This is a genomic window from Superficieibacter sp. 1612_C1 (assembly GCF_015234305.1).
Classification (GTDB): domain Bacteria; phylum Pseudomonadota; class Gammaproteobacteria; order Enterobacterales; family Enterobacteriaceae; genus Superficieibacter.
This window is the reverse complement of the sequence record NZ_JADGMI010000002.1, coordinates 403,450-634,135: the sequence shown is the minus strand read 5'-3', so window position 1 is coordinate 634,135 and position 230,686 is coordinate 403,450. Positions and strand designations below refer to the sequence as shown.

212 protein-coding genes, 8 tRNA genes, 4 pseudogenes, 1 riboswitch and 1 other annotated feature (2 of these 226 running past the window's edge) are annotated in these 230,686 nt (G+C 53.3%); of the genes and pseudogenes, 81 read left to right on the top strand and 143 right to left on the bottom strand.

Features of this window, described 5'->3' with window-relative positions; genetic code table 11:
* From INT84_RS09250 to uvrY, 9 genes are all read right to left on the bottom strand, one after another.
* Positions 1–1,593: the beginning of an alpha-2-macroglobulin gene (locus tag INT84_RS09250; RefSeq protein WP_370529648.1), read on the bottom strand. It extends 3,042 nt beyond the left edge of the window; 1,593 of the gene's 4,635 nt are visible here — the first part of the coding sequence; it begins with the start codon at positions 1,591–1,593; the stop codon falls past the left edge of the window.
* Positions 1,527–2,156 (bottom strand): DUF1175 domain-containing protein, encoded by a 630-nt coding sequence (locus tag INT84_RS09245; RefSeq protein ID WP_370529660.1) that lies wholly within the window; start codon positions 2,154–2,156, stop codon positions 1,527–1,529. Before INT84_RS09245 ends, INT84_RS09250 begins: the two co-directional genes overlap by 67 nt.
* Entirely contained in the window at positions 2,153–3,862 is a 1,710-nt protein-coding gene (locus INT84_RS09240; RefSeq protein WP_194206563.1) for a DUF2138 domain-containing protein, read from the bottom strand. The genes INT84_RS09245 and INT84_RS09240 overlap by 4 nt, the downstream gene beginning before the upstream one ends.
* A gap of 228 nt (positions 3,863–4,090) precedes the next feature.
* A tRNA-Leu gene (locus INT84_RS09235) sits at positions 4,091–4,177 on the bottom strand.
* Between the two features lie 12 nt (positions 4,178–4,189).
* Positions 4,190–4,263 (bottom strand) — tRNA-Cys (locus tag INT84_RS09230).
* A 39-nt stretch (positions 4,264–4,302) separates the two neighbouring features.
* Positions 4,303–4,378 (bottom strand) — tRNA-Gly (locus INT84_RS09225).
* Positions 4,379–4,525: 147 nt separating this feature from the next.
* On the bottom strand, positions 4,526–5,074 hold the full coding sequence (gene pgsA, locus INT84_RS09220) for a CDP-diacylglycerol--glycerol-3-phosphate 3-phosphatidyltransferase (RefSeq protein WP_194206562.1): 549 nt from the start codon (positions 5,072–5,074) through the stop codon (positions 4,526–4,528).
* Positions 5,075–5,131: 57 nt separating this feature from the next.
* A complete protein-coding gene (gene uvrC / locus INT84_RS09215; protein ID WP_194206561.1) occupies positions 5,132–6,964 on the bottom strand; it encodes an excinuclease ABC subunit UvrC in 1,833 nt (610 codons plus the stop codon).
* Positions 6,961–7,617 (bottom strand): UvrY/SirA/GacA family response regulator transcription factor, encoded by a 657-nt coding sequence (uvrY, locus tag INT84_RS09210; protein WP_103676199.1) that lies wholly within the window; start codon positions 7,615–7,617, stop codon positions 6,961–6,963. The genes uvrC and uvrY overlap by 4 nt, the downstream gene beginning before the upstream one ends.
* 429 nt (positions 7,618–8,046) lie before the next feature.
* Between uvrY and INT84_RS09205 the strand changes: the two genes are divergently transcribed.
* Positions 8,047–8,271 carry a DUF2594 family protein gene (locus tag INT84_RS09205; RefSeq protein WP_176918943.1) on the top strand — a complete coding sequence of 75 codons (225 nt, stop codon included), beginning with the start codon at positions 8,047–8,049 and terminating at the stop codon, positions 8,269–8,271.
* 67 nt (positions 8,272–8,338) lie between these two features.
* Here INT84_RS09205 and sdiA read toward each other — a convergent pair whose 3' ends face one another.
* The 8 genes from sdiA to INT84_RS09165 all read right to left on the bottom strand — a co-directional run bounded on the left by sdiA (position 8,339) and on the right by INT84_RS09165 (position 15,341).
* Positions 8,339–9,061, bottom strand: a complete 723-nt coding sequence (gene sdiA / locus INT84_RS09200; protein WP_194206560.1) for a transcriptional regulator SdiA — start codon at positions 9,059–9,061, stop codon at positions 8,339–8,341.
* 282 nt (positions 9,062–9,343) lie between these two features.
* Complete coding sequence (gene tcyN, locus INT84_RS09195; RefSeq protein ID WP_194206559.1) at positions 9,344–10,096, bottom strand: L-cystine ABC transporter ATP-binding protein TcyN; 753 nt, start codon at positions 10,094–10,096, stop codon at positions 9,344–9,346.
* Positions 10,093–10,761: a cystine ABC transporter permease gene (gene tcyL, locus INT84_RS09190; protein ID WP_176918946.1), complete on the bottom strand. Its 669-nt coding sequence runs from the start codon at positions 10,759–10,761 to the stop codon at positions 10,093–10,095. The genes tcyN and tcyL overlap by 4 nt, the downstream gene beginning before the upstream one ends.
* Positions 10,762–10,776: 15 nt before the next feature.
* Positions 10,777–11,763 carry a D-cysteine desulfhydrase gene (gene dcyD / locus INT84_RS09185; protein ID WP_194206558.1) on the bottom strand — a complete coding sequence of 329 codons (987 nt, stop codon included), beginning with the start codon at positions 11,761–11,763 and terminating at the stop codon, positions 10,777–10,779.
* Between the two features lie 95 nt (positions 11,764–11,858).
* Positions 11,859–12,659, bottom strand: coding sequence for a cystine ABC transporter substrate-binding protein (tcyJ, locus tag INT84_RS09180; RefSeq protein ID WP_176918948.1), 801 nt, complete (start codon positions 12,657–12,659; stop codon positions 11,859–11,861).
* A gap of 86 nt (positions 12,660–12,745) precedes the next feature.
* Positions 12,746–13,297, bottom strand: a complete 552-nt coding sequence (fliZ, locus tag INT84_RS09175; protein WP_194206557.1) for a flagella biosynthesis regulatory protein FliZ — start codon at positions 13,295–13,297, stop codon at positions 12,746–12,748.
* Positions 13,298–13,359: 62 nt separating this feature from the next.
* Complete coding sequence (locus tag INT84_RS09170; protein WP_194206556.1) at positions 13,360–14,079, bottom strand: RNA polymerase sigma factor FliA; 720 nt, start codon at positions 14,077–14,079, stop codon at positions 13,360–13,362.
* 164 nt (positions 14,080–14,243) lie between these two features.
* Positions 14,244–15,341, bottom strand: coding sequence for a FliC/FljB family flagellin (locus tag INT84_RS09165; RefSeq protein WP_194206555.1), 1,098 nt, complete (start codon positions 15,339–15,341; stop codon positions 14,244–14,246).
* A 267-nt stretch (positions 15,342–15,608) separates the two neighbouring features.
* On the opposite strand from INT84_RS09165, the gene fliD reads away from it, so the two are divergent.
* The 4 genes from fliD to amyA all read left to right on the top strand — a co-directional run bounded on the left by fliD (position 15,609) and on the right by amyA (position 19,418).
* Positions 15,609–17,018 carry a flagellar filament capping protein FliD gene (gene fliD / locus INT84_RS09160; protein WP_194206554.1) on the top strand — a complete coding sequence of 470 codons (1,410 nt, stop codon included), beginning with the start codon at positions 15,609–15,611 and terminating at the stop codon, positions 17,016–17,018.
* Between the two features lie 17 nt (positions 17,019–17,035).
* Positions 17,036–17,446: a flagellar export chaperone FliS gene (gene fliS, locus INT84_RS09155; protein WP_194206553.1), complete on the top strand. Its 411-nt coding sequence runs from the start codon at positions 17,036–17,038 to the stop codon at positions 17,444–17,446.
* The gene (fliT, locus tag INT84_RS09150; protein WP_176918954.1) at positions 17,446–17,820 is read left to right on the top strand and encodes a flagella biosynthesis regulatory protein FliT; all 375 of its coding nucleotides are present in this window, start codon (positions 17,446–17,448) and stop codon (positions 17,818–17,820) included. Before fliS ends, fliT begins: the two co-directional genes overlap by 1 nt.
* A 110-nt stretch (positions 17,821–17,930) precedes the next feature.
* Complete coding sequence (gene amyA / locus INT84_RS09145; RefSeq protein WP_194206552.1) at positions 17,931–19,418, top strand: alpha-amylase; 1,488 nt, start codon at positions 17,931–17,933, stop codon at positions 19,416–19,418.
* Positions 19,419–19,727: 309 nt separating this feature from the next.
* Here the strand turns inward: amyA and yedD are convergent.
* Positions 19,728–20,123: pseudogene (gene yedD, locus INT84_RS09140) on the bottom strand (lipoprotein YedD); the annotation flags it as partial.
* A 205-nt stretch (positions 20,124–20,328) separates the two neighbouring features.
* Between yedD and yedE the strand changes: the two are divergent.
* The 4 genes from yedE to INT84_RS09120 all read left to right on the top strand — a co-directional run bounded on the left by yedE (position 20,329) and on the right by INT84_RS09120 (position 23,564).
* The gene (gene yedE, locus INT84_RS09135) at positions 20,329–21,540 is read left to right on the top strand and encodes a selenium metabolism membrane protein YedE/FdhT (protein WP_194206551.1); all 1,212 of its coding nucleotides are present in this window, start codon (positions 20,329–20,331) and stop codon (positions 21,538–21,540) included.
* Positions 21,537–21,770, top strand: a complete 234-nt coding sequence (yedF, locus tag INT84_RS09130) for a sulfurtransferase-like selenium metabolism protein YedF (protein WP_103674052.1) — start codon at positions 21,537–21,539, stop codon at positions 21,768–21,770. The genes yedE and yedF overlap by 4 nt, the downstream gene beginning before the upstream one ends.
* A gap of 112 nt (positions 21,771–21,882) precedes the next feature.
* On the top strand, positions 21,883–22,413 hold the full coding sequence (locus INT84_RS09125; protein WP_194206550.1) for a TetR/AcrR family transcriptional regulator: 531 nt from the start codon (positions 21,883–21,885) through the stop codon (positions 22,411–22,413).
* On the top strand, positions 22,410–23,564 hold the full coding sequence (locus INT84_RS09120) for an MFS transporter (protein WP_194206549.1): 1,155 nt from the start codon (positions 22,410–22,412) through the stop codon (positions 23,562–23,564). The genes INT84_RS09125 and INT84_RS09120 overlap by 4 nt, the downstream gene beginning before the upstream one ends.
* Here INT84_RS09120 and fliE read toward each other — a convergent pair.
* Positions 23,545–23,859, bottom strand: coding sequence for a flagellar hook-basal body complex protein FliE (fliE, locus tag INT84_RS09115; RefSeq protein ID WP_194206831.1), 315 nt, complete (start codon positions 23,857–23,859; stop codon positions 23,545–23,547). The genes INT84_RS09120 and fliE overlap by 20 nt on opposite strands.
* 211 nt (positions 23,860–24,070) lie before the next feature.
* Here fliE and fliF point away from each other — a divergent pair, with 211 nt between their 5' ends.
* The 14 genes from fliF (at position 24,071) to rcsA (ending at position 35,520) form a co-directional block, all read left to right on the top strand.
* Positions 24,071–25,774: a flagellar basal-body MS-ring/collar protein FliF gene (fliF, locus tag INT84_RS09110; RefSeq protein WP_194206548.1), complete on the top strand. Its 1,704-nt coding sequence runs from the start codon at positions 24,071–24,073 to the stop codon at positions 25,772–25,774.
* The gene (gene fliG / locus INT84_RS09105; protein WP_176918962.1) at positions 25,767–26,762 is read left to right on the top strand and encodes a flagellar motor switch protein FliG; all 996 of its coding nucleotides are present in this window, start codon (positions 25,767–25,769) and stop codon (positions 26,760–26,762) included. The genes fliF and fliG overlap by 8 nt, the downstream gene beginning before the upstream one ends.
* Entirely contained in the window at positions 26,755–27,456 is a 702-nt protein-coding gene (gene fliH / locus INT84_RS09100; protein ID WP_194206547.1) for a flagellar assembly protein FliH, read from the top strand. Before fliG ends, fliH begins: the two co-directional genes overlap by 8 nt.
* Complete coding sequence (gene fliI / locus INT84_RS09095) at positions 27,456–28,826, top strand: flagellar protein export ATPase FliI (protein WP_194206546.1); 1,371 nt, start codon at positions 27,456–27,458, stop codon at positions 28,824–28,826. The genes fliH and fliI overlap by 1 nt, the downstream gene beginning before the upstream one ends.
* 18 nt (positions 28,827–28,844) lie before the next feature.
* Positions 28,845–29,288 (top strand): flagellar export protein FliJ, encoded by a 444-nt coding sequence (gene fliJ / locus INT84_RS09090; RefSeq protein ID WP_194206545.1) that lies wholly within the window; start codon positions 28,845–28,847, stop codon positions 29,286–29,288.
* Entirely contained in the window at positions 29,285–30,427 is a 1,143-nt protein-coding gene (locus INT84_RS09085; RefSeq protein ID WP_194206544.1) for a flagellar hook-length control protein FliK, read from the top strand. Before fliJ ends, INT84_RS09085 begins: the two co-directional genes overlap by 4 nt.
* A 105-nt stretch (positions 30,428–30,532) precedes the next feature.
* Positions 30,533–31,003 (top strand): flagellar basal body-associated protein FliL, encoded by a 471-nt coding sequence (gene fliL / locus INT84_RS09080; RefSeq protein ID WP_194206543.1) that lies wholly within the window; start codon positions 30,533–30,535, stop codon positions 31,001–31,003.
* 4 nt (positions 31,004–31,007) lie between these two features.
* Positions 31,008–32,009, top strand: a complete 1,002-nt coding sequence (fliM, locus tag INT84_RS09075) for a flagellar motor switch protein FliM (protein WP_176918968.1) — start codon at positions 31,008–31,010, stop codon at positions 32,007–32,009.
* Positions 32,009–32,422, top strand: a complete 414-nt coding sequence (gene fliN, locus INT84_RS09070) for a flagellar motor switch protein FliN (protein ID WP_176918969.1) — start codon at positions 32,009–32,011, stop codon at positions 32,420–32,422. Before fliM ends, fliN begins: the two co-directional genes overlap by 1 nt.
* Before the next feature lies 1 nt (position 32,423).
* Positions 32,424–32,798, top strand: a complete 375-nt coding sequence (gene fliO, locus INT84_RS09065; protein ID WP_194206542.1) for a flagellar biosynthetic protein FliO — start codon at positions 32,424–32,426, stop codon at positions 32,796–32,798.
* Positions 32,798–33,535 (top strand): flagellar type III secretion system pore protein FliP, encoded by a 738-nt coding sequence (fliP, locus tag INT84_RS09060; protein WP_194206541.1) that lies wholly within the window; start codon positions 32,798–32,800, stop codon positions 33,533–33,535. The genes fliO and fliP overlap by 1 nt, the downstream gene beginning before the upstream one ends.
* A 10-nt stretch (positions 33,536–33,545) precedes the next feature.
* Positions 33,546–33,815 carry a flagellar biosynthesis protein FliQ gene (gene fliQ / locus INT84_RS09055; RefSeq protein WP_176918972.1) on the top strand — a complete coding sequence of 90 codons (270 nt, stop codon included), beginning with the start codon at positions 33,546–33,548 and terminating at the stop codon, positions 33,813–33,815.
* 7 nt (positions 33,816–33,822) lie between these two features.
* The gene (gene fliR / locus INT84_RS09050) at positions 33,823–34,617 is read left to right on the top strand and encodes a flagellar biosynthetic protein FliR (RefSeq protein WP_194206540.1); all 795 of its coding nucleotides are present in this window, start codon (positions 33,823–33,825) and stop codon (positions 34,615–34,617) included.
* 279 nt (positions 34,618–34,896) lie between these two features.
* Positions 34,897–35,520, top strand: a complete 624-nt coding sequence (gene rcsA, locus INT84_RS09045) for a transcriptional regulator RcsA (RefSeq protein ID WP_194206539.1) — start codon at positions 34,897–34,899, stop codon at positions 35,518–35,520.
* A gap of 39 nt (positions 35,521–35,559) precedes the next feature.
* Here the strand turns inward: rcsA and dsrB are convergent, their stop codons facing one another.
* Entirely contained in the window at positions 35,560–35,751 is a 192-nt protein-coding gene (gene dsrB / locus INT84_RS09040; RefSeq protein ID WP_176918975.1) for a protein DsrB, read from the bottom strand.
* Between the two features lie 129 nt (positions 35,752–35,880).
* Between dsrB and yodD the strand changes: the two genes are divergently transcribed.
* Positions 35,881–36,111, top strand: a complete 231-nt coding sequence (yodD, locus tag INT84_RS09035; protein ID WP_194206538.1) for a YodD family peroxide/acid resistance protein — start codon at positions 35,881–35,883, stop codon at positions 36,109–36,111.
* 303 nt (positions 36,112–36,414) lie between these two features.
* Entirely contained in the window at positions 36,415–37,230 is an 816-nt protein-coding gene (locus tag INT84_RS09030) for a mannosyl-3-phosphoglycerate phosphatase-related protein (protein ID WP_194206537.1), read from the top strand.
* Here the strand turns inward: INT84_RS09030 and dgcQ are convergent.
* The 3 genes from dgcQ to INT84_RS09015 form a co-directional block, all read right to left on the bottom strand.
* Positions 37,227–38,888: a cellulose biosynthesis regulator diguanylate cyclase DgcQ gene (dgcQ, locus tag INT84_RS09025; protein WP_194206536.1), complete on the bottom strand. Its 1,662-nt coding sequence runs from the start codon at positions 38,886–38,888 to the stop codon at positions 37,227–37,229. The two genes, INT84_RS09030 and dgcQ, sit on opposite strands and share 4 nt — an antisense overlap.
* Before the next feature lie 118 nt (positions 38,889–39,006).
* Entirely contained in the window at positions 39,007–39,177 is a 171-nt protein-coding gene (locus INT84_RS09020; protein WP_194206535.1) for a YodC family protein, read from the bottom strand.
* Between the two features lie 78 nt (positions 39,178–39,255).
* Complete coding sequence (locus tag INT84_RS09015; RefSeq protein ID WP_194206534.1) at positions 39,256–40,167, bottom strand: DUF808 domain-containing protein; 912 nt, start codon at positions 40,165–40,167, stop codon at positions 39,256–39,258.
* A gap of 177 nt (positions 40,168–40,344) precedes the next feature.
* Between INT84_RS09015 and yedA the strand changes: the two genes are divergently transcribed.
* The gene (gene yedA / locus INT84_RS09010; protein ID WP_194206533.1) at positions 40,345–41,256 is read left to right on the top strand and encodes a drug/metabolite exporter YedA; all 912 of its coding nucleotides are present in this window, start codon (positions 40,345–40,347) and stop codon (positions 41,254–41,256) included.
* On the opposite strand, the gene INT84_RS09005 is transcribed toward yedA, so the two are convergent.
* From INT84_RS09005 to drpB, 4 genes are read right to left on the bottom strand one after another with little or no spacing between them, the layout of a single operon-like run.
* On the bottom strand, positions 41,246–41,686 hold the full coding sequence (locus INT84_RS09005; RefSeq protein WP_194206830.1) for a very short patch repair endonuclease: 441 nt from the start codon (positions 41,684–41,686) through the stop codon (positions 41,246–41,248). The genes yedA and INT84_RS09005 overlap by 11 nt on opposite strands.
* A 22-nt stretch (positions 41,687–41,708) precedes the next feature.
* Positions 41,709–43,139 (bottom strand): DNA cytosine methyltransferase, encoded by a 1,431-nt coding sequence (locus tag INT84_RS09000; protein ID WP_194206532.1) that lies wholly within the window; start codon positions 43,137–43,139, stop codon positions 41,709–41,711.
* Positions 43,140–43,197: 58 nt separating this feature from the next.
* The gene (locus INT84_RS08995; RefSeq protein ID WP_194206531.1) at positions 43,198–43,893 is read right to left on the bottom strand and encodes a phosphohydrolase; all 696 of its coding nucleotides are present in this window, start codon (positions 43,891–43,893) and stop codon (positions 43,198–43,200) included.
* Positions 43,894–43,914: 21 nt separating this feature from the next.
* Complete coding sequence (gene drpB / locus INT84_RS08990; RefSeq protein WP_194206530.1) at positions 43,915–44,184, bottom strand: cell division protein DrpB; 270 nt, start codon at positions 44,182–44,184, stop codon at positions 43,915–43,917.
* Between the two features lie 619 nt (positions 44,185–44,803).
* Between drpB and ompC the strand changes: the two genes are divergently transcribed.
* Positions 44,804–45,982, top strand: coding sequence for a porin OmpC (ompC, locus tag INT84_RS08985; RefSeq protein WP_194206529.1), 1,179 nt, complete (start codon positions 44,804–44,806; stop codon positions 45,980–45,982).
* Positions 45,983–46,146: 164 nt separating this feature from the next.
* Here ompC and INT84_RS08980 read toward each other — a convergent pair.
* Positions 46,147–46,236 (bottom strand) — tRNA-Ser (locus tag INT84_RS08980).
* A 93-nt stretch (positions 46,237–46,329) separates the two neighbouring features.
* Between INT84_RS08980 and mtfA the strand changes: the two genes are divergently transcribed.
* Complete coding sequence (gene mtfA, locus INT84_RS08975; RefSeq protein WP_176918985.1) at positions 46,330–47,124, top strand: DgsA anti-repressor MtfA; 795 nt, start codon at positions 46,330–46,332, stop codon at positions 47,122–47,124.
* Between the two features lie 100 nt (positions 47,125–47,224).
* Positions 47,225–47,300, top strand: a tRNA-Asn gene (locus INT84_RS08970).
* Between the two features lie 73 nt (positions 47,301–47,373).
* Here INT84_RS08970 and INT84_RS08965 read toward each other — a convergent pair.
* From INT84_RS08965 to nac, 7 genes are all read right to left on the bottom strand, one after another.
* Positions 47,374–48,435: an ABC transporter ATP-binding protein gene (locus tag INT84_RS08965; RefSeq protein WP_194206528.1), complete on the bottom strand. Its 1,062-nt coding sequence runs from the start codon at positions 48,433–48,435 to the stop codon at positions 47,374–47,376.
* Between the two features lie 2 nt (positions 48,436–48,437).
* Positions 48,438–49,301 (bottom strand): carbohydrate ABC transporter permease, encoded by an 864-nt coding sequence (locus INT84_RS08960; protein WP_194206527.1) that lies wholly within the window; start codon positions 49,299–49,301, stop codon positions 48,438–48,440.
* Positions 49,282–50,184, bottom strand: a complete 903-nt coding sequence (locus INT84_RS08955; RefSeq protein WP_194206526.1) for a carbohydrate ABC transporter permease — start codon at positions 50,182–50,184, stop codon at positions 49,282–49,284. Before INT84_RS08955 ends, INT84_RS08960 begins: the two co-directional genes overlap by 20 nt.
* A 10-nt stretch (positions 50,185–50,194) precedes the next feature.
* Positions 50,195–51,523 carry an ABC transporter substrate-binding protein gene (locus tag INT84_RS08950; RefSeq protein WP_194206525.1) on the bottom strand — a complete coding sequence of 443 codons (1,329 nt, stop codon included), beginning with the start codon at positions 51,521–51,523 and terminating at the stop codon, positions 50,195–50,197.
* Positions 51,510–52,478 (bottom strand): TauD/TfdA family dioxygenase, encoded by a 969-nt coding sequence (locus tag INT84_RS08945; RefSeq protein ID WP_194206524.1) that lies wholly within the window; start codon positions 52,476–52,478, stop codon positions 51,510–51,512. Before INT84_RS08945 ends, INT84_RS08950 begins: the two co-directional genes overlap by 14 nt.
* A gap of 353 nt (positions 52,479–52,831) precedes the next feature.
* Positions 52,832–53,782, bottom strand: coding sequence for an HTH-type transcriptional regulator Cbl (cbl, locus tag INT84_RS08940; RefSeq protein ID WP_194206523.1), 951 nt, complete (start codon positions 53,780–53,782; stop codon positions 52,832–52,834).
* 100 nt (positions 53,783–53,882) lie between these two features.
* On the bottom strand, positions 53,883–54,800 hold the full coding sequence (nac, locus tag INT84_RS08935; RefSeq protein WP_194206522.1) for a nitrogen assimilation transcriptional regulator NAC: 918 nt from the start codon (positions 54,798–54,800) through the stop codon (positions 53,883–53,885).
* Between the two features lie 334 nt (positions 54,801–55,134).
* On the opposite strand from nac, the gene INT84_RS08930 reads away from it, so the two are divergent.
* The 4 genes from INT84_RS08930 (at position 55,135) to INT84_RS08915 (ending at position 59,410) form a co-directional block, all read left to right on the top strand.
* A tRNA-Asn gene (locus INT84_RS08930) sits at positions 55,135–55,210 on the top strand.
* A 122-nt stretch (positions 55,211–55,332) separates the two neighbouring features.
* On the top strand, positions 55,333–56,064 hold the full coding sequence (locus INT84_RS08925) for a phosphodiester glycosidase family protein (RefSeq protein WP_194206521.1): 732 nt from the start codon (positions 55,333–55,335) through the stop codon (positions 56,062–56,064).
* Positions 56,065–56,163: 99 nt separating this feature from the next.
* Positions 56,164–57,618 (top strand): AMP nucleosidase, encoded by a 1,455-nt coding sequence (locus INT84_RS08920; RefSeq protein ID WP_194206829.1) that lies wholly within the window; start codon positions 56,164–56,166, stop codon positions 57,616–57,618.
* 19 nt (positions 57,619–57,637) lie between these two features.
* A complete protein-coding gene (locus INT84_RS08915) occupies positions 57,638–59,410 on the top strand; it encodes an aminopeptidase P family protein (protein WP_194206520.1) in 1,773 nt (590 codons plus the stop codon).
* 226 nt (positions 59,411–59,636) lie between these two features.
* On the opposite strand, the gene INT84_RS08910 is transcribed toward INT84_RS08915, so the two are convergent.
* From INT84_RS08910 to INT84_RS08900, 3 genes are read right to left on the bottom strand one after another with little or no spacing between them, the layout of a single operon-like run.
* Positions 59,637–61,052, bottom strand: a complete 1,416-nt coding sequence (locus INT84_RS08910; protein ID WP_194206519.1) for a sugar porter family MFS transporter — start codon at positions 61,050–61,052, stop codon at positions 59,637–59,639.
* Between the two features lie 29 nt (positions 61,053–61,081).
* Positions 61,082–62,002, bottom strand: coding sequence for an ROK family protein (locus INT84_RS08905; protein ID WP_194206518.1), 921 nt, complete (start codon positions 62,000–62,002; stop codon positions 61,082–61,084).
* Positions 61,999–63,015 (bottom strand): SIS domain-containing protein, encoded by a 1,017-nt coding sequence (locus INT84_RS08900; protein WP_228065996.1) that lies wholly within the window; start codon positions 63,013–63,015, stop codon positions 61,999–62,001. The genes INT84_RS08905 and INT84_RS08900 overlap by 4 nt, the downstream gene beginning before the upstream one ends.
* A gap of 201 nt (positions 63,016–63,216) precedes the next feature.
* On the opposite strand from INT84_RS08900, the gene INT84_RS08895 reads away from it, so the two are divergent.
* Complete coding sequence (locus tag INT84_RS08895) at positions 63,217–63,978, top strand: DeoR/GlpR family DNA-binding transcription regulator (RefSeq protein WP_194206517.1); 762 nt, start codon at positions 63,217–63,219, stop codon at positions 63,976–63,978.
* Between the two features lie 66 nt (positions 63,979–64,044).
* Here INT84_RS08895 and INT84_RS08890 read toward each other — a convergent pair whose 3' ends face one another.
* On the bottom strand, positions 64,045–64,467 hold the full coding sequence (locus INT84_RS08890) for a DUF2000 domain-containing protein (protein WP_194206516.1): 423 nt from the start codon (positions 64,465–64,467) through the stop codon (positions 64,045–64,047).
* A gap of 162 nt (positions 64,468–64,629) precedes the next feature.
* Between INT84_RS08890 and INT84_RS08885 the strand changes: the two genes are divergently transcribed.
* Positions 64,630–65,100 carry an Lrp/AsnC family transcriptional regulator gene (locus INT84_RS08885; protein ID WP_194206515.1) on the top strand — a complete coding sequence of 157 codons (471 nt, stop codon included), beginning with the start codon at positions 64,630–64,632 and terminating at the stop codon, positions 65,098–65,100.
* 47 nt (positions 65,101–65,147) lie between these two features.
* On the opposite strand, the gene INT84_RS08880 is transcribed toward INT84_RS08885, so the two are convergent.
* From INT84_RS08880 to INT84_RS24410, 4 genes and pseudogenes are all read right to left on the bottom strand, one after another.
* A tRNA-Asn gene (locus INT84_RS08880) sits at positions 65,148–65,223 on the bottom strand.
* Positions 65,224–65,344: 121 nt separating this feature from the next.
* The gene (locus tag INT84_RS08875) at positions 65,345–66,790 is read right to left on the bottom strand and encodes an EmmdR/YeeO family multidrug/toxin efflux MATE transporter (RefSeq protein ID WP_194206514.1); all 1,446 of its coding nucleotides are present in this window, start codon (positions 66,788–66,790) and stop codon (positions 65,345–65,347) included.
* Positions 66,784–66,855: a DUF5951 family protein gene (locus INT84_RS24415; RefSeq protein WP_370529659.1), complete on the bottom strand. Its 72-nt coding sequence runs from the start codon at positions 66,853–66,855 to the stop codon at positions 66,784–66,786. The genes INT84_RS08875 and INT84_RS24415 overlap by 7 nt, the downstream gene beginning before the upstream one ends.
* A 22-nt stretch (positions 66,856–66,877) precedes the next feature.
* Positions 66,878–66,964: pseudogene (locus INT84_RS24410) on the bottom strand (DUF5951 family protein); the annotation flags it as partial.
* A 5-nt stretch (positions 66,965–66,969) separates the two neighbouring features.
* On the opposite strand from INT84_RS24410, the gene INT84_RS08870 reads away from it, so the two are divergent.
* Positions 66,970–67,045 (top strand) — tRNA-Asn (locus INT84_RS08870).
* Between the two features lie 71 nt (positions 67,046–67,116).
* Here the strand turns inward: INT84_RS08870 and INT84_RS08865 are convergent.
* The 9 genes from INT84_RS08865 to INT84_RS08825 form a co-directional block, all read right to left on the bottom strand.
* Entirely contained in the window at positions 67,117–67,920 is an 804-nt protein-coding gene (locus INT84_RS08865) for a hypothetical protein (RefSeq protein ID WP_194206513.1), read from the bottom strand.
* A gap of 140 nt (positions 67,921–68,060) precedes the next feature.
* Positions 68,061–68,510: a hypothetical protein gene (locus INT84_RS08860; protein WP_194206512.1), complete on the bottom strand. Its 450-nt coding sequence runs from the start codon at positions 68,508–68,510 to the stop codon at positions 68,061–68,063.
* A 332-nt stretch (positions 68,511–68,842) separates the two neighbouring features.
* On the bottom strand, positions 68,843–69,868 hold the full coding sequence (locus INT84_RS08855) for an LLM class flavin-dependent oxidoreductase (RefSeq protein ID WP_194206511.1): 1,026 nt from the start codon (positions 69,866–69,868) through the stop codon (positions 68,843–68,845).
* Positions 69,869–70,056: 188 nt separating this feature from the next.
* Positions 70,057–71,154, bottom strand: a complete 1,098-nt coding sequence (locus INT84_RS08850) for an ABC transporter ATP-binding protein (RefSeq protein WP_194206510.1) — start codon at positions 71,152–71,154, stop codon at positions 70,057–70,059.
* Positions 71,155–71,190: 36 nt separating this feature from the next.
* Positions 71,191–73,296: an ADP-ribosylglycohydrolase family protein gene (locus INT84_RS08845; RefSeq protein WP_194206509.1), complete on the bottom strand. Its 2,106-nt coding sequence runs from the start codon at positions 73,294–73,296 to the stop codon at positions 71,191–71,193.
* 28 nt (positions 73,297–73,324) lie between these two features.
* The gene (locus INT84_RS08840) at positions 73,325–74,158 is read right to left on the bottom strand and encodes a carbohydrate ABC transporter permease (RefSeq protein WP_176919185.1); all 834 of its coding nucleotides are present in this window, start codon (positions 74,156–74,158) and stop codon (positions 73,325–73,327) included.
* Positions 74,155–75,000, bottom strand: a complete 846-nt coding sequence (locus tag INT84_RS08835) for a carbohydrate ABC transporter permease (protein ID WP_176919184.1) — start codon at positions 74,998–75,000, stop codon at positions 74,155–74,157. Before INT84_RS08835 ends, INT84_RS08840 begins: the two co-directional genes overlap by 4 nt.
* Positions 75,001–75,056: 56 nt before the next feature.
* Positions 75,057–76,382 carry an ABC transporter substrate-binding protein gene (locus INT84_RS08830; protein WP_228065994.1) on the bottom strand — a complete coding sequence of 442 codons (1,326 nt, stop codon included), beginning with the start codon at positions 76,380–76,382 and terminating at the stop codon, positions 75,057–75,059.
* A gap of 28 nt (positions 76,383–76,410) precedes the next feature.
* Positions 76,411–77,412: a LacI family DNA-binding transcriptional regulator gene (locus INT84_RS08825; protein WP_194206508.1), complete on the bottom strand. Its 1,002-nt coding sequence runs from the start codon at positions 77,410–77,412 to the stop codon at positions 76,411–76,413.
* A gap of 389 nt (positions 77,413–77,801) precedes the next feature.
* Between INT84_RS08825 and INT84_RS08820 the strand changes: the two genes are divergently transcribed.
* From INT84_RS08820 to INT84_RS08785, 8 genes are all read left to right on the top strand, one after another.
* Positions 77,802–78,140 (top strand): PTS lactose/cellobiose transporter subunit IIA, encoded by a 339-nt coding sequence (locus INT84_RS08820; protein WP_194206507.1) that lies wholly within the window; start codon positions 77,802–77,804, stop codon positions 78,138–78,140.
* 55 nt (positions 78,141–78,195) lie between these two features.
* Positions 78,196–78,453: an HPr family phosphocarrier protein gene (locus tag INT84_RS08815; RefSeq protein WP_194206506.1), complete on the top strand. Its 258-nt coding sequence runs from the start codon at positions 78,196–78,198 to the stop codon at positions 78,451–78,453.
* Positions 78,454–78,472: 19 nt separating this feature from the next.
* Complete coding sequence (locus INT84_RS08810) at positions 78,473–79,210, top strand: phosphoenolpyruvate-utilizing N-terminal domain-containing protein (protein WP_194206505.1); 738 nt, start codon at positions 78,473–78,475, stop codon at positions 79,208–79,210.
* Between the two features lie 172 nt (positions 79,211–79,382).
* On the top strand, positions 79,383–79,700 hold the full coding sequence (locus INT84_RS08805) for a PTS sugar transporter subunit IIB (protein ID WP_194206504.1): 318 nt from the start codon (positions 79,383–79,385) through the stop codon (positions 79,698–79,700).
* A gap of 15 nt (positions 79,701–79,715) precedes the next feature.
* Positions 79,716–80,936 (top strand): PTS sugar transporter subunit IIC, encoded by a 1,221-nt coding sequence (locus INT84_RS08800; RefSeq protein WP_194206503.1) that lies wholly within the window; start codon positions 79,716–79,718, stop codon positions 80,934–80,936.
* Positions 80,937–80,992: 56 nt separating this feature from the next.
* Positions 80,993–82,435: a glycoside hydrolase family 1 protein gene (locus tag INT84_RS08795; protein WP_228065993.1), complete on the top strand. Its 1,443-nt coding sequence runs from the start codon at positions 80,993–80,995 to the stop codon at positions 82,433–82,435.
* A 2-nt stretch (positions 82,436–82,437) separates the two neighbouring features.
* Positions 82,438–83,349, top strand: coding sequence for a DMT family transporter (locus INT84_RS08790; RefSeq protein ID WP_194206502.1), 912 nt, complete (start codon positions 82,438–82,440; stop codon positions 83,347–83,349).
* Positions 83,349–85,280 (top strand): transcription antiterminator, encoded by a 1,932-nt coding sequence (locus tag INT84_RS08785; RefSeq protein ID WP_194206501.1) that lies wholly within the window; start codon positions 83,349–83,351, stop codon positions 85,278–85,280. The genes INT84_RS08790 and INT84_RS08785 overlap by 1 nt, the downstream gene beginning before the upstream one ends.
* A 57-nt stretch (positions 85,281–85,337) precedes the next feature.
* On the opposite strand, the gene INT84_RS08780 is transcribed toward INT84_RS08785, so the two are convergent.
* The 4 genes from INT84_RS08780 to dacD all read right to left on the bottom strand — a co-directional run bounded on the left by INT84_RS08780 (position 85,338) and on the right by dacD (position 88,747).
* On the bottom strand, positions 85,338–85,679 hold the full coding sequence (locus INT84_RS08780) for a DUF496 family protein (protein ID WP_103674142.1): 342 nt from the start codon (positions 85,677–85,679) through the stop codon (positions 85,338–85,340).
* 165 nt (positions 85,680–85,844) lie between these two features.
* Complete coding sequence (locus INT84_RS08775; RefSeq protein WP_194206500.1) at positions 85,845–86,903, bottom strand: FUSC family protein; 1,059 nt, start codon at positions 86,901–86,903, stop codon at positions 85,845–85,847.
* A 104-nt stretch (positions 86,904–87,007) separates the two neighbouring features.
* Positions 87,008–87,475, bottom strand: a complete 468-nt coding sequence (gene sbmC / locus INT84_RS08770) for a DNA gyrase inhibitor SbmC (protein ID WP_194206499.1) — start codon at positions 87,473–87,475, stop codon at positions 87,008–87,010.
* A gap of 99 nt (positions 87,476–87,574) precedes the next feature.
* Positions 87,575–88,747, bottom strand: coding sequence for a serine-type D-Ala-D-Ala carboxypeptidase DacD (gene dacD / locus INT84_RS08765; protein ID WP_194206498.1), 1,173 nt, complete (start codon positions 88,745–88,747; stop codon positions 87,575–87,577).
* A 183-nt stretch (positions 88,748–88,930) separates the two neighbouring features.
* On the opposite strand from dacD, the gene sbcB reads away from it, so the two are divergent.
* Positions 88,931–90,355, top strand: coding sequence for an exodeoxyribonuclease I (sbcB, locus tag INT84_RS08760; RefSeq protein WP_194206497.1), 1,425 nt, complete (start codon positions 88,931–88,933; stop codon positions 90,353–90,355).
* A gap of 23 nt (positions 90,356–90,378) precedes the next feature.
* Here the strand turns inward: sbcB and tsuB are convergent, their stop codons facing one another.
* The 5 genes from tsuB to INT84_RS08735 all read right to left on the bottom strand — a co-directional run bounded on the left by tsuB (position 90,379) and on the right by INT84_RS08735 (position 94,449).
* Positions 90,379–90,606 carry a thiosulfate utilization sulfurtransferase TsuB/YeeD gene (gene tsuB, locus INT84_RS08755; protein WP_194206496.1) on the bottom strand — a complete coding sequence of 76 codons (228 nt, stop codon included), beginning with the start codon at positions 90,604–90,606 and terminating at the stop codon, positions 90,379–90,381.
* A gap of 19 nt (positions 90,607–90,625) precedes the next feature.
* Complete coding sequence (gene tsuA, locus INT84_RS08750) at positions 90,626–91,681, bottom strand: thiosulfate utilization transporter TsuA/YeeE (RefSeq protein WP_194206495.1); 1,056 nt, start codon at positions 91,679–91,681, stop codon at positions 90,626–90,628.
* A 248-nt stretch (positions 91,682–91,929) separates the two neighbouring features.
* The gene (locus tag INT84_RS08745) at positions 91,930–93,288 is read right to left on the bottom strand and encodes an APC family permease (protein WP_176919177.1); all 1,359 of its coding nucleotides are present in this window, start codon (positions 93,286–93,288) and stop codon (positions 91,930–91,932) included.
* Entirely contained in the window at positions 93,278–93,340 is a 63-nt protein-coding gene (gene yoeI, locus INT84_RS24405) for a membrane protein YoeI (protein ID WP_103674467.1), read from the bottom strand. The genes INT84_RS08745 and yoeI overlap by 11 nt, the downstream gene beginning before the upstream one ends.
* Before the next feature lie 284 nt (positions 93,341–93,624).
* Positions 93,625–94,449 (bottom strand): SDR family oxidoreductase, encoded by an 825-nt coding sequence (locus INT84_RS08735; RefSeq protein ID WP_194206494.1) that lies wholly within the window; start codon positions 94,447–94,449, stop codon positions 93,625–93,627.
* A 173-nt stretch (positions 94,450–94,622) separates the two neighbouring features.
* Between INT84_RS08735 and hisL the strand changes: the two genes are divergently transcribed.
* Complete coding sequence (gene hisL / locus INT84_RS08730) at positions 94,623–94,673, top strand: his operon leader peptide (RefSeq protein WP_101706263.1); 51 nt, start codon at positions 94,623–94,625, stop codon at positions 94,671–94,673.
* Positions 94,649–94,772 (top strand) — a sequence feature (His leader region). (Overlaps the previous gene by 25 nt.)
* 35 nt (positions 94,773–94,807) lie before the next feature.
* Complete coding sequence (gene hisG, locus INT84_RS08725) at positions 94,808–95,707, top strand: ATP phosphoribosyltransferase (RefSeq protein WP_176919175.1); 900 nt, start codon at positions 94,808–94,810, stop codon at positions 95,705–95,707.
* Positions 95,708–95,771: 64 nt separating this feature from the next.
* Here the strand turns inward: hisG and INT84_RS08720 are convergent, their stop codons facing one another.
* Complete coding sequence (locus INT84_RS08720; protein WP_194206493.1) at positions 95,772–96,527, bottom strand: hypothetical protein; 756 nt, start codon at positions 96,525–96,527, stop codon at positions 95,772–95,774.
* Between INT84_RS08720 and hisD the strand changes: the two genes are divergently transcribed.
* The 7 genes from hisD to hisIE are packed head-to-tail and all read left to right on the top strand — an operon-like array spanning position 96,528 to position 102,644.
* The gene (gene hisD, locus INT84_RS08715) at positions 96,528–97,832 is read left to right on the top strand and encodes a histidinol dehydrogenase (protein WP_194206492.1); all 1,305 of its coding nucleotides are present in this window, start codon (positions 96,528–96,530) and stop codon (positions 97,830–97,832) included.
* The gene (gene hisC, locus INT84_RS08710) at positions 97,829–98,890 is read left to right on the top strand and encodes a histidinol-phosphate transaminase (RefSeq protein WP_194206491.1); all 1,062 of its coding nucleotides are present in this window, start codon (positions 97,829–97,831) and stop codon (positions 98,888–98,890) included. Before hisD ends, hisC begins: the two co-directional genes overlap by 4 nt.
* Positions 98,887–99,954 (top strand): bifunctional histidinol-phosphatase/imidazoleglycerol-phosphate dehydratase HisB, encoded by a 1,068-nt coding sequence (gene hisB / locus INT84_RS08705; RefSeq protein WP_194206490.1) that lies wholly within the window; start codon positions 98,887–98,889, stop codon positions 99,952–99,954. The genes hisC and hisB overlap by 4 nt, the downstream gene beginning before the upstream one ends.
* Positions 99,954–100,544, top strand: coding sequence for an imidazole glycerol phosphate synthase subunit HisH (gene hisH, locus INT84_RS08700; RefSeq protein WP_194206489.1), 591 nt, complete (start codon positions 99,954–99,956; stop codon positions 100,542–100,544). Before hisB ends, hisH begins: the two co-directional genes overlap by 1 nt.
* Positions 100,544–101,281, top strand: coding sequence for a 1-(5-phosphoribosyl)-5-[(5-phosphoribosylamino)methylideneamino]imidazole-4-carboxamide isomerase (gene hisA / locus INT84_RS08695; protein WP_194206488.1), 738 nt, complete (start codon positions 100,544–100,546; stop codon positions 101,279–101,281). Before hisH ends, hisA begins: the two co-directional genes overlap by 1 nt.
* Complete coding sequence (gene hisF, locus INT84_RS08690; protein ID WP_194206487.1) at positions 101,263–102,039, top strand: imidazole glycerol phosphate synthase subunit HisF; 777 nt, start codon at positions 101,263–101,265, stop codon at positions 102,037–102,039. Before hisA ends, hisF begins: the two co-directional genes overlap by 19 nt.
* Positions 102,033–102,644 (top strand): bifunctional phosphoribosyl-AMP cyclohydrolase/phosphoribosyl-ATP diphosphatase HisIE, encoded by a 612-nt coding sequence (gene hisIE / locus INT84_RS08685; protein WP_194206486.1) that lies wholly within the window; start codon positions 102,033–102,035, stop codon positions 102,642–102,644. The genes hisF and hisIE overlap by 7 nt, the downstream gene beginning before the upstream one ends.
* Positions 102,645–102,680: 36 nt before the next feature.
* Here the strand turns inward: hisIE and INT84_RS08680 are convergent, their stop codons facing one another.
* From INT84_RS08680 to INT84_RS08620, 13 genes and pseudogenes are all read right to left on the bottom strand, one after another.
* Complete coding sequence (locus tag INT84_RS08680; RefSeq protein ID WP_194206485.1) at positions 102,681–103,793, bottom strand: hypothetical protein; 1,113 nt, start codon at positions 103,791–103,793, stop codon at positions 102,681–102,683.
* Positions 103,794–103,865: 72 nt separating this feature from the next.
* On the bottom strand, positions 103,866–104,846 hold the full coding sequence (gene wzzB / locus INT84_RS08675) for an LPS O-antigen chain length determinant protein WzzB (protein WP_194206484.1): 981 nt from the start codon (positions 104,844–104,846) through the stop codon (positions 103,866–103,868).
* A gap of 97 nt (positions 104,847–104,943) precedes the next feature.
* Complete coding sequence (gene rfbA, locus INT84_RS08670; RefSeq protein ID WP_194206483.1) at positions 104,944–105,822, bottom strand: glucose-1-phosphate thymidylyltransferase RfbA; 879 nt, start codon at positions 105,820–105,822, stop codon at positions 104,944–104,946.
* 37 nt (positions 105,823–105,859) lie between these two features.
* Positions 105,860–106,759, bottom strand: a complete 900-nt coding sequence (gene rfbD / locus INT84_RS08665) for a dTDP-4-dehydrorhamnose reductase (RefSeq protein WP_194206482.1) — start codon at positions 106,757–106,759, stop codon at positions 105,860–105,862.
* Positions 106,759–107,844, bottom strand: coding sequence for a dTDP-glucose 4,6-dehydratase (gene rfbB, locus INT84_RS08660; protein ID WP_194206481.1), 1,086 nt, complete (start codon positions 107,842–107,844; stop codon positions 106,759–106,761). Before rfbB ends, rfbD begins: the two co-directional genes overlap by 1 nt.
* A 26-nt stretch (positions 107,845–107,870) precedes the next feature.
* Positions 107,871–108,413, bottom strand: a complete 543-nt coding sequence (rfbC, locus tag INT84_RS08655; RefSeq protein WP_194206480.1) for a dTDP-4-dehydrorhamnose 3,5-epimerase — start codon at positions 108,411–108,413, stop codon at positions 107,871–107,873.
* 19 nt (positions 108,414–108,432) lie between these two features.
* Positions 108,433–109,860 (bottom strand): undecaprenyl-phosphate galactose phosphotransferase WbaP, encoded by a 1,428-nt coding sequence (gene wbaP / locus INT84_RS08650; RefSeq protein WP_194206479.1) that lies wholly within the window; start codon positions 109,858–109,860, stop codon positions 108,433–108,435.
* Positions 109,861–109,865: 5 nt separating this feature from the next.
* Complete coding sequence (locus INT84_RS08645) at positions 109,866–110,804, bottom strand: glycosyltransferase family 2 protein (RefSeq protein WP_194206478.1); 939 nt, start codon at positions 110,802–110,804, stop codon at positions 109,866–109,868.
* Positions 110,804–111,943: a glycosyltransferase gene (locus tag INT84_RS08640; protein ID WP_194206477.1), complete on the bottom strand. Its 1,140-nt coding sequence runs from the start codon at positions 111,941–111,943 to the stop codon at positions 110,804–110,806. The genes INT84_RS08645 and INT84_RS08640 overlap by 1 nt, the downstream gene beginning before the upstream one ends.
* On the bottom strand, positions 111,936–112,865 hold the full coding sequence (locus tag INT84_RS08635) for a glycosyltransferase family 2 protein (RefSeq protein WP_370529645.1): 930 nt from the start codon (positions 112,863–112,865) through the stop codon (positions 111,936–111,938). The genes INT84_RS08640 and INT84_RS08635 overlap by 8 nt, the downstream gene beginning before the upstream one ends.
* Entirely contained in the window at positions 112,862–113,680 is an 819-nt protein-coding gene (locus INT84_RS08630) for a glycosyltransferase family 2 protein (protein WP_194206476.1), read from the bottom strand. Before INT84_RS08630 ends, INT84_RS08635 begins: the two co-directional genes overlap by 4 nt.
* A gap of 4 nt (positions 113,681–113,684) precedes the next feature.
* Positions 113,685–114,938, bottom strand: a complete 1,254-nt coding sequence (locus INT84_RS08625) for a flippase (protein ID WP_194206475.1) — start codon at positions 114,936–114,938, stop codon at positions 113,685–113,687.
* Between the two features lie 798 nt (positions 114,939–115,736).
* Positions 115,737–115,967: pseudogene (locus INT84_RS08620) on the bottom strand (UDP-glucose 6-dehydrogenase); the annotation flags it as partial.
* 208 nt (positions 115,968–116,175) lie between these two features.
* Here INT84_RS08620 and INT84_RS08615 point away from each other — a divergent pair.
* Positions 116,176–117,180: an NAD-dependent epimerase gene (locus INT84_RS08615; RefSeq protein WP_194206474.1), complete on the top strand. Its 1,005-nt coding sequence runs from the start codon at positions 116,176–116,178 to the stop codon at positions 117,178–117,180.
* A 66-nt stretch (positions 117,181–117,246) separates the two neighbouring features.
* On the opposite strand, the gene ugd is transcribed toward INT84_RS08615, so the two are convergent.
* The 32 genes and pseudogenes from ugd to INT84_RS08460 all read right to left on the bottom strand — a co-directional run bounded on the left by ugd (position 117,247) and on the right by INT84_RS08460 (position 153,371).
* Positions 117,247–118,413, bottom strand: coding sequence for a UDP-glucose 6-dehydrogenase (gene ugd / locus INT84_RS08610; RefSeq protein ID WP_194206473.1), 1,167 nt, complete (start codon positions 118,411–118,413; stop codon positions 117,247–117,249).
* A gap of 261 nt (positions 118,414–118,674) precedes the next feature.
* Positions 118,675–120,081: an NADP-dependent phosphogluconate dehydrogenase gene (gene gndA / locus INT84_RS08605; protein WP_194206472.1), complete on the bottom strand. Its 1,407-nt coding sequence runs from the start codon at positions 120,079–120,081 to the stop codon at positions 118,675–118,677.
* Positions 120,082–120,290: 209 nt separating this feature from the next.
* Positions 120,291–121,289 carry a hypothetical protein gene (locus INT84_RS08600; RefSeq protein WP_194206471.1) on the bottom strand — a complete coding sequence of 333 codons (999 nt, stop codon included), beginning with the start codon at positions 121,287–121,289 and terminating at the stop codon, positions 120,291–120,293.
* Positions 121,290–121,315: 26 nt separating this feature from the next.
* On the bottom strand, positions 121,316–122,494 hold the full coding sequence (locus INT84_RS08595) for a glycosyltransferase family 4 protein (RefSeq protein ID WP_194206470.1): 1,179 nt from the start codon (positions 122,492–122,494) through the stop codon (positions 121,316–121,318).
* 1 nt (position 122,495) lies between these two features.
* A complete protein-coding gene (locus INT84_RS08590; protein ID WP_194206469.1) occupies positions 122,496–123,071 on the bottom strand; it encodes an acyltransferase in 576 nt (191 codons plus the stop codon).
* Positions 123,061–124,158 (bottom strand): glycosyltransferase, encoded by a 1,098-nt coding sequence (locus tag INT84_RS08585; protein ID WP_194206468.1) that lies wholly within the window; start codon positions 124,156–124,158, stop codon positions 123,061–123,063. The genes INT84_RS08590 and INT84_RS08585 overlap by 11 nt, the downstream gene beginning before the upstream one ends.
* Positions 124,155–125,363 (bottom strand): hypothetical protein, encoded by a 1,209-nt coding sequence (locus INT84_RS08580; RefSeq protein WP_194206467.1) that lies wholly within the window; start codon positions 125,361–125,363, stop codon positions 124,155–124,157. The genes INT84_RS08585 and INT84_RS08580 overlap by 4 nt, the downstream gene beginning before the upstream one ends.
* Positions 125,364–125,372: 9 nt before the next feature.
* The gene (locus tag INT84_RS08575; protein ID WP_194206466.1) at positions 125,373–126,599 is read right to left on the bottom strand and encodes a lipopolysaccharide biosynthesis protein; all 1,227 of its coding nucleotides are present in this window, start codon (positions 126,597–126,599) and stop codon (positions 125,373–125,375) included.
* Complete coding sequence (locus INT84_RS08570; RefSeq protein ID WP_194206465.1) at positions 126,580–127,731, bottom strand: polysaccharide pyruvyl transferase family protein; 1,152 nt, start codon at positions 127,729–127,731, stop codon at positions 126,580–126,582. Before INT84_RS08570 ends, INT84_RS08575 begins: the two co-directional genes overlap by 20 nt.
* Positions 127,728–128,855: a glycosyltransferase family 4 protein gene (locus INT84_RS08565; RefSeq protein WP_194206464.1), complete on the bottom strand. Its 1,128-nt coding sequence runs from the start codon at positions 128,853–128,855 to the stop codon at positions 127,728–127,730. The genes INT84_RS08570 and INT84_RS08565 overlap by 4 nt, the downstream gene beginning before the upstream one ends.
* 495 nt (positions 128,856–129,350) lie before the next feature.
* Entirely contained in the window at positions 129,351–130,247 is an 897-nt protein-coding gene (gene galF / locus INT84_RS08560; RefSeq protein WP_194206463.1) for a GalU regulator GalF, read from the bottom strand.
* A 147-nt stretch (positions 130,248–130,394) separates the two neighbouring features.
* Entirely contained in the window at positions 130,395–131,801 is a 1,407-nt protein-coding gene (gene wcaM / locus INT84_RS08555; RefSeq protein ID WP_194206462.1) for a colanic acid biosynthesis protein WcaM, read from the bottom strand.
* A gap of 11 nt (positions 131,802–131,812) precedes the next feature.
* Positions 131,813–133,033: a colanic acid biosynthesis glycosyltransferase WcaL gene (gene wcaL / locus INT84_RS08550; protein WP_194206461.1), complete on the bottom strand. Its 1,221-nt coding sequence runs from the start codon at positions 133,031–133,033 to the stop codon at positions 131,813–131,815.
* Positions 133,030–134,310, bottom strand: a complete 1,281-nt coding sequence (gene wcaK / locus INT84_RS08545; RefSeq protein WP_194206460.1) for a colanic acid biosynthesis pyruvyl transferase WcaK — start codon at positions 134,308–134,310, stop codon at positions 133,030–133,032. Before wcaK ends, wcaL begins: the two co-directional genes overlap by 4 nt.
* Before the next feature lie 22 nt (positions 134,311–134,332).
* Complete coding sequence (locus tag INT84_RS08540; protein ID WP_194206459.1) at positions 134,333–135,811, bottom strand: MOP flippase family protein; 1,479 nt, start codon at positions 135,809–135,811, stop codon at positions 134,333–134,335.
* A 10-nt stretch (positions 135,812–135,821) separates the two neighbouring features.
* On the bottom strand, positions 135,822–137,204 hold the full coding sequence (gene wcaJ / locus INT84_RS08535; RefSeq protein ID WP_194206458.1) for an undecaprenyl-phosphate glucose phosphotransferase: 1,383 nt from the start codon (positions 137,202–137,204) through the stop codon (positions 135,822–135,824).
* A 156-nt stretch (positions 137,205–137,360) separates the two neighbouring features.
* On the bottom strand, positions 137,361–138,731 hold the full coding sequence (gene cpsG / locus INT84_RS08530; RefSeq protein ID WP_194206457.1) for a colanic acid biosynthesis phosphomannomutase CpsG: 1,371 nt from the start codon (positions 138,729–138,731) through the stop codon (positions 137,361–137,363).
* Positions 138,732–138,831: 100 nt separating this feature from the next.
* The gene (locus INT84_RS24330) at positions 138,832–138,954 is read right to left on the bottom strand and encodes a hypothetical protein (protein WP_255515969.1); all 123 of its coding nucleotides are present in this window, start codon (positions 138,952–138,954) and stop codon (positions 138,832–138,834) included.
* 127 nt (positions 138,955–139,081) lie between these two features.
* A complete protein-coding gene (gene cpsB / locus INT84_RS08525) occupies positions 139,082–140,518 on the bottom strand; it encodes a mannose-1-phosphate guanyltransferase (RefSeq protein WP_194206456.1) in 1,437 nt (478 codons plus the stop codon).
* Between the two features lies 1 nt (position 140,519).
* Positions 140,520–141,746 carry a colanic acid biosynthesis fucosyltransferase WcaI gene (gene wcaI, locus INT84_RS08520; protein WP_194206455.1) on the bottom strand — a complete coding sequence of 409 codons (1,227 nt, stop codon included), beginning with the start codon at positions 141,744–141,746 and terminating at the stop codon, positions 140,520–140,522.
* 127 nt (positions 141,747–141,873) lie between these two features.
* A pseudogene (locus INT84_RS08515) lies at positions 141,874–142,347 on the bottom strand (GDP-mannose mannosyl hydrolase); the annotation flags it as partial.
* 2 nt (positions 142,348–142,349) lie between these two features.
* Positions 142,350–143,315, bottom strand: coding sequence for a GDP-L-fucose synthase (locus INT84_RS08510; protein ID WP_103674186.1), 966 nt, complete (start codon positions 143,313–143,315; stop codon positions 142,350–142,352).
* A 2-nt stretch (positions 143,316–143,317) separates the two neighbouring features.
* Positions 143,318–144,439, bottom strand: coding sequence for a GDP-mannose 4,6-dehydratase (gene gmd, locus INT84_RS08505; RefSeq protein WP_103674187.1), 1,122 nt, complete (start codon positions 144,437–144,439; stop codon positions 143,318–143,320).
* A gap of 65 nt (positions 144,440–144,504) precedes the next feature.
* On the bottom strand, positions 144,505–145,041 hold the full coding sequence (gene wcaF / locus INT84_RS08500) for a colanic acid biosynthesis acetyltransferase WcaF (RefSeq protein ID WP_194206453.1): 537 nt from the start codon (positions 145,039–145,041) through the stop codon (positions 144,505–144,507).
* 16 nt (positions 145,042–145,057) lie between these two features.
* Positions 145,058–145,804: a colanic acid biosynthesis glycosyltransferase WcaE gene (gene wcaE / locus INT84_RS08495; RefSeq protein WP_194206452.1), complete on the bottom strand. Its 747-nt coding sequence runs from the start codon at positions 145,802–145,804 to the stop codon at positions 145,058–145,060.
* A 10-nt stretch (positions 145,805–145,814) separates the two neighbouring features.
* Positions 145,815–147,038 (bottom strand): colanic acid polymerase WcaD, encoded by a 1,224-nt coding sequence (gene wcaD, locus INT84_RS08490; protein ID WP_194206451.1) that lies wholly within the window; start codon positions 147,036–147,038, stop codon positions 145,815–145,817.
* Complete coding sequence (gene wcaC, locus INT84_RS08485; RefSeq protein WP_194206450.1) at positions 147,013–148,227, bottom strand: colanic acid biosynthesis glycosyltransferase WcaC; 1,215 nt, start codon at positions 148,225–148,227, stop codon at positions 147,013–147,015. The genes wcaD and wcaC overlap by 26 nt, the downstream gene beginning before the upstream one ends.
* The gene (gene wcaB / locus INT84_RS08480) at positions 148,224–148,712 is read right to left on the bottom strand and encodes a colanic acid biosynthesis acetyltransferase WcaB (protein WP_194206824.1); all 489 of its coding nucleotides are present in this window, start codon (positions 148,710–148,712) and stop codon (positions 148,224–148,226) included. Before wcaB ends, wcaC begins: the two co-directional genes overlap by 4 nt.
* Positions 148,713–148,714: 2 nt before the next feature.
* Complete coding sequence (gene wcaA / locus INT84_RS08475; protein ID WP_194206449.1) at positions 148,715–149,560, bottom strand: colanic acid biosynthesis glycosyltransferase WcaA; 846 nt, start codon at positions 149,558–149,560, stop codon at positions 148,715–148,717.
* Between the two features lie 56 nt (positions 149,561–149,616).
* Positions 149,617–151,779: a tyrosine-protein kinase Wzc gene (wzc, locus tag INT84_RS08470; RefSeq protein WP_194206448.1), complete on the bottom strand. Its 2,163-nt coding sequence runs from the start codon at positions 151,777–151,779 to the stop codon at positions 149,617–149,619.
* A 2-nt stretch (positions 151,780–151,781) separates the two neighbouring features.
* Positions 151,782–152,225 carry a low molecular weight protein-tyrosine-phosphatase Wzb gene (gene wzb / locus INT84_RS08465; RefSeq protein ID WP_194206447.1) on the bottom strand — a complete coding sequence of 148 codons (444 nt, stop codon included), beginning with the start codon at positions 152,223–152,225 and terminating at the stop codon, positions 151,782–151,784.
* Between the two features lie 6 nt (positions 152,226–152,231).
* Positions 152,232–153,371, bottom strand: a complete 1,140-nt coding sequence (locus INT84_RS08460) for a polysaccharide export protein (RefSeq protein ID WP_103674195.1) — start codon at positions 153,369–153,371, stop codon at positions 152,232–152,234.
* A gap of 674 nt (positions 153,372–154,045) precedes the next feature.
* On the opposite strand from INT84_RS08460, the gene INT84_RS08455 reads away from it, so the two are divergent.
* Positions 154,046–155,629, top strand: coding sequence for a TerC family protein (locus INT84_RS08455; RefSeq protein ID WP_194206446.1), 1,584 nt, complete (start codon positions 154,046–154,048; stop codon positions 155,627–155,629).
* Between the two features lie 195 nt (positions 155,630–155,824).
* On the opposite strand, the gene asmA is transcribed toward INT84_RS08455, so the two are convergent.
* The 3 genes from asmA to udk form a co-directional block, all read right to left on the bottom strand.
* Complete coding sequence (gene asmA / locus INT84_RS08450) at positions 155,825–157,672, bottom strand: outer membrane assembly protein AsmA (protein WP_194206445.1); 1,848 nt, start codon at positions 157,670–157,672, stop codon at positions 155,825–155,827.
* Positions 157,673–157,698: 26 nt separating this feature from the next.
* Positions 157,699–158,280: a dCTP deaminase gene (gene dcd, locus INT84_RS08445; protein ID WP_176919127.1), complete on the bottom strand. Its 582-nt coding sequence runs from the start codon at positions 158,278–158,280 to the stop codon at positions 157,699–157,701.
* A gap of 89 nt (positions 158,281–158,369) precedes the next feature.
* Entirely contained in the window at positions 158,370–159,011 is a 642-nt protein-coding gene (gene udk, locus INT84_RS08440) for a uridine kinase (RefSeq protein WP_194206444.1), read from the bottom strand.
* Between the two features lie 339 nt (positions 159,012–159,350).
* Here udk and INT84_RS08435 point away from each other — a divergent pair, with 339 nt between their 5' ends.
* The gene (locus INT84_RS08435; protein ID WP_194206443.1) at positions 159,351–162,680 is read left to right on the top strand and encodes a diguanylate cyclase; all 3,330 of its coding nucleotides are present in this window, start codon (positions 159,351–159,353) and stop codon (positions 162,678–162,680) included.
* Here INT84_RS08435 and alkA read toward each other — a convergent pair.
* Complete coding sequence (gene alkA / locus INT84_RS08430; protein ID WP_194206442.1) at positions 162,673–163,518, bottom strand: DNA-3-methyladenine glycosylase 2; 846 nt, start codon at positions 163,516–163,518, stop codon at positions 162,673–162,675. The genes INT84_RS08435 and alkA overlap by 8 nt on opposite strands.
* A gap of 168 nt (positions 163,519–163,686) precedes the next feature.
* On the opposite strand from alkA, the gene INT84_RS08425 reads away from it, so the two are divergent.
* The 14 genes from INT84_RS08425 (at position 163,687) to yegS (ending at position 184,573) form a co-directional block, all read left to right on the top strand.
* Positions 163,687–165,093 (top strand): MBOAT family protein, encoded by a 1,407-nt coding sequence (locus INT84_RS08425; protein ID WP_194206441.1) that lies wholly within the window; start codon positions 163,687–163,689, stop codon positions 165,091–165,093.
* A complete protein-coding gene (locus INT84_RS08420) occupies positions 165,080–166,108 on the top strand; it encodes an SGNH family hydrolase (RefSeq protein WP_194206440.1) in 1,029 nt (342 codons plus the stop codon). Before INT84_RS08425 ends, INT84_RS08420 begins: the two co-directional genes overlap by 14 nt.
* Positions 166,095–167,312: an SGNH/GDSL hydrolase family protein gene (locus INT84_RS08415; RefSeq protein WP_194206439.1), complete on the top strand. Its 1,218-nt coding sequence runs from the start codon at positions 166,095–166,097 to the stop codon at positions 167,310–167,312. The genes INT84_RS08420 and INT84_RS08415 overlap by 14 nt, the downstream gene beginning before the upstream one ends.
* 87 nt (positions 167,313–167,399) lie before the next feature.
* Positions 167,400–168,752, top strand: a complete 1,353-nt coding sequence (gene yegD, locus INT84_RS08410; RefSeq protein WP_194206438.1) for a molecular chaperone — start codon at positions 167,400–167,402, stop codon at positions 168,750–168,752.
* A 273-nt stretch (positions 168,753–169,025) separates the two neighbouring features.
* A complete protein-coding gene (locus INT84_RS08405; protein WP_194206437.1) occupies positions 169,026–169,487 on the top strand; it encodes a YegJ family protein in 462 nt (153 codons plus the stop codon).
* Between the two features lie 458 nt (positions 169,488–169,945).
* Positions 169,946–171,184 carry an MdtA/MuxA family multidrug efflux RND transporter periplasmic adaptor subunit gene (locus INT84_RS08400; RefSeq protein ID WP_194206436.1) on the top strand — a complete coding sequence of 413 codons (1,239 nt, stop codon included), beginning with the start codon at positions 169,946–169,948 and terminating at the stop codon, positions 171,182–171,184.
* A complete protein-coding gene (locus INT84_RS08395) occupies positions 171,184–174,306 on the top strand; it encodes an MdtB/MuxB family multidrug efflux RND transporter permease subunit (RefSeq protein WP_194206435.1) in 3,123 nt (1,040 codons plus the stop codon). The genes INT84_RS08400 and INT84_RS08395 overlap by 1 nt, the downstream gene beginning before the upstream one ends.
* Positions 174,307–177,384, top strand: a complete 3,078-nt coding sequence (gene mdtC / locus INT84_RS08390; RefSeq protein ID WP_194206434.1) for a multidrug efflux RND transporter permease subunit MdtC — start codon at positions 174,307–174,309, stop codon at positions 177,382–177,384.
* 1 nt (position 177,385) lies between these two features.
* Positions 177,386–178,801 carry an MFS transporter gene (locus INT84_RS08385; protein ID WP_194206433.1) on the top strand — a complete coding sequence of 472 codons (1,416 nt, stop codon included), beginning with the start codon at positions 177,386–177,388 and terminating at the stop codon, positions 178,799–178,801.
* The gene (baeS, locus tag INT84_RS08380; protein WP_194206432.1) at positions 178,798–180,243 is read left to right on the top strand and encodes a two-component system sensor histidine kinase BaeS; all 1,446 of its coding nucleotides are present in this window, start codon (positions 178,798–178,800) and stop codon (positions 180,241–180,243) included. The genes INT84_RS08385 and baeS overlap by 4 nt, the downstream gene beginning before the upstream one ends.
* Positions 180,240–180,962: a two-component system response regulator BaeR gene (gene baeR, locus INT84_RS08375; protein WP_194206431.1), complete on the top strand. Its 723-nt coding sequence runs from the start codon at positions 180,240–180,242 to the stop codon at positions 180,960–180,962. The genes baeS and baeR overlap by 4 nt, the downstream gene beginning before the upstream one ends.
* 65 nt (positions 180,963–181,027) lie before the next feature.
* The gene (locus INT84_RS08370) at positions 181,028–181,741 is read left to right on the top strand and encodes a tetratricopeptide repeat protein (protein ID WP_194206430.1); all 714 of its coding nucleotides are present in this window, start codon (positions 181,028–181,030) and stop codon (positions 181,739–181,741) included.
* A 256-nt stretch (positions 181,742–181,997) separates the two neighbouring features.
* Positions 181,998–183,359: a tRNA 5-hydroxyuridine modification protein YegQ gene (yegQ, locus tag INT84_RS08365; RefSeq protein WP_194206429.1), complete on the top strand. Its 1,362-nt coding sequence runs from the start codon at positions 181,998–182,000 to the stop codon at positions 183,357–183,359.
* 314 nt (positions 183,360–183,673) lie between these two features.
* Positions 183,674–184,573 (top strand): lipid kinase YegS, encoded by a 900-nt coding sequence (yegS, locus tag INT84_RS08360; RefSeq protein ID WP_194206428.1) that lies wholly within the window; start codon positions 183,674–183,676, stop codon positions 184,571–184,573.
* Positions 184,574–184,576: 3 nt separating this feature from the next.
* Here the strand turns inward: yegS and INT84_RS08355 are convergent, their stop codons facing one another.
* The 5 genes from INT84_RS08355 to dalD form a co-directional block, all read right to left on the bottom strand.
* Positions 184,577–184,720 carry a hypothetical protein gene (locus INT84_RS08355; RefSeq protein ID WP_194206427.1) on the bottom strand — a complete coding sequence of 48 codons (144 nt, stop codon included), beginning with the start codon at positions 184,718–184,720 and terminating at the stop codon, positions 184,577–184,579.
* Positions 184,721–184,812: 92 nt separating this feature from the next.
* Positions 184,813–185,487 (bottom strand): HAD family phosphatase, encoded by a 675-nt coding sequence (locus INT84_RS08350; RefSeq protein ID WP_194206426.1) that lies wholly within the window; start codon positions 185,485–185,487, stop codon positions 184,813–184,815.
* A 53-nt stretch (positions 185,488–185,540) separates the two neighbouring features.
* Positions 185,541–186,821: an MFS transporter gene (locus INT84_RS08345; RefSeq protein WP_176919106.1), complete on the bottom strand. Its 1,281-nt coding sequence runs from the start codon at positions 186,819–186,821 to the stop codon at positions 185,541–185,543.
* Positions 186,822–186,886: 65 nt separating this feature from the next.
* Positions 186,887–188,350, bottom strand: coding sequence for a xylulokinase (gene xylB / locus INT84_RS08340; RefSeq protein ID WP_176919105.1), 1,464 nt, complete (start codon positions 188,348–188,350; stop codon positions 186,887–186,889).
* A gap of 9 nt (positions 188,351–188,359) precedes the next feature.
* Positions 188,360–189,727, bottom strand: coding sequence for a D-arabinitol 4-dehydrogenase (gene dalD, locus INT84_RS08335; RefSeq protein WP_194206425.1), 1,368 nt, complete (start codon positions 189,725–189,727; stop codon positions 188,360–188,362).
* 212 nt (positions 189,728–189,939) lie between these two features.
* Here dalD and INT84_RS08330 point away from each other — a divergent pair, with 212 nt between their 5' ends.
* Positions 189,940–190,881 carry a sugar-binding transcriptional regulator gene (locus INT84_RS08330; protein WP_176919198.1) on the top strand — a complete coding sequence of 314 codons (942 nt, stop codon included), beginning with the start codon at positions 189,940–189,942 and terminating at the stop codon, positions 190,879–190,881.
* 9 nt (positions 190,882–190,890) lie between these two features.
* Here the strand turns inward: INT84_RS08330 and INT84_RS08325 are convergent, their stop codons facing one another.
* Entirely contained in the window at positions 190,891–191,904 is a 1,014-nt protein-coding gene (locus tag INT84_RS08325; protein ID WP_194206424.1) for a LacI family DNA-binding transcriptional regulator, read from the bottom strand.
* 237 nt (positions 191,905–192,141) lie between these two features.
* Between INT84_RS08325 and INT84_RS08320 the strand changes: the two genes are divergently transcribed.
* Entirely contained in the window at positions 192,142–192,891 is a 750-nt protein-coding gene (locus INT84_RS08320; protein WP_194206423.1) for an SDR family oxidoreductase, read from the top strand.
* A gap of 19 nt (positions 192,892–192,910) precedes the next feature.
* Positions 192,911–194,521, top strand: coding sequence for an FGGY-family carbohydrate kinase (locus tag INT84_RS08315; protein WP_194206422.1), 1,611 nt, complete (start codon positions 192,911–192,913; stop codon positions 194,519–194,521).
* Positions 194,522–194,724: 203 nt separating this feature from the next.
* Here the strand turns inward: INT84_RS08315 and fbaB are convergent, their stop codons facing one another.
* On the bottom strand, positions 194,725–195,777 hold the full coding sequence (gene fbaB, locus INT84_RS08310; protein ID WP_194206421.1) for a class I fructose-bisphosphate aldolase: 1,053 nt from the start codon (positions 195,775–195,777) through the stop codon (positions 194,725–194,727).
* A gap of 253 nt (positions 195,778–196,030) precedes the next feature.
* Between fbaB and INT84_RS08305 the strand changes: the two genes are divergently transcribed.
* The 3 genes from INT84_RS08305 to INT84_RS08295 are packed head-to-tail and all read left to right on the top strand — an operon-like array spanning position 196,031 to position 199,277.
* Positions 196,031–197,314: a nucleoside permease gene (locus INT84_RS08305; protein ID WP_194206420.1), complete on the top strand. Its 1,284-nt coding sequence runs from the start codon at positions 196,031–196,033 to the stop codon at positions 197,312–197,314.
* On the top strand, positions 197,311–198,315 hold the full coding sequence (locus INT84_RS08300; RefSeq protein WP_194206419.1) for an ADP-ribosylglycohydrolase family protein: 1,005 nt from the start codon (positions 197,311–197,313) through the stop codon (positions 198,313–198,315). The genes INT84_RS08305 and INT84_RS08300 overlap by 4 nt, the downstream gene beginning before the upstream one ends.
* Entirely contained in the window at positions 198,312–199,277 is a 966-nt protein-coding gene (locus INT84_RS08295; RefSeq protein ID WP_194206418.1) for a PfkB family carbohydrate kinase, read from the top strand. The genes INT84_RS08300 and INT84_RS08295 overlap by 4 nt, the downstream gene beginning before the upstream one ends.
* Here the strand turns inward: INT84_RS08295 and INT84_RS08290 are convergent.
* From INT84_RS08290 to INT84_RS08270, 5 genes are all read right to left on the bottom strand, one after another.
* Positions 199,251–199,997: a GntR family transcriptional regulator gene (locus INT84_RS08290; protein ID WP_194206417.1), complete on the bottom strand. Its 747-nt coding sequence runs from the start codon at positions 199,995–199,997 to the stop codon at positions 199,251–199,253. The two genes, INT84_RS08295 and INT84_RS08290, sit on opposite strands and share 27 nt — an antisense overlap.
* A 104-nt stretch (positions 199,998–200,101) precedes the next feature.
* On the bottom strand, positions 200,102–200,707 hold the full coding sequence (locus INT84_RS08285; protein ID WP_194206416.1) for a sugar O-acetyltransferase: 606 nt from the start codon (positions 200,705–200,707) through the stop codon (positions 200,102–200,104).
* Positions 200,708–200,886: 179 nt separating this feature from the next.
* The gene (gene thiD, locus INT84_RS08280) at positions 200,887–201,687 is read right to left on the bottom strand and encodes a bifunctional hydroxymethylpyrimidine kinase/phosphomethylpyrimidine kinase (RefSeq protein WP_194206415.1); all 801 of its coding nucleotides are present in this window, start codon (positions 201,685–201,687) and stop codon (positions 200,887–200,889) included.
* Positions 201,684–202,472: a hydroxyethylthiazole kinase gene (thiM, locus tag INT84_RS08275; protein WP_194206414.1), complete on the bottom strand. Its 789-nt coding sequence runs from the start codon at positions 202,470–202,472 to the stop codon at positions 201,684–201,686. The genes thiD and thiM overlap by 4 nt, the downstream gene beginning before the upstream one ends.
* 36 nt (positions 202,473–202,508) lie before the next feature.
* A riboswitch (TPP riboswitch) is annotated at positions 202,509–202,605 on the bottom strand.
* Positions 202,606–202,754: 149 nt separating this feature from the next.
* On the bottom strand, positions 202,755–203,087 hold the full coding sequence (locus INT84_RS08270; protein ID WP_194206413.1) for a hypothetical protein: 333 nt from the start codon (positions 203,085–203,087) through the stop codon (positions 202,755–202,757).
* A gap of 400 nt (positions 203,088–203,487) precedes the next feature.
* Here INT84_RS08270 and INT84_RS08265 point away from each other — a divergent pair, with 400 nt between their 5' ends.
* Entirely contained in the window at positions 203,488–205,911 is a 2,424-nt protein-coding gene (locus tag INT84_RS08265; RefSeq protein WP_194206412.1) for a DUF3772 domain-containing protein, read from the top strand.
* 95 nt (positions 205,912–206,006) lie between these two features.
* Here the strand turns inward: INT84_RS08265 and INT84_RS08260 are convergent, their stop codons facing one another.
* From INT84_RS08260 to INT84_RS08215, 10 genes are all read right to left on the bottom strand, one after another.
* Entirely contained in the window at positions 206,007–207,026 is a 1,020-nt protein-coding gene (locus INT84_RS08260; RefSeq protein ID WP_194206411.1) for a fimbrial protein, read from the bottom strand.
* Between the two features lie 17 nt (positions 207,027–207,043).
* The gene (locus INT84_RS08255; RefSeq protein ID WP_194206410.1) at positions 207,044–209,533 is read right to left on the bottom strand and encodes a fimbrial biogenesis outer membrane usher protein; all 2,490 of its coding nucleotides are present in this window, start codon (positions 209,531–209,533) and stop codon (positions 207,044–207,046) included.
* 12 nt (positions 209,534–209,545) lie between these two features.
* Positions 209,546–210,229 carry a fimbria/pilus periplasmic chaperone gene (locus INT84_RS08250; protein WP_194206409.1) on the bottom strand — a complete coding sequence of 228 codons (684 nt, stop codon included), beginning with the start codon at positions 210,227–210,229 and terminating at the stop codon, positions 209,546–209,548.
* A 57-nt stretch (positions 210,230–210,286) separates the two neighbouring features.
* Entirely contained in the window at positions 210,287–210,814 is a 528-nt protein-coding gene (gene yehD, locus INT84_RS08245) for a fimbrial protein YehD (RefSeq protein WP_194206408.1), read from the bottom strand.
* A 281-nt stretch (positions 210,815–211,095) separates the two neighbouring features.
* Positions 211,096–211,380, bottom strand: coding sequence for a DUF2574 family protein (locus tag INT84_RS08240; protein ID WP_194206407.1), 285 nt, complete (start codon positions 211,378–211,380; stop codon positions 211,096–211,098).
* Positions 211,381–211,519: 139 nt separating this feature from the next.
* On the bottom strand, positions 211,520–212,362 hold the full coding sequence (locus INT84_RS08235) for a hypothetical protein (RefSeq protein ID WP_194206406.1): 843 nt from the start codon (positions 212,360–212,362) through the stop codon (positions 211,520–211,522).
* A 10-nt stretch (positions 212,363–212,372) separates the two neighbouring features.
* On the bottom strand, positions 212,373–213,407 hold the full coding sequence (locus INT84_RS08230) for an oxidoreductase (protein WP_194206405.1): 1,035 nt from the start codon (positions 213,405–213,407) through the stop codon (positions 212,373–212,375).
* Between the two features lie 11 nt (positions 213,408–213,418).
* The gene (locus tag INT84_RS08225) at positions 213,419–215,104 is read right to left on the bottom strand and encodes a PTS transporter subunit EIIC (protein ID WP_194206404.1); all 1,686 of its coding nucleotides are present in this window, start codon (positions 215,102–215,104) and stop codon (positions 213,419–213,421) included.
* Positions 215,105–215,113: 9 nt separating this feature from the next.
* Positions 215,114–215,422, bottom strand: a complete 309-nt coding sequence (locus tag INT84_RS08220) for a PTS sugar transporter subunit IIB (RefSeq protein WP_176919080.1) — start codon at positions 215,420–215,422, stop codon at positions 215,114–215,116.
* A gap of 18 nt (positions 215,423–215,440) precedes the next feature.
* A complete protein-coding gene (locus INT84_RS08215; protein ID WP_194206403.1) occupies positions 215,441–216,760 on the bottom strand; it encodes a PTS sugar transporter subunit IIC in 1,320 nt (439 codons plus the stop codon).
* Between the two features lie 237 nt (positions 216,761–216,997).
* Here INT84_RS08215 and INT84_RS08210 point away from each other — a divergent pair, with 237 nt between their 5' ends.
* Entirely contained in the window at positions 216,998–217,708 is a 711-nt protein-coding gene (locus tag INT84_RS08210; RefSeq protein ID WP_194206402.1) for a GntR family transcriptional regulator, read from the top strand.
* Here INT84_RS08210 and INT84_RS08205 read toward each other — a convergent pair.
* Positions 217,677–218,603, bottom strand: coding sequence for a LysR family transcriptional regulator (locus INT84_RS08205; RefSeq protein WP_194206401.1), 927 nt, complete (start codon positions 218,601–218,603; stop codon positions 217,677–217,679). The two genes, INT84_RS08210 and INT84_RS08205, sit on opposite strands and share 32 nt — an antisense overlap.
* Before the next feature lie 111 nt (positions 218,604–218,714).
* Here INT84_RS08205 and INT84_RS08200 point away from each other — a divergent pair, with 111 nt between their 5' ends.
* Positions 218,715–219,722, top strand: coding sequence for a zinc-binding alcohol dehydrogenase family protein (locus tag INT84_RS08200; RefSeq protein WP_194206400.1), 1,008 nt, complete (start codon positions 218,715–218,717; stop codon positions 219,720–219,722).
* Positions 219,723–219,763: 41 nt separating this feature from the next.
* Here INT84_RS08200 and wecA read toward each other — a convergent pair whose 3' ends face one another.
* The 8 genes from wecA to INT84_RS08160 form a co-directional block, all read right to left on the bottom strand.
* A complete protein-coding gene (gene wecA, locus INT84_RS08195; protein WP_194206399.1) occupies positions 219,764–220,774 on the bottom strand; it encodes a UDP-N-acetylglucosamine--undecaprenyl-phosphate N-acetylglucosaminephosphotransferase in 1,011 nt (336 codons plus the stop codon).
* A gap of 122 nt (positions 220,775–220,896) precedes the next feature.
* On the bottom strand, positions 220,897–223,071 hold the full coding sequence (etk, locus tag INT84_RS08190; RefSeq protein ID WP_194206398.1) for a tyrosine-protein kinase: 2,175 nt from the start codon (positions 223,069–223,071) through the stop codon (positions 220,897–220,899).
* A gap of 19 nt (positions 223,072–223,090) precedes the next feature.
* On the bottom strand, positions 223,091–223,537 hold the full coding sequence (locus INT84_RS08185; protein ID WP_194206397.1) for a protein tyrosine phosphatase: 447 nt from the start codon (positions 223,535–223,537) through the stop codon (positions 223,091–223,093).
* On the bottom strand, positions 223,525–224,664 hold the full coding sequence (locus tag INT84_RS08180) for a polysaccharide export protein (RefSeq protein ID WP_194206396.1): 1,140 nt from the start codon (positions 224,662–224,664) through the stop codon (positions 223,525–223,527). Before INT84_RS08180 ends, INT84_RS08185 begins: the two co-directional genes overlap by 13 nt.
* Before the next feature lie 197 nt (positions 224,665–224,861).
* On the bottom strand, positions 224,862–226,955 hold the full coding sequence (locus tag INT84_RS08175; RefSeq protein ID WP_194206395.1) for a YjbH domain-containing protein: 2,094 nt from the start codon (positions 226,953–226,955) through the stop codon (positions 224,862–224,864).
* On the bottom strand, positions 226,955–227,698 hold the full coding sequence (locus INT84_RS08170; protein WP_194206394.1) for a capsule biosynthesis GfcC D2 domain-containing protein: 744 nt from the start codon (positions 227,696–227,698) through the stop codon (positions 226,955–226,957). The genes INT84_RS08175 and INT84_RS08170 overlap by 1 nt, the downstream gene beginning before the upstream one ends.
* A complete protein-coding gene (locus INT84_RS08165) occupies positions 227,695–228,342 on the bottom strand; it encodes a YjbF family lipoprotein (RefSeq protein ID WP_370529642.1) in 648 nt (215 codons plus the stop codon). The genes INT84_RS08170 and INT84_RS08165 overlap by 4 nt, the downstream gene beginning before the upstream one ends.
* Positions 228,343–228,589: 247 nt before the next feature.
* Entirely contained in the window at positions 228,590–228,838 is a 249-nt protein-coding gene (locus INT84_RS08160) for a hypothetical protein (RefSeq protein ID WP_049841205.1), read from the bottom strand.
* An 841-nt stretch (positions 228,839–229,679) separates the two neighbouring features.
* Between INT84_RS08160 and INT84_RS08155 the strand changes: the two genes are divergently transcribed.
* Positions 229,680–230,012, top strand: coding sequence for an RcnB family protein (locus INT84_RS08155; protein ID WP_194206393.1), 333 nt, complete (start codon positions 229,680–229,682; stop codon positions 230,010–230,012).
* Positions 230,013–230,047: 35 nt separating this feature from the next.
* Here INT84_RS08155 and apbC read toward each other — a convergent pair whose 3' ends face one another.
* A protein-coding gene (gene apbC / locus INT84_RS08150) for an iron-sulfur cluster carrier protein ApbC (protein WP_194206392.1) crosses the window boundary here: on the bottom strand, positions 230,048–230,686 show its 3' portion. The gene runs 471 nt beyond the window's last position; only the last 639 of its 1,110 coding nucleotides appear in the window; its start codon lies off the right edge, out of view; it ends in the stop codon at positions 230,048–230,050.

Genomic DNA, 230,686 nt, shown 5'->3' with positions numbered 1-230,686 from the left:
TCGCCCGGCATCATCAGAGGTCATCTCACTGCTGGCAAGTTCAATCGGGAAATGACCGGCATAGCGGAGATCGTTGCCAACCATCGACAGTTGCTGAGATCGCAGGCTTAACTGAATACGGGCATTTTTTACCGGTTTACCATCCGGATAAAGCAGTTGCAGATGGCCTTTCACCGCCTCCCCGGTTTTAAACTCTTTTTTATCCAGCGTCAGCGCGACGTCGAAATGCGGTTTGATGTAGCTCGCCACCCGGAACGCGCTGCTGTAAAGATGATTACGATAGGCCAGACGCAGTTCATAACCGCCAGAGACCGCATTATCAGGCAGGCGAAGGCTTACCTGTCCCCCCTTGCCGCCATCAAGCATTATCTTCTGCGATTGCAGCACGCTGCCATTAGCATCAATGACGGAAAGGGTCGCGGGTGCGCTGACGATAGCCGATGAGTGCAACGGGTCGTGGAATTCGCGCCCGAGCACCTTTACATCAACCCGATCGCCCGCACGGTAGAGTGGCCGGTCGGTAAAAACATACAGTCGGGTATTATAAATTTCACTGTCGTAGTAGAAGTTCTCTGAGACGAAGACGCCGCCTTCAGCATCTTTACCCAGAATATACGAGCGTTCCGGCGAAGGGTGTTTCAGCCGCAGGGTGCCGTCAGCGTCCGTCTTACCGCTGGCTAATACGCCCAGACCATCAGTCCACAAAATATCAGTCCCAGGCTTCGCCTCGCCGTTAGTTTTTCCCGCCGTCCATGCTAATAGTTCGTTACCGGAAACTTTGCTTAGCGCCACGGTATTGGACACAAAAACCACCGTGGTTGCCCGATACTTGCCGATCATCGCTTCGACCAGATAAAGCCCCGGCTCGAGCTTACCGAGCGGAATATAAACGTTACCTGGCTGAGCTGAAATAAAGTTACTGGACGATCCTTCCAGCCTGACGCCATCCTGCGGCTGAATGGGGATCGCGTCCCAGAGCGGATAACGAAACTGCTCAACCAGCGGATATTTTTTCAATGGTGAGAACTGGTTCACCTGAACGTACTGCGATGGCGTCGTTAACGCATTGCCAATCTGTAATTCCGGCAGCGCCTGCGTCACCTGCTGGCGAGACTGCGCAGAAAACGAACGCTGCATGACGCGACGTGATTTCCCGTACCAGTTATCCCACAAAAAAGTGAGCGTGTTCGCCAGCCCGTCCCCCAGGTATTGCGGCTGAACAACAATGCGGTGCAGGTTTTTCTGCTGGCGCAGAAAGTCCATCGGATCAGGGATACGATAGAGGCGAATATCTGCCCCACCATAGTTTTCCATGCGGTAGCGCTGGTAATCGCGGCCGGGCGCTTCAAGTCTGACTTTGGCTTCTTCATCGTTGCTAAAACTGCTGTCAGCCAGTAAGAAAAAGCTGTCTCCCGTCGGCGATGAATAGCCGCTCGAGGGAAGCTCATCGCCGGCATAGGCGCGAGGCAATCCCAGCGCCGCCGCGATCAACAGTGGAAGGCAAAGGCGAGAAAAAGGTTGTCTGCTTATCGCGCCAGAAAATTTAAGCGATAAACGCCAATGAAATTGGGATTGGAGTCGTTGGGTATCCATCGGGTATCGTTCCATGTCATGAGTTGTTGCAGACTGACGGCGCGCATTCCATTATCCGCGTGGGTAGCACTTCCGGTATGGTAGATGACGTAACGCCCCATCCAGACCATCAAATGCTGATCGTCGCCCTGATCAAAAAAAATCATATCGCCAGGCAGCGCCTGGTTTATATCCCGGCCAACAAAACGGCTGTTGTACTGGATCAATTTGATAGCATTTACATACGGGCCGGATTTACCGTTGCCCTGATCCCAGTTCTGCGCCAGTTGGCGTTGCTGCGGCGTCAGCGTCATCTCCGGCGGCAAAAAGCGGTTCGAAAAGCCGTTGCTGCGTAGCCATTGACTGTCATGCGGCTTCAATGCTTCGTTGGCGGCAAAACGCACCAGCCCGGCACAATCCTGCTGATACCAGCGCGGACTGGGACCCTGTCGCAGTTGTTCTTCCGCAATGCGCGTAAACCAGGAGCGAAACAGCGCTGACTGCCCGACATCAAGCGTGACGGTTTGCGCCGCCATCGCCATCGTAGAAATCAGCCAGCAACATGCTGCCAGCAGACGGATCATAGAGCCTTCCAGGTCACCGGTAGCCACTGCCAGGCGTCACCTGGTTCAGGATCAGCCAGCGACATGGCGTAACGAGGCTGTTCGGCTAACGCGTTGAGTTTTGGCATCAGCAGCGTTTGCGCGGCGTTAAAGAAAACCGGTTCGACGTTCTTCGGCAGGCTCTCCAGTGTTTCGCGACGTAACAGTTTTGCCATGCCCTGAGGATTGATATAGAGCGGCACCGTGCTCCCGGTGGGAATAACATCGGCCATTGGCGAACGCGTTTTATTCAGCGTTTGCAGCGCCTGGTTGACTAACGTGTCGTCGAGGGAAAATAAAACGGTTTGCGCCTGCATCGCCAGCGATACGCGGAAGAAGGAGGCCGACATCAGTTGCTCAGGCGATGTCGATTGCGCCGCCGGATACTGGCCGTAACGTGAGCTGACCTCACGCTGCCAGAGCGTAGCAGAACCCGATTGCGTTTTCTTCACTGCTATCACGCCCTGCGGCGCATTGATTTCACGCGCGCCAATGGCTTTTTCAAACAGCGCGGCGGGAAGCTGCGCCCGTTCAACGCCACCGTTAATTTGGCCCACAAATAAAGGGCTCTGGACTCGGGAATCCTCATACCAGCACAGTCCGCCAGCGCCATCGAGCAGCCCGCTCAGGTTTTTTTGCTCCTCGCCTAACCGGGCAAGCATCTGTTCGGCAATACCGTGGGAATACGGTACGGCGACGCAAAAACTGGCCCCTGAAGGCATCGCGGCCCAGACAGGAGCGAAGTCATAGCTGGAGTCTGTGCTGGCAGATTTATCATTGAGCGCCAGCCAGCTGTGCCAGCCATCGGCTGACATGTCGAAGCGCACGCCAGCAAACGACGGGATCAAACGTTGATAGCCAAAGCCCAGCAAATTGGCGCTGACCACAATCCGCTGGCGCACTGGCTGTGTTCCGGCTGCGGATTGCTGGCGGGGTTCCAGCCCAAACTGGGTATTCCAGTGTTTATCGCCGCTTAACAGGCCACGGGCGATTTCCGTTGCCGTCGCATCCTGTTCTTCACCTTTAAACAACATATCGTTGCTGGAAAAAATCAGCATATTGTCTTGATAAGTTGCAAAGAGCAGAGAACGATTGCCGTTATAGCGCAGCTCATACACGGGAACGGTGTCGTTATTAATTTTGATGCCGCTGATTTCAGTTTTACTCAACTGCTTGTCGCTGGTCGCCGCAAATAACACCGGCTCAAGCAGCCTGCTCAGCCCGCTACGCTTAATCAGCACCATATAGTGCGACAGGCGGCCTTTTTTATCATGCCACAATGCCGTCTCGGCAGGCTGATCGAGCAGCGAGGTCAACAGTTTGTCCTGAAGCGTTAAGTTATGCTCATAGACAATGCGCCGGAGGCTGCCTTCAATTCCAAGGCGGTCGGCATTGTTCTGGTAATAGAAAACGAAGTCTTCGCTGAGAACATCATGCAGGAAAGGGATCGTCAGTAGATCCCGGGGAAGCTGGCTTAATGAATCGCTGTCAATCAGCACATCCGGCGTGTTCAGGTCGATCTGCAAATTCGTTTGCACGACCCGCGGCGTCAGCGTTTTTTCGGCAACATGTGCGTAGTGCTGCCATCCCCAGACGGCGGCAGAAAGCGCCACGAGACCGCCTAAAGCAATAAAAGCATACAGCTTGCGCCCTTTCGCTTTTTTAGCGGGCGAGGTTAATTCGGTCATGACTACCATCCCTGACATATTTCAATCCGCTACTTCCGGGAGCGGAGGCGACACCATCTCAATGTGTATACGGTGACATTCAGATGTGCTTCTGTTCTGACGAGCAAGACTACACTTTCGTCTGGCAAAATCAATGTCTGATAAAGGACAAATTGCGGCCACAAAAAAACCACCCGAAGGTGGTTTCACGACACTGCTTATTGCTTTGATTATTCTTCTAATTTCCCATGGTGCCCGGGGCGGGACTTGAACCCGCACAGCGCGAACGCCGAGGGATTTTAAATCCCTTGTGTCTACCGATTTCACCACCCGGGCGCGGGAAAAAATTGGAGGCGCGTTCCGGAGTCGAACCGGACTAGACGGATTTGCAATCCGCTACATAACCGCTTTGCTAACGCGCCTTTGTTACTGTAACACCCGCAATTGCCGATGCTTTAAACTGGAGCGGGAAACGAGACTCGAACTCGCGACCCCGACCTTGGCAAGGTCGTGCTCTACCAACTGAGCTATTCCCGCAGTATCAAGTAAGATAATCACTTGATTTTATTATCGTCTGGCATTCAGTGCTGCCGTTCGATGCGTTGCATTCTACTTACCTGAGGCGATGAGTCAACGATATTTTTTGCAACGGTGGATCGTTTGCTGAAATTTACGGCGAAACGATCATGGTTCGAGCAAATCGCCGCGGGCCGCGTTCAGGTATTGCAGCATCGACCACAGCGTCAGCACCGCCGCCACGAAGAACAGTGCAATGCCGGCCCATGTCACCCACTCGTTAGGACGCCACAGCAGCCAGGTCAGCGCCACCATTTGCGCGGTGGTTTTCACCTTGCCTATCCAGGATACCGCCACGTTGCTGCGCTTGCCCAGCTCCGCCATCCATTCGCGCAGCGCAGAGATGATAATTTCACGGGCGATCATCGTCGCGGCCGGTAAGGTGACCCACCAGCTGTGATAGTGCTCGGCGACCAGCACCATCGCAATCGCCACCAGCACCTTATCGGCAACCGGATCGAGAAAGGCACCGAAGCGCGTGCTTTGATTCCAGCGACGGGCCAGAAAGCCGTCAAACCAGTCCGTCACCGCCGCAATCAGGAAAATCAGCGCACAAACAAAGGGAGCCCAGACGAACGGCAGATAAAATGCCAGCACGAAAAAAGGGATCAAAATAACGCGAAACAGAGTAAGCAACGTAGGGATATTAAATTGCATAGTGACGGGTAACTATCTGTTGTCAGTAAAAATTAGCCCTATGTTGCTACAGAGCACCTAATGTTTCAACGAGTAGTAGATCTTTTCTGCCAGTCCTTGCGAAATACCCGGCACTTTTGCGATCTCTTCAACGCTTGCGTTCTGCAAACCTTGCAAACCGCCCATGTATTTTAGCAGCATCTGCCGCCGCTTGGGTCCTACACCTTCGATCGTTTCCAGCGAGCTGGTATTTTTCACTTTCGCGCGTTTTTTTCGATGGCCGCTAATCGCGTGATCGTGAGATTCATCGCGGATATGCTGGATCACATGCAGGGCTGGCGAGTCCGGCGGCAGGCTGAATCCCTCCCCTTCCGGCTCGAAGAACAGCGTTTCCAGCCCGGCTTTACGGTCGGTCCCTTTGGCAACGCCGAGCAGAATGGGATGATGTTTATCCCACTCCACGTCCAGCTCTGAAAACACGGTCTTCGCCTGACCGAGCTGGCCTTTGCCCCCGTCGATCAGGATCACGTCGGGAATTTTGCTCTCTTCAATCGCTTTGCCGTAACGACGACGCAGCACCTGATTCATGGCGGCATAGTCATCACCCGGCGTAATACCGGTAATATTGTAACGGCGGTATTCCGCCCGCAGCGGGCCATTGCTGTCAAAAACTACGCAGGAGGCGACCGTCTGCTCGCCCATCGTATGACTGATGTCGAAGCACTCCATTCGTCTGACCTCGGGCAGTTTCAGCAGCGTTGCCAGCGCCACCAGCCGCTGATGCACCGTCGACTGCTGCGCCAGCTTCGTCGTCAGCGCCGTCGCCGCGTTGGTGCGCGCGAGCTTCAGGTAGCGGGCGCGGTCGCCGCGTGGTTTGGTCTGCACGTTCACCCGCCGTCCGGCAAGCGTAGTCAGCGACTCTTCCAGCAGGGTTTTATCGTTGAGATTAAAATCGAGCAGGATTTCGCCCGGCAACGTGCGCATCTGGCTCCCTTGCAGGTAAAACTGCCCAACGAATGTTTCCACCACTTCGTTCAGCTCTGTACCTCCCGGCACTTTGGGGAAGTAGCTCCGGCTACCCAGCACTTTGCCCTGACGAATAAACAGCACGTGGATACAGGCCATCCCTGCGTCAAAGGAGACGCCGATGACATCGAGATCGTCGCCGTTGTTGGAGACAAACTGTTTTTCCGTAACCCGGCGCACGGCCTGGATCTGGTCGCGTATGCGCCCGGCTTCTTCAAAGTCCAGATTCTGACTGGCTTTTTCCATCCGCGCGATCAGCTGCGTCAACACCTGATCGTCTTTGCCTGCCAGGAACAGACGGACGTAATCAACCTGCTGCGCATAATTCTCTTCGCTTACCAGCCCTTCGACGCACGGGCCGAGGCAGCGCCCAATTTGATATTGCAGGCAGGGACGCGAGCGGTTGCGGTAGACGTTGTTTTCACATTGCCGGATGGGGAAAATCTTTTGCAGCAACGCCAGGGTTTCCCGCACCGCGTAGCCATTCGGAAACGGGCCGAAGTATTCACCTTTGGCGTGCTTCGCGCCGCGATGGGTCGCCAGACGCGGATGCGTATCGCCACTCAGAAAGATAAACGGGTATGACTTATCGTCACGTAGCAGAACGTTATAACGAGGCTGGTAAAGCTTGATGTAGTTATGCTCAAGCAGCAGCGCTTCGGTTTCCGTATGGGTTACCGTAACGTCTATCTGCGCAATCAACGCGACCAGCGCTTCCGTTTTCCGTGAGGCAAGGTTGCCACGAAAGTAGCTGGACAGACGTTTCTTCAGGTCTTTGGCTTTACCAACATAAATAACGGTACCACCGGCATCGTACATGCGATAGACACCGGGTTGACTGGTTACCGTTTTCAGAAAGGCTTTTGAATCAAACACATCACTCACAGATTTGCTAACGACTCCGCATTACACAGGCCATGGCGGATTGCCAGGTGCGTCAACTCGACATCGCCATGAATGTTCAATTTGCTAAACATTCGATAACGATAGCTGTTCACCGTTTTAGGACTGAGATTCAGTTGTTCTGAGATCTCATTGACCTTCTGACCTTTGGTAATCATCAGCATAATCTGCAATTCACGTTCAGACAAACTGGCGAACGGAGATTCCGTCTTTTCTGGCTTGATTTGGCTGAGCGCCATTTGCTGCGCAATATCTGAGGCGATGTAACGCTGCCCGGAGTAAACGGAGCGGATAGCACTGACCACTTCCTGCGGAGCCGCGCCCTTACTCAGATAACCCGCTGCGCCGGCCTGCATGACTCTGGCAGGTAGCGGGTTTTCAGTATGAACAGTGAGCATGATGACTTTCGTGTCCGGTGCTGCACGGGCGATTTTGCGGGTCGCCTCCAGGCCACCGATGCCAGGCATATTCATATCCATCAATACCACATCAACGGAATTAGCCCGACACCATTTGACGGCATCCTCACCACAGCAGGCTTCGCCGACAACTTTTATGCCCTTAATATCTTCAAGAATGCGTCGTATCCCTGCGCGCACCAGCTCGTGATCATCAACAAGAAAAACGTTGATCAAAGGAATAATCTCCTGAAAAGGGATAACGCTAGTGACAACTTATCGGGAGTATATTAACGGGTTTTAGCTGAACAATGAAATGCAAAAAAACACCGGCGATAAGATTTCGCTCGCGTTTTTCAACATTGAACATTGTACAAGGCGTGGCGTAAGGCGGAAATGGGGTTTTGAATCTGACTTTTTTTCATCTTCGGCGTTATAACATGAAAAATACTTAACCAGATACTTAACAATAATTAACCTAATGAGAACAAAAAACAATTATTGGATACTCGCATTTAATCTTGATACCCGTTTTAGTTATTCAGGATACCTACCGGTAACAGAACAAAAAACAACCACTGCATTTTTTGACCCAGCTTGTGATATACTCCGCCGCCTTTACTTTTAACATCGCGCCAGCGCGCAGGAATCACACGAGGAAAATAAATGAGCGCACCCGATTTTTCCACTTCTGACAGTACTCAACAACTGGCTCAGGAGGTCTCTTGCCTGAAGGCGATGCTTACGCTGATGCTACAGGCGATGGGACAGGCCGATGCAGGCCGCGTAATCCTTAAAATGGAAAAACAAACCGCGCAGATCGATGATGAGAATCTGGCTGCGGTCTACTCGAATACGGTTAAGCAAATTAAACAGGCTTACCGTCAGTAGCAGGAAGACCGGCTAAGAGTAAAACTCATAGCCGGTTTTGCGTCTGGCACGCAGAACGTGAGGTCTTTCAGATCAAACCAATGGCCACGGCATAGCAGGCGATTTGCGTTTTATTAGGCGCATTGAATTTGCGCTGCATATTCTTCTGATGGAAATTCACCGTGTTCTCCGAGATGGAGAGAATAATGGCGATCTCTGCGGAGGTCTTGCCTTCGGCGGTCCACTTCAGTATTTCCAGTTCACGCTTACTAAACTTCATCTCCGGTGAGGCGACGAGTTCATCATTCAAGCGAAGCAATGCCTCGGTACTTAACTCAATTAAGGTCCTCAGGCGCAGCTCCGTTTCATCGTCGCTAACCTTCTTATTATGCGCGTGCTGATTAGCGACTGACAGGAAGCCAGTGGCCCGGTTCGGTAACACGGCACACTGCGTAATCCCGCCGCGCAACCCGTGGTCGCGAGCCGCATCCCAGAGATTCAGCGCCTCGCAGAACAACTCATCACTCCAGTTCACGCAGCCATGTTGATAATTGTCCGTTTTTAATACGGGATCAATCGCAAAATAGTTCTCGGACTGATAATGCTTCAGCCAGGTCGCCGGGTAGGTTGCATGGAGCGATATTTTAGGCCGGGTAAAGGGCACCGGATGCCGGATACACAGCGAAAAAAAGTCATATTCAAGCCACTGAATTTGCTGTTGCAGCAGATTATAAACTTCCTCTGCCACTGTCGCCGATTGAAAACGGTACAGCACGTCCCGCCGCCACGCGAAAAAGTCATTCTCCCTCATAACTGCCAGTAATTCCCCTGCACTTCAATAATTATTATGTATACATCAAGCTAACACATAAAACTTATTTATTAATATAAAATATGCATTATACGCAAATAAAGCGTGTCCTCAGGGGAATAGAGGGCGATAAGACAAAGCCAACTCACGGTATTTTATGATTTTTTGGGTTAGCGGAAGGGTTTTAAACGAAGCGGTAATAACCCAACATCACTTAAGTTAAATTTATATTCAAATAACGCGCGGCGCATCCACAGGGGTGATGAATGCGCCAGAGCGGTATTACCGGGTAAGAAACTTCTCCAGAAATTGCTTTGTGCGCGGATGTTGCGGCGCGGTGAACAGGGTTTTTGCCGGCCCCTGCTCAACGATGCGCCCCTGATCCATAAAAATCGCCCGATCCGCCACGTCGCGGGCAAAGCTCATTTCATGGGTCACGATGACCATCGTGCGCTTCTCAAGCGCCAGCTGGCGGATCGTGTTCAGCACCTCGCCGACCAGTTCGGGATCCAGTGCAGAGGTTGGTTCGTCAAAGAGGATCACATCCGGGCGCATCGCCAGTGCCCTGGCAATTGCCACGCGCTGTTGCTGTCCGCCGGAGAGACGCTTTGGAAAGCTGTTCTCTTTCCCGTTCAATCCCACTTTTTCCAGCAGCTGACGGGCGCGTGCCGTGGCCTCCTGCCTGTCTTCGCCTTTAACGATGACCGGACCTTCAATAATATTTTCCAGCACCGTGCGATGCGGAAACAGGTTGAAGCTCTGAAAAACAAAACCGACATGCTGGCGCAGCGAGCGGATCTTCTCTTTTTGCTGGCCCAGCGGGCGCGCAGTATCGATAGTGATCGTGCCGACCCGAATCGTTCCGCCTTCGGGCTGCTCAAGCAAGTTGATACTGCGTAGTAGCGTGGTTTTCCCTGAGCCGCTGGGGCCGATAATAGCCACGACTTCGCCCTCTTCCACGTCGAGATCGATACCGTGCAGCACCGTTTGCCCGTGGAATTTCTTCAGCAAATTTTTAACTTCAATGGCACTCATTTCGGATCGCGCTCCTGACGGTTTAACCGATACTCGAAGTGGTTTTGCAGGGCGGAAAGCGCCGTCGCCATCACCCAATAAATCAACGAGGCTGCGAGGTACATGGTAAACACTTCCAGCGTACGCGAGGTGATAAGCTGCGCCTGGCGGAACAGTTCCGGCACCTGAATGGTTGCGGCCAGCGAGGTATCTTTCACCAGGCTGATAAAGCTGTTACTCAGCGGCGGCAGCGCCACGCGTGCAGCCTGCGGTAAAATAGCCCGGCGCAGCGTCTGCCCTGGCGTCATACCAATACTGGCGGCGGCTTCCCACTGGCCTTTATCAATAGACGAGATCGCGGCGCGCAGGGTTTCCGAAGTATAGGCGGCGGTATTTAACGACAGGCCGATCATGGCTGCCGGGATCGGATCCAGCTCAATGCCAAACTGCGGCAGGCCATAGTAGATCATAAATAGCTGGGCGATCAGCGGCGTACCGCGGAAAATGGAGATATAAAAACGCGCCAGCCAGCGTACTGGCAGCACGGGCGACATCCGCATCAGCGCCAGGATAAAGCCCAGCAGCAGGCCGAAAAACATCCCGCCAATACTCAGTTGTAAGGTAAATACCGCGCCACGCAGCAGGAACGGCGCGGAATCGAGGACCAACTGGAGACTCTCTTGCATTATCGTTGCTCTGCCTTAGACGTGCGGATGGTAGGCAAAGAGCGCAGGCGCACCGCCAGTATGAATAAACAGAATCGGGCCGTCGTCCTTAAAGCGTTGACGGGTAATGCCGTCAATCAGCCCCGCCATGGCTTTGCCGGTATAAACCGGGTCCAGCAGAATGCCTTCCAGCTTCGCCAGCAGTTTAACCGCTTCCAGCCCCTCTTCGGTCGGCAAACCATAGCCGGGCGCGAAATAGTCATCCCACAGCTGGATCTCAGCCGTGGCGGTCAGCTCCAGGCTCTGCGCCACCGCCTGTTGCAGGGCGATCACTTTAGGCAATTGATCGGCCGCTTTACGTGACACTGTCACACCGATTAAATCCGCTTCTGGCATAAGCTGTTCCAGCCCAACGGCCAGCCCGGCATGCGTTCCCGCACTCCCGGATGCCACCACCACCGAAGAGATAGCCACCGCGCCTTCGCACTGCTGTGCAATCTCCAGCGCGCTCTCCACATAGCCTAACGCGCCCAGCGCGTTCGAACCGCCCACGGGAATAACATAGGGCCGAAAACCTTGCGCTTCGAGGCGGGTCGCCAGTTCGCCGAGCTGCTGGTCGGGATTGTCCAGCGCGTCGCACATTTCAATCTGCACGTCGAACAGATCCAGCAACAGACGGTTGCCGTTGGTGAGATAGTTTTCGGCCGTCGTGCCAATCGGGTTTTCCAGCAGCGCCACGCAGTGCAGACCCAGTTTCGCCGCCACCGCCGCCGTCTGGCGAACGTGGTTTGACTGGATCGCGCCAGCGGTAATTAAGGTATCCGCCCCTTCGCGCAGCGCGTCGGCAGCAAGGAACTCCAGCTTGCGCAGTTTATTGCCGCCGAGTGCCATTGGCGTCACGTCGTCCCGCTTGATAAAAATCTCCCGGCCGAGATAGTCCGAGAAACGCGGCAGGTATTCCAGCGGCGTCGGTGCGCCGATCAGTTCAAGACGGGGAAAACGCGTTAAGTTGTGCAGCGACATACAACCTCCTGACTCATTTCTTTTTATTATGCACGCTATGCGCGAGAAATAAAAAAGGCGCTGTAAACAGCGCCTTTTTTCTGCCCGGAGCGGTCTTATTTGGTCACGTCCGCGCCAAACCATTTCTCAGACAGCGCCTTCAGGCTGCCGTCTTTCTGCATATCGGCAATGGCGCTATCCACCGCCTTCAGCAGGTCTTCGTTGCCTTTACGTACCGCAACGCCGGCTTCCTGACGGGAGAACGCATCGCCAGCAACGGCCAGCGTATCTTTGGTTTTCTTCACCAGATCCAGCGCAGCCAGGCGGTCAACCAGAATGGCATCGATACGGCCGACGCGCAGATCCTGGTATTTCGTCGGATCGTCATCATAAGTACGGATGTCCACGCCCTGCACGTTCTGGCGCAGCCACTCTTCATAATTGGTCCCCAGACCCACGCCGACTTTTTTGCCTTTCAGATCGGCGGCAGATTTGATGTTGCCTTCGTTGCCTTTTTTCACCAGCGCCTGAATACCCGAAACGGTGTACGGCGTGGAGAAGTCATATTTCTTTTTACGCTCGTCGGAGATGGTCACCTGGTTTATTACCACGTCGATGCGTTTGGAATCCAGCGAGGCCAGCATACCGTCCCATTTGGTCGGTTTCAGCGACGCTTTGACGCCCAGGTGCTGCGCCAGCTGTTCGGCAAATTCGACTTCAAAGCCGGTCAGCTTGCCGTCATCGCCCTGAAAGCTGAACGGCGGATAGGTGCCTTCTAGGCCCACCAGCAGCGTGCCACGCTCTTTCACTTTATTCAGCAGGCCTTCGTCGGCGAAGGTTTTCGCGCTCACGCCTGCCATCAATGCTACTGCCATCACGCCCATCAGCGCCTGACGACCCAGAAGTGCTAGTTTCATAATTGCCCCGACCAGAGAAAAATTGACTGTATTGTAAGGCGTTAGCGCAGGATCGCCAGCACCTTTGCGCTACAACTTATTCACTTTTAATATATATCACAAACTTCAGCGTGCGCGAGATCCTCTCTGTCCGCCGACGCGCGGTGCGACTGAAACTGGACATACTTACGTAAGGCAATCCGGTAGTTGTTGGTGCTGGTGGTCGGCAACCAGGGTTCGAGGTTTTCATCGGGGAAGCCTTCATCCAGCAGCGTGCGGGATATATTTTGCTCGGTCAGATGCGTACCAAGGCGGCGCAGGCGCACCACGTATTCGCGCACGGTGCCGTGGCTCATCTCGGTGTGATCAAAAAGGTATTGTTTAAAGCCGATGATATCAAAATAGTCACTCTGCGTTTTGCAGTGCAGGTCGCCGCAGAAGCGGCACAGTGCGACCCATTTTTGTTGTTCAACCTGCCAGGTCTCGTCATCAATCAGCATATCGAGGCGGGAGATGGCTATTTTATTGACGATTTCGCCCTGCCGGACCAGCGTGATGCGGTCGAGCAGTTTGTGACAATGGGCGCAATGCGTCTGGCTGTGTTTAAAGTCTTTCAAATAGCGGCTTAAAGGCCGTCTTTTTGCTTGCTGCACCGTCATGATAACTCCTGGTTGTCATTGCTTGTGCGGCACTTTTCAGGAGCGATGAATTCACCACTAACCTATAACTTACCCAGGCGGCTCTTCAGACGTTTAATGGCCTGACTGTGCAACTGGCTGACGCGCGACTCGCCGACCTCCAGAACCGCGCCGATCTCTTTAAGATTCAGCTCTTCCTGGTAGTACAGCGTCAGCACCAGCTGTTCGCGCTCCGGCAAGGCTTCAATGGCCTCCATCACGCGCTGGCGCAGGTTGCTGTCCAGCAGTTGTTGCAGCGGATTTTCCCGTTGATGTTCGTCTGACACCAGCTCAATACCGTCGCCATGCTCCTCGTGATACTCGTCCCACGAGAAGATCTGGCTATTATTGGTATCCAGCAGCATCTGACGATAATCTTCAACCGGTATGCTGAGATGCTGCGCAACTTCGGTTTCGGTTGCGTTACGTCCCAGCCGCTGTTCCAGCTGTCCCATTGCCTGCGCCACTTCGCGCGCGTTGCGACGGACGCTGCGCGGGACCCAGTCTCGACTGCGCAATTCGTCCAGCATCGCCCCGCGAATGCGTTGCACTGCGTAAGTTGTAAATGCCGTTCCTTGCAGAGCATCGTATCGTTCAACGGCATTTAATAACCCAATGCCACCCGCCTGAATCAGATCGTCCAGTTCCACGCTCGCTGGCAAGCGCACCTGAAGGCGTAATGCTTCATGACGCACCAGAGGTACATAACGCTGCCATAGCGAGTGTTTATCCATTACACCTTCAGCGGTATAGAGTGTGTTCACGATAAACAGCCCTGCGTTAATGAGTTATCGGCATGATTATCCGTTTCTGGAGGGCTTTTAATCGGATGAATAGTGGGTGAAATGGGGGGTTATTTAGCAGTTACAGCAGATCGGAGCAGTGAAAAAACCCCGCCGAGGCGGGGTTGGACAGGTCAGAGAGGCGATTAGCCCTGCAGCAGAGACAGGATCTGCTGTGGTACCTGGTTAGCTTTGGACAGCACGGAGTTACCAGCCTGCTGGATGATCTGCGCTTTAGACATGTTCGACACTTCGGTCGCATAGTCAGCGTCCTGAATACGGGACTGCGCTTCAGACAGGTTGGTAGTGGTGTTGTTCAGGTTGGTAACGGCGGAATCCAGACGGTTCTGCACGGCACCCAGAGAAGAACGGAATTTGTCGACCTGAGAAATCGCGTCGTCCAGCGCTGCCAGTGGAGATGTAGTCGGAGCATTTTTGTTATCATCTACCGCGTCAGTCCCAACTGTTACGACCGCTTTTGCAGCAACAGGAGCATCTGGATCAGTATTATCTGCTTTCGTGAAAGCAACGGTTGCTTTTACAAAATTACCATCAGCATCTTTGGTAGCATACTGTGTTTCATTCGAGGTATCAGTATAGGAGTAAAGCTCAACTGCTTTACCGGCAGTATCAGCAATATTTGCTTTAGCAACAGTAACATCATCAGCACCATCTTTACCTGATATTGATGCACCAACTTTCTCGAAGCCCTTGCTTACGTTGAAGCCTTCAAGACCCAGGGCTTTACTATCAATTTTCTGGAGGTCAATAGTAATTGTCTGACCGTCGTTAGCGCCAACCTGAACATCAATTTTAGCTTTTGCTCCTGACAGCACGCTTACGCCGTTGAACTGGGTCTGTTCAGATACACGGTTAATTTCGTCCAGACGGGATTTGATTTCGTCCTGGATTGAAGAAAGGTCGGAATCAGAGTTAGTACCGGTAGTGGCCTGAACGGTCAGCTCACGTACACGCTGTAAGTTGTTGTTGATCTCAGACAGTGCACCTTCAGTGGTCTGCGCCAGAGAGATACCGTCGTTGGCGTTACGCGCAGCCTGGGTCAGGCCTTTGATGTTAGAGGTGAAGCGGTTAGCAATCGCCTGACCCGCTGCATCGTCTTTCGCGCTGTTGATACGCAGACCAGAAGACAGACGCTCGATTGAGCTGGACAGTGCAGACTGGTTTTTGTTGATGTTGTTCTGAGTGATCAGCGAGAGGCTGTTGGTATTAATGACTTGTGCCATGATTCATTTTCCTGTTTATCAAGTCTACGATTAACGTGTTGGGTTTCCACCCGTCGGCTTCGTCGCCGTCAAACCTGTTATCGTCTGGTCGCTGATAACCTTTAGACTTTTTTTTCACAGCACCGATATTTTTCCTGAGCCGCGAAATACCCTTTTCTATCCCCCTTATTCCCGCCATTAAATAAACACAATTAATCGTAAACTTTGCGTCATTCAGGCCGATAACTCCGGTATTCGTTCTACGTGTCGGTACATTAAGGAATTACTATGGCAAGTATTTCAACGCTGGGAATCGGGTCGGGCCTGGATCTGAGCAGCATTCTGGATAGTCTGGAAACAGCAGAAAAAGCAGGCTTAAAGCCTATTTCGGCTCAGCAGACCTCATATACCGCCAAATTAAGTGCCTATGGTTCGTTAAGCAGCGCGCTGGAAAAATTCCAGACCGCGAATACCGCCCTGGGTAAAGCAGATTTGTTTACCGCAACCTCGACGACCAGTAGCAGTACGGCGTTTACGGCCACCACTTCCGGTAGCGCCATTGCCGGGAAATACACGATCAAAGTCACGCAGCTTGCGCAGGCGCAGACGCTGACCAGCCAGCAAACGCAGCTCGACAGTAAATCCGCGATTGCCACCAGCGACAGCACACTCACTATCCAGCAGGGTGGCGATAAAAAGCCGGTTACGATTGATATCAGCGCCGCTAACTCATCATTAACCGGCATTCGCGACGCCATCAATAATGCAAAAGCGGGCGTCAGCGCCAGTATCATTAACGTGGGTGGCGGGGAGTATCGTCTGTCTATTACCTCCGACGACACTGGTGCAGATAACGCCATGAAATTGAGCGTCAGCGGCGACAGCGCGTTGCAGGATTTCTTAGGCTATGACGGTACTGACAGTACCAAAGGCATGGAAGAGAGCGTTACCGCCCAGGATGCTGAACTGTATGTCAACAACGTCAAAATTACTAACAGCAGCAACACCATCAGTAACGCGCTGGAAGATATCACGCTGAATCTGAGCGATGTTACAACGGGTAACCAGACCTTAACCATCACCAAAGATACCTCAAAAGCAGAAACGGCGATTAAAGACTGGGTGACGGCCTATAACACCCTCCAGGATACGTTCAGCAGCCTGACTAAATACACGGCGGTGGACGCTGGCGCTGAAAGTCAGGACACCAGCAACGGCGCGTTGCTTGGCGACTCCACCCTGCGAACCATTCAGACGCAGTTAAAAGGTCTGCTGACCAATACTTCCGGTTCAACCTCTATTAAAACGCTGGCGCAAATTGGCATCACGTCCGACCCGAGCACCGGGCAGTTAGAACTGGATGAAGACAAAATGAAAACCGCGCTGCAAACCGATCCGTCTGGTGTGAAAGATATGATTGTTGGTGATGGTAAAAAAACGGGTGTTACTACTGTCATGGGCAGCAGTCTGACCAGTTGGCTGTCCAAAACCGGCATTATCCAGGCCGCTAAAGACGGCGTGAGTAAAACCCTGAACCATCTGACCGAGCAGTACAACGCCGCCAGCACGCGTATTGATTCACTGGTTACCCGTTATAAAGCGCAGTTCACCCAGCTCGATATTCTGATGAACTCATTAAATTCAACCAGCAGCTATCTGACTCAACAATTTGAGTCTACTGATAGCAGCAAAAGCTAATTAATGCAGGAGACGTCATGTACGGCGCAAAAGGCACGCAAACCTACGCAAAAATTGGAGTGGAAAGCGCAGTGATGAGCGCAAGCCAGCAGCAGCTGGTGACCATGCTGTTTGACGGCGCGCTGAGCGCATTAGTGCGCGCGCGCCTGTTTATGCAGGACAACAATCTGGAAGGAAAAGGACTGTCTCTTTCGAAAGCGATTAACATCATCGAAAACGGCCTGAAAGTGGGTCTTGATGAGGAGAGTCGTGACGAGTTAACGCAAAACCTGCTGGCGCTCTACGCCTATATGGTAAGACGCCTGCTGCAAGCGAATCTTCGCAATGACGTTAACGCTGTCGAGGAGGTTGAAGGTCTGCTGCGCAACATCGCAGAGGCCTGGAAGGAATCGTTACTTATGCCTAATTTGATTCAGGATCCTGTCTAATGAACCACGCACCGCAACTGTATACCTCGTACCAGCAGCTGCTTGAACAAAGTAACGTCATGCTGCGCCTTGCCACCGAAGGATTGTGGGAGGAATTAATCGCTACAGAAATGGATTACGTCAGTGCGGTGCAAAAACTCGCGCAGCTTACGCAACAGGTTGCCCCTTCTGCCGTGACGCAGGAACAGCTTCGCCCCCTGTTGCGGGTGATTTTGAGTAACGAAAGTGAAGTAAAACGGCTGCTGCAAATCAGAATGGATGAACTGGCAAAACTGGTGGGCCAGTCCTCCATTCAGAAATCCGTTCTCACCGCCTATTCTAAACAGGGCGGGCACGTGCTGGTCCCGCAGGATAATCTCGACACCAGCCATTAAGTTTGCTTATCACCCTGCCGCACGGCGCGAGAAAAATAATCTGACTCGTGCCAGGCGCTTTTCAACCGTATATCCCATACTTGTGACACCTGGTTACATGGAGATTACGTATGCGCAACCCCACGTTGTTGCAATGCTTTCACTGGTATTACCCTGACGGCGGCAAACTTTGGCCTGAAATAGAAGAGCGCGCTGCCACGCTCAACGATATTGGTATCAATATGATTTGGTTGCCCCCGGCCTATAAAGCCGCGTCGGGCGGGTATTCGGTCGGTTACGATACCTACGATTTATTCGATTTGGGCGAGTTCGATCAGAAAGGGTCGGTTGCGACAAAATATGGCGACAAGCAGCAGTTACTGTCCGCCATTGAGGCATTGCGACAGAATGACATCGCCGTCTTACTGGATGTCGTGGTGAATCACAAAATGGGGGCCGATGAAAAGGAGCACGTTCAGGTGCAGCGGGTAAACGAACAGGATCGTACGCAGATAGATGATGAAATCATCGAATGCGAAGCCTGGACGCGTTACACCTTTCCGGCACGTGAGGGCAAATATTCGCAGTTCGTCTGGGATTACAAATGCTTCAGCGGAATCGATCATATTGAGAATCCGGATGAAGACGGCATTTTTAAAATCGTTAATGACTACACTGGCGACGGCTGGAACGACCAGGTGGATGACGAGCTGGGCAACTTCGATTATCTGATGGGTGAAAATATCGATTTTCGCAATCATGCGGTGACCGAGGAGATTAAGTACTGGGCGCGCTGGGTAATGGATGAGACGCAGTGCGACGGTTTCCGTCTCGACGCGGTGAAGCATATTCCGGCGTGGTTCTATAAAGAGTGGATCGATCACGTGCAGGAAGTGGCACCGAAGCCGCTGTTTATCGTGGCAGAATACTGGTCGCATGAAGTGGAAAAACTTCAGCAGTATATCGATCAGGTCGAAGGCAAAACCATGCTTTTCGACGCCCCACTGCATATGAAGTTTCACGAGGCGTCACTTCAGGGTCGCGATTACGACATGACGCAGATCTTCACCGGGACATTAGTGGAAGCCGATCCGTTCCATGCGGTAACGCTGGTGGCAAACCACGATACCCAGCCGCTTCAGGCGCTGGAAGCCCCGGTCGAAGCCTGGTTTAAGCCGCTGGCCTACGCGCTGATCCTGCTACGGGAAAACGGTGTACCGTCAGTATTCTATCCGGATCTGTTTGGTGCCAGCTATGAAGACACCGGTGGTGACGGTAACACGTATCAGATTGAGATGCCGATTATCGAACAGCTGAGCGAACTGATTATGGCCCGCCAGCGCTTCGCCCACGGTATTCAGACGCTGTATTTTGACCATCCGAACTGTATCGCGTTTAGCCGCAGCGGCACCGACGAAGCGGCTGGCTGCGTGGTGGTGATGTCCAACGGCGACGATGGCGAAAAAACCATCGAGCTTGGTGAAAATTACGGTAACAAACGCTGGTGTGATTTCCTCGGCAACCGCGAGGAAGTGGTCGAGACCGACGACCAGGGTACGGCAACGTTCCTGTGCAACGGCGGCAGCGTCAGCGTATGGGTGCTGGAGGACGTGCTGTAGAGTCAGAAAGCGGGTGGTTGGTCTTCGGACATTACCACCCTCTGCACAGATAGCTCAAAGCGTCCATAACGTGGTTGTGATGCCGGATGGCGGCTTCGCCTTATCCGGCCTACAGGTTATCCAGCCTGGACGTCGCCCCGTAGGCCCGGTAAGCGCCAGCGCCAACGGGCATTTCAGCCGGCCGGGCTGAATCCACGTATAGCCACGTTGGGTGACTCATCCTCAACGGTAAACCCGGTTTTTCTTCTCTTTCGCTTTTACGCCTTCGACTTTCTCCGCCGCAGGCTTCGCCACTGCCGGTTGAGCCGACAGCGGATTTTTTGCCAGATAATCCGCGCATTCCTGCGTCGGGCGGTCGACACGATGCAGCGTCATACCGGCATATTCCAGCTCTGCCCCGCTACGCTCCAGGTTGTAAACCTCAAGTTTATTCGTGACGTTGTAATAATCATCTGACCGCTTCATCAATTTGCCCGGCAGCGCAATCACCCGTTGCCACTGGCGGCAGTCGAGGGTATCGCCCTCACGCGTCACAATCAGACTGGCTATCGCTTCCGGACTGACCAGCTTGCTCTGCGGGCCGCTTGACTGCCAGTACCCCACCAGATCGCCAGGCGCAGGCGTTTTCACCACGTCCTCATAGTTATCGACCTGGGCACAGCCTGTCAGGGCCAGCAGCAGGCCGGCAAACGCTACTTTTTTCATCATCTATCCTGCAACGAACAAAAAAATCATTGTGGCATTAAAGCCCTGAGCCTGCCAGCCATTCACCACGCGCGTTATAAATTGATCTCATCGACATTTTGTCTTTTTTCCATTAGTCATATTTATCATTTCGCGTAATATCCCCTCTTCTCCAGCACCCTCTCATCGTGCGTATTACATCCTTCTGAGTTCAGAGGCAATATTAATGACCTGGCAACACTTCAAACAGGCTTACCTGATTAAATTCTGGGCACCTGCTCCCGCCGTTATCGCAGCGGGTATTCTCTCCACCTATTATTTTGGTATTACCGGCACCTTCTGGGCCGTGACCGGCGAATTTACCCGCTGGGGCGGACAGTTACTCCAGTTGGCCGGTGTCCACGCCGAAGAATGGGGATATTACAAACTTATTCATCTTGACGGTTCGCCCTTAACCCGCATCGACGGGATGATGATTATCGGCATGTTTGGCGGCTGTTTTGCGGCGGCGCTGTGGGCCAATAACGTTAAATTGCGTCTCCCGCGTAGCCGGATCCGTATTTTCCAGGCTGTTGCGGGCGGCATTATTGCGGGTTTCGGCGCGCGTCTGGCGATGGGCTGTAATCTTGCCGCGTTTTTCACCGGTATTCCTCAGTTCTCCCTGCACGCCTGGTTTTTCGCGCTGGCTACGGCGTTAGGATCGTGGTTTGGCGCACGCTTCACTCTACTGCCGATCTTCCGTATTCCGGTCAAAATGCAGAAAGTCTCCGCCGCGTCGCCGCTGACGCAAAAACCGGAACAGGCGCGTCGCCGTTTCCGCCTCGGGATGCTGGTCTTCATCGGCATGCTGGGCTGGGCACTCCTGACGGCGATGAATCAGCCGAAGCTGGGCCTGGCGATGCTGTTTGGCGTAGGCTTTGGTCTACTGATCGAACGCGCGCAGATCTGTTTTACTTCAGCGTTCCGCGATATGTGGATCACCGGACGCACCCATATGGCGAAGGCCATCATCTTCGGTATGGCGGTGAGCGCCATCGGCATCTTCAGCTACGTGCAGCTGGGCGTTGAGCCGAAAATCATGTGGGCCGGGCCAAACGCGGTGCTTGGCGGCCTGCTGTTTGGCTTCGGCATTGTGCTGGCGGGCGGCTGCGAAACTGGCTGGATGTACCGCGCGGTAGAAGGCCAGGTTCACTACTGGTGGGTCGGGCTGGGTAACGTTATCGGCTCGACGATCCTCGCGTATTACTGGGACGATCTCGCTCCGACGCTTGCTACCCGCTGGGATAAGGTGAATTTACTGAATACCTTTGGCCCGCTCGGCGGTCTGCTGATGACCTACGCCATGCTGTTTATCGCGCTGATGTTGATTATCGGCTGGGAGAAACATTTCTTCCGCCGTAAAACGCTTCCGGTTACCGATGTTAAGGAGATGGCATGAAAACGATAGTTCCGGATTACCGTCTTGATATGGTCGGCGAGCCCTGTCCTTATCCGGCGGTGGCTACCCTGGAAGCACTGCCGCAATTAAAAAAAGGTGAGATCCTGGAAGTGGTCAGTGATTGTCCGCAGTCGATCAATAACATTCCGCTTGATGCGCGTAATCACGGCTATACGGTGCTGGATATTCAGCAGGATGGCCCAACGATTCGTTATTTGATTCAGAAGTAAACCAACCGGCCGGGGAAATCACCCCGGCCATGGCAATATTTGAAGCTCTTTTTCTCCGGCGATCCGGCGCTGATGATTTGCAAAAGTAAAACGATCGGTTTACTTTTAAAGTATGCGAAAGAGAGACGATATCCTTCAGGCCGCCGAGCGGCTGTTCTATGAAAACGGGTTTCATACCACCAGCACTGACCAACTCTGTCAGGAAGCGAAGGTGTCCACCCGCACCTTTTACCGTTACTTTCCTTCCCGGGAAATCTTAACTGAAGCGGTGATGGCGGCACGCCAGCAGCGTTTTTTTGAGGGTCTACACTCTCCAGATCATCCGCAGGCGATTAGCCAGCTGTTCTTATTACTGGAGCAGTGGATGCGCGAGTATGGTGCGTCCGGATGTTTCTTTATCAAAGCCTGGGGAGAATATGCCCGGGAGGATGTGCGGCTGTCCGCGCTGGCGCTGGATTTTCGCTACGCGCTGCGTCGCTATATCGCCAGTTGCCTCGGCAGCAGCGACGCGGCGCTAGCGGATACCATCTGGATACTGTTTGAAGGTGCCATTACCTCGGCATTGATTACCGGTCCTGAAGCCGCTAGCCGCGCGGGTAAGGCCGCTCTGTTCCTTCTCGCGCACGGCAAGGAGCAATCATGAAATCGTCCCTGCCGCTGGCCATCACTGGCTTTGCCCTGATCGCCATCACCTACGGACTGGCGCGTTTCTCATGGGGATTGATGCTACCTGCGGTTAATCACGATATCCCGTTGAGCGCATCACAGGCGGGGATGATTGCCGCTTCCAGCTTTGCTGCCTACTGTATTGCCGTACTGGGCGCGTCATCGCTGAGCGCACGGTATGGCTCCCGGTTGTCCGCTATCATCACGGCGCTTTGCGCGGCGGCGGGATTACTGCTGATGGCGATGGCCACCTCTCCTGCCCTGTTGGGCTTCGGCCTGTTTATTGCAGGCTTAAGCCCCGGCCTGGCATCGCCGTCACTGGCGGATGCAGTGAGCCTGCGAGTGGCTGAGCATCGCCAGCCGCAGGTCAATACGTTAATTAATGCGGGTACCGGCGCGGGTATTATTCTGTCGGTACCGATCTTATTCTTTATGCCTGGTGGCTGGCGTGCCGCCTGCGTGGTATTTGCGCTCATTTCGCTGGCCTGCCTGCTACTGGTCGTGCGCTATCTCCCCGCAGAAAAACGACCGAAAGACCGAAACGGTGCTCGTTTACTGTCCCCTGCCATCAGGCGTCTGGCGATTATTGCGTTTATCAGCGGTTTTGCCAGCGCGGCGTGGTGGAGTTTTGGTCCGCAGATCCTGCAACAGCAACTGCATGTCGAAAGCACGATGACCAGTATGCTATGGCTACTGAGCGGCGGTGCAGGGATCCTGGGCATTTTTACCGGACCGTTAATCCGTCGTCATGGCATTAACGCCGTCTACCGTGTGGCACTGCTTTTTATGGTAATACCGTTACTGATCCTGACGTTCAGTCATGGATTTAATAACGGATTGTATGCTGCCGTGGCACTGGCTGGCGTGGGCTATATCACACTCTCAGCCGTGCTGTTGGTAAGCGGCGCAGCGGCCATCCCGAACGCTCCCGCCACTGGCGTCGGTATTGCCTTTTTTACGCTGGCGGCGGGACAGGCTGTCGGCGCACTTATTTTCGGCAGGCTGTATGTCGATACAGGGGCCTCTGTCTCGCTCAGCCTTTTTGCTGTTATCGGCGCATTGATGCTGTTTTTTACGCCGCCTGCGCAATCCGATCCGTGTTTCTGCCTTAAACCCCCATCGCCATAATATCCTGATACGCCGCAATCAGTTTATTACGCACCTGAATACCCATTTGCAGCGACACCGACGATTTTTGCAGATCGGTCATCACGTCATTCAGCGCCACGCCCGGCTCACCCAGCGAAAATTTTTCTGCCTGCACGCGGGCGGCATTTTGCGTATCGCTGATCCGGTCGATGGCGGCGTGAAGCTGCCCGGCAAAGCCGACGGTTGGCTCATTTTGCACGCTCTGATTACGCGCGATGCTGGCGGTTGCCTGTAAGGTGCTAAGCACCCCTTCAATACCCTGAACGGCCATTATTTACCCCTGGTGAAATTCAACGCGGTGAGATTACCAGTTTGTCAATGGGATAAAGGCGTTAAATAACGTAGAAAAAACAGGTTATTTCGCCCATCGAAAATCCAAAACCGACAAATAATGGCGGGGCTAACAGTATGCGTTTGCCGACCCGGGAGTCAGTTTTGTTTCACTACACGTTTACCGCCATCCACCAGGATTTACGAGGTGCGCAATGAGCGCGGCTGCATCGACAACGCCACAAACGAAAACCGCTGAGTGGATCAATCGCCTGCGCGCTAACCCCAAAATTCCGCTGATGGTAATAAGCGCCGCTGCCGTGGCCGTTATTGTCGCCATGGTGCTGTGGGCAAAAAGCCCCGACTACCGCACCCTATTCAGCAATTTGTCCGATCAGGACGGCGGGGCCATCGTCCAGCAATTAACGCAGATGAACATCCCCTACCGCTTTGCCGATAACGGCGGCGCGCTCGAAGTCCCGGCGGATAAAGTTCATGAGCTGCGTCTGCGTCTGGCGCAGCAAGGGCTGCCGAAAGGTGGCGCGGTCGGTTTTGAGCTGCTGGATCAGGAAAAGTTCGGCATCAGCCAGTTCAGTGAGCAGGTTAACTACCAGCGTGCGCTGGAGGGTGAACTGGCACGCACCATCGAAACTCTCGGGCCGGTAAAAACCGCGCGTGTGCATCTGGCGATGCCAAAGCCCTCGCTGTTCGTGCGCGAGCAAAAATCCCCTTCGGCCTCGGTGACGGTGAACCTGGAACCGGGCCGGGCGCTGGATGAAGGGCAAATCAGCGCCGTGGTCCATCTGGTCTCCAGCGCGGTGGCGGGTCTGCCCGCGGGTAACGTGACGCTGGTCGATCAGGGGGGTCATCTGCTGACCCAATCCAATACCAGCGACCGGGCGCTGAACGATGCACAATTAAAATATGCCTCCGATGTAGAAGGCCGCGTCCAGCGCCGCATCGAATCTATCCTTGGCCCTATCGTCGGTAACGGCAACGTCCATGCGCAGGTAACCGCGCAGATCGATTTCGCCGATAAAGAACAGACCGAAGAGCAATACCACCCGAACAGCGACAGCAGCCAGGCGGCGATGCGCTCTCGTCAGTTAAACCTCAGTGAGCAAAATGGTAGCGGCAGCGTGGGCGGCGTGCCGGGCGCGCTGTCCAATCAGCCTGCGCCAGCTAATACCGCGCCGATTGCCAATCCGCCGACAACCACTGCGCAGAACGGCCAACAAAATGCGCAGCAAAACACGCAGTCCACGTCGACCGCGAACAATACCGCCGGTCCGCATAGTTCTCAGCGTAACGAAACCACCAACTATGAAGTTGACCGGACTATCCGCCACACCAAATTAAACGTTGGGGATGTACAGCGACTTTCTGTCGCCGTGGTGGTGAATTATCGCACGCTGACCGATGGCAAGCCGCTGCCGCTGACCGCCGATCAGATGAAACAAATTGAAGATCTCACCCGTGAAGCAATGGGTTTCTCCACTACCCGCGGCGACACGCTGAACGTCGTGAACTCGCCGTTCAGCGCCGTGGATGAAACCGGCGGTGAACTGCCGTTCTGGCAACAACAGTCGTTTATCGATCAGTTGATGATCGCCGGACGCTGGCTGCTGGTGCTGCTGGTTGCGTGGCTGCTGTGGCGTAAAGCGGTGCGTCCACAGCTGGTGCGCCGTCAGGAAGAGATCAAAGCCGTGCAGGAAGAAGCACAGGTGCGTCAGGAAAGCACCAGCACAGTAGATGGTGTTGAAGTTCGCCTGACGAAAGATGAACTGACCCAACAGCGTCGCGCCAATCAGCGTATGGGCGCGGAAGTGATGAGCCAGCGTATTCGTGAGATGTCAGATAACGATCCGCGCGTCGTCGCGCTGGTCATTCGCCAGTGGATGAATAACGAACATGAGTAGTCTAACCGGAACGGAAAAAAGCGTCATTTTGCTGATGACCATTGGTGAAGATCGTGCGGCGGAGGTGTTTAAACATCTCTCCAACCGCGAGGTCCAGCACCTGAGTTCGGCGATGGCCAACGTGCGGCAAATCTCCAACAAACAGCTGACGGAAGTGCTGGGCGAGTTTGAGCAGGAGGCGGAACAGTTCGCCGCGCTCAACGTCAACGCCAGCGAATACCTGCGGTCGGTACTGGTCAAGGCGCTGGGCGAAGAACGCGCCGCCAGCCTGCTGGAAGATATTCTCGAAACCCGCGAAACGTCGAGCGGTATTGAAACGCTCAACTTTATGGAGCCGCAGAGTGCCGCGGATCTGATTCGCGACGAGCATCCGCAGATTATCGCCACCATTCTGGTGCATCTCAAACGCGGTCAGGCAGCGGATATTCTGGCGCTGTTCGACGAACGCCTGCGCCACGATGTGATGCTACGTATTGCCACCTTCGGCGGCGTCCAGCCTGCCGCGCTGGCGGAGCTGACGGAAGTGCTCAACAATCTGCTCGACGGTCAGAATCTCAAGCGCAGCAAAATGGGCGGCGTAAGAACCGCAGCCGAAATTATCAACCTGATGAAAACGCAGCAGGAAGAGGCCGTTATCTCTGCCGTGCGTGAATTCGACGGCGAACTGGCTCAAAAAATCATCGACGAGATGTTCCTGTTCGAAAACCTGGTCGAAGTGGACGACCGCAGTATTCAGCGTCTGTTGCAGGAAGTGGATTCCGAATCGCTGCTGGTGGCGCTCAAAGGGGCCGAGCAGCCGCTGCGCGAGAAGTTCCTGCGCAATATGTCGCAACGTGCCGCCGATATCCTGCGCGACGATCTCGCCAACCGCGGTCCGGTCCGCCTGTCGCAGGTGGAAAACGAGCAGAAAGCGATTCTGCTGATTGTCCGTCGTCTGGCGGAAACTGGCGAAATGGTGATCGGCAGCGGCGAGGATACCTATGTCTGATCAACTGCCGTGGAAAATCTGGCAGCCTGACAGCCTGTTCGCGCCGTTGACCGAGGCTGCGCCGTTCGAGGATGACGAGCCAACGTCGTTGCCGCCTCAGGAGGAGATTTCTCCCGAACAGCAGCTTCAGCAGCAGCTGGCGCAGCTCCAAATTCAGGCCCATGAACAGGGCTACGCTGCCGGGATGGCTGAAGGACGCCAGACGGGTCATGTGCAGGGGTATCAGGAAGGGCTGGCGCAGGGTCTGGAACAGGGGCAGCTTCAGGCGCGTCAGTTGCAGGAACCGCTGCACGCGCGAATGCAGCAACTGGTGAGTGAATTCCAGAATACGCTGGATGCCCTCGACAGCGTGATTGCCTCACGTCTGACGCAGATGGCGCTAACGGCGGCACGGCAGATTATTGGTGAAATGCCAGTAGTGGATAACCACGGCTTAATTAAACAGATCCAGCAGTTACTTCAGCAGGAGCCGTTGTTCAGCGGCAAGCCGCAGCTGCGCGTCCATCCGGACGATTTGCAGCGCGTGGAAGACATGCTCGGCGCGACGCTCAGCCTGCACGGCTGGCGGCTGCGCGGCGATACCACGCTGCATCCCGGTGGCTGTAAAGTCTCCGCCGACGAGGGCGATCTGGATGCCAGCGTCGCGACGCGCTGGCAGGAACTGTGCCGCCTGGCGGCACCGGGAGCCTGTTAATGACCTCCCGCCTCAGCCGCTGGCTGCAAACGCTGGATAACGTTGAAGCCAAAATGGCCCAGCTACCGTCCGTGCGCCGTTACGGTCGGCTGACCCGCGCTACCGGGCTGGTGCTGGAAGCCACGGGGCTCCAGCTACCGCTGGGCGCAACCTGCATTATTGAGCGTCAGGACCGGGGTGAAACGCAGGAAGTCGAAAGCGAAGTGGTTGGCTTTAACGGTCAGCGGCTGTTTTTAATGCCACTGGAAGAAGTCGAAGGCATTCTGCCCGGCGCGCGCGTTTATGCCCGTAACAACAGCGGCGATGGCCTGCACAGCAGCAAGCAGTTGCCGCTCGGCCCGGCACTCCTCGGGCGTGTCCTGGACGGCGGCGGCAAACCGCTCGACGGCCTCCCCTCCCCGGATACCACCGAAAGCGGGGCGCTGATCACTCAGCCGTTTAACCCGCTGCAACGTACCCCGATTGAACACGTGCTGGATACCGGCGTGCGTCCCATTAACGCCCTGCTCACCGTTGGCCGTGGGCAGCGTATGGGACTGTTTGCCGGTTCCGGCGTCGGTAAAAGCGTCCTGCTGGGCATGATGGCGCGTTACACCGAAGCGGATGTGATAGTGGTGGGGCTTATCGGCGAGCGTGGGCGTGAAGTCAAAGACTTTATCGAAAACATTCTCGGCCCGGAAGGTCGCGCCCGCTCGGTGGTGATTGCCGCTCCGGCAGACGTCTCGCCCCTGCTGCGAATGCAGGGCGCAGCTTACGCCACGCGTATCGCCGAAGATTTTCGCGATCGCGGCCAGCATGTGCTGCTGATTATGGATTCCCTCACCCGCTACGCGATGGCGCAGCGTGAAATTGCGCTGGCCATCGGTGAACCGCCTGCCACCAAAGGTTATCCGCCCTCCGTTTTCGCCAAACTGCCAGCGCTGGTGGAACGCGCCGGGAACGGGATCACCGGCGGCGGGTCAATTACCGCCTTCTATACCGTGCTCACCGAGGGCGACGATCAGCAGGACCCGATTGCAGATTCCGCACGCGCCATTCTCGACGGCCACATCGTTCTCTCCCGCCGTCTGGCGGAAGCAGGCCACTATCCGGCGATTGATATTGAAGCTTCCATCAGCCGTGCGATGACTGCGCTGATTGATGAACGGCACTATGCACGGGTGCGTAATTTTAAACAGCTGCTCTCCAGTTTTCAGCGCAACCGCGATCTGGTCAGCGTGGGAGCCTATGCCAGAGGCAGCGATCCGCTGCTCGACCGGGCCATTGTGCTCTGGCCGCAGCTGGAGGCGTTTTTACAGCAGGGTATCTTTGAAAAAGCAGGCTGGGAAGAGTCGCTCCAGGCGCTGGAACTGATTTTCCCCACGGCGTAATGAGGCGGGAGAACGAACGTGACGCAGAATAGCGCATTAGCCACCTTAAAAGATCTGGCAGAAAAAGAGGTCGATAACGCCGCGCTGCGGCTGGGGGAAATGCGTCGAGGCTGTCAGCAGGCGCAGGAACAGTTACAAATGCTGATGAATTATCAGGATGAGTATCAGTCGAGCCTTAACACCGATATGAGCCACGGGATCGGCAGCCAGCGCTGGCAAAACTTTCAGCAATTTATTCAGACGCTGGAAAAAGCCATTGACCAGCATCGCCAGCAGTTAGCGCAGTGGAACCATAAAGTCGATCAGGCGCTCGGCGTCTGGCGTGAGAAAAAACAGCGCCTCCAGGCATGGCAGACGCTTTCGGACCGACAGGACTCTGCCGCGCTGCTGGCGGAGAACCGTCTCGATCAAAAAAGAATGGACGAGTTTGCGCAACGTGCAACCCAAAGGAAATACGAGTGATCACATTGCCTGATATCAGCGTCAGCGACGCGAACATTACCCCCGGCGGACTGTCTGGCAAGAGCACAGACGGCGCGCAGGATTTTCTCGCTCTGTTGGCCGGGGCACTGGGCGGCGAGAGCGCTCCGGCAACGCTGGCAGACGTACAGGACTTACGTCCGGGTGCGCAGAATGCCCGCAAGAGCGGCCTCACGCTCAACGATCTCCAGGCCCGCATCGAGGGTGAAACGCTGACCGATCTGAGCGATATCCGCACCCTGCTGAGCGGGCTGACGCTGGGCCAAAAACCAGTGGTCAGCAGCGAGGCAACGGAAAAAGACCTCCCGCCAGCGGAGGTCCATGAAGATGATCTTACCGATCTCAGTGCGTTAATGGCGATGCTGCCGCCACCGTCCACCCCAGCGCCGACGACGACGCAGCCGGCAGCGCCCGAAGCGACGCCTGCGCTAACGGGCAACGTTCCGCTGAAAGGGAATGTGGGTGGCGATAAAGCATCATCACTGAAAGAGGTTACCGCTGAAGCTCCGTCACGGACACAGACAACGATCGACGCGCAGCCATTCACGGCGGCACAAAGTAACGCAGCGGTCCGCGTTGAAACGGAGAGTACCCCCTCTCCCGTTGCCACCACACCTAACGTGGCACCCATCATCAGCCCGACAATGACCCCGGCACCAGCACACGCGGCGGCCATTGCCACCGTCAGCGCCCCGCTGGGCAGCCCGGACTGGCAGCAGACGGTGAGCCAGCACATTACGCTGTTTACCCGCCAGGGCCAGCAGACCGCCGAGCTGCGTCTGCATCCGGAAGACTTAGGGCAGGTACAAATTACCCTGAAAATGGACGATAACCAGGCACAGCTACAGATGGTCTCCCCGCACAGCCACGTCCGCGCTGCGCTGGAAGCCGCGCTGCCGATGCTGCGCACGCAACTGGCTGAAAGCGGCATACAGCTTGGTCAGAGCAGCATCAGTAGCGAAAGTTTTGCCGGGCAGCAGCAGTCGTCCTCTCAGCAACAGTCGGCTCGCCATAATCCGACTGGCGGCCAACTGGATGCGCAGGAGGATGAATTGCTTAACGTGCCTGCCAGTCTGCAATCGCGCTCAAGCGGCAGCAGCGCGGTCGACATCTTTGCTTAAACGCCAGAGGTAGCGTGATTATTCTCGTCTGTTCCACGCTTTGACCAACAGCGGACACGGGATAATCACCCCATAAGCAGTACCGAAACAGGAAGCACGTATCAGATGACCGACTCCGCCATCACCACCAAAAAAAGCAAACGCGCCATTTGGATCCCGCTGCTGGTGTTAATCACCCTCGCCGCGTGCGCCACCGCAGGCTACAGCTACTGGCGTATGCAGCAGCAGCCCGCCGCACATGTTACCGCGGAAGCGCCACCGCCTGCCGCGCCGGTCTTTTTTGCGCTGGATACCTTTACCGTCAATTTAGGCGATGCGGATCGCGTTCTGTATGTCGGCATTACCCTGCGCCTGAAAGATGAAGCCACCCGCGCGCGTCTTAACGAATATCTGCCGGAAGTCCGCAGCCGCCTGCTGCTGCTGTTTTCCCGCCAGGATGCCAGCCAGCTTGCCAGCAGTGAGGGCAAACAAAAACTCGTTGCTGATATCAAGAGCACCCTGGCACAGCCGCTGATCGCCGGGCAACCGGGGCAGGAAGTGACTGACGTTCTCTACACAGCCTTTATTTTACGGTAACGGCATGGGCGACAGCATTCTTTCTCAGGCCGAAATTGACGCGCTGCTGAACGGCGACAGCGATAAAACCGACGAACCGCAGCCGGGGAAATCGGCCGACAGCGACATTCGTCCCTACGATCCCAACACCCAGCGTCGCGTGGTGCGCGAGCGTTTACAGGCGCTGGAGATCATTAACGAACGCTTTGCCCGCCAGTTCAGGATGGGGCTGTTCAACCTGCTGCGTCGTAGCCCGGACATTACCGTTGGCGCGATCCGCATTCAGCCGTATCACGAATTTGCGCGCAACCTGCCGGTGCCAACCAACCTGAACCTGATCCACCTGAAGCCGCTGCGCGGCACCGGGCTGTTTGTGTTCTCGCCGGGGCTGGTGTTTATCGCGGTGGATAACCTGTTCGGCGGCGACGGACGTTTCCCGACCAAAGTCGAAGGTCGTGAGTTTACCCATACCGAGCAGCGCGTGATTAACCGGATGCTGAAGCTGGCGCTGGAATCCTACAGCGACGCGTGGAAAGCGATTCACCCGCTGGACGTGGAATACGTGCGTTCGGAGATGCAGGTGAAGTTTACCAATATCACCACCTCGCCGAACGATATCGTGGTCAATACGCCGTTCCATGTGGAAATCGGCAACCTGACCGGCGAGTTTAATATTTGTCTGCCGTTCAGCATGATCGAGCCGCTGCGCGAAGTGCTGGTTAATCCGCCGCTGGAGAACTCGCGTAGCGAAGATCAGAACTGGCGTGAAAACCTGGTGCGCCAGGTGCAGCACTCTGAGCTGGAACTGATTGCGAACTTTGCCGATATCTCGCTGCGCCTGTCGCAGATCCTGAAACTGAAACCCGGCGACGTGCTGCCCATTGAAAAGCCTGACCGCATTATTGCGCATGTGGACGGCGTCCCCGTGTTGACCAGCCAGTACGGTACGGTCAACGGCCAATATGCGCTACGCGTTGAACATTTGATCAACCCGATTTTGAATTCGCTGAATGAGGAACAGCCCTAATGAGTGACATGAATAATCCTTCTGATGACAACGGCGGATCGATGGACGACCTGTGGGCTGAAGCGTTGAATGAACAGAAAAACCCCGCCGGGAAAAGCGCGACGGACGCGGTTTTTCAGCAGCTGGGCGGCGGCGATGTGAGCGGCACGCTCCAGGATATCGATCTGATTATGGATATCCCGGTCAAACTCACCGTGGAACTGGGCCGCACCCGGATGACGATCAAAGAGTTGCTGCGACTGACGCAGGGTTCGGTGGTGTCGCTGGACGGTCTGGCCGGTGAGCCGCTGGATATCCTGATTAACGGCTATCTGATCGCGCAGGGTGAAGTGGTGGTGGTTGCCGATAAATACGGCGTGCGCATTACCGATATCATCACGCCGTCAGAGCGTATGCGTCGTCTGAGTAAATAAGATGAAAACCCAGGCCACGGTCGTTCAGCCGGCCGTATCCCCTGCCTCGTCGCTGATGCAGGTCAGCGGCGCGTTACTCGGCATTATTTTCCTGATCCTGATGGCCGCATGGCTGTTAAAGCGGGTCGGATTCAGCGGCAAAGGCAACGCGGCACGCGGCCTGAAGGTTAGCGCAGGGGCGACGCTTGGCCCGCGCGAACGGATTGTAATTGTTGAAGTTGAAGACGCCCGCCTGGTGCTCGGCGTGACCGCCGCACAAATTTCGTTATTGCATACGCTGCCCCCCGCTGCACCAGACAGTGCCACGGCAACACCAGCAACCCCCGATTTTTCGTCGATGATGAAAAATCTGCTTAAGCGTTCCGGGAGATCCTGATGCGCCGCATACTTCCCTTTTTGCTGGCCGGACTCTGGCTGGCAGCCCCTGCGGCTATGGCGCAGCTTCCCGGTCTGGTCAGTCAGCCGCTCGCCAACGGTGGTCAGAGCTGGTCGCTGCCGGTGCAGACGCTGGTATTTATCACGTCGCTGACGTTCCTGCCCGCGCTGTTGCTGATGACCACCAGCTTCACCCGCATCATTATCGTTTTTGGCCTGCTGCGTAATGCGCTGGGCACGCCCTCCGCACCGCCGAATCAGGTAATGCTCGGACTGACCTTATTTCTGACCTTTTTCATTATGTCGCCGGTGATCGATAAGATTTATACCGATGCGTATCAGCCCTTCAGCGAAAATAAAATCTCGCTGGATGTGGCGATGGAGAAAGGTGCTCAGCCGCTGCGCGAGTTTATGCTGCGCCAGACGCGTGAAGCCGATCTCGCGCTGTTTGCCCGGCTGGCGAACAGCGGTCCGATTGCCGGTCCCGAAGCCGTGCCGCTGCGCATTCTGCTTCCGGCCTACGTGACCAGCGAACTGAAAACCGCTTTCCAGATTGGCTTCACCATTTTTATCCCGTTCCTGATCATCGACCTGGTGATCGCCAGCGTATTAATGGCGCTGGGGATGATGATGGTGCCTCCCGCCACCATCGCCCTGCCGTTTAAGCTAATGCTGTTTGTACTGGTGGATGGCTGGCAACTGCTGGTCGGCTCGCTGGCGCAGAGTTTCTACAGTTAGGGAGCGCGAAATGACACCTGAATCGGTCATGATGATGGGCACCGAGGCGATGAAAGTGGCCCTCGCGCTGGCCGCGCCTCTGCTGCTGGTGGCGCTGATCACCGGTCTTATTATCAGCATCCTGCAAGCAGCCACCCAGATTAACGAGATGACGCTGTCCTTCATTCCGAAAATCATCGCGGTGTTTATTGCCATTATCGTCGCCGGGCCGTGGATGCTGAATCTGCTGCTGGACTATATGCGCACCCTGTTCAGCAATATTCCCTACATCATCGGATAACCGCCCAATGGTGCAGGTGACGAGCGATCAATGGCTTCACTGGCTGGGCCTCTACTTCTGGCCGCTGCTGCGCGTGCTGGCGCTGATTTCCACCGCCCCCATCTTAAGCGAGAAAAGCGTACCGAAGCGGGTTAAGCTTGGGCTGGGCATCATGATCACCGTCATTATCGCGCCGACACTGCCTGCCACTAACGTTCCGCTGTTCTCTCTTGAAGCACTGGGACTGGGACTGGAGCAAATCCTGATCGGCATTGCGCTCGGGTTTACCATGCAGTTTGCCTTCGCGGCCATTCGTACTGCCGGAGAGATTATCGGCCTGCAAATGGGGCTGTCATTCGCCACATTCATCGATCCGGGCAGTAATTTAAATATGCCGGTCCTGGCGCGATTGATGGATATGCTCGCCCTGCTGCTGTTTCTGACGTTCAATGGTCATCTGTGGCTGATCTCCATGCTGGCAGATACCTTTCACACCCTGCCCATCGGTGGCGAACCGATTAACAGCAACGCCTTTTTAGCTCTCGCCCGCGCGGGTGGGTTGATTTTCCTTAACGGCCTGATGCTGGCGCTACCGGTGATCACTCTGCTGCTGACGCTCAACCTGGCGCTGGGAATGCTCAACAGAATGGCTCCCCAGCTTTCCGTTTTTGTCATTGGCTTTCCGCTGACGCTCAGCGTCGGCATTCTGCTGATGTCGGTGTTAATGCCGTTAATCGCGCCGTTCTGTGAACATTTATTTAGCGAGATCTTTAATTTACTTGCTGACATAATCAGTGAGTTACCGAAAATAACACCCCGATAATTACCAGGTGTTATCTGAGGTTAATCCTAAAATAAAAATTACCGTATACCCTCCACGATATACCAAATGGCTAATCGTTGTTTTAATTCCCATCACATAAACTTATCTGCAATTTAGTTTAAGATGATTCCTGGCAACTTATACGCAACTTTACGGGATAGTGCTCAGGCCTGAAAAACTCTGCCTGTCTTATTAATCTAAAAAATTATTACCACAGGACGTTGTGAAATCGGTAAGGCAATGGGTTAATTATCGTTATGCATTGAGTGAGGGTATGCCATGTCAACGATTATTATGGACTTGTGCAGTTATACCCGATTAGGATTAATCGGATACCTGGCGAGCCGGGGAGTTAAAAGACGCGAGATTGGGGATGCAAAGGACACAGCAGCCCTGGCGGTGGCCTGCGAGGAAAGCCGGCCTGACGTGGTGTTTATTAATGAAGACTGTTTTATCCATGACCCTGAAAGTAGTCAACAAATCAGGCAGATCATTAATCAACACCCCGACACGTTATTCATCGTATTTATGGCGATTGCCAATCTCCATTTCGATGAGTATTTACTGGTGAGAAAGAATTTGTTAATTAGTTCAAAGTCAATCAAACCTGAATCACTGGACGATATTTTGGGTAATTGTCTTAAAAAAGGCAGCGATCATTTTAGCGCAATTAATATGCAGACGCTGTCGTTAAGCCGGACTGAATCTTTTATGCTGCGGATGTGGATGTCAGGGCAAGGGACGATTCAGATTTCAGACCAGATGAATATCAAAGCGAAGACCGTATCGTCACATAAAGGCAATATTAAAAGAAAGATTAAAACGCATAATAAACAGGTTATTTATCATGTTGTCCGATTGACAGACAACGTCACTAACGGGATTTATGTCAACATGCGCTAAGTAATACCACTGGCGGGGCCACCCGCCAGTGGTCCCGAATCAGGCATCCACCTTCTCGACGAAAATGCCGTCATGATGTCCCAGTTCATTAAAAAACCAAATCCCTAACGGATAATCTTCCAGCGACACCAGATACATCGTGCCTTCACTGAACTCTTCGATGGCCAAAACCACACCTGGTCGGCGCGGTCCGCCATCCGTTTTAACCGTCACACGATCGTTTACCTGCATAGTGTCACCTCCACATGGTTTTGTGCCAGTGTAGAACAAAACCGGCCTGCTGGCTGCGTCTGTCGTGACGAATGCTGCTTTTCTGGACGGTCTATACTTAGTCTGTGCGGCAGCCTGTGAGGAAATGTTATGAAAACCGCAAAAGAGTATGACGATACGGCAAAACGTGAGGTCGGCGTTGACGTTGATGCCCTGCTGGCGGCGATCAATGAGATTTGCGAAGGTGAAGTTAAACGCGCTGACGACGGCGATCCGCATCACGCGAGCGTCAACGGGCATGATTATCATACCTGGCGCGAACTGGCCGAAGCGTTTGAGCTGGATATCCACGACTTCAGCGTGAGCGAAGTTAACCGTTAACCGGCACGAAAAAAAACCCGACCCCATCAGGGTCGGGTTGAAGCTTGCGAATGCAAGAAGCACTTTAAAATTCGTTACACCAGGAAATCTGATGTGACATTAAACATATCCGCAATTTTTTTGCATGACAAGAACTATTCGCTATGTGAATAATTCCAAAAGACACGGTTTCTGCCCGGGGGACAATGACAGGTGGCATCACGCCTCGTTTGTTGGGCTCGTTCCCATAAAAAGTGTTCAGCATGCCAAATTGCATTTAGGAATTATCTCAGGCTAATCATGACGGACTGAAAGGAGAAATGTATGCCCGACCTGCGTGAACCGCTGCTGGTATTTACCGATCTGGAAGGCACCCTGCTCGAAAGCCATACCGGGGACTGGCAGCCCGCCGTACCGTGGCTCAACCGGCTAAAAGAGGCTGGTGCGCCAGTGATTTTGTGCAGCAGTAAAACCGCGGCCGAAATGGCGCAAATTCAGCAGGAGACCGGCCTACAGGGGCTGCCTTTTATCGCGGAAAACGGCGCGGTGATCCAGCTTGATGCTGGCTGGCAGGATGATGAGCACTTCCCTCGCCTGATCGCCGGCTCGCCTCAGGTAGAGATTGCCGCTGTTCTGGCAAAACTGCGCGAAAACGAAGGATTTAAGTTCACCACTTTTTCTGACGTGGATGAGCAGATTATTAGCGACTGGACTGGCCTCAACAATGCTCATTCCGCCCTCGCCCGTCAGCAGGAAGCCTCCGAAACGTTAATCTGGCGCGACAGCGATGCGCGGATGAGTGAATTTGCCGCGACCCTGGCCTCATTCGGCCTGCACATTGTTCAGGGCGCGCGTTTCTGGCATGTTCTCGATCAGCGAGGCGATAAAGCCCAGGCGACGATTTTTTTACTCAATAAATACCAGCAGCGCGAAGGCAAACGTCGCACTACCCTGGGGCTGGGCGACGGCCCCAATGATGCGCCTCTGCTGGATGTCGTAGACTATGCGGTGGTGGTGAAAGGCTTAAATCGCGATGGCGTCAGGCTGAAACGTAACGATCCGCAACGCGTTTATCATACCGCGCAGGAAGGTCCGGCGGGCTGGAGTGAAGGAATGGCGCACTTCTTTCCTTCCTTTTAGCCTGCGGAATAAATACGGTTACGCCCGTTTTGTTTGGCCAGGTAAAGGCGACGATCGGCAATGGATTGCAGATATTCAAAATCATAGCGCCCGCGCTCCTCCGTGCTGCTGACGCCCAGCGAGGCGCTGATCCGCAGCGTGGTGTTTTTGCGTATCAGGAACTCTTTCGCGCTAATGTGATTGCGGATCCGTTCAGCGACGCGGATTGCCATCGCCATCGTGGTATTGGGCAGGACAATACAGAATTCCTCGCCGCCCACGCGACCCGCCACATCGTGCTCACGCAGGGCATTGGTGATGAGACTCCCCACATGCGACAGCACGCGATCTCCGGCCTGATGTCCATACTGGTCATTAATACGTTTGAAATGGTCGAGATCGAGTTGAATAACACACAGCGGTTGCTGCGCCAGCTGGCAGGCCAGAACGGCCTCTTCGGCCCGGTCAAATAATGCCCCACGATTGGGTAGCCGCGTTAAGGTGTCATACCATGCCCGCCACTCCAGCGACTCCTGCATCGCGATCATATTGCGCACCATCCGGCGGATCACCACCCACGACAAAATCAAAATGGAGGTAAACACCAGCCATAACAGGCTCAGCGCAATAATAATATTGCCAAACGCGCCGCCAAGACCTTCGCGCAGCGTATGGACATGCAAGACGATGCCATCGAAATTTTTGAGTTTTTGCCAGCTGATATAACCGCTGGTGGTCAGAATGCCCCCGCGCGTATCGTGCCCGATGTCCGCAAGAATACGCTGACGATCCGTTGCGGTAAGGGTGGGTCCGCCTGAGGCGTCCGTCCTGCTCGACGCCAGCCAGACAAGCTGACTGTCGTAGAGTTGCCAGGTGCCCTCGGGTTGATCGCCAATGGCCTCCACCAGCAGCCGCTGCAACGCGCTAACGTCAACATCCATCGCCAGTACGCCATACCAGCGATCGGCCAGGTCCAGGGGAATGCTGGCGGTGATCACCTGCACGCCGCGCGCTTTAGTCTGTTCCGTATACCAGCGGATCCCACGCCCGCGATTATCACGCGCCGACTGGGTAAAAAACCACGGGCTGGTAATCACGCTGGCGTAATACGACGTAATGTCGGCGATGGGCTGTGGATCGCTGGTGACGAAGAAGCCAGCGCGGGAGACATACTGCGTGCGGGACTCAATGCTGTTGCTGCTGGAAGAGAGGTGCAGGAGATAGCCCAGCTCAAGCGCCGCCGTCAGCTCATTATGTAAAAGCGCATCATCCCGGTTCAGATCCGGGCTATGGGTGACAAAGGCATCCGATACGCCGTTCACGGTCAGCAAATGCCGGCTCCCGGACTGTACCGACCACGTATCCTGCTGGCGCTTGCGATCAAACTCATGGCGGGCAATCGACATACTCTTTAGTTGCAGAGGCGTTTTCAGCGCGGCCTGCATACCGTTGCGCAGAAAAAACAGCCTGTCCATATTGAACTGAAGCTGCATATCCATGCCATGTGAGACGCTCTCAAGGCGATTGCGCTGGCTGCTAATATAGTTATCTTCCAGCACCGCGACTTCCCGCCAGGTCAGAAAAGACGAGCAGATCAGAACCACGATAAAACAAAGGCTGACCACCCTACCGGGCGTAAAGCGCAGGCCGAATTGTTTCAGCCACTGAGTTTTTTCCACTACTATCTCGCGCTAAATGCAAACTCCAGGCATCGCCTTATTTGACCAGGATCTTGCTGGGGTGAATAACATGCCCGGCTCGCGGCAGGCCGGGCTTGAGGGGAACGCAGCGACGCGCTTACGGGTCCGGGTGACGGTAAGATAACAACTCTTCTTCCCGAAACGCCTCCTGCTTAACGCCGAAACCGTCATACCAGCGGCACTCCACCATGCCACTGGCATAGCCCGTGACCACCATGCGCCGCTCGCCGTTTTTAGTCATCACTTCATCGCTGACCATAAAGACCATTTTTTGCCTCCGGTATCAGAGTGAAACGTTTTCACCTTAGACGAAATTTTGACGTTTTGCGTACCCGGCGCTGGATATTTAATGAGCAGGCTGGCGCAGGCGAGAGACCATTTTCACTACGGCAACCACGATCAGCCCGAGAATAAATCCGAGCACCAGGTTAACCAGCGACGGAATTAACCACTGGATCGCCGCGCTCTGCTGCTCGTTAAAATGCTCAATAGCATGATGCAGTGGTGCGATACCGTGTACGACAATGCCCCCACCAACGAGGAACATTGCCAGCGTGCCGACAACCGAAAGGATTTTCATCAGCCACGGCGCGATAAACAACAGCGTTTTGCCGGTAGCCTGCGCCAGGGCATTGGCTTTTTCCACCAGCCAGAAGCCCATGTCGTCCAGCTTAACAATAACGGCGACAATGCCATATACGCCAATTGTCACCAGGATGGCAATGCCGGACAAAATCAGTACCTGGGTTAACAACGGCGCTTCGGCGACGATGCCAAGGGTAATGGCTACGATCTCGGCTGACAAAATGAAATCGGTGCGGATTGCACCTTTGACTTTATCGCGCTCGAACGTCTTCGGATCCTGTTTAGCGATGGAGGCTAAACGCTCCTGACGGGCTTCGGGGCTTTCCTTATGTTTGCGCGCATGCAGGGTGTGGAGGATTTTCTCTGCGCCTTCAAAACACAGAAACGCCCCACCGACCATCAGCAGTGGCGTAATCGCCCACGGCAGAAACGCGCTGATCAGCAGCGCCAATGGCACCAGAATCACTTTATTAAGGAGCGAGCCTTTAGCCACTCCCCAGACCACCGGGAGTTCCCGATTGGCACGCACGCCGGAGACCTGCTGCGCATTAAGCGATAAATCATCCCCCAGTACGCCAGCGGTCTTCTTTGCCGCCAGTTTTCCCATCAGCGAGATATCATCCAGCAGGGTGGCAATATCATCTAAAAGCGTTAACAAACTCGATCCGGCCAAAATGTCTTTCCTTCGTTTAAAACTTCTCAAGTCAATAGTATGGAATAAAAGTCGCCGCTCGGGTATAGCAGAATAATGTCAACATTTAATTAACATCCAAATTAAGATTAACCGCTCGCCAGGCGGATAGTTTTGACGTTTACTATATGCGTCCTTTCTTTATGGCTGTGAGGCAGTATGCGTTTCAGGCAACTTTTACCGCTCATGAGTGCGCTTTTCGCACTGTATATTATTTGGGGTTCCACCTATTTCGCCATCAGCATCGGCGTCAAGAGCTGGCCGCCGCTGCTGATGGCTGGCGTGCGTTTTTCGGCGGCAGGCGTGCTGTTGATGGCATACCTGTTAATCACCGGCCACAAACTTCCTGCCCTGCGGCCGATACTGAATGCGGCGCTGATTGGCGTGCTTCTGCTCGCCGTGGGCAACGGTTTTGTCACCATCGCTGAGCACCAGCACGTACCTTCCGGGATTGCGGCGGTAATGGTCGCTACCGTGCCGCTATTTACTCTGTGCTTTAGCCGCTTTTTCGGCATCGCCACCCGCAAGCTGGAGTGGCTGGGCATCGCCATTGGCCTCGCAGGGATTATCCTGCTTAACAGCGGCGGCAACCTGAACGGAAATCCGTGGGGCGCAATTTTAATCCTCATCGGCTCGGTGAGCTGGGCATTTGGATCGGTTTACGGTTCACGCATTGAACTGCCTGTCGGCATGATGGCGGGGGCGATTGAGATGCTGGCGGCAGGCATCGTGCTACTGGCGGCATCGTTTTTAACGGGTGAGAAACTGATCGCGATGCCAGGACTGTCCGGCTTCCTCGCCGTTGGCTATCTGGCGATTTTCGGCTCGGTGATCGCCATCAACGCCTATATGTACCTTATTCGCAACGTCACCCCCGCGATTGCCACCAGCTACGCCTATGTTAACCCGGTGGTCGCCGTTTTACTGGGTACTGGCTTTGGCGGCGAACGTCTCTCGTCGGTGGAATGGCTGGCGCTGGGGGTGATTATTTTTGCGGTGGTGCTGGTCACGCTGGGAAAATATCTCTTTCCGGCGCGTCCCGTTGTAACGCCTTGTGAGATCAAGAAATAATCGGCAGTGGATGAATGCCCTGAGTGTCGATCTGTGCGCTGTCACCGCCGCCGCAGATCCACTCTTCAAGCCGTTCACTCAGGGCGCTATCGCTGAGCTTTTCTCGCCCTCGTAGCGCGCATTCCCAGACGATCAACACTCTCCAGCCCTGCTCTGTCAATCGCTGCACATCCCGCCGGTCACGTTCAACGTTTTTGCCAATTTTTTCCAGCCAGAAGTCCGTGCGGGTCGCGGGAACCTTAAACAGATAGCAGTCATGATGATGCCAGAAACAGCCGTGAGTGAAGATCACACAGCGGTAGTCAGCAATCACAAAATCAGGACGTCCCGGCAGCGAGGCATCCTGTACGGTAAAGGTAAAGCCGGACGCCTCCAGCAACAGCGCCAGCCGCTTTTCAATGGCCGTATCGCGGGTGCCTATTGCCCGCATATTCTTGCTGCGCGTGGCCTTATTATGAACGTCCACCCGACCCGATCCCTTTTTTACGTAGCGCCACCGCCTGCATGATGCGGGGCTTGAGTAATTTTGCCACCGCCGCAAATGCCGGAACCACCACCGAGTTACCAAACTGGCGATACGCCTGGGTATCGGATACCGGGATCCGGAACTGATAGCCCTGCGGCGCTTCAAATCCCATTAACCGGGCGCACTCGCGCGGCGTTAAGCGACGCGGGCGATGCTGTTGATTTACCGCATCATCGAAATTCACCTCGCCCAATGCCCGGTCCCAGCCGCGATCCACAAGAATTTCGGCACCATCTTTGTAATAGCGGGCGGAAAGCGTGCGGGCGACGCTATGCGGATTGGTCGGATCGACCAGACCAAAACCAAAACCGTTGCCACGCGCCTGATGCTTTTTAGCGTAGCGATAAAGGTATTTCCACAGCACTGGCGTCAGGATAAATTTGGCATCCACCACGGGCTCCAGCAGTTCAGCAAAACTCAGCCGTTGCGCAGGGTAAAGGGCCGGAAGGTCGCGCAGCGTAAAACCGTTGTGCAGGTTGAGATCGCGGCGAAAGCCCACCAGCACGATACGTTCGCGATGCTGTGGCAGGAAATGTTGACCATCGACGATTTTCGGATCGTCCGCGCCCATTTCTGCGGCGTCAGACACCTCATAGCCTAAATCATCCAGGGTCTGCATGATAATGCGGAAGGTTTTACCGCCGTCATGGCTCTTCAGGTTTTTGACGTTTTCCAGCACGAAGATCGGCGGACGGCGCGCGTCAATAATGCGCGCCACATCAAAGAACAGTGTTCCCTGGGTATCACAGGCAAAACCGTGTGCGCGGCCAAGCGCATTTTTCTTTGAGACCCCGGCCAGCGAAAAGGGCTGACAGGGAAAGCCTGCCAGCAGCACGTCATGCTGCGGGATCACCTCGCGAATATGCTCTGCCGCCTGTCGATCGCTGACCTGTGGCTGGTGGCTCAGGGTGACGTCACGAATATCTTCATTAAAGTGGTGCTGTTCCGGGTCACAATACCAGTTCGCTTTATACGTACGCACCGCATGTTTGTTCCATTCGCTGGTAAACACGCACTGCCCGCCGATGGCTTCAAAGCCGTGACGGATCCCGCCGATACCGGCAAAGAGATCAACAAAACGGAAAGCATAATGAGGATGATGGGCAGGCGGTGATGGCAACAGCGCCGCAAGGTGGGCCTGTTCATTCTCGCTCAGCCGCTGCCAGGCACGTTCACTGGTCGCCACGCGTTTGAGAATGGCGGGGCTCCAGTGATGTTCACCCAGCGAACTCAGTTCAGCGACCAGCGTTTTGACGTCATAAATCGCCATAACCTGACGCAGCAAGGCGTGTACGCTGGCAGACGGCGCATCCGCAGTCCGGCCAGATGCCGCTGAAATGGAAAGGTTTTCCTGCATAAAATTAACCGGGCAAGATAAATATTTCTCAGAGTATCATAAATTTGCTGCGAGCGTTTCAGCCCTTCGGCGCAAAACGCGCAAGGATATCGTCATCCAGCGACTGATAGCAGCCCTGCAACTCGGCGCTCAGCTTTGCCATGAACTGTACGAGGAAACGCACGTTCTCCTGCGCCAGCGCCCTGCCCTTTGGCGTTAGCATCGTTGACGGCAGACGCAGAAGCTTGCTCTGGAAATGATCCAGCGCGTAGGCCCGGTCATCCAGCGGGCGACGATCGGCAAAGGGATCGTCTGGGTCAAAAAGTGGGATGTTGAGCGAGCCGGCAACCGCAAAGACTCTCGCCAGCCCAATCGCCCCTAACGCTTCCAGTCGGTCGGCATCCTGCACGATGCGCGCTTCGTCCGTTTGCGGTTCGATTCCGGCGCTGTAACTGTGTGCTTCTATGGCATGCATCACGGCCTGGTAGCGCTCCGCAGGGAAATCGGCAAAATCCGCCATCAGAATACGCCGCGTTTCTTCTGCCGCCAGCCCTGAGGCGCGATGCCGCTGTGGATCGTTTTTTGGCAGGTTGACGATGTCATGAAAATAGCAGGCGGTAAGGACCGTCAGTTCATCTACTATGACCCCTGAAGCAAGCTGACGGGCGGTATTCCATACCCGGCGAAAATGCGCCAGGTCGTGCGCGGTATCCTTACTACGGTAATGTTGATGCAGCCAGCGTTCATAACGTTGTTGCCAGTGGAGAATGTCCATGATGAGCGCACCCGTGAATCCTTAAAAATCGGCCTGACGGGGGCGCGTATACCATGCCAGCGCGCCCAGCAGCAGCGTAACGGTACTTAATATCAGGAAGCCCAGCAGTGCGCCAAGCCATTTACCGGTCATCGTCCCCCAGTCCCCGTCCACTGTCGCGCCAGGGATGCTTTGCACGTGGCTCACCACCCAGAAGTAGCGCACCATGGCCCAGGCAAAGTAACCGCAAAAGGTATAAAAAAGCCACAGCGCCAGTTTGCCGCCGGGACTACGGTACATTTTTTCATCCATAAAATGTTCTCTGTTGATCGTGTTTATACGGTTGGGCAGGTAACCCCATTTCACCACACCTGTGATTGACGTCACATTATAGTGCATATTCAGACGCAGTCAGGGCGAATTAATTAAAAAAATATATATTCATTAAAATTCCATTCACTTATTAAATATTCAAAGACAAAAAAGCGCTTTATTTTAAAAAATAATTATGTAACTATCTCTCCGTTATTAGCCTTTTGTTGTTACCACTGCACTTGTTATTATTGCCCTTCTTCTGTTTTCTATAAGCCTGACATTGCGCCAGGCTTTTTTTTTCGCTCAATATCAATAAATACAAACCATCAATATATCTCGCAAAGCAATTATCCTGATGCATATTATTTACAAAATAGATCGATTATGGCGTACCATTCCTTACGTAAATGCAATTACATCAATAAGTTATATGGTTACTCATTAACTCATAATCAACATGAATTTGAAATGATAAAGAAACATTTTGCAATACTACATATAACTTTATTACACCTTTCCCTTAAAATTTAATGAACTTAATAGAATAGTATCCATGTTGTAGTCTGAATAAAGATTACATATATTCATAAAAATTATCCCTTGAAGGAAATATATAATGAACAGAAAAGTTCTGGCACTTCTTATGCCTGCCCTGTTAATGGCTGGCGCAGCAAATGCGGCTGAAGTTTATAATAAAGACGGCAACAAACTTGACCTGTACGGTAAAGTGGATGGCCTCCACTATTTTTCTGATGACGCGGGTAGTGATGGCGATCAGTCTTACGTTCGTTTAGGCTTCAAAGGCGAAACCCAGATTACCGACCAGCTGACTGGCTTCGGTCAGTGGGAATACAACGTTCAGGCAAATAGCACTGAAGGTGAAGGCTCTAATGCATGGACTCGTCTGGGCTTCGCCGGACTGGGTTTTGGCGATTATGGTACCTTTGACTATGGTCGTAACTACGGTGTGATTTATGACGTTGAAGCCTGGACCGATATGCTGCCGGAGTTTGGTGGTGATTCTTATACCCAGACTGACGTTTACATGTTAGGCCGCACGAATGGCGTGGCGACCTACCGCAATAATGATTTCTTCGGCCTGGTCGATGGCTGGAAATTTGCACTGCAATATCAGGGTAATAACGAGAATCCTGGCTCAGGTGAAGGCACTGGCAACGGTGGGGGTCGTAAACTGGCGCGTGAAAACGGCGACGGCTTCGGTATGTCCACCTCCTACGATTTCGACTTCGGTTTAAGTCTGGGTGCGGCGTATGCTAACTCTGACCGTACTGACAACCAGGTTGCGCGTGGTTATCAGGATGGCCTTAACCATCGTAACAACTATGCCGGTGGTGATACCGCCGAAGCCTGGACCGTGGGCGCGAAATACGATGCGTACAACGTGTACCTGGCCGCGATGTATGCTGAAACCCGCAATATGACCTACTACGGCGGTGGCAACGGCGAAGCCAATGGTGGTATCGCCAACAAAACGCAGAACTTTGAAGTTGTCGCCCAGTATCAGTTTGATTTCGGTCTGCGTCCTTCTATTGCTTACCTGCAATCGAAAGGTAAAGATCTGGGTGGTCAGGAAGTTAGCCACGGCAACTGGCGTTCTACTGATAAAGACCTGGTTAAATATGTTGATGTCGGTGCCACCTACTACTTCAACAAAAACATGTCCACTTATGTTGATTATAAAATCAACCTGCTGGATGAAGACGACAGCTTCTATGCAAACAATGGCATCGCTACCGATGACATCGTCGCTGTCGGTCTGGTTTATCAGTTCTAATCATCCGTTTATCACAAAGCCCGCCGCGTGCGGGCTTTTTTGTGGCTAAGAAAGAGCATTCTTATCGCGTGCTGAAGCCAGCGGCTATAAAATAATCATTAGTGGGCAAAAAAGGCAACTGTGACGAGGGTCGTTGAAAGCGAAGCGAGTAACTGATTGAATAATGGCGGAGAGAGGGGGATTTGAACCCCCGGTAGAGTTGCCCCTACTCCGGTTTTCGAGACCGGTCCGTTCAGCCGCTCCGGCATCTCTCCGTTTTGATAGTTGCAATAATGCCAGGAAATTTGGCATTTTAACAGTCCCAGTCCCTTCAATTATGTTCAAGTGATGAGTTTGCGAGCAAAACGATGATTAAGTGGCCCTGGAAAGCACATGAATCAACCCGTAGCCCTGATTTCCCGTGGGAGCAGGCACTTGCGATCCCTGTCTTAGCCAGTCTGACGATAGATGAGCAGGCGAAACTAATACAGCTTGCCGAGCGTTTTCTCCAGCAAAAACGTATTGTTGCGCTGCAAGGTCTGGAGCTTGATACGCTGCAAAGCTGCCGTATCGCCCTGCTCTTCTGTCTCCCCGTGCTGGAGTTAGGCATTGAGTGGCTCGATGGCTTTCATGAGATCCTGATTTACCCCGCGCCGTTTGTGGTGGATGACGAGTGGGAAGACGATATCGGCCTGGTGCATAATCAGCGGCTGGTACAGTCAGGGCAAAGCTGGCAGCAAGGGCCAATCATTTTAAACTGGCTGGATATTCAGGATTCCTTTGATGCATCCGGGTTTAACCTGATCGTGCATGAGGTGGCGCACAAGCTGGATACGCGTAACGGCGATCGCGCCAGCGGCGTGCCTTTTATCCCGCTGCGAGAAGTCGCGGGCTGGGAGCACGACCTGCATGCTGCAATGAACAATATTCAGGATGAGATCGACATGGTTGGCGAAAGTGCCGCCAGCATAGACGCCTATGCGGCGACCGATCCGGCTGAGTGCTTTGCCGTGCTTTCCGAATATTTTTTCAGTGCGCCCGAGCTTTTCGCGCCACGCTTCCCGGCGCTATGGCAACGTTTCTGCCTCTTTTACCAGCAGGACCCGCTTCAACGACTGCGGGAAAACAGGGAGCCGGTAAGCCCCACGTCGCTGGTACATTAAAAATACAGTTTGCGTCATTATTAATCATTTGAATCAACGGTTTAAATTTATCGTTGACACGAAATTCCGGGGCCAGTAATATGCGCCCCGTTCACACGATTCCTCTGTAGTTCAGTCGGTAGAACGGCGGACTGTTAATCCGTATGTCACTGGTTCGAGTCCAGTCAGAGGAGCCAAAATTCAAAAAAGCCCGCTTATTGCGGGCTTTTTGCTTTGCGCCTTCCGTCAATTGCTCCCCCTGACCACTCCTCAGTTCAACCGCAGCCCGCTGGTCGCATCAAAAAGATGAGCATGACGGGCGTCCGGCACGATGCTCAGCGTTTCACCGGGCGTCGCCGTAACGCGCTGGTGAAATAAGGTGGTCACTTTTTGCTGGCCAATGTTGAGCATAATTTGCGTTTCTGACCCGGTTGGTTCAACCACATTGACCTGCGCATCAATCGCTGCGTCTGGTGCCAACACAAAATGCTGGGGGCGCACGCCGTAAACTACACGCTGGCCAATATCCAGGCCCGGCGTTGATGCCACTGGCAGCGCGATACCATCATCCGTCATCACAACGCCCTGCCGCTCCACGCGTCCGCTGAACAGATTCATCGACGGCGAGCCGATAAAACTCGCGACGAACGCATTCGCCGGGCGGTCGTACAATTCCAGCGGCGTCCCGACCTGCTCAATATGCCCGTCACGCAATACCACGATCCGGTCCGCCATGGTCATGGCTTCAATCTGATCGTGCGTAACATAAATCATGGTGGTGTTCAGCCGCTGATGGAGCGCTTTGATTTCGGTACGTAACTCAACGCGCAGTTTGGCGTCGAGATTGGATAACGGCTCGTCGAAAAGAAACAGTCGCGGATGGCGTAATATCGCGCGGCCCATCGCCACTCGCTGACGCTGTCCGCCAGAAAGCTGAGCGGGTTTGCGGGTCAGCAATGCTGTTAACCCCAGCGTGTCGGCAGCCTGACGCACCTGATGTTCGATGTTGGCCCTGGTCACGCCCTGCATTTTGAGCGAAAAACCGAGGTTTTCCGCCACCGACATATGCGGATACAGCGCATAGTTTTGAAAGACCATCGCCATATTACGATCCTGTGGAGACAGATCGTTAATAACGTCGCCATCCAGTACCAGCTCACCACCGTCAATACTTTCCAGTCCGGCAATCATCCGCAGTAACGTCGATTTTCCACAGCCGGATGGCCCGACCAGCGCGATAAACTCGCCGTGATGGATGGTCAGGTTCAGATCGGGGATGATGGTCTGCCCGTTAAAGGTTTTCGCGATATGTTGTAGTGTCAGCGTTGCCATAGTTAATCCTTAATGCCCCCGGCGGTTAAGCCATGTACCAGATAGCGACGAACCAGCAGCGTAAACGCCACGACCGGCAGCATCACCAGCGTGCCGCTGGCGGCGATTTTGCTCCATTCCCAGCCTTCATATTGCAGGAAGTTCACGATGGCGACCGGTGCTGTGATGGCGTTGGTACGCGTCAGGATCAGCGCGAAGAAAAAATCATTCCAGGAAAAGATAAAGCACAGGATGGCTGTCGCCGCGAGACCGGGTTTCACTAACGGCAGTGAGATGTGCCAGAAACTGCGCCACAGCGAGCAACCATCCATCCACGCGGCTTCTTCCAGCGCCACCGGGACTGCGGAAAAGAAGGTCTGCATCAGCCAGATCACAATCGCCAGATTAAACGTCAGATAGACGATTGCCAGCCCGATAATGGTGTCCTGTAACCCCAGCCAGCGCCAGGCGAGGAAGAAGGGAATGGTAAAGGCGATGGGCGGAGCCATGCGGGTGACGAGGATCCACAAGGCGACGTAACGGCGGGCGCGAAAACGCCAGCGCGTCAGCACCCATGCCGCCGGGACGCCCAGCAGCAGAGAAAACACGGTTGATAGCACGCTGACCATCAGGCTGTTACCAAAGGGCTGAAGGAAGTTGCCGGCAATCAGCGCGCGGTAGGCATCAAGCGTCGGCGTGAACCATAGCGTCAGCTCAAAGGCATCCAGCGAGGGACGCACAGACATAATCACCATCCACAAAAATGGCGCGAGAAACACCACCAGCAGCACCAGCGCCAGTAACGTGCGCTTTCCCCTGAGACGCCATTTTTTGCGCCGGGCCGCAACAAACGGCTGCGGCCGCGCTTCAGTGTGTTGTACTGTCATCGTTCCACCCTGCCCGGCCAATCAGCCAGCTTAAAATAAACACGCCCACCAGAATTACGACCGCTATCGCGCTGCCGTAACCCCACCAGGAAAAGTTAAACGCCTGAATAAAACCATAGTAGTTAGTCACTTCCGTCACCGATCCCGGACCGCCGTCCGTCAGAATATAAATAAGCGGGAACGCCTTAAAACTGTCGATCAGGCGGAACAAGATACACACGACCAGGACCGGCTTCAGGTGTGGCAGGACGATATAAAGAAAGATATTGAATGAGGAGGCCCCATCCAGGCTCGCCGCTTCCCGGGGGTCATTCGGCACCATCTGGAGTGCCGCCAGCACCATTAACATGGTAAATGGAAACCACTGCCAGACATCCGCCACCGCGATGGCCCATAACGCGGTATCCGGGTTGGCAATCAGCGAGTCCAGCGGCAGATTAAAGCGGTCCAGCACCTGATGCAGCGGACTGATATCCGGCGTGTAAATGATTTTCCAGATCAGCGCCACGATGATCGGCGGCAGGACCATGGGAATAAGCAGCAGCGTTCGCACACCGTTCAGCCAGCGCGACGTGCCGTTCAACAGCAGCGCCAGCAGCAGTCCGATCAGCACCTGGAAAAACACGCTGACAATCGAAAGCTTGAGCTGAGTGACCAGCGAGCCGAGGAAGCGATCATCGTGCAGCAACTGCTGATAGTTAACCAGCGGGTTGGCAAAGGTGAATGAGGTGTCCGGGTTGGTCAAACTGAACGGCGTCAGACTGGTGACCAGCAGGGCTACCGCAGGCACCAGCGTCAGCAGTGTCAGTACGATCAGCGACGGTGCGAGGCCAAGAAGCCAGGCATTACGCTGACGCACGCGCCAGCTTAGTGATAACGACATTTTCTCTCCCTCAAAGTTTCACGCCCGCACGCTGCAAATCAGCCACCGTGCCAGCCTGCGCTTTACCCATCGCCTCTTTGGCAGATAACTGCCCGGAAACAATAAGCGCAATCGCCTTATTCAGCTGTTGATCAACCTGCGGGTAGAACTCCACGGTGCGATATTTCATATAGCCGCCCTGACCAGCGCGGTCGATCGCATCAATGGACAACTGCGCCAGATCCACGCCGTTAATCACCTGCTTACTGCGAAATATCTGCGAGTCAATATCGCTGCGACGGGTCGGCGAGCCGTAACCTGCCGCCAGCGCGCGGGAGGTCATCTGTTTTGACAATGACCACTGAATAAAGGCCCATGCGGCCTCTTTGTTTTTCGAACCGGCCGGGATGCCCAGCGCATGCGTTGCCATACCGGGGAACCACCCTTTGGGTCCGTTGACCATCGGGCCGAAATGCGAGGTCTTAACCGTGCGCGAACTCTGCGCATTACCCAGCTGCGCCAGATAAGTCTGACTGGCATCGGAAAAATTGACGCGCCCCTGCCTCAGCGCCTGTAGCGACTGGTCGGCCGTGTAGGTGATACCGCCATTAGGTCCGAAGTCACGAATCAGCCGGGAAAAATACTCTGCCGCCTCGATAGCTTCCGGCGTATCCAGCGTGGGGAAAAGATCGTCCGGCGGTGCACGGAATACGTTGCCGCCAAACGCCTGGAGATAAGGGATAAACGTCCAGCCGTAGTGGTTATCCGTCACGTATCCGGCCACGCGCTCTTTTTTATTCACCGCCTGTAAAACCGTTACCAGTTCATCGGTGGTTTTCGGAAATTCCAGCCCTGCCTGCTGGATCAGATCGTAGCGTGAGGCACCCGCCAGCATCGCTTCTACAACATAAGGAATGCCGTAAAGTTTACCGTCACGCCCGGTTTCTGCGGCAAGCGTGGCGGGCAGAAAATCCTGTAACCCCCAGTCCTGCGGAGTCAGGTTTGGATTAGAAATAAATTCATTCAGCGGCGTCAACCAGCCGGCGTTGATCCAGCGGCTGGTATAAATAAAGGTGACGTTCACAACGTCATACGCTGAGCCGCGAGTAGAAAGCTCCAGATCGGCACGCTGGTTGTACACCGGAAATGCTGGCGTATCCAGTTGCACCTTTGCCCCGGTCAGCGCTTCAAACTCCGGTAGCCACTGGCGAATAAGCTGCGGCCAGGCAGTGCTGAAGGTGGAGACATTCAGCGTGACACCCTCATATTTGCGCGCCGTATTTGCCCCGCGCGCGATGGCAGGCACCATGCTGTACACGCCGAAAGCCGCCATCGCTTTTAACAGATCACGACGCTGCATATTTCACATCCGTAGTCGGGTTAACCGGAGATCCTTCATTGACGGCATCCTGGGGACGGGCCACCGTGCGGCTGCGGCTGCCGTCAATGCCCGTTGCGGGCTCGCCCTCCACCGTCACCCGGCGTACCACGCGAGGCTGCGTTCCATAATCATTTACAGCGTAATGCTGCGTGCTACGGTTATCCCAGATCACCACGTCATCCTGCTGCCACTGCCAGCGCACGGTATTTTCCAGTCGAATAATGCGGTTCTGCAATAAATCAAAAAGCTGTGCGGATTCGCGGCTGCTGAATCCCACCAGATTTTTGACAAAATGGCCGAGTAATAAAATACGTTCGCCGCTCACCGGGTGAATATGCACAACCGGGTGTTCTGCTTCCCAGACGGAAGAGACAAAAACCTTTTTGTGGTGATGCAGGCGTTGTTTATCCGTTTCAAGACGCTCAGCCGCATAATCATAATTATTAGTGTGAACAGCGCGTAACGTGCCGACAAATTGTTTTAAGGATTCGGGTAAGGATTCATACGCACGTGCGGTATTGGCCCAGACGGTATCGCCACCATATTCCGGGATCGTCACGCCGCGCAGAATCGATATTTTGGGAAAGGCCTCCACGAAGGTGACATCAGTATGCCAGGAATCAGCTCGTCCGCCGCCTTTGGAGGCGTCCAGTTCAAATAATTTGGTCCCATCAGGCGAGGGAACCGTAGGATGGGCAACGATTTTTCCAAAGCGTGCACCGAACGCCTGGTGCGTTTCATCCGTTAAATGATGCTGGCGGCGGAAAAATAAAACCTTATATTTTACCAGTGCATTTTCTATCTGCTGAATAACCTCGTCACTCAGATCCGCAGACAGAGATATATTACGAACCTCCGCACCAATGTTTCCGGCTACGGGATGAACATCTAATTGATCAAAGTCGCTACGGGCAACAGTAATTGCTGAGGTCATGGTTGATTTCCTTAAATATTAACAGGAACTCAACTCTATTAATAAAGCGCGTGGGCCGAAAAGACTTTTTGGTAATAAATATAGTAAGCGCTTTTGCATAAGCTAAGTCAGAAAATACAAATATACGCCACGACAGTGCATTCATCTGGTATTTATGGCGAAAGCATTGTCAATGACACAGAGGGATCGCCGATAACCGCATGCCATTCTTAGCCCGTATAATATGAGAAAAATTTCTGGATTCTGTGATTAGGCGCAAGTGCTGATTCATCAAAACAAAAAAGCCTGAGCCAGGCAGCACGCCGGACTCGGGCTTTATCGACGCCAGCTACGGCGTGAACGATCGCGGAGATTTAAATCTGGTAGTCAATCACCACTTCATCTGGCTCCATCGCCTGGCGTTTAATTTCCGCCAGCGACAGCCCGGCATTACATAACTCGATAAACTGCCAGACATAATTACGCTGAAGCTGGCCGCGTTTAAGGCCCAGCCAGACCGTGCTGGCATCAAAAAGATGGCGGGTGTCGAGGCGCACCAGCTTGCCGTTCTCCTGCTCTCCGGCAGACTGCTCAGCCACCAGACCAATGCCCAGCCCCAGATCGACGTAGGTTTTAATGACGTCTGAATCCTGAGCGCTTAGTACGATATCCGGCGTCAGCCCTTTGCGGCTGAAGGCTTCATCAATACGTGAACGACCGGTGATCCCCTGACGGTAAGTTATCAGCGGCCAGCGCGCGATCTCTTCCAGCGTCAGCGGTGAGATGAGCGTCAGGGGGTGATCGTGCGGCAGCAGCAGGCTGTGGTGCCAGCGAAACCACGGGAACGCCACCAGCGTTGGGTCATTACTTAACCGTTCACTGGCGATGCCGATATCCGCGCCGCCATTGTGCAATAGCGCTTCAATTTCCTGCGGTGTACCCTGCACCAGCTCCAGGCGGACCTCTTTAAAGAGTTCGCGAAACGCCTTAATCACTGGCGGCAGGCTGTAACGCGCCTGTGTATGGGTGGTGGCGATGGTCAGTACGCCAGACGCATCGTTGGTAAACAGGTCGGCCAGCCGACGCACGTTACTGGCTTCATTAAGAATTCGTTCCGCAATCACCAACAGCGCTTTTCCCGGCTCCGTCATCCCCAGTAAGCGCTTGCCCCGCCGGATGAAAATCTCAATACCCAGCTCTTCTTCCAGTTCGCGAATGTGACGACTAACGCCAGATTGCGAGGTGTAAAGCATGTTGGCGACCTCTGTCAGATTAAAATCCTGACGTGCGGCCTCACGAATAATTTTAAGTTGCTGGAAATTCACCCTACCCTCCGGGGCCATATGACATAACGCTATTGTTAAAGTCCCGGGCCTGGCAGAACAAATAATAAAAACCAGCAACTTATTCCTTTTGGTTATATGACTAACTGACCAGCAGTAACTCGCGGTTTTCCATCGCCGGACGGGTTACCAGCGACATGAGGATCTCACGCACCGCCTGCGCCTGTGGCGAGAGCGAACCGCGCGCTGAGACGTTCAGCGAAAGCGGCAGACTCATTGACGGCGTCGAGATCCGCGCCATCCAGCCATTCGCTGCGCCGGAGAGTGAGCGGGCAGCCGACTCCGGAAGTACCGTAACGCCCATCCCGCTGGCAATCGCCGCCGTTAGCGTCGCGATGGAGTCGATTTCGCCGACAATTTTTGCCGTCAGGCGGCGTAGGGAAAACGCTTCATCCACCCGCAGGCGCACCGCACTATAGTCACGCGGCAGAAACAGGTTCATTTCAGCCACCGCCGCAAGGTCGACGCTTTGCCCCGGACAATCGCGCGTCCCGACAAGATACAAATCTTCTTTCAGCAGCGGCTGGCTGGAAATACCGGCCACGGGAGAGCGCTCATACAGCACCGCCATATCGAGCTGGCCGCTGAGCAATTTATCATTCAGCACCGAGCCGCTGTTTTCATGCAGATAAACCTGCACATCAGGTAATTCAGCACGCACCGCCTGTAACAGCGGCATGGTCACGGAAGACGCCGCGGTTCCCGGCGCAAGGCCGATCGACACCTGCCCGCGTAGCGTTTGTCCGACATTATTCACTGCCAACTGCGCCTGTTCACACTGGCGAAGAATAGTGCGCGCATGGGTATAGAGAATTTTGCCCGCTTCGGTCGGCGTCACGCCGCGTTTAGTGCGGATCAGCAATTGTTGATCCAGTTCCCCTTCCAGGGTGGCAACCTGCTGACTCAACGCGGGCTGTGCAATATGTAGCACTTCCGCCGCCTGCGTCAGACTGCCAATATCGACGATTTTTACGAAATACTTCAGCCGTCTTAAGTTCATTTTGCCTCCGGTCAGGAAAGCCAGTATTAATGCTGGCAATAATCTTACCGGGAGTATTGCAAGATATTTGCCAGTTTTAACAAATGTCCTTTTTTGGACTCTAACCGGCTGGATAATAAGACATTGTGATGTGAAACAGCGTTTTTATCATTCAGCCAGTGGAAATGGCTATGCCCCATTAGGGGGTAGATTGCACCATCAGCGTGCGTAAATATCAGCAAAAGCGCAGATGTCGCCTTGTATTGTTGATTTTGTCAGCAATCAAACGCCTTCGCCGCATCCACCCTTTGACAAGCTAATCACCCCCCGCTACTATTCGCCCCGTTCACACGATTCCTCTGTAGTTCAGTCGGTAGAACGGCGGACTGTTAATCCGTATGTCACTGGTTCGAGTCCAGTCAGAGGAGCCAAAATTCAAAGAAGCCCGCTTTTCAGCGGGCTTTTTGCTTTTCTCCCCCGATAAAAAATCTCATACTTACCCCCATCGGACCGGGTGACGCTCACGCCCTTGTTAATCGAAGGAACTCCCACGTTGAAATTACGTCTACTGCCTCTGCTTCCCGTCCTGCTCTTCCCGCTTTCCGCCCTTGCCAGCAACTGTACGCTCAGCGATCCAACGCTGACGGTGCAGAGCTATATCGTCAACACGCGGCAAGAACGTATCGTCATGTACTGGAAAAAAGCGGATGGCACCGCCTGGGCGTCATTGCTCAATCTGCTGGCGGGCAATAATGCTGACGGACGGATACAGATGGCGATGAACGGCGGGATTTATGCTAAATCGTATGCTCCGCTCGGGCTGTATATTGAAAAGGGAAAACAGCTGGTCCCGCTGAATCACGCCTCCGGCGGAGGTAACTTTTTTATTCGCCCCGGCGGGGTGTTTTATGTGAAGGGTGAGCGGGCCGGGATTGTCAATCTTGATACCTTCAAAACCTCACAAGGTATCGATTACGCCGTGCAGTCTGGTCCGCTGATGATCGAGAACGGCACCATCAACCGCCGTTTACTCCCGTCCGCCAGTTCACGAAAAATCCGCAATGCGGTGGGTATCACAACGCGGGGCGAGGCGGTATTTATGCTGAGCGGGCGCGGAACCAGTTTCTATGACTTCGCCTGCTATGCCCGGTCAAAACTGGATGTCCGCCAGATGCTTTATCTCGACGGCACGATTTCCGCGATGTATCAGAAAGGCGCTGATATGCCGTGGCAGTCTCATCCGTTTGTGACCATGATCGCCGTAGAAACCCGGCATCCTGATTAACCGCCTGCGTTACCTTCAGTTTTATCTGCTGGCTTTTGTTTCATATTCCTGTGACATACTATCGGATACAGGCAGTCTATCTGACACATGGAGCGAATGATGAACAATAAGGGTACCGGGCTGGCCCCGGAACAGGCGCTGGATCAGCTGGAAGCACTTTACGAACAGTCGGTAAGCGCGCTACGGGACGCTATCAGCACGTACGTTGCCGACGCCACATTGCCCGACAGAGAGGCGCGCGCGAAAGGGCTGTTTGTCTATCCGCAAATTTCCGTGACCTGGGACGGTAACGCCCACAAGGCGCAGAAAACCCGCGCCTACGGCCGCTTTACCCACGCGGGCTGCTACACCACCACGGTGACGCGCCCCGCCCTGTTCCGCCATTATCTGGCTGAGCAACTGACGCTACTTTATGAAGATTACGGCGCGGAAATCATCGTGGAACGGTCACAGCATGAGATCCCTTTTCCTTATGTCATCGATGGTTCCGAAATCACGCTCGATCGTTCGATGAGCGCGGGATTAACCCGCCACTTCCCGACCACCGAACTGGCGCAAATTGGCGATGAGACGGCGGACGGGCTGTTTCACCCTACCGAGTTTTACCCGCTGTCGCACTTTGACGCCCGTCGCGTCGATTTCTCGCTGGCCCGCCTGCGTCACTATACGGGCACGCCGGTCGAACATTTTCAGCCGTTCGTATTGTTCACTAACTACACCCGCTACGTTGACGAGTTTGTGCGCTGGGGATGCAGCCAAATCCTCGATCCCGACAGCCCTTACGTGGCGCTGTCCTGCGCGGGCGGGATCTGGATCACTGCCGAAACCGAAGCGCCGGAAGCCGCCATTTCCGACCTGGCGTGGAAAAAACACCAGATGCCGGCCTGGCACCTGATCACCGCCGACGGTCAGGGCATTACGCTGGTGAATATTGGCGTCGGTCCGTCAAACGCGAAAACCATCTGCGATCACCTCGCCGTCCTGCGTCCGGACGTCTGGCTGATGATTGGTCACTGCGGTGGACTGCGTGAAAGTCAGTCTATCGGCGACTATGTGCTGGCCCACGCTTACCTGCGTGACGATCATGTACTGGACGCGGTGCTGCCGCCGGATATTCCGATCCCGAGCATCGCGGAAGTGCAGCGCGCGCTGTATGACGCCACCAAACAGGTGAGCGGCATGCCCGGCGAAGAGGTTAAACAGCGCCTGCGCACCGGGACCGTGGTCACTACCGACGACCGCAACTGGGAGCTGCGCTACTCCGCCTCCGCCCTGCGCTTTAACCTGAGCCGCGCGGTGGCGATTGATATGGAGAGCGCCACCATTGCGGCGCAGGGCTACCGCTTCCGCGTGCCTTACGGCACCCTGCTGTGCGTGTCCGATAAACCGCTACACGGCGAAATTAAGCTGCCCGGCCAGGCCAACCGTTTTTATGAGGGGGCGATTTCAGAGCACTTACAGATCGGCATTCGCGCCATCGACCTGCTGCGGGCCGAAGGCGAACGCCTGCATTCGCGCAAGCTGCGCACCTTTAATGAACCTCCGTTCCGTTAACCGCGATAAGGACTTTTTTATGGATAGTTCTCTTTCTGCGCTCCGCGACCTTCTCATCACGCAGTCGCTGGACGGTATAATCGTTCCCCGGTCGGATGCGCACCAAAGCGAAGACTGCGCCCCACACGATGACAAACTGGCGTGGCTCACTGGCTTTACCGGTTCTGCCGGGCTGGCGCTGGTCCTGCGCGATCGCGCCCTGCTGTTTGTCGACGGACGCTATCAGGTCCAGGCGCGCAACGAGGTTGATCTCAACGCATGGGAGATCCACCACTTGCATAACGAACCACTTGCTGAGTGGCTGGCGAGTGAACTCCCGGCAGGCAGCCGTATCGCCTTCGAACCGCTGCTGATGGTAAACAGTCAGTATGAGGCGCTCAGCGCCACCCCTTGTGAACTGGTGCCTCTGCCGCACGATCCCTTTGATGCGATCTGGACCTCGCGTCCCGCTGCGCCCGAGGGGGCCATCCGGGAAATGCCCCCGGAGATGGCCGGAGAGAGCAGCGAAGATAAGCGCCAGCGCATTGCTGCTCTGCTGCGCGAGCAGAACGTTGATTTTCTGGCGATCACCCAGCCGGATAATATCGCCTGGCTGCTGAACGTGCGCGGGGCGGACGTGGCGATGAGCCCGGTTGCCCTTTCTTTTGCGCTGTTAAGCCAGACCGGCGAGGTGGAGTGGTTTGTCGCCGCGAGCAAAACGACCGGATTGCCCGAATCGCTTCTTGCCTCGCTCACGCTGGCACCGCAGGAAGCCTTTATTCCCCGCGTTCAGCAGGTTGCCACGGATAAACGAATTTCGCTGGATGCGGATAATGCCCCGGTCGCACTGCGTTTCGCCGTTGAGCAATCCGGCGGTGACGTGATCTGGCAAGCCGATCCCATCACGTTTATTAAAGCGAAGAAGAATCAAACCGAGCTGGAAGGCTACCGCCATTGCCACCGCTACGATGGCGCGGCATGGGTTAATTTTCTGGCGTGGCTGGCGCATGAGGTCTCCGCTCGTGAAGCCGCGAACAATCCGCTCACCGAACGTGAAGCACAGGAAAAGCAACTGGCGTTCCGTCAGCAGCAGCCAGGCTTTATTGAGCAGAGTTTCAGCACCATTTCGGCGGCGGGCAGTAACGCGGCGATGTGTCATTACCATTCCAGTGAGAAAACCAACGCCGCGATCACCGGCGCGAACTTTTATCTCAACGATTCCGGCGGTCAGTACCAGAACGGCACCACGGACGCTACCCGCACGCTGGCATTCGGCACGCTCGATCCGCAGCGTCGCCTGCACTATACCGCCGTGCTGAAAGGCTTTCTGGCGCTGATCACCCTGCAATTCCCGACAGGAACGCAGGGCCATCAGATCGACGCCTTCGCGCGCCGTCCGCTATGGGAGCTGGGCCTGGATTACGATCACGGCACCGGGCACGGCGTCGGCCATCAGTTGCTGATCCACGAACAGCCGCACCGGATGGCGAAGAAAGTGAATCCCTGGCCGCTTGCCGCTGGCAATATCATCACCATCGAACCGGGCCTGTATCTGGAAGATCGCTACGGCATCCGCATCGAAAACCAGGTTGAAGTGGTTGAAGGCCATCCGGGATTTTGTCGTTTCGCTTCACTGACGCTGATCCCCATCGATTTAAGTCAGGTAGAGCTGTCGTTGTTGAGCGAGCAGGAGAAACAGTGGCTGGACGACTACCACCAGCAGGTGCGTGAAGCGCTTTCTCCGCTGGTGGAGAGCGACGCGCGTCCGTGGCTGTTCGCCGCCACCGCGCCGCTGCGCGTACAGGCGGGATAATAAATAAGCCCGCATCACGCGGGCTTCAGACTGCTGACAAACGTTATACCGTGGAATGATGCCTGGCGGCGCTGCGCTTGCACAGGCCTACAAATTAGGCATAATCAATTGATATCGCTGGTTTTTGTAGGCCGGGTAAGGCGAAGCCGCCACCCGGCATAACGGTGCGTACCCTGGCAAAACAGGTTTGTCATCAACCTCTGGCCCGCGCGGCGCGGGCTTCTTGTTATTCGCTAACGACGTTCATCTTTTCTGAGACTTCGCGGTGCTTTTGTTTGAAATACAATTCGACCTCTTCCAGACTTTTGCCTTTGGTTTCCGGGACAAAAAAACTGAAGCACGTAAACGCCACGCAAATACCCGAAAACAGCCAGAACGTCGCGGATGCGCCCATCCCATTCAGCATCGGTAGTGATAACAACGCGATGACCAGATTGGTGGCAAAAATAATGAATATCGACAGGCTGGTGACTTTCGCCCTTGCCCTGAGCGGCGAAATCTCCGAGATCATCAGAAAGCCGAGCATTCCCGGGCTGACCGCATACATGACGATATAAAAGACCAGTGAAGCAAATGCCAGCCAGTTACTGCCAGGAAATACCGGCACAGAAAACAGAATGGCAAGGATCACAAGGCTAATCGTTAATCCCACCGCGCCGAGGATCAACAATGGCCGACGCCCGACGCGGTCAACAATGAGCATCCCCACCACGGTAAAGGCCACGTTGGTGATCCCCAGTCCCACGGTACCAATCCATGAAGCAGAAGAGGTAAATCCACTCGACTGTAAAATCTGTGGCGCAAAATAGATCACCAGATTAATACCGCAGGCGTTGGAAAAGAAGGCGACCAGCACGCCAATAATGATCATTGGCCGCACATGACCGCGGAACAAATCCCGCCAGCGCATATTGTCCTGCTCAATCGCGTTGAGGCGCTCCGTCTCCTTAATTTCAGCGTCAACCTGACTATTGCCGCGAAGCTTTATTAACGTGCGTCGGGCGAGATCGTGTCGGTTCATGGCGATAAGCCAGCGGGGAGATTCCGTTACGAAAATCACGCCTGCCGCCAGAAGCACGCCGAAAATCCCGGCAATTCCTACGGGGAAACGCCATTCTCCGCGACTTTCCGCGATCGTATTCACGCCGTACGCCATAACAATACCAACGGTGATCATTAACTGAAATGAGGTCACCAGCACGCCGCGAATTTTTGCTGGCGATAATTCAGCAATATAAACCGGCACCAGTACCGAAGAAGCGCCTACGCCAATACCCTGGAGAATTCGGGCGAGCGTGAGGATTTCAATATGGTGAGTGAATCCCGAAATCGCTGCACCGAAAGCAAAGCATAATCCCGAAATAAACAGATTAACTTTACGTCCATATTTATCGGCAAGCGGCCCGGCGGCAAGGGCACCGATCATGGCACCTAATAATGACATACTAACGATCACACCCTGCATAAGATCGTTAATCTGAAACGCTTTGCCAATAAAGACAATCGCACCGCCGATAATACCGGTATCATAACCAAATATAATCCCACCGACGGAAGAAATAAGTACTGAAAGAATAATAAAAACAGTGATTTTTATCGCTTCAGGTTTACCCTGCCCTTCTCTGCACTCTGAATTTACCATGATATTAACCTGTCGTTGAAATATTATCGTTAATTCAATTCTGGAATGACCGTCGCCCCCAGAGCGCCAGCAATATCGCCTAATTCTGACGGCACAATGCGTTTATTAATGGCATAGGCATCCGCCCGTATCAGAGACTCTTCCAGGCCGGATTTAAATAACGGGTAATAATGTGCGGCGCTGCCGCTAAGAATGGTCAAATCCGGACCATAAAGCGTCAGTAATGTCACCAGCCCGCGGCCGAGATAGTTTCCATAGCGATGAAATATCGCCGCGACCTCTTTCCGCTCCGCCGACATAGCCTGATAGACGCTAACGTCCTGCTTTTCAAAAGGCATCAGTGGAAGCAGTGCTTCCAGGTTCTGCTGCAGCCAGGTCCGGGAAGCCAGCATTTCCCAGCAGCCCCGCAGACCGCAATAGCAGGTCGCCGGGTTGCCAGAAACCGGGATATGTCCCGCTTCCGGGTGCTGATGGTCGCTGGTACGAAAAGGAATTCCCTTATCAAGCAGTGCGACACCGATCCCCGTTCCCAGGGTGACCATCAGAAGGCGCTGGCTATTTTTACCTGCGCCAAAGTGATATTCCCCCAGCACCGCAGCGACGGCGTCATTATCGATCGCGACATGGATGCCAAGTATTTGCTTTAATTCATCCACCAGCGGAAAAAACGAGAAGCACTCAAGCGTATCTTTATTATTAATAATCCCGGAGGCGGTATCTACCGGACCGCTGGCACCCACTCCCAGACTAATAAGCTCCATCCCTTGCGGGATGAGAGCCAGTACGTAGGAAGCCAGCGCTTGCGCGCGATCTTGCTGCTCAAGCTGGCAAAATTCTGCGGTAGGGAGCGTCATGGTATTGAGTATTCCGCTTTCCCCTCTGATGATGATGCGAGTACCCGTTCCTCCCAGATCGATACCTGCTTTTACCCCTGTGGATGCGTTTGTCATATCGCCACCGTGATTTTTTGCCCGTAGAGGAAGTGGCCCGGAATGAAGCCGTTTTTCCTGGCGAATGCGACCGTCAGATGCTCAATGTAAATAAAGCCGCACAGCAGCTGGCAAAGCTCATCGACAGGCGGTACGGCAAGCAGCACGGAATCCGCGTAGGCAGCTTCTCCGATAGTGACGACACGAGAGCCATTCGCCAGCAGTTCCGTGGCCAGTCTTTCCAGCGTTTCATCGCCTGGCTTGCCGCACAAAACCGCCAGCATCCCTTTGCCGGAAGTCTCCATCGGGCCATGACGGAACTCACCGCCGATAAACCCTTCCGCGCTGACTTTAGACGCTTCCTTGGTGATTAATGCGCCGGTTAATGCACTGGAAGCAAACGCGCCGGTGCCGACATACGCGACGCGGGGTCGTGCATGGGAAAAGAGATCGTCCGCCAGTTCCACAACGCAATGTACGTCACTCACCAGACGGTCGATCTCAGGAAGGATTGTTCTGACCGCATCGCAAATGGCTTTCTCATCTTCCCCCAACAAAACGGCCAGCGTCCGGTAGCAGGCAATCAGCGTGTTCAAATAGCTTTTCGAACTCACTGTTGCTTCGTCTCCGCTTTCAAGCGCGATGAGAATATCGGCTTCTTGCGCCAGAACGCTGTCCCGATCGTTGGTTAAACCGATAAGCGTACGCGGGCGTGTGCCCTTTTTAAGCAGCGCCACAATTTCGCCACTCATGCCCGATTGTGAAGTCGCCCAGAGCAGCGAGTTTTCCGTTACCAGCGAGGGCATATCCAGCATGCGCCCCGCATCCACCCGCCATACCGGATAACCTCTGGCGATAAGCGCCCTTTCTACCGGGATCAGAGCATAGTCCGATGATCCCATTCCGGTCAGGATAATCCGGTCATAGCGACCCAATTGCAACGTATGCAGATCCTCCGGCAGCGGATTGTTCAGCTGTGCCTCTACGGCTTGTGGCTGCATAGCAATATCGTTCTCATACGGCGTTGACATCATTTCCTCATTAGTCAGTGGTGAATACACTTACACGGTATATGCACGAATTCGTGCATTCAATTGCACGATATCGCTTATGTGACGAGTTCGACATTTTTTTTCAGGCCATCAATTTAAGCGTTTGAAAGCTATGCCTTTATGATTTTTTATGCGCTAAAGCGTGGTACTATCAGCCGTACTGAAGTGTGACGGGGGCAAAAAATGCTGGCACAAGAAAGGCGGAAAAGGATCCTTTCCATGCTCGTTTCAACGGGTTATCTCAATGCCCATCAACTTGCTGAAGAGTTTGAGGTGGACAGCTCAACGATCAGGCGGGATCTTATTCATCTGGAGAAAACGCAGCAAATTGTCAGAACGCACGGTGGCGTGCTGCCAGTGCTATCGACGGAAAGACAGGATACGCCTTACACCATCCGTAAAAGCCGCAACCATGAGCAAAAAGTGGCTATCGGCAAATATGCTGCCTCTTTAATTGCCGATGGCGACTCGGTGATCCTCGATAACGGCTCAACCGTTTATGAACTGGCGGTACAGCTTGCCAGCAAAAAAGATCTGACGGTTATCACCAACGATCTTAATATCGCCCTGCTGCTTAGCCAGTACCCGGCGATAAACCTCAACATTACCGGTGGTGTGGTGATCGGTAACTCGCTTACCCTGGTGGGCCCGGATGCGACACGAAAATTCAGTGAAGTGTACGCCGACTGGGCGTTTCTGGGTGCGGAAGGGGTACACCCTGAGGCAGGCATTACTAACATTAACGCCATTGAATTGCCGACTAAAAAAGAAATTCTGAAGTCCGCGAAAACGCGCGTTGTGCTTGCGGACGCTTCAAAACTGGGATACCGGGCACTGTCTCATGTCTGTCCTATCGCCGATGTCGATATTATTATCACCGATAAAAAGAAAAACGATAAAACCGCGGCGGCCTATGCCGATAAACTGCGCTTTGCCAGCAGTTAATATCTCCATGCTGAATGCAAAAAGCCCGTTAATAACGGGCTTGTTTACCGTGCACGATGTGGAAAGTTATTTATAAAGCGGAAGATTCCCCGTCAGTGTGGTTATTTTCTTCTTCGGCCCCACCAGCCCGATAGCCACCAGTTCAATCGCGTTGCTGCTTACCGAAGCGATCCTCTCGCCATACTCATCATAGGTTTTGCACGACTGCGCCAGCGCGCTAAACGGCATAATCTCAATGTCAGCGTCAGCTTCGCCCGCCACTAATAACTCATGAATACAGGCCCCCGAAGCCCGCAGAACGGGAAGCGGACTGTAGATCACGCCGGGATAATTGACCCCATCAAGGCTTTGCCTGTCAGGCCCCACAAGATCCTCAACGGTGCGACCAAAACTGATCCCTATAACGCTTGCCGCATTCATGGCAAGACCGGCGGGAAGATCTTTATCAATAATAATCGTACAGCGATGCTGGCTGGCATCAAATTTCATCTTTCGTCCTCACTATAGCGGTGTGTCTTAAGCAGGTGTCTGCATGGCCGATACAGTATGCCGAAGCTAAACAGAAAAGTGCTGCCTGTTTCATGTACTTACAGAACGATATCCGGTAAAAATAACCTTCTCATACTTCTTAAAAGAAAGGAATTACCCGTCATGGTGCCCGATACGACAGAAATGAAAATTCTCAGGCTGTTGCAGGACGACGCTCGTATCACTAATCAGGAACTGGCTGACAAAGCGGGAATGTCCGCCTCCCCCTGCTGGCGCAAAGTGCGCAAACTGGAAGAGGACGATGTCATCCAGGGCTATCGTGCAGTTCTGAACCGGAAAAAAATCGGTCTGGGCGTGATGGTGTTTATTCGGGTGACTATCGATAGCCATAGCGAAGCGGAGGCGAGAAAATTTGAGGAGGAGGTGACCGCGCTGGAAGATGTCGTTGCCTGCTACAGCATCGGCGGGGATGCCGATTTTCTGCTACAGGTGGTGGCATCCGATCTGGATTCGTATGCGGATTTCGCCATGTCGGTGGTGCGCAGGCTGCCGGGCATTAAAGAGATGCAAAGTATGTTTGTGCTCAAAGAGATCAAACCGCTGACCGCTTACCCGGTCAAGAAGCAGCGCTAAACGCAGAAAAGCAAAAAGCCCGCTAAAAAGCGGGCTTCTTTGAATTTTGGCTCCTCTGACTGGACTCGAACCAGTGACATACGGATTAACAGTCCGCCGTTCTACCGACTGAACTACAGAGGAATCGTGTGAACGGGGCGAATATTAGCGAGCCACCCGCCCCTTGTCAAAGCCTGTTTGTACAAATTCAACCGTTTGCCGATTTATTCTCCGAAATACGCAGAAACAGCGCGATATCGTTCAGTTAATCGACAGTTTTCTTCTGCCGCGGGTATTTCCACAGCCAGCGTCCGCTTACCATTCGCCAGTAGAAGCAGACGCCGCGCACCGCCCAGTCGAAGAACATTCCCAGCCAGACGCCGACCACGCCCATACCGAGCATGATCCCCAGCACGTAGCCCGCCACCACGCGGCAGCCCCACATGCTGAGCATGGAGACCCACATTGAGAAACGCGCGTCGCGTGCGCCCTTCTGCCCGGCAGGCAGTACCCACGAGGCCGCCCAGATCGGCATAAAGGCGGCGTTCAGCCAGATAAGGATTTTAACCACTTCCTTCACGTCCTCCTCACGGGTATAGAACGCGGCCATCAACCCGGCAAAAGGTGCAGTGAACCAGGCAATAATCGTCAGGCCGATGGTCGACAGCCAGAACACGTGGCGTAACTGACGCTCGGCCTGCGCAATCTGCCCTTTGCCCAGCCGCTTACCGGTAATGATGGTGGATGCCGATCCCAGGGCATTACCGGGGAGGTTAATCAGCGAGGCGATAGAGAACGCAATAAAGTTACCCGCAATGACGTCGGTCCCCATGCCGGCGACAAACATCTGAGTCAGCAGTTTCCCGCCGTTAAACAGCACCGACTCGATACTTGCCGGGATGCCGATCCCCAGCACTTCCCACAAAATGCTGAAATTCAGCGGCGCGAAGTAGCTTTTCAGGGAAATACGCAGCGCCGGGTTAAAACCGATCATCAGCACCACAATAATTGCTACCGCGCCGATATAGCGCGCAATGGTCAGCCCCAGCCCCGCGCCGACGAAACCCAGCCCGTTCCAGGAAAAAACGCCGTAGATCAGCGCGCTGCTGATAATAATATTAAGGATGTTCATCCCACCGTTAATCAGCAATGGGATTTTAGTATTGCCCGCACCACGCAGCGCGCCGCTACCAATCAGGGTGATCGCTGCCGCCGGATAGCTCAGCGCGGTTAATTCCAGATAGGTCAACGCCAGTTCTTTCACCTGCGGCGTGGCGTCTCCGGCGACAAAATCGATAATCTGGCTACCAAAGGCGTGGATCAGTACCGTCAGCGCGATGGCAAACAGCGTCATGATCACCAGCGACTGCCGCGCCGCCGCCCTCGCCCGGCTGGGATCGAGCTTGCCGAGGCTGAAAGCCACCACCACCGTCGTACCCAGATCGACCGCGGTAAAAAAAGCCATGATGACCATATTGAAACTGTCGGCCAGCCCTACGCCCGCCATCGCCTCTTTACCCAACCAGCTCACCAGGAACGTGCTGAGTACGCCCATCAGCAGGACGCAGGTATTCTCCAGAAAGATGGGAATGGCAAGCGGGGTGATCTCACGCCAGAAGAGAACCCGGTAACTTTTTCGTTTCGCATACCAGGGCGTGCGTGCGACGGCCCGGCGCAGAGAAGCAGTAACGTCCAAAATTGACCTTAACAAAGAATGTTGAAACTACATTTCAAATGATGGGAGAGAAAGGCAAAACCTGCAAAGTATTTTCCCACAAAAATTTGTCGGCAAATACAACAGATTGTTGCAAAAAGAGCCACTTGAACAGCAAGGTCTGGATTGGGATTTGACAAAAGTTTTTACGCCGCTAAGATAAGCCTCCAACCGATTCCTCTGTAGTTCAGTCGGTAGAACGGCGGACTGTTAATCCGTATGTCACTGGTTCGAGTCCAGTCAGAGGAGCCAAAATTCAAAAAAGCCTGCTTTGTAGCGGGCTTTTTGCTTTTCTGGCCTGGACGCAGTTATGCGGCTACATGTTACGCCGTAATAACGTTCACCATCGTGGTGAACTTTTCCCACTGCTGCTGGAGCTTTGCCACGTGTGAAGAGGCAATATCCTTAAAAAAGTCCGTCTCATTGCCTGCGCCGATCCTCTGGCGTAACCCTGTAAACCAGACCGAACTGTCAGTGGTATTGTTGGTCAGCGACAGCATATCGCGTCGTTCATTTTGCGTTTCATGCTGACCCGCATTGAGCTGCATCAACTGCTCGCTGAGGCTCTCTTCTCCCGCCGTATCACCGTATTGTTTTGCAATCGCCAACGAACGGCTGGTCATATCTTTGACAATGTCATCCTGATCGTCTGTTTTTTTAGCAAGGTAATTATTGATTTCAGCAACACTCGCGGCCTGATGCTCAGTCGGCACAAATTTCTGCACCAGAAAGTTTAGCTTTGCCTGAGTGAGCGAAAGATCCATGGAAAGGGTCGTGGAGTTGCCTGAACCACCTGGCGTCTGTAATGCTTCGGAAATCAGTCCGCCCATATCAAGCAAAGACAGAGAAGAGTGTGAAAGCATACCGGAAAAATAAGTATCAATGTCGTTTACGATAGCGTTGGTTTTACTTTGATTCAGTTCGATAATGCTATTTCTGGTCTGCAATATCTCCTTTTCGCTTTTGTCTATTGCTTCCTGACTCAACTGCGGATTGGCAGGCGTTTCTCCCGCGCGCATCCGTTCGATCTTTTCCTGCGAGAGAGTAATGGTAGTGGGCAGGTTGACTGGTTTTTTAAACACATCGTTCTGAGTCTGACTAAGATCCGTTACGCTCACGCTGCTCATACAAATTCCTTACGTTATTTAAAAAATGATGTTGGGATTATCGGAAAAGCGGGAAGGAAACTTTAGGGAGAGGCAGACATGATGTTGACAACATTCACTGCAAAGCCCGCGCCTTCAGCGGGCTTTAGTATCACATTTCCCTACCCAATCTCCACCACCCCCTCTGCCGTTCTTAACCACCGCGGCGCGCGCATTTCCGCTGAGAAGTAGCTGAGCAAGTCAAACAGCAGCCAGCTAAGGTATTTCTCCGTCTCTGACGAAAAACCCGTCCCGGCCAGCGTTTGCGTCAGCGCCAGGCAGTAGTTGCACAGTTCAGTACATTCGGGGGTAAAACGGGGGAAATCCTCCGGCGGCGCATTCACCGTCAGGCTTTCAACAAGATGTTCCGGGACAGGTTCGAGCAAGGTGGGCTGTAATAACATCAGGCTGGCGTTGATTCTGCCGCACAGTGCCATTTTCAGGGTGAGATCGTTGCTTTCGATCAGCGTCCCGGCAAAGTTTTCGCAGTGTTCGGCCAGTACGGTGAAATCGGTGGCAGCGTTAAAGGGAACAGCAAGTAACGGGTGTGTTTGAGTGGGGATCGTAGCCATAAAGGCAGCCTCCTGTAACGAGTTTAAAACCCACCACCAGAGGTTCCAATCTCATGGTGGTAGACTGGACGGGGTTGGAACTACCGGCGTTACAGGCAACCGGCGCACCTTACGGTGCCCCCGCCCAGCCCACCATTGAGGTATAGCCAGGCGCACGACATAAAAAAAGACGCGGGCGCGTCATATGTCGCCTGTAACATTATTCAGGGTTCCAATCCCGGCACCTGATTTTGCAGGTGCGGGAAAAGGATACTGCGATTGATAAAGGGCGGCAAGCGCGTTTCTGGAAGACGGCTCGCAAAATCATCACGCCGTCTTTATTTGATTAATCTCTACCCTTTCCACCCCATCGCAGGTGCTACGTGTTTCAGTATCGACTCAATCACATGCACGTTGTACTCCACCCCAAGCTGGTTCGGCACGGTCAGCAGCAGGGTATCCGCTTCGGCAATCGCTTCATCCTGTTTTAACTGCGCAATCAGCTTGTCCGGCTCGGCGGCGTAGCTGCGGCCAAAGATGGCGCGGGTCTGATCGTCAATAAAGCCAACTTTATCGCTGTCATCGCCGCTGGCACCAAAATACGCCCGATCGCGGTCGTTCATCAGCGCAAAGATGCTGCGGCTGACCGAGACGCGCGGCGTGCGCGTATGCCCCGCTTCCGCCCAGGCGGCGCGGTAGGCGCGGATCTGTTTAGCCTGCTGAATATGGAATGGCTCGCCGGTTTCATCATTCTTTAACGTGGAGCTTTGCAGATGCATGCCCAGCTTCGCCGCCCAGACCGCCGTCGCATCGGACGAGGCTCCCCACCAGATACGCTCGCGTAAGCCTTCGGCATAGGGTTCCGGGCGCAGCATTCCCGGCGGGTTGGGGAACATCGGCTGCGGGTTGGGTTTGGCGAAGCCTTCGCCGCGCAGTACGTCAAGCAGTACTTCGGTATGCTGACGCGCCATATCGGCGTCATTTTGCCCCTCAGCAGGCTGATAGCCAAAGTAACGCCAGCCATCAATCACCTGTTCCGGCGAACCACGGCTGATGCCGAGTTGCAGGCGGCCGCCGGCGATAAGATCCGCCGCGCTGGCGCTTTCGGCCATATACAGCGGGTTCTCATAACGCATGTCGATCACTCCGGTACCAATCTCAATGCGCCGGGTTTTTGCGCCAATGGCGGCCAGTAAGGGAAACGGAGAGGCAAGCTGGCGGGCAAAGTGGTGTACGCGAAAATACGCGCCGTCAGCGCCCAGCTCTTCAGCGGCAACCGCTAAATCGATGGACTGGAGCAGCGCATCGGCGGCGGAACGCGTTGCCGAGTGCGGCGACGGGGTCCAGTGACCAAACGATAAAAAGCCGATCTTTTTCATGACGTAGATATCCTGTTCAGGGAAACCGTGGGCAGGCCAGCCGCCAGTAACATTCTGCGGGCGGCCTGCCTCGCATAATCCCTACTCTACGCGTTATGTAATAACAATAAATACCGTTTGTTTAACATAAAGCTTCAAATTAATTGACCAATTGGTCGTAAACGTGTGAGGCGTATCGCTGCTATTTATTACCTTTCCGCCCCCTCCCGCCGCGGGATCAGTCGCCCGCTTTCATGTTCAAACAGGCTGACTTTTTCCACCTGTGGCGTAAACCACAACCGATCGCCCGTCCGCTGCTGAATACGCTCCCGGAAGACGGCGATGGCTTTTTCACCGCCCAGCGAGAGCTGCACCTGGGTTTCCGATCCCATCGGTTCGACCAGTTCGACGGTCGCCTCGAAATCGGTCGGTCTTGCGGAATACTGGAAATGCTCAGGCCGGATGCCAAAGGTCACCGGGGTGCCGACGGCAAGGTGTTGATAGTGATCGGGCAGCGGCAGACGCTGTCTGGAGCGGCTAATGAAGATCCTCTCGCTTCCTCTTTCGCCAATCTCGCCGGGCAGCAGGTTCATCGACGGCGAACCAATAAAGGTCGCGACAAAGGTATTGGCCGGGAAGTCATACAGCTCCAGCGGTGTGCCGGTTTGTTCGATGCGGCCATTCTGTAAAACAACGATTTTATCCGCCATCGTCATCGCCTCAACCTGATCGTGAGTGACATAAAGGATGGTGGTTTTCAGCCGCTGATGCAGCGATTTTAGCTCGGCGCGCATCGCGACGCGCAGCCTGGCGTCAAGGTTAGACAGCGGCTCGTCAAACAGAAAAATCTGCGGGTTGCGCACCAGCGAGCGGCCCATCGCCACGCGCTGACGCTGGCCGCCGGAGAGCTGGCGCGGGTAGCGTTTAAGCAATGGCGTTAGCCCGAGGATCTCCGCCGCTTCGTTGACCTTTTGCTCTTTTTCCGCCTTTTTCGCCCCGCTCAGCGTCATGGAAAATGCCATGTTCTCCGCTACCGTCATATGCGGATAGAGGGCGTAGTTCTGGAAGACCATCGAAATATCGCGCTGTTTCGGCGGCAAGTCGTTAACCACCCGGCCACCGATGGCAATGTCGCCTGCGGTGATGCTTTCCAGCCCGGCCACCATACGCAGCAGCGTTGATTTACCGCAGCCGGAGGGGCCGACCAGCACGGTAAACTCTCCGTCGGCGATATCCACCGAAATGTTATGCAGGACGTGATGCACGCCATAACTCTTTTTTACGTTATCGATCGTTACGCTGGCCATAGTCTGTTCCCATGGTGATCTGGTTTCGACGACGCCTTACAGCGCCGTCACCTCAACGGCATCGGCTGACAGCGCGCCCTGATGGATCAGCAGGCCAATGCCGCCGTCATGCAGCGCCAGTTCGCTGTCATCCGTAGCGTCCAGCGTGACGTCATCAATACGCGCGCTAATCTGGTTGCCGCTGACGCGCAACGTAACCCGGTACGGTTTCTCATACGTGAAGGCGAGCGGCGACTCGGCGAGGATCTGCGTCTGCCCGTCGCGAACGCGGATCAGCTGTGCCTTACCTTCGCGGGTCACACGCGCGGCGTAATAGCGCCGTAAGCCCTGAACCCGCGCGGCCACGCCGCCGTAATTGCCCAGATGCAGCACCACGTCACTGGCGACCTGATAGTCGGTCCACTGCCGGGTGCCGTGGATAATGATGCCCTCGTCACGCTCCTGCGAGATGCGGAAACTGGCCGGGAAGTGGCGGGAGAAGAAGCTGACGCCGTTTACCCAGGCACGCCGCCAGAAGTCACATTCGGGGCCGGGTCGGCTTAAGCGCAGTTCAGGTGCCCCTTCCCAACTCAGGTAGTCGAGCAGCACCCGCCCGCTGGCCTGTCGGCCTTCGGCTTCCAGCATCAGGCCAATCTCGCCGATTGGCTGGCCGCCGCAGTCAGGTAAACGCCAGCGCAGGATCTGGCTATCTCCCGGGGCCAGAGTAACCGGTTCGCCATAATAGGGGGTTAACCGATCCTGGGCGTCATAAACCCGACAGCACAGCGCCGCGGTTACGCTGCCTTTATTCTCTGTATCCGCGTAAAGGCGCACTTCCACCCACTGCCCCGGATAGAGCAACGGGGTCGCCATCAGTTCATAGGTACGCATATTGAGCACCTCGCGCGGCGTAAAGGTTGGCGTGGTGACGCCCGCACGTTGTCCGCGGCCCAGTGCGTTATAGGCCAGGCTCAGCATCCGCGTGCCGTTATACTCCACGTTATCGAGGGTGAGCGGCGCATGGTCATATCCTGCCAGCGGCTGAAATCCCTGACAGCTGCCCGGCTGTGAGAAGTGAAAGTGCGCGCCCTCTTTCGCCGCAGGCGCAGGCGGCTGACCGGCCAGCTGGCGTCCCAGATTCACCAGATAGTCGCTGATGCGTACCGCATCGTTGATGGAAAATCCGCCGTCCGCCGAGGAGATCAGCATCCGATCCGCCAGCGGACCGCGCCAGTCAGGACCGCCGTCGATCCCCTCCAGACCGAGCATGATCCCCAGCAGGCAGCCGACGTTACCCGCGTTACAGTCGGTGTCCCAGCCAGAGGTGTTCACAATGGTCATGGCGAGGTGAAAGTCATCCGGCGCGTAAAGTAGCGTCATGATCATCAGCGCATGGTTCGGCATAACATGACAGTTACCGGGATATTTATCGTAGCCGTAGTGATCTTCTATCTGCTGGCGGGTGGTTTCCCATTGCGGGTTTTCCGCATGCCAGCGGCGAATATCGGCAATCAGCCGGGCGATCTGGCAATCCGCAGGTATCGTCGCCAGGCCGGTATCAAGCAGATGGTTGATATCGCGGGAAACAAAGGCTTCGGCCTCCATCGCCGCCCACAGCATCGCGGCATACACCGATTCACCGTCGTGGCTGACGCTGCCCGCCTCGCGGGCGAGCTTCGCCGCAAGCGCAGGCTGGCCGGGGGCCACCAGCGCCCAGCCGTCAATAAAAATCTGCGCGCCGATCTGCTCGGCCACCGCGGTGCCGTTGGTGGCAATCGCGCCGCTTAACGGCGCGGGGATACCGTTTTTCAGGTTCAGCCACGCCGTATGTTCTGTGGAATTACCGTTCCCGCCCCACCATAAAATAGCGCGCTGTTCGACGATGTAGTTAAGCCAGGCCGCGCCGATATGCTCCGCGCTGAGGTCAGGTGAGATGCCATAATCTTCCAGCGCACGGATAAAGGTAAACGTGCCCGCCACATCGTCGTCGGTGACCACCAGCGGCTGATTCAACTGTTCATGGACGTAGTAATTGATTGGCCCCAGCTCCTGCATAATGCGCTGATAGGTCCAGCCTTCAAAGGGACGCCCCAGGTAGACGCCAATCAGCTTGCCCAGCACGCCCGCATAAACACGCTCAGAATAATTTTCAGCAATTGCCACGGTTAATACCTCTGTTTGTTAAGGGCGATCAGCCTTTTACCGAGCCGCCCGCCATGCCTTCAATAAAGCGACGCTGTAACGCCACGAACAGCACCACTACCGGCAGGACAATAATTAACGCCGCCGCCATAATTTCGCCCCAGTCCGAGCTGTACTGTCCGCTCAGCAGGAAAAAGGAGATCACGGCGGTGGTGTTTTCCTGGTCCTGAAGGAAGGTGGTGGCAATCAAAAACTCATTCCACGAATAGAGCCCGATAATTAATGCCACCGTGAGAATGCCCGGCGAGACCATCGGCAGCATCACCCGGCGGAATACCTGCCAGTGGGTTGCGCCATCCACCAGCGCGGCCTCTTCCAGTTCTTTGGGGATGGCGAGGAAATAGGTGCGCAGCAGCATGATGGCAAACGGGCTGTAGATGGCGGTGTAGATCAGCGCGACGGCAAAGACGTTGTTAATCAGATCCAGCCGGGCAAAGACAAAGTACAGCGGAAATAAAAACAGCTGGATGGGCGCGGTGGTGGTAGCCATCAGATAGCCGCTTACCAGCCGCCACGATTTGATTTTCCGTCGCGACAGCACATAGGCCGCAGCGGAACAGGTGGTGCACACCAGAATAATGGTGGTGGCCGACAGCAGAATCGAGTTGAGAAACGTGCGGCCGAAGCGGGCATCTTCCCAGGCGCGGGTGAAGTTATCCCAGCGCAGCGTCTCAGGCAGCGAGAGCGGGCTTTGGGTAATTTCCGGTGTGCTTTTAAACGCGTTCAGCACCAGCAGCGCAATGGGGAACAGCGCCGTGAACGCGCCTATAGCCAGCAAAATGTAGGTCAGCGTCAGCGTGGTCCGGCTTTCGATCAGTCTCATGATTCATCTTCCTTTGATTGCAGGCGGATATAAAAGAAGGTGGCGACCAGACCGAAGACGCCAATCACCAGCGCCGCGGCGGCTGCTTGTCCGACGTTGAGATCGTAAAAGGCTTTGCGATAGGCCAGTGTCGAAAGCACCTCGCTGGAGAATGCCGGACCGCCCTGAGTGAGGATGTAGACAAAATCAAAGACCAGGAATGACCAGATCACGGTCATCACCATCATCAGCGTGATTGTCGGTCGGATCCCCGGCAGTAAGACATAGCGCATCATCTGCCAGAAACTTGCCCCTTCAATCCGCGCCGCCTCAATCTGCTCCTGCGGCACCTGGCGCAGCGCGGCGAAAAAGATCACGCAGAGGAATCCCCACCAGTGCCATAAATCGACCGTCGCCACGCCATACAACGCCTGCGTTGGCAGCGAAAGCGGGTTGCTGACGGAGAGACCAAACCGGTCCAGCAGACCGAAGACCCCGGTGACAGGGCTGTAAATCATTGATTGCCACACCCGCGCGGTGATAGCGGTGGCAATGACCATCGGCAGAAAATAGATCACCTGAAACAGGGTTCGCCCGCGCGGGGCCAGGAGCAGCATGGTGGCGGCAAACAACCCCATTGCAATGGGAATGGTGAGGAAGATCAGCGTCCAGATAATATTGTTTTTCAGCGCCGACCAGAACACGCCGTCATTAAACAGCGCAACGAAATTCCCCAGCCCGATAAACTGCGGCGTGGAGATGCCGTCCCACTGGCAGAATGCCAGCGCGATGGTCAATAGCGCGGGTATCAGAATAATAACAACGTTAATCAGTAACGTCGGAACCAGATACAGTCTGTGCATATCAATCGCCCTTGCGCGGCCATTTACCGGCGTAAATGGCCTGACTTAATAAAAGATCACTGACGGGAAGGAATGGTCGGCACTTTGCCGTCCTTTTTCTCCTGCTGATACGTCGCGTCCAGGGTGGTGAGGAAGTCCTTAACGCTCATCTGCCCTAACCAGACCTGCTCAATGGCGTTGACCAGATAGCTGTCGGTCGCCGGCGGCAGGAAGGTCCAGGAGGTATAGCCGTAGTGGTTCTGCGCTACGGCGCTGGCCAGGTTTTTCATCGTTTCGGTGTACAGCGGCAGGACTTTTGCGTCGAGCTGTACATGGCTGAGATCTTTCAGCGGCGTATTCCATTCTCCCTGCCAGACCGAATTGATTTTGCTGTAAAAGTTCTCGCTAAAGACGTAGTCGATGACGGCCGCCGCACCGTCAGGATTTTTCGAGCTGGCGGCGATGGAGAAGGTGGACCCGATTCCCAGCGGATAAACCGGATAGTCTACCCCCTCGCCCGTCGGGAAAGGCGCGAAGCCCGCTTCGCTATGGCTGGCCGGGAAATAGGTGGGAATATAAGAAAAGTTCCAGGTGCCGCTCGGGGCGATACCGGCCTTGCCGCTGGCGACCTGGGCAAACGCCTGCTCCTGAGTCAGCGAAAAGTAGTTAGCCCCGAAATAGCCTTTTTGCCACCACTGTTGCAGGGTGGTAATGGCTTTCACAAACGGCTCCGCCGTCCAGGGTAATTCGCCATTGAGGGCTTTATAAATATTATCCGGCCCGGCAATCGTATTCAGAGCCAGGGTGACGTAATGCTCGTTCGCCGCGCGCCAGTCGGCGTTACCCGCGGCGAAGGGGGTGATCCCTTTCGCCTTCATCGCTTCCGCCAGCGTTTCCAGCTCGGCGATAGTTTTCGGCGGTTGCCAGCCCTCTTTATCAAACAGGGTTTTGTTATAAAATATGCCCATGGTTTCATAGGTTTTGGGCAGCGCGTACAGTTTGCCTTTGTATTTGCCCATCTCAAGAAACAGCGGCAACAAACGGTCGTTCCAGCCCAGCTTCGCCGCGTAACCGTCCAGCGGCAGAAGCTGTCCGGCATTGGCAATGGTCGCCACATAGCTGGGTCCGGCGGTATAAACGATGTCCGGACCGCGGCGCGACAGCATCGCCACGCGCAGCTGTTTATCCAGCTCGGCACCCCGGTAATCAATGTTCAGGCGGTACGCCGGGTGCGCCTCGTTGAACGGCTGGATCAGCAACTGCTGCAACTGCTTTTTATTTTCAGGCGTGGCGGTTTCATACCACCAGCTGATGGGTGCCGCGCCCTGCGCCTGCGCCGCGACGGGCAGTAGCGAATGGGCGACGAGCAGCGTCGCGGCCAGCGTCATACAGTATTTACTCATCACCGATATTCTCCTGGTAAGGTTGCCGTTAGGCGGAATCACGTTGAATCAACTGAAATGGCATCTCCTGCGCCGTGCCGACGGCGGCCAGGTTGCCGCTCAGTCGCTCGATTAATAGCCGGCCCGCACTGAGGCCGATCTGATACTGGAATTGCGCCACGGTGGTCAGGGGCGGCGTCACCAGCCCGGCGGCGGAAATATCATCAAACCCGGCCACCGCAAGATCCGCCGGAATCGCAATGTGCGCCTCCCGGGCAGCGCGCATCACGCCGATAGCCAGTAAATCGTTGGCGGCGAAAATCGCGCCGGGCAGCCGTGCCTCCTCAATCAGACGCTGTGTCGCCCGGTAGCCCGCCTGCTCACTAAAATCCTCTTCAATCACGATCAATGGTGGCAGGCCCGCCTCCTGCATTGCCAGCTGGTAGCCCTCAACGCGTACCGCCTCCGGCCCGCCGCTACCGGCGATCATGCCGATGGCGCGATGCCCTTTGCCAATCAAATAACGCACCATCGCCTGTGCAGCAGCGCGACTATCGATATAGATGTCGTCAATCGGCAGTTCGCCGCCGCGTTTCTTTTGCGCCTCTACCCGTACCACCGGAATACCGGCGTTCAGAAAAGGCGCGAAATCTTTCGCCCGCAGGCAAAAAAACACGCCGACGACGCCGTCCACCCTGCCCTGCGCCGACCAGTCGAGGAAATTTCGCTCCTTCTCTTCCGTGCCGTCGGTATTGGCGACGATGACGTCATAGCCGTGGCCGTCGGTGACCGACTGAATGCCGCGCATCAGCGACGAGTAAAAGGGGTTGGCGATATCCGGCACAATGCAGGCGATGGTCATCGATTTATTGGTGCGCAGCGCCTGGGCAAAGCGGTTCGGCACGTATCCCAACTCCTGCGCGGCGGCCATAATGCGGGCCAGCGTTTCCGGTGGAATGCCTGCGCTCTCGCCGTTCAGCGTCATGGATACCGTCGCCTGCGATACACCTGCCCGCCGCGCCACATCCCGCTGGGTAATTCTTTTGCTCATAGGCTTTACTTATACGTATTAGTGATACGTATAAATAGAATTAACACATCAATTCAGTCAATGAATTGCAGGGCAGAAATTCAACAATCTGATGAAAAAGTGAACGAGGTCACGTTTATCCGATGCATCATTGCACGCAATACCATGAAAAATTCGCAAGGATCACAGCATTCGCTATCCTGGCACCGGGCGATCGGAGAGATCAGGCAACGCGTTATTTACCGCGGAATAACAGCCCAGGTAACCATTTTCCCTGCCGGGAGGAAATTATTTATTTGTTGCGTCGTTAACGCGTGTGATGAAGTGCAGGCAGGCAATGTATTACGGTATCGTTTCGTCAGCCGAAACAACAATGTCATGGCGAAATTCACTGCATAGCGAGAGAACAGATGGATAAAAGCGAACAGATCAATAGTGTGGCAATGAATATTATCATGGACGCCGGGGATGCCCGGGCGCTTATTACGGATGCCTTATTTGCCATTGAAAAAAACCAGTTCGACGAGGCAGACGAAAAAATCATTCAGGCGCAGCAGAAAATCAAAACCGCGCACGGTAATCAAACGGATATTGTTCAGAGCGAAATTCACGGAGAACGTTTTCCATCCTCCCTTTTATTTACCCATGCTCAGGACACGCTCATGACAATTAACAGTGAACTGTTAATGAGCCGTCACCTGTTGAAAATTTTTCGCATGCTGGATAAGCGCATCAGCGCACTTGAGTAGTTGAATTCACCCTGCCACCCGGCCGTAAGGCATAACAAAAAGACAGGATATTTTAATGCAACAATTTCAATACACGATCCGTGACGATCTCGGCATCCACGCCCGCCCGGCAGGATTGCTGGTCCGTTTAGCCATGCAATATCGCTGCGAACTACACCTTGCCAAAAACGACACCCAGGCCAGCCTGAAAAAGATCTTCACCGTGATGGGGCTGAACGTGAAATGCGGCGATACGGTAACCATTGTCGCCAGCGGAGACGATGAGCAGCAGGCTATTACCGCGCTGCACGCCTTTTTTTGCCAGCACCTCTGACCTGCGCGAGGAGAAAATCATGCAGATATTGACAGGTAACGCCGTCTCGCCGGGCATCGTCCTCGCGCCGATCTGGTTCTGGCGTCCGGTTCAGGTTGACGTAACACCGCACCCTGTTGCGGATCCAGCCCAGGAACTGACACGGCTTGAAAACGCCTGTCACGCCGCGTTATCGCAGCTACAGATGCTGGAAGATAAGGTTCGGGCCGAAAAGGGAGACGCCATCGCGCAACTGTTCTCCGCTCACCAGTTCATGCTGGAGGACGATGATTTTCAGCAGGAAATCCGCGACGCCATTGTGCAGCAGCGCGTCAATGCGGTCTGGGCTGTCAGGCGCGCTGGCGACCAGTTTGCCGCGCAAATGGCGGCGATGGAAGACGCCTATTTTCAGGCCCGGGCTGCGGACGTGCGGGATGTCGCGGGGCGGCTTATCGCCCTTCTCTGCAACCATTGCACCACGCCGCCGCCTTTACCCGCAGGCAAAGCGATCCTGTTTGCCGAAGAGATACTGCCCAGCGATACCGTGCAGCTTGATAAGCAGTACATTGCCGCCATTGTCACCCGGCAGGGATCGGCATTGTCTCATAGCGCTATTCTGGCGCGGGCGATGGGGATCCCGGCAATAATGGGCCTGGATGTCGCCGATTTGCCTGCGGCGTGGGAGGGGCTGGACGCCATTATCGATGGCGAAGCGGGACATATTTATCTGACCCCGGATAGCGAAACGCAGCAGCGTTATCACATGAATGCGCTGTAGCCGACATTAACCGGAATAGTTACTGTGATGAAGCTCACTCATTTTCCCGACGTTTTACATCGGTAATTATTTTCACTTCAGCAGTGAAATTGCATATTTGAGATTCATCACCCGGAATAGCAATAATAAAATTACCCTACAGACAAACACTACTATAAAGGTCCACATGCAAATGAAAAAATTAAATATCTTGTTGATCTGCGGCTCAGGGGCATCCAGCGGGTTTCTTGCAGCCAATATTCGTAAAGAAGCTGCCCGCCGCGGCCTTGATTGCACTGTCGTTGCCCGCAGCGAGGCTGAAGTAGAAAGCTATCTTCAGGAAATAGATTGCCTGATGGTCGGCCCCCACCTGAAATATTTAATTCCCGAGCTGGAAGAGAAAGTGGCGACCATGAACATTAAGGTCATCCTGATGGAAAAATCCTATTACTCGCTGTTGGATGGCAGCCTCGCGCTCGACCATCTGCTTGCAGAATTAAATAAAGATTAAGCGGGGCCGGCCAATATGCAGAAATTTATCGACTGGATGGAGGTGCATTTCGCACCGCCAATGAACAGGATCAACCGCAACGTCTGGGTACTGACGCTCAAAGACTCCATCATGCAGGTGTTGCCGATGATACTGGTGGGCTCGCTGGTCACCGTATTATCGATCCTGAAAAATTTTCTCCCGTGGTTCCCCAATTTGTCAACCATATCCAGCTACACGATGGGACTGATCTCGGTGTTTATTGCGTTTCTGATCCCATTCAACTATATGGAAAAAAAGAAAATCAATAAAATGCGTCTGATTGCCGGGATGTCAGGCATCGCGCTGTTCATGATCATCGTTAAGCTACAGGAAGTGCCGGTCCTGCAATTCAAATATTTTGGTGCCGGGGGAATGTTTGTTGCCATTATTGCCGGGATTTACGTTGCGTTTGTGATGGGGATTGCCGGGCGATATTCCTTTTTCAAACAAGACAGCGCCATTCCGGATTTTGTCCGGGTATGGTTTGACGCCATTATTCCGATTCTGGTCGTCACCGTCACCGGTTGGCTCGCCGTTTATATCCTCAAACTGGATCTCTATCAGATCCTGATTAATATTTTCATGCCAATTACCGCTTTCGCGCAAACGTTGCCGGGGTTCCTGTTAATTACGTTCCTCGGCGTATTCCTCTACTCCATGGGCATCAGCGGATGGGTGCTTTTCCCGATCACCAAGCCAATCTTCCTGGCGGGGATTACGGCGAATATGGCAGCCGTAGCCGCGGGCGGCGTTGCGAAAAATATCGTGACCGCGGAAGTCCTTTATTCAGGATGGGTGGCGATTGGCGGTATCGGTGCCACGCTGCCGCTGGTGATTATGCTGGTACGATCCAAATCTCGTCGCCTGAAAGCGCTGGGCTCCGCCTCGCTGGTGCCGGGCATCTTTAATATCAATGAACCGGTCATTTTCGGCGCAGTGGCCTGGAACCCCATATTAATGGTGCCGCTGTGGTTACAGGGTATTATTTTGCCGTTGATTACTTACGTGGTGTTGAGTATGGGTGTCGTCAACATTCCTGCCGCCGTGTTCGATATGTGGTATTGCCCGTTCCCTATTTCGACCTGGATCGTCTCGCAGGACCTGAATGGCCTGATCCTGCTGGCCGTTGTCGCCACGGTGAGTACGCTGATCTGGTATCCCTTCTTCAAAATGTATGAAAAGCAGCAGGTTGCCGCAGAAGCCGCCTCTGTCTGAATGCTGTCCCTCATCCACGTGGCCTGCGGGCCACTGACTAAAAGGAGTCACCTATTTTGACCAGTAAACGTATTCCTGATGGTTTTCCCGAGCATTTTTTATGGGGCGGTGCCGTTGCCGCCAACCAATGTGAAGGAGCCTGGCAAGAAGATGGCAAAGGTTGGTGCGTTGCGGATATTAATCTTTTCCGTAACGATGTCGCGCTGGATAAAAAATATAATGAAGAAATTACTACCGAGGATATTCTGAACGCGATGCAGGATACGCAGGGCGTTTATCCTAAACGCAACGCCATTGATTTTTACCATACTTACAAAGAAGACCTGAAGTTATTAGCCGAAACAGGAATGAATTCGTTTCGTACCTCAATTAACTGGTCGCGAATTTACCCTAACGGCGACGAACAGGTGCCTAATGAAGCCGGGCTGCGTTTTTATGACAAGCTGATCGACGAAATCATCGCCAACGGTATGGAGCCAGTGATCACCCTCTCCCACTATGAGATGCCGCTGCATTTGACCACGGCCTATAGCGGCTGGTATTCGCGTGAGCTGGTGGATTTCTTTGTCCGCTATTGCGAGACGGTGTTTACCCGCTATCAGCACAAAGTGAAATACTGGATCATCGTTAATCAAATTAACCTGATCGTTCATGAATCATTTAACCATCTCGGCATTGCGGAAGATAAAGTCGCCAACCTGGCTGAAGCAAAGTATCAGGGGGTACATAATGAGATGGTGGCCTGCGCGAAGGCGACGGCGATTGCGCGACGGATTAACCCCGAGTTTCGCATCGGTATGATGTTCGCCGACGGCATTAGCTACCCTGCCACCTGTAAGCCCGAAGATGTGCTGGCGACCGTGCGCCGTAACCAGATGGAATATTTTTATGGTGACGTGCTGCTGCGCGGGCGCTATCCGGGATATGCCTTCCGCTATTTCGAAGAGCATAACATTCAGTTGCAGTTCTATCCCGGCGATGAAGAGGCGCTGCATAATACCGCCGACTTTCTGGCCATCTCCTACTATTACACCCGAATCAGCGATGCTGAAAGCGCGTTAAAACGCAAAACCTCGTATGCCAATCCGCATATTCAGGCCAGCGACTGGGGATGGGGTATCGATCCCATCGGGCTGCGCACCAAGCTGAATCTGTACTGGGATCGCTATCAGGTGCCGATCATGATTGCCGAAAACGGAATTGGCGCTTTCGACAAAAAAGAGGAGAACGGTGAGGTTCAGGATGATTATCGTATTGACTATATGCGGTCGCATCTGGCGCAGGTAAAAGAAGCGGTTCGTGATGGCGTGGACGTCATCGGCTATTTCCCGTGGGGCCCCATCGATATCGTCAGTTGTTCGTCGTCAGAAATGAGCAAACGTTACGGTTTTATTTACGTCGATCTGGACGATTATGGCCAGGGTAGCGGTGCACGCAGCCGTAAGAAAAGCTACGGCTGGTATCAGCGGGTGATCGCCAGCCACGGCGAAGAACTCTGATTGTGGTGGCCAGACCAGCCCTGCTGGCTATGACTGCCGGGATCTGCTGGGGAACCTCAGGACTGGTGATGCGCTATCTCAGCGCTTATGGCTTCACTGCGGTCGAGATCGGCACATTGCGCCTGCTGATAGCGGCAGGCGTCGTGTGTATGGTTGCGCTTCGTCGTCCCTCCGGTATGCGGATCGGACTGCGGCAACTGCCGTGGCTGGCACTAATGGGCGCAGGCTGCCTGTTTTTCTACTCGCTATGCTACGTGCTGGCGGTGCAGGCGGTCTCTCTCTCGCTTACCGCCGTGCTGATCTATACCTCTCCGGCAATGGTGATGCTGCTGTCAGCCATGCTTTTGCATGAGCCGCTGACGCGACATAAACTCCTTGCGCTGGCGCTGACGTTTAGCGGCTGTAGTCTGGCGGCGGGGTTATTTCCCGCCACGTTGCATTACTCCTGGCGGGGCGTTGGTTTTGCCCTGCTCGCTGCGCTACTGTATGCCCTGTATGCTGTGCTGGCGAAAAGACAGACCCAGCGCGCTGACGCCGTCACCGTCACCGCCTGGAGTATGCTGTTCGGTGCCGCTGCCGCGCTGGCGACGGTAGATATACCTCACGGCCTGAGCATCCTGCGTGCCGCGCCGGGCTCGCTGTTGTGGGTTGTTGTCATCGGCCTGCTGAACACTGCGCTGCCCTACCTGCTTTATACCCGGGCGGTCAGTGAGGGTGAAGCGAGTCAGGCGGCGATGATGGCCTCGGTTGAGCCCGTGGTGGCAACGCTGCTGGGCATGGCAGTATTTCATGAGATCCCCAGTGTATGGGCCTGTCTCGGCGCGCTGCTGGTCATCAGCGGGCTATGGGTGATGAGCCGCAAACGTGTCTCCCTGAGGGGCGCAGTAAGGCAACGCCAGGAGAATGAAGGATAATGCAAAGTAAGCATCTGAAACTGCTGCGGCTATTTCTCGACAGCGCGGACGCGCTTACCGCGCAGGTACTGGCGACAAACATGTCCGTCAGCGATCGCAGCGTGAAAAACTATATTGCCGAGATCAACGTCCGCGAGCCAGGGCTTATTCAGTCTTCCCATCGCGGCTATGCGATAGATAAAGCACGCGCCATGCGCGTGCTTGCCAGCCATGTGCATAATATGCCCCAGACGCCTGAGGAGCGAGTTAACTATCTGTTGACTCAGTTGCTTAATAGCCGTCAACCCGCGAGCCAACTGCCGGATCTCTATGGTCTCAGCGATATTCTGTGCGTGAGCTATGAGACGGTGAAAAAAGATCTGCTGCTGGTGCGTAAAAAGCTCAAGGATTTTAATCTGTACCTGACGGTAACCAACGATTATCTGGATATCGAAGGCCTGGAACGGGATAAGCGGCGCATGTTTTCCAGCCTGCTTTACGCCGAATTCAGCGCCAACATTCTCAGCCTGGCGGAAATTGGCCGGATTTTTCCGCAGTACGATATCGATCATTTAGTCTCTATCCTGGTCGAGTCCTGCAAAGCCTGGCACTACTTTATTAATGAATATGCGCTGCTCAGCCTGGTACTGGATGTGGTCATCAGTATTGACCGTATCCGTAACGATCATACGTATCATCATAACGGGGCCGCACACGCCTCCCCGGCTGAGAGAAAGTACGATGAACATGAAACCACGCTGGCACGTAAAGTCATCCATGATATTGAGCGGCATTTTGAGGTCGTTTATAACGAGCTGGAGGCGGAAGCGTTAACCGTCGTACTGCTGAGCAGCTTGATCAGAATCGACATGGATGAAATCCACGCCGGCAATATTGAGGCGCTGGCGGGCAAACAGTGTATGGATCTGGTTGCCATCCTGCGCAAAGAGATGCAGCGCTATGATTTCATTGACGGCGATAGCAAGCAGTTTCTGATCCGCTTCACTATCCATATTAAAAACCTGCTGGTACGCCTGCAACACGGACATGTGACGCGTAATCCGCTGACCGACCATATCAAAACCTCCTGTCCGCTGATTTTCGAATGCGCGGTGGCGATTTCAGAAAAAATCCGTCAGGCCACGGGCTTTACGGTCGATGAACATGAGATCGCCTATATCGCGCTGCATATCGGCAGCATTCTCGGCAACCAAATCGCCGAGCAGAATAAAGTCAGCTGTGTGCTGCTGGTTCCGCACTATCACAACCATACCAACCGGCTGATTTCACAAATCGACGGCCTGTTTGGTCAACAGCTGATTATTCGCGCCATCGTGACCTCTTACGAGGAGTTTGAAAATCTGCCCGCGCCTGATTTTCTGATTTCCACCTTACGCATCCCGCAAACCATGATGGAATGGGTGTATATCAATCCGTTCCTCACTGACCGGGATATTTCCGCGCTGCAATATAAAATGGAGCGGGTCAGACAGAAGAAGAGACGCGCCCGGCTACTGGAGAATTTGCAGCTTATCTCCAATGAAAACCTGTTTTTTTATAATCCGCCGCTGACGGATGAAAATGAGGCGATCCCCTTTATGGCCGATGCCTTGCACCGTCACGGCTATGTCGACGCCACGTTTGTCGAGGATGTTTTCGAGCGTGAACGCAGTTACTCCACCACCTTTGGCAATATCGCCGTTCCACATTCGATGAAAATGAACGCGACCAAAACCGGGCTATGCGTGGTGATTAGCGAGAAGACGTTTTCATGGGGCAATAATATGGTCAACGTAGTGCTGCTGTTTTCCATCAACCAGGCTGAGCGTGCGCTGTTTTACGATATTTTCGATAATCTGATTGTGCTGCTACTGGAGCCGCCCAATCTGAAAAAAGCCAGTGAATGCCGAACGTGGCAAGAATTTGTCTCGACGATTATAGACTGTTTTTAAGCCAGAACGGGCACAAAGACGCGTGGCGGTGAGCGCCTGGCCCACCGCCCGTCAGTATTACTCGGCTTTCGGTTCAGCTTCGTGAACTTTCAGCTCGCCCATCACCTTCAGTTTTTTGGAGATCTCACGGCGCTCTTTGGAGATTTCCGCATTTTTGATGATGTAGTCATCCACGCGATCTTCATAGTCGCTTTTCATGTTGGCGATAATGCCCTGAATCGCTTCTACGCTCATCCCCGGCTTGATGTAGTCGCTGAGGTTGTCGAGCAGCAGTACGCGCTTCTGGTTATCACGGATCTTTTTCTCAACGTCCTGGATTTCACGCTGTAGCTTGTTTTTACGACGGAACAAACGAACAAACTCCAGTACGTCCTGAAATGAAGGCTTGGTGGTTTCCATTGCTATACCTCTGATAATTGAGATTCGGATTCGTTAATGCGACAGCCATAGGGTAAACACTACTGAGAGCCATCGCTGAAGACAATCATTTTTACTTTGTCCTTATCATACCGCTAAATGGGGCTGAATCGAAACACCTGGCGCAAAACCGCCGCTGTTTGCAGTTTATTTGCGCAGCGCCCGGCAGATCAGATGCGACAGCAACTCCAGTTGCCGCGCCAGTTCCATGCTCAGCCACACGTAGCCATGTATCGGCGTTTCGGCCAGATCGTCACCTTCATAGTCGACAATCAACTGACGAAGCTCGGCAACAATCTCATTAAGCTTTTCGCTATTGGCGAGGATCGGCTGGGGATTGCCTTCGTACAAGGCATGGGCGATGGTCAGCAGCGTTTGCTGGGTCATCTGCTGGGTTTCGCGCAAAGTATGCGCGTTAAGCATGATGAAATGGCTGGCACGCGAGGCCCAGAAGGCGTTGATTTGCAGCTCCAGGATACACACCAGGTTACGGTTAATGGTCTGGATGGCTTCAAAAATCGACTTCTGGATATGGGTTTCTTTGCTGGCGGGGGTAATCAAGCCGCGCATTTTTACCACGTCGTTAAGCACGTTTTGCTGGCGCTTTTCAAGGCGCGGGCGCTCAACCAGGTTGGGCGAAAACCCGGCCTGATAAAGCCGGTTAAACGTGGTGACATAGTTCGCCATCTGAATGCGCCAGTGTAAAAACGCCCGCTGCGGCCAGATGCCGGTAAAGAGCATTGCCAGCAAGGAGCCGAAGATAACATCGCCGCTTCGCCACAGCGCGGTGTGCATGTCCCCCGCCGGCGATCCTACGACCACCGCCAGAGTAATGCCGATCAGTAGCGCCTGATAAGGCCGCTTGCCGAGCGTCAGCCAGGCGCATAAAAACATCGCTGCCGCACACCAGATCAGCATAACGGGCAACGAATAGCGCTCAAGCTGGAGGGCCACCAGCCCCAGCGCCGAGCCGAGGATCGTACCGCCGATACGCTCAAACGCGCGCGGCACCACGTTACCCCAGAACGAAATCGGCCCCATGATCACCACCAGAGTGATGAGCGGCCACGTCCCTTCCGGGATATCAAACAGTCTTACCAGTAAAAAGGTAAGAATAAACGCCAGCGCGATACGGACACCGTGCACTATCCGGTAGTGACGATACAAACGGATCTCAAAGGGACTTAAGGACTTATCAGCGCGCAAACCCGCTCTCCGGCCACTCGTTCAAAAGCGCAATTGTACCGTTTTTTCCCGGCCATAAGCATCCCATCTGTGCGAATTCCCTCTCAATGGTTAAGGCGATTTTCTTATGCATCCGCGAGCGGGATATACATATCAATATCCCAGTAGCCGTCCGCGTTACCGTCATTCAGGTAAATTTCAAAACAGGGACGAGGGGCAATCTGGTGGTTGTCATCCTGCGACAAACTATCGAAGAACTCACGCCACGGGGTGGCAAAATCATGATTCTCGACCCGCGCGCTGGCGATGGCGTACTGCCCGCCCTCAATCTCGGTGAGGATCACGCCGGGGCTGTTTTCGCCAACGGTAAAGCCCTCTTCCACCCTCACCACCGTCGCACAGCGCAGTTTTTCGGCGGGCGTGTTATCCGGATTATCGTAATAAACCGCCAGCCACTCCTGCGGCTGAACACGCTGGGTATCAACCCACAGCACCAGCTGTTCAAAGCCCTGCTTAACCGTTTTCTCCCAGGGCCCGACGAGGTGAAAACCCGCGACGTTGCGCGTGTCAGCCTGTTCAATGTGATAATCCATGTTGCCTCCCGTTGGATGACGATGATAAAGCCGATGGATTGAGTATGTGTGCTGAAGGGAAGAGATGCAAAAAGCGCCCCCGATGGAGGGCGCTGAAAATCAGGATTTGTGATGCAGATAATCGCTCAGGCGCGAGAACAGTCCGCCTTTCTCCACGCCGTCCAGGGTAGTGAGCGGCATCCTGGCGACGACCTTATCGCGATCGTAGAGTTCGATTTCGCCGATAGTTTGATGAGCGGCAATCGGTGCATCCAGCTCTTTGCCATTCAGCACGTACCGGGCCTTGATATGCTCGATTTCCGTTTTCGGCAGTGCCATCCAGAAATCACGATCCGGGCCAACCGCGACGTTTTCTTTATCACCGTACCAGATGCGCTCGTTGCCAATGGATTTCCCCTTCGTCAGGATCTGCACGGTGGCATAGTTCTGCTGGCCCCAGACGAGAAGTTTTCGTGCTTCATCTTCGCGGCCTTTCGAACTGGCCGCGCCCATAATCACCGCGATCAGCCGCTGATTTCCCTCAACGGCAGAGGCGATCAGGTTAAACCCGGCTCCCGATGTATGGCCGGTTTTCAGACCGTCGATTTTCAGCGTTTTATCCCATAACAGCCCGTTACGGTTCTGCTGAGTAATGCCGTTCCACGTCAGGCTTTTCTCACTGTACATGTGATAAAACTCCGGTTCGCCGTGAATAATGGCGCGGGAAAGCACCGCCAGATCGTAAGCCGAACTGTGCTGACCCGGCGCATCAAGGCCGTGGACCGTTTCGAAATGGGTATCGCGCAGATTGAGCTTCTGAACATAGTTGTTCATCATCTTCACAAGCTGCGGCTGTCCCCCGGCGACATAATCCGCCAGCGCCACGCAGGCATCGTTACCGGAATCGACAATCAGCCCCCGGCTCAGATCGTATACCGTTAAGCGATCGCCGGGTTTAAGGAACATCAGCGACGAGCCGTCAAACACCGGATTCCCCTTCGCCCACGCATCTTTGCCAACGGTCACAACGTCATCTGCACTGATACGGTGGCTATCGATGGCCCGGTCAATGACATAACCGGTCATCAGTTTGGTCAGGCTGGCGGGGTTACGCTGCTGATGTTCGTTCCCGGCGGACAGAATTTGACCGGTGGTGTAATCCATAAGTACCCAGGCTCCTGCCTGCACGGCAGGCGGCTGCGGCGACACGGCAAAGGTATCGGCAGCCAGCGCGGAAGAAATACCCGAAGCGAGTAAAGAAACAGCAATAAACAGACGGCGTTTCAACAGCATATCCTCATTCTATAATTCGCCGTCCTTTTTACGGGAGATCCTGAAAACGTGCCCGGTTAAAGTGCAAGAAAATATGACATCCATCACGGACAGAAACCCGGTACTGGCGCTTACGATGGCTGGCTAAATCGTTTACCATACCGGTGAGTCTCCCTCGCAGCCCATCACGGATTAATCATACCTATGCAAGATACGCCGCATCAGCCAGGATTTTTATTTCACGATTACGAAACCTTCGGCACCAGCCCGGCGCTGGACCGGCCTGCTCAGTTCGCCGCTATCCGCACCGATGCTGATTTTACAGTGACCGGTGAGCCTGAGGTGTTCTACTGCAAGCCCGCTGATGATTATCTTCCGCAGCCGGAAGCGGTGATGATCACCGGCATCACGCCGCAGGAAGCGCTGGCGAAAGGCGATAACGAAGCCACCTTCGCACGCCGCATTCACGACCTTTTTACCGTACCGAAGACCTGCGTGGTGGGCTATAACAACGTGCGTTTTGACGATGAAGTCACGCGCAATATTTTTTATCGCAACTTTTACGATCCCTACGCCTGGAGCTGGCAGCATGATAACTCGCGCTGGGATCTGCTGGATGCGATGCGCGCCTGCTACGCCCTGCGCCCGGAAGGCATTAACTGGCCAGAAAATGACGAGGGCTTGCCGAGCTTCCGCCTTGAACATCTGACCAAAGCCAACGGCATTGAGCACAGTAACGCCCATGATGCGATGGCAGATGTCTACGCGACGATTGCCATGGCGAAGCTGCTGAAAACCAGACAGCCGCGCCTGTTTGACTATCTCTATACGTATCGCGGTAAAAATAAGCTGATGACGCTGATCGACGTGCCGCAGATGAAACCGCTGGTGCATGTCTCAGGGATGTTCGGTGCCTGGCGCGGCAATACCAGCCTGGTCGCGCCGCTGGCGTGGCACCCGGAAAACCGCAACGCGGTGATTATGGTCGACCTCGCGGAAGACGTCTCCGTGCTGCTGGCCCTGGATGCCGATGCCCTGCGCGAACGGCTCTATACCGCGAAGGCCGATCTGGGCGATGCGCTGCCGGTGCCGGTCAAGCTGGTGCATCTGAATAAATGCCCGGTGCTGGCGCAGCAGAATACGCTGCGCCCGGAAGATGCCGACCGTCTGGGGATCAACCGCCAGCGCTGTCTTGATAACCTGAAAATCCTGCGTGAAAACCCGCAGGTACGCGAAAAAGTGGTGGCAATTTTTGCCGACGCCGAGCCGTTTGTGCCGTCGGACAATGTCGATACGCAACTCTATAATGGCTTTTTCAGCGACGCCGACCGGGCGGCGATGAAAATCGTGCTGGAGACCGACCCGCGTAACCTGCCCGCGCTGGATATTACCTTTGCCGATAAGCGCATTGAACGCCTGCTGTTTAATTACCGGGCGCGTAATTTCCCCGGCACGCTGGATGAAGCCGAACAACAGCGCTGGCTACAGCACCGCCGCAATATCTTCACGCCTGAATTTTTACAGGCTTATGCGCAGGAGCTGGAAGCGTTGTGGGGGCAGTATGAAGGAAACAGTGAGAAGCAGGCGCTGTTAAAAGCGTTGTATCAGTACGCGCAGGAGACGGTGTAAGCCGCCCCCCGCGCCGGTCAAACTCAGGCTTTCCTAACGGTAATTGACCAGGCTGCATCGCCGACCTGCTGATAGTCGGTGATGCTGTGCCCCTCTTCTGCGGCCCATTGGGGGATCGCTTCCGTCGCCTGGGTACAGTCAAAGTCGATCACCAGTTCATCACCGCTGTGCATTTCCGCCAGCGCCGCTTTCGCTTCAATCAGTGGGAACGGGCAAACCTGCGTCACCACGTCGAGTTTTTTAATCGCCATTTCTACTCCAGTCAATCAATTAAGCTGCCGCAGCGGCGAGTTTCGCTTTACGCTGCGGACGTACATACAGGAACCAGGACGCCGTCCAGACACCGAGGATCATAAAGGCCAGGCCAATCCAGCCCTGCCAGGTGAGCATGGCGGTCATCACCAGTCCGTTACCGATAGAGCAGCCGCCCGCGATGCTGGCCCCGAAGCCCATCAGCACGCCGCCGGAGGCGCTGCGCAGCGTGGTGCCAACATCGGCGGCACGCACACGGAACTCACGGCTGGCCTTCGCGGCAATAAACGATCCGAGGAAAATCCCCAGCACCAGGAACACGCCCCAGTTGAGGAACTTACTGTCACCCGCGACCAGAAATTGCAGGATATTGGCGGTTGGCGAAGTGATGCCTAAGCCGAACATGCGCCCGGTGGCTTCGCTGAGCGGCCATGCCAGCAGCGCAATCAGTCCAATCAGCGTCGCGGTGAAGAACGGATGCCAGCGCTTTTCGAACAGCAGATGCGCCAGTCCCGTACGGCGCGGCGGCAGCGTCGCGACCTTCAGTTTCGGTTTACGCAGCTCTTTGAGTACCAGCCAGGCAGTGACCACCAGCAGGAGCGCAATCAACGGCCAGACGGAGACATTCAGCGTCTCGGCAATAGAGTTGTGCGCGGTGCTTTGTGTTTTCAGGAACTGGTTCAGCCCGGCGGCGTGCGGGGAGCGCATCACCGCACTCATCACCATGTAAGTCACCAGCGCGATCCAGCTACCAATAAGCCCTTCTCCCGCCCGATACCAGGTGCCGGTGGCGCAGCCGCCCGCGTAGACAATGCCGAGACCAAAGACGAAACCGCCCACCACGGTGCCGAGCCACGGGAATGTGCCCGCGTCGTATTGCAATACGCCCGTCTGGATCAGGGCAAACACGCCGACGCTCTGAATACAGATCGCTATCAGCAGGGCATAGAACATACGGTTATTTTTGGCGATGTACATATCGCGGAAGCCGCCCGTCAGGCAGAAACGGCCGCGTTGCATCACAAAACCTAACAGCGCGCCGCAAAACAGGCCGCTTAATATCATCTGTAACATAGGGAATGCTTAATCCGGAAAATATCAGTCAGTAAATTATTCCTGACCCGTCCGACGCAAACCAATAACCAAAGTCTCTAATACATAACCATGAGTTATAAGACATAAAAAAACCGGAGAACGAGGTCTCCGGTTTCAGGGAATGGTGCCGCTCTGCCCGGCGGCGCTACGCTTGCGCGGGCCTACGGATTATGGTCGTCCGTAGGCCGGGTAAGGCGAAGCCGCCACCCGGCATTCCGCCGCAATTATCAGGCGATATCTTCGTACTGCGGGACCGGGCTGCGGAACACGCGGGTCACACAGGCCAGGTAAACCAGACCAATTGCGCCCCAAATCAGGCCGAGGATCATCGAACTTTCTTCGAGGTTAACCCACAGCGCGCCGACGGTCAGTGCGCCGCACACCGGCAGGATCAGATAGTTGAAATGGTCCTTCAGCGTTTTGTTGCGCTTTTCACGGATCCAGAACTGGGAAATCACCGACAGGTTAACGAAGGTAAACGCCACCAGCGCACCGAAGTTAATCAGCGCCGTTGCGGTAACCAGGTCGAATTTAATCGCCAGCAGCGCAATCGCGCCAACCAGCAGCACGTTCCATGCCGGGGTACGCCATTTCGGATGTACATAGCCAAAGAAGCGGCTCGGGAACACGCCGTCACGGCCCATCACGTACATCAGACGAGACACGCCCGCGTGCGCGGCCATGCCGGACGCCAGTACGGTTACGCTGGAGAAAATCAGCACGCCCCACTGGAAGGTTTTACCCGCCACGTACAGCATGATTTCCGGCTGTGAGGCATCCGGATCTTTAAAGCGAGAGATGTCCGGGAAGTACAGTTGCAGGAAGTAAGAAGCAACGATAAAGACCAGCCCACCAATCAGCGCGGTGAGGAAAATCGCTCTCGGGATCACGCGCTCGGCGTCTTTGGTCTCTTCAGACAGCGAAGAAATACCGTCGAAGCCCAGGAACGAGAAGCAGAGAATAGTTGCCCCGGTGATCATCGGCACGACATGTGCGCCTTCAGACCAGAACGGACGGGTGCTGGTCAGCGTCCCCGCACCTTCACCGTGATCGACACCATAAATGATCAATCCGACAATTACCGCCACGATACCCATTTGCAGGATCACGATCAGGGTATTGAAGTTGGCAACGGTCTTGATGCTGCGCAGGTTAGAGATGGTCATAAAGGCCACCAGCGCGACAACGAAAATCCACGACGGCACGGACGGTACCAGCGCTTCAAAATAGATTTTTGCCAGCAGAATGTTGATCATCGGCATGAACAGATAGTCCAGCAGCGACGACCAGCCAACCATAAAGCCAACCACCGGGCTAATGGATTTCTGGGCATAGGTGTAGGCGGAGCCAGCGGACGGGAAACGACGGACCAGTTTACCGTAGCTCAGCGCCGTAAAGAGGATTGCCACCAGCGCGAAGGCATACGCCGTCGCCACATGACCATCCGTCAAACCAGAGACAATGCCGAACGTATCGAACAGCGTCATCGGCTGCATATAGGCAAGACCCATCATAACAACCGGAATCAGCGTAAGCGTTTTACGCAATTCCACGCGAGAGGTGTTTGGAGTAACGTTATGCGACATGGTCATTCCCCTTTTCGGCGAATGCCGTCGCGTAAACAAAAAATTGCCCCATTTTCTGGATTCCTCAGCGACAACAACTGTCGGTTTTTAGTAAATATCTATCCGGTACGAAGCCCGGCCTCTTGGTATTGAATGAGTGTCTTTATGCAAAAAAATAACCGACGCGTTTAACGTCGGTTAGTTTCATTTTTTGCAGGCGGCGTATTTTGCCCTAAAGAAAGGCGGCCTGACAAGAGAATGCGAGGCAGATCATAAATTAACGGCCACTAACTGCCTGATTTTTAAGCACTGGCGGCATTATTAAAAGTATTAATAGCATTATTTGCTAAAAACACCCTACTCCATCGGCATAACCAGCGGATCGGGGAACTGATAGTCAAAGCCCAGTTCGTGACAAATCCGGCTGCCATCAATCAGTTTTCCTTTATTCTCTTCAGCACCCGAGGTGAATACCGGCGGCTCCAGCCCCAGTTGCCGGGCCATCTGCGGATAAAACACCGCGCGGGACGGATGCTGCGGCGCGCAGATATTATAAATATGCCCGCCTTTAGGTGTCTGAAGCAGTAACGTAATGGCGGCAACAACGTCTTCCAGATGAACCAGATTAACGCCCTGCTGCCCGTCCGGTGCGGTTTTACCGGCAAAGAAACGTCCCGGATGACGCCCCGGCCCAACAAGTCCGGCGAGACGCACGATATCGACGGAGGTTCCCGGCAGATGGTGCAACCAGTCTTCCAGCTCCTTAATCACCCGACCGCTGGCGGTGACCGGCTCACGCGGTGCGTTCTCCTTTATTACCCCGGAGGCGTTACCGTACACTGACGTGGAACTGGTGAAAATAATTCGCTTCACCTGATATGCCAGCGCACTGTCGACGATTTCCTGTACCGCCTGGAAATAGAAGTCTTCACCCGGTCCGCTGCGGCGGGCGGGCAGCGTGATCACCAGCGCGTCAACGTTCATTAACGCGTCAAGATCGTCGGTCTCGCAGACCAGTTCCGGCTCCAGACGCAGCAGATAACTGTCGATCCCGCACATTCGCGCGGCCTCAACCCCATCGGGCGTGGTTTTACTGCCGGCGATCTGCCATCCTCGCGCCGTGAGTGAAAGCGCCAGCGGCATCCCCAGCCATCCTAAACCGACAATTGCGATCTTTTTCACGGCTTATCTCCTTAACGTGACCTGTTATTGATAAGGCTACGCCACCCTGACGGAACTGACAATTCAGTGGGTGAATATGAAATGAGTTAAAGATCAAAAAAATGGCTTGCCATCGACGGGTAACCTGGTTTAGGTTTAAAGCAACACATGAATAAGCATTCATCGGAATTACTATGATCAGCGTTCAATTTAAACACCACCATCATCACCATCATCCTGACTAGTCTTTCAGGCGATGTGTGCTGGAAGACATTCAGATCTTCCAGTGGTGCATGAACGCAAGAAAAAGCCCCCGGAAGATCGCCTTCCGGGGGCTTTTTTTTGGACAGAATTCAGACAGGATAATGAGGACCACAGAATGTTAGATAACACCCGTTTACGCATAGCTATTCAGAAATCAGGCCGTCTTAGCGATGATTCACGCGAATTACTGGCCCGCAGCGGCATTAAAATTAACCTGCATACTCAGCGTCTGATTGCGCTGGCGGAAAATATGCCCATCGATATTCTGCGCGTGCGTGATGACGACATCCCGGGCCTGGTGATGGATGGCGTGGTGGACCTCGGTATTATCGGCGAGAACGTACTGGAAGAGGAACTGTTGACCCGCCGCGCTCAGGGCGAAGATCCGCGCTACTTCACCCTGCGCCGTCTTGATTTTGGCGGCTGCCGCCTGTCGCTGGCAACCCCGGCCGATGAAGCCTGGGATGGCCCGGCGATGCTGGACGGCAAACGTATTGCGACCTCGTATCCACACCTTCTGAAGCGTTATCTCGACCAGAAAGGCATTGCCTTTAAATCCTGTCTGCTGAACGGCTCGGTTGAAGTGGCTCCCCGCGCAGGTCTGGCGGATGCGATTTGCGATCTGGTCTCAACCGGCGCGACGCTTGAGGCGAACGGCCTGCGTGAAGTCGAGGTGATTTACCGCTCGAAAGCCTGTCTGATCCAGCGCGACGGCGAAATGGAAGAAGGCAAACAGCAGTTAATTGACAAGCTGCTGACCCGTATTCAGGGCGTGATCCAGGCTCGTGAATCAAAATACATCATGATGCACGCCCCGACCGAGCGTCTGGAGGAAGTGGTCGCCCTGCTACCGGGCGCGGAGCGTCCGACCATTCTGCCGCTGGCGGGCGATCAGCAGCGCGTGGCGATGCACATGGTGAGCAGTGAAACCCTGTTCTGGGAAACGATGGAAAAACTGAAGGCGTTGGGGGCCAGTTCGATTCTGGTATTGCCGATTGAGAAGATGATGGAGTAAGCGGCTGTGCCAGACGTGCCCGGTGGCGCTGCGCTTACCGGGCCTACGACAGGCAAGCAAAACGTTAATCCATAACAACCGGCAATCCTTCCCAGGCCGGGTAAGGCGAAGCCGCCACCCGGCAGGCAGGCGCAACGACGGATAATCCATCCGTAGGCCGGGTAAGCGAAGCGCCACCCGGCAGGCAGGCGCAAAGGCGGATAATCCATCCGTAGGCCGGGTAAGCGAAGCGCCACCCGGCAGGCAGGCGCAACGACGGATAATCCATCCGTAGGCCGGGTAAGCGAAGCGCCACCCGGCAGGCAGGCGCAAAGGCGGATAATCCATCCGTAGGCCGGGTAAGCGAAGCGCCACCCGGCAGGCAGGCGCAACGACGGATAATCCATCCGTAGGCCGGGTAAGCGAAGCGCCACCCGGCAGGCAGGCGCAAAGGCGGATAATCCATCCGTAGGCCGGGTAAGCGAAGCGCCACCCGGCAGGCAGGCGCAACGACGGATAATCCATCCGTAGGCCGGGTAAGCGAAGCGCCACCCGGCAGGCAGGCGCAAAGGCGGATAATCCATCCGTAGGCCGGGTAAGCGAAGCGCCACCCGGCAGGCAGGCGCAACGACGGATAATCCATCCGTAGGCCGGGTAAGCGAAGCGCCACCCGGCAGGCAGGCGCAAAGGCGGATAATCCATCCGTAGGCCGGGTAAGCGAAGCGCCACCCGGCAGGCAGGCGCAAAGGCGGATAATCCATCCGTAGGCCGGGTAAGCGAAGCGCCACCCGGCAGGCAGGCGCAACGACTGGCGTTCAGCATAAACAGACAGGGTAATCATATGAGCTTTAACACCATCATCGACTGGAACAACAGCACCCCGCAGCAGCAGCGTGAACTGCTGATGCGCCCGGCGATTTCCGCATCCGACAGCATTACCCGTACGGTCGCGGAGATCCTCGACACCGTAAAAACCCGGGGCGACGCCGCGCTGCGCGACTACAGCGCCAGATTCGATAAAACCGACGTCAAAGCGCTGAAAGTAACCGCGCAGGAAATCGCCGACGCCAGCGCTCGTCTGGGTGACGACATCAAACAGGCGATGGCGGTAGCGGTGAAAAACATCACCACCTTCCATAATGCGCAGATCCTTCCCGCCGTGGATGTCGAAACGCAGCCCGGCGTACGCTGTCAGCAGGTCACGCGTCCGGTAGATTCCGTGGGCCTGTATATTCCCGGCGGTTCAGCGCCCCTGTTCTCTACCGTGCTGATGCTGGCAACCCCGGCACGCATCGCAGGATGTAATAACGTCGTACTGTGCTCGCCACCGCCGATTGCCGACGAAATTCTTTACGCCGCGCAACTGTGCGGCGTGCAGAACATCTTCAACGTGGGCGGCGCGCAGGCCATCGCGGCGCTGGCCTTCGGCACCGAATCCGTACCTAAAGTGGACAAAATTTTTGGCCCGGGCAACGCGTTTGTTACTGAAGCCAAACGCCAGGTCAGTCAGCGTCTGGACGGCGCGGCTATCGATATGCCAGCCGGTCCCTCTGAAGTGCTGGTGATTGCCGACAGCGGCGCAACCCCGGATTTTGTCGCCTCCGACCTGCTCTCGCAGGCCGAACACGGCCCTGACTCGCAGGTGATCCTGCTGACGCCGGACGCCGACATGGCGAGTCGCGTGGCGCAGGCCGTTGAACGTCAGCTCACCACTCTGCCACGCGCGGACACCGCCCGTCAGGCGCTCTCCGCCAGCCGCCTGATCGTGGCACAGGATTTAGCCCAGTGCGTTGCTATCTCCAACCAGTACGGCCCGGAGCACCTGATTATTCAGACCCGCAACGCCCGCGATCTGGTTGACAGCATTACCAGCGCCGGCTCGGTGTTTCTCGGCGACTGGTCGCCGGAATCCGCCGGTGATTACGCTTCCGGCACCAACCATGTGTTGCCGACCTACGGCTACACCCGCACCTGCTCAAGCCTCGGGCTGGCAGATTTCCAGAAGCGGATGACCGTCCAGGAGCTGTCGCGCGAAGGCTTCGCGGCGCTGGCGTCGACCATTGAAACGCTGGCGGCGGCTGAACGGCTGACCGCGCACAAAAACGCCGTCACGTTGCGCATGAACGCGCTGAAGGAGCAAGCATGAGTATTGAAGAATTAGCCCGCACCAACGTCCGCGAGCTGGTCCCTTATCAGTCCGCCCGTCGTCTCGGCGGTAAAGGCGACGTCTGGCTGAACGCCAATGAATATCCCGAAGCGGTAGAATTCCAGCTGACCGCGCAGACGCTCAACCGCTACCCGGAATGTCAGCCGAAAGCGGTGATTGAAAACTATGCGCGCTACGCTGGCGTCACGCCGCAACAGGTGCTGGTCAGTCGTGGCGCGGACGAAGCCATTGAACTGCTGATCCGCGCCTTCTGCGAGCCGGGCCAGGACGCGGTGCTGTTCTGCCCACCGACCTATGGCATGTACAGCGTCAGCGCCGAGACCATCGGCGTGGAGTATCGCACTGTTCCGGCACTGGAAAACTGGCAGCTGGATCTCCAGGGCATCGCTGACAAGCTGGACGGCGTGAAAGTAATTTACGTTTGCAGCCCTAACAACCCGACCGGACAAATTATTAATCCCCAGGATCTGCGCGTGCTGCTGGAGATGACGCGCGGTAAGGCGATTGTCGTCGCTGACGAAGCCTATATTGAGTTTTGCCCGCAGGCCTCGCTGGTCGGCTGGCTGAGCGAATATCCGCACCTGGTGATCCTGCGTACGCTTTCCAAAGCCTTTGCGCTGGCCGGGCTGCGCTGCGGTTTTGCGCTGGCGAATGAAGAGGTGATTAATCTGCTGATGAAAGTGATTGCCCCCTATCCGCTTTCCACGCCGGTGGCGGATATTGCAGCCCAGGCGCTCAGCACGCCGGGTGTTCTCGCCATGCGCGAGCGCGTACAGCAAATCCTTGATGAACGTCAGTATCTGGTTGACGCCCTGCAAAATATCCCCTGCGTGGAGCAGGTATTTCCGTCAGAAACCAACTATATTCTGGTGCGGATCACCGCATCGAGTGCGGTGTTTAAATCTTTGTGGGATCAGGGCATTATCTTACGTGATCAGAATAAACAACCCTCTTTAAGCGGCTGCCTGCGTATTACTGTCGGCACCCGGGAAGAGTCTCAGCGCGTCATTGACGCCTTAAGTGCGGAGAAGGTATGACACAGAAGTATCTGTTTATCGATCGCGATGGAACGCTGATTGCCGAGCCACCCAGCGATTTTCAGGTCGATCGTTTCGACAAACTGGCCTTCGAGCCAGAGGCAATCCCGGCGCTGTTAACACTCCAGAAAGCCGGATTTAAGCTGGTGATGATCACCAATCAGGACGGACTGGGTACTGACAGTCTGCCGCAGGCCGACTTCGACGGCCCGCATAATCTGATGATGCAGATTTTCTCTTCGCAGGGCGTTCAGTTTGAAGAGGTGCTGATTTGCCCGCACCTGCCTGCCGATAACTGTGACTGCCGCAAGCCGAAAACCCGGCTGGTGGAAGCGTGGCTGACGGATGGCGTGATGGATAAGGCGCAAAGCTATGTGATTGGCGACCGCGCGACCGACATTCAGCTGGCGGATAACATGGGCATTACCGGGCTGCTCTATAATCGCGATACCCTGAATTGGTCGGCCATCAGCGAACAGCTTACCCGCCGTGACCGCTATGCGCATGTTGAACGCAGCACCAAAGAGACGCAGATCGACGTGAAGGTCTGGCTGGACCGTGAAGGCGGCAGCAAAATGAACACTGGCGTCGGCTTTTTCGATCATATGCTCGATCAAATCGCCACCCACGGCGGCTTTCGTATGGAAGTACAGGTGAAAGGTGATTTATACATCGACGATCACCACACCGTCGAAGATACCGGCCTGGCGCTCGGCGAAGCGCTGAAACTGGCGCTAGGCGACAAGCGCGGCATTAACCGCTTCGGCTTTGTCCTGCCGATGGACGAATGCCTCGCCCGCTGCGCGCTGGATATTTCTGGTCGTCCGCACCTGGAGTATCGCGCCGAGTTTACCTATCAGCGCGTCGGTGATTTAAGCACCGAGATGGTCGAACACTTTTTCCGCTCGCTCTCCTACACCATGGGCGTGACCTTGCACCTGAAAACCAAGGGCAAAAACGACCACCACCGTGTCGAGAGCCTGTTTAAAGCCTTTGGCCGCACGCTACGTCAGGCGATCCGTGTCGAAGGCGACACTCTTCCCTCCTCTAAAGGGGTGCTGTAATGAACGTCGCGATTCTGGATACCGGTTGTGCCAACCTGAATTCGGTTAAGTCTGCGATACTGCGCCACGGCTATGAGCCGGTGGTCAGCCGCGATCCGGATGTGGTGCTTCGTGCCGACAAGCTGTTCCTGCCGGGTGTCGGCACCGCGCAGGCCGCGATGGATCAAATCCGCGAGCGTGAACTGTACGATCTGATCAGAGCCTGCACCCAACCGGTGCTGGGGATCTGCCTGGGCATGCAGCTGCTCGGCAGCCGCAGTGAAGAGAGTAACGGCGTCGAGCTGCTGAATATCATTGATCAGGACGTACCGAAGATGACCGATTTCGGTCTGCCACTGCCGCACATGGGCTGGAACCAAATCTATCCGCAGGCGGGCAATCGCTTGTTTCGCGGCATTGAAGACGGTGAATGGTTCTATTTCGTGCATAGCTACGCCATGCCAGTGAATACCTGGACTATTGCCCAGTGCCACTACGGCGAGCCGTTTACCGCCGCCATTCAAAAAGATAACTTTTACGGCGTGCAGTTTCATCCGGAGCGCTCCGGTGCGGCGGGCGCGCAACTGCTGAAAAATTTCCTGGAGATGTGATGATCATTCCGGCTTTGGATTTAATTGACGGCACGGTCGTCCGCCTCCATCAGGGTGACTACGCGCAGCAGCGTGATTATGGTAGCGACCCGCTGCCCCGGCTACAGGATTACGCCGCGCAAGGCGCTGAGGTCTTGCATCTGGTGGATTTAACCGGGGCGAAAGATCCGGCGAAGCGCCAGATTTCGCTGCTCAAAACGCTGGTGGCGGGCGTCAATGTCCCCGTGCAGGTCGGCGGCGGCGTGCGAAGCGAAGAGGACGTAGCAGCACTACTGGCGGCGGGTGTCGCCCGCGTAGTGGTTGGCTCCACGGCGGTCAAATCGCCGGAGACTGTTAAAGGCTGGTTTGAACGCTTTGGCGCGGACGCGCTGGTGCTGGCGCTGGACGTGCGCATCGATGAACAGGGTAACAAGCAGGTGGCGGTCAGCGGCTGGCAGGAAAATTCCGGCGTCTCCCTTGAAGCGCTGGTGGAGACCTATCTGCCGGTAGGGTTAAAACACGTCTTGTGTACTGATATCTCTCGCGACGGCACCCTGGCAGGCTCGAACGTCTCATTGTACGAAGAAGTTTGTGCGCGTTACCCGCAGGTGGCGTTTCAGTCCTCCGGCGGCATTGGCGATATTAATGATATTGCCGCATTACGCGGCACCGGCGTGCGCGGCGTGATTGTCGGACGCGCGCTGCTGGAAGGTAAATTCACCGTGAAGGAGGCCATCGAATGCTGGCAAAACGGATAATCCCCTGTCTTGACGTGCGCGATGGTCAGGTGGTGAAAGGCGTACAGTTTCGCAACCATGAGATCATCGGTGATATCGTGCCGCTGGCCCAGCGCTACGCGGCGGAAGGCGCGGATGAACTGGTGTTTTATGACATCACCGCCTCCAGCGACGGACGCGTGGTCGATAAAAGCTGGGTATCCCGCGTCGCAGAAGTGATTGATATCCCCTTCTGCGTCGCCGGCGGGATCAAATCCATCGAAGACGCGGCGCAGATCCTCTCCTTCGGCGCGGATAAAATCTCCATCAACTCCCCTGCCCTGGCCGACCCGGAGCTAATCACCCGTCTGGCGGATCGCTTTGGCGTCCAGTGCATTGTGATTGGCATTGATACCTGGTTTGATGAACAGACCGGCAAGTACCATGTGAATCAGTATACCGGTGACGAAAGCCGCACCCGCATAACGCAATGGGAAACTCTTGACTGGGTACAAGAAGTGCAAAAGCGCGGCGCGGGCGAAATCGTACTGAATATGATGAACCAGGACGGCGTGCGCAACGGTTACGATCTTGAACAGCTTAAAAAAGTGCGCGAAGTCTGTCACGTTCCTCTGATCGCCTCCGGCGGCGCGGGCACAATGGAGCATTTCCATGAAGCCTTCCGTGATGCCGACGTTGACGGTGCGCTGGCGGCCTCCGTCTTCCACAAACAGATCATTAATATTGGTGAATTAAAAGCGTTTCTGGTGACACAGGGCGTGGAGATACGAGTATGTTAACTAAGGAACAACGCGCAGCGCTGGACTGGGAAAAGACCGATGGGCTGCTGCCGGTGGTAGTACAGCACGCGGTGTCCGGCGAGGTGTTAATGCTGGGCTATATGAACCAGGATGCGCTGGCGAAAACAGAAGAAAGCGGCAAGGTCACCTTTTACTCACGCACGAAGCAGCGCTTATGGACTAAAGGCGAAACCTCGGGCCATTTTTTAAATGTGGTGAGCATTACGCCAGATTGCGATAACGACACCCTGCTGGCGCTGGTTAACCCCATCGGACCGACCTGCCACAAAGGCACCTCCAGCTGCTTCGGCGAGGCCAGCCATCAGTGGCTATTTTTGTATCAGCTCGAACAGCTACTGGCCGGGAGAAAAACAGCCGATCCTGCGAGCTCCTATACGGCGAAACTGTATGCCAGCGGGACTAAGCGTATTGCGCAGAAGGTGGGAGAAGAAGGCGTGGAAACCGCACTGGCCGCCACGGTGCACGACCGCGAGGAGCTGACCAACGAGGCGTCGGATTTGATGTATCACCTGCTGGTGCTGTTGCAGGATCAGGAGCTGGATTTGACGGCGGTGATTGAGAATTTAAGAAAACGTCATCAGTAACGTTGATAAAAAAATAGCGCCTGTTGGCGCTATTTTTTAAACTTTTTTAGTTTTTATAAAAATATTATCAACCACATTTATCATGTTACCGAACTTATCAAATTCTTCCTCACGCGTTTTAATAAACATCAACATGTAAAAAAGAATCACCACGCTGGTTTCTGCCCGAGCCATTACCGCCTCAGTGAAACCATAGCAAATAAGAGAGAAAATTAGCACAATGAAATATTTATTAGGATTATTAAGAACTGCGCGATAGACCATATAGGTAAAAGGTATAATAAACCCTAATCCTAAAGCCGTCATTAAAATAAGGTAAGAGTTATCAAGAGCAAATTCAGGTAACGGCGATCCGAAAAAGTAATTATTCATTTTTAGCGCGCTGAGATAATCATAGTAGTAGCTTAACCGACCACTCAATAGATAATCCAAATCGCTACCATGATAATACCAGGGAAGATATAGCGAAATACTTAATAACACTAGTGGGACCAGTGGTAAATAAAACGCTACCAGATATCTCAATAGATTATTAGATATTGCGACAAAGAACATCATTGACGCAATCATTGCATAGCCAGGCGTTCTGGAATCGGCGAGGAACGGAACAAAAATAAAGAACAGCATCAACCCATAAGTAAAATAGCGTATCAATGGATGAATCAGTCCTGACAGATATCCTTTACAGGCAAACAGCGTCATAAAGCAGGAATAAGCGATAAAACCAGGATAGTTGGCGGACCAAAAGCCCATGTTATTTCTGAATCGCCCAGTTTCCGCAATATAAACAATATCAGGATAGATGATACCTTTTACCACCAGCAATGCAAATATTAACGAAAACAATAGCGTCGAATAATATACACTTTTAATTACACCTACTGCGCCCTGCCTCCTGACAAGATAAACAAACCACAGAGTGAAAATAAAATTAATGCAGGTAGCATTTAAGTTAATAAGGAAAAAGGCTGAAAATACCGCCGTGCCAATGATAAGGTTGTTTTCGACCTCCAGATTTTTCAGATACATAGCAATAATGAATAAGCCGATGGCAATGCGCACTATTAAAGCAGTACGATCGTCTACCGCCTGCAACCCCGAAATAAACAAGGAGTTGATCTGCATAAAAAACAGTAGGAATGCTGTCATATCATTTCAATAATGTGTGTTAGACAATGTACATTTTCACCAGTATCTGAAAATAGTCTCTTTCTGAAAGCATCAGATGTTACGGCTATAGACTTTGGTCGCATTCCGTGCGAGCACCCATCCTGAACCGACCATGGCACCGAGGAACAATGCGATAGCAAGGACAATGCTCTTCTTCGGACTATCACGACGAATAGGCAGATTCGGTTTCATGATATAGCGGTAAGCATGAATCTCTGCTTTATCGATAAACAGGGTAGATATCGCCAGTAAATTTTGACGTAATGAGTAGTACTCATCGGAGAAAGCTAATGGTCGACTTGCCTCGTTTTTCATCATCGAATTAAGGGCATCGCTTCCCAGCATAAACATTGTATCCTGGCTTACCTGATCGACTTGCTGAGCTTTAGGCTCTTTGATATTTGACTGCGAAGCAACTGTTAGCGCCTGGTTGATTTGCGCCATTTTTTGCGACTTCTGCTCTTTGGCAATGGTTTCCTGCCGAACAATAGCTTTTGACAGTTCATCAGTTTTCGCGCGGATATTCATGGTCAAATCGGCACGGAGTTCTTTTGCCACTTCATCATCAGTCTGTTGGATGAATTCGGACAGTTTACGTTGTGCAATTTCAGCAGTCTGGCCAGTATAGGAAACTTTTAACGGCAGCGACTGCCCTTTAACGGCAGATTCGATGGTTAATTTTTCAGGTTCATCCTGATTATCCAGCGTTTCGGCGAGAGCGGAGAATGTAGCATTAAAACGATCAATAAAATCTTGCTGAATATTTACCAGAGAAGGCGCAGCATTGCCATAAAGGATATTCATCGCGTTGCTATAATTGTTAATTTGGCCGACATCCGGACGGTTAACAATAGCGGATGAGGTCCATTTCTCCTTTGCGACAAAAATATATGCTATGGCTAATATAACAAACCCGACAATAAAAATTGCAACGGTTTTCTTTCCTTTCCATATCTGACCAATCAAATCTGCAAGATTGACTTGCTGCGTATTATATCCTGGAAGGGAGCTGTTGTTACCATTCTGATTCATAATAACCTTAAGAATATTATTTTAAATACAAAAAAGCACTATTGATGTATACCATACTTATAAAAAAGCCGCAGAATAATACTGCGGCTTAGAGCAATTAATTATTTTCAATCATCTTCAAAAGATATTGGCCGTAATTATTTTTCACCAGCGGCGCTGCCAGCTTACGTACCTGCTCCGCGTCAATAAAGCCCTTGCGATAGGCAATCTCTTCCGGACAAGCTACTTTCAGCCCCTGCCGTTCTTCAATGGTGGCAATAAAGTTGCTCGCCTCGATCAGGCTCTGGTGCGTACCAGTATCCAGCCAGGCATAGCCACGTCCCATCATTTCGACAGAAAGCTTACCCTGCTCCAGATAAAGCTGGTTGATATCGGTAATTTCCAGTTCGCCACGCGCTGACGGCTTCAGGTTCTTCGCAAGAGAAACAACATTGTTGTCGTAGAAATACAGACCGGTAACAGCGTAATTGCTCTTCGGTTTGGCTGGCTTCTCCTCCAGTGATATCGCTTTACCATTCTCATCGAACTCTGCCACGCCATAGCGTTCAGGATCATTAACGTGATAGGCAAATACTGTTGCACCTGATTCCTGGTTCACGGCATTAGAAAGCAATTTCGGCAGGTCGTGACCATAGAAAATATTGTCGCCCAGTACCAGAGCGCAGCTGTCGCTACCAATAAACTCGTCACCGATAATAAAGGCCTGCGCCAGACCATCAGGACTTTCCTGCACCTTGTATTGCAGGTTAAGTCCCCACTGACTGCCATCGCCAAGCAGTTGCTCAAAACGAGGCGTATCCTGCGGCGTACTGATGATCAGAATATCGCGAATACCAGCCAGCATCAGCGTGGTCAACGGGTAGTAAATCATCGGTTTGTCATAGATTGGCAGCAGTTGCTTACTTACTGCCATGGTGACCGGGTAAAGACGCGTGCCCGAGCCACCAGCAAGAATAATACCTTTACGAGTTGTCATTATATTATCTCTATTGTCTTGTATCAAAGCGCAGCGATTAAACAGCGGCGGCCGTAAACAGTTCTTCCAGCATTCTTTCAACGCCAACCTGCCACTGAGGCAATTGCAGATTAAACGTGCTCTGGAATTTTTCTGTCGACAGGCGTGAGTTACTTGGGCGACGCGCCGGGGTCGGATAAGCACTGGTAGGCACTTTCTTAATGTCCTGTACCGCAAGCTCAATACCCGCCTGACGCGCTTTTGCAAAAACCAGCTCTGCATAGTCAGCCCAGGTAGTCATGCCAGAAGCCACAAGATGATAAAGGCCCGCGACTTCAGGCTTCACCAGCGCGGTTCGAATAGCATGAGCGGTACAGTCGGCCAGTAATTCTGCGCCGGTCGGCGCACCAAACTGGTCGCTGATAATGGAAAGCGTGTCGCGAGTTTTCGCCAGATTCAGCATGGTTTTGGCAAAGTTGTTGCCCTTCCCGGCATATACCCAACTGGTACGGAAAATTAGATGTTTGTCGCAGTGCTGCTGCAACACTTGCTCACCGGCAAGCTTCGTTTCGCCATACACATTGAGTGGCCCGGTCGCATCCGTCTCTTTCCACGGCGTTTCACCATCACCAGGGAAAACGTAATCGGTAGAGTAGTGAACGACCCAGGCCCCCAGCTTCTGCGCCTCACGAGCGATAGCTTCGACGCTCTGTGCGTTCAGCAGGTACGCCAGATCGGGTTCCGATTCCGCTTTATCCACGGCGGTATGTGCCGCCGCGTTGACAATCACATCCGGCTGCAAGCGACGTACCGTTTCAGCAACACCTTCAGGGTTGGTGAAATCGCCGCAAAAATCCGTGGAATTAAAATCCAGCGCCGTCAGATTACCGAGCGGAGCCAGCGCACGCTGAAGCTCCCAGCCTACCTGACCACTCTTACCGAATAACAGAATGTTCATTACGCGCGATCCTTATAGTTCTGATCGATCCAGTTTGCATAGGCACCGCTTTTAACGTTATTTACCCACGCCTGATTATCCAGATACCACTGCACCGTTTTACGGATGCCCGTTTCAAAGCTCTCCTGCGGTGCCCAGTTCAGTTCACGCTGAATTTTATCGGCGTCAATCGCATAACGACGATCGTGACCCGGACGGTCAGCTACCCACGTAATCAGCTCACGATAAGACGTTGCGGACGGCGCGAGTTCATTAAGTAGATCGCAAATGGTATGCACCACTTCGATATTTTTCTTCTCGTTATGACCGCCAATGTTATAGGTCTCACCCGGTTTGCCCTGGGTCAGCACGCAATACAGTGCACGGGCGTGATCTTCAACGTACAACCAGTCGCGGATCTGATCGCCTTTGCCATAAATCGGCAGCGGCTTACCTTCCAGCGCATTCAGGATCACCAGCGGGATCAGTTTTTCCGGGAAATGGAACGGACCGTAATTGTTGGAGCAGTTGGTCACGATGGTAGGCAACCCGTAAGTGCGTTTCCAGGCACGAACGAGATGATCGCTGGAGGCTTTGGACGCAGAATACGGGCTACTTGGTGCATAAGCGGTAGTCTCGGTGAAAAGCGGCAGCGCTTCGCTGCTGGTCCATTCGTCCGGATGCGGCAAATCACCGTAAACTTCATCAGTCGAAATATGATGGAAACGAAACGCCGCTTTGCGTGCAGCATCCAGTTGATTCCAGTAAGCTCGCGCAGCTTCTAACAGCGTGTAAGTCCCTACCACGTTGGTTTCGATAAAATCAGCCGGACCGGTAATAGAACGATCCACATGGCTCTCTGCCGCCAGATGCATAACTAAATCAGGCTGGTGATCGGCAAAAATACGCTCCATGGCTGCCTTATCACAGATATCTGCTTTTTCAAAAGCGTAGCGCTCACTGTCAGCCACGCTTTCCAGTGACTCGAGGTTACCGGCGTAAGTTAATTTATCAACATTAACAACGTGATCGGCTGTGTTCTCAATAATATGACGAACCACCGCAGAACCAATAAAACCCGCGCCACCCGTTACCAGAATTTTCATCAAATGGACCTTTATGTCTTAATTATTTAAAGTTGAGCAACGTATTCTTTGAAAGTCATTCCTTTCATATCTTTCTCAGACAGAATAGGATCGGTGACCTGCCAGTCGATATTCAGATCGGTATCATTCCACAGAATGCATTTCTCACTTTGCGGATCGTAATAGTTCGTACATTTGTATTCAAAATCGACGGTATCGGAAAGGACGACAAAACCGTGGGCAAGTCCTGGCGGGATCCAGAACTGCTTTTTGTTGCTTTCGCTAAGGATCACGGATTCCCAGACACCGAAGGTCGGGGAGTCTTTGCGGATGTCGACGGCTACGTCCAGCACTTCACCCTGTACCACGCGGACCAGTTTGCCCTGCGGGTTATTGGTTTGCAGATGCAGGCCGCGCAGAACATTCTTAACCGAACGTGAATGGTTATCCTGAATAAAATCAAGATCGATATTCAGCATTTCCTTGTAGCGCTGGGCATTAAAGGTTTCCAGAAAAAAACCACGCGCATCTTCAAAAACGCGGGGTTCGATAATCTTTACACCCGCGATTTTGGTGTCAATTACTTTCATCATCATTCCTTTCGTACTTTTAATATGCGCCGTCGCGTTTCAGAACGACGCTGACAGTTTTGAACAATATTACGATATCATTCCACAAAGACCAGTTCTTGACGTACCACGAATCAAAGTAGACGCGCTTTTCATAATCAACGTCATTTCGCCCGCTGACCTGCCACAGGCCGGTCATACCCGGTTTTGCCATACGGTAGTAGTCCGCATCGTCACAGTAGCGCAGCAGTTCTTCGGCAATTACCGGTCTGGGCCCGACCAGACTCATCTCGCCTTTCAATACGTTAAACAACTGCGGCAATTCATCAAGACTGGTGCGACGGATAAACTTGCCGATAGGCGTAATACGTGGATCATCGCGCAGCTTAAAGTCTTTATCCCATTCCGCCCGTGCCGCCGGATCGTTTTCCAGCAAGTTCTGCAAGACTTCCTGAGAATTCATTACCATTGAACGAAACTTCAGGCATTTAAAGAGACGGCCTCGTCGCCCTACCCGTTCATGCCCGTAAATTGCATAGCCACCATCTTTTTTGACTTGCAGGCTGAGATAGATAAATAGCGGCGAAAGTATGATGAGCAATAGCGTAGAAACCACGATATCAAACGTCCGCTTAACAAAGCGAGAACTGCGTTTAGCAAGGTTGTTATTTACCCGCAACAGCAGGACTTCATGACTGAAGATAAACGCCATATCCGTACCGTACAGAGGTACACCACGAATGGTCGGGATGACAGAAATTGAGCGGCATTTTTTCTTGGTCAGGTTTTTAAGCCATCTCTCCAGCTGCTGAGCATCGCTTTCGTCAAAAGCGAGTATATACTGGATGTTTTTATAATCATCGAGGCGATAAATTTCCTCCTCGGCGCTCAGCACTTTAATGTCTCCGTTAATGGGCACATCATGACCATTGATAGAGTAAAAATACTGGATGTCGTAGCCCAGGTTCTTCTCGCTCATCAGCGCCTGATAGGCATCATAAGCATTGATGCCACCGCCAAGGATAATGGTCTTTTTCTTCCACATGCCCAGTTTATTGAGCAGCAGCTTGATAAGTTTTCTGCCTACTGGAATGAACACAAAAATGCCACACCAGGTAAATGCCCACAGGTAGCGAGAAAAATGCCATTTAGAAAAAGCGACCATTGCCAAATCGATAACGGCGAAAATCACGATGGTACGCAATATTTCCTTAAGCTCGTTCCAGAAAGGTTTCCGGTAGGTGTAGTGGCGCAAACGTATCCCAAACCAGGCGACGGCGATAAAGCCGAGAATGAAATGCGAAAGCACCCGATAGTTGTAGTCTTCCTGAGGTAAAAAAGGAGAGAGATCACCACCAAAAAAGTGCTTCGTTAACCACATTGCCACAAACAAACACGCAATATAAATACCAAAATCCATTAATGCAAAAAGGTATTTAGGTATAAAATGACGAACACTATTACTCATTATACTCACCTGTTATAAGCGCTGCTATCCCAGTACCGTCTGTGCATACTCATTTTTTTGACGAGTGAAAACGGCAGAGATTTGTATTTCAAACCAAGTTTATAGCCAAGTAATTTTGCAGCATTATTAGCAAACGCTTTTGGCAGTAATAATGGATTATGTTTAATTAAATAGCTAACTTCTGATTTTATGAACTTGCTCCCTTCTGAGGAGACGCCGTTAAACTCTTTTTGAATCCAGGGTTCATCATAATGAAACACGCCGATATCAAAATAACGCTTAAACTCTTCAGTGGTTGAGTAGTTGTGAGAATGGCGCGCCGCCGCATCCGCACAGTAGCCGGTTTTTAAATGTTGCTGTATCGCTCTAGCGGCAAAGTACATGTCTTCGCACAAGATAGTGTCGGTTGGGAAACCGCCAAGGCGCTGAAAGTCAGCCACCTTGTACGCTGAAAAGGAATTCGACATGAAGACTGTTTTAATCCCGCGCAGCGGAATATCCTGCTGCTGGTTAACGAGTGAACGATCGCCATAGTTGAAGTAACGCGCATGTGCCGCGACAGCATTAGCGTCGAGGTGAGGTAATTGTTTACCGTAGGCCGCACTAAGGTCATTTTCAACCATATAACTAACCAGCTTAGCAACAGCATCATTACTGGCAAGAATGGCATCCTGCGTAAGCAGAACGACATAGTCTTTGTCACGAAAAACATCCATGGCCACGTTACGCGTGCCACCGTGATTAAACTCACTTTGAGCAATTTCATGCACGGTAAAACCATATTGTCTGGCAACCTGCTGTGTATTATCACGGCTTTGAGAATCGACCACTAAAACGTCTGTACCCGGCTGACAATTCTGATGAATGGCATGAGCAGCCTGCTCCCACACCTTTCCACCATTATAAGTTACAACCGCAATACCTACTTTCACAGAAGAACTCATTATTTTACGTCCAAAGATTTAAGAATATTATTCGCTAACGCATCCCAGCTTTGGCTGGTCAGAAACGCCGGATCGTCTACAAAAGTGGCAGGAGCAAAGATATTTTTCCCCTCGCAGAAGGCAGTCAGCTTCTCTGCCAACTGCGTGGCGTTATCCGGTTCAAAAAAAGCCACCTTATCGTAATCCCCTATCGTTTCGTGAGCGTAAGGGAGATCGGCCGAAAGGATCGGCACATTAAACGCTTTCGCTTCAGACAGCGGAAGCCCCCACGTTTCAAGCTTAGAGGGGAAGATCAGGGCATCAGCGTCGTGGCGATACATTTCATCAAGACGCTGTTTGCTTTGCAAACCAATAAAACGAATGTTGTTGAGCTGGCGTTTCTCACATTCTTCAATAATGAAATCGCCAAACCGGGTCATTCCTTTATCAAAGGTCAGTAGGATCTCAATCCGTTCGTAAACGGATGGCTGATGCTGTTTAAGCTTGTCCATCGCCTCGACCAGCACGCTAAAATTCTTAAATGTTCGCGGAAAAGCAGGATAAAGCAACGACTTAACGCCAGCGTGACCGGTAGTATCTCTGGTAACATTATCCTGCTTATTCATTTCAGCAACAGGCCGCGCCACCATCATATTGTTGACGCCGTAGGTTTTCTGAAAATAGCGGGCGATCCACTGTTGCTGAACAATTACATAGCGGTTCGCTTTTATATTAATACCGTACAAGAACCGATAAAACTTTGTAAAAAGGTAAAATGTACGGTCATATTTTAAATCAACAGCGCTGGACTGATAAAACGGCGAAGGATTATGGCAGTAGACAAACTGAGCAGGTGTTGCCACCCGTGCGGACATATCATGCAGGCAAATCCATGCGTCAGGTTTGATCTCCTGGCTTAACCTGTAACTGGTCAGGAATTCAAATTTCAGGCGTTTAAACCAGCTGGTTTTGATGTCTCTGTACTCGCGAAACTCAACATTTGGCAAGCCGGTAAACTCTTGAAACAGTACAGTATCGTGTACCAGACAGATGAGTTTGACGCCAGAAAACCGGCTAAAGGTGGCAATCATGGTCCGGTAAACGGTTAAAATTCCGCCTTCCACCATATTGACGCCTGAAAGAACAATTAGCTTATCCATTAATCAACCAAAGTATTGAAAAGATCATGCTGTAGGCAGGACGCTCTTTATTATAGGGCATCACGTTCTCTTTTAAAAAAGCGATTCTTTGCGCTAACGGTATCCTGCGATACATATCGTTAAAGGTCAGCAGAGCCAGCATCATTCTTGCCGAAATAACCGAACGCTGAATGCCAGATAGTGTTTTACGGACCCGTTTAATACGTGCTGAGAAACCGCGCTGGTGCGCGCCCACTACGTTAGCCGAATGCTGGCGATAGTTGACCAGCTTTTCCGCCAGATAAAACACATTTCCCGCGCGCGCGGCGTGGAAAGCATACCAGTGATCGTGCATGGCGATATTATCGGGAACCAGACCGGCCACCTTCAACAGTACGGAGTTCATTATCGTAGTACAGCCATATACCGATGAACGCCAGGTCAAGTAACCCAGCGCCAGATTATGACGCGGGTTTAAATTTGAGAAGCGGTAAAAGTCTTCGTCAAGAACGCTGAGGTTTTCATCGACCACTCGCAAGTTCGAGAACCCCAGGCACGGGACTTTTTTACCTTCTACCCACTCGTGCTTACGGATCTCTGCGAGCATCAGGGCAATTTTATTGCTTTCCCAAACGTCATCCTGATCACAGAAAAAAATATACTCCGCCCTGCTATGACGAATACCATTATTAAAGTTTTGCACTACGCCTTTCGCATCAGAGCACACATAACATGAGACCCGTGGATCTTTTGACGCAATGGCGTTAACAATATTGACCGTGTTGTCTTCAGAACCATCATCAGTAACAATAATCCGAAGTGCGGTATGCGTTTGATTCAAAATCGAATCAATCTGTTCCTGAATATATTTCGCGCCATTATGGGCGGCGAGGATCACATCAACAGTAATATCCTGAGTCATAAATTCAGAAGCCTCATTCACGATGAGTACTTCCCTCCTTTGCCCATAATGCCATCCCGAAGCCCCTGCATAATAAATTTAATACGTGTTTTTCGCGGTGCCAGCAGCGCAAACAGAGGAATTTTTTTCAAAAGCAGCGTAAGAACGTAGAGCTTGTATTTTGTAGTAAAACTCTCGGATTTGAGGGAAAAGATCCAGTTACGTACCAGGTAATATTGCCTCACTGGCGAACCAATTCGCACTTCCCGATTAAATAATCTGGGATAATCATTCTCACCGATATTGTGATGCATCAACACACGTGTCGACTCAAAAGAAAGTAGCCCTTTAGTTCGTGCCCGATAACTCCATTCAACATCAATCATGTCAATAAACCATTCGCTTTTGAACAATCCGACATCTTTAAATGCCTGAAGAGGGAAAAGCGCACCTGAAGAAATAATAAAATCTTTCTCAATCAACCCCTTGTTTTGCGGCTGTTGATTGATGGCCGGCCCCAGGCAGGCAATGGGATATTGCTGTTCATAACATTGATACTCTTCAATCATATCGCGACAAAAAGTACTGGCAATACGCGAATCCTGATCGAAAGTAAAAACAAAATCATAACCTTTATCAATGGCCTTTTGCACCCCAATATTCTGAGCCGCGGCAATACCGATGTTATCGTTTAATCGAATAACTTCAACACCTGGATAATCAAGAACTTTAGCGGGTTCGCTATTATCAATAATCAGAACCTGAGTCACCTGAGGGAGCAAAACTTCAATAAATTTATCCAGTATGGTGATATCTGGATTATACGTTACAATAATTGCTGCTGATGTAGAATTCATAATATTAACTGTTATGTCTGCTGGTTTTCTTTGCAACAATATTTAACAGCAATGCATCAATCGCCACGCGTCCTGTCCATGCGATTGCTGTACCCAGTAAGCCAAAGTGTAGCGTTAAGAAATATAAAACGACGAGATAAGGAACCACTTCAATAAGATGAATAAACGCAGTGAATTTCGCCAGCCCGGCCGCCTGAATAAGGGAGTAAGGAATTTGCGCGATGGCGTTAAAATAAAAACCAATAATAAGCACCTGTAAAATGACGGCAGAATGCTCGCCTACATCGGCCCCCATCCACAACGTCATTAACGGCTTAGCAAAAAGCAGACAGATAACTACGATGGGAATGCAAGCAACGGACATCAGCAAAAAGCTTTGTTTTTCGAGTCTCGTCCGTTCCCCACTGTCCTGAGCATAACTGAGTTTTGGGAACAGTGCCCTGGCAAGTGCCGCAGGTATATTTAACAAGCGTCCTACGCCTTCTGAAGGCGCAGTATAATAAGCTATTTTATCGGCACCGAGCAGGTTAGAGACCACAAAGCGGTCGAAATACACCATCATTGGACTGATGATGTTACTCACAGTTAGCCATCCTCCAAAACGGATCAGACGGGAAAAAGTGGCACGATTGAAATGAATACCGCTGCTGAAAATAATCTTCCGGCAAATCACCAGAGTGATCAAAAAAGAAATTAAACGACCAATCACCAGCCCAGCGATCGCCGATGTCAGCGACGGCGTAAACATACAGCACAGCGCAGGCAATCCGGCAATGGCTGAGTTACTGATTGAACGCTGAACGTTGATATTAATAAAGTTTTCATGCCCCTCAAGCCAGGCTAGCCATACCTGGTTTAGAAGGTAAACAGGGATAATCAGCGCAAGCATTAAAAAACAACTTCGCGCTTCAGAGGCCATGCCCGCTGAAATTTTCAACAAGCTGCCAAGATGTGGGATGCTTAACAGCAGGAGAAAGGCTGCCAGCAATCCCAACACAAAAACGACAATACCTGCGGTAGAGATAATATATTGCTGTTCTCGCATGTCCTCACGGAACATCGAAATCTCTCTTATTACCGCCCTGCTCAATCCTGCATCAAAAATACTGGCATAGCCTACAATGGCAAAGGCAAGCGTAAAAATACCAAAAGCCTCAACACCAATTACCCGAGCCAAAAAGCCTAACGCTGGCACTGCGATCAAGGTAGGGATCGCGAATCCTGCCAGGTTGTAAACACTGTTTTTTATTAAACTCATAGATTTTCTACATCATTAAATGAACAGTATGCAAAGAGAACAAAAGGCACGCTACCGCCCCTGGCTTGACAGCTACCAGTGCACTGATTTGTATCCTGAACAGGGAACCCGGCTGAAACAAACGTTCCCGACCGCGCATGAGCCAAAAATTTGCTCCATTGTCCCTGGTATCATTAGCAGATACAAGCGACAATTTAGATTGATTATCAATCATTTGTGTAAGTTTTGTTTTGCTACGGTAGCATAACAGAACTTAATAGTCACAGCGGACACCTGTTACGTTTTTCACTGCCAGACATACGGTGAAGCATTGTATCGCCCCGCAATCAGCGGGATCCCCCGGTGCAAATCGTAATACATTCAAAGGAGCATTATTCCACCCTGGCACACATAATCGTATCGTTATGATAGGGAACCTTTGAATCGCACATCATCCCAACGCAGCGTCACTAAATTGAGACGTATGGGGGTACCCAACGCTGCGCCATTATAGTCGGTTCTATTCATATTTCCACTGAATGCATAGGCCATTTGAGATGACGACGAAGCCAAATACTGCGCTTACGGTATACCTTTTCAGCAAAGGGAGCGCTAAGAATCATCGCAATTATTTGCATGCTCATGGTGACAGCTAACCGCTGGAATATCTTAATGATTTAGCGCCAAACAAGGAGGATTTAATATTAGGGAAGGAGATTCAGGAGGGAATTTTCGGAGGTAACAACATCTGATGTGCCCCCTGTCCTGTGAAGGCCAGGGTTTGAAGCAGGAGAGACAAATGCCCTTTACTATAATCGTTTAATCTCCACCAAATAAATCCCGCGTATACACTTTCTCCACCACGTCTGACAGTTCATCAGCCATACGGTTCGAGACAATCACATCCGCTTCATTTTTGAGTAAAGCCAGATCGCGTTCTACGCGTGAGTGGAAGAACGCATCTTCCGCCATTACCGGTTCATAAACGATGGCCCCTATGCCCTATGCCTTGATGTGATTCATGATTAAACGGAAAATGCCAACAACTTTTAACATGAATCCAGAGCTGCTGCGTAAACTCATATCATGCTATGGCATTAGGCATATAAGATTTAGCCTATCAAAAAATGATATTTAGTTAGCCAATAAGTACATTTTTTAGTAGGTGATAAGCCAAACCTAAATTAGTGATTAGAAACTAATATAAATCGCGGTAAGATAAGGACCGATAAGGAAAAACTCATATCCGGAGAAATACATGAAGTTTCTGATCACTGGTGCGGCAGGGTTTATCGGTTTTCACGTATCTCAGCGCCTTCTCGAAGCAGGTCACGAAGTCACAGGGATCGACAATCTTAATGATTACTATGAAGTTACGTTGAAAGAAGCTCGTCTGGCGCAGATAACATCGCCACTTTTTACTTTCAAAAAAATTGATCTCGCCGACCGCATAGCAATGGAACAACTCTTTTCTGAGGGCAAGTTCGACCGGGTTATTCATCTTGCAGCACAAGCGGGAGTTCGCTATTCAATTGAAAACCCACATGCTTATGCTGAGTCTAACCTGATGGGGCATTTGAACATTCTTGAAGGATGCAGGCATAACAAAGTGAAACATCTACTTTATGCCTCCTCAAGCTCAGTATATGGCTTAAACCGTAAGATGCCATTTTCAACTGAAGATTCAGTTGATCATCCGGTGTCTTTATATGCTGCGACAAAAAAAGCAAATGAGCTAATGTCACATACTTATTCGCATCTCTACGGGTTACCAACCACCGGGCTGCGCTTCTTCACCGTATACGGTCCATGGGGAAGACCTGACATGGCTCTTTTCAAATTTACTAAGGCCATGATTGCGGGTAAAAGTATTGATGTCTACAACTACGGCAAAATGAAACGTGACTTTACCTATATTGATGATATAGCCGAGGCAATTGTTCGCCTTCAGGATGTTATCCCTCAGGTAGATGCTGAATGGACCGTAGAAAATGGCTCGCCCGCAACAAGCTCTGCACCTTATCGAGTCTACAACATCGGTAATAGTTCCCCCGTTGAATTAATGGACTATATTAATGCACTCGAAGAAGCTCTTGGAATTGAAGCAGAAAAAAATATGATGCCAATTCAGGCGGGAGATGTATTAGAAACAAGCGCTGATACTCAGGCTCTGTATGAAGTGATTGGCTTTAAACCTGAGACTAGCGTCAAGAAAGGCGTCGCTAATTTCGTGGAGTGGTATAAGCAATATTATAATGTGTAAAAATAAAAAGCCCTCACCGTGAGGGCTTTTTATTGTTGTTATACAAATGTTACTGTAAACGTTTTATCAATCGCCACCAAAGAGGTCGCGAGTGTACACCTTCGATGCGACATCGGTTAGCTCTTCAGCCATACGATTCGAGATGATAACGTCGGCCTCTTTTTTAAAGGCATCAAGATCTTTGATCACACGAGAGTGGAAAAACTCATCTTCATCCATCACTGGCTCATAAACGATAACCTCAACGCCCTTCGCCTTAACGCGTTTCATGATCCCCTGAATTGAAGAAGCACGGAAATTGTCGGATCCGCTCTTCATGATCAAACGATACACGCCTACTACAGCAGGTTTCCGCGCCAGTATTGAATCAGCAATAAAATCTTTACGCGTACGGTTAGCATCAACAATAGCTGAAATCAGGTTATTAGGGACAGTCTCATAGTTCGCCAGAAGCTGCTTGGTATCTTTCGGCAGACAATAGCCGCCATAGCCAAAGGAAGGATTGTTATAGTGGCTACCGATACGCGGATCCAGGCAGACGCCTTCAATAATCTGGCGCGTATTCAGGCCCAGGCTTTCAGCATAGCTGTCCAGCTCGTTGAAATAGGCAACGCGCATCGCCAGGTAGGTATTGGCAAAAAGTTTAATCGCTTCGGCTTCTGTCGAATCGGTAAACAGAACCGGCACATCTTTCTTGATGGCCCCTTCTTGCAGCAGCGCCGCAAAACGTTCGGCGCGCTCAGAACGCTCGCCGATAACAATACGCGACGGATGCAGGTTATCATAAAGCGCCCTGCCTTCGCGTAAGAATTCTGGGGAGAAGATTATGTTATCAGCGTTCAGCTCTTGTTTAATCGCCTCGGTAAAACCTACCGGGATAGTTGACTTAATGATCATTACTGCTGAAGGGTTAATCTCAAGGACGTCCCGAATCACGCTTTCCACCGATGAGGTGTTGAAATAGTTGGTTTTAGGATCGTAGTCTGTCGGGGTTGCAATGATCACATAGTCAGCATCACGGTAGGCTTCGCGCTTATCTATGGTCGCACGAAAATTCAGATCTTTCTCAGCCAAATATTGCTGGATCTCTTTATCGATAATAGGCGACTTTTTCTGATTTAACATGTCCACTTTAGCCGGGACAATATCTAACGCCACAACCTCATGATTTTGAGCAATCAAAATCCCATTTGATAAACCAACGTAGCCTGTACCAGAAATTGTTATTTTCATTAGAGAGCAACTTTTGTGAGTTTAAATTTGGAGGGAGATGACTATACAGCCACCGCGATACCCATCAGCTGTGAGTGTTTTTACCCCCTGAGCTTATAGGCTGTCAAGTGGGGTATTTTTGAGCGTACATGCACAATACCGAGTGACACTAAGGTTTTTCTTATAATTATTAAGAAACGAGCGTGTAAATTAAGGAATGCAAGCAAAAAAGCCCGGGCTATTATTTCCCCGGGCTTTATTCTAACAGTTATCTAAATCAGATTAATCCAGCCATTCAGTGTGGAACACACCGTCTTTATCAGTACGTTTATAAGTATGCGCACCAAAGTAGTCACGCTGCGCCTGAATCAGGTTGGCAGGCAAAACAGCGGAACGATAGCTGTCATAGTAGGCAACGGCTGCGGAGAAGGTCGGCACCGGGATACCATTCTGGACTGCATACGCCACAACATCACGCAGCGCTTGCTGATAGTCGTCAGCAATCTGCTTGAAGTAAGGCGCTAACAGCAAGTTAGCAATACCCGCATTTTCGGCATAAGCATCGGTGATCTTCTGTAGGAACTGGGCACGAATGATACAGCCCGCACGGAAGATCTTCGCAATCTCGCCGTAGTTGAGATCCCAGCAGTGCTCATCAGACGCAGCGCGAAGCTGTGAGAAGCCCTGAGCGTAAGAAACAATTTTACCCAGATAGAGCGCACGACGAACTTTCTCAACAAACTCAGCTTTATCAGCAGCCGGTTTCGCCTGCGGACCGCTCAGCACTTTCGAGGCGGCTACGCGCTGCTCTTTAAGAGATGAGATATAGCGAGCAAACACAGACTCAGTTATCAGCGACAGCGGCTCGCCCAGATCCAGTGAACTCTGGCTGGTCCATTTACCGGTACCTTTGTTAGCCGCTTCATCCAGAATCACATCAACCAGGTATTTACCCTCTTCATCTTTCTTAGTGAAGATATCTTTGGTGATGTCGATCAGATAGCTGCTCAGCTCGCCTTCATTCCACTCGGTGAAAATAGAAGCCAGCTCATCGTTAGACAGATTGAGGCCACCTTTCAGCAGAGCGTAGGCTTCTGCGATCAGCTGCATGTCGCCGTATTCGATACCGTTGTGCACCATCTTCACATAATGCCCTGCACCATCCGGACCGATATAAGTCACGCAAGGTTCGCCATCTTCCGCAACGGCGGCGATCTTGGTCAGGATAGGAGCGACAAGCTCGTAAGCATCCTTCTGACCGCCAGGCATGATTGACGGCCCTTTAAGCGCGCCCTCTTCGCCACCGGACACGCCAGTACCGATAAAGTTGAAGCCTTCTTCAGACAGCTCACGGTTACGACGAATAGTGTCCTGGAAGAAGGTATTACCACCATCAATGATGATGTCGCCTTTATCCAGATACGGTTTCAGGGAATCAATGGCGCTGTCAGTACCCGCGCCCGCTTTTACCATTAACAGGATACGACGCGGCGTTTCGAGGGACTCAACAAACTCCTGCACCGTGTAGTAAGGAACCAGTTTCTTACCAGGGTTCTCGGCGATAACCTCTTCGGTCTTTTCACGGGAGCGGTTAAAAACGGAGACGGTATAACCACGGCTTTCGATGTTGAGCGCCAGGTTGCGCCCCATCACTGCCATACCGACGACGCCGATCTGTTGCTTGGACATTATGTACTCCTGTCAGGGGGTCTAAGCGATTGTTCATCGCTCAATCGAAACATAGATGATACTCTAATACCTGAATAACTGGAATATCCGAGAAGTGGGTATTGTATAACAGTACTGATACTTATATTAGGGGCATCTTACATAGATTTATATATACTACTAGAAATATTTAAATAGCAATATCGCCCTTGCTTAAGTAAATAATAAATTTAATTCATAAGGGAAAGAGCGCGTTGTGTTAAAGGACAATAGGAGTTGAAATCTACATCCTTGCTCGCAACTTTTACTTTCTGTATATTGCACACTAAAAGCGGTCTTATATTAGCACCTATAATACGATTATTGCTTATATTAAAATCGTGTGGCATGCTGCTCGAATTTTGATTTTTAGCATATACATAAACGCCTCTTTTGGTGTTATAGATCTTATTATCAACAATCGTAATATTATTTATCTTTGTGTTATAGATATGTCTAATACTAACAACAATAGCGGCCTTACCACCAATGCTCAGGAACTTATTATTTTTAATGTTTACTCGTTGTATAAAGTGCTGACTGCCATTATTTGGCTCTAGATCTATTGCACCAGGCATATTACGCATTGTAGTCCTATAGAAATAATTAGATTCAATGTCAATATCTCCGCCTGTGATGATAGATATCGCATTACGATTTTTATAGTTCAGGCCATCAAAGTAATTGTTTTTAATTTGGATATTTTTATTTTTCACCTTAGCCCGGCCAATGTAAATAGCGTCTCCCTGAAAAGCTAAAAACCTATTATTTGAAATTGTGGCATTTTCCGCACCCTTAAGACTAAGTAAATGATTATGTTCAGAAAAACCAAATTCTTCGTTTTGCCCATACAGGGTCAGGTTATGTATTGATACATCTCTTACAGGTTTAGTAGATTCATTATTCCCTAAACTAATGAATGAAATGTCATGAGGGAGATTACCCGGCGCTTTCAAAATTGTTTTATTATTACCAGCACCGTTAAGCGACACATTACTATTAATAACCAAAGGCTGAGAGAAAATACAAGTCCCTTCTGTAAAATTAATATTAACATCTCCAAGATTTGATAACTTACCAGATACGTCATTTTTTCCATCACACAAAATATTTATTTCATTTGCATATGCTTTCCCGTATATGAAAAGAAAACAGCACAAGAAAATAAAGACTGATTTATTTTTCAACATAAAACCTCATTAGCAATAATTATGATTTAGTCCATTATATTACCTTGAAGCATTCTTTTATATTTTCCAAAAAAGTCGTAACGTAGCTTATGTAATTTTTTTCTATTGAATTCCATTGATTTATTATAGTTAGCAACACCTAGTTTAATTTGCATATCTTTATCATCTTTTAAACGATGGATAATCCGCGCCAGACGTTCAAAATCCTTAGGCTTATGCAATAATTCCTCACTGACTAATTCCGGCATTCCTCCAGCAGTACTAAGTACTACTGGGCATGCCCTTGACATTGCTTCTATGACAGCCCGAGGCAGTCCTTCCTGAGAACTTGGTTGGATATACAAATCTATTTGATCAAGAAAATTATAGATGTCCAGACCGGATTTTTTTATCCCATGAAAGATAATATTTTGACTTAACCCAAGGCTTTCGATTAATGGAATGTTTTTGTATTTTTCGCCACCACCCACTATATGCAGTTCAACTTTCACACCTTTTCCGATCAGTTTAGCCAACGCATGATATGCTACATCGTAACCCTTATGAGGGCTGTCCAAAGAGCCTATTAAACCTAATTTATAAGTTGACTTGTTGCTTAAGATTTTCAGGGTTCGTAATTCGATTATACTTTCATCTACAGTATCTAACTCTACATTTGATGCCGAAATGGTGTAATGATGATTAGGATAGCGTTCTTGTAAAAATTTAGCTGTAACATATAAAGCTCCCCATGCATTTCTAACAACATTTCGCATCCTCCATCTCAAAACTGGAGCATATATCAATGACTTCGTCGAGCCATAACCAATCATGGCATCCCATGGACAAGCAACTACTTCAACCAAATAAGGCTTACCTAATTTTTTTGCTAATGAAGCAATTTTAAACCCTATTTCACTTGGCAGTCTTACTACAATTGCATCGCTAGAGCGTACTATTTCTTCTAATTTTTTTTGCTCTGTGTCGGGTAAAATTAACTTTTTTAAAGATGAGTAATTTTTTAGCTTAACAAAAGATATATTGTCTCCATCTGAACGAACCCAATTAGGGCTAACCTCTTCCATATCCTTATAGCGCGAAAGAACTGTAATATTGGAAAAGTGCTCAAGATAACGTTGGAAAGCAATATATGGTAATTTACCAGGAGAGTAGACTGCTCCAGACACATGATAAAAGTAATGGTCATGCGCAAAAATCATTTTCATATTATAAATCTCTTTTCTTTGTGGCTGGCACACCGGCATAAAGACCACTTGAAACCATCCCCTTTATGACTGCATTTGCTGCTATAACCACATTATTGTCAGTCGTGGTTCCACTCAAAATTCTTACTCCACATCCAACCCAAACGTTATCACCTACTGTAATCTTTTCAGTAGATAACGCTTGATATTTAAACGGAATATCACTTTTAACAAAAGAATGGTCAAATGATAATATTGATACTGAGTGCGCAATCGAAACGTTATCACCAATTTTAATACCACCAATAGCATCTATATAACAATATTCATGGAAACTAATATTGTTTCCCAAATCGAGTTTTCCAATGTTTTTGAAAGTGCACCACCTTCCAATATAGATATTTTTACCACTCTTTGCAGCCAGTCTTCTGATCAAGACATATCGAAATAGAGTGCCCAAAATTGTCGGCATTCCAGAAATAAGATTGAACATGATGTTGCATAATCCATGAGGAAAAACAGCAACTATACTTGAAAGAATATTGATCAGCCAGTTCCATCTATTTAACTTTTCACGCCCAGAAATTTTATTTTTCATTATATATCCTTAAGACTTTAGAGATATTATTTTCAATTGAAAAGGCGCTATTAAATACTTCCTCAGAGGCGCAAAACACGTGTTTTTTTTGATTATTTAAACCAAACTTTTTTAACTGAGACACCCATAAATTAATATCATCAGTATTCAAATGACAAATGTTATCCGTCAAATCAACTACATTAGGTACGTTAGTTGATGCAATTACTGGTAAACCCGCAGCTTGCGCTTCAATTGCAGCTAATCCTAGCCCCTCATGTAGTGAGGGGAATAAGAATATATGTACTATATCTCGCATAATACGGAGAACGTCCGTACTGCCCTGCACTATTTTAACACGATCTTGTATCTTATAATTATCTATAGTTTTTATTAACTCGTTGTATTGACTACCGCTACCGATAATTAGTAGCTTAATATGTGGTTCATTTAACCTACGTATTATTTCCAGTAAAAACTTATGATTTTTAACAAGTTCCAGACGACCAACAGAACCTAAAATAACATCTTCTTTATTAAACCCGAATTCGCCAGGCGTGTAAATTTTTTCGAAATCACTTAAAGATGAAAAATCTTTCCCACAGGGAATAATTTCTATATTTTCAGTTTTGTGGTAATGACATTCTGCTGATTTAGTGCTTACTGCAATTCTATGATTAGAAAACAAGTTTACAGCTGTAATCTGAAAATTAATAAAAAGCCTTTTAAAATAACTCTTACCTTTGACTTCCTCTGATCTATCACTATGTGAATGGGAAATGGTTTTAGGTATTTTGCAGAGCTTAGCTATCAGAACTACTAAACCATTAGTGAAACTGACATGAGTATGACAAATGTCATACTCATGATTATTAAAAGCCTTGTAAAGATCGTACAAATAAGCCAACTTATTTTTAGAAGAGGAAATATGAATGACTTCACAGCCCATCGAAACTATTTCTGGCTCATAAAAGCCCACGTGTTTTTTATCCACTATGAATGAGAAATTATATTTATTGTTAGTTCGTTTAACAAAGTCGTAGAGCCAGCTTTCAATTCCCCCAATATCAAGCTGACCGATAACAAATACAATGTTTTTCTTAATCATAAATGAACTCTTTTCATTTTAGTTCTATATAAGAGAATAATTGATAATAGGACCAAAGGAATTATTAGAAGTTGCTTTCTAAAGATAGCATCCCCAACACTTCCAAGCCCATAGCTATTTTCGGCATTCGCATAAAAACCTACTAAGGTCATAATGGCAGAATATACAAATATTAGAACCAATGATAAAATTAACTTTTTATCAATAAGGATAGTGTTAGCACCGAACAAGCGGACGCTAATGATGATTATTGTCAGAATCACACATAAAACAGGAAACAATGTATAGTTATCATAATTTGTTGCTGAAACTGGATTAGGTGCGAGATACATGAAACCGAATAGTAGCGGCCAGTTAACTATGATTAAAAGATTTCTTGTAGCATATAGTCCGATGACCGCTAAAGTACCTAGTACTGCAAACTTTGCATATCGTACATGCCCTGTAATCAAAATAGCATACAGACACGCTACGACAGGAGAGTACGGACGAAGCAATAAACAATAAAACGCTAAAAGAACGACTCCGGCAAGGATAATTGGATTCTTAAATGTCAGTTCAGAATTGAGTATCTTAATTGCATAATGTGCTAATAAAAATGTTAGCGAAAAGATAAAGACATCTTTACCAAAAATGGCCACAAAATAATTCAACGTTGGGGAAAGGACTAACAAACTTATAAGAATCGAACAATAAACCTTTGATATATATCCATCAATTATATTTTTGAAAATATATAGAAATATCATCTTAAAGATATAATTAAAGATTACGATGTAGCTGGCAAACTTACTAGGCATCATTAAAAAGAAAAAGTGCACAGGCGCGCCGAATACAAAATATGATCCTGGCCCATTTATTATTCCATTATCATGAAATGAAAGTACCCGCAAAATAGCATCATTAATGATATCCTTTATTGAATCATATTGTAGTAAAAAGGCATAATATCGTGAAGCATCTAGACCAGCGATAACTTCAAATGTATTAACGCAATAAATTAAATAAAGTAAAGATATAAATAATGAGAGAATTATAATTATACTAACCTTCTCTCCTCTGTAAACTATAAATGGAATACTGATGATTGATAACACCGCCAAAATTACCCCTATTGAGTCGAAAGAAACTGGAAGTATATTGGCTAGTATTCCTGAAATAACAAACTGAAACAGCCCAAAAAAAAGTAGAGTCGATATTTTCATGATGACATCTTATTCGTTTGTTTTTATTGCGTTAAAATCAACTTTCCTGAACACACTGAAATATATTAATAATGAAATTACAGTGTTGGAAAATAGCAATACAAGTGGTACGAAATGAACGCTCAGATTTTTGCATGTTAAATATAAAATTATACAGTGTATAACCCCACCTATAAATGTTATTACTGATACTTGTTTATTTTTATTAAAATAAAAGCAGGTTGTCGACATCAGCATGTAAAAACCCTGACTAAGAAAAGCGGGTACCATGATAATTAGAAATAATTTAATCCCACTGTACGCATCACCCAGTATGAATGTATATATCTTCTCAGGAATGCACCAGTTAACTAGTGAACAAAAAACACACAATAAAAAATATATACCAAAAATTTTAAAAAAATCTGCCCTTTTTATTTTCTTTTTCGAAAGGTTTTCGTATATATGAGGAGTCATTGCTTTGTTTATAGCCATTAGAACTACTGTGATAATCATACCGAGCTGAAACGCTGCAGAGTAATTTCCCAATTCAAACTTACTATAATATTTATCGATCAATATCCTATCTAATCCCGACCGAGCAAAAAAACTAAGATTATGAATGATTAACGGCGCGCCAAATATAGCAAGTTTTTTCACTACATCTGATACGTTAGCAAAAAAATCTTTGCCAATTTTAAGCCAATGATAACTGATAAGCATTGACAGAAATATCGAAATTATATATCCGATGATAACTGCATAAACTCTTAATTTATAATCTGCACTAAAAACATTAAGAAATATGATTGTTAACGCAAAAGAAAAAAAAGCATTAAATAACTGCGTAACTATATAGTTTCTAGTTTCTTTCTTACATTGTTTAATAGAAAGCAAATTTGTATAAACAACTTGAAGATATGCACCTATTACAGAAAAAATCAACACAGGATTTTTTAGTATACTTGCCCCAAACAAAAAAATAATCGTTATAATTGTAGCAGATATTCCTCCGCCCCAAAAAAAGTATGAAGAAGGATATTGTTTATCGGTGAATTCAAATCTTGTTATTGCAACTGAAGAATTTATTCCTATAAAAATAAAAAGCACCGCAACATAAGTGTTAAAAAGTGAAATTTCCGCATATCCCGCTGGCCCCAAGACTCGCGAAAGAAATGGTAATAGAAGGAATGGAAACATTTTAACAGCAAGCTCACCTGTAACGTAGAGCATTCCATCACTGATGATTTTCTTCATTAATTTTCTTCAATCCATTTATGATATTTGTTTTAGCGCTGGATTTTTTTAACTCTGAAACCATCACAGCATTAATGATTTTTTCATGGATAAAATTCAACTCATCGTTAAATGAAATCATATTTACACCAACATTCAAATCATCAAAAATATGTTCCAGCTTATCGTCCCATTTAACGCCTAACACTCTTTTATTCATTGAAAGTGCAGGTAAGCAAGTATGTAATCTCTGCGCTATTAAACTTTCACAACTTTTAATATTGATTATCAATTCATCACTAGTTCTTGGTTTAGGTAGCCGATTAATTTTGATTAAGTTCTCGATTTCATCTAAAAACAATTCGTCCTGTAAAGAACCATTTGTAAAAAAACATACGCTAATACTTTTCTCTTTATCGAAAAAGGCATACAATTTCATCCAAAAGTTAAGTATATCTTCTGGTCTTATTTTAGATCCCGCTCTGATAAGCTCTGAGGGGCTAATAATACATAACCCAATTTGATAGATTGAACGATCAGGTATATTGATGTAGACATCATCCACAAATATGGCAGGATCCATCGTTGAGTTCAATTTATACTCAAATTCTTCGAATTTATTACTAAGTAGTTCTCGGGACGAGGTATCTCGCACTGTAATATACTTGCTATGCTTTAATAGTTTCTTAAAATAAAATGTCGCAATAAGGGACCATGGCATTCTGACTCCAACCATTCCTACAAATATATCTTTATTTTTTGAGATGGCATAATCTACTATGTCATTAATATTTATTGCAAAAATACCTGCTGTATCAATAAGTAAATGACCGCCGCCAATAAATATTAGGTCGGCATTATCTATCGCATCTATCTTGTTCTTGATAATTTCTTTTTTGAATAATTTATGTTTATAAAGATATTTTAAAGTACTAAGAATTTTTGGAACACTTCTTTTTCGAGGTTTTTTCACAGAATAATGGAAATTTTTGAACGCATTTCCTCTGATCGCATTAAGTTCCTTACCACTTAATACATCATAACAATTTACGTTTTCACTTACATATTTTTTTAATAGATAAAGAGTACAGTCGCTAATCACTTGATCACCAACATTTAGTGATTCACAGGCATTAAAAATAGCTATCTTCATAATTTCTTTTTCTCAACAACGATACGATTAATCGCGTTTAAATATTTGTTGATGACGATTTTTTCGCTAAAAATTTTTTCAGCTCTATCTCTTCCTGCCAAGCCCATTTCTACTCTTTTTTTATGGCCACATTGAATTACTTCTTTCATCATTTCATATACAGATTTAGGATTTTGCATTTCACAATAATAACCTGTGATACCATTTTCAATGGTATCTCTGCATCCTATATTTGTGGTTGTTATAATAGGTTTACCCATAGCTGCAGCTTCAATCAGCGATTTTGGAACACCTTCTCTATAATATGATGGCAATACCACGCAATCTACGTTTCTTAACTTACCCGGTACATCATCTGTGGTCCCAAGGTATTTTATAGTACCTTTATTTTCCCATTTTTTTATTTCATCTATACTAACGCTATGTATATTTTCCTTTTCAACCGGACCGAGTAAGAGAAATTCTACATTTTCATATTCATCTTTTATCATGCTCGCGGCCAATATATAGTCAAGTATACCTTTCTCTTTAAGCAGGCGCGCAACAAGTATAAATCTTACAATGCCATCGTCTGGAGCCGGAGCGTGTTCAAAACGATCAAGATCAACTCCAGACCCTGGCACAAGATCTATTTGAGAGTTATCAACGATATTATGCTCCAGGAAAAGATTCATATCATCTTTATTTTGAAAGAATACTGTGCTGGCATGATGTTGACTAAATTTATACATCATTCGTACAAGCTTCGCGGCTAAGTTGTTATTGATAAACATACGCCCTAATCCGGATATATTGTTTATAATTCCAATTTTTAGCATCCCACCACTGATTGAGCTATAGATATTGCTTTTAGGCGTAAAATTTAAAATCACTGTCGGCTTAAGACGGTTATATAGTCGTAAATATTGGAAAATAACGCTTAGTTCGATTATAGGGTTTTTGCTAAAACGATGCATATTTATATTAACGAACTTACACCCTAATGACTGTAATCGATCAGTATAGTCATCATTAGGAGCAACTGCATATACCTCAAATCCCTTTTCTACTAAAGAAAGGATAGTATTGCGCCGAAAATTATAAAGATACCAACCTGTATTAGCCGTGATGATTATTTTTTCCATTAATCCCTTTCCCAACAGTATTTATAAGTAATCAAATAAATTTAATATGATATTCATTTTATTTATAACGATACAAATAATTTACCCGTAATTAATTAGTTAATTAAAATCAATTAATTCATTATAAGTTTTTATCTCTGGGACACAATATGGCACATATTACTGATATAATCACGCTACCGCCCCTGGCTCAACAGCTACCAGTCCACTGTAACCACTTCACGTTTCACCTGCGCGCACCATCCCCCGGGCACACAAAATGCACACTAAATCCTTCATCAACGACAACATCATTGTTATATGAATTTAACCCATAGACAAGAAAATTCTTAATCTACATAATAAAAAATGTGTCTAAGCCTACCATTTTTAGTTATTGATAGATAAGACAAAAACAAAACGGCAGTGGAATCATGATATGAGTAAAAACTCAAACATCATAATTCCACTGCCGTTGTTGGTATGGATTAACCGCTCCCCTGGAAGGGGTATTCGTTATCCTGCGTTAAGCAATTTTTTAATACTTTCGCGGAATTTTGCACCCTCGTTCAGGTTACGCAGACCATAATTAACAAAGGCCTTCATATACCCCATTTTTTTACCGCAGTCGTAGCTGTCACCCGTCATTAGCATCGCATCGACGGACTGCTTTTTAGCGAGTTCAGCGATAGCATCGGTAAGCTGGATACGGCCCCAGGCACCGGCTTCAGTATGTTCAAGTTCTGGCCAGATGTCGGCGGAAAGCACATAGCGACCGACGGCCATCAGATCGGAATCCAGCGTTTGCGGCTGATCCGGCTTTTCAATAAACTCAACGATACGGCTAACGTTACCTGCATTATCAATAGGCTCTTTAGTCTGAATAACAGAATATTCAGAGAGATCGCCTTCCATCCTCTTCGCCAGTACCTGACTGCGTCCAGTCTCATTAAAGCGAGCGACCATTGCCGCCAGGTTATAGCGCAACGGGTCCGCTGTAGCGGTATCCAGGATAATATCGGGCAGCACAACGATGAAGGGATTATCGCCGATAATCGGTTGAGCGCAAAGAATCGAATGGCCGAGGCCAAGTGGCTGAGCCTGACGCACGTTCATGATGGTTACGCCCGGAGGGCAGATGGACTGAACTTCAGCCAGCAACTGACGCTTAACGCGCTGCTCCAGCAGAGCCTCCAGCTCATAGGACGTGTCAAAATGGTTTTCAACGGCGTTTTTGGAAGAGTGAGTGACCAGAACGATCTCTTTGATCCCTGCAGCAACAATCTCGTCGACGATGTACTGAATCATAGGCTTGTCGACAATCGGTAGCATCTCTTTCGGAATGGCCTTTGTGGCAGGCAACATGTGCATCCCTAAGCCCGCTACCGGTATAACCGCTTTCAAATTAATCATTATTTCTTCCACCTATAAATGATTTGTGAATTATAGACTCTATAAATGTTTTATCCAGCCAGTTTTACGATGATACGCCTTATCCTGGCTGAAAACCCTGGATGAATTCTGAAGCGGGACGATCTGCGTCCAGGAATTATCGTAAAATTAGCGGCCTGGCAGTCTGAAATTCACCCCCTCTACCCTCGCCACCTTCTGATCCACCCGGTCAATGTCAACCGAGACATCCCCTTTCTCGTTGACGGCCCTGATGTTCGCCATTGACAGCAGCGTGTCGTCGCGGGCCATGAACTTGCCGCGCACGTCTTTACGCAGGTCGAAGTTGAGCTTCAGCGCAGGGCCACGACGGCCTTCCTGCATGACGTTGATGTTACGCATAAAAAGATGCTGCGGTTTGTTGTGAAACTCCAGCGAGGCGCGGGTGGTGGTGAGGTTGGTGATGGAGACGAACGAGGTGGCGTTGCCTGAGGAGATTTGAATGCCGCGCAGTTTCCACGGCAGATCGCCGTTGTTGATATGGATATTATTCAGGCGGAAGTTCTGCGGAATGGAGAGATAATTACCTTTAATGACGCCGTAACCAATTAACATTCCGGCGCTATTTTGCATATCGATATTATCAATGACGAAATTATCACAGCCATAAATAGCTACCGTGGCGTTATCAATGCCGGCGTTTTTACTGTACTCCGGGGTAATATCCCGCGCTTTAACGTTACGGATAATAAAATGTTTGCCGTTTTCGACGTGAACCAGCTGGCGGCAGTGGCTACCGGTGATGTTAGCGACGACAAAGTTTTTTACCGTCATATGTTCAGGGTAGTCGTTATCGTAGGTACTGCCCGCGAGGCCGATGCCGATGCCCCAGTTGATTTTGCCGTTGGTGCAGTCGATGTGCTCAATCACATGGTCTGAGATGAGAATATCGCGGTCATTAATAGCGACGTTCCACTCAATCGCATCCCCCTGCAAATAACTGAAGTGGCTGTGCGTGATTTTTGCGTTCTCCACCGCGTCGTGGAAACCCTGACGCAGAATGCCGTAATTGGCTTTGGTGACATTGATATTATCAATCGTCAGGTTGCGCATGGTCTGCTTTTTTTTGGTGCCGATAAAGATCTGCGCCACCGGACCATAGCCGCTCAACGTTACCCCCTGGATAACGCAATCCGAGCCGCGCACGTCGAGCATGATGTTATACAGGCTGGAGCCAGGCTTGCCGAGGATCTGACAGCCATCGCTAAGGTTAAACCGTCCACGACCATTGCCCTTTAGCGCACCCAGTACGCGCAGGGTTTTACCCGGCGGCATCGTGATACTGGTGTTGATGTTATCGCATACCACGCCTTTGGGGACTTCAACGGTGTCCGCCGCCGCAAACGCCAGTCTGAAGGCGCGGATCCAGTCGTTGCCGGTATTGAAATCACGAATGTCTACCGCCTTCTTACCCTCAAGAGCGCGGGCCAGCGGGCTGTGAAGCAGAGGGAGTACGGCAAGCGCGGAGCTTGCCGAGAGGAAATGACGGCGGGAGAGTTCTTGCGGATGTTTACCCATGGGACCTCGTTTTAAAGCGTTGGTAGCAGGCTGGCGAGCCGCTGGTTAATCACCTGCTGATTGAATTCAGTTTCGACTTTTTGCCGTGCGCGGTTGAGGACGGGAGCCAGTGTGTCCTCGTCCAGCGTTGTGCATAGGGCCAGCCGGGCGGCCAGCGCGGCGGCGTCATTCTCGGCCACCAGCCAGCCGGACTCCCCGTCGTCGATAAGTTCAGGGATGCCGCTATGGACGGTTGAAACAACCGGAATGCCGACCGCCATCGCTTCCATCAGCGCGACCGGAATGCCCTCCATGTCACCATCCTCGCCGGTAATCGACGGCAGAAGGAACACATCAGCCTCATCCAGCATCGCTTTGACTTCATGGCCGGGACGGAAGCCACACATCTCCACGACGTCTTCCAGTTGATACTGTTCGATCAGCGTGCGCAGTCGCCGCTCCCACGGGCCGAGGCCGAGAATACGGTAGTGGAACCTGACGCCCTGCGCTTTGAGCTGACGGCAGGCCTCAATGGCGACGTGCAGCCCTTTTTTCTCGGTCAGACGCGCGACGGAGATAATATTCAGCGTTTCGCCCGGCGCTTTGAGCGGGCGACGGGAGAAGCGCTGCATATCGACGCCCATCCGGGAGACCACCACCTTCTCCGGCGGGCATCCCATCCCGCGCAGCCGCTCCCCCCACAGTTCACTGATCGGCAGCATCGCATCTCCGGTGCGAAAAAGCTGCTGATACTGCGGGGTGTAGCGGGCGAGTACTTCACGGCTGGAGATATCAATACCGTGAAAAATGGTGGCAATTTTGCCTTTGATAACGCCCAGTTCGCGCAGGCGACTGGCGGTGACGCCCGCCGGACCGAAGTGCGCGAGGTAGACGTCAGCGCTAAACGGGTGCGGCGCTGTCGCGCAGATCGCGGGCAGGATCAGGTTACGCGCTTCATCTCCGTAACGGCCGACGTTAAGCGCCCGCCACACGGCGGGCTTGTATGCCCCTTTCAACATGCTGAAGGCGCGGTAACGCAGTTTTGCCAGTTTGTTCTGCGGCTCGTCCTGGAGCCAGTGGGTTTTTTCTGCCAGTCGATACTCATGAAAGGCAGGATGCGTGTTCTGCAAATCGCCTTTTTGCAGCGCGACGATCTCCACCTCATAGCCCATGTCGATAAACGCGACGATCTGGTTGAGCACGAAGGTCTCCGACGACAGCGGGAATTTCAGCAGAAAGAAGCCGACCTTCATTTGGCCTCCCGGATCCTGTCCAGTACGGAGCCAATCATGGCGAAGCCTTTTTCACGCTCGGCGGAGACGGCTTCATCCACTTTCGCGCTGAGTGCGGGCAGCTGGTTGAGGATATCGGCAACGACGCCCTTTAACGAGCCGTCGAGCAGATGGCGGATGTCGATCGCCATCTCCGGCATCCCCAGTTGCTGCATGATCCCGGCAGATTTGTGCTCGTAGTTGATGGCGATGGCGGGCGTGCCGAAGTTCATCGAGATGATCGCCGAGTGCAGGCGCGTGCCGATGGTCAGCGCACATTCGGCGAGAATTTTGCCAAGCTCCACGTCGTTCAGTTCATCCATCGCAATATGCAATTGCTCGGGATATTTCACGTACTGCGCCATACGCAGCGCGACCATCCGATCGTCGCGATTATAGCGGTCGATACTGGTGCACGTAGAGAGCACCAGCACCTGATAGCCATCTTCCATCAGACGGTTGACCACCTCGGCAAAGGCCTGCTCGTAAGCCTGCTGAGTGGTGCCCAGACGTTTGTCGAACGGTTCGAGATCGCGCAGGGTGATGGCAACGGTTTTCTGGCGGCGCGCCACCTCCAGCCAGTGCTGTACCGCATAGCTGGGGGTAAAGGTGTCGTGGCGACGATCCACCAGCCAGGCGGTATCCACGCCCTGTTCGACCTTACTGGTATCAATATTACTCTTTTCCATCAGATCGCGGCTGACGGTTTCGCGCAGGATCAGCGCATTGGTGCGGGCAAAGACATAATTTGCCAGCTGATTGAAGTCCGGGTTCTGGAACGGCCCGACGCTGTGGCCGACCATATAGATCGGCTTGTTGGCCATAAAGGCGCAGAACGGATATTCGAAATGGGTCAGGCCGTAGAGATCGACATAGTTCGATCCGCCCACCTGGATGATCGCGTCGTAGTTTTTCAGGAACTCGGCGAAGCGGTTGAATTCCGGGGCGATGCGGAAATTACGCAGGCGGCCTTCGCCGGTGACTTTCGCCAGTAGAATGCGGTGCTGATAGCGACGGCGCAGGACTTTTTTCACCCGTCCGCTCATGCCTGCCGCCGCCTGTTGTTTCTGGCTCAGCTGATACAGCGGATCGGCCATGATAGTGCGGCCCTGTAGCCAGGATGAACTCACCGGGAAGCGACTCATCACATCCAGTTCCGCCTCAGGCTCCTGACGAGTGATAGCGTCAATCAGTCCACGCATAATGGCGCTGTCGCCACGGTTTCCACAGGTGTGATTACCCAAAATTAATAATTTCATTATCGCCTCTGAAAGGTGTTTATTAATGCGCCCGCAGCAGCGTTTTTAACTTATCGCTGCGGCAAAACGGCTTTTTCATTTCCACTACCAGGCTGTTGCGCGAAAGCACCAGCACCAGCCCAAAACTGATAACGCCTGCGGCGACCTGTGCGGCAAACAGCAGCGGCAGAGAGACGCGTCCCGCCAGCAGTTCGCCCAACGCATAGCTGATGAGCAGCGTCGGCAGCGACAGGCGCAGCGGCAGCCACAGACTCTGCAAATACTGTTTGTAGCTCGGCCCGACCACCGGTTTGATCATCACGAAATAGCTCAGAATGGTGTTGAGGATCTGCACCAGCAGGAACCCCAGCGTCACGCCAATCACGCCCGCCAGATGTCCGCCGATCAGGATCGCCGGAATAAACAGGAAGGTTTTAAAGACGTTGAATTTAAAACTGAGATCGACCCGCGCCCGCGCCATCAGCAGCGAACCGATAGGATTACCGACCGAGCGTAGCAGGCCGACGACGCACAGCAGTTGCAGCACGGGCACGATGTTCATCCACTTTTCGCCAAATACCAGCAGGACGAAGTTGTTTGAGACCACCATCAGTCCCAGCAGCGCCGGAAAGTTAATGATCCCCACCACCGACAGCAGCTTGTAGAAGTTAATCCGCAACTTCGCGGTATCGTCCTGGATTTTGGCGAACGCCGGAAACAGCACGCGGGTAATGATCGGGTTAAGTTTCATCGGCGGCACGACCGCGACGTTCCATGCGAGGTTGTAGCCCCCCGCCGCGCTGGCCCCGAGAATACGCGCCAGCGCCAGCGTCGAAAGGTTGGTATTGACGTAGTTGATGATGCTGTCCGCCGTCAGCCATGCGCCAAAACGCAGGTTCGGCGCGACGGATCGCAGAGAAAAGTGCAGGCCGGGACGGTAAATCTTGCGACCAAACCAGCCGAACAGCAGGGTACGCACCGCGCTGTTAACCAGATAGCCGAGGATCGCGGTCATGGCGACGGGCCAGTAGCGCGCGCTGATCACCGTGAAGGTAAATCCCGCCAGCACGGAAAGCGTTTCGATGGCACCAATCTTGTTAAACTCCAGCTCTTTTTGCATCAGCGCACGGAACTGCTGGCCGTGCGGCGTGACCACAAACGCCAGCGACAATATTTTGATCAGCGGAGCCAGATCCGGGTTATGCAGCAGCCCGGCAATGATATCGCTGAGTAAATAAATGGCGACGAACACCAGCACGCCCAGCCCGACGTTCAGCCAGTACAGGGTCGTCAGCTCGCCGTGGCTGATTTCTTTACGCTGAATGATCGAGTTGGCGATGCCAAAATCACACAACGTATCGGCAAGGGCGATGATCACCAGCGAGATGGTCAGCAGGCCAAACTGATGCCCGTCGAAAATGCGCGCCAGAAGGGTCATCTGAATCAGTCCCAGGCCGATGATGATCACCGTGGCGATGGCCGACCATTTTGCGCCGCTAAGGGTCTTTTCACGTAAACTCATTGACGATCCCTCAGTAGGCCGCTTTATTGACGAAGCCTTTGAACACCGTCAGGAAGACGATCTTGATGTCGAACCACAGACTCCATTCACGGATGTATTCCAGGTCGAATTCAATACGTTTTTCCATCTTCTCAAGGGTGTCCGTTTCGCCGCGCCAGCCGTTGATTTGCGCCCAGCCGGTGATGCCCGGTTTGACTTTGTGGCGCAGCATGTAGCCTTCGATCAGCGCCCGGTACTGCTCGTTATGCGCCACCGCATGTGGTCGCGGGCCAACGATGGACATCCCGCCGGTGAGCACGTTGATAAACTGCGGCAGTTCATCCAGCGAGGTGCGGCGCAGGAAGTTGCCGACCGGCGTCACGCGCGGATCGTTCTGCGTCGCCTGAGTCACTACGGCATCGTTTTCCATCACTCGCATGGAGCGGAATTTCCAGACCATGATCGGCTTACCATCCATGCCGTAGCGCGTCTGGCGGAAGATCACCGGACCCGGCGAAGTCAGTTTTACCGCCAGCGCGATGCAGCACAGCGCCGGGGAGATCAGCAGCAGGATCAGCGCGGCCAGTACGATATCTTCCAGTCGTTTGAGGATACGGTTGATACCGGAAAGCGGCGTGTCGTACAGCGGCACCACGGGTACACCGTTTACCTCTTCCACCCGCGAGTGCAGGATATTGAAGGTAAAGAGATCGGGGATCAGGATCACCGAGCAGGTGGTGTCCGCCAGCTCGCGCACCAGTTTTTTAATACAGGCTTCATCCTGCATCGCCATCGCGATATAGATGTTGTGGATTTTGCCGTCGCGCGCATCGTCAACCAGCTGCGTGAAGTCGCCAACCCGTTCGTTTTTATCGTTATCGTGATAAACCCCTACCACCTCATAGCCCAGCCACGGCTGATTGCGGAAACTTTGCAGCAGCGCCTGCCCTGCCGGAAGCTCACCCGCTACGGCTACCCGGCGGGAGTTGTAGCCGAGATTGCGCAGCCAGCCCGCGCCAAAGCGGATCATCGTGCGACACGAGACCATGCCGAAGGTGCTCAGCAGGTACCACGCCATTAGCGTCATAAAGCTGTGATCGAAGTCGTCGTTGAAGGCCATTAACCCGGTGCCGAAAATCAGGCTCAGGGTCCAGTTCTGGATCAGCAGCAGCAGTTCGGTGGTCATTCTGACGCCGCGCCACGAGCGGTAGAAGTCCGTCATTCCACCAATCATCTGAAAGACGACCAGGGTGATCAGCGCCATGAGCAGATGCATATATAAAAACGGCAGCGCGCTGACCTGACAAACCACCCATAGTCCACCGAACATGATGGTGATGTCAGAAAATCGCTGCACCATTGAGATTAACGATGCATTCGTTTTGGCTCGCTCGCGCTTTTTTAGAGTCGTCATCGTTGTTCCTTTGTTTTCCCTTGCTTTGCGTTGGTCAGCTTCCCCTCTTCCCCTGGAGAGGGAGAAATCACTTCCGCCTCTCCAGGGGGTAGCGGCCATTCCCTCCCCTGAGGAAGAGGGTTAGGGTGAGGGGGAAACCACCTGGCCCAAAGCCTGTTACTGGTTAAGCAGCGCCAGAATCGCCTCAGTCTGCGCCTGCATCAGCGCAGTATCGCCTCGCGATTCCACGTTCAGGCGCACCACCGGCTCGGTGTTCGACGAGCGCAGGTTAAAGCGCCAGTCGGCAAAGGCGAGGCTGATACCGTCGGTGCGGTCGGTCTCCAGCGCCTGCGGCGCAAAATGCGCCTCCACCCGGGCGATGGCCGTCGCCGGATCGGCCAGTTTGCTGTTGATCTCACCGCTCGCCGGGAACGCCGCCATCCGGTCGCGGACCAGTTCGCCCAGCGACTGCCCTTTCAGGCACAGCAGTTCCGTCACCAGCAACCACGGGATCATCCCGCTGTCGCAGTAGGCGAAATCGCGGAAGTAGTGATGCGCGCTCATTTCGCCGCCGTAGATGGCGTCTTCCTCGCGCATCCGCTCCTTGATGAACGCATGGCCGGTTTTCGACATTACCGGCACCCCGCCTGCCGCGCTCACCACGTCCACGGTATTCCAGGAAAGACGCGGGTCGTGGATGATCTTCGCGCCAGGGTGTTTTTCGAGGAATGCTTCCGCCAGCAGGCCGACGATGTAGTAGCCCTCGATAAACTGTCCTTTTTCGTCAAACAGGAAGCAGCGGTCAAAATCGCCGTCAAAGGCAATGCCCATATCCGCGCCGTGTTTAATAACCGCGTTGCGGGTATCGTCGCGGCACTCCGGCAGTAGCGGGTTAGGAATGCCGTTGGGGAAGTTACCGTCCGGGGTGTTGTGAACCTTAATGAACTCCACCGGAACGTTCAGCGCCTTAAAGCGCGCTTCAATGGCGTCCACTACCGGGCCTGCCGCGCCGTTGCCGGAGTTGATCACCAGCTTCAGCGGCGTCAGGTTTTTTACGTCGATGTAGCCCAGAAGATGATCGATGTAGGCGGCACGCAGATCAATGTGTTGATAGCTGCCGCGTTTCGCCGGGTTGACTGGCGGGAAGTCGTTGGCTTCCGCCAGGCGCTGCACGTCGCGCAGGCCGGTATCGCCGCTGATGGGACGCGCGCCCTTGCGCACCAGTTTCATGCCGTTGTAATCCATCGGATTGTGGCTGGCGGTGACTTCGATGCCGCCGTCCACGCCGAGATGGAAGGTGGCGAAGTAGATCTCTTCGGTGCCGGAAAGGCCGATGTCCAGCACGTTAACGCCCGCATCGCGCAGGCCCTCTGCCAGCGCCAGCTTCAGCGCTTCGCTGGTCAGACGCACATCGCCGCCCAGCACCACGGTGTCCGGTTTCAGGTATTCGCCATACGCACGTCCAATCCGCCTGGCGATGTCTTCGTTAAGCTCCTCGCCCAGCCTGCCGCGAATGTCGTAGGCTTTAAAACAGGTTAACGTTGTCATATTTTTTTCTCTTCTTTAGATATATGAAGTCTTTACTCGTTCTGCCCGGTGGCGCTTCGCTTACCGGGCCTACGGGGTGGCTGCGGCGCTTTCGACGTCATTACACGCTTTGCCCGGTGGCGCTTCGCTTACCGGGCCTACGGGTAGTTGCGACACTTTCGACGTCGTTATACGCTTTGCCCGGTGGCGCTTCGCTTACCGGGCCTACGGGTGGTTGCGACACTTTCGACGTCGTTATACGCCCTGCCCGGTGGCGCTTCGCTTGCCGGGCCTACGGGGTGGCTGCGCATTACAGGGCACCGAACCGTAGGCCGGATAAGCGCAGCGCCATCCGGCAAATTTCGCCGGGGCTATACGCGCCCGTAGCGATCCTCAAACCGCACCACGTCGTCTTCTTCGAGATACGAACCGGAGCGCACTTCAATCAGGTCGAGCGGGATCTTGCCGGGGTTTTCCAGGCAGTGCGCCGCGCCGAGCGGGATGTATACCGACTCGTTCTCGCCCAGCAGTTTGATCTCGCCGTTGATGGTGACTTTGGCGGTACCCGCCACCACCACCCAGTGTTCGGCGCGATGATGATGCATCTGTAGCGACAGCCCTTCGCCCGGCTTAACGGTGATCCGTTTCACCTGATAGCGATCGCCGGCATCGATGGAGTCGTATTTGCCCCACGGACGGTACACTTCACGGTGGATATGGTGTTCGTGGCGGCCATCCGCTTTGATCTGCTCCACCACCTTTTTCACTTCCTGCACGTGGTGGCGATCGGCAATCAGCACCGCGTCTTTGGTCTGCACGACCACCAGATCTTTTACCCCGACGGTGGTCACCAGGCCGGATTCAGCGTACACGTAGCTGTTTTCGGTGTTGTGGCTGATGACGTCGCCGTGATGGACGTTTCCCTCCGGCGTGTGGGCGCTGATTTCCCACAGCGAGGACCACGAGCCGACGTCGCTCCAGCCCGCATCCATCGGCACCACCACCGCGTCTGCCGTGCGCTCCATTACCGCGTAGTCGATGGACTCTTCCGGACAGGCGAGGAACGCAGCCTCGTCAACGCGAATAAAGTCCAGGTCCGGATCGACGGTGGCCATCGATTTTTCGCAGGCGTCCAGAATGTCCGGACGGTATTTCTTCAGCTCTTCGAGATAGCGTCCTGCGCGGAACAGGAACATGCCGCTGTTCCAGTAGTATTCCCCGCTGGCGACGTAGGCCTGCGCGGTCGCCAGATCAGGTTTTTCGACAAACTGCGCCACCGAAAAGGCCACGCTGTCCTGTTCGCCCGGCGTGACGTCGCCGCGACGAATGTAGCCGTAGCCGGTTTCCGGCAGATCCGGCACGATGCCAAAGGTCACCAGCTTGCCTGCCTGGGCGTGCGCAATGGAGGCGGTGACAGCCGCACGAAACGCCGCTTCGTCCTGAATCATGTGATCCGCCGCCAGCACCAGCAGCAGCGGGTCGTCCTGCGGCGAGTTACGGGTGGCCGCCAGCGCCGCCAGCGCAATCGCGGGCGCGGTGTTGCGCCCCGCCGGTTCAAGGATGATGTTCTCGGTCAGTTTGTTGAGCTGACGCAGTTGCTCAGCGACGATAAAGCGGTGCTGCTCGTTACAGATCACCACCGGGCTTTCGCATTCGACGCCGTTCAGACGGCTGATGGTCGCCTGAAGCATGGTCAATTCCCCTTTCAGGCAGAGGAACTGTTTAGGGTAGAGTACGCGGGACAGCGGCCATAAACGGCTACCGGATCCGCCCGCCATGACGACCGGATAGAGCGTGGGTTGACTCATGTTAGTGATCCCGAATATCTGAAATAAATTGGCTTAACACGTTCTCTTTTTCGAGCGTGCGTTCGGCATAGTCACGTGCCACCGTGTTGTTTTCCGGCATCAGCAGCGCCTGCTCAATACCGGTAACAAGAGCGTCAACCTCTTCCGGCTCGACGCAGACGGCAATGCCCGGATACGTGCGGCAAAGCTGCCCTAATTCGGTTTCCGCTTCGGCGGTGATAACCGCATTGCCGCCGACCGCCAGGATATTGGTCAGTTTGGAAGGCAGCACCGCGTCCGCCGCGCCGCGCTTCTGGATAACCAGATGGCAGTCGCCCAGCGCGAGGAGCGCGGGCAGATCGTCGTACGGTTGCAGCGGCAGAAAGCGGATAGTGGTCAGGCCGCGATCGGCAACCATCTTCTCCAGCCGCGCTTTGCCTCCGCCCTGTCCGACAATCACAAAGGTCCACGGCCGGTCACGCAGGCGGTCCGCCGCTTCAATCACATTCTCCAGTCCCTGTTTCTCGCCGATGTTGCCGGAGTAAAGGACGATCTTTTGCGCGTCATCCAGACCGAGTCGGCTGCGCAATACGCTCACGTATGCCGGAGCGACATGGCGAAAACGATCCACTTCCGACCAGTTAGGGAAAAAGATAACGTTCTGCGCGGCGACGCCTTTTTCCTGCGCCTTGTTCATCATTGAGCGCGAAATGGTGGAGACCGCATCCACACCGAGCAGATTGCTGCGCTCAAACGCGGTCGCCAGGCGAGCGACTTTGCCACCCTTACCTTTTCCCGCCATGCCCAGTCCGAGCATGGCGTCCACTTCATAATCCTGAATATGCAGGACGGTGCGCGCGCCGCAGAGTTTCGCCAGCAGGCGCATGCCCGGCGTGCAGAACAGCGTCGGCACCACGCCGATAATGCGGTCCGGCTTCCAGCGGCGCTGCGCCATCAGCGGGAAAAAGCTGCTCAGCGCGAAGCTGCCGAGATGGATCAGACGCTTCAGGGTTGAGGGCTGCTTCGGCACGTAGAGCGGGCAGCGCCAGACGGTAGCGGCCCCCTCTTCGCAGCGGTAGCGCCAGGCAGAATAGCCCTCGCCTACTTTCCACTCCGGGTAGTAAGGCGGCGCGGTGATCACCCGCACTTCATGGCCCTGACGCGCCATCCACTCGACCATTTCACCGGTGTATTTGCCGATGCCGGTCAGTTCGGGCGAGTAGTTAATGCCGTAAACGAGTATTTTCATATGCACATCATCCTTTGGCCTGCCTCTGCGTTGGCTGCGTCAGCTCACCCCGGTCACTTACTTGAGTAAGCTCCCGGGGACTCGCTGACTTGCCGCCTTGATGCTGACCAAATGATTTTGTGCAAAACCCCGGCACTCCCGCCTGGCGTTCGGCAAGGAAGTAGGCGCGGCTGTTGTCGTGCACGTTGTCGCTCTCCAGCAGCGCCTCCGCCGTCAGCCAGCGGTACGCATTGTGCTGCTCGGTCGGCAATTGCAGCGTGCTGGCGTCTACCCGCAGGCGGAACGCCAGCACCACGTAGTGCGTCGAGAACCCGGTGCCGGAAAAGTTATCGTCATAAAAATGCTGCCAGACGCCCCAGAATTCGCCGGCCGTCATTGGCAGGCTGACGCCCAGCTCCGCTTTCGTCAGACGGGCAAACGCCCGATCCAGCGGCTCATCCTTCTGTACGCGCCCGCCAGGGACGAACCAGTATCCCTGCGCCGGACGGTTGGTCCGCTGGCCGAGGAGAAACTCGCCGCGCTCGTTCTCCACGATCAGATCGATGGAGACCAGCGGCGTGGCGCGAACGACGGTGGCAAAATCTTCAGCGCTGAGAAACATCGTTACCCCCGGAACCGCTGCTGGTTTTCCAGAAACCACTGGTAGGTGCTGGCAAGCCCGGCCTCCAGGGTGATTTCATGGAACCAGCCGAGTTGATGCAGACGCGTGACGTCCAGTAGCTTGCGCGGCGTGCCATCAGGTTTAGTGGCGTCGAACACCACCCGCCCTTTAAAGCCCACCACCTGCGCCAGAGTCAGTGCCAGTTCACGGATGGTGCAGTCGACGCCGGTGCCGACGTTAATGTGCGACAGCATCGGCTCGGTGTTTTCCTGCCAGACGCTGCGATCCAGCTCCATCACGTGAATGCTGGCCGCCGCCATATCATCAACGTGCAGGAACTCGCGCATCGGCGTGCCGCTGCCCCAGACCACTACGTCCGACGCATTTTGTTCCGTCGCCTCATGGAAGCGGCGCAGCAGCGCCGGGATCACGTGCGAGTTGCTCGGGTGGAAGTTATCGTTCGGCCCGTACAGATTGGTCGGCATCACCGAGCGGTAATCGCGGTCGTACTGGCGGTTATAGGATTCGCACAGTTTGATCCCGGCAATTTTGGCAATGGCATACGGCTCGTTGGTCGGCTCCAGGGTGCCCTGGAGCAGTTCGCTTTCGGCCATCGGCTGTTTTGCCAGCTTCGGATAAATACAGGACGATCCGAGAAACAGCAGCTTGTTCACGCCGTTGAGATGCGCAGCGTGAATGATGTTGCTCTCGATCATCATGTTTTCGTAGATGAAATCAGCCGGGTAAGTATTATTCGCCACAATGCCGCCGACTTTCGCCGCCGCCAGATACACCTGGTCAATGCGTTGTTCGGCGAAAAACTGCTGCACCGCCGTCGGATCCAGCAGGTTCAGCTCATCACGGCCGCGTAAAATCAGCTCCACGTCGCCGCGCTGTTCCAGCTGGCGAACAATGGCCGATCCCACCATGCCACGATGTCCGGCCACAAAAATACGTTGTCTGGTCATGCTCAGGACTCCAGCGCGATGGCAACCTCGTAACCGTGGGACTTCAGCAGGGAGTGTTTCTTCGCGGCTTCCAGATCTTTGGCAACCATTTCAGAGACCATCTCCTGTAGGGTGGTTTCCGGTTTCCAGCCCAGCGTCTGATGCGCTTTGGTCGGATCGCCGAGCAGGGTTTCCACTTCCGCCGGACGGAAGTAGCGCGGGTCGACGGCAATAATCACATCGCCTGGCTTCACGCCCGGCGCGTCATGACCGGTCACGGAAACCACGATGCCTTTTTCGTCCACGCCTTTGCCTTCAAAGCGCAGTTTGATACCGAGCTGGGCCGCCGCCATTTCAACGAACTCGCGCACGGAATACTGCACACCGGTGGCGATAACGAAATCTTCCGGTTTTTCCTGCTGTAGCATCATCCACTGCATTTTTACGTAGTCTTTGGCATGGCCCCAGTCGCGCAGGGAGTCCATGTTGCCGAGGTACAGGCAGGACTCCAGACCCTGTGCAATGTTGGCAATCGCGCGGGTGATTTTGCGGGTAACGAAGGTTTCGCCGCGGCGCGGGGATTCGTGGTTGAACAGAATGCCGTTGCAGGCGTACATGCCGTAGGATTCACGGTAGTTAACGGTGATCCAGTAGGCATACAGTTTGGCGACCGCATACGGCGAGCGCGGGTAGAACGGGGTGGTTTCTTTCTGCGGCGTTTCCTGCACCAGGCCGTAAAGCTCTGAGGTGGACGCCTGATAGAAGCGGGTTTTCTTTTCCAGGCCGAGGAAGCGGATCGCTTCCAGCAGGCGCAGGGTACCCATCGCATCAACATCGGCGGTGTATTCCGGCGATTCGAACGAGACCGCCACGTGGCTCATCGCGCCGAGGTTATAGACTTCGTCCGGCTGCACTTCCTGTAGGATACGCGTCAGGTTGGAAGTATCGGTCAGATCGCCGTAGTGCAGATGGAATTTCGGGTTAGTGGCATGCGGATCCTGATAAATGTGATCCACGCGCTCGGTGTTGAATGACGAGGCGCGACGTTTAATACCGTGAACCTCATAACCTTTCTCCAGCAGCAATTCTGCCAGATATGACCCGTCCTGCCCGGTAACGCCGGTAATGAGAGCAACTTTAGACATAATCAGTTTCCTTTGTTAAACGTGTTGACCGTTTGATTCATGTAACGTTGTTGAAAAGAGCGTGGTTATCGCTCGCGCACCACCGTCGCCGGATTTCCCCGGCAAATCATGCCGCCGGGCAGCGAGGTAAAAACGCTGCTGCGTGCGCCGACGATCGTGCCGTCACCAATCGTGACGCCGGGCGCGACAAAGACATCTGTCGCCAGCCAGCATTTCTCGCCAACCACAATCGGCGTGGCGTTAATATCAAAATGCGCGCTCATATAATCGTGACTGCCAGTGCATAAATAACATTTCTGCGACACCACAGAATTTTCGCCAAGGGTAATCTCGCCCAGGGTATATAACACCGCGTCATCGCCTACCCAGGCGTAATCCCCAATGGTTAATTTCCACGGATAGGTAATTTTTACCGAGGGTCGAATCACGACGCCTTTACCGATCTTCGCGCCAAATAAGCGTAATAAAAACGCGCGCCAGCGATATAATACCTGCGGCGACCAGGCAAAAAGCGTTGCCTGAACGGCCCACCATAATTGCACTTTCAGCGCGTTACCGCCGCGAAAACCCCGCGGCACCGAGAAGCCGTTTAATTCCTGCATTGGTTTTCCTTATATTTTAGGATTTGTTATATAAGGCCTTAGTTTTGCCCGTCGTGCGCAGGCGTAATAAATAAGACAATTCCGCCAGTACGCCCGGCACCCGCAAAATGGTGCGCTGGACTTTTTTAGCATCGCGGCACAGTTCCAGATTATTCGACGTTGACACACCGCCCATCGAAAATTCTGAAACCAGACCGTTAATCCGCTCAAACTTATAGCCTTTCTTATATAGCTTTGCAGCTAAGGCATAATCGGAAGAGACGCGATATTGCAGATCATAGGGGTAATTTTTTAATCCCATCAGCGGGAAAAAGATCGCCTGATGGCTGGCCGGCAGGCTGTGATAAATATACCAGCCGCGTTTGGCGCTACGGCGAATTTTCGTTCCGTCGCCAAAATCCAGCAGCGCATCGCCGATATACATGGCGCTCTCTTTTTTGTCCGCCAGCTGGCGAACAAACTGCGCCACGTCCGGGTGAAAAATGTCGCCGGAATTAAGGAAGATGGCAAATTTGCCCTGCGCCATATCAATGCCTTTATTCATGGCATCATACAGACCGTTATCTCTCTCGCTGACGTAGCGTAAGTGGTACTCACCGTTCAGATTTTCCAGGAATTCCGCGGTGCCGTCTGCGGAGCCGCCATCCACCACAATCCACTCAAACTCAATGTTTTTTTCGCGCGCCAGGTGCGCCAGCGACCGCCACGTTTTTACCACTCCATCGTAATTACGAAAGGCAACAGTAATGACACTTAACAGCATCTGACTTTCCTCATCTGGCCTGCACGATATTTAGCGCCTTGCGCAAAATAAACGGACAAACAATTAAAAACGCATATTCCGGGCTAAATATTGAACCGGTGAAAAACAGTGATACCGGCGTAAAAAGATACAATTGAACGCCATAATTTTGGTTATTACCAAACGCCTGCACCGCCATTTTTGCAACTTTGAATAAATACCATAATGTCAGAAATACGGCGATCCACGAAAAATAAATAATTAACAGATACAGGCCATTGTCTATTGTTTTCCCGACGTCCGCACCGTTAAAGATTCCGAATGATGCGACATATTCATAAAGTGAGCCGAATCTGACAACGCCGTCAATACTGGTTAATGAATGGCCAACCATCACCAGCGGTCCCACAATACGATAATACGATGACGTTCCTTCAGTCCCCAGCTCCCCCAGACGTCCGGCGATATACGGCATCGCGAAAAATACGCCAACCAGGAAAAAAGCCAGGGAGATAATCGCCAGCGGTAGCCGTTTTCTGATTGCCTCTTTATTCAAATACTGAAAGGCCCACTCCAGCAGGTAAAAAAGAATAAAGGTCATTACCCCTGAAAACGAACCTGAAAGTACAATCCCTGCGAGGATCATACCATCGGTCTTTGGTGTTTTGATACCAAACTGTTTGATGCTGAGCCAAATTGAGATTAGTGCCAGAGCGAAAAACGCCGGTTCAAAATAAAGTGCGGTAGTACGTTTTCCGCCATATTTGATAAAGTTCAGTACATAGCTATTACTGTAAATAAGATATTTCGAAATTATTTCAATTAAACTACTGCCGCCGCTGAGAATAATCTGCGCCATTTCGACGGCTGCCAGCATTACCACCAGCGTAACAACTATGTAGAAAAAGCGCAGGATCTTGCGATGGTTGTGCGGCGAGATGGTTTTAAAGCGGATACTCCACACCATCCCAATGATAATCACGATATAGACGAACAGCATGGTCGAGGTGACATATTTGCTGGCGTCAAGCGATTGACCAAACACAAAGTTGTAGAGCGTCAACCCTGCCCCGGCCCCCAGCGCAATCATCAGCTTTTTGAGGCTGATTTTGTCAATAAACAGCAGCAACAGCAGCGGCAGAAAGGTCACGATGGTGACCGGAAAGCTCTCCCCAAGTTGGACAATTTTGACGTTGACCAGCAGGTAGATCATCGGCAGCAGCAGATAGCTACAGATTCTGATAGAACGAGACATACTCCTCCAGCATCTGTTGTCCGCTATAGGCCACGCGGCTGCGTTGATGGAACGCCGCATGGGTAGTATTGAACACCGCCTGGGCGATCGCCTCTCTTCCATGCTGCACCAGCGTTAAAATGTCATCATCATCCAGCGTCACGCCGCCGGATTTATGCAGCACTTCCTGCGCCGCCTCACTGTGGGTGGCGATGACCGGTACGCCAATCGACAACGCCTCGCAGAGGATCAGCGGATAGTTATCTACCCTGGAGGTAAACAGCAGCGCGTCCATCTGATTCAGATCGGTCATCAGCTGGCGCTTGTCGGTCAGGAAGCCATGATTCACCACGTTCTTTCCCTCGAAAGGAGAGAATTTGCCGAAGGTATGCACTTCAACAGCCTCGCCCAGGGCGATCACCTCGCGTACCAGCTGTTGATTCGTTTTGCCGTCGTAGCGCAGGTCGTGCGCCACCACCGCAATTTTGGGTGTTCCGGCCGGGGCGACCGGGGTGAGCCCCGCCAGAATGGTCTCGGTGGCAACGTCGATACCGTTGTTGATGATCAGGCAGCGGCCCTTGCCGTACAGGGTGTTAAACGCGTCGGCAACGTGCTGACTTGGCGAAATAAACTGGCAGCCAAGGGCCAGCATTTCGTGGATCAGCAGACGCTTTTTATCCACGAGGTGATGAGCACGATCGACCTTGACCGGCGGATAGTTGGTCAACGTCGGGCACTGTTGGCAGCCGGATTTCCAGCCATCGCAACCGTCAAGAAACGCGCAGCGTCCGGTGACGCTCCAGTGATCGTGCAGCGTCCAGACCAGTCTGACGTCATGCTTGTGCGCTTTTACTCGCTGGCAAAAATCCACCAGCCGATCAAAGTTCAGCCAGTAGCTGTGTACCACGTGAAAGTGCAGCACCACCGGCCCCTCAGTGCGGGTGACGGTGCGATATAAATTATCCAGATTGCCAAACACATCACGATTGAACAGGCGAAACAGCGCCAGGTTCGCCATAGAGGTCAGGCGTGGCGTATGGCGGATGACATTCGGGTAAGCATCGTGACTGACGCTCTTTTTGCCGCCTTTGCCGTAGCCATAAACGAAACGCGAGTACAGCCCCTGTTGCAGCGCGCGCTGATGGAGATCCAGCGCAACCCCTGCCGCCCCGCCCTCGGCGAGACGAACGTTAAATTGCAGAATATTCATTGGCTCACCTTTATGCGCGCTTTCTCACCGACGACCAGCGCATTATCCGGCACGCTGTCAAGCACCACGCTACCCGCGCCCACTCTGACGTTATTGCCGATGGTGATATCACCGGTAATGATGACGTTGGCACCCAGTTCAACGCCGTTGCCAATCACCGGACAGGCGAGATTTTCCGCGCCACGATTGCCGATAGTCACGCCGTGGCGCAGGGTGAAATCATCACCGGCGATGACATTTTTGTTTATAACCACCGCGTAGCCATGATGAATAGTGAAGCGCCGGCCAATCGTCGCCCCCGCCTGAATTTCATAACCGAACAGACATTCGGTCAGGAAGCGATAAAGCACCAGTACCGGCGCGGCCCACAGATTGTTGAGCACGTTTTTCTTGCGCCACACCGAGCAGAAATGGGCGATGCGGTAGGCCACCACCATGCAGCACGGACGCAGGCTCCAGCTATTCGCGCGTAAATCTTCCAGCAGCATTACTTCCCCCGCAGGCCATCGGCCAGACGTTTACCGTTGCGCACCGAGAGCAGCGTCAGCAGCGTGCGCCAGTTCATGCGTTTGTTACGGATTTGATAGAGCGTAAACAGCTGATACTTTTTGCTGGCGCGGTCGAATTTGTCTTTGTGCTTGCGGTAAAACTGGAAATAGCCGGAGAATTTTTTCGGCGATGAGGTGATGCGCATTTCGCCGTGATTAACGTGCAGAATTTGCGTCGCCTCTTCCACTTTCCACGGTTCGCCGTACTCCACCACCATGCGCAGGAACATATCGTGGTCCTGCGCTGCCTTCAGGTTGATATCAAACAGGCTCTCTTTAAAGCGCTGAGCGTAGCTGAACACCTGATTGCCAATAATATTGCGCTTATAGAAGCGCTTGCGCGTATAGGGCGACTTCGGATACAGCGGCAGGCTGGCAGGTTGAGAGTAAACCTCGCCTTCGCACACGTAGTCATTGGCATAAAGAAACGCGTGAGTGACCAGTTGATGCTGATGTTCAAGGAACAACGAGAGGCGATTCGGCGTCCATTCGTCGTCGTCATCAATACCGGTAATAAAACGCCCTTTCGCCTGCCCGATGGCCTGATTGCGCACCGCGCAGGCCCCGGAGTTAAAATCGTTATGAATATACTTCACGCGTGGGTCGTTCAGTTCGGCGACAAACTGTTGTAGCTGCTCAAAGCTGGCGGAACAGTCGTCAACGATAAACATTTCCCAGTGCGGATAATCCTGACGCAGCACCGATTTTATCGCGCGGATCGCCAGCTGCTGCCGATTCCAGGTTGGCATATAGATGGAGATCAGTGGTGTATTGGTCGTGCTCATTTTCCATTCTCCGAAGGATTTTTCCTCTCCCGGCGGGAGAGGATCGCAGTAAGGCGTTACTTAGAATCTGACTTGTACTCGTACTCGTAGTACCCGTAATCTTGATAGCCCGTCGCTCGGCGGAAGATGGAGTTCAGGACCACACCTTTCACCGGAATACCGTTTTGTTCAAAGCGACTGATACTGGTTTCAACTTCGCGCAGGGTATTCACCGCATAGCGCACCACCATCAGCGTGGTCCCGGCATAGCGTGCTACCACGGCGGCGTCGGTGACGGCGAGGATTGGCGGGGTATCAATTAACACCAGGTCATAGTTTTTGCTGGCCCAGCTAATCAATTCACCAAAACGATCGCTCATCAGCAGCTCTGACGGGTTCGGCGGCACCTGGCCGCGCGGGACGAGGTCAAAGTTGGTGATCGAGGTGGGTCTGGCACAGGAAGCAATCTCGCCTTTTTCGATCAGAATGTCCGACAGGCCGTTAACATTGGTGGTACCCATCAGTTCATGGGTGTAACCCTTACGCATATCACAGTCGATCAGCAGCACACGTTTATTGGTCTGGCTGATCACCGCCGCAAGGTTGGCGCAGACAAAGGTTTTACCAATTGACGGGCTTACCCCAGTCATCATCACCACGTTGTTGCTGGCCTGCATCATGGCAAAGTGCAGGCTGGTGCGCAGGCTACGAATGGCTTCAATCGCCAGGTCGGTCGGGTTGCCCACGGCCAGAAGCTGACTCTGTTTATAGCGCTTCACGCCTTTGGAGGTGGTCACACGGTCACGCGTTTTCTGCCATTCTGAGAGCGGGATGCTGGCGTAAACGCTAATGCCACGTTCTTCCAGGACCTGAGGACTTTCCACACCGCGTCGCAGCAGGGAGAACAGCAGCACGCCAACGATAGAGGCGATCAGCCCGAACAGGATGCTGCCGAGGATAATCAGCCCTTTCTTCGGTTTCAGCACGCCAGGTTGAGTGATGGCGTCATCGACGATCCGCACATCGCCAACGGTACTGGCTTCGTTGATTTTCAGCTCCTGTTGCTTGTTCAGCAGTTGCATATAGACCTGCTGGCCGGATTCCACGTCACGGGTCAGTCGCAGGATCTCCTGCTGAGTTTTCGGCATCGCCGTCACGCGTTTGTTAAGCTGTGCCTTTTCCTGCTCAAGCGCCTGACGTTTTTCCATCAGCGTGCGGTAAGCCGGGTGACGTTTGGTGTAGAGCTTGGAGATTTCGGCTTCTTTGAAGGTCAGTTCGTTAAGCTGGGCATCAATGTTAACCATCGAATCCAGCACCGATTTCGCTTCCAGCGGCAAATCGACCGAATCTTTCGTCTGGCGGAACGCGTTGAGTTTATTCTCCGCCACGTCGAGGTTGGCGCGTACTTCCGGCAGCTGTTTCTTAAGGAAGGCAAGGCTTTTCGACGCTTCTTCCGATTTGCGCGCCACGTTTTGTTTTACGTAATTGTGGGTAATGCTGTTCAGGATATCGCGGATCTGCTCGCGATCTTCACCGGTGTAGGTCAGGGTGAGTACGCCGGTATCCTTTCCGTCTTCGGTGACGGTCAGGTTATTTTGCAGCGTATTGATCATGCCAAGCGTGGAGAACTTGGTGACCGTAAACTCGGTATCAGGACGCGCATGAATGGCGTCGACCATCAGTTTTACGCCATCCTGCTCCAGCAGTTTCCCCACCTGGCCGTCAGCACTGACGCCGCCGTCGCTGGTCAGACGATAGTGCTGTTTGTCCAGCACTTGCAGCGTAAAGACGTCCTGCCCCATTCCCTTCGGCAAGGTAAAGGTCGTGACGTTGACCGTCTCATTCTGGCGGCCCATCAGGCGTTCCCAGCCATCGCCGATCAGCGGCAGGGTATTTTTGGTGACGGCGATATCGAGATCCAGATCGTCAACCGTCTGTCCCAGTACCAGACGCGACTGCACCAGCTTGATTTCCGCTTCTGAGGCGGGCGGCTTGTTGGTCAACGCGCTGTTAATATCCTGCACCAGCGCGCTACCCTGGTTCTGCTCAATACGCACCAGCGCATCGGCACTGTAAATCGGCGTGGCAAATAAGGTGTAAATAATGGCGATCAGCGCAAACAGCGCCGTAACGCCGAGCACCCACCATTTCGCCTCAATAACAGTGCCAACGAGGCGGCCAATATCGATTTCATCGCTGCCCGCACCGGAGGCGGCAGAAGGTTGTACTTTATCAGTCATTGTTATCCCTGCTGAACGTTCAGTGCCTGCGCCCACTGGCGGGCAGATTGATCGAGTAAGGCATACACCGCATCAAACGCATCGCGGCTTTTGCGGTACGGGTCGGGGATTTCACGCTCGCTATCCCAGTGACCAAACAGCATCACTTTGCCGCGCATCTCCGGGACGATTTCACACAGCGCGGCGATATGCTTTTTCTCCATCACGAGTATCAGGTCGTGCTCCTGGCACATGCGCCGGGTGATCTGCCGGGCGATATGGCCGTCCAGCGAAAGCTGATGCGCCCCGGCTGCGTTGACCGCACCGGCATCGGCCCCCTTCCCCGCCAGCGCGCCGAGCCCGGCAGAGGTCACGGTGAGCTGAGGGGAATAGCGCCGTAGCAGGCGCTCAGCCGTGGGGGAACGACAAATGTTCCCCACACAAACCACTAAGATTTTGTTAAACATCACGCGTTACCAGTTATGAAGGTCGGTCGCCGTATCGGTCATGTAGCGCACGCCGCTGATCGTTGGCAGCAACTGGCTCACCAGACGGTTCCAGCGGGCTACCGGTGCGGTCGTGACGTACACCACGTCATACGGCTGGAGACGGAAGTTGGTCGCCATGACCAGCGAAGTGGCATCCGACATATTGAGCTGATAAATGTTGGCAATTTTGCCGCGCGCGGTGCCCTCGCCTTTCAGCGGACGGATCACGAAGATGCCGCTGGCGTTGGAGGTGGTCAGGTCGATACCTTCCGCCTGTCCCAGCGCTTCGGTCAGGGTCATGCCGCTGAAGTCCATTTTGAGGGTGCTCTGCTTTTTCACTTCGCCCATCACGAACACTTTCAGATCGTCATTACGCGGCACGAACAGAATATCGCCCGGATACAGCAGGCGGTTCTGGCTCAGGTCGCCGTTCTGCATCAACGCCTGGAGTGAAATGCGCTGTTCCTTACCGTTGTGGGTCAGGATCACGTTGCGCCAGTCTGCGGAGTCCGTCAGGCCACCGGCGGTATTAATGGCGTCAAGAATGGTCAGAGGAACGTTGGTAATCGCCTGCTGGCCGGATTTATTGACCTGCCCGGAGATATAGGCTTTTTGCGAGCGGAAGGCGGCTATATTCACGTCAACCTGCGGGTCGGTAATATAGCTCGCCAGCCGGTTAGAGATATCTGCGCGGATTTCGGCCAGCGTTTTACCGCCCACTTTGATTCGGCCAACGTAGGGGTAAAAAATGGTGCCATCAGGCTGCACCCAGTTCCCGGAATCGCTGGAGCTGCGGTACTGGCCCGCCGGGGTGGTCAGTTCCGGATGATCCCAGACGGTGACGTTAAGCACGTCGCCCGGCCCGATGCGGTACTGATAATTGCTTAGCTCCTGATCCAGCGACATGTTGGGCTGCGCCACATTGGGACGTGGGCGTAATTGCTCAATCAGCCGGGGCGTCAGCGGATAAACATTCACCATCCGATCGAGATCGAAATCAGCGTCCTGTTGTTTCACCACATCCTTGCCCATAGTCGACATATTACTGCCGGGAAAGACGGTACAACCGCTAAGCAGAATTGCAGACACCAATAATGGCATCAATTTTAGTTTGGATTTCATCATTGATTAATTATCACTTTGGCAGAGTAATTATCCTGTGCGATTTAAATAAACAGGGACTGAGAGAACTAAAGAATGCCGGGAAACATAAAAAAGTTAACTGGCATATATCCGAAAAAAAAGTTTATTCATCCGCAGGCTATTGACAGAATTGTCGACGTTTATTGGCTGGCTTTCCGGCACGCTACCGCCCCTGGCTTTCAGTTACCAATTCACTATCGAATCATTCAGTTACAGGCACCACTCCGCATAAACGGCTATCACGGAAAGTATTTATGGTGCAGGAAGAGAAACGATTACTCCCCAGGGGAATAACCTTTTCAGATGACCAAAAATCAATCTCCTCGTTTATGCAGGGAGAATTGTTGCAGCTAAGCTAAATACTGGCAAGGCGCTAATACTGACCATCCAGACTTTTAAGAATAATATTAAGCGCAAACTTTTAACGTTTTAGGAATTTATTGATATTGACATTAACCTGCGAATTTGAATGCCAGATTACGATTAAGATAAAGTCTGAAAATAAATTCAGCTATTGCAAATAAAAATAAAGTGCTATTTCGTACAGTTAAAGAGTTACTGCCAGGATAAATCTCAGCAATTTATTGCATTTTGCCGTCGCTTTATCCATGATCAATTACTGACAAATGTCATGCTACTTAAGGTATTGCTTCAATATGGAATGGATTGCCGATCCTTCAATCTGGGCCGGTCTGGTGACGCTGGTGGTCATCGAACTGGTTCTTGGCATCGATAACCTGGTGTTTATTGCTATTCTGGCCGACAAATTGCCCCCCGCAGAGCGCGACCGTGCCAGGGTCACCGGTCTGCTGATGGCGATGGTGATGCGCCTGGTGCTGCTCGCCTCTATCTCCTGGCTGGTCACATTGACGCAACCTCTTTTCAGCATCCGCAGCTTTAGCTTCAGCGCCCGCGATCTGATCATGCTGGTGGGCGGTCTGTTTTTGCTGTTTAAAGCCACCGTTGAGCTAAACGAACGGCTGGAGGGCAAAGACAGCGAAAACCCGACCCAGCGGCGCGGGGCAAAATTCTGGGCGGTCGTGGCGCAGATTGTCATTCTGGATGCGGTATTTTCGCTGGATTCGGTGATCACCGCGGTCGGAATGGTGGACCATCTGGCGGTGATGATGGCCGCGGTGATTATCGCCATTAGCGTGATGCTGCTGGCCAGTAAGGCGCTGACCCGCTTTGTGAACAATCATCCGACGATTGTGATCCTCTGTCTGAGCTTCCTGCTGATGATCGGCTTTAGCCTGATTGCCGATGGCTTTGGCTACCATATTCCGAAGGGCTATCTGTACGCCGCGATTGGCTTCTCGGTGATCATTGAATCGCTCAATCAACTGGCGAACTTTAACCGCCGCCGCTTTCTGTCGGCCAATCAGACGCTGCGCCAGCGCACCACCGAGGCGGTAATGCGTTTGTTGAGTGGCCGAAAAGAGGATGCCGAGCTGGATGCGGAAACGGCGTCGATGCTTGCCGATCATGATAACCGGCAGATTTTTAATCCGCAGGAGCGGCTGATGATTGAGCGGGTGCTGAATCTGAATCAGCGCACGGTCAGCAGCATTATGACCTCCCGCCATGATATTGAGCATATCGATCTTAGCGCTCCCGAAGAGGAAGTGCGCGCCCTGCTGGATAAGAATCAGCATACCCGGCTGGTGATCACCGGTGGCGATACGGAAGAAGATTTGCTGGGGGTGGTGCATATTCTGGACTTACTTCAGCAGTCGTTGAACGGCGAAGCGTTAAATCTGCGCGTGCTGGTACGTCAGCCGCTGGTGTTCCCCGAAGGGTTGCCGCTGCTTTCCGCGCTGGAGCAGTTCCGTAATGCGCGTACCCATTTTGCCTTTGTGGTGGATGAGTTTGGTTCGGTTGAAGGCGTGGTGACGCTCAGCGACGTAATGGAGACCATCGCCGGGAATCTGCCCAATGAAGTGGAGGAGATCGACGCCCGTCATGATATACAGAAAGACGCCGACGGCGGCTGGACGGCGAATGGTCATATGCCGCTGGAAGACCTGGTTCAGTATGTGCCGCTGCCGCTGGACGAGCGCCGCGAATACCACACCATCGCCGGTTTGTTGATGGAGTATTTGCAGCGCGTGCCGAAGGCCGGTGAAGAAGTGATTGTCGGCGGATATACGTTGAAGACGCTTCAGGTCGAGAGCCATCGCGTACAGAAGGTAAAAATTATTCCGCCAGCGGATGAGGATTTATCAGATTACGAGGTGTAAGGCGTTGGGATAACGTCGCTGCGCCTGGTGCCGGAGGTGGCGCTCTGCCTCCAATGCCGGATGGCGGCTTCGCCTTATCCGGCCTACAAATCGACAAACCACCAAAGCAAATCGTATCTCTCTCCAACCCACCACATCGTAGGCCCGGTAAGCGCAGCGCCACCGGGCATTACCGGTAAAGCGCCACGCCCTGCCCTACTTCTTATCCATCAATTTTTTCACATCCTGCGCGTCGCGGCTGTCTTTGTTACGCTCCACCCAATCATTAATCCGCCGTTTGGCTTCATCCTGAAGATATTTACGCAACGTCTGATCCAGTTGCAGGCTGTAATTGAGCGCCTGCCATTTGCCGTAGACGCGTAGCGGAATGGCGGTGTTTTTAAGCATGGCGATCAGCTCAGCATCGCCCTGCCAGCCGTCGAGGACACGCACATTAAACAGCATATCCCCCTGCTGCCCGGCCAGATCCAGTGCGCCTTTACCATCAAGCGCCAGCAACGGCGAACTGCCGGAGATATTTTCCAGCGTCACCTTACCGTTCTTAAGTGACATATTAGTGGTCAGTAAATCCAGCCGCGTGGCATTTTCATAACTTTCCTGTGCCCTGACGTTGGTGCTGCGTTCCACCGCCTGCTGCACAAGCTGCTGGAAGTTAAGCCCTTCAGAGCGCACGTCGGCGATGCGGATTTGCGCTTCGCCCTGCCAGTCTTCACGGAACGCCTGAGCGTCAACTTTATGGCCGGAGAACTCGCCGCTAAGATTCGTTTTCCCGGTCAGCGCAATAGGGTAATCGAACGCTTTCAGAATGGTGCCGATTTCAATATTCTCGAGCTGCGGCCTGAACATGGCGACCGGGTTGGCCATCCGCGCGTCCAGCGAGCCGGGAAGCGAAATATGGCCGCTACCCAGGTTCCCCTGCAATTCATTGAACTTAAGCAGCCCGCCCTGATTAGTCACCTGGGTGCTCACCTGAGAAAACGGCATACCGCGCCACTGAAGCTGTTTGGCTTTCAGCACCAGCTGAGCATCAAACCCGGCCAGATCGCGATAATCAGCGTCATCGCCATTAGCAGCAATCACCGGACGCGGCTGACTCTTCTGGCTTTGTCCCTGCTGGGCCACGGAAGCACTGGCGGCGGAGCCGTCGCGGAGCAGCAGGTTATCAAGGTTGAGCTTGTCGAACTGGAGATTAAGCAACCACTGTGGCCGGTCGGCCAGTACCACGCTTCCTTCCCCTTTCAGCACGCTATCGCTGGCGGTAAGGTTAAGCTGGCTGAAGGCAATTTTTTTCTGCTCTTCCTGCCACTGCGCGTGCAGGCTCGCTTGCCCACCGATGCCCTGCGCAGGCAGATCCGCGCCATGAAGCTGCCAGTCCAGCTGGTTGATGGTCGCGGTTAACAAATGGGGATAATCCCCCGCATCCACCTGCGCTTTCAGCGACAGCGCCAAATCACGCTGGTTACGCGTGATATTGCCGGAGAAATCCACATCGGCCTGATGCTGTTGATTCTGCTGCATCTTCAGGCGGATATTACGCACGGTGACCTGCTCGTCGCTGTCGTGCTGGAACACCAGCACGCTATCCGCGACCTGTAGACCGGCGATGTCAAATGACCAGCCGCGATCTTCCGCCACCTGCGGCAGGGTATTCTCTTTCGGCGCTACGGGGGCGTCATTTTCGCGCACCGCCTCGGTTTGCGGCGTGAGCTGGATCACCGAGCCTTTCAGCATCACCTGCTTCACCTGCAACTGATGAGAAAGCAACGGCAGCAGCGAGACGTCGAGGCGCATGTTATCAGCAACGATCAGCGGCTGGCTGGCCCCCGGCGCGGTCAGGGTCATTCTTCCGGAGATAATGCTCAGTTGCGGCCAGACGTGCCAGCGTAACGGGCCGTCCAGCTTAAGCTGATAGCCGCTACGCTCGGCAACCTGACGCACCATATAGGCGCGGAAGTCGTTCGGATTAACCAACATCACCAACGCGGAAAGGCCGGCGACCAGCACCACCAGCAGGATCATCAGCGTCGTCAGAATTCGTCTCATGGCTTCCTCAGTAACACCGCGTTAACTCAGTCTTTATCGATACGGCTGGCGACAGCGCCCTGCTGATCGCGATACTTCGCATCTTCACGGCGGTTGTAAGGACGCGCCGCCGGGCCGGAAAGCGGCTCAAAGCTCAGCGCGCCAATTAGCATACCAGGGCGCAGCGCCAGCGGCAGCTTCCCGGAATTATAGAACTCCAGCACGATACAGCCTGACCAGCCCGGATCGATGCGATGCGCGGTGACGTGAACCATCAGCCCAAGGCGCGCCAGCGATGAGCGCCCGTCCAGCCAGCCCACCAGATCGGCGGGTAAGGTGACGGATTCCAGCGTGACCGCCAGCGCCAGCTCGCCCGGATGCAAATAAAACGCATCGCCTTCAGCCAGCACGATTTCATCGCTCATGACGCGATCGAGGGCCGCGCTCACTTCCGCTTTCGGGCCGCTGAGGTCGATAAATGCGGCGGTGTGCCCGCTAAAGGTACGGAATTTATTGCCGAGGCGAACGTCTACCGTCGCGCCGTTAATTCGCTCCACCGGAGGACGAGGATTAATCGACAGGCGGCCTTCATCCAGCCAGGCTTCAATATCTCGGTCACACAGACGCATGCGCTTTCTCCTTTCGTGGCGCGTGCCTTTATGCCTGCGGGCATAAAGGGTTAACAGATTCTCTCTGCACGTTACACAATTCGCGTGATTTATTCAAAAAACTGGCTAATTTTGGCTTTCAGGATATCGATAGCAATCCGGTTTTTGCCGCCCCGCGGCACAATAATGTCAGCGTACTGTTTCGACGGTTCGATAAATTGCAGGAACATCGGACGCACGGTTTTCTGATACTGCGCCATGACCGAGTCCATAGAACGGCCGCGCTCGTTAACGTCGCGCTTAATGCGGCGCATCAGACAGATATCCAGCGGCGTGTCGACAAAAATCGAGAAGTTCATCGCTTCGCGCAGGCGGGCGTCGGTTAATAACAGAATGCCCTCCAGAATGATCACTTTCTTCGGCTCGACGCGGATGGTTTCCGGCGTGCGGGTATGTTCAACGTAGCTATATACCGGCAGCTCAATCGGAATGCCGCGTTTTAAGGATTGTAAATGCTGAAACAGTAAACTGTGATCCATCGCGCTGGGATGGTCGTAGTTGGTTTTTACGCGCTCTTCCATCAGCAGATGGCTTTGGTCTTTGTAGTAGCTGTCTTCCGGAATAACGCCGATATGCTCATCACCAACCTGTTCACGTAACTCGCGGTACAGCGTGCTGGCGATAAGACTTTTACCTGAAGCCGATGCGCCTGCGATGCCTATGATGACGCACTGATGAGACTTATCAGTCATAAATTTAGCGACCTGATTAACCTGGATGTAAGGGAGGGCGACGCCGAAGCGCCAAACGCGGCAATTATAGGGATTTGTGCGTGATGATACCAGTCGAATGCGCGTAATGGTTTCAGACTCTGCTTAATGGCGGATCACGTCCCTTTAGTAAAATTTTTATGCTTAATTTTGATGCAGTTTCGTCTTTTTTTAACCAGACTCATTAATTAATATCTTTATGATGTCAAATTATGACCAGTCGCCATAGGAATTGTAAATTGTTTGTACTAGCATAATCCCAATTTGACATCTTAACGTCCGGGCTTGCTCCTGGCGCAGAGCCTGGCGGATAGAATGGTAATGAAGAAACCGTACCAGCGAGTATTGATCACCCCCACTCATCCACTCATGCGTTTTATCAGCCTGGGACTATTGACCTTCATTTTTACCCTCTTTTCGCTTGAGCTGACCCGTTTTGGCACGCTTATCGCACCGCTGTGGTTCCCGACGGCGATTATGATGGTCGCCTTTTACCGCCACGCCGGTAAAGTCTGGCCGGGGATTGCGGTGGCCTGCTCGCTCGGCAGTATTGGCGCGTCGCTTATCGTCAACCCGCTACCGGCAATCAACCTGTGGTATACCTGCATTAATATTATTGAAGCCGTCGTCGGTGCGTTGCTGCTGCGCAAACTGTTGCCGCAGTATAACCCGTTAAAGGGCCTCGCCGACTGGGTTCGGCTGGCGATTGGCAGCGCGATTATCCCGCCGCTGGTCGGCGGTCTGCTGATCCTGCCGCTGGTGAACGGCGGTGACCGGCTGCAAATTTTTCTCGTCTGGGTGCTGTCCGAAACCATCGCCGCGCTGGCGCTGGTGCCGCTGGGTCTGCTGTATAAACCGCATTATTTGCTGCGCCATCGGGAACCGCGCCTGTTGATTGAGACGCTGATCACTCTCGCCGTGACGCTGGCGCTCAGCGCGGGTGCCATGCTGTATCTGCCGTGGCCCTTTACCTGCATCATCGTGCTGTTGATGTGGAGTGCGGTACGTTTACCGCGCATGGAGGCATTTCTTGTTTTCCTGCTGACGGTGATGCTGGTTTCATTGATGCTGGCCACCGATCCGCGTGATTTGACCGCCACGCACATCGCCGCCATGACCAACGCCCCCTGGCTCCCCTTCCTGATGATGATCCTGCCCGCCAATATCATGACGATGGTGATGTATGCATTTCGCGCCGAGCGTAAGCACATTACCGAAAGCGAAGAGCGTTTTCGTAATGCGATGGAATATTCCGCCATCGGCATGGCGCTGGTGGGAACGGAGGGACAGTGGTTACAGGTCAATAAAGCGCTGTGCCATTTCCTCGGCTATAGCCAGGAGGAGCTGCGCAGCCTCACCTTTCAGCAACTGACATGGCCGGAAGATCTTAACTCAGACCTTGACCAGCTGAATATGCTGGTGCGCGGCGAAATTAACAGCTACTCGCTGGAAAAGCGCTACTACACCCGCAAAGGCGACGTGGTCTGGGCGCTGCTGGCCGTCTCGCTGGTGCGCCACGCCGACGGTACCCCGCTCTATTTTATTTCACAGATTGAAGACATTACCGATCTTAAAAATACCGAATGGGTCAACAAGCGGCTGATGGAGCGTATTACCCTTGCCAATGAAGCGGGCGGCATCGGCATCTGGGAGTGGGAGCTGAAGCCCGATGTCATTAGCTGGGATCAGCGGATGTTTGAACTGTATGAGATCCCCCCCAATACCAAACCGACCTGGCAACTGTGGTATCAGCGGTTACTTCCCGAGGATCGCGACAGTGCCTCTACGATAGTGCGTGACGCGCTCCATAGCCGCGCACCGTTCAAACTCGAATTCCGCATTCAGGTGAAGGAAGGCGTGCGCCATATCCGCTCTCTGGCAAGCCGGGTGCTGAATAAACAGGGCGAAGTGGAACGGTTGCTGGGGGTCAATATGGACATGACCGAAGTCAAACAGCTCAATGAAGCGCTGTTCCAGGAGAAAGAGCGTCTGCATATCACCCTGGATTCCATCGGTGAAGCGGTGGTGTGTATTGATGATAATCTGCGAGTGACGTTTATGAACCCGGTCGCCGAGAAGATGAGCGGCTGGACACAGCAACAGGCGATAGGCCAGCTACTGCTCCAGGTGCTACAGATCACCTTCGGCGAGGACGGTCCGTTGATGGAGAATATTCACAGCGGCGATATGTCACGCTCGGCCATTGAGCAGGATCTGGTTTTAAAATGCCGCAACGGCGGCAGCTATGACATTCACTACAGTATTACCCCCCTCAGCACGCTTGACGGACATACCATCGGCTCAGTGCTGGTCATCCAGGACGTGACGGAATCGCGAAAAATGCTGCGCCAGCTCAGCTACAGCGCCTCGCACGATGCGCTGACCCATCTGGGAAATCGGGCCAGTTTTGAAAGCCATCTGAAACGCCTGCTGCAAACGGTACAGGAAACGCATCAGCGTCACGCGCTGGTGTTTGTCGATCTCGACCGCTTTAAAGCGGTTAATGATACCGCCGGGCACGCCGCCGGGGATGCGCTGTTGCGCGAACTCTCCTCCCTGATGCTCAGTATGCTGCGCACCAGCGATATCCTCGCTCGTCTGGGCGGCGATGAGTTTGGCCTGCTGTTGCCCGACTGCAATATTGAGAGCGCCCGCTATATTGCCGGGCGCATTATCGAAGCCATCAATGACTATCATTTTATGTGGGAAGGCCGCCTGCACCGCATCGGTGCCAGCGCGGGCATAACATTAATTGATGAGACCAATCATCAGGCTTCAGAAGTAATGTCGCAGGCCGATATCGCCTGCTACGCCTCGAAAAATAACGGACGCGGTATCGTCACCGTGTACGAACCCCAGCAGGAACAGATACACGGCTCGCGCAGCATGATGCCGCTGGAAGAGCAGTGGCGGATGATTAAAGACAACGCGCTGTTGATAATGGCGCGCGGCGTCGCCTCCCCGCGTATTCCGGAGACCAGCTATTTCTGGCTGCTGTCGCTGCGTTTATGGACCAGCGAAGGCGACGTGATTGAAGAACAGGCGTTTCGCGCCGGGCTGTCCGACCCGGAATTGCTGCACGCGCTGGACCGAAGGATCTTCACTGAATTTTTCGCCCATCACGCGCAGGCTGTCGCCGCGAAAGGGCTGAGCATTACTCTGCCGCTATCGACCGCTGGATTAACCAGCATGACGCTGGTCGATGAACTGCTGGCGAAACTCGCGCACAGCGCTTTGCCGCCACGCCTGCTACATCTGGTGATCGATTCAGAAGCGATTATGCGCAACGGCCATCAGATTGAAAACGGGCTGAGAAAACTGCGTCAGGCAGGCTGCAAAATCATCCTCAACCACATTAATCAGGATCTGGAGCTGTTTAATCGCCTGACGCCACAGACGGCGGATTATATTTTGCTCGACCCTGAACTGGTCGCTAACGTCCAGACTAACCTGCTGGATGAAATGATGGTGACCATTATTCAGGGCCATACCCATCGCCTGGGTATGAAGAGTATCGCCGGGCCGACCAATACGCCGCTAATGATGGATGCGCTCTCTGGCATCGGTATCGACCTGATCTATGGCGATACCATCGCCCAAAATCAGCCGCTGGATCTGCTACTGAACACCAGCTACTTTGCCATCAATTAACCGGCTGCCAGTCTGCGGTAAACCAGATATGCAGTAGCGCGTAAGAACGCCACGGCTGCCAGCGTTCGGCATAACGACGGATTTGCGCGGGCGTCATGCCGTTGAAACGCTGCTTGATGGCATAATCATCCGGTAAAAAGATATCCTGCGCCTGCCAGCCGCGCAGGGCAAAGTAGTTAGCCGTCCAGCGACCGATGCCGGGAAAGGTTTGCAGCCGTTTTACGCCCTGCTCCACATCCTCCGGCGCATGGAGCGGAAAGCGGCCGTCAATCGTCGCCTGCGCCAGATGGATAAGCGCCAGCGCGCGTTTTAACGGCATTCCCAGCGATTTCAACAACATTGGATCTGTCGCCGCCAGCGCTTCAGGCGTCGGAAAGGTATAATAACCCGGCGCATCGGCCAGCGGCTCACCGCAGGCAGCCACCACTTTTCCGGTCAGCTTCGCGGCCATGGCGACGCTGACCAGCTGCCCGAGAATGGCGCGCACGCCCTGCTCGAAAGCATCAATCGAACCCGGCAGGCGCAGCCCCGGCCTGGCACTGGCAAGATCGCCCAACGCGGCGGCGATAAGCTGCGGATCGCAGCGTAAGTCCAGTAGCCGCTCAATGCGCTGCAAACACGGCTCCGCCACCGGCAGCAGCCCTTCCGTCAGATGAACCCTCAGCGTATGCGTTTCCCGCTCCGGCGTTAGCGTCATCAAACCGCGATGTCCGTCCAGCAACACGCTGCGGGTATAAATATCCTCGTCAAAGGTCTCAATGCCTTCAACGGCACGGGCGCGTAAAAAAGCCAGCATCCACGGCCAGTCGTAAGGGGGTTGCCAGTGCAGCGTGAACATTTTTTCTCCTCACTAACGCCTGTTATTCATCATTAAAATATATGTTTTTATAAGAAATATTCCCAATTTAAATATCATAAAATTTAACCTTACCAGCCGTTGCGCCCTGCCAGCCTGTCAGCGTATATTTCTGCCTTCTCAGGATGGTTTAGCAAGGATGGCTAAATAATGAATATGTTGTCGCTCACCTTTAGTTATTTTTTCTTACTCTTTTTCTTACTCTACTGGCTGTTGAATCCGTGGGTTAACATCCAGAACGGGGCTTTATTGCTGGCCAGCTATGCATTTATTGCCAGCTTTTCAATCAGCTCTGCCATCATTTTATTAACGTATAGTTTATTGATATATATTTTAGGTGAATTTATTCACAGAACGAATCATACCAGAACGGGCTATTCGGTATTGATTCTGCTCATTCTGACCTTCTTTATTGCCTTTAAATACTATCCTGCCAGCCGGGAAAGCCTTCAGCTTAGCCTGAGCCAGGCTAACATGGCGATTAATTTGCCGTTGATGGATATCATTATTCCTCTCGGGCTTTCTTTTTACATTTTTCATTCTGTCAGCTATATCGTTTCGATTGCCAAAAAAGAACTACCGCCCGCGACGCCGCTGAATGCGTTGCTGTATATCAGCTTCTTTCCAAGCGTGGTATCAGGGCCAATCAACCGCGCAAGCCATTTTCTGCCGCAAATCGCCACGTCGGTTCCCCGCAGGCTGGGCAATGTGCAAAAGCCACTTTGCCTGCTGGCACTGGCTATCGCCAAATTATTTCTGTGCAGTACCTGGCTTGCCGACCAGTTCGTTAACCCGGTGTTTGACACCCCCGAAAACGCCACCCCGCTGCAACTGCTGGTGGCGGTGTACGCTTACGCCTGGCAAATTTACTTTAACTTCTCCGGCTATACCAATCTGGTCACCGCGCTGGCCGCGCTGCTCGGTTTTACGCTGCCGGTGAACTTTAACGCGCCGTATCGGGCGCAGAATTTACAGGCGTTCTGGGGACGCTGGCATATCAGCTTATCGCTGTTTATTCGCGATTATATTTACATCCCGCTGGGCGGTAACCGGCGGGGATTTTTGCGCAAAAATGTTAATTTGCTGATCGCGATGATCCTCTCCGGCATCTGGCACGGTACCGGATTCAACTTCCTTATCTGGGGAGCCATTCACGGTGCCGGGCTGGTGCTGTTAAATTATAAAAATCACCTTTTCCCGGTGCGCCATTCCGGGCCGACAATTACGTTATTGTCTCGTCTGTTGACCTTTCACTTTATTTGTTTCGCGTGGATATTTTTCCGCGCGACCGATTTATCAACGGCCTGGGCGATTATCATCCGCATCAGCCAGCTCTCTGTATCTTCCCTGCTGACGGCAGCGGAAACGCCGACTCTCATTGCTTTTTTGATCTTCTTTATTATTTATCCTCAGCTGGATTCGTTGAGAATAAAACTCGGCGCGCTGGCCTGCCGCATTCCATGGATCCTGTTTCCGGTTCCGCTGGCGCTTTTTTTAACCGTGGTCTTTTTCTTTTCGCCTGCTGGCCTGCCGGGGTTTATTTATGCAAACTTTTGATAACGTCTCACCGTTTGGCAGAGTCTATAAATTTCTCTACATCCTGTTGCTCAGCACGCTGTTTGTGGTCTGGCTCAACCAGCGCTCGCTGACGCTATACTGGCAGCAGGAATTTCACCAGGATTCCCCCTGGAGTGTGGTCAGACAACCGCTGTGGCTGGAAGGGGGCAAAATTTTAGCGGCCTTTTATACCAGCAGAGAGGCGTTTAGCGAGGCGCTGGATGACACGCCCTCCGCAACTATCACGCCGCCTGTACCACCGTTCACCGCGTTACTTGCTGCTCCTGCGGCAGTGTCGCAGCAACCGGCAGCCCCTGCCCTGCCTGCGGTCCGGCATGATAAAGACCACATTACGTTAACGGCGCACGGCAAAGTCTTTTTTGCCGGGGATTCAATGATGCAGGGCATCGCCCCGCATATCATGCTGGCGCTGAATAAACGCTACGGCATTCAGAGCATCAACAAAAGTAAGCAGAGTACCGGCCTGACGTTGCCCGGTTTTTTTAACTGGCCGCGCACCATCAGCGAAACGCTACAGAGCGAGCCGGATATCGAACTGCTGGTGGTATTCCTTGGCCCGAACGATCCGTGGTCAATGAAGCCTGACGGCGGCGGTCAGTATCTGAAATTTAAAAGCCCGGAATGGGAACAGCTTTATCGCAGCCGCATCGACAGCATTTTGCAAAGCGCGCAGCAAAAGCACATTCCGGTGGTATGGATAGGCCCACCGAATATGCGCAAAAAAGCGCTCTCCGAAGGCGTTGCCTGGCTTGATACCCTCTACTCTTCTGCCGTCACCGGGGCGGGTCAATATTACCTCTCCGCGAATGATATTCTGGGTTACCAGGGCGATACCTATTCTGACTATCAGGAAAAAGAGGGCCGAAAACTCAAACTTCGCAGCGGTGACGGCATTCACTTTACTCCCTATGCGCAAAAACTGATTGCGAACAGGGTGCTTTCAATGATCGTCGTTGAAGGCGCACAACAGGAGAAACCTGATGAATTACAATAAACGCTTACCCGTCTGTAAGCCGCTGGCGCTGCTGCTCAGTCTGCTGCTGATGATCTCATGTCACGACGAGGAGCAAAAAGCACCGACCTTATCGACGAGCCAACCGCAGGAGACGGTCAGCCACAATCAGCTGACCCGCTTCGGTGATGCCGGACTGGACCGGCTGGCGGCAAAGCTACAGGCGGGCAATCAGCGCGTGCATATTCTGCAACTGGGGGATTCACACACCGCCGCGGATCTTTTTACCGGTCAGCTACGTATGCGTTTTCAGCAACGCTTTGGCGACGGCGGCCCCGGTATGGTCAGCCCGGTGCAGGTTTCCGGGCAGCGTAGCGCCGTGGTGAATTTCAGTAAACCCGGCCAGAACTGGCAGCTCTGGTCAACGCGCAAAGATCCGCGTGAGGATTTTCCTTTTACCGGGCTGATTGCCCAGCCGTTGCAGGCTAACGCGGATGTGACATTAACGCTGACCAACGGCAACCGTGGCCGTTATCAGGTCAGCGCGTTGTATAAGTCTTCTACAGACGCGACGCTCATCATGGGCAGCGCCGGCAGGCAGACGCTTCCCGATAGCCAGAATCACTGGCAGCTCTCTGACGCTCAACAGGCGACGTTTCCGTTAAACGCCACCCTGAGCGGCCAGAATAATATCCAACTGGGCGGCTGGTTTATCTCTGCGCCGCGTTCGGGCGTCATTCTCTCTGCCGTGGGCATCAACGGCGCGACGCTCTCCGCCTGGAAAAAATGGCAGTCCGACTGGTCAGCGCCACTGGCCGCGCTGAAACCCGATATGGTGATCCTCGAGTACGGCACCAACGAAGCGTTTAACGACGATCTCGATCCCGCGCTTTATCGCCTTCAGCTTGAAGGGCGTATCGTGCAGATCCGGGAAGCACTACCCGACGCGGCGATCCTGCTGATCGGTCCGCCAGACAGTATTAAAAACAAAGGGCAAGCCAGCTGCAACGCCCGTGAACCCGTGAGTCTGGCAAAAGTCATGCAGGTACAAAAACAGGTCGCTGAAGCGCAGCAGCTCCTCTTCTGGGACTGGCGCGCCTTTATGGGCGGAGCCTGCTCGATGGAGCGCTGGTCTGCGGCCGGCGATGCGCGTCCCGATCTGGTGCATCTCTCTGCCGATGGCTATAAAAAAAGCGCCGATGCGCTCTTCGATCAGCTTATGGCCCTGATGGCACAGGGGCAGTAAAATCCAGACCCGGCGCTGCCGGGCTTGCAGCAATGCAGACATTTCGCTAAAGTCGCCCCCCTTCTTCACCGGCATGGGGATTCACCAGTGTTTATCGGATTTGACTACGGCACGGCAAACTGTTCGGTTGCCGTCATGCGCGATGGTGCGCCACAGCTGTTGACGATGGAAAACGGCAGCACGCTTTTACCCTCCATGCTGAGCGCGCCAACGCGCGAAGCGGTCAGTGAATGGCTGTACCGCCATCACGACGTCCCGGCGACGCCGGGAGAAACGCAGGCGCTGCTGCGCCGCGCTATTAACTATAACCGTGATGAAGACATTGAGGTTTTGTCAGGCAGCGTCCAGTTTGGTCTTGCGTCGCTCCAGCAGTATGTTGCCGATCCCGAGGAAGTCTACTTCGTTAAATCACCGAAATCCTTTCTCGGTGCCAGCGGCCTGAAGCCGCAGCAAATCGCGCTGTTTGAAGATCTGGTCTGCTCCATGATGCTGCATATTCGCCAGCAGGCGGAAAGTCAGCTCCCGGAAAGCATCACCCAGGCGGTGATTGGCCGCCCCATTAACTTTCAGGGATTAGGCGGCGACGAGGCCAACGCGCAGGCGCAGGGCATTCTTGATCGTGCCGCCCGACGCGCCGGTTTTCAGGATGTGATATTCCAGTATGAGCCGGTGGCGGCGGGTCTGGATTTTGAAGCCACCTTGCAGAAAGAGAAACGCGTGCTGGTGGTGGATATCGGCGGCGGGACCACCGACTGTTCATTGCTGCTGATGGGTCCACAGTGGCGTCATCGCCGGGAGCGCGATGCCAGCCTGCTGGGGCACAGCGGCTGTCGTATCGGCGGTAACGATCTGGATATCGCGCTGGCGTTTAAAAGCCTGATGCCGCTTCTGGGACTGGGCGGCGAAACGGAAAAAGGCATCGCCCTGCCGATTTTGCCCTGGTGGAACGCGGTTGCCATCAACGACGTCCCGGCCCAGAGCGATTTTTACAGCAGCGCTAACGGACGCCTGTTAAACGATCTGGTGCGCGACGCCCGTGATGGCGATAAAGTCGCCCTGCTGCTGAAGGTCTGGAAGCAGCGCCTGAGCTATCGCCTGGTACGCAGCGCCGAAGAAAGTAAAATCGCCCTTTCCGATCGCCCGGAAGTGGTTACTACCCTGCCGTTTATCAGCGACGAACTGACGGCGGCAATCACCCAGCAGGGGCTGGACGCGGCATTGAGCCAGCCGCTGACGCGTATTCTGGAACAGGTACAGCTGGCGCTGGAAAACGCTCAGGAAACGCCGGACGTTATCTATCTGACCGGCGGCAGCGCCCGCTCCCCGCTGATTAAAAAAGCCCTCGCCGAACGCCTGCCGGGCATCCCGATCGCTGGCGGCGATGATTTCGGCTCGGTAACGGCAGGACTGGCACGCTGGGCGCAGGTGATGTTTGATTGATTTACAAGTAAGTAATTGATATTAATAACATTGTAGGCCGGGTAAGGCGAAGCCGCCACCCGGCAAAACGGCGCATACAATATGTAACCCAGTTTTGTTATTAACTTCCCGTAATAGTATTCCCTGTCCTTTTAAAAACTATTATTCACAGGGGTGCTCCCTGTGAAATTCTAATTCTCGTTAAAATCATAATAACCTATACTGAATCGACGACCTGACGATAATCATCAGGTTATATTGACGTTTTTATAATACACGGATTGTGGAGAAGATATGAAATTTATAATGCTGGCGTTAAGTTTGTTATTTTTTACCACCGCAGGTTATTGTGAAAAACCCGATACGCTGGTTACCGAAGGTTATGATCAGCAAGAGATGTCGGCCGCAATCGCACATGCACGCCGGGAGACCGACAAATTCATTGAAATGCTGAATAAACATGATGCCGATTCATACGCGGTAAAAGCACCGATTACCGATCACGGAGAGACCGAGCATTTCTGGCTAACGGATATCTCCTATGCTGACGGCGTTTTCACTGGCAAAATCGGCAATGAACCCGGCATCGTTCAAAATGTGCAGTACGGTCAGGAATGGAAAATCAAGAAAGCGGATATCTCTGACTGGATGTATACCCGTGGGGAAAAAATCTACGGTGGCTATACTATCGATCCTTTGCTAAGCACTTACCCCGAAGAAGAAGCAGCGGCAATGCGGGCGCGGCTGGTTCGCTGAGTAGAATGGGCATGCCTTAACGGATGTTTTTCTGCAATGAAGAAAAGCCGTTTCAGATATATCAAGGCGAGAGATTAATACCATAAATGGTGTAATTCGCTTGTATAAGTAAGGGCCTGGGGAGTTTTTCTTTGGCCCTGTAAATTAATTTAGGTAATATTAAAAAATGGTGGGTAAATAAAGGCTCAATATAATTTTGGAGCTGCGAAATCTGAGGCTAATAGCTAACTTTATGATGTTATATCCTGTATTGTCTACTCCAGGCCTTACCCACACAGGAAAACAGGGGTCCATACCTGTCAGCAAAGCAACCGCTTCTGACAACGCTCCACGCCGTGCAAAGCCGCGCATTCAGACTATTCCTCCCCATCTTTCATACTTCCTCCATTTTTGTAATGAGTTAGCTGACTAAACTAGTATTATTCTGCGACCGGCTTCAGGAAGAGACACGTAAATCAATGAAAGGCAGTAACAAAGCCCGCTGGGCAACAGCGCTGATAGTGATTATTGCGGCCCTTGCCGTCCTCTGGTTCTGGCACAGCCGCAACGCCTCAGAAAGCCCCTCCGCGACGACCGCTGCGCCATCCGGCGGTGGACGCCACGCGCAGCGTAATGCGCAGCTGGCCCCGGTGCAGGCGGCGACGGCGACCAGTGAGTCGGTTCCGCGCTACCTTTCCGGGCTGGGGACCATCACCGCGGCGAATACTGTCACGGTGCGCAGCCGGGTGGATGGTCAGCTGATGGCAATCCATTTTCAGGAAGGTCAGCAGGTGAAAGCGGGCGATGTGCTGGCGGAGATCGACCCCAGCGAGTTTAAGGTGGCGCTGGCCCAGGCGCAGGGACAGCTGGCGAAAGACCGGGCGACGCTGGCGAATGCCCAGCGTGATTTAGCACGCTATCAGCAGCTGGTTAAAACCAATCTGGTTTCGCGTCAGGAGCTGGACGCCCAGCAGGCGCTGGTCAGCGAGACGCAGGGCACGATTAAGGCCGATGAGGCCAGCGTCGCCAGCGCGCAGTTGCAGCTCGACTGGAGCCGCATTACCGCGCCGGTGGACGGCCGCGTTGGCTTAAAACAGGTGGATATTGGCAACCAAATCTCCAGCGGCGATACCACCGGCATTGTGGTGCTGACGCAGACGCATCCTATCGATCTGGTGTTTACCCTGCCGGAAGGGGATATCGCGACCATCGTACAGGCGCAGAAAGCCGGAAAAACGCTGCCGGTAGAAGCCTGGGATCGGACCAATAAACAGAAGCTCAGCGCTGGTACGCTGCTGAGTCTCGATAATCAGATTGACGCTACTACCGGGACCATCAAACTGAAGGCGCGCTTTGATAATCAGGACGATTTGCTGTTTCCTAACCAGTTCGTTAACGCCCGTCTGCTGGTCGATACCCAACAAAACGCGGTCGTGATCCCTACCGCCGCGCTGCAAATGGGTAACGATGGTAATTTCGTCTGGGTGGTTAATGCAGAAAACAAAGTCAGCAAGCACACCGTCGTTCCGGGCATTCAGGACAGCCTGAAAGTGGTGATCACCGACGGTCTCTCTGCGGGCGACCGCGTGGTGACTGATGGTATCGATCGCCTGACCGAAGGGGCGAAGGTGGAAGTAGTAGAGGCCCAAAGCACATCGGCCACCGCCGCGGAAACGCCCACCAACCGCGAATACGGTAAAAAAGGAGCACGCTCCTGATGCAGGTGTTACCTCCCCGCGCCACGGGCGGCCCGTCCCGCCTGTTTATCATGCGCCCGGTCGCCACCACGCTGTTAATGGTAGCGATCATGATAGCCGGGATTATCGGCTATCGTTTTTTGCCGATTTCGGCGCTGCCGGAAGTGGATTATCCGACGATTCAGGTGGTGACGCTGTATCCCGGTGCCAGCCCGGACGTAACCACTTCCGCCATCACCGCACCGCTTGAGCGTCAGTTCGGGCAAATGTCGGGCCTGAAGCAGATGTCGTCGCAAAGCTCCGGCGGCGCGTCGGTGGTCACACTCCAGTTTCAGCTTACGCTGCCGCTGGACGTCGCCGAGCAGGAGGTGCAGGCCGCGATCAACGCCGCCACTAACCTGCTGCCTGACGATCTGCCTAACCCGCCGGTCTACAGCAAAGTCAACCCGGCGGATCCGCCGATCATGACCCTCGCCGTGACCTCTTCCGCCCTGCCGATGACTCAGGTCGAAGATATGGTCGAGACGCGGGTGGCGCAAAAAATCTCCCAGGTCTCCGGCGTCGGGCTGGTGACGCTGGCAGGCGGTCAGCGTCCGGCGGTGCGCGTCAAACTTAATGCGCAGGCCATTGCCGCGCTGGGGCTGACCAGCGAAACCGTGCGCACCGCGATTACCAGCGCCAACGTTAACTCGGCGAAAGGTAGCCTCGACGGGCCAACGCGCGCGATTACCCTTTCCGCCAACGATCAGATGCAGACGGCAGAAGATTATCGCCGCTTAATCATTGCTTATCAGAACGGCGCGGCGATCCGCCTCGGCGATGTGGCCACCATTGAGCAGGGAGCGGAAAATAGCTGGCTCGGCGCGTGGGCGAATAAAGAGCAGGCGATTGTAATGAACGTGCAGCGTCAGCCGGGGGCCAATATTATCGATACCGCCGCGAGCATTCGCCAGCTGCTGCCGCAGCTGACGGAAAGCCTGCCGAAGTCGGTACAGGTGAAAGTGCTGTCGGATCGCACCACCAATATCAGCGCCTCGGTCAGCGATACTCAGTTTGAGCTGATGCTGGCGATTGCGCTGGTGGTGATGATTATCTACCTGTTCCTGCGCAACGTCCCGGCGACCATTATTCCCGGCGTCGCGGTGCCGCTGTCGCTGGTTGGCACCTTTGCGGTAATGGTGTTCCTCGACTTCTCCATCAACAACCTGACGCTAATGGCGCTGACCATCGCTACCGGCTTTGTGGTCGATGACGCTATCGTGGTGATTGAAAACATCTCCCGCTATATCGAGAAGGGCGAGAAGCCAATGGCCGCGGCGCTAAAGGGCGCGGGCGAGATCGGCTTTACGATCATCTCCCTGACCTTCTCGCTGATTGCGGTGCTGATCCCGCTGCTGTTTATGGGCGATATCGTCGGCCGCCTGTTCCGCGAGTTTGCCGTCACCCTCGCGGTGGCGATCCTGATCTCCGCGGTAGTGTCGCTGACCCTGACGCCGATGATGTGCGCGCGCATGCTCAGCGTCGAGTCCCTGCGCAAGCAAAACCGCTTCTCGCGCGCCAGCGAGCGCTTTTTTGAACGGGTGATTGCCGCTTACGGGCGCGGACTGGCGAAAGTGCTCAATCACCCGTGGCTGACGCTCAGCGTGGCGCTGGCGACGCTGATCCTGTCGGTGATGCTGTGGATATTCATCCCCAAAGGCTTCTTCCCGATCCAGGATAACGGCATTATTCAGGGCACGCTTCAGGCCCCGCAGTCAGCCTCGTTTGCCAGCATGGCGCAGCGCCAGCGGCAGGTCGCCGATGAAATTCTGAAAGATCCGGCGGTGGAAAGCCTGACAGCGTTTGTCGGCGTGGACGGCACCAATCCGTCGCTCAACAGCGCAAGTCTGCAAATTAACCTCAAGCCGCTGGATGACCGCGACGATCGCGTGCAAACAGTGATTAATCGGTTGCAGCAGGCGGCGAGCCGGGTGCCGGGCGCAGAGCTGTACCTTCAGCCGACGCAGGATTTAACCATTGATACCACCGTCAGCCGCACTCAATATCAGTTCACCCTCCAGGCCACTTCGCTGGACGCGCTGAGCCACTGGGTGCCGCTGCTCATGACGCGCCTTCAGTCGCAAACGGCGCTGGCGGATATCAGCAGCGACTGGCAGGACAAGGGCCTGGTGGCGTATGTGAACGTCGATCGCGACAGCGCCAGCCGCCTCGGCATCAGCATGTCCGACGTGGATAACGCGCTGTACAATGCCTTCGGCCAGCGGCTGATTTCGACCATTTATACCCAGGCAAACCAGTACCGGGTGGTGCTGGAGCACAATACCGAGAACACGCCGGGCCTGGCATCGCTGGACACCATACGTCTCACCAGCAGCGATGGCGGCGTGGTGCCGCTGAACGCGATTGCCAAAGTGGAGCAGCGGTTTGCGCCGCTGTCGATTAACCATCTCGATCAGTTCCCGGTAACCACCATTTCGTTTAACGTCGCATCCGGTCATTCGCTGGGCGACGCGGTGGACGCCATCACCACCGCCGAGAAAGATCTGAGCCTGCCCACCGATATCACCACCCAGTTCCAGGGCAGCACCCTCGCCTTCCAGTCGGCGCTCGGCAGCACGGTCTGGCTGATTGTCGCGGCGGTGGTAGCGATGTATATCGTGCTCGGCGTGCTGTATGAAAGCTTTATCCATCCGATCACCATCCTTTCGACGTTACCCACGGCGGGGGTTGGCGCATTGCTGGCTCTGTGGCTGGCGGGAAGCGAGCTGGATGTGATCGCGATAATCGGGATTATCCTGCTGATCGGCATCGTGAAGAAAAACGCCATCATGATGATCGACTTTGCGCTGGCCGCCGAACGTGAACAGGGCATGCCGCCGCGCGAGGCGATTTATCAGGCGTGCCTGCTGCGTTTCCGGCCGATCCTGATGACCACGCTGGCGGCGCTGCTCGGCGCGCTGCCGCTGATGCTGAGTACCGGGGTTGGTGCGGAATTGCGCCGTCCGCTGGGTATCGGCATGGTCGGCGGTCTGCTGGTCAGCCAGGTGCTGACGCTGTTTACCACCCCGGTCATTTACTTGCTGTTTGACCGCCTCGCTCTCAGGCTGCGCAGCCGTTTTCCGCAGCGTAACGAGGAGGCGTAGGTGAAGTTTTTCGCGCTCTTCATTCACCGTCCGGTGGCGACGTTTTTAATTTCGCTGGCGATCACGCTGTGCGGCATACTGGGCTTTCGCCTGCTGCCGGTTGCCCCCCTGCCGCAGGTGGATTTCCCGGTCATTATGATCAGCGCCTCGCTGCCGGGCGCGTCGCCGGAGACGATGGCGTCCTCGGTGGCGACGCCGCTGGAGCGCTCGCTGGGGCGGATTGCCGGGGTCAGCGAAATGACCTCCAGCAGCTCGCTCGGCAGTACGCGCATCATTCTGGAATTTAATTTCGACCGCGATATCAACGGCGCGGCGCGAGACGTGCAGGCGGCGATTAACGCTGCGCAAAGTTTGCTGCCGAGCGGTATGCCGAGCCGTCCGACCTATCGTAAAGCCAACCCGTCCGACGCGCCGATTATGATCCTGACGCTGACGTCGGATACCTATTCGCAGGGCGAGCTGTACGATTTTGCCTCTACCCAGCTGGCGCAGACCATCGCGCAGATAGAAGGGGTCGGCGACGTGGATGTCGGCGGCAGCTCCCTGCCCGCGGTGCGGGTAGGGTTAAATCCGCAGGCGCTGTTTAATCAGGGCGTCTCGCTGGATGATGTCAGTAGCGCGATTAGCAGCGCCAACGTGCGCAAGCCGCAGGGTGCGGTGGAGGACGGCACGCATCGCTGGCAGATCCAGACCAATGACGAACTGAAAACCGCCGCCGAATATCAGCCGCTGATCGTCCACTACAACAACGGCGCGGCGGTGCGCCTCGGCGATGTCGCTACGGTCACGGATTCCGTGCAGGACGTGCGCAACGCCGGGATGACCAACGCCAAACCGGCGATCCTGTTGATGATCCGCAAGCTGCCGGAAGCCAATATCATACAGACCGTGGACAGCATCCGCGCCCGCCTGCCGGAGCTACAGGAAACCATTCCGGCGGCGATTGACCTGCAAATCGCCCAGGACCGCTCTCCTACTATCCGCGCTTCGCTGGAAGAAGTGGAGCAAACGCTGGTGATTTCGGTAGCGCTGGTGATCCTGGTGGTGTTCCTGTTCCTGCGATCCGGGCGCGCGACGTTGATCCCGGCTGTTGCGGTGCCGGTATCGCTGATCGGCACCTTTGCCGCCATGTATCTGTGCGGTTTTAGCCTCAATAACCTGTCGCTGATGGCGCTGACCATCGCCACCGGGTTTGTGGTCGATGACGCCATTGTGGTGCTGGAGAACATCTCCCGTCACCTTGAAGCGGGAATGAAACCGTTACAGGCTGCGCTTCAGGGCACCCGTGAAGTGGGCTTTACCGTGCTGTCGATGAGCCTGTCGCTGGTGGCGGTGTTCCTCCCCTTGCTGCTGATGAGCGGTTTGCCCGGACGGCTGCTGCGGGAGTTTGCGGTCACCCTGTCGGTGGCTATCGGTATTTCACTGGTGATTTCGCTGACCCTGACGCCGATGATGTGCGGCCTGATGCTTAAACGCAGCAAGCCACACCAGCCAACGCGGGTTAAAGGATTTGGGCGGATGCTGGTCTCTCTCCAGCAGGGCTATGGCAAGTCGCTGAAATGGGTGCTTAATCACGCCCGGCTCACCGGTCTGGTGCTGCTCGCCACCATTGTGCTTAATGTCTGGCTGTATATTGCGATCCCGAAAACCTTCTTCCCGGAGCAGGATACCGGGGCGTTGATGGGCGGGATTCAGGCGGATCAGAGCATCTCCTTCCAGGCGATGCGCGGCAAACTTCAGGACTTTATGAAGATTATTCGCGACGATCCGGCGGTAGATAACGTCACCGGCTTTACCGGCGGTTCGCGGGTCAACAGCGGGATGATGTTTATCGCCCTTAAAGATCGTAGCGAACGTACGGAGACGGCGCAGCAGATCATTGACCGTCTGCGCAAAAAACTGGCCAACGAGCCGGGGGCTAACCTGTTTTTGATGGCGGTGCAGGATATTCGCGTCGGCGGACGTCAGGCCAATGCCAGCTATCAGTACACGCTCCTGTCAGACGATCTCAGTGCCCTGCGCGAGTGGGAGCCGAAGATCCGTAAAGCCCTTGCCGCCCTGCCGGAACTGGCCGACGTGAACTCTGACCAGCAGGATAATGGTGCGGAGATGAACCTGATCTACGACCGTGAAAGTATGTCGCGACTCGGCATCAGCGTGCAGGCGGCCAACAGCCTGCTGAATAACGCTTTCGGCCAGCGGCAGATTTCCACCATTTACCAGCCGCTGAACCAGTACAAGGTGGTGATGGAAGTTGACCCGGTGTACACCCAGGACATCAGCGCGCTGGATAAAATGTATGTGATCAATAGCGACGGCAAAGCGATCCCGCTCTCTTTCTTTGCGAAATGGCAGCCCGCTAACGCGCCGCTGTCGGTGAACCATCAGGGGCTGTCGGCAGCCTCTACCGTCTCCTTTAACCTGCCGACCGGGAAATCGCTCTCCGAAGCCAGCGCGGCTATCGATCGCGCCATGACCCAACTCGGCGTACCGTCGAGCGTGCGCGGCAGCTTTGCCGGTACCGCCCAAGTGTTTCAGGAGACGATGAATTCGCAGGTGATCCTGATTCTGGCAGCCATCGCCACGGTCTATATCATGCTGGGGATTTTGTATGAGAGCTACGTCCATCCGCTGACCATTCTTTCCACCCTGCCCTCAGCGGGCGTGGGCGCGCTGCTGGCGCTGGAAGCATTCGATGCCCCGTTCAGCCTAATCGCCCTGATAGGGATTATGCTATTAATTGGCATTGTGAAGAAAAACGCCATCATGATGGTGGACTTTGCCCTTGAGGCGCAGCGCAACGGGAACTTATCGCCGGAAGAGGCGATATTCCAGGCCTGTCTGCTGCGTTTCCGTCCCATCATGATGACCACGCTGGCGGCGCTGTTTGGCGCGCTTCCGCTGGTATTGTCCGGCGGAGACGGTTCAGAACTGCGTCAGCCGCTGGGCATTACGATTGTCGGCGGTCTGGCGATGAGTCAGCTATTGACGCTGTACACTACCCCGGTGGTGTATCTGTTCTTTGACCGCCTGCGGCTGCGTTTTTCGCGAAAAACCAGACAACCGGTAAGCGAGTGATATGACAGAACTGCCCGCCAGCGTGCGCTGGCAACTATGGATTGTGGCGTTTGGCTTTTTTATGCAGGCGCTCGACACCACCATTGTGAATACCGCCCTCCCCTCAATGGCGCAAAGCCTCGGGGAGAGTCCGCTGCATATGCATATGGTGATCGTTTCCTATGTGCTGACGGTGGCGGTGATGCTTCCCGCCAGCGGCTGGCTGGCGGACCGGGTTGGCGTGCGCAATATTTTCTGTACCGCCATCGTGCTTTTTACCCTCGGCTCGTTCTTCTGCGCCCAGGCGGGGAGTCTTAATGAGCTGGTGATGGCCCGCGTGCTTCAGGGCGTAGGCGGCGCGATGATGGTGCCGGTCGGGCGGCTGACGGTGATGAAAATCGTCCCGCGCGAGCAGTATATGGCGGCGATGACCTTTGTCACCCTGCCGGGACAGGTCGGCCCGCTGCTCGGTCCGGCGCTGGGCGGCGTGCTGGTGGAGTACGCCTCCTGGCACTGGATCTTTTTGATTAACATTCCGGTCGGTATTATTGGCGCTATCGCCACCCTGATGCTGATGCCCAACTATAAAATGCAGACCCGGCGCTTTGATATGTCCGGGTTTATTCTGCTGGCACTGGGGATGGCAACCCTGACGCTGGCGCTCGACGGGCAGAAAGGGCTGGGCATTTCGACGCTGGCGCTGCTGGGGCTGGTGGCAACCGGCATCGTGGCGATCCTGCTTTATTTGCGCCATGCGCGAGGTAACGATGCCGCGCTGTTTACTCTCAACCTGTTTAAGACATCAACCTTCTCCCTCGGGCTGGCGGGCAGCTTCGCCGGACGGCTGGGAAGCGGGATGCTGCCCTTTATGACGCCGGTGTTCCTGCAAATCGGCCTCGGCTTCTCCCCTTTCCACGCCGGGTTGATGATGATCCCGATGGTACTTGGCAGCATGGGGATGAAACGTATCGTAGTGCAGGTGGTGAACCGCTTTGGCTACCGCCGCGTACTGGTCGCCACCACCATTGGCCTGGCGCTGGTCAGCCTGCTGTTTATGAGCGTTGCCCTGCTTGGCTGGTACTGGCTGCTGCCGGTGGTGCTGTTTTTACAGGGGATGGTGAACTCCACCCGCTTCTCGTCGATGAATACCTTGACGTTAAAAGATCTGCCGGACGATCTTGCCAGCGGCGGCAACAGCCTGCTGTCGATGATTATGCAGCTTTCAATGAGTATCGGCGTCACCGTCGCTGGCCTGCTGCTGGGAATGTATGGCCATCAGCACGTCGCCGTGGATAGCGGTACATCACACAGCGTCTTTATGTACACCTATGTCAGCATGGCGGTGATTATTGCCCTGCCGGCGCTGATTTTTGCCCGCGTTCCGGATGACACCAGTAAAAATGCGGTGATCGCCCGGCGCAAAAGGAGACACTCGTGAAATTATGGCGACCCGGCATTACCGGTAAACTGTTCCTGGCCATTTTCGCCACCTGCATTTTGCTGCTGGTCACGATGCACTGGGCGGTGCGTATCAGCTTCGAACACGGTTTTATTGACTATATTAAGCGCGGCAATGAGCAGCGCCTGCAAATGCTCAGCGACGCGCTGAGCGACCAGTACGAACAGCACGGCAACTGGCGCTTTTTGCGCAACAATGACCGGTTTATTTTCCAGATCCTGCGCTCCTTTGAGCGTGACGATGAAGATCATCCCCATCCGGGCGGACCGGGTCCAGGTCCGGGTCCGGAGAACGATCCGAGGCCGGGGATGCCGCCGCACGGCTGGCGCACCCAGTTCTGGGTGGTGGATCAACAGCAGCAGGTGCTGGTCGGCCCACGCGCGCCCGTGCCGCCGGACGGTACGCGCCGGGCGATCACCGTGAACGGACAGCGGGTCGGGGAGGTCATCGCCTCTCCGGTAGAGCGACTGACGCGGAATACTGATATCAACTTTGACCGCCAGCAGCGGCGTACCAGCTGGATGATCGTTGCCCTCGCCACGCTGCTTGCCGCTCTCGCCACCTTCCCACTGGCGCGCGGCCTGCTGGCACCGGTAAAACGGCTGGTCGAAGGCACGCATAAACTGGCCGCGGGCGATTTTTCCACCCGCGTGGCGGCCAGCAGCCAGGATGAACTGGGCAGGCTGGCGCAGGACTTTAACCAGCTCGCCAGCACGCTGGAGCGTAACCAGCAGATGCGTCGCGATCTGATGGCCGATATTTCGCACGAACTGCGCACGCCGCTGGCGGTGCTGCGCGGAGAACTGGAAGCCATTCAGGACGGCGTACGCAAATTTACCCCCGAGTCGGTGAGTTCACTCCAGGCAGAGGTTGGCACGCTGACCAAGCTGGTTGACGATTTGCACCAGCTTTCGATGTCAGACGAAGGGGCGCTGGCCTATCAAAAAGCCCCGCTCAATCTTTTCCCTCTGGTCGACATGGCCGCCAGTGCGTTCCGCGAACGCTTTGCCAGCCGGGGCCTTACGCTTCGGGTCATGCTGCCGGAAAGCGCGACGGTGTTTGGCGACGGCGACCGTCTGATGCAGCTATTCAATAACCTGCTGGAAAATAGCCTGCGCTATACCGATAGCGGCGGCCACCTGTTAATTACCGCTGCGCTCAGCCCTGGCAGCGTGACGCTGGATTTTGCCGACAGCGCGCCGGGTGTAACCGACGAGCAGCTTGCCAGATTGCTTGAGCGTTTCTACCGGGCGGAAGGGTCACGCAACCGCGCCAGCGGCGGTTCCGGGCTGGGGCTGGCTATTTGTCAGAATATTGTCGCTGCCCACGGCGGCACGCTGCGTGCAACGCACTCGCCGTATGGCGGCGTTAGTATTAAAGTAGAATTACCGCTGGATCGCGACGTACAGAGAGACGTATGACTGAATTACCTATCAATGATAACACCCCGCGCATTTTAATCGTGGAAGATGAGCCTAAACTGGGGCAGTTGCTGGTCGATTATTTGCTGGCGGCAAACTATGCGCCGACGCTTATCAGCCACGGCGATAAAGTGCTTCCTTATGTTCGTCAGACGCCGCCGGAGCTGATCCTGCTGGATCTGATGCTTCCTGGCACCGATGGCCTGACGCTGTGCCGCGAAATCCGCCGTTTTTCCGAGGTCCCCATCGTGATGGTGACGGCTAAAATCGAGGAGATCGACCGCCTGCTGGGGCTGGAAATTGGTGCTGATGACTATATCTGTAAACCCTACAGCCCACGAGAAGTCGTCGCGCGAGTCAAAACCATTCTCCGTCGCTGTAAGCCGCAGCGCGAATTGCTGGCGCTGGATGCCGATAGCCCGCTGATCGTCGATGAAAGCCGCTTTCAGGCTTCGTGGCACGACAAACTTTTAGACCTCACACCCGCCGAATTTCGTCTGCTAAAAACGCTGTCGCAGGAGCCGGGAAAAGTGTTCTCCCGCGAACAGTTGCTGAATCATTTATATGATGACTACCGGGTAGTGACCGACCGCACCATCGACAGCCATATCAAAAACCTGCGCCGCAAGCTGGAAGCGCTGGATGCCGAACAGTCGTTTATCCGCGCGGTGTATGGCGTTGGGTATCGCTGGGAAGCCGATGCGTGCAGATTAGGGTAGTTACCTCGTTATTATTCTTGCTGTATAAGGTTAAAAAACCATGAAACTACAGTAAGGATTTAACGATGTTTGCAGTACGTGTCGGGATTTGCGCGCTGATAATGTTGTCATTCGCTGCGCAGGCTGAAATTAGCGATCAGGAAGTCAAGGAAGCCTGCGCGAAGGTCCCTGAGCATGCTCGCAACGGCGAACAGGCTTATAAAGCGAAAAATTATGCCAAAGCCTACGATGCTTTTGCTGAACAGGTTATCTGGAGCGAAAGCTGCGATCTGGGGGACAGCGCCATTGCCACGGCCTACAACAACGTTGCCCTGACCTATATTCGACAAAAAGAGTATCGTAAAGCCCAGGCATGGCTGATGCTCAAGCCCAACGATCCGAAGTCGGTTTATAACCTGAGTCTGATTAAAGATAAGCTGGCAGCGCTGCCGACGCCCACGTCTCCCGCTGGCGAATACTGGCAGTATGCCGGAGGTTCCGCCTGGAATACGCTGACGCTGAAAGCGGGTAAATCAGCGGACGAGTATCAGGCCGATTATATGGGCTATTACTTCGGTATTATGGGCGCGTGGATGGGGCCGAATACCGGTGAATTCTCCGCGCCGGTAGGGTTAAAACAGGGCAAGGGTGTGATTGCCGTGCGTGATGGAAATATTGCCCATTGCGATATCGCCCTTACCGTGACGCCTGACGCAGCGGAGTTAAAGACCGATGAACCGCAGGAGTGCGGCTTCGGGCATAACGTTGATGCTAACGGCGAGTTCGTGCGGGTTGATTGAGATTGAGTGGTGGGGGGCTGCGGGCTAAATGCTACCGTCAGGCCCCGGCAGGCGGCAGGAGCATCCCCCGCACTTACAGCGTTAAACATCCTTATTATTAGCGCTGCGCCCCTGTCTCTGAACCGCCAAAGATACGTCCATATTATTTACTCCGCACGTCCGAAAGCGCTACAATGCCCGCCCTTAATGTGGGGGCACTCCCCTAACCGCCTTATCAGGTAAGGCGGATCTGACCTGTCATCAGAACGAGAACATCATGTTTAAACCGGAACTCCTCTCCCCGGCGGGAACGCTGAAAAATATGCGTTACGCCTTCGCCTATGGCGCGGATGCTGTGTATGCGGGCCAGCCGCGCTACTCGCTGCGCGTGCGCAATAACGAATTCAATCACGAGAATTTGCAGCTCGGCATTAACGAAGCCCACGCGCTCGGTAAAAAATTCTATGTGGTGGTGAATATCGCCCCCCATAACGCCAAGCTGAAAACCTTCATTCGTGATTTAAAACCGGTGGCGGAGATGGGGCCGGACGCGCTAATTATGTCCGATCCAGGGCTGATCATGCTGGTGCGCGAGCATTTTCCCCATATGGCGGTTCACCTGTCGGTACAGGCTAACGCCGTCAACTGGGCGACGGTGAAGTTCTGGAAACAGATGGGGCTGACCCGCGTGATCCTCTCTCGCGAACTGTCGCTGGACGAGATTGCTGAAATCCGTGAACAGGTGCCGGAGATGGAGATCGAAATCTTCGTTCATGGCGCGCTGTGCATGGCCTACTCCGGCCGCTGCCTGCTCTCCGGCTATATCAATAAACGCGATCCCAATCAGGGCACCTGCACCAACGCCTGCCGCTGGGAATATAACGTCCAGGAAGGTAAAGAGGACGATGTGGGTAATATCGTTCATAAATATGAGCCGATCCCGGTACAAAACGTTGAGCCGACGCTGGGTCTCGGCGCGCCAACCGACCAGGTGTTTATGATCGAGGAAGCCAAACGTCCGGGCGAGTACATGACCGCCTTCGAAGACGAGCACGGCACCTATATTATGAACTCCAAAGATCTGCGTGCCATTGCCCACGTTGAGCGTCTGACCCAAATGGGCGTGCATTCGCTGAAAATTGAGGGCCGCACCAAATCGTATTACTACTGTGCGCGTACTGCCCAGGTCTACCGTAAAGCGATTGATGACGCCGCTGCGGGCCTGCCGTTTGATACCAGCCTGCTGGAAACGCTGGAAGGTCTGGCTCACCGGGGTTATACCGAAGGATTCCTGCGTCGTCATACCCACGACGATTATCAGAACTACGAGTACGGCTATTCCGTTTCCGAGCGTCAGCAATTTGTCGGCGAATTTACCGGCGAGCGCAAAGGCGACCTCGTCGCGGTGGCGGTTAAAAACAAGTTCTCGGTGGGCGATAGCCTGGAATTAATGACTCCGCAGGGCAACGTTAATTTCACGCTGGAACATATGGAAAACGCGAAAGGTGAAGCGATGCCGGTCGCGCCGGGCGATGGATATACCGTATGGTTGCCGGTTCCGCAGGAGATGGTACTGGATTACGCTCTGCTAATGCGCAATTTTGATGGGCAGAGCACCCGAAATCCGCACGCAAACTAGTTTATTAACGTTATTTTTACTCAGTGAAGGAATCTTAGAATCCGATCACACACCGTTGTGTTTAATAGAGATATTATTCGTTTCGCTGAAAAACATAACTCATAAATGCTAGTTGTACCAGGAACCACCTCCTTAGCCTGCGTAATCTCCCTTACGCAGGCGCATTTTTTTAGCCTCTTATAATTCAGCGTGTTCTTACACGTTCCTCTCTTTCCTGAGATACACTTATATTCTGAAATTCGGGTTACGATTATCTCGTCCCCCGCCTGAAAAATGAGCGTTATGTCAGCATGTTGCGACAAGAGGCACAAAGGATGACAAATTTTCCCGCCAGTTTACTCATTCTGAATGGTAAAAATGCTGGCGACGAACTGCTACGCGAAGCGGTTTATATGCTGCGCAATGAAGGCGTGACGATCCACGTTCGCGTCACCTGGGAAAAAGGCGATGCGGAGCGCTATGTTGAGGAAGCCTGGCGTCTGGGGGTGGAAACCGTTATCGCTGGCGGCGGAGATGGCACGATTAATGAGGTTTCTACGGCGCTGATTCAGCTTGCTGGTGAAAACGTTCCGGCAATGGGCATTCTGCCGTTGGGAACCGCGAATGATTTTGCCACCAGCGCAGGCGTACCGGATACGCTGGATAAAGCGTTAAAGCTGGCCATTGCCGGTAATGCCGTGGCGGTGGATATCGCCAGAGTTAACCATAAAACCTGTTTTATTAATATGGCGACCGGCGGCTTTGGTCCGCGGATCACCAGCGAAACGCCGGAAAAGCTGAAAGCCGCGTTGGGCGGCGTATCCTATCTTATTCACGGTCTGATGCGTATGGATACCCTAACGCCGGATCGTTGTGACATCCGCGGGGAGAATTTTCACTGGCACGGCGACGCGCTGGTCATTGGCATCGGCAATGGTCGGCAGGCGGGTGGCGGACAGCAGCTTTGTCCGGATGCGCTGATTAATGACGGTTTGCTGCACCTGCGCGTGTTCACCGGCGACGGCCTGCTCCCGGCGATTTTTACCACCCTCACCCAGCCGCAGGACAGCCCAAATATTATCGACGGGGCATCGTCATGGTTTGAAGTCAGCGCCCCGCATGAAATCACCTTTAACCTCGACGGCGAGCCGCTGCGCGGGGAGTCCTTCCGCATTGAGATCCTGCCCAACGCGCTACGTTGCCGTCTGCCGCCCGATTGTCCGCTGCTACGCTGACGGTTACACCGTTTTGCCCGGTGGCGCTGCGCTTACCGGGCCTACAATATAGAGTCTGAGGGTACAGCCTGGTGTAGGCCGGGTAAGGCGAAGCCGCCACCCGGCATGGCAGCGCTGCCATGCAGCCTGATTATCAAACCACAACATTAATCCCCCCTGCATCGAAGGAAGTAAGCGCTGAGACCTCCAAAATGAGACCGTTTACATCCAGGAAATGTGTCTCAACGCTTACTTATTCGTTAAATGCTCTCGCAGGACACGACTTTCTGCGAAGAAAGCGCGGCTACCAGCTCGCTGAGCGTGCGGCAATTTCCGGCGGCATTACTGAACTTTTCATGATGGCACTGTGGCGTGACGGCCCATGTGTGCATTCCGGCGCGTTGTGCAGCGAGGAAGCCATTGCCGCTGTCTTCGATCACCAGACATTGCGCAGGCGTCAGGGCTAATTTCTTTGCCGTTGCCAGATAGACCGCCGGATCGGGCTTACCGCGTTCGACGTCAGCTGCGCTGCTGATCACATCGAAATATTTCCATAAACCGAGCTTATCAAAGACGACCTGAATCACCCGATGGCTGGACGAGGTAGCCAGCGCGATTTTGTAGCCTTCGCGACGGAAATAGTGGAGCGCATCATAAAGCCCTTCCATCGCCTCACCGTAACGCTCGATCAGGCTGACCACCCGCGTCAAAATATCGGCCTCAAGCAGCGAGGGATTAACATCAAGATTAAATTTTTCCTGCCAGATACAGGCAATTTCATCTGAGCGTCTGCCGGTAGTTAACTGCTCACACTGTTCATTGGTAATAGCAATGCCAAACTCCGCCAGCGACGAGATTTGAGCGCTCTGCCATAGTGCTTCCGAGTCAATAATCACTCCATCCATATCAAAAACTGCGGCTTTAGCGTTCTTCATAACAACATCCATAATGCGCTGGCACAACGTCCGGTCGTGCCAGCTACGTTAAATCAGGAAACTTTCAGTGCACCATCTTCGGCATAACGCGTTTTACGTTCAAAACCCGGTTGTTCAACGTCAATGAAATGGCAAATCACAAAAGCAATCAGATACAGCGCGGTATAGGCAATGACCACGCCAAGCGTGTCGAACCACGGCAACAGCACGACCGCGATAGCAGGCGCAAGGAAGTTGGACAGGCCGGCAGAGAGGTTATAAACCGAAATCGCCGCCCCGGTGTGATGCGGTTCCAGCGCCGGGAAAACGGCGGCCATCGGTACGAATGCGGCGACGAAAATACCCAGAGAAATAGCCGGGATCAGCGCCATGGCAAAGTTGTGCCCCGCCCACAGCGGGATGTAGTAAAACGCCAGGCTGGACAATGCCATGCCAATGCAGCCAAACCAGCGCACCACTTTCATCCAGCCCATTTTCTCTGACACAATGCCCCAGAAAATATTGGAGAAGATGGTGGTAAAGAAGAACACCGCCCACACCTGCAACCATTCTGAGGTGGTAAAGCCGAGTTTATCGACAAACATCATCGGCATAATGACCGCGAAACCAAACAGCGACAGCGTATTGATAATGCGGACAATACTGGAACAGAGAATGTTTTTGTTGGTGTACAGCAGCGTAACCGCACGGCTCAGCTCGCTGAATTTTTCACGCGTGGTGAGGTTATGCATCCGGGTCGGCGTGTTGACGTTACGCAGAGACACCATCGCAATTAAACCACCGGCAACGCAGAAACCTAACGCGGTCCACAGCGTGCCCAGTTCGCCCATCAGCGGAATGGTGAAGCTGGGAATATAGCTGCCCGCGACGCCGATACCGATAGAGTAAACCGCCCAGTACCAACCCAGCGCAGAACTGGAACTGTCGCTCTTCACGTTATGAATGATGATAACGATAAAGGAGTAGAGGAACAGCGGATAGGCAAAGCCACGGATGCCGTAAAACAGCAGGATCAGCGCATAATTAGCGTGACCGAGGCCAAACACCAGGAATAGCACGTGGAACACCGCCCACATGACAAAGCCAATAAACATGGTTTTTTGCGGGGTGATAATTTCGGCGACCACGCCGGAAATCCATGCGGAGAGCGCCGCCGCCAGGCCATACAGCGTAAAGGCAAACGAGGCTTCCGCCGGGGTAAAGCCCAGGCCGGTGATGTAGTGAGAGAGAAAGGCCAGTTCAAATCCGTCGCCGGTCATAAACACCGCGATTGCGATATAGCCCCATAACAGATTTAGCGGCAATCCCAGCCACTGTTTATTGGTATTCGTCATAAGTGCCTCATTTGTAGGGTATAAGGATCTGGCACCCACGCTTACGCGGGGTGCCTTTTTAAAAATTATTTATTCCGTAACCTGAGATCGTTCTGATAGAGCGCGTTAAACGCCTGATAGCGCTGTTGCAAAATGTCCTGACGTGCTGGCGTCGCCTGATAGATCTTATAAATTTCCGGTTTTTTGCAGACCGTTTCCACAGACTGTCCGGTTGCCAGACAAGCCAGACGTGCGGCTCCCAGCGCCCCACCCGTTTCGCCGCCTTTATGGGTGACGATCGGCATGTTGAGAATATCGGCCAGCAGTTGCGCCCAGTAAGGACTCCGCGCCCCGCCGCCCACCAGCGAACATTGTTCAATGTGGGTGCCGCTCTCCTGCAATACCCGTAAACCATCGGCAATCCCGAAGCTCACGCCTTCAATCACCGCGTAGCCCAGCAGCGCACGGTTGGTGGAGTGGGTCATGCCGTGGAACATCCCTTTCGCATCCGGATCGTTATGCGGCGTGCGTTCGCCGGACAGATACGGCAGGAACTGCGGTGCGCTGGCCCGCTGCTCGTCACTAAGCTGGGCGACCTCCTCCAGCAGTTCCGCCTCGGTAATGCCCACCAGGCGGCAGAACCATTGCAAACAGCTGGCCGCGCTTAACATCACGCTCATTTGATGCCAGCGATTCGGCAGAACGTGGCAGAAGGCGTGAACAGCCGACTGCGGTGCGGGACGATAAGCCTCGTTCACCACAAACATCACGCCGGAGGTGCCAAGAGAAATAAAGGCATCGCCAGGGGCAACCGCGCCAACGCCAATCGCACTGACCGCGTTATCGCCACCGCCACCCGCCACCACGACGGAAGGGTTTAAGCCCCAGCTTTCGGCAACGTGCGGGTCCAGCGTGGCGGAAGCGTCACAGCCTTCCACCAGGCTCGGCATGTTGCAGCGTGCCAGTCCGCATTTCTCCAGCAGATAATCTGACCAGTCGCGGCGGGCAACATCCAGCCACAGCGTCCCTGCCGCGTCCGACATATCGGCAATCTTTTTGCCGGTCATTTTGAAGCGCAGGTAATCTTTCGGCAGCAGCACGGTTTGCAGTCGCTGGAAGTTTTCCGGCTCGTGCTTGCGTACCCACAGCAGTTTTGGTGCGGTAAAGCCCGGCATGGCGAGATTACCGGCAATGGCGTGCAGCTCGGACGCGCTTTCTTCCAGTTCGACGCACTCCGCCGCGCTGCGGGTGTCGTTCCACAGGATCGCCGGACGGATGACGGCATTGTCGCCGTCAAGCAGTATCGCGCCGTGCATTTGCCCGGAAAGGCCAATCGCTTTAATCGCGTTCCAGTGCGGGGCGCACTTCTCGCGCAGCGTGGCAATGACGTAGTTGGTCGCGTCCCACCACGCCTGCGGATCCTGTTCCGACCAGTGCGGATGGGGTCGCTGAATGGTCAGCGGCGCGCTATGGGTAGCGACAATGTCGTGATTCTCGTCAATCACCAGCCCTTTGACTTCAGAGGTGCCCAGATCGATGCCTAAGTACATAGCGACCTCTCAATGGATCAGGGAGTAGACGGCGTTGATTTTTTCACGCAGCAGCGCGGCAAAATCGGCGTTATTAGCCAGGTCGCCAAACAGCGCGCGGTCTTTGGCGTAGACGCTGATCGGGTCGGCGGCGTTAAACATCGCGTGAACGGCCTGCGCATCGAGAATGCCGTCCTGATACTCGTACGGCAGCTGGCCTTTGTGCCACTGCTCCATGTAGACGAAGAACAGGGCTGGCAGCATGGCGGTGGCCGCCGGACGCACGCCACGCTGGTAGCACTCCTGTAGCGTCGGGGCAATCATCGCCGGGATTTTAGAGAAGCCGTCAGCCGCAACGCGCTGGTTGGTGTCCTGTATATGCGGGTTAGTGAAGCGCTGTAACACGACATCACGATATTTCGGCAAATCAATGCCGTTATCGCCAAGGCAAGGGATAACATCTTCAGTTACGTAACGATCGGCAATCGCGTAGATGGCGTCGGTTAAGGTACTTTCATGAATGTACTGCTGGCCCATCAGCGTACCGGCCCACGCGATGCAGCTATGGGAAGAGTTCAGGATACGGATTTTGGCTTCTTCGTAAGGAATAACGGAATCCACCAGCTCTGCGCCCACTTTCTCAAAGGCCGGGCGTTCGGCTTTAAAGTTGTCTTCGATAACCCACTGGATAAAGGTTTCGCCCATCACCGGCGCTTTATCGTCAATACCGGTTTGCGCTTTGATGCGCGCCGGCAGATCTGCCGCCGGACGCGGGGTGATACGGTCTACCATGGTATTCGGGCAGGTGGCGTTGTTATGCAGCCACTCAATTACAGCCGTTTTGCCCGTCAGAGTGAGGAATTCAACCAGGCCGTCGTGGAAGCGTTCGCCGTTGTGACGCACGTTATCGCAGTTCAACAGGGTCAGCGGACCCGCGTTATCGGCGATACGTTTTTCGAGGATTTTCGTGATAGTGCCGTAAATGGTTTTGTTGCCGCCGTTCAGGTCGCTAACGATATCCGGGTTATTCACCTCCAGTTTATGACTGGTATTCAGGTAATAACCGCTTTCCGTCACGGTAAAGGCGATGACTTTGGTCGCCGCGTTAGCACCTTCGTTAATCAGCGGTTGCAGGTTTTCCTGCCACGGCAGCAGCTTCTGAATAGAGGTAATTTCTTCGTACTTACGCTCGCCTTCCGGGCTGACGGTTTCCAGAACATAGCGCCCGTTTTGCGCGGTTAATGCCGACACGACATGTTCAGCATCGTTACGAATATTGCCGGCGGCGATATGCCAGGTTTTGTCGCCGGACTCAATGAGTTTGTGCATGTACCAGGCTTGATGTGCACGATGAAAAGAACCCAGACCGATGTGTAACCATGTGTATTGATTGTTCATTGCTTTGCTCTCCATTGAGTTTATGCAGCTGAATGTACATGAGCAAAAGATTGAAAATAGAGCCACAGATCACAAAAGAGCAAATGACCATCAAAATTACTTTTGACCACTCATCAACAAAACATTGCCTGTATTGTGCGCAAACGCCACAATGCGAAACAGAGTTTCATCCGAAAATGTTGCTACATTGTTAAGGTAAGGACCTGAAAATCATAATGAAAGAAGATGACATCCGATTTGACCAAAAAGTCAGAGCCGCATGGATGTATTATGTTGCGGGTCAAAACCAGAGTGAGATTGCGGCGCTGCTCGGCACGTCGCGGCCAGTGGTGCAGCGTCTGATTGCCGCTGCCAAAGAAGAAGGTATTGTTTCGATCGGGCTTCATCATCCGGTAGCCGCCTGTCTCAACTACGCCTCGCTATTGAAAGAAAAATATAACCTTCACGACTGTAATATCGTGCCCACGTTTGCCAGCGAATCCACGCTGGATAGCGTTTCTTACGGCTGCTATCAGTTGATGTCACAATATCTGAAAGGCACCAGCGCCAAAGTCATCGGTATCGGTTCCGGTTTGACGCTGAAAAAAACCATTAAACGCATTGATTTCGAAAGCAAAAATAGCAAATGCGTGGCGCTGATTAGCGCGATGGATGAAAACGGCCAATGTAACTACTACGACGATGTGCCGCTGCTGCTGGCGCGGAAGATCCAGGCGAACTATTTTCAGTGGCCCGCGCCGCGCTATGCGAAATCCATTCCGGAACACAAAATGTGGTCCTCGAACCGCCTGTTTGAAAGTGTCACGTCGGTGGCCGATCATGCGGATGTCATTTTTGTCGGTATCGGTGCGCTGGGCACGCAAAGTCCGATTTTTAAGGATGGCTTTATTAATCTTGAGCAGCTGGACGATCTGCGCCAGCGCGGAGCTATCGGCGAGATCCTCGGGCGCTTTATTGATGCTGAAGGCCAGGTGGCGGAGTCCGAAAGCAACCGGCTGATCACCAGTTATGACATCCGCCGCAACAGCCACCCGCGCATTGCAGTCGCCTGTGGTGAGGACAAGCGTCCGGTGATTCTGGCCGCGCTAAAAGGCGGCTGGATCAACGGTCTGGTGACGGATGAAGGCACTGCCCGCTGGCTGTTGACCCACTAAGGCTGGCGGTCAGGAAACGAAAATCGGCGGGATCTCCCGCTGCTGTTTCTGCACGTCTCCCGCATCGATGATCTCAAATACCGCTTCCAGCATGGCGGGCACATCCTGTCTGACCATTTCGATGTCGTGACCCAGCAGGGTGACGAACGGGTCCCAGTCAAAACAGCCCATTGGCGGCTGCTCGTGACCGCGATATCCCGCCTGCGTCAGCCAGCTTACGACGCCTTCCAGCGAGATGGTGGAGTTAACAAACAGGCCGCCGGTATGTTTCTCTCCCGCACTGAAAAACGTGCGTAGCGCCAGCTCCGCTTTATGCGGCGCATAGCCGCAGGCCAACATATTCTCTTCCGGCAAGGCGAGTCCTGCATCCTGGTGGGCGTCGCGAAAGCCGCGCAAACGCTCGCGGGTGTTGTGATCGGAACCACGTCCCCCCACGAACACCAGCGGGCGTTTTTCGCCGTAGCGTTTTTCACTGTTCACCAGGATGCGCCGGGTCAGTTCCTTCGCGCCCGCATAGTTATCCGAAATCACCGAGGGAGCAAGCGTTCCCGGCAGATCGAGATTCAGCGTCGGCACGCCGGACGGCGCGCACAGCTCGGTGATTTTATCCGGGTCGGTCGCCCCGGTGGCAATCAGCCAGTCCACCTGCCAGGAGAGCATCGTGCGCGCCGCTTCCAGCTCCAGCACCGGGTCACGGCGCGTACAGGTAATAATTGGAAACAGGCCGCGCTCACGCGCCATCGCCTCAAAGGTTTCGACAATCGAGCCAAAGTAGCGGTTATCGTATTTCGGCACGATCATGCCGATAATTTTCGACCGGTTGCTGCGTAGCAGGCTGGCCTGTCGATTGACCGCGTAGCCCTGCTCCTGCGCGATACGCGTGACTTTTTCGGCCAGCTTCGCGCTGATGCGCCGTTTTTTCCAGTTGCCATTAAGGATCGCACTTACCGCGCTGGCGGAAACGCCAGACAGTTCGGCCAGATCGTAGATAGTCGTTTTCCTGCTTTTTCCGATCCCGGTCACAAATATTTCTCTCCGTTTATCGCGAAACTTGCGCTTGTTTTTTGAAAGGTGCTAAATCAGCTTCATCGATTGAGCAGATTGCGCAAATCGTGGCAATTATGCAGGCAGAGGCGAAGAAAAACCAGCCTGACCTTGCTTAAAAAGCTATATTTTTCATCGACATGAAAGATAAAAACACCTCACGACTGTACCCTACGTGCGGCCGAAATTTTCATCAGATTTATGAAGGATTATAAAATGAATTCGTCTGTAGTTTCTATGAATAGTCCACTGGCGGGTAAAGTCGCCGCCGTTACAGGTGCTGCTTCCGGTATTGGTCTGGAATGTGCAAAAACGCTGCATCGTGCAGGGGCAAAAGTGGTGCTGGTTGACCGCGACGGTGAAAAGCTGAAGAAGCTGGTTGCGGAAATTGGTGAGAATGCGTTTGCCTTACAGGTCGATCTGCTCAAAACCGCTGAAGTTTCAGGCATGCTGGACGGCATTCTCAAGCTGGCGGGCGGGCTGGACATTTTCCACGCTAACGCCGGGGCTTACATTGGCGGGCCGGTGGCCGAAGGCGACCCTGACGTCTGGGACCGGGTGCTGAACCTTAACATTAACGCCGCCTTCCGCTGCGTTCACGCCGTGCTGCCGCATATGATTGCCCAGAAGTCCGGCGATATTCTGTTTACCAGTTCCATTGCAGGGGTGGTGCCGGTGATCTGGGAACCTATCTACACCGCGTCTAAATTCGCGGTACAGGCATTTGTTCACACGACTCGTCGCCAGGTCGCACAGCACGGCGTGCGCGTCGGCGCAGTGCTGCCGGGGCCGGTAGTGACTGCCCTGCTGGACGACTGGCCGAAAGCCAAAATGGATGAAGCGCTGGCAAACGGTAGCCTGATGCAGCCGATTGAAGTGGCGGAAGCCATTCTGTTTATGGTGACGCGCTCGAAGAACGTCACCGTCAGGGATCTGGTGATCCTGCCTAACAGCGTCGACCTTTGATGGCATGCCGGGAGCCTGTATGAATCACGATAGCAGAACCATTATTGGCGTTGACGTCGGTTCGGGAAGCGTGCGCGCGGGGATTTTCGATCTCAACGGCACCCTGCTCGCACACGCCACCCGCCCTATCACCCTGTGGCGCGAAACGGGACACATCGTCGAGCAGTCCAGCCGCGAAATCTGGCAGGCGGTCTGCCAGTGCATTAAAGAATCCGTCGCCCGTTCCGGCGTTGCGCCGGCAAGCGTAGCGGGTATTGGTTTTGACGCCACCTGTTCGCTGGTGGTGCTTGACGGTGAAGGCAAGCCGCTGCCCGTGGGGCCGTCTGACGATCCGGATCGCAACGTGATTGTGTGGATGGACCATCGCGCTACCGAACAAGCGGAGCGTATTAACCAGACCGGGCACCCGGTGTTGCAGTACGTTGGCGGTAAGATCTCACCCGAGATGGAGACGCCAAAGCTGTTGTGGCTGAAGGAACATCGCCGCAAAATTTACGATCGCGCCGGACAATTTTTTGATCTGGCGGATTTCCTGACATGGCGCGCCACCGGCGATGCGGGGCGTTCAACCTGTACCGTCACCTGTAAATGGACCTATCTGGCGCATGAAAAACGCTGGGACCCGGATTATTTTCGCACTATCGGCTTAGGCGATCTGGCGGATGAGGATTTTGTACGCATTGGTCAGCGTATTGTGGAGCCAGGTACGCCGTGCGGTAACGGTCTGACGCTGGAAGCGGCGGACGAGATGGGTTTGCAGGTCGGCACGCCAGTCGCTATTGGCATGATCGATGCCCATGCGGGCGGAATTGGTACCGCTGGTGTCGATCGTGGTGCGCTGCATAATATGGCCTGGGTGTTCGGCACCTCGGCCTGCACCATGATGTCGACGGAAAAACCGGTATTTGTTCCCGGCGTCTGGGGTCCCTATTACTCGGCAATGGTGCCGGGCCTGTGGCTGAATGAAGGCGGCCAGAGCGCGGCGGGCGCGGCGATTGATCAACTGGTCGCTTTCCATCCTGCGGCGGCGGAAGCCCGCGAGCTGGCCAAGGCCGCTGGTGTACCGCTGCCGGTTTTTCTGGCCGACCGGGCGCTGAAAAGCGTCAGCTCGCCTTCAGCGGCGGCGGCACTGGCACAGGGGCTGCATGTTGTTCCTGAGTTTTTAGGCAACCGGGCACCGTTTGCCGATCCGCATGCACGGGCGGCCATTGCCGGATTAGGCATGGAGCGCGATCTTGATAATCTGGTCGCACTGTACGTCGCGGGACTGTGCGGGATCGGCTACGGCTTACGCCAGATCCTCGAAACGCAGCGTGAGAACGGGATCAAAACCGAAAAAATCGCCATTAGCGGCGGGGCCGGGCAACACCCGCTGGTGCGTCAACTGCTGGCTGATGCCTGCGGCCTGCCGATTTTAACCACCGTATCCAGCGAGCCAGTGCTGCTGGGCTCGGCGATCCTCGGGGCCGTGGCAGGCAAAATGTCACCGTCGGTACGCGATGCGATGGCGCGCTTCACGGTGCTCGACAAGCAGTACGATCCCGATGCCGGACAGGAAACTGTCCACCAGCAGCGTTATGAAGCCTACAAGTTGTTACAACAAACCGCACGCAAGCTGCGGGAGTTTTAAACGGTAAAAAAGTTGCCCGGCGGCGAATGCGCTTGCCGGGCAATGTGATACATAACTCAGGCCTTGTGCGTGATAATGCCGGGTGGCGGCTTCGCCTTACCCGGCCTACCTCTTATCCAGCCTGGCATCCCCCGTAGGCCCGGTAAGCGCAGCGCCACCGGGCAGGAAGTCAAAAGCGGCCAGAGCCAGTAGTGGCCATACCGTCAGGCAATACTGACCTTGCTGTCCAGATACACATCCTGCACCGCGTTAATCAACTTCACCCCGTCCGCCATCGATTTCTTAAACGCTTTACGCCCGAGGATCAGCCCCATCCCCCCGGCGCGCTTATTAATCACCGCCGTACGTACGGCATCAGTCAGGTCGGTTTCACCGCCGTCCGCGCCGCCGGAGTTGATCAGCCCGGCGCGGCCCATATAGCAGTTCGCCAGCTGGTAGCGCACCAGATCGATGGGATTATCACTGGTCAACTTGCTGTAAACGCGATCGTCGGTATAGCCGAACTTCACTGCTTTATAGCCGCCATTATTCTCGGCTATTTTCTGCTTAACAATATCCGCGCCAATGGTCGCCGCCAGATGATTAGCCTGCCCGGTCAGATCGGCGGAAACATGATAATCCACACCGTCTTTCTTAAAGGCAGAGTTACGCAGATAGGCCCACAGCACCGTCACCAGTCCCAGCTCATGCGCACGCTCAAAGGCGGCCGAAATCTCTTCTATCTGCCGGCGCGACTGCTCAGAGCCAAAGTAGATCGTCGCCCCTACCGCCACAGCCCCCATATTGAACGCCTGCTCAACGCTGGCATACAGCGTCTGATCGTATTCAGTCGGATAGCTAAGGGTTTCGTTATGATTCAGTTTTACCAGAAAAGGAATGCGGTGCGCGTAGCGACGCGACACTGAGGCCAGTACGCCATAGGTCGAAGCCACACAGTTACAGCCCGCCTCCAGCGCCAGCTCAACGATGTTCTTTGGATCGAAATAGAGCGGATTCGCCGCGAAAGAGGCACCGGCGGAGTGCTCCACGCCCTGATCGACCGGTAGAATAGAGAGGTAACCGGTTCCGGCCAGACGTCCGGTATTATAGAGCGTCTGCATGTTTCGCAGCACCGCTGGCGGACGGTTGTTATCCACCATGACGCGATCAACATAATCGTGTCCCGGTAGATGAAGTTGGTCGGATGGAATGGTCATACAACGATGCTGTAACAGGCTGTCGGCGTCTTTGCCAAGCAACTGCGCAATATCAGTCATAGCTATGCTCCCGTTTGTTCCGACATCGCGTCGGATGTGGGTTTTTCCTGTCCCGCCTTATGCGGGCAGCAATAAGTCTGGTACCGGATTGACTATTTTTCCATCTTTAAGGCCATTTTTGCCCGTATCAACTGGCACGTCTGAAAGAGAGTAAAAGTGTTAAGCCGGTCAAACTTTCACCCCAAAGGTATTTAAAAGGTATTATTGTATGGTATCTTCATTACGTACCTTACCTGTCATGAAGGATTTAAAGATGAAAACTACAGTTAAGCTGTCGTTCATGATGTTCATTGAGTGGTTTATCTGGGGAGCGTGGTTTGTTCCCCTGTGGCTCTGGCTCAGTAAAAGCGGCTTTACCGCCGGTGAAATTGGCTGGTCCTACGCCTGTACCGCTATCGCAGCTATCCTGTCGCCGATTCTGGTCGGTTCGCTTACCGACCGTTTCTTCTCAGCACAGAAAGTACTGGCGGTGTTAATGTTTGTCGGGGCGATACTGATCTACTTCGCCGCGCAGCAAACAACCTTTGCTGGTTTCTTCCCGCTGCTGCTGGCCTATTCGCTGACCTATATGCCGACTATCGCGCTAACCAACAGCATCGCCTTTGCTAACGTGGCGGACGTTGAGGGCGATTTCCCGCGCATCCGGGTGATGGGCACTATCGGCTGGATCGCCTCCGGTCTGGTATGTGGATTCCTGCCGCAGATGATGGGCTATAGCGATATTTCACCAACCAATATCCCGCTGTTGATCACTGCGGCCAGTTCAGCGCTACTGGGCGTTTTCGCGTTTTTCCTGCCCGATACGCCGCCGAAAAGTACCGGCAAACTCAGCCTGCGCGTGATGTTGGGGCTGGACGCGCTGATCCTGCTGCGCGACAGAAACTTCCTCGTGTTCTTTGTCTGCTCGTTCCTGTTCGCTATGCCGCTGGCCTTCTATTATATCTTTGCCAACGGCTACCTCACCGAAGTCGGCATGAAGAATGCGACCGGCTGGATGACGCTCGGCCAGTTCTCTGAAATCTTCTTTATGCTGGCGCTGCCGTTCTTTACCAAACGCTTTGGTATTAAAAAGGTATTATTACTTGGTCTGGTAACCGCGGCGATCCGCTACGGGTTCTTTGTCTATGGCGGTGCCGATCAGTATTTCACCTACGGGCTACTGTTCCTCGGTATCCTGCTGCACGGCGTGAGCTACGATTTTTATTACGTCACCGCCTATATCTATGTCGATAAAAAAGCGCCGGTCCATATGCGTACTGCCGCGCAGGGGTTGATCACGCTGTGCTGTCAGGGCTTTGGCAGCCTGCTGGGCTACCGTCTCGGCGGCGTGATGATGGAAAAAATGTTTGCTTATCCGCAGCCGGTGAATGGCCTGACCTTTAACTGGGCCGGAATGTGGGCGTTTGGTGGCATTATGATCGCCATCATCGCCATGCTGTTTATGTGGTTGTTCCGCGAATCGGATAAAGAGATCACCGCCATAAAGGTGAACACCGATGAGCGAGATATTGCGCTTACACAAGGGGAATCCAAATGAAATCTGAACGTATTCTCGGTGCTCTTTACGGGCAGGCGTTAGGGGATGCGATGGGCATGCCATCAGAGCTGTGGCCGCGCTCGCGAGTAAAAGCTCACTTTGGCTGGATCGACCGTTTTTTACCTGGTCCGGCGGAGAACAATGCCGCCTGTTATTTTAACCGGGCGGAATTCACCGACGATACGTCAATGGCGCTCTGTCTTGCAGATGCGCTCCTGGCGCGTGACGGCCAGATCGACCCGGATCTGATTGGCCGAAATATCCTCGACTGGGCGCTGCGTTTTGATGCCTTTAATAAAAACGTTCTCGGCCCGACCTCGAAGATTGCCTTAAATGCCATTCGCGACGGCAAGCCGGTAGCAGAACTGGAAAATAACGGCGTCACCAACGGGGCCGCGATGCGTGTTTCGCCGCTGGGCTGCCTGCTTCCGGCGCGCGATCTGGATACCTTTATTGATGCGGTGGCGCTGGCCTCAAGTCCGACGCATAAATCAGATCTGGCGATTGCCGGGGCCGTGGTTGTGGCATGGGCGATTTCCCGGGCCATCGACGGCGAGGCGTGGCACAGCATTGCCGATTCCCTTCCTGCGATTGCCCGCCACGCGCAGGAAAAGCGCATTACCACCTTTAGCGCTTCTCTGTCCGCGCGACTTGAACTGGCGCTGAAAATTGTTCGCGAGGCCGATGGCTCTGAATCCGCCAGCGAAGCGCTGTATCAGCAGGTCGGTGCAGGGACCAGCACGCTTGAATCCGTTTCCTGCGCCATTGCGATGGTCGAGCTGGCGCAGACCGATCCTAATCGTTGTGCCATTCTCTGTGCCAATCTCGGCGGCGACACCGACACCATTGGCGCGATGGCCACTGCGATTTGCGGGGCGCTACACGGCGTACAGGCGATTGATCCGGCGCTGAAACAGGAGCTGGACGCGGTGAATCAACTCGATTTCGGGCGCTATGCCGACGCGCTAACGCGCTACCGCCAGCAGCGGGAGGAAGCATGAATGCCGGATGGCTGCGGGAAATACTGCCGACGCTAAACCCGCGTCGTCCGGTCACGGTGGTCGGCGCAGCGGTGATTGACGTGATCGCCGACGCTTACGCCCTGCCCTGGCGCGGCTGTGATATCGAACTGAAACAGCAAAGTGTCAACATCGGCGGCTGCGCGCTAAATATTGCCGTGGCGCTGAAACGTCTTGGCATTGCGGCCAATAACGCGCTGCCGCTCGGCCAGGGCGTCTGGGCGGAGATCGTGCGCAATAATCTGGCGAAGGAAGGTCTGACGAGTCTGATCGACAATGCCAGCGGCGATAACGGCTGGTGTCTGGCGCTGGTCGAACCGGACGGCGAACGGACCTTTATGTCGTTCAGCGGCGTGGAAAACGCATGGAACGCCGGGTGGCTGGAGAAACTTCACGTTGAACCCGGCAGCCTGGTGTCGCTTTCCGGCTACCAGCTGGCCTCCTCCTGTGGTGAACTGCTGGTAAGCTGGCTGGAGGGCTTGCAGGAGGTCACACCGTTTATCGACTTTGGTCCGCGCATCGCCGATATTCCCGCCCCGCTGATGGCACGGATCATGGCCTGCAAGCCGCTGGTCTCGGTGAATCGCCAGGAGGCGGAAATTGCGGCAGAGGCTTTTAACTTCAGCCGTGAAACGGCGGCATTTGGCACAGCCTGGCTGGAGAAATTTAACGCGCCGCTGATCGTGCGCCACGATAAAGAAGGCGCGTGGTATTTCAGTCACGAAGGTCAGGGAAACGTCGCCGCGTTTCCGACGGTGGTCGTCGATACCATCGGCGCGGGCGACAGCCATGCAGGCGGAACGCTGGCCGGGCTGGCCTGTGGCTGGTCGCTGGCGGATGCCGTCATGCTCGGCAATGCGGTAGCGGCGTGGGTCGTCGGACACCGGGGCGGCGACTGCGCCCCCACGCGTGAGGAATTACTCCTCGCAGACAAAAACGTATAAATCGCTACGGCAGTAGCTGATGCTGTACTCAATGGGCCGTTGTTGTTGATCGAGCGCCACTTGCTTTATCACCAGTACCGGCACTTTGCTTTCCATCTGGATGTGCGACTGAAACTCCGCGTCCGGCATCCGGGCACTGACCCGCGAGCGGGTGCGCTGCGGAAAAATGTGCTGGCTGCGAAAATAGTCATACAGCGACACGCCGATGGCATCAACATCGTGGATCAGCTGCGCGGGCACCCAGGACTCTTCGATAGAGACCGCCTCTTCATCAACATAGCGAATACGCTTAAGCAAAAAAACGTCGCTTTGCGCGGCAATCGCCAGTTGCTCCGCGACCTCTTCCGGACATTTGACGATCCGCTTGTTCACCCACAGCGTATCCGGCTTCTTACCGCGCAATACCACCTGCTGAGAGAAGCCCCGCGCCTCTTTCAGTGAATACTCAAAGATATTATTGATTTGCGTCCCGTAGCCACGGGCACGTGTTACCACGCCCTCTTCTTCCAGCGTTTGCATCGCTTTGCGCACGGTAATCCGCGACACCCCGGTGAGCTGACTGAGATCCCGCTCGCCGGGCAAAATATTACCGTGGTCAAGCACGCCGCTGCGTACCGCGTTTTTGACTGTTTCAGCGAACTTCAGGTACAGCGGGGTATGATCTGCGGCGGCGATGCGCTCATTAAGCTGGGCAATAAGCCGGGTATGCGCTTGTTCCATTTATCTTTTCCAGGCTTCGGGTCTGGTGAAAGTATATCACTCCCGCAGCACTAGCGCTTATTCCCGTTATCCTGCGGCTTTTGATCCATTCCTTGACTGATTTTTTACTCAACCGCATTAAAGCGTCTGTTTTTAAAATAATACTGTTTGTCTTCGTCCGTCACCTGCCGCAAAACCCGGCATGGATTGCCTACAGCAATGACGTTATCCGGGATGTCTTTTGTCACCACGCTACCCGAGCCAACCACCACGTTGTTGCCGATGCGTACCCCCGGATTAACCACCACGCCTGCGCCAATCCAGACGTTATTGCCGATGACCGTGGTGATCCCGTATTCATATCCGGCAATGCGTGGCTCGTGGTGGACAGGATGACCGGCAGCGGTGATCACGACATTGGCGGCGATCATCGTGTTATTACCGATAATGATTTTGCCGCAGTCCACCATCACGCAGTTATAGCTGGCAAAAAAGTTATCTCCGACCTCAATGTTGCTGCCGTAATCGCAGTAAAACGGGGCAAATATCTCGGTGTTTTTGCCGATTTTGCCAAAAAGGCGGCTCAGGATTTCACGCTGGGCGGCGACATCGCCTGGATCACATGTATTGAGTTCTCTGAGTAATCTTTTGCATTTTATCCGTGCGCCGGGGAGTTCATCTTTCCACGCCTGATACGGTAATTCAGATAGCATCCTTTCCTGTTCGGTCATAATCAATCTCCATTGAAATCATTGATACACTCCATTTCAGACTAACTACTCACACCTGTGCCGATTAATCACTGAGGTAGCAAAGACATACGGGTATCATCAGGTAGCCTACTCCACGGAATTAACTTTCTATGATACCCGTTTGCTCACGCCCCTTTACCATTAATAAAATCTGATTTTTACCACCATGCGTGAAAATGATGCACCGGACCAATACCTTTCCCCACCTCCAGCGAATCGGCCTGCGCCAGGGCGGCGGAGAGCCACTCTTTAGCTTGCTTCACCGTATCCGCCCAGTTGCTGTAACGCGGGCGCAGCGCGGCCAGCGCCGCCGAGAGCGTGCACCCCGTTCCGTGGGTGTTTTTGGTCACGATGCGTGGCGCGTTGAAGCGCTGCTCGCCGTCGCGGGTAAACAGCCAGTCCGGACTGTCGGCATCGTCAAGATGACCGCCCTTCATCAGCACCGCGCCGCAGCCCGTAGCCAGCAACGCACGCCCCTGCTCCAGCATTTCACGTTCATTGCGGGCGTGTGGAGCATCAAGCAGCGCGGCGGCTTCCGGCAGGTTCGGGGTAATAATAGAAACGTGGGGCAATAAACGCCTGCGCAGGGTGTCGACAGCGGCGGTAGACAATAGCGGATCGCCACTTTTCGCCAGCATCACCGTATCCAGCACCACGCTCTGCACCTGATAACGTTGCAGGCGCTCGGCCACCGCCTCGACGATATCCGTCTCGGCCAGCATGCCGATTTTAGTGGTATCAATGCGGACATCGCTGAAGACCGAATCAAGCTGTGCGGCAACAAACTCCGGCTCAATGCGATAAACCGACTGCACGCCGCAGGTATTTTGCGCGACCAGCGCGGTGATCACCGTACAGCCATATGCGCCAAGGGCGGAGAAGGTTTTCAGATCTGCCTGAATCCCCGCGCCACCGCTCGGATCGGTGCCGGCGATGGTGAGTGCGTTAATCCGTTTCATGCCTGCACCTCCGCGTCCAGCGTCCACAGGGCGTCGAGAAAGGCCGGGATAAAACTGCCGGGTCCGGCGCTTTGCTGCGCGGCGGTCATTCCGGCCTGCTTAACGAGCGCGCAGGCAGACGCCACGTTTTCCAGCCGGTCGCCGGGTAATGCACAACTGGCGGCCACCACGGCTGAAAGTGCGCAGCCGGTGCCCACCACGCGCGTCATGAGCGCATCTCCGCCAGTGATGGCCAGCGTGCGGCTGCCGTCGGTGACATAATCCACCTCCCCGGTGACAGCCACAATGGTCGAGGCGTCTCTGGCAAGCGCATGCGCGGCAGGCAACGCGGCGGCGGCAGTGTCGGTGGTGTCCACGCCGCGTCCGCCTGCGCTCATGCCCGCCAGCGCGAGGATCTCCGAGGCATTGCCGCGTACCGCGGCAGGCCGCAGCGCTAAAAGTTCCAGGCAAAAGCGGCTACGTAATGTGAGTGCGCCCACGGCCACCGGGTCGAGCGTCCAGGGTTTTTGCGCCGCCGTGGCACTGATGACCGCCGTTCGCATCGCCTGCGCACGTTCCTCGGTCAGCGTGCCGACATTAATTAACAGCACGTCAGCGATGGCCGCAAACTGCGCGGCTTCCTGCGCATCAATGACCATCGCTGGCGATGCACCGAGCGCCAGCAGGACATTCGCGGTAAAAGTTTGAACAACGTCATTGGTCATACAATGAACCAGCGGAGAGCGGGTTCGAAAGTGGTGTAACGTGTGGGCGGTAGCCGTGCGGCTGTGCAGGTCAGGTTGCATAATTATGCTCCTGCCAGACGGTGAAGAAGGGACTTCTTTACAGGAGTCAGACTTCCCTACGCTGGCATTATCCAGATCAGGTGGTACGGGTATTTCTCAGCCTTCACCAGGAAGGGCACCCCGAGTCATGAAAATTCAAAATGTGCGATTAATGATGGTCACTAATCCCAGACCGGGATAGTAATGCCAGCGGAAAGGCTTGTAAACGGTAAAAGCGGTGCGCCTGCTCTCTTTTGGGTCCGAGTACATGAGACGCTGGCAACCGCTACCAGCGTCCGGGTTTTATTGATATTTGAGACGATTGGACTGCTGCACATAATCTTCAATTGCAATAGCGGCTCCCAGCCTTTCATACAGCATGAGAATACTTATCATCACTTCACCGCCATACGATAATAAATCATCCGGCGCGGTATGATTTCCTTCATCCGCTAAAAATTGCAGTTGCTCAATAATTTCATGGTATTCCCCGTAAACACCAATGGCCACATTATTTGCAGGAATATATTCCTGGCAATAACGCAACGCATCCGCCGCTTTTTCCGGGATTGAACGCCGGTGTATAAAGATAACCATTAGCTCACGGAGCTTAACCATCATCAGAATATTATTCATATCTCCTCCTCCCAATACGAACATCAGTAATAATGATTGGGTGATAATTACGATTTAAAATGTAAAAAAATGGGTTGCAGTAAAATTCTCATATCTTAAATCGGAACTCAATGTTAATAATATGTTTCATTGATTAATATCAATATCGCAATATCATTATATGTTTAAATAATAATTAACATTTAAATCATTCATGCCACACCTGCATTTACCGTTATTGTTTTGCCTGCCGGGAGCACGGGCAGGCCAGGCTGATTAAAAAACAAGCGGATTGAGCGGGCGGTTTCTCTGGCGATGAAGCAGAAGTCGGACAAACGGTACTATTCATATCGTGAATAACAGGTATTCTACACGAGGCGCTTAAGCCCTGTTACTTTCGATTTCGTGGAACGATCCTTCTATGCAAAAACTATTTCGCGTGCCGCTGCTGTTGGCGCTGTTGTCCTGTCTAATGATGCCGTGTTTCTCCTGGGCCGATGAGGCGACGGGTCAAAACGACGTTGAACAGCCGCAGCCGGTGAAAGTTAACGCCAGTACGGCGTTGCCCGCGCTGCAAAAACGGCTGGATACGCTTAAGCAGCGGGTGGCGACGGCAAAAGCCGATAAGCAGTTCACCGCGCTGAATGACGATGCGCAAAAACTGGCCGCCGATGCAGAGAAACTGGCCGTCGCGCTGGCTCCTCAACTGACGCAGATCCAGGGGCAGTTAGACGTATTAGGTCCGGCACCGGCACCCGGCACACTGACCGAAACGCAGCAGGTGATTAGCCAGCGTAATAAGCTAAATAACAACAAAACGCAGCTCACCACCCAGATCGAGCAAACCAAAGCGATCGGCGTGGGCGCGCAAAATCTTTCGGCGCAAATTTCCGGGATGCGGCGCGATGCGCTAAAAACGCAGATTGCCCTTAACACTGGCAGTATTCTCGGCGCAAAATTCTGGACTCCGCTCACCAGCCCGAGTGAAAAGGACGCTGCGCGGTTCGATGAGTTCGGTGCGCAGGTGGGTAGCGCATGGAGTCAGGCATGGGATGATGAATGGCGCATCGGCAGCGGCTTTTTACTGCTGCTGGCGCTGGCGATTGGTCTTGCTGGCCGCCGCGTGCTGGACAGGCCGATTAACTGGATCCTGCCGCGCTGGCTGCCACAGGGGCGTTTTCGCCGCAGTTTTCTCGCCTGTTTTACCACGCTGAGTACTACCCTGACGCTTGGGATCAGTATGCAGTTGCTGTGCTATATCTTCACCCGCCTGCCGGATACCACGCAGCCGGTGAATGAATTTGCCGAACTGATGATTGGCCTGACCTATTTTTCGGCAGTGATCGCCGGACTGGGGATCGCGCTGCTGTCAAATCGTCACCCCTCCTGGCGTCTACCGGGCATTGCCGATCCGCTTGCCAAAACGCTGGCCTCCTTCCCCGTTTTGCTGGCGACCTTTATCTTCATTTTTGGCATTGTCGAACAGCTCAACGGTCTGATCGGTGCCAGCATTGATGCTACGCTGTTCGGTAATGGTCTGTCGGCGCTGCTGGTGGCGATTAACTGCCTGGTCGCCCCGATACGGGTTAACCGGATGCGGCGGACCATGCGTGCCGAAGGAGAACAAACCGAAGCGCGCTCCACCCTGGCGGGGCTGATTCATCTGCTGATAAGCCTTACCGCCTTTGTGATCCTGATGGCGCTGCTGATCGGCTATATTCCGCTGGCGCGTTTTGTCACCTTCGAACTGCTGTGGATTGGCCTGGTGGTCAGCTCGCTGTATCTGCTGATTCATTTTGTGGTAGATCTGTGCGAAAGCGTGTTTTCCCCCTCGACGCACAGCGGCAAGATCCTCAAAAGCACGCTTAGCCTGAACGACCGCCACCTCTCCCTGGCCTCCACCCTGTTCTCGGCCCTCGGCAAAAGCAGCCTGCTGCTGATGGCTGCCGTCGCCCTGCTCAACGGCACGTTTGGCACGACCACGCCGCTGGAACTGCTGACTAAAATTGCCGATATCTGGGGCGGTAAAGGGCTGGAGGGGATGAATATTATCCCGGCCCATGCGGTTAATGCCGTGCTGTGCCTGGTGATTGGCTGGTACGTGCTGCGCTCATCGCGCCGCTGGCTGGACAATGATTTCCTGCCCAAAACCATGATGGACCGTGGTATGCGCGCGTCGCTGGTGACGCTGTTTACCAACGTAGGCTACGTGCTGATTATTATGCTGACGCTCTCGATGCTCGGCATTGAGTGGAACAAGCTGGCGTGGATTGTCAGCGCCCTGTCGGTGGGGATCGGTTTTGGTCTTCAGGAAATTGTGAAGAACTTTATTTCCGGGCTGATCCTGTTAACGGAGCGCCCGGTCAAAGTGGGCGATCTGGTCAGTATCAGCGGGGTGGAAGGCGATATCCGGCGTATTAATGTGCGCGCCACGGAAATCCAGCTCGGCGATAAGTCCACGGTGATTGTGCCGAACTCCCAGCTCATTTCCCAGAACGTGCGTAACGCCACAATGGGGAACGCGCAGGGCGTCGCCACCATCACCCTCACCTTCCCGCTGGATATCGATCCGGAGAAGGTGCGTAATTTACTGCTGGAAGCCTACAACCTGCATGAGTCGGTGCTGGAAACGCCGTCGCCATCGGTGAGTTTTAAAGAGCTGGGGCCGACTGGAATAGTGTTAAGCGTCACAGGTTACGTGAATAGCCCCCGCATGGTGAGCGCCACCCGCAGCGACCTGCTGTACGAGATTTTGAAAATGCTGCGTAATGAGGGGATCACCCTGAGCCAGACGCAGACTATGATTCTGGAACAGCCCGCGCCGCGGCCTGCGACGGAAGAGTAATGGTGTGAGAGTGTATTATTTTGCCACGCAGTTGAAGCACTGAGGATAGCGGCAATAAAACCGGGTGGACACGGTTCACCCGGTTTTACGCTGATTTAATCATATTTCACATGAATTAATGCCGTCGCCTTCAGCCCACCGGGTTTCACTTTGTTTCGGTCATAAACATAATAGCTGGAGGTCAACGGAATAGTGACCTGCGCATTGCTAATGGCACCCGCCTTATTAATACTCCACAAATTATCCGCGCTGGCAGAGCTACCTTCTACCGCAGAAATATTGACGATTTTATTATTATGCTCCAGCACAAAGCCCACCCCATTATTCGCATCGCCTTTTAATATTGAACTGCTTCCGCTGGCTAAATCGCTGCTGGAGAGATAAACCGCCATTTTTCGCGAGGTTTGTTTACTGGTGCCAAACAGGTTGTCGCATTGCAGTTCAATATTCCCTGTCGTGCTTCTGGCCGTGGCTTTCCCCGAGGCGGGAAGTTCTGAAAGCGCGATTCCCGGCAGCGTCATGGTTAAATCCTTTGCCTTACAGGTCGTTTTCTTCGGGTTATAGTGGATGGTAAGGTTTTCTATGTAGGTATCGCCTTTAAGGTTTTTGGTTATATAATCGACGCAGTTAGCCCAGCCGATACCTTTACAAACCGCTAATACTAAATCAATGAAAAAGTTAGAGTTCCCCCCGGTATTCGCCGCCATTACGCCGGGTACGGTGATAGATGCCGCGCCAGTGCCCGACGGATCGTAAGAATCATGGGCAATTTTAACGGTATAATTAATGGCTTTTTCGGTCATCTGCGTAGTCCCCACTTTCTCAGACGCTTTGGGTACCGTGACGGTAACTTTCAGGATTTCTCCATTGCCGAATGGACCAATTTGTTTGCTGGTCGCCAGCGACATATAGGAAATAACGTCACTATCTGAGCTGCACTTTATGCCGGAAAAGGTGGCTGGCACACTCTGCGTCTCCTGCCCGGTGACCGGGAACATTTCATTCAGGGTGATGGTGCCGGTATGATCCAGCGCAGCACTGGTTAGCTGACAGCTGCCCCAGGAATAGCCCATGCAGCACCACAGCCCGAGTGCCAGAATAATTTTTCTTTTCATTAGGTTATCCTCAATTCCTACTGGCAGATATACACGTGGCTTTCATCAATCTTATTGTCGAAAGTGATGGCGCATTTATTTTGCTGTGGTTGTCCTGTCGCCACGTAAATGACCGGCGGCACGTCATTGGTGCGAATAAAAAGCTGGCTTCCCTGACCCACGACGCCGATGTTGTGACCGTGTTCATCTTCCACCTCGTAACCAAAGGCCAGCGGAGAACCATCCCTGCGTAGCGCTCTGATAAACCACGGCTTGCGTCGGTCGGTGGCAAATTGCACCTGCATGACCGCCCCACGGTAAGGGGCCACCACTTTGCGGTTGCCGCGTAATTCCGTCTCACTTTCGCTCTGCGAGGTATCGAGCATTAAAGGGTTTTCCCGATACGGCGTCAGGTTGTCATAAACCACCGTGCCTTTTTTATCGGTCGTGCGGTATTTTTGCCCGTTGACCCACGCCCCTTCCAGACCCGGAGCCTGCATCACCGCAAAGGTCTCCGAGAGTTGGTTAGCCAGGTTCACGCCGCCAGACCAGGCCACTACGCCGCCCGAGAGACTGGCCCCGCTTTGCGTGTATTCGGACGACTGACTGTAACTGCCGTTGAGCGTCGCGAAAGGTGTATTCCACGTCAGGTTAGCCCCGGCGGTGGTTTCGCTGCGTTGCCGCTGATGGCTGACGTTGACGCCATAATTAAACTGATCGCGCTGTCCCAGCGTTCCGGTCAGCCCGGTGTTGTTCGAGGCAAAACCCTTATCATCAAACAGCGTCGAGTTTGATAAATTCACATGGCGGCGCGGCGTGGTAATACCGTCTCCCCAGTCGAACGGAATCGAGAAAAAGAGGTTAAACCGTTTATCTTCACGCTGATCGTCGTCATAGGTCTGACTCGCCGAAACGGTATAGCCGATCTGCCGCCAGCGGTTAGAATAGCTCAACTGGTAATCCTTACTGCTGCCGCTACGTCCCCAGTAGTCGCGCCACAGGCTGCTGAGGGCCAGCGATCCCCAGCCCTCCGGCAATGACTGACTCACGTTGGCGGAAAAGCTGTTTTTACGCCCGAAGTCGTTCTGGTAGTAATCGCCGATATCATAAATATCGTTCTCATCCCGCTCGTATTCACGTTTGTTATTCGCCCAGACATGATCGTTAAAGGTGCGATAATCCCGTGACGAGTAGCGATACGCCGCCAGACCAAAACGGGTGGCGGTTTGCGTCAGATATTTGTTATAGGCAATTTGATAACTTTGGCCGTCAAAAACATCGCCATTATCCTGCTTACTATGGGATCGCGTTGCATCGACGGAAATGGCCCCAAGACGGGTATTCCAGCCGGTGCCCAGGGTAAACGCGTAATAATCATCAGATAACATCGTGCCGCCATAAAGCGTCAGCACGTTATTTACACCATACTGGTAGCTGAGCTGAGCGAAATCAGCCTGATTACTGGCACCTTCAATCGCACTGCGACCAGCGACTACATCATATTTTGCTACGCCGGGCTGTAACATATTCGGCACCGCCGCAAACGGCACCAGATAACGGGTGACTGATCCATCGGCTTCCTTAACGGTAACATCCAGATCCGCGCCGCCGCCCGCCAGTTGCAGATCGGCGATGGAAAAAGGTCCCGGCGGCACTTCTTTCTGATAAACGATAAAATTATTCTGCTCAATGGTCACCAGCGCGTTACTGCGGGCTATCCCCTGCACCAGCGGGGTAAAATTTTGCTTTGACTCAGGCAACATTTGCATATCGCGATAGATCCGCACCCCGCGAAAACGTACCGCGTCAAAAATATCCGCAGACGTATACATCTCCCCGGCGCGTAGCGTCGCCAGCATGGAGCCGATGCCGCGCTCCAGATAAAGCGTGTTGCTTTTCCATTCTCCGCGACTGTCGTCGGCTTTGTTATAACTGGCGTCAGAATGAAGCTGCCAGCCCAGCAGATTTACGCCGCTGCTAAAGCGTGCATAGGTACTTTTATTATTGCCCGCATGTTTATAATCACTGAAATACTGGCTGAGGTAGTACGACGAATAAAAGGCGTTGATCCCGCGATCCCAGTTTTCAGGCAATACGTAGCCCGCTTCAACTTCATTGACAAATGCCTGCGGCACCGCTAAATCCAGACGGAAAGTGCCGATGTCGAAAGAGTAGCTTCCGCCTCTTACCACGGTTTTTAATGCCAGACAGTCGGCAGGCTTTTTTTGCTCCAGCCCCTGCGTGCTAATCCCGAGCTTGCTCAGCATGGCATAAGGGATACAGGTATTATCCGGCTCCTCGTCGACAGCTATAGCATATTTGCCACGCCACTGCTTGTTGACATAAATGTCTAACTCATAGTCGCCAGGCATAGGTTTTTTATCATCAATGTGGAAATTTGACAGTTTCTGGTCTTTCATGCCGCCCATCATAAAATGGGTATCGAAAGTTTCTTCTGCTACTACACTGTCCGGGTAAGTCAGCAGCAGTACTATTATCGCTGAAGCACGAGGCAGCGTCCGTGGCATATTCAGCTCCTGTTATTTTACAGTGACTTTATCGCTAATATAATTACCGAAATCATCAATGATCGTGATGTCATAATACCGGGCATGTGCATTTTTTAGCGTCACCGCCTGGCTGGATAACGGGGCCAGCATAATACTTTGGTTATTTATTTTTATGCCGCTGGCATGAACATCCGAAACGGTGATCCAGTTAGCGCTGTCATTTTTTATAGTAGCGCTATTGCCGTTTCTTGATACGTCAATTTTACGCAGTGATTCTTTATTGACCGGCGCAATGTTAGCCGGCCGCCAGATAAACTTTAGCCGATTCTGCATGGCAAATTTAAGAACGTTTTTATCCGCATTCTCTGGATTGTTTGGCGGGATATCCAGGATGTTGAGAAAAAATAACGTTTCCCGATCCGCCGGTAACGTGTTGGCCATTTTTTTGATTTTAAGCTGCTGACCGGACGCTCCGGCGACCCGCGAAACGGGTGGCGTCAGCATAAAGGGAACCTGGATCTTTTCCGGTGGCAGTGAGGTATCACCATCGTCAATCCACGCCTGTACCAGCGAAGTTTGTTTCCCCTCGTTCATCAGTTGCACGGTAATTTCTTTTTTCTCTGCCGGATAAATAACGCGAGTGCCGTAAATCACAATGCCAGCCTGAGTGGGCAGGATCATGGCAGAGAATAATAATATCGCTAATCTTTTCATAGAATGAGGCCTTGCGCAGAGAAATAACCGGCGGCGGCCGCCGCCGGTAAAGCGAAATTAATCAGTAACGACCGTCATGGTTAATGTTGACTTAACATCACCAGGCACAACGGTGCCTTCTGCACGCGCATAACGGGCGAGGAAGTTAAGGGTATATTCGCCTTTTTCGTCCGGTTGTAGTTTTACGCCTTTCTGTGGATCAACTTGTGTTTTAGTATCACCATAATAAACAGCAAAACCGACGCCTTTTGCAGAACCGTTATTTAACGTAACGTCTTTACTATCAAATTGAGTGGTAGAGAAACTAATGGTGGGTGCTTGTCCACTAGCGCATTTCACTTTTAGCGGAACGGGAGTATTCGCCTCTAAGCCGGTATAAATCTCGCCTGGATTCAACGTTTGCAGTTTATCGGCACCAATTTCGTTCAGGTTAATTTCAGCTTCACTTCCTCCGACAAATGCACAGGTTGTGCCTACCACTTTCCCCGTAATTTCAAGGATACCTGCATCTTCATTAGCAGCATATGCTCCGGCGCTCATCAGAACAGAAGACAGTACGGATACAGCAATGAATGAATGTTTCATAGTCACTTCCTTTTTAATAATTAAGTTTCAGTTTCGTAAGATATGTTAATCCTTGAAACAAATTTCTCACATTAAGGAAGTTGCTACAATGTAAACACTATGTTTTATTGATTTAAAGCAATTTACACAATGCATTATAATTTTAACAAATAAGATACCCTAATGTGTATTTGCGTGGTGAATTAATTTTCGGGGAAAATAACGACAAAGATCTGCTTAATGAATTATTAATGCCGATATTATTCATGAAAATAATATCGGCATCGGGAATTAGCGGAAAATTATTCGTAGCGGTTTAAAATAATGTGCCGGGTGGCATCGCCAGGCAGAGAAACAATCTCGGTCATTACTCCCCGGGCAGACGAAACGGGAGTACCGGTAAGCGTTGTCAGTTGGGTTGAATTGCCGCAGCGCTGCTGCAAATGATTGTTGCTGACTTCTGAACGACAGGTTGGCGTGCTGACGCGCCCGTTGATGCTCAATATTGCCGTGTCAGAGGCAACGGCGGGTAACGCGCTAAACCCCCAGGCGAAAGCCAGCGTTCCCATCAGCAAACACGTTTTCATGGTGGTCATCACTCCTCATTGCTAAACAGAGCAAGCTGTCTGTAGTAAAAATTATGGGTGATGATTGCGGGAAAAGCTATACGCTTCAATGGCGATAGCATTAAAGGTAGCGCCTGCGCTGAGGCGCTACTGCTGAACATTACCGGGCCAGTGACGCGGCCATCCTTACCCACGTGTGCCTGCGCCCTCGCACCGCCATCGACAGGGTATAAACCGCCTGCGGATCGGCCATCCCCGCGACGCCAGCATCGCCAAAGTTAAACAGATCCGCCCCGCAGCGTTTGCTGGCAAGGCCAATCTGACGGATGGTCTCCTCATCCGCCCCCTCCTGGCTGCTGCTGATCGTGGTGATGGCTACCCCACCCGCCTGACGAATCGCTGAAAGCGCTGCCTCAACGCGAGCCTCAGACGCGCCGCGACAGCTTGCCGGTGCAGGAACCACCGCGCCGTCGGCCCCTGCCGTGATATAGCTGGCATATTCTTCCGCCGGGGCCAGTCCTGCCGCGTAAAACTTAGCGACGAGGATCATTTTATCCGTCTGCGCCCGGATCTGTTTTAACGCGTCGCAAACGCGTTGCGCGGTGACGCCTGGCTTGTCATATGCCGTCAGACAAAAGAAATCGGCGCTGGCAACCTGAGCAACGTTCGCCAGATTGCAGGCGCGCGGATTATCTTCCGCCTCATCCGCCAGCACTTCCAGACTGACGCCCACCATCCGGCCAGTCAGTTGCTTAAAATGCTGAAGGTCGCGGCAGCCCTGAACAGCCTGGGTGCGGCAATCCATACCTTTCACCAGCAGCAGGTCCGCGCCAAACGCGCACAGCAGCTCGCCATTGGTGACTTCGCCGTACAATGGCGCAGCACCGGCGGCCACCTCCGCCATGATCGTTCGCCCTTCTGAGGCGATAATCGCCTGCCTCAACTCTCCGCTGCTGGCGGGCTTGTTAAAGTCGCTGGTGCGACAGTTTAAAATACGCTGCATATTCTTCTCCTTAAGAAAGCGTCACCAGCGAAGGCGATGGCTGGCGGAAGGCCGTTTCGAGGATCTCCAGATTGGTCAGCGCCTCAACTTCGCTGACATAATTCGCGGCACCGTTGATGAGCGTCTCATACAGCGCATCGTAGACGCGGCCATAATCGCCTTTTACCGGCGGCAAATGTTCAGTATGCGTCTCGCCGTGTTCATCGACATATTCCAGCAGCGCGCACTGGTTGTCGGCCGCGAAATCAGGGTGATCCGGCATAATGCCCGCCTTCAGGCTGGTCTCCTGCTGGTCGATTTGATAGCGCACGAAGCTGCCTTTGGTGCCGTGAACAAGGAATTTCGGGTATGGCACTTTGACCAGATGGCTGGTTTTGATAATGGCTTTTACGTCGCCGTAGAACAGCTGCGCTTCGAAGGTATCGTCCGGGTTGGCCTTCTGGCGCAGGTGACGCAGATGATAAGCCACCTGTTGCGGACGTCCAAATAGCGACAGGATCTGATCCAGCGTATGCACGCCGAGACCGTAAAACGCGCCGTCGAACGCGCCGCCCGGCTGAAGATCGGCCTCGGGGCGGAAGTAGTCGAAGTGGCTTTCAACCTCGACAATATCGCCGAGCTTGCCGCTGTCGATGGCCTGTTTCATGGTCAAAAAGCAGCTGTCAAAACGGCGGTTCTGGAAGGGCGACACCAGTAAGCCTTTTTCTTTCGCCAGCGCAAACAGCGTCTTCGCTTCGTCGAGGGTGGTAGTGAATGGCTTTTCGACCAGCACGTTTTTGCCATGCTCCAGGCACAGCTTCGCATAGTGAAAATGGCTGTCCGGACGGGTGCAGATGGTCACCAGGGTGATTTGCGGATCGTTAAGGATCTCATCTACCTTATCGGCAAAGGCGATGCCCTCATACTCCGGCAGGCTCTCGCGCTGCGGATTGCGCACCACGTCAAAGATGCGTTTGACGGTGAATTTCTCTTTCCGGGTTAAGACGTAAGGCAGATGGTAACGGGTGGCGCTTTTGCCAAAGCCAATGAATGCACTATAAATCACGGTCGTTCTCCTTAACTGTTTAAATACGGCAATGCGGCAAGCACTGCGGCTTTTCCGTCCAGCTTGCTGAAATAGCCCGCGTCCAGCGGTTGCACCGGGCAGCGGTGGTTAATTTCTTCACAAATGCTTTCGCGCATATAGCCTAACTGCGGCCCCAACAGGATGAGGTCGGCTTTTTGGTACTCTTCCTGAAGGCGACCCACGTTGATGGCATAAATGGTGAGCGGATAGCCCGCCGATTGCGCGAACTGGCTCATTTTTCTCGCCATGATAGAGGTGGACATGCCTTCATTGCACATCAGGATAATGGTTTTCGCCTGCTGCGTTTTGGGATCGGGTGCGGCAGTCTCAGGGCTTGCTGCCTCTGCTATCTCATTGACCAGCTTCTGATTTTTTGCGCTAATCAGCGATTTTTCATAGGCGGCGAGGAACGGCAGGTAAATCGCCACGCCCAGCGCCAGCAGGATGATTTGCAGGATAACGTTGCGGAAATCGCCGCCGGAACCCAGCCAGCCGGAGAGCAGCGGCGGTACCGACCACGGTACGTAGGCGACAATTTTCGACACCATTCCCCACTGGGTCGCAAAGTACGCGATGATAAAATTAATCTGCGGATAGATGACGAACGGGATCATGATCAGCGGGTTATACAACACCGGAAAACCAAAAATCACCGGCTCGTTAATGTTAAAGATCCCCGGTGCCAGCACCGTTCTGGCAAATTTCTTATGGCTCGACATTTTGCTGCGCAGGAACAGCGCAATCAGCAGCGCCAGCGTGGTGCCCGTTCCGCCCATATGCCCATAGAGATCGCGAAACGGCAGGACGATAATATGCGGCGGCACCTCCCCCTTCGCAAAGGCGGCCATGTTCTCCTGCATCGCCACCAGCAACGGCGGTTCGAGGATCGGGTTGATAATGCCGGAGGGATGGATACCCAGTGAAAACAGCAGATTGGTTAAGGTGGTCAGGGTCAGAAAACCGGGCAGATTGGTCGTTAAATGGACCAGCGGTGCCTGAATCGCTTTCTGAATGATCTCGTGCATCTCCATATGGAAAATAGCGTGCACCGCCACTGCCACTATCGCAAAGGCCAGCACGGTAAGCATAATGGAGAACATCGACTGAAACGACTGCGCCACCATCGGCGGGACTTCATCGCCGAGGCGAATTTGCAGCCGTTTGCTGTTGGAGATCCACAGAAAAAGATCGGTTGCCACCACCGCCGTCAGGATCGCCACAAATACCCCGCCCGCGTTGGTCAGGCCAAAAGAGATAACCCCGCTGACCTCCACCGCCGTTTCGCTGCCAACGGGGGTGAGCGAAAGGTTATTGGGCATCAGCACCAGGAACGCCGCCAGCGATACCATCGCCGGTATCACCGGGGTGGCGAATTTACGTTTCGTGGCGATACTCCAGGAAATCAATACCACCAGCATCAACGACAAAATGTTCATCGTGCCGTTGAGGATCCGATCGCCGACGCTTTTCAATGAGATAAGCGTGTCGCTGTTCAACGCCGAGGCAAGAAAACCGTTCGGATCGAGGAAAACATAGTTCACCATGATGAACAAACCGGCCAGCACCAGGAATGGCACGGTGATGATAAAGCTGTCACGCAGACTTCGCAGATGGACTTCCGAGGCCATTTTCTGCGAAATATCGGTGATTTTTTGCAGTAGCGTTCCGCTGCCCATAACCTGTCCTTATTTCTCGTTGATCAATGCCAGCGCCTGTTCAACCACCGCCTGCGCATTAATGCGGCCAAAATCGATCGGGCTAATCACCGAGACGGGCAGCGTATCCTGCACGCGTTTACAGATAGACTCCTTCAAATAGCCGATCTGCGGCCCCAGCAGGACAATATTCGCTTCACGGTACTGCCCTTCCAGCGCCGATTCGGGTATCGCCCAGGCGTGGATATCCAGCCCCTGCTGTTGCGCATAGTCATTCATCTTGTTGCATAAGAAGCCGGTAGACATTCCTTCGTTGCAAATAAGCAGTATTTTTTTCATTTTTTCTGTCCTTAATGATTATTTTGAGGCCGCCGTTTCCTGCATTGTCAGCATCTTTTCATACAGCATCAGGAAAGGCATATAGAGCAGAACCCCCAGCACCAGTAAAATAAGCTGCAAAATGACATTGCGGTAATCGCCGCCGCTGGCCAGATAGCCGGAAATGAGCGGCGGTACGGACCAGGGAATATAGACCACGATTTTCGATACCCATCCCAGCGCGGTGGCATAATAGGCGATGACGTAAAGTATTGAGGGAATAAAGGTAAAAGGGATCATCAGTATCGGGTTGAAAATAATCGGGAAGCCAAAGATGACCGGTTCGTTAATATTAAAGATCGTCGTTGGGATAACCGTGCGCGAGAAGGAACGCAGCTCCTGACGCTTGCTCCTGAGAAATACCGCGATGACCAGGCACAATGTCATCCCGGTGCCGCCCATGCGTCCGTATAAATCACAGAACGGACGCACGATGATATTCGGAATTTCTTTACCGGCTGCCCACGCGTCCATATTCTGCTGGGTCGCCACCATAATCGGCGCTTCCATAATTGCGCCGGTGATGCCGCCGGGATTGATACCCATAGAAAAGACGAAGTTATTAATGATGTCGATCAGGATATAGGCCGGCAGGTTCGTCGCCAGTCCCAGCAGCGGTGCCTGGATCATTTTATTGATGATCTCATGCAGCTCCATGCCGAAAAAAGCGACAATCAGGCAGGAGGCGAGCGCAAACAGCAACACGGTGATCATCACGGCAAACAGCGTGTTAAAGGACTGAATAACCGCCGGCGGCACATTGCCTTCAAGGCGAATTTGCAGATGTTTGTTTTTACAGATCCGGGTAAAAATCTCCGTCGCCAGGCCGCCGCACAGCAGGGAAACGAAGGTGCCGCTGGTTCCCAGCAGCGCATAGGGCGCAGCGCCTTTGATCATCACCTCCGCATCCGCGCCTTCTGGCGTGAAACCGTTCAGTACGGGCATCAGCACAAAAAGGCAGCTCACGGTGACCAGCGCGGCCATCAGCGGGTTGGCAAACTGCCGGTTTCGCGCGAGGTTGTAGCTAAAAATAATGCCAATAAGCATCCCGAGGATATTCATGGTGCCGTTAACCACTTTATTGCCCATCTCCTGCCAGGCCGCCAGCGTGGCATCGGCAATAAAGCCGGAAAGAATTCCGCCCGGATTTATAATAACATTATTAACCAATATCATCATTCCCGCTAACACCAGGAAGGGAATAAGCATAATAAATGCATCACGCATGGTGCGGAGATGAATTTGCGACGCCATCCACTGCGCCATCGCGAGGGTTTTCTTTAAAAATAGCTCTTTCATTATTTTTCCTCGATGGGTCCGATTTAAATATTCACACCAAGAATTATTTAATGCAATCAATAAGTCATATTTATAATTAAACAGCGCTATCACCGACGGTGAGTAGAATGAAACGGCGGCACCCATAAAATCAAGGTTTTTATTTTAAAAGTAGTCTACTTTTAAAATAAATGAGATCTGGATAATGTTTTGCCCGGCAGGATATAATCGTGCCGTTGACGATAAAGGAGAGTCGTTTTGCGTAGATATATTCAGATATCAAATATAATAAAAGACAGAATTCAGAATGGTGAATATATTGCGGGCGAGAAGATCCCCTACGGACATCAGCTTTGCGACGAGTTCGCCTGTAGTAAAATCACCCTGAATAACGCACTGGATATTCTGGTCAATGAAGGGTTTATTACCCGGCAGCGCGGGCTGGGGACCATCGTCAAAACGGCCTCCCCTCAACAGGCGTCGCACACCTTACCTATTCAGGGTGTCAGCCGTCGGCTGGGGGCGCAGGGAGAGGAGGTGCATAGCCACCTGCTGCATTTTGATATCGCCGTCCCGCCTGCGGAAATCGCTTCGCCGCTGGCGATGGCGGAAGGGCATTACGCCTGGCATTTCAGGCGGGTGCGCTATGTGGGCCAGGAGCCGTTATCCATTGAAGAGACGTGGATACCGGTCAAGATCCTACCGGAATTTACCCGCCAGGATGCGCTGGGATCGGTATATCAATTTGTTGAACAATCGCTGAAGAAGATCCCCTGTAGCTCCCACACGCAGTTTTACTCGCTGCCCAGCGATGAAGAAGCGCGGGAATGGCTTAAGCTCCAGGCCAATGAACCGGTGAGCGTGACGCTTTCGGTAACCTATCTGAACGACGGCCAACCGTTTGAATACTGCACCAGCCGCTATCACTACCAGCGCTTTAATTACAACGCGATTGTGCAGCGAAGCTAGCCTGTACACTTGCGCATCGCGCTTTCACCGCGTCATACAGCAGGCGGACGGCGGGTGAAAGCTGCTGGCGGTGCGGACAAATCATATTCAGCGGCACGCTCTCGCCCTGATACTGCGTCAAAATCGGCTGCAAGCGCCCCGCATTCACATCGTCACTGACATCCAGCCAGGATTTATAGGCAATTCCCTCGCCCGCTATCGCCAGGCGACGGATGACTTCAGCGTCATCGCTCATAATAGCGCCAGAGACATTTACCTCATGAATTTCTCCATCTTTCATTAACGTCCAGCGATCGTGTAATTTGCCGCGCAGCATAAAGGTGAGCGCATTATGCCGCGCCAGTTCGGACAGCGAACGCGGTTCTCCATGCTGACGTAGCCATTCCGGCGAAGCCACCAGCACGCGGCGGTTGTCGGGCGCAACCGGCAACGCGATATAGGTGGCGTCGCCATTAGCGCCGTAGCGAAACGCGATATCGACCGGATCCTTAAACACATCGGTAATCTGGTCGGAGAAAAGCAGACGCAGGCGCAACGCGGGGTGCCGCTGGCGAAAATCGCGAAATACGGAAAGCAGGAGATGACGCCCCAGGTCCGACGGCACCGCGATTTGCAGCGTGCCGCGCACGTCGTCATCGGGCGTCTGAATTTTTTGCAGCCCGGCATGCATCGTCTCCAGCATCTGCGTGGCGTAAGGCAGCCAGCTCTCCCCTTCCACCGTCAGCCGCAGGCTGCGCGTTGAACGCGCAAAGAGGCGGATAGTTAACGCTTTTTCCAGCCGTTTGATGGCTGAACTGACCTGCGCCGGAGGCAGTCCCGCCTCGCGTGCCGCCTCACTAAAGCTGTTCAGCGCTGCGGCGCGCACAAACAGAGTCAAATCTTCCAGCCTGAACATTTTCGCTCCCGGAATATAAGTGCTGTTGTCGGTGAACCGTTTTTCCCGTCCCAACCGGGAACTATTATTGATTCATCAACCCAATAACTGTTTATCATTCCAGGAGCCATTATGAAAGCTATCGTCATTAACCGGGCTGCGCAGAACGGCAGCAATATTGATTTTTTACAGGACATTGAGCTACCCAAGCCGGTGGCACAGGGTCACGATTTGCTGGTGGAGGTGAAAGCGATTTCGGTGAATCCGGTAGACACCAAGGTCCGCGCCGGTTTTAACGCTGACCAGCCGCGGGTGCTGGGCTGGGACGCAACGGGCGTGGTGGTGGCAAAAGGCGATAAGGTGACGCTGTTCAACGAGGGAGATGAGGTGTGGTATGCGGGGGCGTTAACGCGACCGGGGAGCAACAGTGAATGGCAACTGGTGGATGAGCGCATCGTGGCGCATAAGCCGAAGCGTATTGATAACGCGGCGGCAGCGGCCCTGCCGTTAACGGCGATCACCGCATGGGAGCTGTTATTTCACCGCCTGGGAGTTAAAGACGGTGGCGGTGAAGGCGAGAGTTTACTGATTGTTGGCGCGGCGGGCGGAGTAGGTTCGATCCTGACGCAGCTGGCACGAAAATTAACCCGCCTGACGGTGATCGGCACCGCCTCGCGTCCGGCCAGCCAGCAGTGGGTGACGGAGGCTGGCGCGCATCATGTGATCGACCACAACCAGCCCTTCAGCGCGCAGCTTGAGGGCATCGGCATTAAAGAGGTGAATTACGTCGCCAGTCTGACCCATACCGATGAGCACTATCAGGCCATCGTTGAAGCGTTGGCACCGCAGGGTAAACTGGCGCTGATTGACGATCCGCAAAGCCTGGACGCTCTGCCGCTTAAAAAGAAAAGTATTTCACTGCACTGGGAGTTTATGTTTACCCGCTCCATGTTTGAGACCCACGATATGATTGAGCAACATCATCTGCTCACCCGCGTCGCGTCGTTAATTGACGATGGCACGCTGGTCAGCACGCTGGGCGAGAACTACGGGAAGATTAACGCGGAGAATCTACGCAAAGCCCATCGGCTTCTGGAGACCGGGCGTTCGGTCGGGAAGATTGTGCTGGAAGGATTCTGAGAAGGGATGGCGCGACGGAGCGATCCGTCGCGCGCATAAGCTTAACGGTGGAACACTTTCATGGAGAAACGAACCCACGCGGCAAAGCACAGCAGAAACAGCGTCAGGCTTACCCACTCGGCGATTTGCAGGCGATCAAAAACAATGCCAATCGACGCACATATCACCGCAGCGGCAAAGAGGATCACCAGCGTCCGGCGGCTGCTGTAACCGCACTTCATGATGATATGGTGGATATGACCACGGTCCGGACGGAACGGGCTGTTACCGTTCAGAATGCGCCGCAGGGACACGGCTGACATGTCCGCCAGCGGTAACGCAATCAGCCACAGCGCGGTGACGGGCGCAATGATCGCGTCCTCGTTTTGCGTGGCGACCACCAGCAGCCAGATGGCGGCAAAGCCGATCACCGTGCTGCCCGCATCGCCCATAAATACCTTGAGTTTTTTGCCACCGAACAGACCGAGATTAGCCAGCAGGTAAGGCATAATGGCCAGTACCAGCGCCAGACACCAGTGCCATGCGCCAATATTGCCATGCAGATAAAACAGAATGCCCAGTGCGCCAAAAGTGACACACGACACTGCGCCGAGTAATCCATCAATGCCGTCAATCATGTTAAAAGCATTAATCGATGCCCAAATAGCAATCAGGGTAATCAGATATCCCACCATGCCGAGCGTGACGACATAACCCGGAATAACTTCTCCCAGCGAGGCCAGCCATAATCCCGATCTCATCATCAGGACGGCGGCAATCGCCTGCGCAATCACGCGCGGCAACACCGGAAGGTTAAAGCGATCGTCGAGTACGCCGACAATTAACAGCATTGAAATACAGAACCAGAACACCTGCTGGTGGGGTAGCCACTGCGGGTTTAAATATTGCAGGGCGCTCATCGCGACCCATACTGAAATACCGCCTACAAGGGGAATGTGTCCTTCATGAACTTTACGCGCATCCGGCTTATCGACCAGGCCGAATACGGGTGCGGTGAATCCTGCAACCGCCAGGCCACCAATAGCACTGATCAGGATCATCACGAAATCCATATAACTCTCCAGAATTTTCCGTGCACATAGACAGACCGCCAGGGTTGAAACTGGCGGCGGATTTTTTGATTTATGGCGAAACGAGATGCCCCGGCAGAGGATGCCGGGGAGTACTGCGAGGATTATTTCTTATCGGTATAGCTATAGCCGTAATGGTTGTATCCGTAGCCATAGTAGCTACTGGCGCGTTTGATGACGCCGTTGAGGATCGCGCCCTTGACGTTTACGCCCGCCTGCTCAAGTCGCTGCACGCAGACCGTCATCTCTTTCACGCTGTTGACTTCGAAACGTGCGACCACCAGACAGGTGCCGACAGAGCGACCGATAACGGCAGCATCGGTCACCGCCAGAATCGGCGGCGTATCGATGACCACCATATCGTAATGTTCGCTTGCCCAGGCCAGCAGCTCACGGAAACGATCGTGCATCAGCAGTTCAGCCGGATTTGGCGGCACCTGACCACGGGTCAGAACATCAAATCCACCTTTGCTGAAGTTCTGGATAGCCGCTTCAACCGTTGATTTACCGGATAATACGGTAGACAGGCCATCATTGTTGCTGAAATTAAACAGATCGTGCGCATAGCCGCGACGCATGTCCGCATCGATATAAAGCACTCTCTGCCCCGCCTGCGCCACGATAGCCGCCAGCGTACTACTGACGAAGGTTTTACCGCTGTCCGGCGTAGCCCCGGAGATCATCAGCACATTGTTGGTCGATTCCATCATCGCAAAGTGCAGGCTGGTACGCAGACCACGAATGGCTTCTACCGACAGGTCAATCGGGTTATCGACCGCGAGGAACGGAATATTCTTCGTCTTATGCTGGGTGCGGGAAGAGAAAATGTTTTTCGTTCTGAGCCGCGTTTTCTGTGCCAGCCAGTCGGACATCGGGATGGTCGCATAGACGTTGATGCCCTGCTCTTCTAACTGCTCAGGCGAATCAATACCCTTACGCAGCAGCATGCGCGCCAGCACCAGACCGATGGAGACAAACAGTCCCATCAGTAAGCCCAGGGCAACCACCAGCGCTTTTTTCGGCTTGATCGGCAGCGGTTGGGTCACCGCCGGATCGATGATGCGCACGTTACCGATAGCGCTCGACTGGGCGATGCTCAGCTCCTGCTGACGGTTTAACAACTGGAGATAGACCGCACGTCCTGATTCCACATCGCGGCTCAGACGCAGGATCTCCTGCTGGGTGCCCGGCATGGATGACACGCGTTTATTCAGACGCGCTTTTTCCTGCTCCAGCGTTTCACGTTTCTCCATCAGCGCCCGGTAGGTCGGGTGATCCTTTTTATACAGCTGGGAGATTTCCGCTTCGCGGAAGGTCAGCTCGTTGAGCTGGTTATCCGCATTCACAATCTGTTCAAGAACCGATTTTGCTTCCAGGTTCAGGTCGACGGAGTCGCTCTGCTTGCGATAAGCGTTAAGTTTATCTTCCGCCCGATCGAGGTCGCTACGCACCTGAGGCAGTTGCTTTTGCAAAAACTCCAGGCTCTTGGAATCCTGCGCCGCCTGGCGGGCAATGTTCTGTTGCAGGTAGTTGTCAGAGATACTGTTCAGAATGCGGGCGATGAGTTGCGGATCTTCTCCGGTGACGGTCAGACCCAGCATGCCGCTGTCTTTAATTTTCTCACTCACAGTAAACTGGTTAAGTAAATTATTGATTGCTTCCAGTTCAGTTACCTGACGTAAGTTAAAACGAGTGCCTGGTTCAGCCGCGATATCGGCAACCTTCAGCGTAAAACCATTTTTATCAATCAGTTTTCCAATTTGACCTTCAGCATCGAAGTTCTCTCCTTCAATACGGAAATGCCCCTTCTCGCCAACGGTAAGAGTGAAAACCTGTTGCGCCATGTCTTTTGGCACAGAGAACCATGAAAGCGCGATTTTACCCGGTTGTTCTCCGGTCAGACGAGCCAGTCCGCGGCCAAAAACCGGAAAATAATCCTGTTCTACAACATTGCGCAAGCTCAAATCATCAATGGTTTTGCCCAAAATCATACGTGACTGAAGCAGCTGAATTTCGGGTGCAGAGTCCGGAGAAGTATTCGGTATCATTTGGCTTAAGCTACTGAGAATAGCGTTGCCCTGCTTCTGTTCAACCTGAATCAACGAATCCGCCTGATACACCGGCGTAGAAAACAGCGCATAAATCACGGCGATAATCGTAAAAAACGCGGTGACGAAAAAGATAAGTTTTTTATGGTCGATCAGATCGCCCAGAAGACGCCCTAAATCCAGCTCGTTGTTCGCGGTTTCAGCAGGAGCAGTTGTGACTTTTGTCGACATAACGAATATTTATCCCGTTTTATTTTCCGAGCCTGACAGCCCATTCTTTACTGGCCTGCTCAAGCAGTCCGTAAACGTGTTCAAAGGCCTCATGGCTTTTGCGGTAGGGGTCAGGAATTTCCTTTTTACCCGCCCATTGACCAAAGAGCATGGTTTTACCTCTTACCTCCGGCGCGATGGCTGTTACCTGCTCGATATGGGCAGGTTCCATGACCAGGATAAGATCGTAATCGCGCGCCATGGCTGGGGTAAGCTTGCGTGCGATATGCCCGTCCAGTGAGACGCCGTGCGCCGCAGCCACTTCCATTGCTGTGGCATCGGCAGGCTGACCGCTAAGGCCAAAGGTGCCTGCTGAATCGACTTTCATCTCAGGAAGCGTATGCCGCAACAGCCGTTCCCCGGTAGGGGAACGGCAAATATTTCCGGTACAAATCACCAGGATAGAGCTAAACATTAATTTGGCCATCTTTCGATATAACGAGCGGTTTCCGTCAGGTCATGAACACCGGTGATGGTTGGTACCAGTTGTGAAATCACACGGTTCCAGCGCACCAGCGGCGCGGTTGTTACATAAACAATATCGTAAGGCTCAAGCTGGAATTCAGTTCCCAGAACCATCGCCGACGCATCCTGAGCGTTCAACTGAAAGACATTGGCAATTTTGCCATTCTGCTTGCCTTTCAGCGAGCGGATAACAAAGATCCCGGTCGCGTCGGACATATCCTGCTTCATGCCTTCCGCATTGCCCAGAGCTTCGGCCAGGGTCATGCCGCTGCGATCCATTTTGAGCGTGCTTTGTTTACCCACTTCACCCATCACAAAGACTTTCAGATCGTCATTGCGCGGGATAAACAGGATGTCACCCGGATAGAGTAGTTTATTCTGCGTTAAATCGCCGCGCTGCATCAGCGCCCAGAGCGAAATTTTGGTGTCGTGACCGTCATGCGTCAGTACTACGTTACGCCAGTCGGCATCCGGGGTCAGACCGCCTGCGGCGTTGATAGCGTCCATAACGGTCAGCGGAATGTTGGTGATCGGCTGCTGGCCCGATTTCGCTACTTCACCCGTCACATAGGCTTTCTGCGAGCGAAAAGATGCAATAGTGACTGCAACCTGAGGACTTTCGATAACAGAATCAAGCCGGGCGGTGATTTCATCACGTACCTGGCCAAGCGTCTTGCCTGCCACTAATAATTTACCCACATAAGGGTAAAAGATCGTGCCGTCAGAGTTTACCCAGTTGCCGGTATCGCTAGCGCTGCGATATTGCCCTGCTGGAGTCGTCAGTTCAGGGTGATCCCACACGGTGACCATCAATACATCACCAACACCGATGCGATACTGATAGCTCTTCAACTGCTCATCAAGGAAAGGATTGGCTTTTGACATGACGGTTACCGGACGCACCTGGTCGATCAAACCTGGCGTGATAGGGTAAACATTGACCATATTGTTCACGTCATAATCGCTGTCAGGAAGATCGATAACATCCTTTCCACTGGTGCTTAGACCCTGCCCCGGGATGATGGTACAGCCTGCTAACGCCCCGACAGCCAATGCCACGAGAGAAACCCTAAGAATACTCTTTTTCATTATATAAAATCATCTGTGGTTCAAATGGTTTAGTGTCAATCCGATTGCATTTCCGGCAATCTTATTAACGCGCGCTATCAATATTGTTTTTATCACGTCGTGAGAAGAGATAAAAACAGAATGTCGGCCCTAAAATGAACGTTGTTCTCAAAGGTGAGGTTTTTTCATCTCTGGTGGGCATTTCTTAACCATGCGGCTTAATAGCCGATGGGAACATCGCGATCCGTCGTCATGTTATAAAGTTGATATTTCCGTCCAAGCATCTGTCCACCGTCACGCGTCAGCGGCGTCCAGCTTATTGATGCGCGGCTGCGGGTTGGCGTTACGGTCATTAGATCCAACGGCACGGAGACATAGAACCCTTTACTGAACCCGCCTTCACCGTAGTCATCTTTCGACACGTTAGTGACTGCCGCCCAAGCCCCGACCGTGACGCCACTGTCGAAGCGTTTCGAGATATCGAGGGTGCCGCCTTTATCTTTCGCCAGATACTGGCCGAGGCTGAGTTTAAACAATACGTCATCAAATACCGGCGGTGTCCAGTAGCCAGTCAAATGACCGGTTGGCGCTTTGTAATCGATAAAGCGCATCATATTGTTCCAGTCACGCTGCTTGACGTAGTTGCCGTCAATGCCCACCGCCCAGTTGCTGTCCAGCGGACGATAGAGCACTTCTGCACCGGCACCACCGTACATGGTTTCCAGATAGCCGCCGTACACCTGGCCGTAGAAACCGTTACCCAAATAGCGCACATAGTTGCTTTGCAGGTTGTTGACGTAGACGTCATTTTCAACGTAATCGCGGATGTGGGTACGTACCGGCGGTAGATTTGAATCGCGGGGAGAATCTGTTGTTTTGAACTTATCATAGTTGTTATAGACGTTGGCAAAGACGCCGCCGTCCACCAACCAGTGATCGGTCAGCCAGTAGTTAGCACTGCCCATCACGCCAATCTGGAACATATAGAAGTTTTCCGGCCCGCCGAGAGACTGGCTGAGCACCGGCGAAATGGAGTAGCCGAAGCGGTCCGGACGGATGCGATAACCGCGTCCCAGCGCATCGGTATCAACCGGATTAATACGGCGCTGTTGCAGCGTCTCTTCATGCCCCAGCGGGTAACCTTCAAGCTGTTTACGCAGGCTGGCAACGCTGGTTTCGGTGGTGACCTGCGGCAGATGCTGCGATTTCTGGGTCACGCTGATAGTATCGACGCCCGCCGGTAAGTTATTCATCAGAATACGGTTCGCACGGTCGACGCCTTCACGGGTATCGCGATAGCGGTACTGCACGCCAGTCATATACAGCGTATTCCCGCGCTGGAGAATTTCTGGCTCGTCAAAACCAGCGTTGTATTTCAGCTGGGTTAACGCGCTCGCCGCGGTGGTGTATTGCAGGTTACTGGTCGGCGGCGCGGGCTGATAAGCCGGTTTTGGATTATCCCGCTGCGACGGTTTCAGATCGTTGAAATTGGTGCGCAGGGTAAAGCCAAACATCAGGGTATTGCCACGCTCATAGCTGAGATTGACATCTGCCCAGTCCGCGGCGCGATAAATCGCCCCTACGTTAAAGTGGCTGCGCTGGTCAAGCTTACCGGCAAAATCATCCTGATAATCGTTGCCATCATATTCCAGCTTCAGGCGCAGCGGCGTCCACGGCGTCTGATACTCTACCCCGCCAAAAATCGCTGCGGGTCCACGAAAGAGATCGGTAAAACTGATATCGCCCGCATCATGGGATTCTGCACGGGTGCAATATTTGTCGCTGGCACGGCAAAAAGGGTTAGAAATATTGCCGCTGTTACCGTTGTAACCCCAGCCGATGCCTAGTGAAAAATCAAACGGTCCCGCCATCTTACTGGCAACCAGATATTCGCCGTCAAATAAGCCGGTTCCTGAGATATCACGTTTACCAAATGACGTCTCAGGCAACCAAAAACCTTCTTCCCACAAGCGCACTTTAAAATCGAAGGATTTGTCTTTATAGGTTTGATCGCCGCTGAAGTCTTCATTCTGGCTGTACTTACGGGTACGTACGTCGGTATAGCGTATGGTGCCTTCCAGCCAGGGGAAAAGCGCGATCGACGTTGAGTAGAAGCGGTATTGATCGTTATCGCGGTAGTTGACGCTGAATTCGCCTTCTTTGGCAATACGTGCATTCGGAGTCTGCATCAGCCCGGTGCCGCCAAAATCAGACTGCGATGGCCCAATCGGGTCCGGATACGTCAGCACATTGGCATGACAGGCGCTGGATACGGCGATGGCCAGCAGGCTGACCAGATATTTTTTATTCATCAGTCAGGTATCCGGTGTGTCAGAACAGAGACAATTTGTTGATTTATTTTTTCGAATTCTCCAGGCGTAGCCCATGAGGAGAATCCCACCCAGATAATACTGCCCGGCTCAGGTTCAACGTGACGATGATTCCAGTACGCGACCGGCGCTTGCTGAACGCTGCCATCCGGGTGGATCACCACCGCGATATTGCGATCCGCGCCGGTCAGCCGTTCGCGTCCCGCCAGATAATCGCGCACGCTTCGCCCCACCTGCCAGCTGATTTTGCCGGTGCCTTCAATCGCGCCTAATAGCGTCACCGTGGTCGGACGCGCGGGAAGCCAGAGCGAATAACGCCCTTCAAGGCGAGGATTGTTTTCATCGCGGGTGCGCACCCGATCCGGGTCGAGGGGAACAAATTGACGCCCAGTCACCTTAATGGCCTGAAGCTGCTGAATGACGGTGCGAATGCTGGCAGCCTGGTCCACGCTTTCCGTCGCGGCCCAGGCATTAAGCTGTTGTAGCGTCTGCTGATACTGCTGCTGAATCACTGCCGTGGCCTGCGGTTCAGAAATCACCGCGCCCTGCCACCAAATCCCGGCAGGCAGGTTAGACACAGTGACGACCTGTGACAGCCTCTGTGCATGTTCAATGGTCAGCGTTTTACCAGAAGTGAGCGCGTGAACCGTGACCTGGCTATCTGCCCAGACAGGGCAACTGAGAGCCAGGATCCCAGCGCTGGTGAGTAATGTTTTTATTTTCATAGCGTCGCTGGTTTCAGGATAGTGAAGTCGACAGGAAGCACCCCTGCCCCTAACATCTGGCGGCCCTGACGAACCTGCCCGCTAACCGCGTCCACCCAGAAGGTGTTTTGCCAGTCGCGCGAAGGTGAATCCGTGTGGGCGGTTTCATGCCATACCAGACAGCGAACCCGTTTACCGGCAATGGTCAGGACGTCTTCACCGCCAGAGGTAAAGCGGGAGACCACGGTCGCAGAACGGTAGCGCTGATCCTCTGTCCAGCTAATAGTTCTGGTCCAGGTGGCTCCGTTTCTGAGCTGTCGGGCGTTGAGGAGGGGATCTTGCGGCTGATTACTGACATCAAGAAGGTTATCGGGCAGGTTAACGGTTTTCACTAACCGACCGCTTTTCGTCACCAGCATCGCTTTATCTTGCGTCAGCCATTTACGCTGGCCGTTCTCAAGATAACCCAGTACCACAAAAATGCGCTGACCATCGTTAATGCGCAGATACATGGTGTTATAAGGCAGAGATTCAATTTGCTGGTTAGAAACGGTAACGTCCTTCGCGCCGAAGAAGGTCGAATCCAGGGTATCAACAATGCTTTGCTGGCTGTGGGTGCAGCCCTGCATCAGCAGACAGGCCAGGATGAAGAGGAGTATGCGCACCAGAGGATCCCTTTCACAATGTGTTAATACAAAAAATAACCCCGGAGGAGCGGTTATTTGCACGCACTTATTCGCCAGAAGACCCCAAAAGAGGGTTTCCAGCCTTATACATAATTAGCAATAAAAATAGTTTTATGTGGGTATTATTTACTTTTTTAAGACGCCCGGCAAATCATATCTGCCGGGCATCTTATATACCATCCCACACTGTCAATTAACTGTACAGAAATTCAGTTAATTCTCAAGCTTAACGCGTTGTGGTGGTGGTAGTCAGGTTAACGCCAGAGCCGGAGCTGTCGTCATCGCTTGCCGCAACGGCAACTAACGCTACCAGACCTGCTACAGCAGTTGCAGTGACGATAGTGGTGGTGCCGATTGCGCCTGCTGCAGCGCCGCCGGACGTTGTTTCAGTCCCGGTGGCCGGAGCAGCAAACGTAGCCGGGCTAACGCCCGCCAGCGCCAACGCTGCGAGAACCGCACACATTGTCTTTTTCATTCACGTTCCTCATCATTCAACGAATGTAAAATTGATAGCCTGAAATCCAGGCAATATTAGCATACCATAACCTTCAGCTTTTGGGCTGAATAGCGGGCAGGCTACCGCCGTGGCTTAAAGCTACCACCCTGCACTAACTTCCTTTCTACCAGATCGGAAATCAGAAACCGGCAATTCACTATTTAATACCTTACAAGACATTCGTGAATGCCTTAACTCATTGAATTTATTTCAGTTATCTTAAAACCATATTAAATCAAAGCTTAATTCATTTGACTAAGCTCATCCCTAATACGCAGGCGAAAAAGATGACAGATCGCATGCATCTTTATAATTAGATAACTGAGTTTTTATTCAATGAAATGGTAGGATAAGTCTTAGTGACATGAAAAACAACAACCAGAAACGATGTTTCGACAAATCTAACAAATTAGGATGAGGTGACACACATCAACCGCGTTAATATACCGTTCAATTTTAAGGCAATCCTTTGTAAACCCTACTAAATCTGGCAGGTGAGTGGTTAAATGAAAATGTTTCAGGACTGCTCAGAACGTTGAGTACGCCGAATTTAAGCTATTAAGATTGCGCGTAGAACAAATATATTTTTTTGCAAGCTTATCGATATTATTTCGTTAATGCGCAAATTATGACAAATAGCGAAACGGATCTTAAGGCAATTACAATATCCGGGGAAATCGGCCATTCAGACGAGGCCGAAAAGCTGACAAGATGCAGAGTAATCAGGCACATTAGGTGCGCCTCTGGTATCTTAGTTAAGGTATAACCAGACGCGTAGTTGCGCTTCGGCCACGGCCTGTAATGTTGATATGGAGAAAGAATGAAACGAGTTAAACTACTGTTATTGGGCGTTGCATTAGGCGTGGCAACCTGTGTGAGCGCTGCCCCGCAAACGGCGGTGAAGGCACAGGGCACACAATCCTATGAGCTGAAAGAATTTTTTGCCGATTTTACCCATTTTACGATCGGTGACACGGTGCCCGAAATTTACCGTACCGAAGAATACAACATCAAGCAGTGGAAGCAGCGTAACCTGCCCGCGCCGGATGCCGGAAGTCACTGGACCTATATGGGCGGTAACTACGTGCTCATTACCGATACCGAAGGCAAGATATTGAAAGTCTATGACGGTGAAATTTTCTATCACCGTTAAGTTGTGATGGCTGCCCGCCAGGGCAGCCAGAAACCTTATACTGCGCGGAAGGCGATTTCGCTGGGGATCACTTCCCCCTGCCAGTACAGCTGCGCCGCTACGCGCCCTGCCAGCTGGCGATAGATAGCAGTAAATTCACTCTCAGGACGATGAATAACCGTTGGCGTGCCGTGGTCGAGATCTTCGCGCAGGCTGATATGCAGCGGCATTTGTCCCAGCAGTTGCGTATGATACTGCTCTGCCAGCTTCTCTGCGCCGCCTGTGCCGAAAATAGGTTCATGGTGCCCGCAGTTGCTGCACACATGCATACTCATGTTTTCGACAATCCCCAGTACCGGCACTTCCACTTTCTCAAACATCACAATGCCTTTTTTGGCATCAATCAGAGCGATGTCCTGCGGGGTGGTGACCACCAGCGCGCCGGTGACCGGAATGTTTTGCGCCAGCGTCAACTGGATGTCACCGGTGCCTGGCGGCATATCCAGTACCAGATAATCCAGATCCGGCCACAGCGTCTCCTGAAGCATCTGCATTAGCGCTTTGCTGGCCATCGGCCCGCGCCAGACCATCGCGTTATCATCCGTCACCAGATAACCAATGGAGTTTGTCGCCAGCCCGTGCGCGACAATCGGCGTCATATGCGTGCCGTCCGGCGAGGTTGGACGCTGATGCTC

Excerpts from the sequence above, each read along its gene's own strand:
- INT84_RS09245 (WP_370529660.1), bottom strand. The coding sequence starts at position 2,156 with ATGATCCGTCTGCTGGCAGCATGTTGCTGGCTGATTTCTACGATGGCG.
- INT84_RS09240 (WP_194206563.1), bottom strand. The coding sequence starts at position 3,862 with ATGACCGAATTAACCTCGCCCGCTAAAAAAGCGAAAGGGCGCAAGCTG.
- pgsA (WP_194206562.1), bottom strand. The coding sequence starts at position 5,074 with ATGCAATTTAATATCCCTACGTTGCTTACTCTGTTTCGCGTTATTTTG.
- INT84_RS09205 (WP_176918943.1), top strand. The coding sequence starts at position 8,047 with ATGAGCGCACCCGATTTTTCCACTTCTGACAGTACTCAACAACTGGCT.
- sdiA (WP_194206560.1), bottom strand. The coding sequence starts at position 9,061 with ATGAGGGAGAATGACTTTTTCGCGTGGCGGCGGGACGTGCTGTACCGT.
- tcyN (WP_194206559.1), bottom strand. The coding sequence starts at position 10,096 with ATGAGTGCCATTGAAGTTAAAAATTTGCTGAAGAAATTCCACGGGCAA.
- tcyL (WP_176918946.1), bottom strand. The coding sequence starts at position 10,761 with ATGCAAGAGAGTCTCCAGTTGGTCCTCGATTCCGCGCCGTTCCTGCTG.
- dcyD (WP_194206558.1), bottom strand. The coding sequence starts at position 11,763 with ATGTCGCTGCACAACTTAACGCGTTTTCCCCGTCTTGAACTGATCGGC.
- tcyJ (WP_176918948.1), bottom strand. The coding sequence starts at position 12,659 with ATGAAACTAGCACTTCTGGGTCGTCAGGCGCTGATGGGCGTGATGGCA.
- fliZ (WP_194206557.1), bottom strand. The coding sequence starts at position 13,297 with ATGACGGTGCAGCAAGCAAAAAGACGGCCTTTAAGCCGCTATTTGAAA.
- INT84_RS09165 (WP_194206555.1), bottom strand. The coding sequence starts at position 15,341 with ATGGCACAAGTCATTAATACCAACAGCCTCTCGCTGATCACTCAGAAC.
- fliD (WP_194206554.1), top strand. The coding sequence starts at position 15,609 with ATGGCAAGTATTTCAACGCTGGGAATCGGGTCGGGCCTGGATCTGAGC.
- fliS (WP_194206553.1), top strand. The coding sequence starts at position 17,036 with ATGTACGGCGCAAAAGGCACGCAAACCTACGCAAAAATTGGAGTGGAA.
- fliT (WP_176918954.1), top strand. The coding sequence starts at position 17,446 with ATGAACCACGCACCGCAACTGTATACCTCGTACCAGCAGCTGCTTGAA.
- amyA (WP_194206552.1), top strand. The coding sequence starts at position 17,931 with ATGCGCAACCCCACGTTGTTGCAATGCTTTCACTGGTATTACCCTGAC.
- yedE (WP_194206551.1), top strand. The coding sequence starts at position 20,329 with ATGACCTGGCAACACTTCAAACAGGCTTACCTGATTAAATTCTGGGCA.
- yedF (WP_103674052.1), top strand. The coding sequence starts at position 21,537 with ATGAAAACGATAGTTCCGGATTACCGTCTTGATATGGTCGGCGAGCCC.
- INT84_RS09125 (WP_194206550.1), top strand. The coding sequence starts at position 21,883 with ATGCGAAAGAGAGACGATATCCTTCAGGCCGCCGAGCGGCTGTTCTAT.
- INT84_RS09120 (WP_194206549.1), top strand. The coding sequence starts at position 22,410 with ATGAAATCGTCCCTGCCGCTGGCCATCACTGGCTTTGCCCTGATCGCC.
- fliF (WP_194206548.1), top strand. The coding sequence starts at position 24,071 with ATGAGCGCGGCTGCATCGACAACGCCACAAACGAAAACCGCTGAGTGG.
- fliG (WP_176918962.1), top strand. The coding sequence starts at position 25,767 with ATGAGTAGTCTAACCGGAACGGAAAAAAGCGTCATTTTGCTGATGACC.
- fliH (WP_194206547.1), top strand. The coding sequence starts at position 26,755 with ATGTCTGATCAACTGCCGTGGAAAATCTGGCAGCCTGACAGCCTGTTC.
- fliI (WP_194206546.1), top strand. The coding sequence starts at position 27,456 with ATGACCTCCCGCCTCAGCCGCTGGCTGCAAACGCTGGATAACGTTGAA.
- fliL (WP_194206543.1), top strand. The coding sequence starts at position 30,533 with ATGACCGACTCCGCCATCACCACCAAAAAAAGCAAACGCGCCATTTGG.
- fliM (WP_176918968.1), top strand. The coding sequence starts at position 31,008 with ATGGGCGACAGCATTCTTTCTCAGGCCGAAATTGACGCGCTGCTGAAC.
- fliN (WP_176918969.1), top strand. The coding sequence starts at position 32,009 with ATGAGTGACATGAATAATCCTTCTGATGACAACGGCGGATCGATGGAC.
- fliO (WP_194206542.1), top strand. The coding sequence starts at position 32,424 with ATGAAAACCCAGGCCACGGTCGTTCAGCCGGCCGTATCCCCTGCCTCG.
- fliP (WP_194206541.1), top strand. The coding sequence starts at position 32,798 with ATGCGCCGCATACTTCCCTTTTTGCTGGCCGGACTCTGGCTGGCAGCC.
- fliQ (WP_176918972.1), top strand. The coding sequence starts at position 33,546 with ATGACACCTGAATCGGTCATGATGATGGGCACCGAGGCGATGAAAGTG.
- fliR (WP_194206540.1), top strand. The coding sequence starts at position 33,823 with ATGGTGCAGGTGACGAGCGATCAATGGCTTCACTGGCTGGGCCTCTAC.
- rcsA (WP_194206539.1), top strand. The coding sequence starts at position 34,897 with ATGTCAACGATTATTATGGACTTGTGCAGTTATACCCGATTAGGATTA.
- dsrB (WP_176918975.1), bottom strand. The coding sequence starts at position 35,751 with ATGCAGGTAAACGATCGTGTGACGGTTAAAACGGATGGCGGACCGCGC.
- yodD (WP_194206538.1), top strand. The coding sequence starts at position 35,881 with ATGAAAACCGCAAAAGAGTATGACGATACGGCAAAACGTGAGGTCGGC.
- INT84_RS09030 (WP_194206537.1), top strand. The coding sequence starts at position 36,415 with ATGCCCGACCTGCGTGAACCGCTGCTGGTATTTACCGATCTGGAAGGC.
- INT84_RS09020 (WP_194206535.1), bottom strand. The coding sequence starts at position 39,177 with ATGGTCTTTATGGTCAGCGATGAAGTGATGACTAAAAACGGCGAGCGG.
- yedA (WP_194206533.1), top strand. The coding sequence starts at position 40,345 with ATGCGTTTCAGGCAACTTTTACCGCTCATGAGTGCGCTTTTCGCACTG.
- INT84_RS09005 (WP_194206830.1), bottom strand. The coding sequence starts at position 41,686 with ATGCGGGCAATAGGCACCCGCGATACGGCCATTGAAAAGCGGCTGGCG.
- INT84_RS09000 (WP_194206532.1), bottom strand. The coding sequence starts at position 43,139 with ATGCAGGAAAACCTTTCCATTTCAGCGGCATCTGGCCGGACTGCGGAT.
- INT84_RS08995 (WP_194206531.1), bottom strand. The coding sequence starts at position 43,893 with ATGGACATTCTCCACTGGCAACAACGTTATGAACGCTGGCTGCATCAA.
- drpB (WP_194206530.1), bottom strand. The coding sequence starts at position 44,184 with ATGGATGAAAAAATGTACCGTAGTCCCGGCGGCAAACTGGCGCTGTGG.
- ompC (WP_194206529.1), top strand. The coding sequence starts at position 44,804 with ATGAACAGAAAAGTTCTGGCACTTCTTATGCCTGCCCTGTTAATGGCT.
- mtfA (WP_176918985.1), top strand. The coding sequence starts at position 46,330 with ATGATTAAGTGGCCCTGGAAAGCACATGAATCAACCCGTAGCCCTGAT.
- INT84_RS08965 (WP_194206528.1), bottom strand. The coding sequence starts at position 48,435 with ATGGCAACGCTGACACTACAACATATCGCGAAAACCTTTAACGGGCAG.
- INT84_RS08960 (WP_194206527.1), bottom strand. The coding sequence starts at position 49,301 with ATGACAGTACAACACACTGAAGCGCGGCCGCAGCCGTTTGTTGCGGCC.
- INT84_RS08955 (WP_194206526.1), bottom strand. The coding sequence starts at position 50,184 with ATGTCGTTATCACTAAGCTGGCGCGTGCGTCAGCGTAATGCCTGGCTT.
- INT84_RS08950 (WP_194206525.1), bottom strand. The coding sequence starts at position 51,523 with ATGCAGCGTCGTGATCTGTTAAAAGCGATGGCGGCTTTCGGCGTGTAC.
- INT84_RS08945 (WP_194206524.1), bottom strand. The coding sequence starts at position 52,478 with ATGACCTCAGCAATTACTGTTGCCCGTAGCGACTTTGATCAATTAGAT.
- nac (WP_194206522.1), bottom strand. The coding sequence starts at position 54,800 with ATGAACTTAAGACGGCTGAAGTATTTCGTAAAAATCGTCGATATTGGC.
- INT84_RS08920 (WP_194206829.1), top strand. The coding sequence starts at position 56,164 with ATGAACAATAAGGGTACCGGGCTGGCCCCGGAACAGGCGCTGGATCAG.
- INT84_RS08915 (WP_194206520.1), top strand. The coding sequence starts at position 57,638 with ATGGATAGTTCTCTTTCTGCGCTCCGCGACCTTCTCATCACGCAGTCG.
- INT84_RS08910 (WP_194206519.1), bottom strand. The coding sequence starts at position 61,052 with ATGGTAAATTCAGAGTGCAGAGAAGGGCAGGGTAAACCTGAAGCGATA.
- INT84_RS08905 (WP_194206518.1), bottom strand. The coding sequence starts at position 62,002 with ATGACAAACGCATCCACAGGGGTAAAAGCAGGTATCGATCTGGGAGGA.
- INT84_RS08900 (WP_228065996.1), bottom strand. The coding sequence starts at position 63,015 with ATGATGTCAACGCCGTATGAGAACGATATTGCTATGCAGCCACAAGCC.
- INT84_RS08895 (WP_194206517.1), top strand. The coding sequence starts at position 63,217 with ATGCTGGCACAAGAAAGGCGGAAAAGGATCCTTTCCATGCTCGTTTCA.
- INT84_RS08890 (WP_194206516.1), bottom strand. The coding sequence starts at position 64,467 with ATGAAATTTGATGCCAGCCAGCATCGCTGTACGATTATTATTGATAAA.
- INT84_RS08885 (WP_194206515.1), top strand. The coding sequence starts at position 64,630 with ATGGTGCCCGATACGACAGAAATGAAAATTCTCAGGCTGTTGCAGGAC.
- INT84_RS08865 (WP_194206513.1), bottom strand. The coding sequence starts at position 67,920 with ATGAGCAGCGTGAGCGTAACGGATCTTAGTCAGACTCAGAACGATGTG.
- INT84_RS08860 (WP_194206512.1), bottom strand. The coding sequence starts at position 68,510 with ATGGCTACGATCCCCACTCAAACACACCCGTTACTTGCTGTTCCCTTT.
- INT84_RS08855 (WP_194206511.1), bottom strand. The coding sequence starts at position 69,868 with ATGAAAAAGATCGGCTTTTTATCGTTTGGTCACTGGACCCCGTCGCCG.
- INT84_RS08850 (WP_194206510.1), bottom strand. The coding sequence starts at position 71,154 with ATGGCCAGCGTAACGATCGATAACGTAAAAAAGAGTTATGGCGTGCAT.
- INT84_RS08840 (WP_176919185.1), bottom strand. The coding sequence starts at position 74,158 with ATGAGACTGATCGAAAGCCGGACCACGCTGACGCTGACCTACATTTTG.
- INT84_RS08835 (WP_176919184.1), bottom strand. The coding sequence starts at position 75,000 with ATGCACAGACTGTATCTGGTTCCGACGTTACTGATTAACGTTGTTATT.
- INT84_RS08830 (WP_228065994.1), bottom strand. The coding sequence starts at position 76,382 with ATGAGTAAATACTGTATGACGCTGGCCGCGACGCTGCTCGTCGCCCAT.
- INT84_RS08825 (WP_194206508.1), bottom strand. The coding sequence starts at position 77,412 with ATGAGCAAAAGAATTACCCAGCGGGATGTGGCGCGGCGGGCAGGTGTA.
- INT84_RS08820 (WP_194206507.1), top strand. The coding sequence starts at position 77,802 with ATGGATAAAAGCGAACAGATCAATAGTGTGGCAATGAATATTATCATG.
- INT84_RS08815 (WP_194206506.1), top strand. The coding sequence starts at position 78,196 with ATGCAACAATTTCAATACACGATCCGTGACGATCTCGGCATCCACGCC.
- INT84_RS08810 (WP_194206505.1), top strand. The coding sequence starts at position 78,473 with ATGCAGATATTGACAGGTAACGCCGTCTCGCCGGGCATCGTCCTCGCG.
- INT84_RS08805 (WP_194206504.1), top strand. The coding sequence starts at position 79,383 with ATGAAAAAATTAAATATCTTGTTGATCTGCGGCTCAGGGGCATCCAGC.
- INT84_RS08800 (WP_194206503.1), top strand. The coding sequence starts at position 79,716 with ATGCAGAAATTTATCGACTGGATGGAGGTGCATTTCGCACCGCCAATG.
- INT84_RS08785 (WP_194206501.1), top strand. The coding sequence starts at position 83,349 with ATGCAAAGTAAGCATCTGAAACTGCTGCGGCTATTTCTCGACAGCGCG.
- INT84_RS08780 (WP_103674142.1), bottom strand. The coding sequence starts at position 85,679 with ATGGAAACCACCAAGCCTTCATTTCAGGACGTACTGGAGTTTGTTCGT.
- sbmC (WP_194206499.1), bottom strand. The coding sequence starts at position 87,475 with ATGGATTATCACATTGAACAGGCTGACACGCGCAACGTCGCGGGTTTT.
- dacD (WP_194206498.1), bottom strand. The coding sequence starts at position 88,747 with ATGCTGTTGAAACGCCGTCTGTTTATTGCTGTTTCTTTACTCGCTTCG.
- sbcB (WP_194206497.1), top strand. The coding sequence starts at position 88,931 with ATGCAAGATACGCCGCATCAGCCAGGATTTTTATTTCACGATTACGAA.
- tsuB (WP_194206496.1), bottom strand. The coding sequence starts at position 90,606 with ATGGCGATTAAAAAACTCGACGTGGTGACGCAGGTTTGCCCGTTCCCA.
- tsuA (WP_194206495.1), bottom strand. The coding sequence starts at position 91,681 with ATGTTACAGATGATATTAAGCGGCCTGTTTTGCGGCGCGCTGTTAGGT.
- INT84_RS08745 (WP_176919177.1), bottom strand. The coding sequence starts at position 93,288 with ATGTCGCATAACGTTACTCCAAACACCTCTCGCGTGGAATTGCGTAAA.
- hisG (WP_176919175.1), top strand. The coding sequence starts at position 94,808 with ATGTTAGATAACACCCGTTTACGCATAGCTATTCAGAAATCAGGCCGT.
- INT84_RS08720 (WP_194206493.1), bottom strand. The coding sequence starts at position 96,527 with ATGATTACCCTGTCTGTTTATGCTGAACGCCAGTCGTTGCGCCTGCCT.
- hisD (WP_194206492.1), top strand. The coding sequence starts at position 96,528 with ATGAGCTTTAACACCATCATCGACTGGAACAACAGCACCCCGCAGCAG.
- hisC (WP_194206491.1), top strand. The coding sequence starts at position 97,829 with ATGAGTATTGAAGAATTAGCCCGCACCAACGTCCGCGAGCTGGTCCCT.
- hisB (WP_194206490.1), top strand. The coding sequence starts at position 98,887 with ATGACACAGAAGTATCTGTTTATCGATCGCGATGGAACGCTGATTGCC.
- hisH (WP_194206489.1), top strand. The coding sequence starts at position 99,954 with ATGAACGTCGCGATTCTGGATACCGGTTGTGCCAACCTGAATTCGGTT.
- hisA (WP_194206488.1), top strand. The coding sequence starts at position 100,544 with ATGATCATTCCGGCTTTGGATTTAATTGACGGCACGGTCGTCCGCCTC.
- hisF (WP_194206487.1), top strand. The coding sequence starts at position 101,263 with ATGCTGGCAAAACGGATAATCCCCTGTCTTGACGTGCGCGATGGTCAG.
- hisIE (WP_194206486.1), top strand. The coding sequence starts at position 102,033 with ATGTTAACTAAGGAACAACGCGCAGCGCTGGACTGGGAAAAGACCGAT.
- INT84_RS08680 (WP_194206485.1), bottom strand. The coding sequence starts at position 103,793 with ATGACAGCATTCCTACTGTTTTTTATGCAGATCAACTCCTTGTTTATT.
- wzzB (WP_194206484.1), bottom strand. The coding sequence starts at position 104,846 with ATGAATCAGAATGGTAACAACAGCTCCCTTCCAGGATATAATACGCAG.
- rfbA (WP_194206483.1), bottom strand. The coding sequence starts at position 105,822 with ATGACAACTCGTAAAGGTATTATTCTTGCTGGTGGCTCGGGCACGCGT.
- rfbD (WP_194206482.1), bottom strand. The coding sequence starts at position 106,759 with ATGAACATTCTGTTATTCGGTAAGAGTGGTCAGGTAGGCTGGGAGCTT.
- rfbB (WP_194206481.1), bottom strand. The coding sequence starts at position 107,844 with ATGAAAATTCTGGTAACGGGTGGCGCGGGTTTTATTGGTTCTGCGGTG.
- rfbC (WP_194206480.1), bottom strand. The coding sequence starts at position 108,413 with ATGAAAGTAATTGACACCAAAATCGCGGGTGTAAAGATTATCGAACCC.
- wbaP (WP_194206479.1), bottom strand. The coding sequence starts at position 109,860 with ATGAGTAATAGTGTTCGTCATTTTATACCTAAATACCTTTTTGCATTA.
- INT84_RS08645 (WP_194206478.1), bottom strand. The coding sequence starts at position 110,804 with ATGAGTTCTTCTGTGAAAGTAGGTATTGCGGTTGTAACTTATAATGGT.
- INT84_RS08640 (WP_194206477.1), bottom strand. The coding sequence starts at position 111,943 with ATGGATAAGCTAATTGTTCTTTCAGGCGTCAATATGGTGGAAGGCGGA.
- INT84_RS08630 (WP_194206476.1), bottom strand. The coding sequence starts at position 113,680 with ATGAATTCTACATCAGCAGCAATTATTGTAACGTATAATCCAGATATC.
- INT84_RS08625 (WP_194206475.1), bottom strand. The coding sequence starts at position 114,938 with ATGAGTTTAATAAAAAACAGTGTTTACAACCTGGCAGGATTCGCGATC.
- INT84_RS08615 (WP_194206474.1), top strand. The coding sequence starts at position 116,176 with ATGAAGTTTCTGATCACTGGTGCGGCAGGGTTTATCGGTTTTCACGTA.
- ugd (WP_194206473.1), bottom strand. The coding sequence starts at position 118,413 with ATGAAAATAACAATTTCTGGTACAGGCTACGTTGGTTTATCAAATGGG.
- gndA (WP_194206472.1), bottom strand. The coding sequence starts at position 120,081 with ATGTCCAAGCAACAGATCGGCGTCGTCGGTATGGCAGTGATGGGGCGC.
- INT84_RS08600 (WP_194206471.1), bottom strand. The coding sequence starts at position 121,289 with ATGTTGAAAAATAAATCAGTCTTTATTTTCTTGTGCTGTTTTCTTTTC.
- INT84_RS08595 (WP_194206470.1), bottom strand. The coding sequence starts at position 122,494 with ATGAAAATGATTTTTGCGCATGACCATTACTTTTATCATGTGTCTGGA.
- INT84_RS08590 (WP_194206469.1), bottom strand. The coding sequence starts at position 123,071 with ATGAAAAATAAAATTTCTGGGCGTGAAAAGTTAAATAGATGGAACTGG.
- INT84_RS08585 (WP_194206468.1), bottom strand. The coding sequence starts at position 124,158 with ATGATTAAGAAAAACATTGTATTTGTTATCGGTCAGCTTGATATTGGG.
- INT84_RS08580 (WP_194206467.1), bottom strand. The coding sequence starts at position 125,363 with ATGAAAATATCGACTCTACTTTTTTTTGGGCTGTTTCAGTTTGTTATT.
- INT84_RS08575 (WP_194206466.1), bottom strand. The coding sequence starts at position 126,599 with ATGAAGAAAATCATCAGTGATGGAATGCTCTACGTTACAGGTGAGCTT.
- INT84_RS08570 (WP_194206465.1), bottom strand. The coding sequence starts at position 127,731 with ATGAAGATAGCTATTTTTAATGCCTGTGAATCACTAAATGTTGGTGAT.
- INT84_RS08565 (WP_194206464.1), bottom strand. The coding sequence starts at position 128,855 with ATGGAAAAAATAATCATCACGGCTAATACAGGTTGGTATCTTTATAAT.
- galF (WP_194206463.1), bottom strand. The coding sequence starts at position 130,247 with ATGATTAATTTGAAAGCGGTTATACCGGTAGCGGGCTTAGGGATGCAC.
- wcaM (WP_194206462.1), bottom strand. The coding sequence starts at position 131,801 with ATGGGTAAACATCCGCAAGAACTCTCCCGCCGTCATTTCCTCTCGGCA.
- wcaL (WP_194206461.1), bottom strand. The coding sequence starts at position 133,033 with ATGAAGGTCGGCTTCTTTCTGCTGAAATTCCCGCTGTCGTCGGAGACC.
- wcaK (WP_194206460.1), bottom strand. The coding sequence starts at position 134,310 with ATGAAATTATTAATTTTGGGTAATCACACCTGTGGAAACCGTGGCGAC.
- INT84_RS08540 (WP_194206459.1), bottom strand. The coding sequence starts at position 135,811 with ATGAGTTTACGTGAAAAGACCCTTAGCGGCGCAAAATGGTCGGCCATC.
- wcaJ (WP_194206458.1), bottom strand. The coding sequence starts at position 137,204 with ATGACGACTCTAAAAAAGCGCGAGCGAGCCAAAACGAATGCATCGTTA.
- cpsG (WP_194206457.1), bottom strand. The coding sequence starts at position 138,731 with ATGACAACGTTAACCTGTTTTAAAGCCTACGACATTCGCGGCAGGCTG.
- cpsB (WP_194206456.1), bottom strand. The coding sequence starts at position 140,518 with ATGAGTCAACCCACGCTCTATCCGGTCGTCATGGCGGGCGGATCCGGT.
- wcaI (WP_194206455.1), bottom strand. The coding sequence starts at position 141,746 with ATGAAAATACTCGTTTACGGCATTAACTACTCGCCCGAACTGACCGGC.
- INT84_RS08510 (WP_103674186.1), bottom strand. The coding sequence starts at position 143,315 with ATGACCAGACAACGTATTTTTGTGGCCGGACATCGTGGCATGGTGGGA.
- gmd (WP_103674187.1), bottom strand. The coding sequence starts at position 144,439 with ATGTCTAAAGTTGCTCTCATTACCGGCGTTACCGGGCAGGACGGGTCA.
- wcaF (WP_194206453.1), bottom strand. The coding sequence starts at position 145,041 with ATGCAGGAATTAAACGGCTTCTCGGTGCCGCGGGGTTTTCGCGGCGGT.
- wcaE (WP_194206452.1), bottom strand. The coding sequence starts at position 145,804 with ATGCTGTTAAGTGTCATTACTGTTGCCTTTCGTAATTACGATGGAGTG.
- wcaD (WP_194206451.1), bottom strand. The coding sequence starts at position 147,038 with ATGTCTCGTTCTATCAGAATCTGTAGCTATCTGCTGCTGCCGATGATC.
- wcaC (WP_194206450.1), bottom strand. The coding sequence starts at position 148,227 with ATGAATATTCTGCAATTTAACGTTCGTCTCGCCGAGGGCGGGGCGGCA.
- wcaA (WP_194206449.1), bottom strand. The coding sequence starts at position 149,560 with ATGAGCACGACCAATACACCACTGATCTCCATCTATATGCCAACCTGG.
- wzc (WP_194206448.1), bottom strand. The coding sequence starts at position 151,779 with ATGACTGATAAAGTACAACCTTCTGCCGCCTCCGGTGCGGGCAGCGAT.
- wzb (WP_194206447.1), bottom strand. The coding sequence starts at position 152,225 with ATGTTTAACAAAATCTTAGTGGTTTGTGTGGGGAACATTTGTCGTTCC.
- INT84_RS08460 (WP_103674195.1), bottom strand. The coding sequence starts at position 153,371 with ATGATGAAATCCAAACTAAAATTGATGCCATTATTGGTGTCTGCAATT.
- INT84_RS08455 (WP_194206446.1), top strand. The coding sequence starts at position 154,046 with ATGGAATGGATTGCCGATCCTTCAATCTGGGCCGGTCTGGTGACGCTG.
- asmA (WP_194206445.1), bottom strand. The coding sequence starts at position 157,672 with ATGAGACGAATTCTGACGACGCTGATGATCCTGCTGGTGGTGCTGGTC.
- dcd (WP_176919127.1), bottom strand. The coding sequence starts at position 158,280 with ATGCGTCTGTGTGACCGAGATATTGAAGCCTGGCTGGATGAAGGCCGC.
- udk (WP_194206444.1), bottom strand. The coding sequence starts at position 159,011 with ATGACTGATAAGTCTCATCAGTGCGTCATCATAGGCATCGCAGGCGCA.
- INT84_RS08435 (WP_194206443.1), top strand. The coding sequence starts at position 159,351 with ATGAAGAAACCGTACCAGCGAGTATTGATCACCCCCACTCATCCACTC.
- alkA (WP_194206442.1), bottom strand. The coding sequence starts at position 163,518 with ATGTTCACGCTGCACTGGCAACCCCCTTACGACTGGCCGTGGATGCTG.
- INT84_RS08425 (WP_194206441.1), top strand. The coding sequence starts at position 163,687 with ATGAATATGTTGTCGCTCACCTTTAGTTATTTTTTCTTACTCTTTTTC.
- INT84_RS08420 (WP_194206440.1), top strand. The coding sequence starts at position 165,080 with ATGCAAACTTTTGATAACGTCTCACCGTTTGGCAGAGTCTATAAATTT.
- INT84_RS08415 (WP_194206439.1), top strand. The coding sequence starts at position 166,095 with ATGAATTACAATAAACGCTTACCCGTCTGTAAGCCGCTGGCGCTGCTG.
- INT84_RS08405 (WP_194206437.1), top strand. The coding sequence starts at position 169,026 with ATGAAATTTATAATGCTGGCGTTAAGTTTGTTATTTTTTACCACCGCA.
- INT84_RS08400 (WP_194206436.1), top strand. The coding sequence starts at position 169,946 with ATGAAAGGCAGTAACAAAGCCCGCTGGGCAACAGCGCTGATAGTGATT.
- INT84_RS08395 (WP_194206435.1), top strand. The coding sequence starts at position 171,184 with ATGCAGGTGTTACCTCCCCGCGCCACGGGCGGCCCGTCCCGCCTGTTT.
- INT84_RS08385 (WP_194206433.1), top strand. The coding sequence starts at position 177,386 with ATGACAGAACTGCCCGCCAGCGTGCGCTGGCAACTATGGATTGTGGCG.
- baeR (WP_194206431.1), top strand. The coding sequence starts at position 180,240 with ATGACTGAATTACCTATCAATGATAACACCCCGCGCATTTTAATCGTG.
- INT84_RS08370 (WP_194206430.1), top strand. The coding sequence starts at position 181,028 with ATGTTTGCAGTACGTGTCGGGATTTGCGCGCTGATAATGTTGTCATTC.
- yegQ (WP_194206429.1), top strand. The coding sequence starts at position 181,998 with ATGTTTAAACCGGAACTCCTCTCCCCGGCGGGAACGCTGAAAAATATG.
- yegS (WP_194206428.1), top strand. The coding sequence starts at position 183,674 with ATGACAAATTTTCCCGCCAGTTTACTCATTCTGAATGGTAAAAATGCT.
- INT84_RS08355 (WP_194206427.1), bottom strand. The coding sequence starts at position 184,720 with ATGTTGTGGTTTGATAATCAGGCTGCATGGCAGCGCTGCCATGCCGGG.
- INT84_RS08350 (WP_194206426.1), bottom strand. The coding sequence starts at position 185,487 with ATGAAGAACGCTAAAGCCGCAGTTTTTGATATGGATGGAGTGATTATT.
- INT84_RS08345 (WP_176919106.1), bottom strand. The coding sequence starts at position 186,821 with ATGACGAATACCAATAAACAGTGGCTGGGATTGCCGCTAAATCTGTTA.
- xylB (WP_176919105.1), bottom strand. The coding sequence starts at position 188,350 with ATGTACTTAGGCATCGATCTGGGCACCTCTGAAGTCAAAGGGCTGGTG.
- dalD (WP_194206425.1), bottom strand. The coding sequence starts at position 189,727 with ATGAACAATCAATACACATGGTTACACATCGGTCTGGGTTCTTTTCAT.
- INT84_RS08320 (WP_194206423.1), top strand. The coding sequence starts at position 192,142 with ATGAATTCGTCTGTAGTTTCTATGAATAGTCCACTGGCGGGTAAAGTC.
- INT84_RS08315 (WP_194206422.1), top strand. The coding sequence starts at position 192,911 with ATGAATCACGATAGCAGAACCATTATTGGCGTTGACGTCGGTTCGGGA.
- fbaB (WP_194206421.1), bottom strand. The coding sequence starts at position 195,777 with ATGACTGATATTGCGCAGTTGCTTGGCAAAGACGCCGACAGCCTGTTA.
- INT84_RS08305 (WP_194206420.1), top strand. The coding sequence starts at position 196,031 with ATGAAAACTACAGTTAAGCTGTCGTTCATGATGTTCATTGAGTGGTTT.
- INT84_RS08300 (WP_194206419.1), top strand. The coding sequence starts at position 197,311 with ATGAAATCTGAACGTATTCTCGGTGCTCTTTACGGGCAGGCGTTAGGG.
- INT84_RS08295 (WP_194206418.1), top strand. The coding sequence starts at position 198,312 with ATGAATGCCGGATGGCTGCGGGAAATACTGCCGACGCTAAACCCGCGT.
- INT84_RS08290 (WP_194206417.1), bottom strand. The coding sequence starts at position 199,997 with ATGGAACAAGCGCATACCCGGCTTATTGCCCAGCTTAATGAGCGCATC.
- INT84_RS08285 (WP_194206416.1), bottom strand. The coding sequence starts at position 200,707 with ATGACCGAACAGGAAAGGATGCTATCTGAATTACCGTATCAGGCGTGG.
- thiD (WP_194206415.1), bottom strand. The coding sequence starts at position 201,687 with ATGAAACGGATTAACGCACTCACCATCGCCGGCACCGATCCGAGCGGT.
- thiM (WP_194206414.1), bottom strand. The coding sequence starts at position 202,472 with ATGCAACCTGACCTGCACAGCCGCACGGCTACCGCCCACACGTTACAC.
- INT84_RS08270 (WP_194206413.1), bottom strand. The coding sequence starts at position 203,087 with ATGAATAATATTCTGATGATGGTTAAGCTCCGTGAGCTAATGGTTATC.
- INT84_RS08265 (WP_194206412.1), top strand. The coding sequence starts at position 203,488 with ATGCAAAAACTATTTCGCGTGCCGCTGCTGTTGGCGCTGTTGTCCTGT.
- INT84_RS08260 (WP_194206411.1), bottom strand. The coding sequence starts at position 207,026 with ATGAAAAGAAAAATTATTCTGGCACTCGGGCTGTGGTGCTGCATGGGC.
- INT84_RS08255 (WP_194206410.1), bottom strand. The coding sequence starts at position 209,533 with ATGCCACGGACGCTGCCTCGTGCTTCAGCGATAATAGTACTGCTGCTG.
- INT84_RS08250 (WP_194206409.1), bottom strand. The coding sequence starts at position 210,229 with ATGAAAAGATTAGCGATATTATTATTCTCTGCCATGATCCTGCCCACT.
- yehD (WP_194206408.1), bottom strand. The coding sequence starts at position 210,814 with ATGAAACATTCATTCATTGCTGTATCCGTACTGTCTTCTGTTCTGATG.
- INT84_RS08240 (WP_194206407.1), bottom strand. The coding sequence starts at position 211,380 with ATGAAAACGTGTTTGCTGATGGGAACGCTGGCTTTCGCCTGGGGGTTT.
- INT84_RS08235 (WP_194206406.1), bottom strand. The coding sequence starts at position 212,362 with ATGCAGCGTATTTTAAACTGTCGCACCAGCGACTTTAACAAGCCCGCC.
- INT84_RS08225 (WP_194206404.1), bottom strand. The coding sequence starts at position 215,104 with ATGGGCAGCGGAACGCTACTGCAAAAAATCACCGATATTTCGCAGAAA.
- INT84_RS08220 (WP_176919080.1), bottom strand. The coding sequence starts at position 215,422 with ATGAAAAAAATACTGCTTATTTGCAACGAAGGAATGTCTACCGGCTTC.
- INT84_RS08215 (WP_194206403.1), bottom strand. The coding sequence starts at position 216,760 with ATGAAAGAGCTATTTTTAAAGAAAACCCTCGCGATGGCGCAGTGGATG.
- INT84_RS08205 (WP_194206401.1), bottom strand. The coding sequence starts at position 218,603 with ATGTTCAGGCTGGAAGATTTGACTCTGTTTGTGCGCGCCGCAGCGCTG.
- INT84_RS08200 (WP_194206400.1), top strand. The coding sequence starts at position 218,715 with ATGAAAGCTATCGTCATTAACCGGGCTGCGCAGAACGGCAGCAATATT.
- wecA (WP_194206399.1), bottom strand. The coding sequence starts at position 220,774 with ATGGATTTCGTGATGATCCTGATCAGTGCTATTGGTGGCCTGGCGGTT.
- etk (WP_194206398.1), bottom strand. The coding sequence starts at position 223,071 with ATGTCGACAAAAGTCACAACTGCTCCTGCTGAAACCGCGAACAACGAG.
- INT84_RS08185 (WP_194206397.1), bottom strand. The coding sequence starts at position 223,537 with ATGGCCAAATTAATGTTTAGCTCTATCCTGGTGATTTGTACCGGAAAT.
- INT84_RS08180 (WP_194206396.1), bottom strand. The coding sequence starts at position 224,664 with ATGAAAAAGAGTATTCTTAGGGTTTCTCTCGTGGCATTGGCTGTCGGG.
- INT84_RS08175 (WP_194206395.1), bottom strand. The coding sequence starts at position 226,955 with ATGAATAAAAAATATCTGGTCAGCCTGCTGGCCATCGCCGTATCCAGC.
- INT84_RS08170 (WP_194206394.1), bottom strand. The coding sequence starts at position 227,698 with ATGAAAATAAAAACATTACTCACCAGCGCTGGGATCCTGGCTCTCAGT.
- INT84_RS08160 (WP_049841205.1), bottom strand. The coding sequence starts at position 228,838 with ATGAAAAAGACAATGTGTGCGGTTCTCGCAGCGTTGGCGCTGGCGGGC.
- INT84_RS08155 (WP_194206393.1), top strand. The coding sequence starts at position 229,680 with ATGAAACGAGTTAAACTACTGTTATTGGGCGTTGCATTAGGCGTGGCA.